This window comes from Listeria sp. SHR_NRA_18 (assembly GCF_003856515.1).
GTDB classification, from domain to species: domain Bacteria; phylum Bacillota; class Bacilli; order Lactobacillales; family Listeriaceae; genus Listeria_A; species Listeria_A newyorkensis.
In genome coordinates, this window is record NZ_QPKR01000005.1 from 115344 (window position 1) to 284250 (window position 168907).

Sequence of the window (168907 nt, forward strand, 5' to 3'; positions counted from 1 at the left end):
CGCGACCGGGAAAGACTGGATGACTGGACGCGAAATGGACGGGACCGAGCGCGCGACACGTGGGGCGTTTGCGTTGTTGGACATTATTCCAGGCGTGAAAGGAATCCGCGCGTTTAGCACGGCGACAAAAGCTGGAGGTCTGGCGTTGGACGCTGCACAGGCTGGCAGTAAGTTGACGTTGAAACAGACCGCACAGCAAGGATTGTCACATTTGGATGCGATGGGGAAACAAGCATTGCGTGAGAGCGCAGAGCGGATTCGGAATGTGCCAAGAGTTATAAGTGATGTGGCGAGTACAGTGAAGAATACGGCGCAGGAAGGCTTGACCACCGTTAAAAATGCTGGGAATACAATTAAAAATTTCTGGCAACCACGGGTGGTAGCAGAAGGATTTGTATTCACAGATGATGTAATTGAAGCAGTGCAACCTATTGTTTCTAAAATTGGTAAAGAGACAGAAGACACCGTTTCTTACTACAGAGTGCAGGGCGGAGGAGAAGGAACAAAAACAAGTCAGTACAGAATACAATTGAATGATGATGGAACAATTCGGATACCAAATCATGATGCGGACCTTAATCTTAGCGCATACGATAAAGAACATGCTATCTATTTTAGAGATACTAAACGCCCAGGGGGAGAAATAATAGAGTTCAAGGTTCCAAAGGAATTAGATGATTTAGCTCAAGAAACTAAAATTGATCAATTTAAGTATTCTGAAAACCCTAGAAATCAAGGTGGTATGGCACCAAAACTTGTTGACCCAACAACCCCAGGGGTAAGTTATGAGTTTCCAGCACCTTGGGTTGAATGGATTGAAGAAAATGCTCACTCTGCAAGAATAATAGAATAGGAAGGGAGAGATGACATGTTGAATCCTAAATACGCTGAGAACATCATTGTAGGTGTTATGCATAAAAATGTGTTCAAATGGTATATAACAGACAGAGATACATGGATACTAGATATCGATAAGTATAGTGACGCATATTTAAAAAATGGGCATGATTTTGATATGAACTTTGCCTTAGGTTTTAGAAATAATATACATGTGGTTGATGAGACAACTATTGAAGAGTATGCGTTTACTTATGAAAAAAATCAAGTAGATTCTGATGAACTACAAAATCTTTTAGTGAATAAGAAGTATGAAGACACAGTTTTAGCGCTACAGGCATCGCTATATATAGATTTTGATAAAAAGGTATTTATATCTTCTTATCCTGAGTCATTACCATTCGAGAATTATGCACCTAATGATTGGAAGAGTACCTATGGAGATTTTACTGAATATATTCCCGATCGAGAAAGATATTGGATTTTAAATGGTAAAAATTTAATTTCAGAACAGTACAAATTAGAAGTCGATAAATTCAAGGAGGGCAAATAAATTGAGTAATGATATGCTTACCATTTTAAATGAGAATTACAAAAAGCAAGGAACAGAGGAAGAAATTGAAGGATTAACCGTATTACTTGATGGAACAATAAAACAAGTTTTTGATAAGATTCGGGTTGAAAAAAATTATAAAGATAATAATGAAGTGTTGCGAGATATTATCTTTGCAGGTGTGAATTCCATAATTGAGACTAAGAAATAGTGGCTGACTTTTTATTAATATAGTGATTGAGAAGAGCTTGGGATTGTTTTTTGTGAGCTCTTCTCCTGTTGTAAATATTAATGAGAACGAGTCGAGATTCTTTATTATAGGCTCAAATATTTTGCGAAATTAGTATAGAAAGGGAGATGATTTTATGTCAAATGCTACACATATAACCCATCCAATTATATTATCTTATTTAGAGGGATTTTCTCATAAATATGAAATTAGCGCTACAGAATCTAGAGATCAACATTCTTTATTTGAAAAATATATTAATGATTTAGTTTTAAATATTTACGGAAATGATCCAAATGCATTATACGAAGATATGGATACTGGAAGTTCATTTGGAATTGATGGAGTAGCCATTTTCGTTGCTGATAAACTTGTAACAAGTATTGAAGATGTGGATGAGATAATTGAAGATCTTAAAAAATTTGAAGTTAGTTTCTTTTTTACACAGTCAAAAACTACTCAAAAATTTAATCGGCAAGAAGTTAATGATTTTTTCTCAGGAGTTCGTAGATTTTTTAATTTTGAAAAATGTGAAATTAATGAATTAGAAGGGTTTTGGGAAGTTGCAAAATATATATATACAAAAGTTTCTAAATTTAAAAAATCACCAGAACTGAATCTTGTTTTTGCAAGTCTGGCTCCAAAAGATATTGATCTAAATGATATACATATGGAAGCTACCGTGGAGCAAAATCTTCTTGATTTAAATGATTTGAATTTATTTAGCAAAATATCTAGTCCTCAATTTTGGGGTGTAAAACAAATAATGGATTTGCAAAATAAGGCTAATTCCGATTTAGAAATTTCAATTAATATGACAAAATCTCCTGTGGCTTATCCAAAAGATCCAACTAAAAAGATTAAGAATGGTTATTTTGGTCTAATAAAATTAGCTGATTTTGTTAATATTTTGACAGATGAAGTTTCTGGGAAACGTATTTTACGAAAAGGTATTTTTGATGATAATATTAGGTATTATTTAGGGGCGAAAGAGAAGGTTGAAGTAAATCATACGATGAAAGAACAATTAATGGGAGATTCAAAGCATTTATTTGGAGTTTTGAATAATGGAATTACAATAATTAGCGATGAAGTTAACTTGAATTCGGAAGAACTGACTTTAGTAAATTATCAAATTGTAAATGGGTGTCAAACCAGCAACGTTATTTTTGAGGTTCTCGATAAAATTAATATTGATGAAGATATCTATATTCCTGCTAGGTTTATTGCCACTAATGATGAAGAAACTAAAAACGCCATAATAAGAGCAACAAATAGTCAGACTGCTTTAAAGCCAGAGCAGCTAGCTGCTTTATCGCCTATTCAAAAAGCATTGGAAGAATATTATACTATAAAAAGAAAGGCAAAAGAATTTGATTTATATTATGAACGTAGAACAGAGCAATATAGAGATGAGAGCATACAAAAAACTAAGATTATTACAATTCCTTCTCAAATTAAGGCAACATCAGCTCTATTTTTAGATTTGCCACATGAGGTATCCGGACAATATGGGAAAGTGGAGAAAAAGACAAGAGGTATGCTTTTTGATGAAGAAAGTGATCTTTCATTCTTAAATGTATATTATGTTAGTGGTTTAGCTTGGTATAAAGTAGAGCGATTTGTTCAAAATAATAAGAAAAAATATATCAGGGCAAGATGGCATATTATCATGGTACTAAAATATATTTTATGCAAAGATAATCAAATTGACTTAAGGATAAATAAAAATGCGAATACTAATAGTCAAGTTATTGAAAAAGCACTTTTGGATGAGGAAGAATCTAGTAAATATATAATGGATGCAATCTCATTAATTAACGATGCTCTAACCCAAAATGGGGAAAAAATTGAAGAAGTATTGCAAGACAGAAAGCTTTTTGAAAGGAAGGATACAACTTCAATCTTAGTAAACTATTTAAACAAAAATCTAAATGAGCCAAAGAAGATGCCTGAGAATGTGTAGTGAGATCATTTATTAAAATGTTAGAGTACTAAAGCCGAGTTCCCGGACCCTAAATCCGCGAACTCGGCTTTTTCCCATTTCTCCAAAACCTCTGCTATAATCACAATACCCCACTAAAAACCCAATCCATTCACCAATCCCAACACACACTTTGTACTCAATTCACCTAGCTATCTTTATGTAACCGCTTTAAAATGAAAAGTAAGGAGGAGGCAATCATGTTTGATCAACGTGCATTTCGGCTTTTTGAGCAGATTATTCGGTATGAGAAAATGACGAGCGGGGCGCTTGTTCGGAAAATGGGGCTGTCGGAGCGGCAGTTTCAATATGATTTTGAAAAGATGAATCAGGCTTTGCGGCATGTTGGAAAATCGGAAATTGAGGTGCGAAATCAAGTTTTTATTATTGATCCTAAGCTGAAAAAGGCTTATTTGCAAGGATCGGAGTTATTTATACGCCAGGAGGAGCTTTTTCTCGGGGAGCAGGATCGGGTGTATTTGCTTTATTTGTATACGTTTATTCGGCAGGAGGAAATCTCGAATTTTCATTATCAGCGGGTGTTGCATGTGAGTCGGAATACGGCGCTGAGTGATGTGAAGAAGGTGCGGGGATTTTGTGCGGAGGCGGATGTGCGACTGGTTTATTCGCGGCTCTCTGGATACCATCTGGTGGGTTCGGAGCGGGATAAGCGGGTGCTGGCGGGGCGGTGTGTGAATGCGTTGTTGGTGTTGCCGCTCGGTGAGGTCGCGTTGAAATTCGTGCTGGAAAGCTGGGGACTGCGCGCGCGGTTAGACGAGACGGAGCGGATTCTGCTTGACTGGCAAAAGGTGAACCGGGTGGAGTTCGTGCAGGATCGGCAGCGGGAATGGCTTTACTTGGCGGCGTTTCTGCGGTGTCGCGGGAAGCATGCGGGGCTTGTGTTTTCGGATGTGGAACGGGAGTTGATCGGGCAGCAGGCGGTGTTTCGGGTGACGGAATCGCTTGTGGCGGCGTTGTTCGGGATGCAGGACGAGATGGAGCAGCTTTATGTGACGGTGCAGGTGATTGGGGCGCAGCGGACGGCGGAGATTGGGGAGCATGTGGTGTTGCTAGATTTGGCGGACCGGATTATTGCGGCTTTTGAGAAGTTGACATTGCTGACGCTGGATAATAAGCGCGAGTTGCGGCGGAGTCTTTACGATCATCTGGTGCCGGCGTATTTCCGAATCGTGTTTTCGTTGCCATTGGTCGCGCCGATGACGGAGCAAATTCAGACGGCGCACCCAGAATTGTTCGCGTTTGTGAGACAGGCTTTGTTGCCGCTTGCAAAACTGACCGGGAAAACCGTAAGCGCGGCGGAAATTGGTTATTTTACGATTCATTTTGGTGGGTATTTTGAGCAGAAGCGTGAGGTGCGACGGGATTTCGAGGCGTTGTTGGTTTGCCCGAATGGGATTAGTACGTCGCTGATGCTGAAATCGCAGTTGCGGCAGTTGTTTCCGGAGTTGCGGTTCCGGATGGCAGATGGGGCGAATATTCCGGAGTCGGGATACGATATGATTTTTTCGACGGTGTATGTGCCGACGCGAAAACCGGTGTACTTAGTTCAGCCGCTGCTCACGTCGCTTGAAAAGAACTACTTGATTCAGGCGGTTGCGGCGGATTTCCCAACGATTGATCATCGCCATATTTCGGTGGATGCGTTACTTGAAATCATTGAACGGCACGCGGTGATTGAGGATGAACAGAAATTATATGATGCCATATTTAATAAGATTTACGGAAAAGTGTCGATAGAGAGGGGATATGCGCCAATGCTATCTGAATTATTAACGAAGGATATGATTCAGTTTACGGATGAGAAACTGGATTGGAAAGAGGCGATTCGGCTTGCGGCAACACCGCTTGTGACGGCGAATCGTGTAAAAACGGATTATGTGGATGCGATGATTGAAACGGTCGAGGAAATGGGGACGTACATCCATATTGGAAAAGGGATTGCGATTCCGCATGCGCGTCCGGAAAAGGGTGTGAATCAGATTGGGATGTCGTTTTTACGGACGCGGACGCCGGTGCATTTAGTGGATGCGTCGGGACCTGCGATTGATATTTTTATTTGTTTGGCGGCTGTGGATAATGAGGCGCATTTGAAGGCTTTGTCGCAATTGACGAAGTTTTTGACGAATGATGTGGCTTTGGAAAAGTTGAAGCAGGCGGAAACGGTGGATGAGATTACGAATTTATTAGTAGAAGGAGAGGAACAGGAATGAGAATTTTAGCGGTTTGTGGATCTGGTCTTGGTACGAGTTTTATGGTGGAGATGAATATTAATCAGGTGTTGAAGGAGCTGGGCGTGACGGACGTGGAGGTGTCGCATTCGGATTTGAGTTCGGCGACTCCGGATAGTGCGGACGTATTTTTCCTAGCGAAGGACATTGCGGAGGGCGGTGAATCGCTCGGTGAGGTGATCGTGCTGGACAGTATTATCGACATGGATGAGCTGCGCGAGAAGGTAACGGCGGTCGTGAGGGAAAAGGGCTTGATTTAAAAAACGGGGAGGGGTAAGAGATATGAATGACTTTCTAAAAGTGTTAGTGGATATTTTGAGTCAACCGGCGATTCTGGTGGCGCTAATCGCGTTAATCGGCCTGATCGCGCAACGGAAAAAATTATCGGACACGCTAAAAGGGACGACGAAAACGTTTGTTGGCTTCCTCGTGATTTCGGCGGGGGCTGGGATTTTATCGGCATCACTCGCGCCATTTGGAGAGATGTTTAAGGCGGCTTTTCATGTGACGGGAGTCGTGCCGAACAATGAGGCAATTGTTGCGATTGCTTTGACGGAATATGGGACGAATACGGCGTTAATCATGTTTTTCGGGATGATGGTCAATATTTTGATTGCGCGGTTCACGAAGTTTAAATATATCTTTTTGACGGGGCATCATACGCTTTATATGGCGTGTATGTTGGCGGTAATCATGACGGTGGCTGGCTTCACGTCGGTTCCGCTGATCATGGCGGGGGCTGTAGCGCTCGGGATTATCATGTCGCTATCTCCGGCGATTGTGCAACCGTTTATGCGCATTTTGACGGGGAACGATAATGTGGCGCTGGGCCATTTTAGCGCGGTTGGTTACGCGGTGAGTGGACTGGTCGGCAAGGCGGTTGCTGGGAAAAATCCGAAATCGACGGAGAAAATTAATTTTCCGAAGGGGTTAGGTTTCTTGCGGGATAGCACGGTGAGTATTGCGCTGACGATGATGGTGATTTATGTGGTTGTAGCGCTGTTTGCTGGACCTAGTTATGTGGAGGCGAACTTGAGCGACGGCACGAATTATCTTGTGTTTGCGATGATTCAGGCGGGGACTTTTGCGGCTGGTGTGTTTATTATTTTATCTGGCGTACGGTTGGTGTTGGCGGAGATTGTGCCAGCGTTTAAAGGGATTTCGGAGCGTTTAGTGCCGAATGCAAAACCTGCGCTGGATGTGCCGATTATTTATCCGTATGCGCCGAATGCTGTATTGATTGGGTTCTTCTCGAGTTTTATCGGCGGTATTGTGAGTATGGTGATCATGACGTTTACGGGTGGCGTGATTATTCTGCCTGGCGTTGTGCCGCATTTCTTCACGGGGGCTGCGGCTGGTGTGTTTGGGAATGCGACGGGCGGTGTGCGTGGCGCGGTTCTCGGGGCATTTGTGAACGGGATTTTGATCAGTTTCTTGCCTGTTTTCTTGATGCCGGTGCTTGGAAATCTCGGTTTTGCGAATTCGACGTTCTCGGATACTGATTTTGGTGTGAGTGGGATTTTCTTCGGTGTGCTCGCGAATCATGGCGGAACGATTGCGATTGTGGTGAGCTTGATTGTGATTCTGGCCGTGATGTTCGGGCTTAGCGTGAAGCGGAAGAAAAATAAGGCGATAGAGGAGGAAGCTTGATGTTGGCTGAAAATTTGGATGTGGCTGCGAAGCAAATACGGCTGCATACGTTGAAGGAGTTGCGGGCGCTTGGATTCGGACACTTTGGCGGGAGTTTATCGATTGTGGAGGCGCTGGCGGTGATTTACGGGAAGCATTTGGCGGTGGATCCGCAGAAACCGGAGGACGCGAATCGTGATTATTTCGTTTTGTCGAAGGGACACGGTGGACCGGCGCTTTACGCGACGCTGTTTTTGAAGGGATTTTTCGCAGAGGATGAGTTGTATACGTTGAATCAGAATGGCACGCGTTTGCCGTCGCATCCGGATCGGAATTTGACGCCGGGCGTGGAGATGACCACGGGATCGCTTGGACAGGGGATTTCGGTGGCTGGCGGGATTGCGTTCGGGAATATGTTGGCTGGACGCGAGAATTATACGTACGCGATTGTCGGGGATGGCGAGCTGAATGAGGGCCAGTGCTGGGAGGCGTTTCAGTTTATCGGGCATCACCGGCTGGACCGCATGATCGTGTTGATTGACGATAATAAGAAGCAGCTGGATGGCTTGACGGCGGACATTATTGATCCGCTTGATTTGGAGGCGAAGATGGCGGCGTTTGGATTCCGGACGGTGACGGTGGATGGTGCTTCGACGCAGGCCATTGATGAGGCGATTCAGACGGCAAAAAGGAGTTCTGGAAAGCCGTACGCGATTGTGCTGGATACGGTGAAGGGGCAGGGCGTGACGCATATCGAGGAGAAGGCGGACAACCATCATTTGCGTCCTGATGACGGGGATAAGCAGGCGATTGACGACGCAATTTTGGCATTAGAAAATGATTTGGAAGGGGTGGCACAATGACGCTTACACTTGAAAAAGACCAACTGGAGATGCGCCAAGTTTACGCGGATACGGTTCGAAAATTGGCGGCGACGGATCCGGATGTGATTGCGCTAGAGGCTGATTTGAGTAGCGCGATGTCGACGGGGAAACTCAAAGCGGAGCTGCCAGGCCAGTATGTGAATGTGGGCATTATGGAGGCGAACATGATGGGCGTCGCGGCGGGACTTAGTGTGCTCGGACGCAAGCCGTTCATCCATTCTTTCGGCCAATTCGTGACGCGCCGTGCTTTTGACCAAGTTTTCGTATCGCTAGGCTACGCGCAGTTATCCGCGGTAATCGTTGGCTCTGACGCGGGCGTTTCCGCAGAACATAACGGCGGCACGCACATGACTTTTGAAGATATTGGTTTGATGCGCGAAGTCCCGAATGCCAACGTTTCCGAAGCAAGTGACGCCGTCCAATTCAGCTGGCTCCTCGAGAATGCCTATAAAAAAGGCGGCCTGCACTACATTCGAACGATTCGTAAAAATGCGACGCAGCTCTATGATGAAAACACCACGTTTGAAAAAGCTCAAATTTTGCGAGAAGGTTCGGACATCACGATTTGCGCTACTGGAATCATGGTCGCAGAGAGCTTGAAAGCTGCAGAAATTCTAAAAGCATCAGGCATCTCGGCAGAAGTCATCGACATGTTTTCCATCAAACCACTAGACGGCGAGACGCTCCGCCAATCCGTACAAAAAACTGGTCGCGTCATCACCGCAGAAAACCATAATGTCAATGGCGGCCTCGGAAGCGCCGTCGCAGAATTCCTTGGAGAAAACTGCCCCGTTCCACTGTACCGCGTAGGTGTGCGCGAACAATTCGGACAAGTCGGCTTGATGCCATATCTCCAAGAATTTTACGGACTCACCGCAGAAAATATCGCTACACAAGCAGAAAAAATGATATAACGTCGAAGCTGGGCAAATTTACCGCGCCCAGCTTTTTAAATGTGTGGTAAAATAAATGGGAGGTGAATCACACATGGCAATGAAAGATCAAATCGAAACAGAAGTAGATCAATACTTAGCGGACAACGGCATGTCGACCAACTACCACAGACTAATGTACGCCGGCCCGTCGATGCGTACTAGGCACAGTCTCGTACTCGTGTTCACGGAAGTAGGATTAATCACATTCTCCTTCTCCATCGTCAGCAAATCCGAAACACAAATGTTCTTCCTACCAAAAGACAAAATTCGAGCCATCCGTCTCGATAAAAAACGTTTTGTACATAAATTATCGATGGAAGCCGAAAACGAAGAAGGCCAAATCGAACGCGCCCAGTATTTCGTCAGCAAGCGCGTCTTCGGAAGACCATGGCACAGTGAAACACTACAATACCTCTTCGACAAAAAGATATTCAGCGAGGCGACAAACACTCATTGTTGAGATTGTTCGAAGTGAAGCGAGTTACAAGTTCAATATGCAGGGGAACAAAGTGAACCTGTAATCCTTTACGTTAAAAGCTCCGTTCCAGTGCTCTTCTACACTGCGTTTCGCATAACTTCTCACATGGTCGGGGATAAGACTCCCTTCCTGTTTTCAGTCAACGTACCCCAGTACGTTCCGCGCTGGTACTCTCTTTTGCCTAGAAACTAAGTATTGTCACCACGCTGAATACTTTTTAGTAAAAAGATATTTTCAACACTTTCCTAAGGTTTTAATCGTTCAAAATCGTTTTTTCTGGTACACTAGTAGAAAGGGTATTTTTTATGGAGGGAATTACTATGGAACTAAATTGGTCACTTTATGATTTGCAGAAAAGAGAAATGGTAAGCACTTTTCCGTCAGTAGAGGATATTTCGATGAGCGAACAAATCGTCAAACAGCTAAGCGAAAACAGAGATGCACGCTGGGAAATGGAACTATTTCCATTCGGTCTGGAAATCACCGAGGATTACATTCATTTCAACATTGTCCTCGCTAATTTCCTAGATGTACAGGTGCAAAAAGTCGTGTTCTCCTTCAACATCACAGTAGGTGGCAGAACCATTGGCACGCCTTATTTCGACGCTGGAAAAGACGACATTGGCATGATTGAACCAGAAATTGGGATAATCCAACGCTTTACCTTCGAAAATCCAGGCTTCCGAATCGGAACGACAGACGACTACGTATTTAATGCAACCTACCGCTACGTGTACAAAGAAGAAGAATTCTGGCGTCTATCCGAGCTCGAATACATCGTGGACGGCAAAAAAATGAACCTGCTTTGAGGAGTTGAAGAATGAAAAAACAAGTAAGTGGATTTATCATGTTATTTTTAGGAGCAACATTACTTCCAAATTTCAGTAGTTTTTTATACAGTTGGGCATTAAACGGCTCCGACTTCGAACCGAATTGGATACTGTGGGCAACGCTTAGCCTGACCATCCTATTATTCCTTTTTGGCATACTAACACTACTCGAAAAAACAATATTACTCGCCAATTTGCTAGTTTTGCTAGGTTACAGCGTTTTTCAAAGCTGGATGTTGTGGCAAAATCAACTCGAACCATGGATCAAAAATGGAGAATTAGGCTTGATAGATTACTCCCGCCTCATCACGCTTCTAGTCGCACTCATCGGGATTACCTATCTCTTTATCAAGACACCAGAAAAACCGGCAATCCCACCTACCGATTGGCAGAAAAAGTGGCGCTGGGCAGGCGTGTTTTTCGCCATACTTGGCTTAGGCGTCTCTATCACATTAGCCGTCATCGTCCTATCCGGCGAAGAATTTTTCTTCACAACACCATTCGACGCTTATTTAGGAATCGGCATTGCGTTTTTTTTCCTACTCGCCATCATATTCGGATTTAGGAAACCAAATGCCTTCATCACGGCGCCACTACTCGGACTCTCGTTTAACTTTTTCACAGAATATCTCTGGCTAGAACAGTTACTCCGCAAAATCGGGTCTCAAATTGGCTCTCAAATCGGCCAAGACGAAAATACGGTTGTTGCGCTGAAATTAATCATCGGCACGCTCGGCATCTTCGCCAGCCTATTTCTAATTATCGCAACACAAAAAAGAAATTCGAAGCCTAATACCAGGTTCCGAATTTCTTTTTTTCTTACCATTTTTTCCGTAAAAGCAACGCAATCGCAGCGATAATCAAGATACCGCCAATCACAATCGTCCAAACCGAAAAGCTATCACCAGTGCTTGGCAGCTCGTTCATATTGACCGCATTCACCGTTTGAATCGGGCCAAACTTCCAAAAAACCGCCCATGCGACGAAAAGTATTGTAAACCCCGCAAGTATTTTCTGAAAAAATTTCATGTAGTTAACCTCCCATTTTCTTGGTCAAAATTTCTATATGGAGTCATTGCTAAAGCCTGACCGTTCCTAGCAAATGACGCTTCCTATCCATTATCAAATAAAAGCGTGTTTTTGTCAATGACTATACCAATTTCATAATTGGTACATTATATAAGGCTTGACGAACTATACAACTATGAGGTATGATAATTTTGTTTCCTAGAAAAAATGAAAAGGAGGATCGCTCACAACTGAATAGAAGCGCCAGAACTAGAGGTTACGTCTCTAGTTGACGAGGAAGGGATTAATCGAAAATTCGGCGGGAGTCCCTCGGTTGTACATGCAATCGTGATGCCTTTGCTACAAACCATCAAGGCGACTTGGTGAACAGAGTGGAAAGGAACATGTTTTATCCCCATGGAAACGCGAAAGGAATACAGACAGCGGAATAGTCTGCCCTTTTTCAAATTAATAGAGGGCTTGCATACAGGATAAGTCTGCCCTCAAATGGAGGATTTTATTATGTGCGGAATTGTAGGATTTATTGGAAAGAAGAATGCGAAAGAAGTTTTATTAGAAGGACTAGAGAAATTAGAATATCGTGGCTATGACTCAGCAGGGATTGCACTCCAATCACCGACTGGCGTACTAGTAGCGAAAGAAAAAGGGCGCATTGCGGATTTACGTTCAGAAGTACCAGCCGACGCTTTTGGTGAAATGGGAATTGGGCATACACGTTGGGCGACACACGGGAAGCCAAGTCATGCCAATGCACATCCACATCAAAGCAAGTCAGGGCGTTACACGATCGTTCATAACGGCGTCATCGAAAACTATTCCTTATTAACAGATCAATATTTAGCCGATGCTAGTTTTGCAAGTGATACCGATACAGAAGTCATCGTTTTGCTCATCGAAATGTTTGCAAACCAAGGCATGACAACAAAAGAAGCATTCACGAAGACGCTTAGCTTGCTTCACGGATCATACGCTATTTGTTTGATCGATAATCAAGACAAAGAAACGCTCTACGCAGCGAAAAATAAAAGTCCGCTTCTTATCGGAAAAGGCAAAGATTTCAATGTCATTGCAAGTGACGCGATGGCAGTTATTCGCGAAACCGATCAATTCGTCGAAATCATGGATGAAGAAATCGTCCTTGTGAAACGTGACGGCGTGACAATCGAGACATTGGTTGGCGAAGAAATCGAGCGAGAAGCCTACACAGCTGAACTCGACGCATCCGATATCGAAAAAGGAACCTATCCACATTACATGCTAAAGGAAACAGACGAGCAACCAGCCGTTATTCGTAAAATTATCCAAGCTTACCAAAACGAAGCAGGCGATGTAACCGTAGATCCGAAAATTGTCAAAGAACTACTAGACACCGATCGCATCCACATCGTTGCATGCGGAACAAGCTATCACGCAGGACTTGTCGGCAAAAATCTAATCGAAAAATTAGCAGAAGTACCAGTCGAAGTTCACGTTTCTAGCGAATTCGGTTACAACATGCCACTTCTAACGGAAAAGCCATTGTTCATTTTTATTACGCAAAGTGGTGAAACAGCAGACAGCCGCCAAGTATTGGTGAAAGTCAAAGAACTAGGCTACCGCTCGCTCACAATCACGAATGTGCCAGGCTCAACATTGGATCGCGAAGCAGACAACACCATGTACCTGCACGCAGGCCCAGAAATCGCCGTAGCATCCACAAAAGCCTACACAGCACAAATTGCAGCTTTATCTATTTTAGCGACTGTTGTAGGCCGTGAGAAGGGTCTAAGCAAGGCTAAAGATTTCGATCTAATCGTAGAACTAGGCATTGTTGCAAACGCGATGGAAACCCTAGTCGACAGCAAGGAAACCATCGAGCATATCGCTGGAGAATATTTAGCAACAACACGCAATGCCTTTTTCCTTGGCCGCCATATCGATTATTTCGTAGCCATGGAAGCCGCGCTGAAACTAAAAGAAATCTCGTATATTCAAGCAGAAGGTTTTGCAAGTGGTGAATTGAAGCACGGAACAATCGCCTTGATTGAAGACGGCACGCCGGTTCTTGCCCTAATCACCCAAGAAAGCATCAACTGGAATATCCGTGGTAACGTCAAAGAAGTACTTGCACGTGGCGCCAACGCTTGTATCCTGTCGATGGAAGGCGTGAACCAACCAGGCGACCAATTTGTCATTCCAAAAGTTCACGAACTCCTAACACCACTAGCAAGCGTCGTACCGTGTCAACTACTGGCCTACTACGCAGCGCTTCACCGTGGTTGCGATGTAGACAAACCACGTAACCTAGCAAAAAGCGTTACAGTAGAATAAATAAGAAGGATGTAGACTGCGTATCCGATACGTTATCTACATCCTTCTTTTATTGCTTACTATCTTCCTTTTTGGGAGGGAGAACCTGTTTAAAATAAAACTGTTTTGGCGTTTTCTCATACGTAGGTTTCGTCTTATCTTTCATAAACTGATCCATCTTTTTATCAATCGCTACCCAACCCCGCCAAGATAAATGAATCGTATCTTCCAAGAAATAAGGCGTATCACTGTAACTCGACATATCATAATAGTGGAAACCTTGTTCTGTTATCTGTTTTCCAGATTTATCATAGTACTTCTGCAACTTCTCACGAGAAGCGCCAATATAATCATACCAAGGCCCGTTCACAGGAGGATTGATGAAAAGCACATCCGCACCGACCTCTTTAAAAGCATCCATAACAAGCTGTAAATCACTATATTCAGGTGACTCATCGTAACTTAAATTCGTCCGACTATCCTTCAACTGATTAATTGTTGGCTCTAATTTCTTCTTATAATAGGAGTCCTTAATAAAAAATGGATTCGCGCCAACTTTGGATTCACCAGTCTTTGTTGCTAATTCGTCTAATGTCGTATAATCCAACGCATCAGGAAGGAGTTTCAAGTTTTTCTGAACTTTCTCCTCACGCGAACCTTGAATGAATTTCGAATCTAAATCATCTTTTCGTTGTAAAATCTTCACCTGAGCCACCGCTGCTGTTTTTGTAAACATATCGACCTCGGTTTTAGGGCCAGGGGATGCGATACTTTCAAGCAATGCCGCCAAAGTGGTATCATTCTTCACAACTTTGTAACTCAGCAATCTACGAGCCGCATATCTTCTTTCAGCAGTAGGTGGCTCATCTGCCATCGCAAATTTATAAGCTTGAAGAGGCGAGAAATTCCCACCGAAGTGCCCATCGTCAACACCAGCTGGTTGGAACCATTGTGGCGATAAAACAAATACAACTTTCTTACCTTTTAACTCATTGCCCATCGCTTTAATATCTAAGTAATGCGAAAGGGATTGCGTGCCGGGACGACCAATAAGGAACGGCGTATAGCCACGATTGTATTTCTCCGCAAAGACGTTGGGATGGAATTGATCCACACGTGATAACTCCGAAGAACCAAAGATAGGGACATAGTTTTTATCTGTCGCAAGCATTTTTTGTTGAATGGCAACACCTTGCACGACAGTTGGATTCATAGAAGTAGCGCTTTTTTTGACAGTGCTAGTAGAAACACCGCCAAAGATGGAGCTTGGGCCGAACAGGATGAATAAGAACACAGCCCCTGCAATAAGCAAAGGCCCAAATGTCATCCAAAGTTTCTTTTTCATTTTAATTCCTCAAGTTTAGCGATGATTTGATCCGGAGTCGACCACTCATCACGATCGAATTCTGAAACCGGAACTGTAATTCCTAAGCGCGATTCTACTTCTATTAATAACTGAACGGTTGCCATTGAATCGAGAAGTCCTTCGTCAAACAAATGCACTGATGTGTTTTCCACAACTTCCTCTGATTCAGTAATCTCTTCTAAAATTTCTAATACGTCTTCACGAAATGCCATAATATTTTACCACCTTATCATTTTATTTAAAAACTAATTTTGTCAAAAATACCTGAGAAAATCAGGAAGCCAAAGCAGACGAATTGGAATGTAATAACAATACCAATCACGTTGGTGACTTTATTTTTTGGGTAGAATTTCTTTTTCTTATTCCAGCGTTCAAAGAGGTCAAATCCGACGATCAACGCCGCCTGATAAAGCCCGTAAACGATGTAATACCAATGGAGTCCGTGCCACATACCCATGATTAAAAAATTCACGAAATAGGCGATGTAAGCCACGGTAAACTTACTCTTGAAAAACTTCTTCTTTGTCATCCAGAAAACAAGACGCATAAAGACGAAATCTCGGAACCAGAATGATAGCGTCATGTGCCAGCGATTCCAGAATTCTTTAATATTGCGACTTGCGAACGGTTTGTTAAAGTTCATCGGCGTCTGCACACCCATCAAGTAACTAACTCCAACCGCAAAAGCACTATAGCCTGCAAAATCAAAGAACAAATACATACTGTAAGCATACATGTAGCCGACCAAACTCCATCCAAATTGAACGTGATGGTGGAGGTTATACTCAAGACCAGTTATCGCATTCGTTTGAATCACATAAGCGATAATAAATTTATATAGAAAACCTAAGAAAATAAGGAAAATACCACGATTAAGTAAATTTGCATATTTGTCAGGATCTATAGGTGAATCAGCTTCTTTTTTAAAGCGACGGAAGCGGTCAATTGGGCCAGATGATAGCGTTGGGAAGAACAGTAGGAAATTAATGAAATCCCACGAGTTCAGCTCCTTAATTAGACCATCACGTGTCTCCATAATCATTTGCGCGGCTTTAAAAGTTAAGTACGATATCCCAAGAAAACCAATCATCGTTGTGTTCGCTGCGAGTAACGGCTGAAGTTTTACAATGAAGAGCGGCAAGATAGAGAGAATGAGCGCGAGTACGAAAATGCCGCCATGGTTGTTTTTCTGCCGATAATTAAAGTAAAGTCTTACGAGTGCTAATTGCCAAAATACGAATATAATCAAGGCAATCGCTTGAATCGTGTTGCTAGCAAACATCATGTAAATGAAGACCAGTGTCACAAAAGCATTGTAAACAGGCATTCTTTTACCGAGTAAGCCAGCAATCACAATCGGTGCTAAAAAGGCGAACAATACTGCAAAATAGAGTATTGATCCGTATGGCGTTGTCATGTGTTCACCTCACTGGAAAGCTGCTTGCGGTCAATTTTGCCATTCATCGTTAGTGGGAGTTCCTCTTTGTACACCCATTTGCGTGGAATCATATAACTAGGCATTGATTCTGCGAGTTCTTTTTTGATAGCGGCACTTAGCTTATATTCCTTCTCAAAATCATGAGCAGAAGGAACGACGAAGGCAACTAAACTATCTACTTTACCCTCACGCATTTTTGGAACGACAATACAAGAGCGAATATAGCTTACTTCTTTCAAATTATTCTCAATATCTTCAAGCTCGATACGGTAACCATGAAGCTTAATCTGGAAATCAAGCCGACCTTGGAAAAAGAGCATGCCATCAATAATCGTGCCGCAATCTCCGGTTTTGTAAGCCTGAAACGGTTCATCCGTATAAAAAACAGCATCCGTTTTCTCTGGCTCATTGAGATAACCTTTTGAAACACTAGGACCAATCAAGACGATTTCCCCTTTTTCCCCATTTGGAACAGGTAAACCATCTTCATCTAAAATAGCGAGCCTTGTATCTGGCTTAATTCGTCCAAGTGGCAGGCTAGGATATGTGTTCACATTGTTCGCATCGATGACCACATTAGTTACAGCAACGGTCGCCTCAGTCGGTCCATACGTGTTGTAAACAGTAGCTTTAGGGAATCGATTAATGAGCATTTGAGCTGTTTCTTTGGTCAAAACTTCCCCACAAAACAGGAAGTGCGTAATCGACGGGTTATTTTCTCCGTTAAAATTCGGATCCATCAAGCAAATATCTACAAAAGAAGGCGTAGAAACCCAAACATTTACTTCTAGATTTGGAATTGCCTCGTACAAGCTTTTTAAATTAGCGCTAACGGTCTTATCTAGCGGCACAAGCGTTCCACCGGCAAGTAGGCAAGGATAAAGGTCCATGACAGACAAATCAAACGAGTAGGGCGCTTGATTGAGAAAACGAGCACCTTCTTGAATTTGAAAATCTTGGAGTATCCAGTTTGTAAAACTCACGAGATTATTATGACTGATTTGCACACCTTTTGGAACGCCCGTACTTCCGGATGTGAAAATGATGTAATAATTATCTTCTGCTTTCACAAAATTAGAATCATCAGGTGTTTGTCCGGCATTATGCGCGATGATTTCTTGCAATTGTTCCGAAGTAATGGTGTTCACTCCAGCAGTCGTTGCTTCAACAGGTAATTCATCGGTGCAAAGAATGAAGCTAGGTTGTGCGACTTCCGTTATTTGCTTGATACGGTCAGCAGGCATCGACGCATCGATTGGAACATAGGCGCGACCAGCTTTAGAGCAAGCAAGGAAAGACACAATTTGCGTAGCATCCATATGTCCATAAACCAAGATAGGTGCCAAATCGTCCGCTAGTTCTTGCAATAAAAAGACTGCTAATGCGTCTGATTGTTCCTTCAGTTCACGGTATGTCAGGGAGTTGCCATTGTAATCGTAACAAGATTTGTTTGGTGTCTTCATTGCCCATTCATCAATACGTTCATTAATAGAAGTGGTGAAAAAAGATACACTCATTCGTAATCGCCTCTTTTCTTTTAAAATTCATTATAAATAAATGTGGTGTCGTTCGGGTTTTTGAAGCCATAGAACCAAAGCAAGCCGAGTAAAACAACCAGATAAAATAACGTCTTCCAGATAAAAATAGCTGTTGGATGGAACATCGCTGTTTTCCATTTCTTCATGTCTTATATCACCTCGTACATTTCTTTAATATTACAATTGTTAAAATAGGGTGTCATGTATTTATATAATGTAACGTATTTCCCGCGAAATGTCCAATTACATTTTTGTAAGGTTGTGTAAGGGTTGCTGCAGGAGTGCCTAAATTAGCTTTTTCGGAACAAAAAATAGATGAAAAAACTCTTTTAAAAGTATAGAAAACTACACTGAACTTCTAATTGGATTCAATAATAGCGATTTAAAGCGATTTAGATAGCTTGTGAGGTGGAAATTATGAACTTTTTGTGAATTTTTTCAAGAACTGCTATTTTCCCAAATAAAGGAGGATATCGAGTGAAAATTGGCATTTAATTACTGTATTATGTCGCCTTGTAATATTATTATTTATGAAAATATAGGATACGGCTATGCGAATCATTGGAAATTCTATATAATGAAAGAAGTATGAATTTTTTCGAGGGGGGTTAGTGCTAGTGAATAGCAAGCAAATTGCGGGAGAAAAGGCATGTGAGTACATTCAAGATGGCATGGTTGTAGGATTAGGAACGGGATCAACTGCGTACTATATGATTCAAAAATTAGGTGACCGAGTAGCAGAAGGTTTAAATGTGACAGGTGTTGTCACTTCCAAAGCAACCGAAAAGCTAGCCTTGGAGCGAAATATTCCGTTAATGGACTTGAATGATGTGACGGAAATCGATTTGACCATCGATGGAGCCGATGAAGTGGATGCAGCATTTCGAGGCGTAAAAGGCGGCGGTGGGGCTCTTTTATTTGAAAAACTAGTAGCTCATGCATCGAAAAAAAGTATCTGGGTTGTTGGCGAAGATAAAGTCGTTGAGACACTAGGCGCTTTTCCGTTACCTGTTGAAGTAGTTCCGTTTGGATACAAGCAAGTGGAGCGGCAACTGGAGGAGAAAGGTTATAATCCGATATTGCGTCATCACGAAGATGGCAGTATTTATTTGACGGATAGCCAAAACTATATTTTAGACTTACAAATGAAAGCAATAACGAATCCAGAAGCGCTGAATGACTGGTTAAATAATCTGCCAGGTGTTGTAGAAAACGGCCTGTTTCTGAACTATGCGTCATCTATTGTGATAGGTTTTTCCGATGGCAGCGTAGAAGTTCGCGATAAATAAAATAAAGTCGCCACGTCCGAATCAGACATGGCGACTTTATTATTCTAATTAATAGATAGGTAAAACTAGTAGTAACAATAAATTAAAAGTCCAATGCGAAACAATTAAAAGCGATAAACTTGGGCGTTTGATGTAAATAAATCCCCAGTATACTGATGCTAAAGCTGCTGCTAGGGCGATAATGAAATTACCACTGAACAACATTAAAGCACCGTTCAAAGTAGACATTATAAAAACGGCAACCCACGGGATCAAGTCGTGCTCTAGTCGTTTTAATACAAAGCCACGCCAGAAAATTTCTTCCCCAGGAACGATTGCGACAACGAGTAGTATCCAAATGAGCAATGACTCCGGTTCATATTTTCCATATCCTTTTGCGACAAGTGTATCGAAATTACCTGGAATAAATTTCAGTAGGAGTGCCCCGATATAAAATAAAATATAAAGGATAATACCGCTAAACATGCCTGGAATTATATTTTTTAGGATTGAAAACTGTTTTTTTAATTCATCATTTAATACGACCCAACTAATAAGAAAAAGCATGGATGCTCCATATAAGTACCAGAATACAGAAGCGTATTCGAACGTGACATACATTAATCCAGCTGCTAATAAGATGCCTAAATAAAGGCGATAATCAATCTTGCTGCTTTTCAATTTTTTACACCTCTTTACTCCATTACCATCTATGAATACTTTAATAGAAAAGAAGATATTTAGCAACAAGTAACTCTTTTAAATGGATGTTTTTTTGTAATTGATTGTAGTTTTGCTGAAATCATTTATAATTGAGGAATAGGAGTTGATTGCTTTCATGATAGAAAAAAGATTTCGATTTTTCGTTTGGCTCTATATGGCTCTCTTTTTCGTTGCAGTAATACTAATCGTTTTGAATGTATTGCCACTTCGATTAACGGAGATTCATGCCTTATTTTTTATTGTATCTGGTGTTTTTGCAGTTATATTTTTAATTTTACAGTATGGTAAGGGGCTTGGTTCAGCGATTACGATATTAATTTTCGCGGTTAGTACGAGCATTGAATGGATGCAAACGAGTCTCACAAATGCAGGGCAGGCGAGTGATGTTACAACGGATTTCGGGCTTGTTATCAACGGCATACCTGTTGCGTTTGGATTTATTTGGCTGGTTCTGATTGTTGGGACGCACGTTATTTCCCGGGAAATAACACTGAAAATTAGAATAGACTGGATTCGTGGAGGCATATACGCGGTCATTGCAGCAACGATGGTAATGGTTTTTGAGATGCTAATAGAACCTGTGGCCATGCAAGTGAAGCAATCTGCGCTAGATAGTCCAACATTAACAATTATTCAAATGACAGATGCCGCGAACTGGTGGATGCTGGGACTTATCCTACACTTGATGATTTATTTCATGCTTAGCTTAACGGATCAGTGGGGGAAACTGCATTTTCCAACGCTAAAATCAGAACTTGTCCTCGTGTATTGGATTGTTCTTTCGTTCTTCCTCGTATTAGGCTATTTTATGGATTTGAAGAGTATCTTACTAGTGACGTTAATCGGAAATATTATTTTTACGGTTTGTTATTATCTCAGCCTAGAAAGCGATACGAAGAAAAAAACTGTTGCATGAGTTGATTGCAGCAGTTTTTTTGATTACGTAATTTCTTTATTGAATTGGCGAACAACAATATTGGCGCTCTCTAGGATGAATGGAAGGCTGTTTGCAGGATGTGACGCACCGCCTACGATTTTCATGTTTTTGATGGCTGGTATTTTATTTGGCCGAAATGGACCTAGCTGTGATAATTGGTGTGTCAGGTTGAAAATGGCGCCCTTAAAAATATGATAATCCTTCTCCCAATCATGTGGCGTGATGATTTTCTCTGTGAGGATATGGGATTCTAAATCAACGAAATCCAGTTTTTTCTCAATGGTTTTTAAAATAAGTTGGCGCAGTGCGGAACGTTCTTGCTCCCAGTTAATCTTGCTGTCATTGTTGGGCACCGGAACGAGAATGCGCAGTGTAGACATGTTTCTAGGTGCAACGGTTTTATCGACCGCGGCAGGATAAGTGAGGTGGATAGACAAGTCTTCTGGAATGATTTGTTGACGCATGATTTCGTCCATATGAATCCGGAAATCGCTTGGGAATAGAACGGTGTGCACATTCAATGGGAGTGTTGTGTCTAAACCTAGATACATAGCAAAACCAGAACAAGAGTATTTCTTTTTGTCCAATTTTTTTAAACTAACAGGTGCTTTTGTTTGGGAGAAAAGATGACTCATTGTGTAGGCGTAGTCTGCATTTAGAAAGAAGTAGTCGCCTTCAACCGTTTCCCCATTCTCGAGTGTGATAGAGGTGATCTTTTTTGCTGCTGTATTTATTTGTTGGACGCGTTGATTGAGATGAATGGTACCGCCGTTCTCCTGCACGATTTCACTCATCGCGTGAGTCAGACGATTGATACCACCGACAATATGAAAAATGCCAAAATAATGTTCGGCAAATGGGATGACAGAAAAAGCACCAGGCGTTTCCCAGGGCGACATACCTAAAAATTTTGTTTCAAATGAAAAGGCTAGGCGTAGTCGCTTATCTTCAAAATATTTAGCAAGTTCATCAATTAAATGATTACCGAGTGTGAGGCTTGGTAGCGCACGCAATGTTCGTAATCGAAAGACGGACCACAGAGATGAGAACGGTTCTTGCCACAATGGGAGCAAATAAATCATTTTTTTTGCATTGTCGTGCATAAACCGGTCATAATGCTCCTCCTCACCTGGGAAGAGACTTGCAATCTCGCGTTTCGTTCTATCTTGATCCGCAGAAGGGCTGAAAATAATGTCTTCTATATAGAGGCTATAAAGTGGATCTAGGGAAACGAGTTTGATGTAGTCTTGGATATTTCGGTTGCAGTCCGCGAATAAAGCGGTTAACACGTTGGGCATATTTAAAGCAGTAGGCCCTAAATCAAAGGAGAAGCCATCTTGCTTTAAAAGTGCTGTTCGCCCACCAATTTCGGCAGCTTTTTCATAGATATGTACGTCGTGGCCTTGTTCTGTTAGTAGCATGGCGGAGGCTAATCCACCTGGACCTGCGCCGATGATAATAATTTTTTTTGACATCGTTGTTCACTCCAATTAGCAGTTTTGGCACAAAAAAACACGAAGGTATACAATGAACCATCTCAAAAATGGACTTATAGACCTTTGTGCAAAGGATTGTGGAAATACGTAAGCCAGTTTTATCTGAGCATAGTACGCCTTATTATTTTTATAGTCAGTATTTTATTTTTCTTCGCCTATTGAGTGGATAATCTTGTACTTTTTGTGATTCACCACTGTTTTTTCTTCAATAGCTAGATTTTTGAAATTTTCCATTAGTGTTAAGTCTACAATGACAGAGTTTTCATTTATTTTCTCAACGACACCTGTCAGGCCATTTTTGAACTCGATAATGTCTCCTACTTGTGCTTTTGCCATGTTTATCACTCCCGATTCATAGAAACGTTAATAAAAGCAATTCACTAAATATAAAACTTTGTCTCCATTTTGCCTGAAAGATGGTGGGAATGCAAATGAAAGACCTTGTAAGCGTTGTGAAAATGTCTGAAATTGGTCACGTTTACCACTAAATGATAACGTTTTTAAAGAAAATACGGAATTTCATCATAAATTTGCACCAAATAGTTGTGTCGGGTGCGAAAACATGGTAATCTTTTTAATTGAGGGATAGTCTTTTTTTGCTGAATTTTTTTTTAGTGAGAAGAGTCACAATAAAATTTCTTATATGAAGGAGAATGTAAATTATGGAACAAGCAAGCTTTGTAGTAATCGATGAAACAGGAATCCACGCACGCCCAGCAACTCTTTTAGTTCAAGCGGCAAGCAAATACAGCTCGGATGTACAAATTGAGTACACTGGCAAAAAAGTTAACCTGAAATCAATCATGGGCGTTATGTCTTTAGGTATTGGTAAAGGCGCTGACATCACAATTTACGCTGAAGGTAGCGATGAGAAAGACGCAATCGTTGGCCTAACGGAAGTTCTTAAAAAAGAAGGCTTGGCTGAGTAATGGTTAAGGAATTAAAAGGTATCGCAGCATCCGATGGTATCGCTATCGCGAAAGCTTATTTATTAGTGGAACCAGACTTGTCTTTTGACAAAACGGAAGTTGCTGATACAGAAGCCGAAGTTAAACGTTTTCAGGATGCAGTTGCAGTTTCTGGATCGGAGCTTGGCAAAATTCGTGACATCGCGAAGGAAAGCTTAGGCGAAGATAAAGCTCAAATTTTTGATGCGCATCTTTTGGTTTTAAATGATCCAGAACTCATTACACCAATTTCTGAAAATATTACAAACAATAAAGTAAATGCAGAGTCTGCTTTACAAGAAACGACGGACATGTTTATCGGCATGTTTGAATCGATGGATAACGAGTACATGCGTGAGCGTGCGGCGGATATTCGTGATGTTCGTAAGCGTGTGTTATCGCACCTTTTGAACGTGACAATTCCGAATCCAGCATTAATCGATGAAGAAGTTGTTGTTGTTGCGAAAGATTTGACACCTTCTGATACGGCGCAATTGAACCGTAATTTCGTTAAAGGTTTTGTAACAGATATCGGCGGACGTACTTCTCACTCGGCGATCATGGCGCGTTCACTAGAAATTCCTGCTGTTGTAGGTACTGGTGAAATCACGCATGATACGAAAGAAGGACAAATGATTATCGTGGACGGCTTGGAAGGCAATGTGATCATTGACCCAACTGCTGACCAAATCGCTCATTATGAAAAAGTGAAAACCGATTTTGCGGCGCAACAAGCAGAATGGAATAAGCTTAAAAACGAAGCAACCGTTTCTAAAGATGGTCATCATGTGGAACTTGGCGCCAACATTGGTACGCCAGAAGATTTGACAGGTGTTATCGCGAATGGTGGGGAAGCAGTCGGACTTTACCGTACAGAATTCTTGTACATGGGTCGCGAAAACTTCCCAACCGAAGAAGAGCAATATGAAGCTTACAAAGCCGTACTTTCTGGTATGGACGGAAAAGCGGTTGTTGTTCGTACACTCGATATTGGTGGCGATAAAACGTTACCGTACCTTGATTTGCCGCATGAAATGAATCCATTCCTTGGTTTCCGTGCGATTCGTTTATGTTTTGCGAACAAAGATTTATTCCGTACGCAATTACGTGCTTTACTGCGCGCAAGTGTTCACGGCAATCTAAAAATCATGTTCCCGATGATTGCTACAGTTAATGAATTCCGCCAAGCCAAAGGACTTTTGGAAGACGCGAAGAAAGAACTTTTAGCAGAAGGTGTGGCAGTTTCTGACACAATCGAACTTGGTATTATGATTGAAATTCCAGCAGCGGCGATTCTTGCGGATCAGTTTGCGAAGGAAGTTGATTTCTTTAGTATCGGAACAAACGATTTAATCCAATATACAATGGCAGCAGACCGCATGAACGAACAGGTTTCCTACTTGTATCAACCGTACAACCCTTCTATTTTACGCCTTGTGAAGATGGTTATCGACGCAGCGCATAAAGAAGGCAAATGGGCTGGTATGTGTGGCGAAATGGCTGGCGATCAAACGGCTGTACCATTACTACTTGGTATGGGCTTAGATGAGTTCTCTATGAGCGCGTCAAGCATCCTTAAATCACGTTCTCTTATCAAACGCTTAGATCGTACAGAAATGGCGAAATTAGCGGACGAAGCGTTACAACAAGCGACAGAAGAAGATGTTGTGGCGTTAGTTAATAAATATACAGCCGAATAAGTCAGTCAGCGGACCGACAAACGATTGTTGGTGTTGTTCGAAATGAAATGAGTTACAACACCAATATGCAGGCGAACAGAGTGAGGCTGCCATCCTTAAGTGGCTCTGTTCCGGTGTTCATGTACAAATCGTACATTCCGCTCCGGTACTCGCCTTTGCCTAGCAGCTAATCATTTGTCGGCCCGCTGACAGTTTGGCGAAGCAGAGATGTTTTGCGTATAGACACGAATGCCCGGGGATGATTCCTCGGGTTTTTCTGTGTATGTGGATGTATGTGAAATGGTGAAATCTGTCGACCGTTAGTAGTGCAAAAACTACGGGGCGTCGACAGTTTTGGTGTAGAGACTGGTAGCAGAGGGTTTAACGAGGTTTTGAGGTGGGGAGATGTAAGGTTAGATTGGTGGAAAACGCAGATTTGTTTTTATTTAAGTGATGTGAAATATAAATAGGTGTTCCCATATTTCCTTGGATGCCACAGCTTTGTTTTTATCTAGGTATTGTAAACTGCCCTTTGCATTTACTTCCGCATATACATCAACGCTTTTTAACCCCGTCACCTAAACACAACCGCTCCCATTTGCAATTTCTTCAAACCAGATGTAAACTTTGTCTATATGAAAAGTGAACGACTAAAGGAGGAATTTCAGATGAAGAAAATTGGGTTTGTTGGTGTTGGGGTCATGGGCGCGAGCATGATTCGGAATTTGATGAAGGCGGGTTTTGAGGTACATATTTATACGAGGACGAAATCGAAGGCGGAGGACGTTATTCAAGCGGGGGCGACTTGGTATGATACACCGCAAGCGTTGGCACCGAACGTGGATGTGCTGATTACGATGGTCGGTTACCCTACAGATGTCGAGCAGCTTTATTTGGCAGAGGACGGCTTTTTGACGACGCTTCGTTCGGGTGCTTTTGCGATTGATATGACGACTTCTTCGCCGAATCTTGCTAAGCAAATGGCGGATGAGGGCAAGGCGGCTGGGATTGCGGTGCTTGATGCGCCTGTTTCTGGTGGTGATATTGGTGCAAAAAATGGAACGCTTACTATCATGGTTGGTGGGGACGAACAGGATTTTGCGGCAGTTGAGCCGGTTTTGAAAGCGATGGGGCAGAGTGTTATTTTACAAGGGGGGGCAGGGGCTGGTCAGCACACAAAAATGGTGAATCAAATCGCGATTGCGTCGAATATGATTGGGGTCACCGAGGCGATTGTTTACGCGAAAAAAGCGGGGCTGGATCCTGAAAAAGTTTTGGCGTCGATATCGGGTGGTGCGGCTGGAAGTTGGTCGTTGTCGAACTTGATTCCGCGCGTGTTAAAAGACGATTATTCGCCGGGATTCTTCATCAAACATTTCATCAAAGATATGCGGATCGCGCTAGATGAGGCGAAACAAATGGGGCTGGAGCTACCGGGACTTGCGATGGCGGAACAGATGTATCAGCAGTTAGCGGAGTCTGGATTGGCTGATAATGGGACACAAACCTTGATTAAATACTACGAAAAGTAAAGCAAAAAGCTCTGTGCGTAACGCGAAATCTGGCGTCATGTACAGAGCTTTTATTATGCGTATTTTTCCATGAAGGAATGCATCCGGTCCATCGCTTCGGCTAACTGGCTGAACGATGCGGCAAAGGAAAGTCGGAAATAGCGGTCGCCTTTTTCTGAGAAAGCAGAGCCAGGAACGACTGCAACTTTGGCAACTTCGGCAAGTTCGATGGCCCAGTCAAATGAATTTTGTGGAACCGAATCGGGTAGTTTTGCAAAGAAGTAGAAAGCGCCATCGGGTTCGACTATGGAAAAGCCCATTTTTGCCAGGCGGTCTTGGACGAAACCGGCGCGCGTGTTGTATTCTGTACGCATTTGCACGGCATCATCTTTGCCATGAAGCAGCGCCTCTTCTGCAGCCTTCTGAGAGATCGAGGACGCGCAGGTGACAGAATATTGATGCACCTTAATCATTTGGCTTGTAATCGCTTCAGGAGCCATTAAAAAGCCTATACGCCAGCCAATCATCGCGTGGGATTTGGAAAGCCCGTTAATGACAATCGTCTGGTCGCGAATCATCGTTGCAATCGAGGTATGCGTTCCAAAGAAAGTTAGCTCGCTATAAATCTCATCTGCAATGACAAAAACACCAGTTTCGCGAACAACCGCTGCAATTTGCTCCAATTCCTCAAGCGTCAATGTCACGCCAGTAGGGTTCGACGGATATGGCAAAATGAGCGCCTTCGTTTTTGGCGTAATCGATGCGCGTAGTTGCTCCGCAGTCAGTTTGAAAGCCGTCTCGGTCGTATCGATTTTGATAGCTTTAGCCTCCATCAAATGAATCAGCGGCTCATATCCTGGATAAATCGGATCGGGCAACAAGACCTCGTCACCAGCCTCCAAAATCGTTTGTAGCGCCACATTAATCGCTTCCGTCGCGCCCACCGTCACAATAATCTCGTTCGTACTATAGGACAAATCATATTTATCGTGGAAATAAGCAGAAGCCGCTTGCAAAAGTTCTGGAGTACCAGCGTTTGGCGTATAGTTCGTGAAATCATTGTTAATCGCTTCGATAGCCGCCTGCTTCACGTGCTCAGGCGTTGGAAAATCAGGCTCGCCAAGCGTCAACTTAATCATATCGGGAATCCCGGCAACGCGGGTATTAAACTTCCGAATTCCGCTAATTTCAATTTCTTGCACAGACTGTCTTAACTGTTTTGACATGACCAGACTCCCTTTCTAAAAACATCAAAATTATTTGTTTGGGTATAGCGTAACCCTGGCTTCACGCAAATGGAGCACAAGCGTTTGTCGCCAATTTATCACGAATAGGATCAAGTCCCAAGTTAGCGGAAATAAGGGGAGGCATTCTCATAAAACGCGGATTTCTTGAGAGGATCAGGCTTTACGCCAGTATAGTTCTCGAGCGTTGTTTTCGCATGTGATAGCGACATTCTGACTTGATTCGTTGTTTTAATTGGTTGCATAGTCCCAAGGTGTGGCAGGTCTTTCATATCTTGTTTTTGCGGTGGAAGATGAAACAGAAAACCGTGGCAATCAATAAGAAGATTAGAGTGTTGGTAGGACTTTTTCGGGTTGTTTGAAAATTGTAGACCTAGCTTTTTGGCGTGGCCTTCTTGTATTAGTTTCTCAATCGCGGCTTTCTTCAGTTGATAAAGATAGCGTGGATCGATTGCGGCCTTGCTGTGGCGATTCACAATAAAGATCGCTTCGGCAATTTTTTTGCTCGCATAATTCATTGTATCCCTCCTTTCCAGTTATAACTAATTATAACGGAAAACGCGTGGAGAAAAAAGGGAAACTAGAGAAAAAAATCAAAAAAATCGTAAATGTGTCGGCAATTTCGCTCATTTCGTTAAATAATGCAACATTTCTTGAATTATCGGATAACTTTTTTTCAAGAATGCTTGTGTTCTATGAAAAATTCGAGTATACTATCAATAATGATAATCATTTTCAATTAGAAAATGTTAACGTTTTGGAAGGGGCTTGATGGAAATTGAATAAAACAGGCAAAGTAGAATCCTTTTATTTCCCGACAAAAGACGGGATGTTGAAATTGCATGTATATGGTTTTAATCCAGTTGGTTCCTGGGGTGAAGTGTACACGACCCTGAATGAGCAAACGGTATGCGTGAAAGGTTTTCACCGGCAAAAGACAATTATGCGTTCAGTGAAAATGATGCTGGATACAAATATAAATAAGAAACAAGGTTGATTCAGCGTGGCGGTAAACGCTGAGGTTTTTAAGTATATAATTTTGAGTGAAGACGTGAAACGAGGTTTGTGACCTTGATTTTTGCGTTTTTTTTGTTGTTTGGAGAAAAAATAGGTTTCAAGGAATCGGATTGGAGGAAAGCAGTAATAAAGAGTCGAGAATTATTTGTTTATTATAAATTTTACAGAACGCTTGCTAAATAGGTGTAAGGTGCGATAAAATCTGTTAGTACGGTTTTAAACAAATGATAATCGAGTGGTTGAATAGAGAGGAGAATGTACAATGTCTCAGTTATTGGGAATTATTCAACGTTTACAAGCAATGCAAGAGGATGACACGGCGGATACACAATCGCGTAGATTCGAAAAAGACGGAGAGCCGTTGTGTGAAGTACGCTATTTCCACGCTTCAAATTCCTATGAAATTGAAATTTACGGAGATAAAAACAAGTATCAATTCGATGATATTGATATGACGACGCTAGAAATCTTCGAAATCCTGCAGTAAGCGACTAATACGAAACAAGACTAGTCTCCAGTGAAAAAGAATAGTAACGGAAAGATTACCAAAGACGACAAACTCTGTTGCTTTTGGTAATCTTTTTGTTGACGAAAAGCTGAAACAGCCCGTTAAATCCGAAAAAAACTGGAAGGGCCGCAGTAAAAATCCTCTTTTGATTTTTATGGAGGGCATGAAGTTTTCGAGGATTTGGCTGTTGAAGCTAGCCCACGAAACAAGAATAAGTAACAAAAACGGAGCGTTCCCACATACGAGATGGGCCAAACATGAAAAACTCAAAATAAAAAACTAGGAAACCAAACCCTCCACGTATGACTTCACACTATTAACATGAATAAGAACCCCTCTCTCAATCCCTACACAAGCCAAGAAAATCCCAAGAGCCCAACCACGATAACAAATCCTCAAAACAATGACAAATCAAAGAACAGAATCCCCCAACGTAACACAAGCACCTCCCACCCAAAATCGCCCATTCTCAACCCCTTCCCTTTTGAAACAGCTTTCTTTATGGTAAAATAGACGTGAGCAGGTTTGAACCATTCTATTTTGGGATAAATACACAAGGGATTTAGAATAGCCAGGGTTATAACTAAATTTTGGAAGTTAACTTTCAAACACGCCAATAAAGAACAGAGATGAGGGAGATTTTGATGATCTCTAGTAGACTAGGAAATTTTTTGAATGACAAATTAGAAAATTATATTATATCCGCCGAAAAAGTAGCGCACGTCCAAATGGGAAATAATTTAGAGCATGCCTTACTCGTTTTGACGAAATGTGGGTATTCTGTTATTCCCGTTCTAGATTTTGAATTTAAGTTACACGGGTTGATTAGTTCCGCTATGATAACCGATTCGATTCTTGGCTTGGAACGCATTGAATATGAGCGCTTAGAGGAGCTAAAAGTAGAAGATGTGATGCAGACGAAGATTCCAGTTTTGACGAATTCGCATGATATCGAAAAAATCGTGAAGTTACTCGTCGACAATCCGTTTATTTGTGTGGTTGATGAAGCGGGCATTTTTGAAGGAATTATTACGAGGCATGTCATTCTAAAGCAAGTGCAGCGCTATATCCATGAGTAGATAGGAGAGAGTCGATTGATTGTCACAGAGTATGAATTATTGGTTTGCTTAGCGGCAGAACTTAATATGCGAAAAAGTGCCGAGAAGCTATTTCTGTCGCAACCAGCGCTCTCCCAACGACTTCAAACGATTGAAAGCAGATGGGATACGAAGATTTTCCTGCGCACGCAAAAAGGCTTACTGCTGACCCCAGAAGGTGAGGCAATAGTCCAGCATGCAGAGCGTGTTATCGAGCGGGAACGGCAGATTCAGGAACGTTTAGAGGCGCAAGACGGAATTGTTCGCGGGACGCTAAAAATCGCCTGTGCTAGCATTGTGGCGCAAATGTGGCTACCTCGTGTTTTGAAGCAATTTATCAAAGCGTACCCGGATGTGCATATCTCGGTCGTCACCGGCTGGAGTAGTGAGATTCATCAGGCGCTCGTCGACGGATCGGCGCATGTCGGAATCGTTCGCGGAAACGTAGCTTGGAAAAGTATCCAAAAACCACTTTTTCAAGATAAGCTTTTTCTGGTGGATAAAGAAATTATGCGGCTAGATGATGTGTTGGATTCTGAGCGGCCGTTTGTCCAGTTCCAAAGCGACTCGAATTATTATCAGGTCATCCAAGACTATTGGCAGCGCAATTTTGGCAAGATGCCGCGTCAAGCCATGGTGATGGATCAAATCGAGACGTGTCGCCAAATGGCTTTTAACGGTATCGGTTTTGCGATTTTGCCAGAGGTGACATTGATCGGCGCAAGCGAGGACATTAACAAAATTCCTCTCATCGATAAGTCAGGTGAAATTTTAAGTCGAGATACGTCGCTGATTGGCTATGAACAGTCACTCGCGCTGCCACAAGTGAAGGCGTTTCTTGAAATTGTAGATAAATATCTTGAAACTCACTACTAGCTGTGGCACTATTAGATGGAGGCACATATTTGAAAGGGGTTTTTCATTCATGAAACAAATGGACGCGCATCAGATTATTTCATTCATTCAAAATAGCAAGAAGGCAACACCGGTCAAGGTTTATGTCAAAGGCGACCTTGCGAATATCGCATTCCCAGAAGACGTGAAGACGTTTATCACGGGAGAAGCAGGAACGATTTTCGGCGAATGGGCGGTTATCAGTGAACTTCTTGAAGCTAATAAAGATAAATTAGTAGACTATGTCGTGGAAAACGATCGTCGTAATTCGGCTATTCCATTGCTCGATATGAAAAATATTAACGCGCGTATTGAGCCTGGAGCTGTGATTCGTGACCAAGTGGAAATCGGTGATAATGCGGTTATCATGATGGGTGCGAGCATCAATATTGGCGCTGTTATCGGCGACGGTACGATGATCGATATGAACGTGGTACTCGGCGGTCGTGCAACGGTTGGTAAGAACTGTCACGTTGGCGCTGGGTCTGTCCTAGCAGGCGTTGTAGAGCCACCATCCGCGCAACCAGTCATTATAGAAGACGATGTCGTTATCGGCGCAAATGTCGTTGTACTAGAAGGTGTACGCGTTGGAAAAGGCGCTGTTGTAGCAGCAGGCGCGATTGTAACGAAAGATGTGGCACCGTACACAGTTGTCGCGGGCATCCCTGCAAAAGAAATCAAAAAAATCGATGCGAAAACACAATCAAAAACAGAAATTATGCAAGAACTTCGCGAACTATAAGAAATGATTCGGCGTTTATTCTTGGCGAAAGTGCGAACTTTTGTTAGGAGTAGGCGCTTTTTTAGGAGGAGAAGAAGGATGACCGAATTAAATCCATTCGTAAAATTGCGCCGAGAACTGCATACCATTCCAGAAGTCGGCTATGAGGAGTTCAAAACGCAGCAATTTCTACTAGATTACATAGCAACGTTGCCACAAGAAAACCTAGCAATCAAAACGTGGCGTACAGGGATTTTAGTCCGCGTCGCAGGGACAGCCCCAACAAAAACAATCGGTTACCGGACGGACATTGATGCACTTCCAATCACTGAAGAAACTGGACTGCCGTTCACGAGCCTTCACGAAGGAAAAATGCACGCATGTGGTCATGATTGCCATATGAGCATTGCGCTCGGTTTGTTGACTCACTTTGCGAGCAAACCGTTACGCGACAATCTTCTTTTCGTATTTCAGCCAGCTGAAGAAGGACCAGGTGGCGCCAAACCAATCATGGAGAGCGCAGAATTCAAGGCTTGGTGGCCGGACACAATGTTTGGCCTTCATATCGCACCAGAATACAAAGCAGGACAAATCGCGGTGAAACCAGGTTTACTTTTTGCGAATACGTCGGAGTTGTTTATTTCATTCAAAGGAAAAGGTGGGCACGCGGCGTATCCTCATTTAGCGAACGATATGGTCGTGGCGGCAAGTGCTTTTGTAGGTCAGATGCAAACGATTATTAGCCGTAACATCGATCCTTTAGATGCCGCAGTTATCACGATTGGCCAAATCCGTGGTGGCGAGGTGCAGAATGTTATCGCGGAAGAATCCTATTTGGATGGCACGATTCGCACGCTCTCCAAGGAAACGATGGACATTGTGTGGACGCGCCTCAAGCAACTCGCAAAAGGCTGGGAAGAGGCCTACCAATGCGAGGTCAACTTTATTCCAGGTTCCGATTATGTCGAAGTAGACAACGACGAGATTGAAACCAATAAATTCATTGACTACTTGCAAAAAGCACATCCAGAAAGCTATATCGCGTGTAAAGAAGCAATGACAGGCGAGGATTTCGGCTATTTCCTAGAAGAAATTCCAGGCTTCATGTTCTGGCTCGGTGTGGACTCTGAATACAGCCTCCATCACTCCAAATTAAATCCAGACGAGGCCGCGATTCCGTTTGCTATCGAAGTTTTGACTGGGTATTTAGAGAGTATGTGAACCAAAAAGAAACCCCGAGCCTAAAAACTCGAGGTTTCTTCTTTATTTTCCAGGTTCCAAAGGCGCAAGATAAGAAAGTGGTAATTCAATCTGATTGCGAACTAATTCCTCTCGAATATCCTTCAGTAAGTTACGCTGCACTTCAAATTGCTCGCCGTTCACCGCTTTTCCCATGACACGGATGACAGTACTTGTCGCGCTCACTTCCTGAACGCCAAGAACAGTTGGACCGTCGACAATGTTCTTATTCATCGCTTTTTCCTGCTCACAGACCCGTTTAATGATATTCATTGCCAGTTCTGCATTGGCTGTCGGCGCGATTCGAATATCCACTAAGATACGCATATTTCCACGAGAATGGTTACTCACAATCATAATTTGCCGATTCGGGATAAAATGAAGTGTTCCATCAAAATCACGAACCTGCGTCGTCCGCAGACCCAACGTCTCCACATTTCCATTCACTTGTTCCAGTGTAATACTATCACCAACATCCAGTTGACGCTCCAATAGGATGAAGAAACCAGTAACAACATCACTCACAAGCCCTTGTGCGCCGAATGCAATCGCCAAACTAGCGACACCAGCGCCGGCCACAATCGCAGTTACATTGATGAAATTCTGTAAGATTAATATCGCAAAAGTGAAAAACATAATATACCCAAAAACGTTCATAATTAAGCCTTCTAACGTCTTGGCACGGCTCTCTGAAACCATTTGTTGTGAACGATATTTCCGAAAGAAGCTCCGAATTAATTTACGCCCAATCCAGCCAACAATGAAATACAATAGGAGTAATACAATGACGCTAATTATTTTAGAAACGGAATCGAGCCAAACTTTATCCCAATCAATACTCTCAAACCACCGAGTTATAAATCCCAACCATGTCACTTCCTTCGTTAAATAAAGACCTGATACCATTCTAACAAATGAATGAGAGATGTGTCTAGGCAAAAAAATTGCGTAGATGGAATCTCTACGCAATCTTTTGTCTTTATTATTTAACAGTTACTGCTACACGTTGAATTACTTTATATTGCGCATCGACATAGACAATTTCTGCTACGTCCGTTTTGCTCTTGATGAATCCGAAGATACCTTTTAGTTTGAAGGTGTTATCTGCTGGGTTTAAATCTGCTTGTTTTTTAACCTCACCGTTCACCCATAGGCGAACGTAAGCTGTGTGTTGGCCGTAAGAGCCGCCTAGTGTATTTTGACCGATGAAGTAATTATCTACAGAGAATGTGTTTTCATATGTGTCTGACCCAGGAAGGCTGACTGTTTTACGGTTTAGTACATTGTATTGATCATCTACACCGACAATTTCGACAAGATCTAATGGACTTGTAATGAATTTATCTACATTGGCAATTTCAAACGTACCGGCTGCTGTTGTAGTTGCTTGTGTTACGGATTTACCATTGATAGATAGACGTACTTTTTTGATGTCTTTTCCAAAAGTACCCGTGATTTTCGTATCACCAGTGTTGAATTTAGCGACAGTTAAAGCGTTATCGAATGTTGATGTCCCCGTAACAGTAACGGTTTTGCGGTTTACTTCGACATAGTTGCTATCGACAGCAACGACTTCCACTGTGTCACCAACGAGTTTGATGAAGTTAGCGGCAGTTGGGAATTCATAGGTGCCATCTGCGTTGATAACGCCTTGGACTACCGGCTTGCCATTGATCCATAGACGGACTCTCGATACGTTTTTGCCGACTGTACCAGTAAGTTTTGTATCGCCCATTTTGTAGGAATTCGCTGTTAGGGAGTAGTCGATACCTTGTTTGACCGTTGTTGAAGCCGTAGCTTTTTTCCCATTGCTTGCTTTAGTGACAGTAGCAGTGATGGTTGCGTTAACTGCTTGTTTGGCAATGGTTACTTCAAACGTACCATCTGCTTTGACAGTGCCAGTACCGATAGTTGTCGTGCCGTTTTTGATGGTCACAGGAGCGTTGGGTTCACCACTTCCTGTTACTTTGACAGAATCTGTCGTTAAAGCGCTGATAGTAGTTGGTGCGATAACGTTGAAAGCTGTTGTTGCTTTGTCAAGTTCAGCTTGAAGTTCAGCTTTTTTAGCTGTGTCTGTTACAGCATCGATTTTAGCTTGCGCTGCGTCGATATCTGCTTGAGAAAGATCAGCTTTAGCAACACCGTCGATGAAAAGGCTATCTACAGCAGTTTGAGCCGCTGATTCCGCTGCTTTTTCATTAATAGCAGCTTGTGCTTTGTCAAGTTCCGCTTGTAGTTCCGCTTTTTTAGAAGCATCTGTTACAGCATCGATTTTAGCTTGAGCTGCATCGATATCTGCTTGTGTAAGATCAGGCTTTACTTTACCATCGATGAAAAGGTTATCTACAGCTGTTGTGGCTGCTGATTCAGCTCCACTTCCAGCCGCTTGTTCAGTAAATTCAGTTTGTGCTTTATCGATTTCCAGTTGGAGTTCCGCTTTTTTAGTAGTATCTGACATGGTATCGATTTTAATTTGAGCTGCATCAAGATCAGCTTGAGTAAGATCAGGTTTAATACCTTTAGATATATCATTATCTACAAATAAATTGTTAACGCTTGATTCTGCAACTTCTTGTGATGTCCATAGCGTTTTAGTTTGACTAGTATAATACACATCTTGAACATCTCTATAGTAATGCACTTTATAAAAATATTTTACTTCGACAGCTGTATCCATTTTAGATACACTAACAAGGTTTGAATTAGCGTAGAAAGTTCCATTATCACTAACATCACCAATCCACTGAGATCTAGTAGATCCATCGGGTTGAAGAGAAAGGAGATATACAGCTGTCTGGAATAAAGTTCCGAAATGTTTTTCATCAGCAAGAGACAATAAAGTATCTTTAGTTGGGAATATTCCACTTATTTGAGAGCCTGAAACCAATGGATTTAAAGAAAAAATTTCTGCAAGCTCGGTACTAGTTTGTTGTGTAGTTCCTTGTTGTTCTGCTGCATGCGTTCCTGTCGGTAAAGTTGTAATCACTGTGCTTGCCAATACGTTTGTTGCTAAAATCACTGCTGCTACTTTTTTGATATTCTTATTCATTTTTTATAATTCCTCCAAAAGTTTATTTGCATCGATTTGATGCGATTATTATTTAATACTAAATCTGATTTTTCTTTCTTTTCAATCTTGTAAGTGATGAGTGTATTTGGCTCATAACTTACTTTAAAAGAATAACATGACTTGGTGTTGAAAAAAATACAGTACTTCTTGTTTTCTAGTTTTAAATGTGAAAACTTTGTTACGCTTTTATTTCTAATTCCTCCTATACTTATGTTGCAACGCATTGGTAGGTTGTGATCTTGATTATGATTTTTGCGTCAGAACAAGATTCTTATGAGTAAGGTGTTCTTAGTGTTGTTTGTGTTACCCGTTTACCTTACTCATTAAGAATACCATGTATAGAACTGGAAAAAAACACAGTACTTCCTGTTTTTTGCTTCATTTTATGAACAATTTGTTACGTTTGTTTTCTAAAAACTAAAGAGATAATGTTATTTTTGAAACTTCTTTATACTGTGCGTCTACACCGATAACTTCGACGACATCATCTGGACTTGTAATGAAGTAGTTCGTGCTTGTGAATGTATAGCCACCATTCTTAGTAGTAGCTTGTTGCTTCAGGTTCCCATTAACCCATAAACGAACTTTAGCTACGTTCTTTCCAAACGTGCCTGTGAGTGTGTTATCTCCTATATTAAATGGGATGGCAGTTAGTCCATTGTCGAGTGGTGCTAAGTCGCTTACTACAACATCTATTCGATTAAGCTCTTGGTACTGCGCATTAACCCCAACAATTTCGACTCTATCGGTGGCATTTTTAATAAAACTTGCAATATTTGTGAATGTGTAGTCACCGTCTGATGTTGTCGTAGCTTGTGTAACAGCTTTTCCATTGACCCATAAGCGAACTTTAGCAACGCTTTTTCCAAAAGTACCATTCAATGTGTTTGTACCAATTGTGTATGCATCAGCAGTGAGCGAGGTCGTTGCAATTGGGGATCCTTTTATAGAGAGGCGAATACGCTTTTTCTCGTTATACGACGCATCGACCCCAACAATTTCAACCTTATCAGTAGCTTTTACAATAAAATTAGCGGCGGCAGGGAAAGTGAAGACGCCAGCAGAGTTGGTTGTAGCTTGTGTGACGGCTTTATCATTAATCCAGAGGCGAACTTTTGCGATGTTGCTACTAAAAGTGCCAGACAGTTCGGTGTCACCAAAAGCATAATCGTTTGCAGTCAATGAGTAAGAATCAACGGGGGCAAGAACTGTTTTGATAGTAGACGGGCTGATTAAATCTGCTTGTTTATAGAAGATTTCCACCCGCATACCTGGTACTAAGGTGATAGCTTTACCGTAATAATCAAAAGGAATGCTGAAACTTCTATCTTCTTCAGTATAGTGTAAATATTTTTTGTAGGAGCCATCAAGATTGTATATGTTCATTATTAAGCCGTAATTAGCTGGGACTTTACCAGAAATGGCGGTATCATTTGGATGTAGCTCGTCCAGAATGGGAGCGGTAAATTTATTTTTGGGATCTAGCTCTGAATTAGGCAGTACGTCTTTGTAGTCGTCTAATAAAGTGGATTTAGCCGGTTCATCTAAAAGATTGATAGCTAATAGTAAATCATCTTTGCCTTCTACATAGGGACTAGTTAGCATGGAGTCATTATCTCGAATAACCTTAGCTCCTTTTTCAATAATAGTAGTTAAGTTTGCTTTCATATTTGTCGTGCTACCGATTTGTTGTAAGCCTAATTTTGTAACAAGGAATGTTTGTGTGTTGGCGGATGAATTAGCTATTGTCATGTTGTCGATTGATAAAAGATTAGGATTAGCATGGAAAATTCGAACTTTGTATCCTTCTTTGATAGTCGTATTACTCGTGCTAAGTGAAAGTTTTTCATTTGCAAGTGTTTCTCTAGAATAGGTTACTGTTCCTGCAGTATTAAGCACTTCAATTTTTGAATAAAGAGAGCTACCAAGACCAGGATTAACATTTGCATAATTGTTTTCGATAGCAAGTGTTTCTTTGTTCAGGTCTACTTGTGCGGTTGTATATTCACTGCTACTGACACCCTTAAAATGAATTGTTAAGCCAAGTAGGTTCTTCTAGTACATATGCTTCTTTTGTACGTACTTCATCAGCGTACACTGGATATGAGAAACCTCCAATGATGATTAGTGTAAGCATTGTAAAAAATAAGCTAGCTGTTTTTCTTTTCATTTTTCCGTCTCCTTCTTGAGATGTTCATAACCTCATAATCAGTAAGTGTGCAATTTGTAAAAAGCAGTGCATGAACTCTTATCGTACCTGTTATTTGGAGGAAAAAAATACAGTATTTCCGTTATTTAGAGATTTTAAATGAACATTTCGTCACATTTATACTAATTTAGTTGATGGGAGCGAGAGGATAAAATTTGTTGTGACGTGCGGAATACAATAACTTTATATTGTTATTTTAAGCATATATGAAAGATGTAAGTGAAACAATTTTAGTCGGAATTTGATTTTTTCTGTGCCTTTTCATCTGAATTTAATGTACAATGGAAGTGGAATAATTTTTTAGGAGGAATAGATTATGTTTAAAAAAATGTTTAAAAAAGATAAAGCTGAAGCGGTTGTGGCGCACGCAACGGGACAATTTGTGAAATTGGAAGATGTTCCAGATCCAGTTTTTAGTCAAAAAATGATGGGTGAGGGAATGGCGATTAAACCAACGAGTGGCACTGTTGTAGCGCCGGTCGCGGGTGAAATTATTCAAATCGCTGACACGAAGCATGCGTTTGGAATCAGATCTGAACTTGGTCAAGAGATATTGGTTCATATTGGTTTGGAGACGGTTGCGCTTAAAGGTGAAGGATTTAACGTACTTGTTTCTTTAGGGGATAAAGTGACAGTAGGACAACCAATTGTGGAGGCGGATCTCGATTTCATCGAGAAAAATGCGAGTAGCACAGTTATTCCAATGGTTGTAACGAACAGCATGGAGAATAAATATGATTTTGATTGGAAAGCTGTGACAGATGTTGTTGCTGGCGATACAGTTGTATTTGAATCAAAAACTAAATAATGATGGACGGGCATTGTTCTTCGAGGCAATGCTTTTCGTTTCTTTTCGAGGCGTTTTAAGATAGAATAATACATAGTTAGAGTTGGATGAGGAGTTGGAATTATGGTACTTGAAGTTATTGTTGAGAATATACGGGAAGCATCGGAAGCGGAGCATTTTGGTGTGGATCGGTTAGAGGTTGTTTCAGCTATTAGTGAGGGTGGCTTGACGCCGAGTTATGGGGTTATTAAGCAGATTACGCAAGATATTAAGGTGCCTGCGATGGTGATGATTCGTCCGCATAGCCATTCGTTTCATTATGATGCGTATGATATCGCGATTATGCAGGAGGATATTTTGATGGCGCAGGAACTTGGTGCGAGCGGGATTGTTTTTGGTGCGTTGACGAAGGCTGGCGAGATTGATCGCGATTTGTTGGAGAATGTGATTGATTGGAAGGGCGACATGGATTTGACGTTCCACCGGGCGATTGAGAGTGCGCAAGATATCGATAAAGCGTACGCGGTGCTTCGGGAATATGGCAATAATATTACGCAAGTTTTGACGTCGGGTGGCGGGGATAAGGCGACGGATACGATCGGTCGCTTGAAAAAATGGGTCGCGGATAGCCAGACGGATATGACTTCTTTTGAAATTTTGGTGGGAAGTGGTGTGACGCCGGATAATATCGGTTTGTTGCATGAAACGCTTCATAACACGCAATATCATGTTGGTGGTGGCGCGCGTATTGATGGTGATTTTAGCAAAGGGCTTGATGTGGCGAAGATTAGGGCGCTGCAGGAAGCGATTAAATAGGATGGAAAAGTCGAGCTGAGGATGGTTCGGCTTTTTTAATGGAATAGGCTGTACCGACTTCTTGATTTAGGCTATAATAGGGACAGAATAACTAATGAGGTGGAAAAGTTGATAAATATGATTGGAACGGCGCAAGTGATGACCGTTATTGCAAAAGAGGAAGAATATTTTATGTTAGAAAAGCGTGGCGTGGAAGTGAAGTTACCGCTTACGAATGCGTCTAACTTGGACTTGGTGGTCGGGGATACGGAAACCGTGTTTATTTATCGTGATTATGATCATGAGGTTGTGGCGACGACGATTATCCCGAAAGCGCAAGTTGGGAAATTTGCTTGGGGAACGGTGACGGATGTGCGCAAGGATTTAGGCGTATTTGTGGATATCGGCATTCCGAAAGATGTTGTTGTTTCAATGGATGACATGCCGGCGCTGAACCATTTGTGGCCGAAAAAGAACGATCGCTTAATGATTATGTTGCGCGTGGACGAGAAGGAACGGGTTTGGGGCGTGCTTGGTGAAGAGCATGATTTTAAAGCAATCTCGACAAAAGCGACGCAAGATATGTTTAATCAAAACGTGACGGGAACGGTTTACCGGTTGTTGAAAGTCGGGACGTTTGTGATTACGGAGGACGGGCATATTGGCTTTATTCATGAGACGGAGCGGACATCTGAACCGCGTCTTGGGCAGAAATTGGATGCGCGCGTGATTGCTGTGAAACCGGATGGGACGCTGAATTTATCGTTGCGTGGACGGGTGCATGAAGTGTTGGGCGATGATGCCGAAATGATTTTGACGTATTTGCGAAGTGTTGGCGGTAAAATGGCGTTTTCCGATAAATCTGATCCGGATGCGATTCGTGCTAAATTTGGCGTGAGTAAGGCGCAGTTTAAACGAGCGTTGGGCAGTTTAATGAAGGAATGCCGGATTAAGCAAGAGGACGGGTTCACGTATTTAATAGAAGAAGATAGCGAAAAATAAGACTTAAGATGGAGAGATAGTTCGAGCCATAGCGGCTGTTGTGACTGTATTCCGCACTTTATAATGGGAGCAGAAGTTAAAATTCTAGTTACCCGTTATTTGAGTCTGACTCAAAATTTGACAGCAAAGGGGGTGTATTCAGATGAAAAAATTAGAAGGTTCGTTTATTTTCTTATTCTTGGTTTTAGTCGCGGTGGGTATCGCATTTGAGATGCTTTTCAGATGGGAATTACTCGTGTTATTTGCGATTGGTATTTGTTTTTTATTCACGTCGCGTAAAGAAGGTATTCCGAAAAAGAAAGCTCGGTCAAGACTTTTTATTGCCGCGGTATTTATTTTGATTTCGGTTCTTTTAACGGCGACTTTCAAAATTGGTTTGGTGATCGCAGGGATTTTTGCTGTGTATTATTATGTGAGCCGTAAGCGTGCGCCGCAGTTATTAATGGTGAAGACGAAGGAGACAGCGGAGAATTTGAATCCGCGCAATACGTTTATTCGCAATCAGTGGTTTGGTAATCAGCGGGTGCTAGATGTGGTATATGAATGGGATAATATCAACATTCAAACGGGTATTGGTGATACGATTATCGATCTTGGTAATACGGTTTTGCCGACGGGTGAGAGTGTTGTTTTGATTCGGAGTTTTTCGGGCAAGATTCGATTGTTAGTGCCGTTTGATTTGGGAATTTGTCTGGAGCACTCGGCGATTTTCGGGCATTTGCAGTATGATAAGGAAAGTACGGTCGTGCAAAATGATACGATTAAGCTTTATTCGGATAATTATGAAACGGCGCCGCGTAAGGTGAAAATCATAACGTCTGTCGTGCTTGGTGATTTAGAGGTGATTAGACTATGACGTTTACACGTGCCTCGATGGCGACGACGACAGGTTTGTTACTGCTTGCGACACTTGGAACAACGGTGATTTATCAATCGGGTGGCGATATTTCATGGTATGACCTTTTGATTGGCAAAAAGATCTTTTACTTGCCGTTTATCGTTTTTATCGTGTTGATGGCGATTTCGATTGGACTGATTGTCGGAGCGGTGATTGGTTATATTATTAAGCGGAAGTTCGAGGCGATTGATTTTTCATTGCGGCTTTTAGAGCAGGGGGAATTGGAGAAGAAGCCGGCGGACGATGAGGAAATTTACACGGAGATTCAGCAGGTGTATAATCAGATTGAGCGGTTGCGTGAAAAAATGAAGGCGCAGACGATGATGACGCAGGAAATCGCGAATGAGCGCGCGGAGACGACTGGCCAGACGAAAGAGGCTATTTTAGCGGAGGAGCGGCACAGGATTGCGCGGGAATTGCATGATTCGGTGAGCCAGCAACTTTTTGCGGCGATGATGCTGTTGTCGGCGCTCAATGAACAAAGCGCAAAGAATGCGACGCCGATGATGCAGAAACAGCTGAAAATGGTCGAGTCGATTGTTAATGAATCGCAGTCGGAAATGCGCGCGTTATTGTTACATTTACGCCCGATTCAGTTGGAAGGCAAGTCGCTGAAAATGGGGATTGAGTTGTTGCTGAAAGAGCTGACGACGAAGTTACCGATTCAGGTGGAATGGCAAATTGAGGATATTTCGTTCCAGAAGGGTATCGAGGATCATTTATTCCGAATTGTGCAAGAGTTGCTTTCTAATACGTTACGTCACTCGAAGGCGAATTTGCTGGAAGTTCGGATGATCGTGATTGATAATTTGGTCGTTTTAAAAGTGGTCGATGATGGTGTCGGCTTTGATATGAATAAACCGCAGACGGGTTCGTATGGTTTGCAGAATATGCGTGAACGGGTGGCTGAATTTGGCGGCTCGATTAAAATCATTAGTTTTCCTAAAAAGGGAACGAGTGTGGAGATTAAGATTCCACTGGTGAAGAAAAAGGATGTGGACGGTGAATGATAAAAGTTTTACTAGTAGACGATCACGAAATGGTGCGAATCGGTGTGTCCGCGTATCTTTCGGTGCAGGATGATATGGAAGTCGTTGGGGAAGCGGAGAATGGTCGCGAAGGCGTGGAGCTTGCGATGGAGCTACGCCCGGATATTATTTTGATGGACTTAGTGATGGATGAAATGGACGGGATCGAGGCGACGCAGGAAATTATGCGTCAGTGGAAAACGGCGAAGATTATCATTGTGACGAGTTTTATTGATGATGAGAAGGTGTATCCAGCGCTTGAAGCGGGCGCGTCGAGCTATATGCTGAAAACGTCGACGGCGGGCGAGATTGCAGATGCTATTCGTGCTACATATGGCGGGGATTCTGTATTAGAACCAGAAGTAACCGGGAAAATGATGCAGCGTTTGACGGCGAAACCTGAGAAGAATTTGCATGATGATTTGACGAATCGGGAAAATGAGATTCTATTGTTGATCGCAGAAGGTAAGTCGAATCAGGAAATTGCGGATGAACTTTTTATAACGCTAAAAACAGTGAAGACGCATGTGAGTAATATTTTATCGAAGCTGGACGTGCAGGACCGGACGCAAGCGGCGATTTATGCGTTTAAACACGACCTTGTTGACAAAGAGTAAGGGGGCGGATTTTTGCGATGAAAGAAGGATTTGCAGTTATTGGATTGGGACGTTTTGGCGGTAGTATTTGTAAGTCGCTGGTCGAGCAAGGGATGGAAGTGCTGGCTATTGACTCAAGCGAGGAACGTGTCAACGAATTTATGTCGATCGCGACGCATGCCGTGATTTGTAATTCGACGGACGAGAATGCGTTGCGCCAACTTGGGATCAGGAATTTTGAGCACGTGATAGTATCGATTGGTGAGGATATTCAGTCGAGTATTTTGACGACGCTGATTTTGAAAGAGATGGGCGTGAAATACGTGACGGCCAAGGCGACGAATGACAAACACGCGAAATTGCTCGATAAAATTGGCGCAGATCGGGTGGTGCATCCGGAGCGTGATATGGGTCGCCGGATCGCGCATTATATCGTGTCTAAAAACATGCTGGATTATTTGGAGCTTTCGGATGAGTACAGCCTAGTCGAGATTTCCGTTTCGAGTCGCCGATTCCTAGGCAAAAGCTTGCACGAACTCGATTTCCGGAATACGTTTGGCGTGAATATCGTTGGGATTAAGCGGGATAAACAGATGATTATTACGCCGGAAGCAACGGATGTATTGCAGTCTAGCGATGTTCTCATTGTGATTGGTAGCGATGATGATATTGAGCGTTTGCAGGAACAAATTCAATAAAAGTCGAAAAGGTGAGCATGAAACTGGATGCGAAGCCTTTTTTATTTTGCTTTTTAATAGGACTAGTTGGCGGGGAACTAGGGTATATGAAAAAGAAGTATCCGAATGACGCATTATGTGATAAACTTTCTAGGTGATACTAAAATCAGAAAAAGAAGGGAACAACGCAGAATGAAAAAACTTATTTTAGCCAAGTTAGGAATGAAGGGACTCATACATATGTTACAAGTCTTTATTTTTGCGGTGGTTTGTGTCGGTGTCCATACGCTGATCGTGCCGCAATTAATAGGACTGCTTCCGATCGCCTTATTAATGGGGATTATTTCGATTCAGCCAACGAGTGGTTTCACAAAGAAAGCGATGTCGAAAATCGGCGTGATGTTTGTGTTGGCCTGCGTGATTGTCGGCATTGCATCAAGCTTTTTTGATAACAGTGTGTACGTTTATTTTGTGGTGATGGTGATTGCACTGCTTGCGATTAACTTTATTATGCCGCAGAAATATATGGTCATCACGATGGCGATTGGGACAGCTTTGTTTTTCCTAGACACGTCTGATATGACGATACCGTATTGGGCAGTGCTGCTGATTGCGATTGTGGACGTCGGTTTCTTTTTTATCATCGTGCGGTTGATTGTGCGTTTTGTGCATATTCCAGTGGAGAAATCGATTCAGATGATGATGAAGCAGACGATGATGCTGTTACAAAAGGAACTAAATACTATATTAGTGAAAAAAGAAGCGGGAAAACCGAAGCCATTGTATGGCATTTTTGTGCAGTCGCAAATGTTGATTCGCGAATATTCAGCGGGGAAACAGAGTGATCCAGTGCATGTTGAGATTTATCAAAAAACATTGGCGTCTTATTTGCAGGCTTACTTTAGCTTATTAACGATTTCGGAATTGGGTGCGTACCGAGTGGATGAAACGGCGAAGGGGAACTTGCAAGCGGTTGGAATCGAGGACGTGGCTTTTGTCGCGGATGGGGATTCGATTTTGACTTTCCACATTCAAGAGTTTACAAAAGGAATCCAAGCTATACGCGCAAGTATCCAGACGCTTAGTGGAGGTGGAATCGCATGAAAAAAGCAACTTTAAGAGAACGTTTGGCGCTCGATCCGCGCGTTGCAAAGGTACTTATCAGTATGGCGATTTGTGTTTTGCTATATCCATTTTTCGGTAAGTATATTGTTTATCCGACGTATGTATTTAATGCGATTTACATCACCGCGCAGTTGACGAAAGGCGCGACGTATAAATCGAGTATCGAGCGTATTATTGGGACGGTTGCTGGTGGTTTGACGGGCGTTGTGTTCTATTTTATCGTTCCAGACCACCACTTTCTGATGATACCCATTGCAGCGACGGTTGCGGTGTTATGGGGATATCTTTTTGTCGGTAAATTTACGCCGGTTATGGCGGTTATCACGGTCATGGTTTTAGTCGGAAAAGGAGAAGGCGAGCCGGTGCTCTACATTAATAACCGGATGATTGATACGCTGATTGGCCTCACGATTGGTTTCCTCGTCTACGCGCTTTACCCGAAAAAGAAAACGGAGATGAATCGCGTATTTTATGACCATGCCAAGGCTTGCTTGACACAAATCGAGAAAATCCGTGCGAAATATCAAAAGCAAGAGGCGCTACATGAGGAGTTGGTTGCGGCTTGGAAAGCGTTGCAGGCGTTGAAGCAAGAGCGGATGACGATTGTGAATGACAGCAGTTTTGTGCCTAAAGTGGAGGATTCAGAACCGATGTTGTCGCTTATTCATGATTTGGAGCAGATGTTGCATAATTTGGAGATTCTGTATCATCATCCGATTTCTGAGAACAGGGAACCTGGTTTGCAGGAAGTCATTTCTTTCCATGAAGAGACGTTAAATCGGCTTTACGGAAAAACGAAGCAAGAGATACAGCTGATATAAAATAAAGAAGTATAGTATAAGACTTGCATCCCACAAAAATAAGCAAGACATCACGTCCCCCTTTTAGGTAAGACGTGAATCTTGCTTTACACAAATCGAGCGCTTGTCGCCGATTTATAATGGATATGCCTATAAACCTAGATGTTCTCGGAAGGCTTTGGTTGCTGCTGCTTTGGATTTGGCTTCTGGTTCGTAGTAATACAGATTGAAACCGTAAGCTTCACTGTAAATCGAGACGCCTTCTCCTTCCATTTTGAGTGTGTCGACATCGTTTCGGACGCTAGAATATTTCGTTGCAATTTCTATGATGTCGTCCATCGCGAGGTTGGTCGTGAAATTGTCGCCGACTGCTTTTAGAAGTTTGTTGAAATGTGTGATAGAAGCGGTGCCTGCGAGTTCGTTACTGATTCCCATGATAACATCGCGTTGACGGTCTTGACGGCCAAAATCTCCGCGGGGGTCTTCATGGCGAATGCGTACGTATTGCAGGGCTTCTTTTCCGTTTAGGTCAATCTTGCCTTTGACAAAGCGTTTGTTGACTTCGGTTAGATTAATATCATTCGTGACGCGAACACCGCCTACAGCTGATACGAGGTCGCTGAAGCCTTTCATATTGATCGTAACGTAATAATCGATCGGAACGTTCATCAGCTTCTCCACGGCGCCTACAGTACCTTCTGCGCCACCTTTAGAATAGCTACCATTTATTTTGCCAATATTGCCGTCATCGTAGGTTACTTTCGTATCACGTGGGATACTGAGCATCTTCACGGAATTCTTTTCTTTGTTAATGGTTGCGAGAATCATGGAATCGGAGCGACCATTTGTTTCGCCAGCACGGGCATCAGTCCCAATCATCAGAATGGAAAATGCGTGGCCATCGGTGAGTGTACTAGTGGAAGCTTTATCTTTAGACAATGGTACGTGAATGCTGTTCAATGTTTGCTGGATACCGTTATAATAGTGAATGGCGAAGGCTCCTAATGTGAAGGCAATGCCGAGTAGGATAACAAAGGAGATTTGGAGTCGATGCATCAGTCTGGATGGCTGTTTCTCAAAGGGTTGAAAGCGAATTGTATCCATATTTAGTCCTATCTTTCTGTGTGTGTTGACACGTCTAATTTATTTAAGTAGTCTCTGTAAGTGGTATAAGTATTGCATTATTGTTAAAATTAACACTAACATAATGGTATCACTCCAAGGGCTATAAATCAAATTAGAATTTAATGATAAATTGGGAGGAATTTTGCCATGAAAGAGGAAGAAAAGGTTTCAAAAATGTCGCAAGGGTTGATTGTTTCGTGCCAGGCGCTCGAGGATGAGCCGTTACATAGTCCGTATATTATGACGAAAATGGCGCTTGCTGCGAAGGTTGGCGGGGCGGTCGGGATTCGGGCGAATTCGGCGGTGGACATTGAGGCGATCAAAGCGGAAGTGGATTTGCCTGTTATCGGGATTTATAAGAAGAATTATGGCGCGTGTCCTGTGTTTATCACGCCGACAATGCAAGAAGTGGACGAGATTGTGGCGACGGGAGCAGAGATTGTCGCGATGGACGGGACGAGTCGGGTTCGGCCTGATGGAACGGTAATCGCGGAGTTGTTTCCCGAAATTAGACGCAAGTATCCGGATCAGTTATTTATGGCGGATGTCGCGACGCTTGCTGAGGCGATCGCAGCGGAAAAATTAGGATTCGATTTTGTGGCGCCGACTTTATTTGGCTATACGGAAGAGACGAAGGGGAAAAAAATTGCAGACGATGACTTTGCGCTTTTGCGTGACATTGTGCGTGAGGTTCGCGTGGCGCGGATTATTGCGGAAGGGAACGTGCTGACACCGGACATTGCGAAACGTGTTCAGGATATTGGCGTATTTGCGATTGTAGTTGGTGGAGCGATTACTAGACCGCAGTTGATTACGGCGCGATTTGTAGATGTTTTGAAAGGGAATTCGTGATGAAGCGCGAATTTCTTTTTCTTTAGTTTGTCTAGTTGACTCGTTGTGTTTCTATGATATATTTCCATTATGAAAGCGTTTAACTAACTGGAAGGTGTGAGGGTATGTTTTGGACGAAGGAAAAGGTGCAGAATCGGAATGCGGAGGTTGATTCGTATCGGTATGTGAAATCGGAGCTTATCTCGGATTTTGGTATATTGGAAGATGTGGATGGTGCGATTGGGAGTTACCCGGTTGGGCTGGATTTCAAGGAGACGATTGCGCTGGGATCGGATTGGCGTGGGCGGGATCGTTACGTTTGGTTGCGGGCGAATGTTGTGTTGCCGGAGAAACGGGAGGGTTGTCGGATTCTCGGATTTTTTGATTTTGGGAAGACGGGCGATGGGAATAATGCTGGTTTTGAATCGTTGTTGTTTGTCGATGGCGAGCCGTATCAGGGTGTGGATCAGAATCATAAGGAAGTGTTTTTTGATGATGCGCTTGCGGGGACGCGGGTGGAGTTGACGTTTAGGCTTTGGTCTGGGCTTGAGGGTGGCGGTCAGGTTAGGACGCAGGAGCATCGACTGAATGCGGCGTTTATTGGGTATTTGGATGTTGCGGTGGATGATCTTTATTATACGGCTTTGGCGGCATTGCAAACGCTTGATTATTTGGCGGAGAACAGCACGGAGCGTTATGGTTTGATGCAGGCGCTGGATCATAGTTTTCGGGTGATTGATTGGGCGAATCCCGGAGGCGCGGAGCATTTGGCGTCGTTGTATGAGGCGGGACGGGTGCTGAATGCGAAAATTGATGCGATGCCGAAAAATTTTGATGTGACGGTGACGTGTGTGGGGCATACGCATATTGATGTGGCGTGGTTATGGCGTTTGAAGCATACGCGCGAGAAGTCGGCGCGCTCCTTTTCGACGGTGATGCGTTTGATGGAGCAGTACCCGAATTATGAGTTTTTGCAGTCGCAGCCGCAGTTGTATGCGTATATTAAGGAGGATTATCCGGATATTTATGCGAAGATTAAGGCGCGGGTTGCGGACGGGCGTTGGGAAGCGGACGGCGGAATGTGGCTGGAAGCGGATTGTAATATTCCGTCTGGTGAGTCGTTGGTGCGCCAAATTTTGCAGGGGACGCGGTTCTTTAAGGAGGAGTTTGGCAAGGAGAGCAAGTTTTTATGGTTGCCGGATGTGTTTGGGTATAGTTGGGCGTTGCCGCAGATTTTGAAGAAGTCAGGGATTGAGACGTTTATGACGACGAAAATCAGCTGGAATCAGTTTAATAAGATGCCGCATGATACGTTTTGGTGGCGCGGGATTGATGGTTCGGAGATTTTGACGCATTTTATTACGACGCCGGATAATGCGCATGATAATTATTACACGTACAATGGGAACATTACGGCGCGTGCGGTGAAGGGTGTTTGGGATAGTTATAATGACAAGAATCTGAATCAGGAGTTGCTCGTTTCGTACGGGTATGGCGATGGTGGCGGTGGTCCGACGCGCGAGATGTTGGAAATGATTGAGCGGTTTGACAGGATGCCAGGTATGCCAAAAGTGGAGACGGGACTGGCGGGACCTTATTTTGAGCGGTTGCATGAGCGGGTGGAAAATACGGACGAGTACGTGCATACGTGGAATGGCGAGCTTTATTTTGAATATCATCGCGGGACGTATACTTCGCAGGCGCATAACAAGAAAATGAACCGGAAATTGGAGTTGTTGCTTCGGGATGCGGAATGGTTCCAAGTGTTGCAGGCGGTGCGGACGGGAGATTTTGCGGCGTATCCGAGTGATCTTTTGCAGGAGAGTTGGCGCATTGTGTTGCGGAATCAGTTCCATGATATTATTCCGGGTTCGTCGATTCATGAGGTGTATGAGGATTGTGTCGTGGAGTATGATGAGGCGGAGAATTTGGCGTTGATGGCGTATGACGAGATGAGCGCGATGGACGAGGATGCGCCGAATAAGATGACGTTGCTGAATAGTTCGATTTGGGAGCGACCGCGTTTGGCGGAGATCGCGATTGCGACGGATGAGCCGGTGATTTGGAAGGATGCGGATGGGAAACGGTTGGATGCGCAGCGGAATTTAGCGGGGAGTTGGCTGGTTGCTGTGGCTGGCTTGCCTTCGATGGGGACGGCGACGCTGACGTATGAGGTGGATACGAAACCGTCTGACGGGAAGCCATTGGCGCAAGTTCATGATCGCGGTTTGGAGACGAATCGTTACCGCGTCACTTGGAATGAAGCCGGGCAATTCACGGCGATTTTTGATAAGGCGAATGAACGAGATGTCCTTGCAAAAGGTGAGCGCGGTAATGTGTTGCAAGTTTTTGAGGATAAACCGCTGAATTTTGATGCGTGGGATATTGATATTTATTATCAGGAAAAAATGCGTGAGGTGACGCAACTGGAAAGTGTGACGGTGACTCAGAATGGCGAACTGCAAACGACGCTACGGATGGAGTGGTTGTACGGGCGTTCGAGACTTGCGCAAAATATTCATTTTTATCGTGACAGTGCGCGGATTGATTTTGAAACGGAGCTGGATTGGCATGAAAAGCAGCAACTTTTAAAAGTGGCGTTCCCTGTGGATGTGATGGCGACGGAAGCGACGTATGATATTCAATACGGGAATGTGAAGCGTCCGACGCATTGGAATACGAGCTGGGATTATGCACGTTTTGAGACTGTGGGGCATCAATGGGCGGATTTAAGTGAGACGGGATATGGTGTCAGTATTTTGAATAATTGTAAATATGGACACGATATTAAAGATCATGTGATGCGCTTGACGTTGTTGAAATCGGCGACGTATCCAGATGTGACGCAAGATCAAGGCGAGCATGTATTTACGTATTCCCTACTACCTCATGCAGGCGATTTTGTGGAAGGTGACGTGGTACAAGAGGCTTGGGCGCTTAACAATCCGCTTCGTGCTGCGCTTGGTTCGCATGATAATCGTTCGTTACTCCAGTCAAATAATGAGCAAATTCAAATTGATGCTCTGAAAAAAGCGGAGGATGACGATGCGATTATAGTTCGGTTGCATGAATATACAGGCGGACGGGGTAAGGTGATAATGACGAGCGATTTCCAAATAAAATCATGGCAGGAATGTGATTTGATGGAACGTCCAATTGGTGAGGAGGAGACAGGAGAATGGACCTTTTCAGTCACGCCATATGAGGTGAAAACGTTCAAAATTAAGTTGAAATAAGAGCATGATACCTTAACGAGGACGGTAAATAATATTACTGTTTCGTTAAGGTATCTTAATTGTATTGAAATGGGGTGTGGCTTTTGTTACAATGATGGAGTACGACTAAAACGCTTACAAGTGTGGTAGAATCGCTAATTTACATACATAACTTTTTACCGCACATATAAAAAGGGAGGAATTTAAAACGTGAATAAAATGTACAAAAAGGGATTAAAGATTGTGTTAGCAGCAAGTTTGACGGTTGGAATTGGGGCGACAGCGCTCGGTGGAAATGCCAACTCGGCGGAGGCAGCGGTGGACCCGAACCTTGTGCCTGTGCAAATACTAGGAGTCAATGATTTCCACGGCGCATTGGACACGCCTTCTAGCTCACCACTCGGAAAAATTGGCGGTGCCGATTACTTGGCAACAAATCTGAATAATTCAGAAGCGGCATTTTTAGCGGCGAATGGTTTAGCGGACAACGCGGCAAGTAATTCGATACGCGTGCAAGCGGGAGATATGGTCGGCGCGAGCCCAGCCGTTTCAGGATTATTGCAAGATGAACCGACGATCAAAGTATTGAATCGGATGAAATTCGAAATTGGAACGCTTGGAAATCATGAATTTGACGAAGGCTTAGCGGAATATAAACGAATTTTAGATGGTGGAGATACGACGGACTTTAATGAAATCACGCAAAATTACGATCATGAGGCATCCGATATGTCGATTGTCGTTGCGAACGTGGTGAACAAGTCTGATGGTGCGATTCCTTATGGTTTCAAACCTTACGAGATTAAAAATATGGGCGGCGTGGATGTCGGCTTTATCGGCGTTGTGACGACAGAAATCCCATCTCTCGTACTCGCCAATCATATTCAAAATTTCAACTTCCTAGACGAAGCGGAAACTATCGCGAAATACTCGGCGGAACTCCAAGCAAAAGGCGTGAAGGCAATCGTTGTTTTATCACACGTTCCAGCGCTCACTCCTGGAAATCCGACGAACGGGGAAGGCGCAGTTTCTGGCGCGGCGGTTGACATGATTAATAAAGTGAATCAAATTGCGCCAAACAATAGCGTGGACCTTGTTTTAGCGGGTCATAATCACCAATATACGAACGGGAAAGTTGGTAGTACGCGTTTGGTGCAAAGTTACAATAACGGAAAAGCGTATTCCAATGTGACGGGTGTCCTCAATAAAACGACGAAAGATTTTGAGACAACGCCGAATGCAGAAATTAAATATAATTTGCAAGATGTGACGCCAGATGCGGCAGTTCGCAGTGTCATTGATGAAGCGTATGCATTGGTGAATCCTGTCATCAGTAAGCCAATAGGGCAAATGGATAGCGCTGTTTTGACGCGTGATACGAATGCGGACAACGAATCACCACTTGGAAATCTAATCACAGATGGCCAGCGCGAAATGGCGAAACAAGCAGGAATTGCTGTCGATTTTGCGATGACAAACAATGGAGGAATTCGTGCCGACCTTGTTGGAACTGCAGCGAACGGTTCCTACGCAGTGACATGGGGCGCAGCGCAAGCCGTTCAACCTTTTGGGAATATCTTGCAAGTGGTCGAGCTTTCTGGCGCGGACATTATCGAAGCATTGAATCAGCAATACGACGAATCTGAAAAGTACTTTTTACAAGTTTCTGGTTTAAAATACACGTACACAAAAAATGATGCGGGCGAAAAGCGTGTCGTTGATGTGATGAAGGAAGATGGCACGAAACTAGATCCAGCAGCGACTTACCGCGTTGTTATTAACGATTTCCTATTTGGTGGCGGCGATTCTTTCTCCGCGTTTACGAAAGGGAAGCAAGTCGATGTCATCGATCCAGACACAGACACATTCATCAACTATATTCAGTCGCAAAGCAAATTGGTGACGCCAGAACTTGGTCGTAAGGTATTCAAAACAGAAGCCGAAATAGCGAAGGAAAAAGAAGATGCGGCGATTCAAGCCATCACGGATAGCACGACTTTTGTATCGTATAAAGAAAAAGATGCTGTGTTTAAAGGTAAAACTATTCCAGGTGCAACTGTGACGCTAGATACGTTGGCAGTGAAGGCGAAAGTAGCGCCAGTTGTCGCGGACGCAGACGGCAATTTTGAAATCGATATGAGCGGTGAAAACTTGAAAGAAGGAGAAACATTCGGTGTCACGATAACGGATGCAGACGGTTACAGCAAGGTATTTACGGTAGCAGTTATGGCTGCTGATCCGATTGATAATGGTGGCGGCGAAGAGATTCCTGGGGATAATAATGGCGGTGGTACAGAAACACCGGATACCCCGGATACAGATAATGGAAATGGCGGCACCGTGACGCCAGAACCAGTGAATCCTCCTGTAAATGGTGATGCGGATTCAGTGGTGACACCTGTGGAAAATACAAACTTGCCACAAACGGGTGATGAAGATCAAACAGGCGTTGTGCTAGGCGGATTAGTGCTAGTTGGCGTTGGTCTATACTATATAAGACGCAAAGCTTAATCACGCAAAAAGGCTCCGATCAGTCATTTCTGATAGGAGCCTTTTTCTATACTACACTTCCATAATGATCGGTAAAATCATCGGACGGCGTTTTGTTTTTTCATATAAGAATGGTTGTAACGTGTCGGTAACCTCGTTTTTAATCTCAGACCACTGCGTTGTTTTGCTATCCATCACTTTGTTGAGATGGCGGCGTAACAAGCCTTGCGCTTCATTAATCAGGTTGCCAGATTCGCGCATGTAGATGAAACCGCGTGAAATGATATCTGGACCAGCCATGACTTTATTTTTCGACGCGCTGATCGATACAACGACAATCACTAAGCCTTCTTCGGAAAGGACACGGCGATCGCGCAATACGATATTACCGATGTCGCCAATTCCGCTACCGTCGATATACACGTTTGCTGCTTGGATTTTACCTGCAACATGCGCGGAATCAGCGGTTAGGGCTAACACATCTCCGTTTTCCATGATGAAGCTGTTTTCATGAGGTACGCCGCAATAGAACGCAGATTGAGCGTGCATCTTTTGCATGCGGAACTCACCATGAATCGGCATGAAATATTTTGGCTTCATAAGACGAAGCATTAGTTTTTGTTCTTGCTGGCCACCGTGACCAGATGTGTGGATATTGTTGACTTTACCATGAACTACTTCTGCACCAGCTTGGAAAAGTAGGTTGATCGTGCGGTTAACACTGATCGTATTTCCTGGAATTGGTGAAGAGGAGAAGACCACTGTATCACCGGGCTGAATTTGGATTTGACGATGGGTACCATTCGCGATACGCGAAAGTGCGGCCATCGGTTCTCCTTGACTACCGGTACAAAGAATGGTGACTTCGTTCGCGGGTAGTTTGTTCAATTGACCCCATTCGATAAACGTATCTTTTGGCGCTTGAATGTAGCCGAGCTCAATACCAATCGTGATGGCAGAGTCCATACTACGACCGAACACCGCAATTTTACGACCAGTTGCGACGGATGATTCTACGACTTGTTGCAAGCGATAAATGTTGGATGCGAACGTCGCGAAAATAATCCGACCATCGACATCACGGAAAATATTTTTGATACTTTCCCCAACGATGCGCTCACTCATTGTAAAATTAGGAACTTCCGCGTTCGTGGAATCTGAAAGGAGACATAGCACGCCTTCTTTGCCGATTTCCGCCATTTTTGTTAAGTTCGCAGGTTCGCCAACAGGTGTGAAATCGAATTTGAAATCGCCTGTGTGCACGATGTTTCCTGATGGGGTTTTGACAACGATGCCGTAAGAGTCTGGAATACTATGCGTCGTTGCGAAGAACGAAATACTTGTTTTGCGGAATTTGAAAACATCTTCTTCTTCAAACTCGTAAATTTTCGTTTGGCGCAGTAGACCGTGTTCTTCCAGTTTGTTGCGGATAAGTGCTGCCGCGAGTTTCCCAGCGTAGACGGGGATATTTAGTTCGCGAAGCAAGTAAGGAACGCCACCGATATGATCTTCGTGACCATGCGTGATAAACAAGCCTTTAATTTTTTCTTTGTTTTTGATGAGGTATGTGTAATCAGGAATAACGTAATCAATGCCGAGTAGTTCGTCCTCTGGGAACTTGATACCAGCATCGATGAGGATTATTTCGTCCTGAAATTGCACGCCGTAAGTGTTTTTTCCGATTTCGCCTAGACCACCGAGTGCGAAAACAGCTGTTTCATTATTTTTTACAAATTTCATAGCGGATTACTGCCCCCACAGTTGGAAATCTTCATTTTGTTTTTCATATTGTAGGTGCGCCTCGCTCAATTGTTCTACTAGCTCGATATGGAAGGGTTGGTCTTTTAGAATAACGCGCACTTCTGGCACGCTACCTGCTTCCACATAGATGGATTGTGTCTTTTCTCTGACAGGTGTTTCGGTTTTTGTTGCTTGATAGTAAACTTTAAAAATCATTTTTTTCTCTCCTTTATGTTTCGTTATTATTCATTGTAAAAATAGCATTGCTCCTCATTTGCAATCTATTTACATACGGTTTCATGGATAAAGAGGGATGACCCAGTTAAAAAGGCAAAAAGAAACAATGGTAGCCGTGCGTCTAAAGGTTGGCTACGATTTTAGAATATAGCATGACATTCTGCGTTTTTTTCGCCTACTCCAATTGAATACCATTATTCTACGCATTTTAAACAAAATGGGCAGATAATGATTTCAATTCGCGGTAGGTTCAACGAGTCACTTCTTTGTAAAAACAAGATCCGAACTTTTATCCTTGAGTTCTAATATACCATAAAAAACGATAAATGCTACTACAATATACTTAAATAGCTCGAAAAAGTCATAGAAAGCTAGAAAATCGTGTTTTAGATATAGTTTCTGCCCGCTAGCGCACTTTTTTTGGTATACTTAGTGGTGAGTAGTAATGGGTGCATTTTTTCCCGCAAATTTGGTCTGAGGAGATTTGAGCGATGAAGAAAATTGTGTTTTTTGATGTAGATGGTACGTTGGTAAATGACAACAAGGAGATTCCAGATTCAGCGAGAAAAGCAGTGAAAGACTTGCAGGATAAGGGTGTTTATGTGGCGATTGCTTCTGGACGGGCGCCTTTTTTACTGAAAGATATATGTGAGGAATTGAATATTAATTCATACGTGAGTTTCAATGGACAATATGTTGTGTTTGAGGGGGAGATGGTGTTTGATAATCCGCTACCGCAGGCGTCAATGGAGCGTTTGATTGAGATTACGGAGAATTTGGATCATCCGCTTGTGTTCATGAATGAGGAGACGTTGCGGACGAATATTCCGGATCATCATAAGGTGCACGAGGGAATGAACTCGCTTAAAGAAGGGTATCCGGAGCTTGATGCCGAGTTTTACAAAGGTCGGACGTTGTATCAATGCTTATTGTTTGCGGACGAGAGTCATGATGCTTTTTATAAGGAGAATTTTCCTGAATATGGCTTCTTACGCTGGCATGACGTATCGATGGACGTGGCACCGGCGAATGGGTCAAAAGCAGTGGGAATTCGCGAAATGTTGAAGCGCTTGGATTTCAAAATTGAAGATGCTTACGCGTTTGGCGACGGTTTGAATGATATCGAAATGTTGCAAGAAGTCGGCACGGGAGTCGCGATGGAAAATGGTCGTGATGAAGTGAAGGCGATTGCGGATTTCGTGACGGATTCCGTGGATAATGACGGGGTTTTGAAAGGATTGCAAAGACTGGGATTACTATAAGTAAGGCGGCGAATCGGATCGTGGATTCGCCGTTTTTGTAGTGCTAGGAGATCTAGTGCTTTAAACAAATCGAGCGAAAGCGTTTGTATTCTGAAGTTTTGGTGAAAGCCGGAAGCGGAGTGTACGACTGTACATGAGAACCGGAAGTTCGCCAAAACTTCGGAATGCGAACGCTTGTCGCCGATTTATTTGGATTATAGGCTACATCAGTAAAGGATGGTGGCTTTCTGATTGAAGGGAGTGATGCTTATGTATGTAGGCTATCAAATCTGGAGAAAGGAAATGCCTGATGTCAGTTGCGGAATCGATTATGATGGCGCTTGGGTTTGGAATGTTTATTTTATCCTTTCTCAAGCTAGTTATCGTAATTGTGCAAGCGATGAAGGACGACAAATAAAAAAACCCATCTACTACACTCTGACCAGAGATTAGGTGGGTTCTTGAACATCTAACGAAAGTCACCGTCTTTTAAGCGGCTTACGTCATTCTATACTAGGGAGTCGTGTACCACCACGGCTCTCTTTTTATTTGCCCTAATTATAACATAACTCTGCATCATTACTCAAGCAATGAATGTACATTCTTGTTTTTTCTTCCAGATATCCATTGCGAAAATAGAGAGGTAGCGGTAAAATAGATACTGAATCTTTGCTTTAAAGGAACAAAGATTATACAAAACATAAAAAGGAGACGTTACAAAATGAGTGATAAAATGGGTAGCAAGAAATTTCAGCCTTACATACCTGCTTCCAAGTCATTGCCAGAATTGACAGTAACTTCTATTGTTCTTGGTATTATTCTCGCTATTTTATTTGGTGCGGCAAATGCTTACTTGGGGCTCAAAGTAGGTTTGACTGTATCGGCGTCAATTCCAGCGGCAGTTATTTCGATGGGAATTTTGCGTGGTATTTTTAGGCGGGATTCAATTTTAGAAAATAATATTGTACAAACGATGACGACAGCTGGGGAAGCGCTCGGAGCGGGTGCAGTATTTACGATTCCGGCGCTCTTTATGCTTGGCGTGGATATCAACCAAATTATGTTGGTGTTCATCGTATTAACGGGGGGATTCCTAGGCGTATTCATGATGGTGCCGCTTAGAAGAATGCTGATTGTTAATGAACACGAAACGTTGCCATATCCAGAAGGAACGGCCTGTGCGGAAGTTCTGAAAACGGGTGAAAAAGGTGGCGGGGCGCAAGCGAAACTCGTCGTATTTGGTTTCGGGGTTGGGGCTCTTGTGAAAGTTCTTACAGATGGATTCAAGGTGTTCCGAAGCGACGTGCAGACGGGGATTTATAATTTCCAAAATGCGTTTATTGGGACGCAAATTTATCCGGCGCTGCTCGGCGTTGGGTTCATTATTGGGCCAAAGATTGCAGGTCAGATGGTGGCGGGTGGTTTGATGGCGTCGCTTGTATTGATCCCATCGATCGCGTTTTTCGGTGCGGGTAGTTCGGATGTGATTTTCCCAGCGTCAGAAGCTTTGAAAACGTTAGATGCGAGCATGATTTGGGATAACTACATTCGCTATATTGGCGCGGGTGCGGTTGCTGCGGGTGGTTTGATTACACTTGCAAAAACGATGCCGGCGATTGTGCAGACGCTTCGCAGTACGATGGTTGGTCTGAATAAAAATAAAGGTCAGAAAATGCTTGAAATTGAGCGTACGGATAAAGATATTCCGATGAAATGGGTTTTGATTGGGATTACGGTTTTGATTGTTATCATTGCGTTTGATCCATTTACGAATGTTGGGATTATCGGCGCTTTGGCGATTGCGATTTTCGGATTCTTATTCGTTACCGTGGCATCCCGGATTGTTGGGATTGTTGGTAGTTCTTCTTCGCCAGTTTCGGGGATGACGATTGCGACACTTCTGATTGTGGCGATTGCTTATAAATCGTTCGGTTACAGCGGTACAGAAGGTATTGTTTTAACATTGACGGTTGCAGCGATTGTTTGTACGGCGCTTGCGGTTGCGGGCGATATTTCACAAGATTTGAAAACCGGGTATCTCGTTGGTGGGACGCCTTGGAAGCAACAGGTCGCGATGATGATTGGTGTTATTGCCAGTGGTCTTGTGATGGGTTACATTTTGACGTTGCTTGATAACGCGTACGGTATGGGTTCTGAAGCATTGCCAGCTCCAAAAGCGGCGTTGATGAAAATCCTGGCAGAAGGTATTTTGAATGGTAATTTGCCGTGGACGTTAATCTTTATCGGGGTTTCGATTGCGGTCGTGATCGAATTCCTAGGCATGAACTCGCTTGTTTTCGCAGTAGGCCTATACTTGCCGCTAAACATCAGTGCGACGGTTATGTTCGGTGGATTTGTGCGTTTGATCGTGAACCAAGTAATCAAGTTGAAAAAGGACAAGGAAAAAGCGGAACGAATTGAGCGTGGAACGTTGTTTGCGTCCGGTTTAATTGCTGGAGAATCCCTTCTAGGCGTGATTATCGCGTTTGCGATTTCGATTAACCCGAATATTATCCCGACAGAGTACTTGCTTTCGAATCAATGGTTACCGTTTTTGGTATTCTTGATTGTGTGTACATTGCTGTATTTCTCAACAGTACCACGTAAGCAAAAAGCGTAGCGACAAAGACTCGTCTGCGTCGTTAAAGGCTCCGTTCCAGTGCTCGTGCGCGCGCTGGTACTCGCCTTTGCCTAGCATCTAATCATTTGTCGCTTTGAAATGGTTGGACATAAGGAGGGATTGATTCTATGCGAAAAAAAGAACGGCGAAATATGTTGGAAGAAATTCCAGTTTTGAAGGATGATCTGTTTTTGGAAGTGGCGGAGCAGGAGAAGTACTTGATTGTGCCGCGTTCGGCTTGGTTGGAGCGCGTGGCGACGAAGCTTTTGAAACAGCCTACGGAACGGCGTATTAAGCTCGATGAACATGGTTATTTTATCCTTTCGCAAATGGACGGGGAGACATCGATTCCAGAGATGGAGGAACGGTTTTCACGGACGTTTGGGAACGAAGATGGCATGAGTTTGTCGAGGTTGGTTCGTTTCTTGCAGATTATGGATTCGTATAGTTGGTTGAAGTGGAAAAGAGGATAGGGATAGTGGCGGAGATCAGATTTTTGGTCTTCGCTGTTTTTTTATGATAAGGTGGATTGGGATAGTTTTACATAGGGAAATGGCAGAAAAGAGTGAATTTAGATGATAAAGAAATGGATTGGTAGTTTGAGTATATTGGCGCTGGCTGGTTGTTCGGGGGCTGGTGATTATGAAATTGCTGTGAATGATAAGTATCAAATTGTGGCGATTAACACGATGGAGCATGATTTTGTGCGGAAATATCCTGATGGGGCAATGGATAATGTGTTCACGGTTGCTGTGGATGATACGGAAGAAACAATTGGGAATATCGTGGCATTGGATTGGGACGAGGCGTATTTGATTGCTAAGTCGGAGGACACGGAGGAAGTCGGCGCGCGTCATTTGAAGCATCGGAATCCGCAGTATTGGATTTTTGATTTGGAGTGGGAGAAGCCTTATGGTCCGCTTGATTTGGAGGCGTTTTTGAAACTGAAAGCGCAAAAGGGGATAGATTTGGAGTTGGTTCCTTATGATAAGCGAATCAAAGGCGAGGAGCTTGTGTATGTCTAGGCAAGTTCGGCTTAATATTTTGGGATGTATAGTTGCGGGGATTATTGGTTGCTTGATTTTTATTCCGGATTACGGTTTTTCGGATATGTATCGCATTCTTATTTTTATCGCTGTTTTTATGGTCTATTTTTATTGTAATAAGTATATCCGTGAACGAAGAAAAGATAAATAGTATGTGAGAAAACCCACCGAATCAATCGTGAATCGGTGGGTTTTCGCGGTCTTTTTTGAGGAATTTCAGTTCGGCGATAATCATGATACTGATGATGATAAGCAGGTACCAGCTGGTGATTTTGCCGAAGCCGACGAGTCGCCAGGTGACTTCTTGGTCAGGGTAGTACCAGGCGCCGAAGAAGCTGGCGATGTTTTCTGCGACCCAGATGAAGAATGCGATGAGCAGGAAGGACAGGGATAGTGGCATCCTCAGGCGTTTGTCGCCGACTGTGAAGGATACGACGGTGCGCAGGAACAGAATTAGGACGGCGATAATGAGTATGTAGCGCAAGTCCCAGATGTAATGATGGGTGAAAAAGTTGAGGTAAATCGCGGCGCAAAGGATGATGACGTAGCTGCTTTTGGGCCAATTTTTGACGGTGAGATCGAAGCGTTTCCAGGCTTGGCAAATGTAGCTGGCGACGCTTGAGTACATGAAGCCGCTGTAGAGTGGGACGCCGAAAATTTTTGTGTAAGCGTCTTCTGGATAGGCCCAGGACCCCATCTGGATTTTGTAGATTTCAAGGACGAGACCGATGACGTGAAAAAGCATGATGACTTTGAGTTCGTCCCACGTTTCGAGGCCGAATTTGATCAGAAGTAGTTGGGCGATGATGCAGATGATAAGTAGTAAATCGTACCTTGGAATGAAGGGAATATCGATGTATTTGGAAAAGGCGAGCGAGAGAAAAATGATGGCTGGGAAGATGCAACAGAGTATTTGTGTCCAGGTGAATTGCCAGAGCAGGGATAGGAAACGCATGTGGTACCTCCAGAAGAATGATTATTTGTAGTTTCTATTTTGGAATGGGATGTCGCTTGGAAAAAGGTGTTTTTGTGTGCCGATGGTTTGTAATAATTGCCGAATGCGAAGGTTATCTGCGCGTAACATGGCCTCGATTTCGTTTTTGCAAGGAGGGATGCAGGCTGTTAGGTAGTGTTGCGCGGTCTCGGTTGCGGCATAGGCATTTCCCTGATGGATGAGCTCGGCGAAAATGGCGGTCGTTATGTGTGGTGTGTCGGTTGGTGAGAGTAGGTAGTGATCGTAATTGCTGGCGTTCATGACTGCGTGAATGCCGCCGAGTGGTCCTTTGTCGACGAACGGTTCTTGGTCGGTTAGGACGGTTGTTGTATCGTCGTGGAATAGCGCTTGGATGCTTGGGAATAGGCGCTGATTCGTGACGATGAAGACGTGATCGACGAGTGAGCGCGTTTTGTCGGCGGTTTGTTCTACCCATGTTGGCGCGTTGGGTGTTTCTTTGTACAGCGCTTTATCTTCGCCGAAACGTCGGGAATTTCCACCTGCAAGTATGATGCCTGCGATTGATTTAGTTTTTGACAAGGCGACCATCCTTTATTTTTAAAATTTCGCCTGTGAGGGAGGCGGCTTCTTGGTGGTAATGGGTGACAAAGATGACAGGAATGTCGAAATCGCGCGCCATTTGGCCAACGAGTTCGATACAGATGTTGCGCGTATCTTCGTCAAGACCATTAAATGGTTCGTCTAAAAGTAGTAGGTTCGGATTGATAATCATCGCACGAGCCATGGCTACGCGTTGTTTTTCACCGCCGGATAATTTCTGAACGGAGGAAAAAAGGAGATGGGAAATCTGTAAGTAATCGCTTATTTTGCGGACTTGTTGCTCGATTTCGGCGCGATTTTTTTTGTTGACGGTTAGGCCGAATGCGATGTTTTGAAAGACGTTCATATTTGGAAAGAGGGCTAGATTTTGGAAGAGGTAGCCGACTTTGCGAGCAGCGGTTGGAACGGTGATATCACTATATGTATCGTCCCAAGCGGTGTTGCCAAATTCGATGATGCCTTCGTCGATTTTTTTGAGGCCGCTGATGCATTGAAATAGGGTAGATTTGCCGGAGCCGCTAGCGCCCATAATGGCGGTGATTGGCGCGACGAAATCGTAGTTGATATCAAGGTCGTGAAAGGGTAGTTTCTTTTTGAATTTTAAGCGTAGTGCCATGGGTTACATTCCTCTCGTTAAGTTGGTTTGGCGGACGGTCAGGATGTGGATGATCATTAGCGCGAAAATGCCGATGATGACGTTGATGAGTCCAAGATAAATGGCGGTGCGCATGTCGCCTTGTTGAACCATGAAGTAAATACTGGAGGCAATGGTGTTGGTTTTTCCTTCGATGTAACCAGCGACCATCAGGCTTGCTCCGAATTCACCCATCGCCCGGCAAAAACTAAGTAAAATCCCTGCTAAAATTGGTTGCCAGCAGTTTGGTAGGATAATTTTTAAAAAGATAGTTCTGGCGTTGGCTGACAGGGTTTGTGCGGCCCAGACGAGGTCGTGATCGATGGAGAGAAACGCGCTTTTTAGGCCTTGGTACATAATTGGTAAAATGATGATCGTTGTTGCGATAACGGCACCGGCGAGCGTGAAGATGAAGCTATAGTTGAAGTTATTCCATAAAAAGGCGCCGAGAAGATCGTTTTTTCCGAACAGATTGAGTAGAATCAGGCCTACAACGGTTGGCGGTAAAACGAGTGGTAGCAGGATGATGATCTCAATGATGAGTTGAAATCGTGATTTGCGGTTCGCGAAGTAGTAGCTGAGTGGGAGCATGGTGAGGAACGCGAGAAGTGTGGATGCAAACGCGATGATAAGTGAGTGTAGGACTGGTGTTAGCATAATTGTTGAACCTCCGATCAAGCGCGCCGACAAGGGCTCATTTCCGTCGTTAAAAACTCTGTTCCGATGCTCGAGTGCAAATCGCACATTCCGCTTCGGTACTCGCTTTTGCCTAGGAACTAAACCCTTGTCGGCGCGCTTGAAGTTTGGTGGGACAGAATGAAAACCTGGATAATGGTCTGCGGATTGATTTTTTATGTATTCCTTCTCTATTATGTTATGCGAATCATGCATTGTCAAAGAATATTAGTCGCGAAAATATAGGGATTCTCCCGATGCGCGGAAATGGGAGAAGTTGTACTATCGGATTAGATAGGAATTTTACTGTTTTTCTTTGTGAATATAATAACAAAAATGAGGTGGTACATAGTGAGGAAAAAAGGTTTGCGGTTCTTTAAACGGACGGAGAAATTTAATGGTAACTGGACGGTGATGGAGGAGAAAAGCCGGGCTTGGGAGAAGATGTATCGGGATCGTTGGAGTCATGATAAAGTGGTTCGCACGACGCATGGTGTCAATTGTACGGGTTCGTGTAGTTGGCAGGTTTTCGTGAAGAACGGGATTATTACGTGGGAAAATCAGGCGACGGATTACCCGAGTTGTGGGCCGGACATGCCGGAATTTGAACCCCGTGGCTGTCCGCGTGGCGCGAGTTTTTCGTGGTATGAGTATAGTCCGTTACGTGTGAAATATCCGTATGTGCGCGGGAAATTGTGGCGTTTATGGCAAAATGCGTTGAAGCAGTACGGGGACCCGATTAAGGCTTGGGCGAGTATTGTGGAAGATCCTGAGAAGGCGGATAGTTACAAGAGTGCGCGTGGTAAGGGTGGACAGATTCGTGTGACTTGGCAGGAAGCGTATTATATGGTTGCGGCGATGCTTATTTATACGATTAAGAAATATGGACCGGATCGCTTGGCTGGGTTTACGCCGATTCCTGCGATGTCGATGATTAGTTATGCGGCTGGGTCGCGGTTTTTGACGCTGCTCGGTGGTGAAATGTTGAGTTTTTATGATTGGTATGCGGATTTACCGCCTGCTTCTCCGCAAATTTGGGGTGAGCAGACGGACGTGCCGGAATCGAGTGACTGGTATAATGCGGGTTACATTATGATGTGGGGCTCGAATGTGCCGCTGACTCGGACGCCGGATGCGCATTTTATGACGGAAGTTCGTTATAAGGGGACGAAGGTTGTTGCGGTTGCGCCGGATTATGCGGAGAACGTGAAGTTTGCGGATAATTGGTTGGCGCCGAATCCTGGGACGGATGCTGCTCTTGCGCAAGCGATGACGCATGTTATTTTGAAGGAGTTTTATGTGGAACGCGCGGAATCGCAGTTTATTGATTATGCGAAACAGTTTACGGATTTGCCGTTTTTGCTGTTGCTTGATCAGACGGATAAGGGCTTGACGCCGGGTCGTTTCTTGCGTGAGGACGATTTGCATGCGGGGCTTGAGAAGGCGGCTAATGCGGATTGGAAAACGTGTTTGATTGATGAGACGACGGGCGAGATTGTGGTTCCGAATGGGACGATGGGTCAGCGCTGGGAAGAGGGCGTGAAGTGGAACTTGTCGCTTGCACGTGAGGATGGTTCTGTGATTGCGCCTGCGATGACGGTTGGCTTGGATCGGATCGATACGGTTGCGTTTCCTTATTTTGATAATACGGGGAATGGGATTTTTGAACGGGAATTGCCGGTTCGGGAAATTACGCTGGCGGATGGTTCGAAGCGCTTAGTTGCGACGGTTTATGATGTGATGTTGAGTCAGTATGGTGTGGCGCGGCATGATGGGGACACGATGGCGGCGCGTGGATTGGATGATGCGGAAAGCTTGTATACGCCGGCTTGGCAGGAACCGATTACGGGTGTGAAGGCGGATATTGTGACGCAGATTGCGCGTGAGTTTGCGCAGAATGCGATTGATACGGGTGGTCGTTCGATGATCATCATGGGCGCGGGAATTAATCACTGGTTTAATAGTGACACGATTTACCGCTCGATCTTGAACTTGGTTATTTTGACGGCATCGCAAGGCGTGAATGGCGGAGGCTGGGCGCATTATGTTGGTCAGGAGAAATGTCGTCCGATTGAGGGCTGGCAAACAGTGGCTTTTGCGAAGGATTGGCAGGGCGCGGTGAGACAGCAGAACGCGACGAGTTTCTGGTATTTTGCGACGGATCAGTGGCGTTATGAGGAGATGGACACGGATGCTTTGAAGTCTCCACTGGCGCAAAAAACGAGCTATAAACACCCGGCGGATTACAATGTGTTGGCGGCGAGACTTGGTTGGTTGCCTTCGTATCCGCAGTTTAACAAGAATAGTTTGCTGTTCGCGGCTGAAAATAAGGACAAATCGGATGCGGAAATCGTGTCGGGTATTGTCGAGGATTTGAAATCGGAGAAATTGCAGTTTGCGGTGGAAGATCCGGATAATCCTGTGAACTTCCCGCGTGGTCTTTTTGTATGGCGCTCGAACCTTGTTTCTTCTAGTGGAAAAGGGCAGGAGTACTTTATGAAGCATTTGTTTGGAACGACGAATAATTTGTTGTCGACGCCAAATGATGAGTTCAAGCCGGAGGAAATGGTGTGGCGTGATGAGGAAACGGAAGGAAAACTGGACTTGATGGTGACGCTTGATTTCCGGATGACGGCGACGCCAATTTATTCGGATGTGGTGCTTCCTGCTGCGACGTGGTATGAGAAGACGGATATTTCGAGTACGGATATGCATCCTTTTGTGCATCCATTTAACCCGGCGATTAGCCCGCTTTGGGAGTCGAAATCGGATTGGAATATTTTCAAGGATTTGAGTCAGACGTTTTCTGAGATGGCGAAGGATCACTTGCATGAGGTGCAGCGGGATGTGATTATGTTGCCGCTGAACCATGATTCGCAGATGGAGATTTCGCAGCCTTATGGTGAGATTAAGGATTGGAAAAAAGGCGAGGTTGAGGCGATTCCAGGTAAGACGATGCCGCATTTCCAATTTGTAGAGCGTGATTATACGCAGATTTACGATAAATTTATTACGCTTGGTCCAAATGTGGGAACGGGCAAGGTTGGCGCGCATGGGACGCAGTTCTCGGTCGCGGAGGAATATGAGGAAATGAAAGGCATCAACGGGGTTTATGAGGATGACTCGATTAAGAACGGGATGCCAATTATGGAGTCGGAACGGCAGGCGGCGAATGCGATTCTGCATATTTCTAGTGCGACGAACGGGAAGGTTGCGGTTCGGGCTTGGGAAGTGGCGGAGGACGCGACGGGAATGGAGCTTAGTCATTTAGCGAAGCCACGCGAGGCGGAGCGGATTACATTCCAAAGCATTACGGCGCAACCGCGTGAAGTGATTCCGACGCCAGTATTTACGGGTTCGAATACGGATGGCAAGCGTTATTCGCCATTTACGACGAACATTGAGCATTTGGTGCCATTCCGGACGCTGACTGGGAGACAACATTTTTATATTGATCACGAGATGTTTTTACAATATGGGGAAGCGTTGCCGGTGTATAAGCCGACATTGCCACCGCAAGTTTTTGCACCACGTGATAAGGAGATTGTGGAGACGCCGGATACGATTGTGTTGCGCTATTTGACGCCGCACGGTAAGTGGAATATTCACAGTATGTACCAAGATAATCAGCATATGTTGACGCTTTTCCGTGGTGGCCCGAACGTGTGGATCAACCATGAAGACGCAGAAGCTGGCAAAATTAAAGACAATGACTGGCTCGAAGTTTATAACCGAAATGGTGTGGTAACGGCGCGTGCGGTTGTTAGTCACAGAATGCCTAAAGGAACGATGTACATGTATCACGCGCAAGACCGTCATATCAACGTTCCAGGCACTTCGATTACAGGAACGCGAGGCGGTAGTCACAATGCGCCGACGAAAATCCACGTGAAACCAACACAAATGGTTGGTGGATATGCACAACTTAGCTACGGTTTTAACTATTATGGACCAATTGGAAATCAGCGGGATCTCTATGTTGCTGTCCGGAAACTGAACGAGGTGAATTGGCTTGAAGATTAAAGCACAAGTAGGAATGGTAATGAATCTAGATAAATGCATCGGCTGCCATACGTGTAGTGTGACGTGTAAAAATACGTGGACAAACCGCCCTGGTGCCGAGTATATCTGGTTTAATAATGTCGAAACGAAGCCCGGTATCGGTTATCCGAAACAATGGGAAGACCAAGAACGCTACAAAGGCGGCTGGAAACTGAAAAAAGGGAAATTGGAGCTTGCGGCTGGTTCGAAGTGGAATAAAGTTATGCTTGGGAAAATTTTCTACAATCCAGATATGCCGGAATTAAAGGATTATTATGAGCCGTGGACGTACAATTACGATACACTTTTCACGCCGAAAGAGAAGAAAAACCAACCGGTGGCGCGTCCAAAATCCGTGATTACAGGCAAGAACATGGAAATCGAATGGGGCCCAAACTGGGAGGATGATTTGGCGGGAGCACCAACCACGATGCCGCTTGATCCGAACATGAAAAACATCGAAACGGAGATAAAAACCAATTTTGAGACAGCGTTTATGATGTATTTGCCGCGTTTGTGCGAGCATTGTTTGAATCCTTCTTGCGTGGCGTCGTGTCCGAGTGGCGCGATGTATAAACGCGATGAAGACGGAATTGTTTTGGTTGACCAGGAAGCGTGTCGTGGCTGGCGCTATTGCATGACTGGTTGTCCGTATAAAAAAGTATATTTCAACTGGAAAACGAATAAGGCGGAGAAATGCACGTTCTGTTTCCCGCGTATCGAGGCTGGTTTGCCAACGGTTTGTTCGGAGACGTGTACAGGTCGGATTCGCTATCTTGGCGTCATGCTGTACGATGCGGATGGCGTGAAAGAAGCGGCTTCTGTAGAGGACGAGAAGGAGTTGTATCAAAAACAGCTTGACTTGTTCCTTGATCCGAATGATCCAGCGGTGATTGAGCAGGCGCGCAAAGACGGTATTAAAGAAGATTGGATTAAGGCAGCGCAGAATTCTCCTGTTTACAAAATGGCGAAGGAATACAAGATTGCGTTCCCGCTGCATCCAGAATACCGCACGATGCCAATGGTTTGGTACGTGCCGCCACTTTCGCCAATCATGAACTATTTTGAAGGGAAAGATTCGATTAATAATCCGGATATGATTTTCCCGGCGATTGATGAAATGCGGATTCCTGTTGATTATTTGGCGAGTTTGCTGACGGCGGGAAATACGGATGTGATTAAGACGTCGCTACAAAAAATGGCGATGATGAGGATGTATATGCGTGCAGTGAGCTCTGGTAAGGAGTTTGATGCGGAGAAATTGGCGCGAATCGGGATGACGGAGCAAGAAGTGAAGAAGATGTATCGCCTGCTTGCGATTGCGAAATATGAGGATCGTTTTGTGATTCCGGCGAGTCATAAAGAGGATTACATCGATACGTATAAAGCGCAAGGTTCATCTGGTTTTTCGGAGGACGTTTGTGGTGGTTGTAGTTTGGCGGATCAGATTAATAAGCCGGATGTTACGAATACGCCGATGCCGATGGGAAATAGTACGCAGCAGCCTTCAAAATCCACGCAGGATATGTATGAAGAAAGTTTTTATGGGGGGATTTGGCGTGATTAATTATGCCTTGCTAGACGAGAAACGCGCTGTTTTTGGCGCTATTTCGGCAGTGTTGTCGTATCCTGAAAAACGCTTTATTAATGATCGGTTTCTACTTTTAGAAACGTTTGAAAATCCTAAAACGCTGGCATTGATAACAGCGTTTTGGGAGGAAATTTCTGCGCTGACTTTGGGTGAGATTACAGAAACATATGTGGACACGTTTGATTTTAATAAAAAGACGACGTTGTACATGACGTTTTATAAGTTTGAGGATGCGCGGGAACGCGGGCAGATGTTGGCGAAGTTGAAGGTGCTGTATGAGATGTTCGGTTTGTTGCCGGATGATGCGGAGTTGACGGATTATCTGCCACTGATGCTTGAGTTTATTGATGCGGGTGATTGGTATCTGGATGAGCGTTCTGGTGATAGTATTGAGCTTTTGATTGGCGTGATTGAAGACGGTTCGTATCATTTGCTTCAGGCGCTTGAAGAGGCGGGAAATCCATATCGGTTTGTGATTGAGGCAATGCGGAATGAATTGCGCGTTTGCGTGAAACAAGGAGAGGAGAAGCAGCATGTGGAATAATTTTTTATGGGTTGTTTTGCCCTATCTTGTTTTGGCGAGTTTCGTGTTCGGTCATATTTTCCGTTACCGCTACGACCATTTTACGGTGACCTCGAAGTCTTCGGAAATGATTGAGAAAAAGCAATTGATGGTTGGGAGTATTTTATTCCATATCGGGATTATTTTCGTTGTCGGTGGGCATTTTATCGGCTTAGTTATTCCGAAAAGTTGGACGACATCGATTGGTATTAGCGAGCATATGTATCATATCGTCGCGGTCGGAATTGGAAGTATTTTTGGGATTATGGCGTTTGCAGGGATGTTTTTGTTGACTTTCCGGCGGTTGTCGAATGATCGCGTGCGAATGACGAGTTCGATTATGGATATCATCGTGAATGTGACGCTATTGTTCACGCTATTTCTTGGAATGGCGAGTACGTTGTTTGCGAACCCGGCGAATCCTGGCTTTGATTACCGCGAATCGATTGCGGTTTGGTTTAGGCAGTTGTTCATTTTCCAGCCAGATGCGAGTCTGATGGCGAACGTGCCGGTATTTTTCCAACTGCATATTATTAGCGCGTTTCTGATTTTTGCGCTATTTCCGTACACGCGATTGGTGCATGCATGGAGCGTACCGCTGTCGTATTTGAAGAGGAGTTATATTATTTATCGTCGCTAGGAATTTTATGAGATTGGGACATAACTAAAAGCTGAGAAATAACTGCTTTACCATATTTAAAGGGTAGGACGAAAAGTTGGCTTAACACAAATCGAGCGAAAGCGTTTGTATTCCATCCGTTTGGTGGAACTATGGACCGCCTGTTCGCGATGCTGTAACTCATTGTATTCGAACAGCTAGGAAAGATTACATGCTCGCTTTGCTCTCATGCATATTGGGGCTGTAACTCATTACATTTCGAACAGCTCCAACAATGCGAACGCTTGCCGCCGATTTACACCGGTTATGCACCAAACTCTATACGAGGGGAGAAATAAACATGCAACATACATCAAAAAAAGACGCGTATATCGCGCTCACCATTGCTACAGTTGCGATGGCGATTTCATTTATGGTCTGGGCTTCTTTATCGCCCGTTTCTAATCAGATTGCCGCGGAATTTGGCCTGTCTGCTTCACAAAAAAGTTTACTTATTGCAACGCCTGTACTTCTGGGTTCTATTATGCGAATTCCAATGGGGATTTTAAGTGATCGGTATGGTGGTAAGAAAATATATATTATCACGATGCTATTCACGCTCATTCCGTTGGCGTTGATTCCGTTTGCGAGCACTTATTTATACTTAATGCTCTGCGCGTTTTTCATCGGTATGGCTGGAACGACTTTTGCTATCGCGATTTCTTACGTTTCTACCTTTTTTCCGGCTGAAAAACAAGGCTTGATTTTGGGGATTGCTGGAATGGGGAACATTGGGAATGCACTTTCTGGACTGATTATCCCGCGTATTAATGCGAACTGGGGATTTGATTGGATTTATTATTCTTTGATGATTGCGATTGTGATTATTGTCGCTATCTTTGCGATTTTTGCGAAAGAAATGAAGTTGTCGACGGAAAAGAAAACGTTGAAGCAGTCGCTGTCGGTTGTGAAGGATAAGAACACGTGGTATTTATCTTTGTTCTATTTCCTGACGTTTGGCTCGTTTGTAGCGCTGAGTAACTATTTACCGGCATTTATGGGCGATCAGTTCTCGATTGGGGCGGTGAACGCTGGGTTATTCTCTGCTGGATTTGCAGCGACCGCGACATTTATGCGTCCTGTTGGTGGGATTTTAGCGGATAAACTAAATCCGACGAAACTGTTGACGACTGGTTTTGCGATGATTGCTGTGGCCGCGTTCTTGATTGCTTTTTCACTGACGCAATATGGCGTCTTTACAACACTTATTTTCATCACCGCGCTTATTGTAGGTCTTGGAAACGGGATTATTTTCAAAATGGTGCCGATGGTTTCCAAAGGGAATACGGGTGCTGTGACCGGGTTTGTTGGGGCTGCCGGTGGACTTGGTGGATTTTTCCCGCCGCTTCTGTTAGGTATTATTAAACAAAATACAGGTTCTTATACGCTTGGATTTATTTTGCTCGGCGTGTTTGCACTCGTTTGTCTTGTGACGGTTTGGGCTGTTTATTTACGCAAACCGACTATAACAACCTGATTTGAAATGGAAGGCAGTGGAACTATTTCGCTGTCTTTTTTTTAGGAAATTCCGTACAATAGGAGTAGACTGAAATAGGGGGCAAGCAAGGTGAAAATGTGGATAAAAAGTGGGTTGCTTTTCGTTGGGGTATTATTGGTTTTGACAGGATGTGGCGAGCAGGAACCGCAATCGATACATATTTCTGTGGCGGCGAGTTTGAAAGATGTGATGGATGACGTGAAACCTTTGTATGAGGGTGAGCACGACAATGTGACATTGGAATTCGACTTCGCTGGTTCAGGGCAAATCCGCGAGCGTGTGGAAAATCGGGCGCCGGTTGATGGTGTTGTGCTCGCAAGCGCTGCGGATGCGGATAAGTTGATGAAGAAAAAGTTGATTGATGATAAAGCGGAAATTGCTTCGAATACGCTGGTGGCTGTGATGCCGAGCAAGAGTGTTCCGAATGGGGATATTACAACGGAACTAGCGAAGGCGCGCGTGATTGCGATCGGGGATCCTGCTTCGGTGCCGGCGGGGAAATATGCGGAGGAATTTTTGACGAAAAAGCAGTTGATGGGTATTGTGAAAGCTCGTTTGGTGAAGGCGAGTGATGTGCGTCAAGTGTTGGCGTACGTGGAATCTGGAAATGCGGATATCGGTTTTGTTTATCAAACGGACGCGATGATTTCGAAAAAAGTGCAGACGGCGTATAAAATTAGCAATGATTTGCATAGCCCAATCGGGTATTATGCGGCGACGATTCAGGATTCAGAAGCTGCGGATGAGACGTCCAAATTTATGGATTACATGAAGGGGACGCAAGCTCAGAAAATTTTGAAGAAATATGGATTTGGTGAGGCGAACTAACGATAAGTGAGCGCTTACACTGTTATTTTCATAGGGATTGATGTATAGTGGAATTAGCTGAAATTTGCGAGAAAAGGAAGTGTCGGGCATGTTGGATAAACGAGTAGCGATTCGAGTGGAGGAAGCGCAGAAAAGGTTGCTGGATAACAAGGTCATGCTTGGCGCAGAAGAGATCGGAATCGCAGACGCGAACGGTCGAATCCTGGCGCAGGAAGTAAAAGCAACGATGGCGATGCCGCATTTTAGGCGTTCAGGCTACGACGGTTTCGCAATCAGAGCCGAGGACGACGCCAACTATCCACGAACGTTTCAAGTGGTGGCGGACGTGCCATGCGGTTCTGCGTACAATCACGATTTGCAGGCAAACGAAACCGTGCGCATCATGACCGGCGCCAAAGTTCCTGAAAACGCTGGCAAAATTATCATGTTGGAGCAGTCCCGCGAAACAGATGACGTAGCGACCATCACACTCATCAATACGCATAAAAATACCAACATCACCGAGCGCGGCGAAGAATTCGAGGAGGGCGCAACATTACTCCAAGCCCATCACCACCTGAATCCCGGCTCCATCAGCCTACTCGCAGCATTCGGCGTCCCGAACGTGACGGTATTCCGCCGTCCCCGTGTCGCGATTTTATCCACCGGTTCCGAGTTAGTCCAACCCGGCGAGCCACTCCCAGACGGCAAAATTTTCAACAGCAACCATCTGATGTTGGCGGCGCTAGCAAAAGACGCAGGCGCGGAAGTCATTGCCGTGGAGCAAATTGAAGACGACCTAGCGTTGACCAAAAACCGGCTCACCGACCTTGCCAAACAAGCCGACCTAATTTTGACGACAGGCGGTGTTTCCGTCGGGGACTTCGATTTCATGGCCATCATCGCAAAAGAAGATGCCGAACTGCTCTACAATAAAATCCAAATGCGGCCAGGCAGCGTCACGACAGCGATGCGCTACGAAAACACGCTAGTCGCGGCTCTATCCGGCAATCCCGGCGCCTGCTTCACCGCGTTCCACCTACTCATCGCGCCAGTCCTTGCCAAAATGAGCGGCGACATCGAAACCCAGTTCACTTTTCAACCGGCAAAAATGGGCGCGGATTACTCGAAAAACAACGCGTACGATCGCTTTTTACGCGGTCAATTATTATACGAGGCAGGCGAACTAACCGCCGTTCCCGTTGGCAGTGACATGTCGAGCGCGCTAGGCAATTTACACCTAACCGAATGCCTCATCAAAATACCGAGCGGCAAAACCGGCAAAAATAAAGGAGAGGAGATCGAGATATGGCGCTTATCTTCCAAATAACTGGATTCAAAAAAAGCGGCAAAACAACGCTCACCAATTGTTTCGTGCAACAACTAAAAGCGCAAGACTACACGGTAGCCGTCATCAAACACGACGCGCACGCCTTCGCAATCGACCATCCAGACACAGATTCCTACTCATTTCGCGAAAGCGGCGCAGATATCGTCGCTTTATCTTCCTCCTCCCAACACGCCATCATGGTCGACCAAGGCATCACGCTAAAAGACATGATTGCGAGCCTGCCGCCAACCGATGTGATTTTAATCGAAGGCTACAAGGAAGCATCGTTTCCAAAAATCGTGATGGTGCGAGACGCGGAAGATGTGGCGACACTAGAAACGTTACAAGCCATTTACAAGATGGCAACGTTGCGCGACGGGCTCCCAGCCAACATTTTGAAAGTAAGTACGCAAGATGCTCAAGAAGCACTATGTCAGACGATAATCGAGGAATTTTTACAATGATAGATGTTAGATTACAACAGGAGCCGATTGACGTTGGCACCACATACCAGAAGTTAGCCAATGCCAAATTTGGCGCTGTGAATATGTTTGTTGGCACGATTCGCGAATGGACTGGCGAAATCCAAACGCAGACGATTCGTTACACGGCGTACAAAGAAATGGCGATCAAGGAACTGTCAAAACTCGCGCATGAAGTAGAGACGAAATATGACGCGGACGTGATTGTGATTCACCGCCTGGGCGAGTTAGCATTGACCGATATTGCTGTATTTATCGGAGTTGCGACGCCTCATCGTGCCGCCTCTTACGAAGGTTCGCGTTTTATCATTGAAGAGCTAAAAAAACGTGTGCCAATTTGGAAAGAAGAAGTCGATACGGATCGTGTTCGTTGGGGAGGTGAGCGAGATGACGCCCATTAAACTATTCGCTTTTCTCGTCCAGAAAGCCGGGTTTCAAGAAATAAATCTCGACCTTTCTGATTGCAAGACTGTCGCAGATGTGAGACAGTTAGTGAGTAAGGAAATTCCAGCGATTGAAGCCGACGTGGCCAAGTGCATGATTGCGGTCAACATGGAGTTTCAAACAGACGATTGCCTTTTGACAGACGTTTCAGAAATCGCGATAATCCCTCCAGTAAGCGGAGGATGAGATGAAGGAGCCGATAAAATGACTGATGAACTATCCCATTTTAATGACGAACAACGGGCCCACATGGTGGATGTAACGAAAAAAAGTGAGACGCAAAGACGTGCCATCGCCAAAACAACGCTACATATGGAAGAGGCGACCTTAACACGTATTAAAGACGGGCTCATCGATAAAGGCGATGTGCTAGCCGTTGCGCAAGTAGCAGGCATTATGGCTACAAAAAAAACAAGTGAGCTAATCCCGATGTGTCACCCAATCATGACGACAAAAGTCAATATCATGTTCACTGATGATGGCAAGGATCACTTAACGATTATCGCCGAAGTAGTCACGATTGGAAAAACCGGTGTCGAGATGGAAGCTCTGACCGCCGTATCTGTGACCGCGCTGACCGTTTACGATATGTGTAAAGCAATAGATAAAAAAATTGTCATTGAAAATACCCATCTAGTTGAAAAAACAGGTGGCAAAAGCGGAAAATTCCGTTTCGATAAATAACGATAGGAGGCAGGTATCATGCAACTATTAACCGATCGCTTTGGACGCGTCCATGATTATATACGTATTTCCGTCACCGACCGCTGTAATTTGCGCTGTGTTTATTGTATGCCCGATGAAGGTATGACATTCCTACCTCACGAACAAGTCCTATCTAAAGATGAGATTGTAGACTTTATGAAAATCATCGTCGGTTACGGCATCAAAAAAGTCCGGATTACAGGTGGCGAACCACTTTTGCGAACCGACATTGTAGACATTATCGCAGGCATTAGTGCCATTCCAGAAATCGAGGATATTGCGGTAACAACCAACGCGATGTACCTTGTCAAAAAAGCCGAAGCCCTGAAAGCAGCTGGTTTAACGCGTGTCAACATCAGCTTAGATTCCCTGCATGAAGACCGTTTCAAAACCATCACCCGTGGCGGTAAGCTACAAAAAGTGCTGGACGGTATCGCGAAGGCAGAAGAAGTTGGATTTTTCCCGATTAAACTGAATGTTGTCTTGATCAAAGGTCAGAACGACGATGAAATTCTGGATTTTCTGCAATTTACGAAAGACAAAGATATCAACATCCGCTTCATCGAATATATGCCAATCGGTCACGCTGGCGATGGCTGGAAAAAACAATATTTATCGCTACAAACGATTTTCGATGCCTGTGATGAGGCGGGACTTTCCTACAAACCAGTGGACTCGATTCGTGGCAACGGCCCATCCGAGAACTACCGCTTAGAAGGCGCAAAAGGAACATTTGGCTTGATTCACCCCGTCAGTTCCCATTTTTGCGCGAGCTGTAATCGATTGCGTCTGACCGCGGACGGCTACATTAAAGCGTGTCTGTACTGGGACGAGGAAATGAATATTCGCCCGTTCATTGACGATCCAGAGAAACTGATGGCACTCGTACAAAAATCCATCGATAATAAACCAGAAAGTCACGAGATGGCGATTGCTTTACAAGACGAAATGCAATCACACAAACCGACAACAAGACGCATGAGCCAAATCGGCGGATGATATAGACAGAGTATAAGCTAAGTAAATCGGCGGCAAGCGTTCGCATTGTTGGGGCTGTTCGAAATGAAATGAGTTACAGCCCCAATATGCATGAGAGCAAAGCGAGCATGTAATCCTCCCCGGCTGTTCGAAATGAGTTATGCCTATGAGCATTGAGAGTAGGCCGTTCTTCCGAGTATTTAGAACAAGGATGTGGTATGTCTTTGCGGTTCTGCTGCACAAGAGCGGTTTCGCTTAACTTCTTACATGGTCGGGGAAAGGACTCCCTCCCTGTTTTCAGTCATCACATACACTAGTATGCTCCGCTTTGTTGTGGTTCTTTGAAGCAAAGCGAATTAGAACCTCAATATGCAAAGGAATGAAATGCGTTTGCCGTCCTCGTTCCGCCAAACGGATGGAATACAAACGCTTTCGCTCGATTTGTGTGAAGCGGGATTTTACGTCTTACCCAATTAGAAACTAAAAAAGTCTGTGTCTTGTTTTCGAGGCGCGGGCTTTTAAGTCATAAAAGGAGTCGTGGAAAATGTCTAAAAAACTAAACATTGGTCTAATTATCGGGAGTAATCGGCCAACACGCGTTTGCCGTACTGTTGCAGAATGGGCGATGAAAGAGATGGAACATGAGGCGTTAAATCTGAGCCTTATCGACCTTGCCGAAATCAATTTGCCATTTTTAGATGAGCCAGAAATTCCGGCGCATCACAATTACGAAAAAGAACACACCAAGGCTTGGAGTGAACTGATCAGCGGATATGACGGCTTCGTTCTCATTTTTCCGCAATACAACTGGGGATATCCTGCCGTTTTAAAAAATGCGTTAGACTTTCTATATGATGAATGGCGTGGGAAACCTGTAAGCATCATGTGTTACGGCGGGCATGGCGGCTTCCAAGCAACGCTCAGCATGAAGCTCGTTACGCAAGGGTTACATATGTACAATATGGCGACCAACCCACCGCTCGATATTTCCGACGAGATGTTCGACGCATCAGGCCAATTTAAAAACATCGAAAAAGACTTCGCGCGCTATAAAACTTCCTTGCAAGCCGTATCTAACGAGTTCGCGGATCTTTTAACCAAATAGACAGGAGTTGCCAATTTTGAATTATATCGCAGTATTTTGTGGCGCAAACATGGGGAACAGCCCAATATATCAAGAAGCGACCGTAGAACTTGGAAAATGGATTGCAGAAAAACACGATGGCCTCGTTTACGGTGGCGGAAAAGTAGGCCTGATGGGAGTGCTCGCCGATCAAGTTTTAGCAAATGGTGCGGAGGTGATAGGCGTTATTCCAGAGGCATTGAAAAATAGAGAAATTGCGCATGAGGGTCTGACGGAACTGCATGTAGTCGCGAATATGCACGAACGAAAAGCGCAAATGATTGCATCGGCAAACGTATATATCGCGATGCCCGGCGGACCAGGAACGCTAGAAGAAATAACGGAGGTCATCTCGTGGGGAAGGATTGGCGAGCATGCAAATCCATGCATATTATACAACGTGAACGGGTATTACGATTTACTAGGGAGATTTTACGATCAAATGGTGGAAGAGGGCTTTTTGACGCAAATCGATCGAGATAAAATTTTAATATCAGAATCGCTGGATGAGATCGACCAGTTTATAGCTTCTTACACGCCGCCAACAATTCGGACCTATTAAATAACGCAAAAAATCCTAGCGATTCGCACACCGCTAGGATTTCTTCTATTTTCGACGCTCGGCTAAAAAATGTGGCAACTCCGGAATAATAAGCTGGTTAATTGCAAGTCCGCAAGCGTTGGACGAACCGGGAATCACGAAAAGCAACACATTATCTAGCGTGAATCCAGCAAAAGCCCGAGACAACATCGCTCGTGTGCCAATCTCCTGATAACTCAACATCCGAAACAGCTCGCCGAATCCTGGAATCTCTTGCGCCACTTGATCCCACAGAGCCTCAAATGTTACATCACGCACAGCAATTCCCGTACCACCGTTCGAAATCACACAGTCCGATTGCGGCTTCAATTTGGCAAGTCCCTCATTGATCAAGAAATCATCATCCTTCACGACAATCCGCTGCGTCACAATGTGTCCCGCGGCTTCAAGCGCCTCCGCAATCAATTGCCCACTCTTATCCGTGTCCAAATTCCGCGTATCGCTAATCGTCAAAATCCCAACTTGAGCCTGAATAAATTCCTTCTGTTCCATTTTTCTCGCCTCCTCAAATTTCATTAAAAAAGTGCTGATATTGCTTCTTCGCCACCATTAAATCATCGGTTCCGTGCACCAAGACACGCCCATTTTGAAAAACCGTAAAATCATAATCCCGAAACGTAAAAGTCAGGACGAAACGATTGGCACTACAAGAAATATCCTGATTCCCAAGCACCGTCTTAAATGCGTTAAAATCAATCGCCGTCCCAATCTGAAACTGCACCGTATCACGCCCACAAAGCAGCACAGGCTGTTTCGAAAAAGCCACCTCGCTCTTCTCTCTACGAACACAAACCGCACAATCCGGATTCCGCGAAACGCCAAATTTTTGAAAAGTCATCTCCCAATTATCCAGCTGATAATAGTTCGCGCTTCGCTCCCCAAGCAACAGCTTCGTCAAAAGCGACACCTGAAGCCCCGCCAGCATCGGAATCAGCGCCCCGTGAACCCCGATAATATCACAACTCGTCTCATTAAAAAGCGGCATTTTCTCCATCAAGCAATGCAAACAAGCCGTCTCACCAGGAATAATCGGCATCAGATTCGCAAAAGTCCCCGCGCACGACGCAAAAATCCAAGGCACCCGCTGCTCCAAACACCATTCATTCAAAAAACGCCGCGTCGCAAAATTATCCGTACAATCCAAAACCGCATCGATATCTCCCACAAAAGGCAACAACGATGAACCGTTCGCATCATCCACCAAAAAATCAATCATAATATCCCGATTAATCGCGCGCAAAGCTTTCGCAGCGGCCCACGCCTTCGCCTCTTTTTGCGTCGCATCCTGCTCCGTAAACAACGTTTGCCGTTGCAAATTTGATAACTCCACGAAATCACGATCCACCAAAATAAGCCGGCCAATTCCCATCCGAGCCGCAATCTCTGCTGCATATGTACCAATCGCGCCAACGCCGACGATAAGCACCGTGCTCGCCTGCAACGACTCCTGCCCTGACCTTCCAATTTGAGCCACCCGCATTTGCCGATCATAACGCTCCATCCGAAACACCTTCTTCCTGCTCTTCTATTTTACCAGAAAAACGCGTAGGAAGCTTTAAAAAATCCCCAACGTCAAGATAACATTTTTCCATGTAGTCCAACCGTTAGGAATTGCGATAACAAAAAAACAATCCGAGCAAATAAGAGCTCAGATTGTTTCTACGTTCTATTCATAAACAGTCACATCAGGCGGTAAATAAGACGGATTCTCCTTATTGATATGATCATAAAACATAATCCCGTTCAAATGGTCAATCTCATGTTGCACGACAATCGCCGGGTATCCCTTCAAACGCAATTTCAGCGGCTTCCCGTTAATATCAAAAGCTTCCACCGTCACACGCGCATGACGCACAACGAAACCAGGAACCTCACGATCAACCGAAAGACAACCTTCCCCGCCACCAAGGCACGCATTTTCGACAGAATGACTACGAATTTTCGGGTTGTACAAAATATAACTGTATAAACGATCATTATCATCATGCACATGAATCGCAATCAAACGCTTGGAAACAGCAATTTGGGGCGCAGCGATACCGACACCACCACGCAACTCATGTTCCTCAGCGATTTCAGGATCTTGACTATTAATGAGGAACTCTAACATCTTTTGACCAGTTTTCTTATCTTCATCCGATAGTGGGAAAGTGACCGGCTCTGCGACAGCGCGCAAAACAGGATCTCCTTCACGGACAATATCATCCATTGTAAGCATTATTTTCTCCCCTGTTCTAATAAACTTATCTCCATTTTACCAAAAAAAGCACGTGTTGGAAATGAATTTTACTTCCAGCTCCTATCCAAAAGGGTAAATGCTTGGGATGAAATAACTTTTATGTTAAAATATAGACACTAAAAAGACGAACGTTAAAAAGTCAAGTCAACCAATTGTTCGCTATGCCGAGCTGTTATACAAATATAATTGTTTGTGAATTCACAAACAAAAGAAAGCCGTTTCAAATAAAATTCGAAAGATGACGCCTAAGCCATCTTTGCTTTATTATATAACAGTTTCGTTTGAGAAACACAATTCCTAATACAGTTTTTGAAAGCGAATGATGGGACGTAAAACCTTGGTAACACAATAAAAACAAAGTGAGCTTAAGTTATTGACGAATGCAGATGGATGGTGTAAATTAAAGAGGAAGATTGGTGTATTAATATTAAGGCGTTTAAAAAATATAACAGCAAAGACGAAATCCAAACGATTGCCGCGAAGCAAGGTGAATTTGTGAATGTGAAGGTATTTCGTATCTTTTTTCACAAACTCATCCCAAAACCATGTTTTCAGTCCTACCAGATTGGGAATAGGCAGAAGGTGGACAGGCGTCACTGCGAACTATTTTTGAAACTAGCCGACTAATACACGAATCCAGTTAGGAAAATTGAGAAGCGAACCATGCATTGTATTGCTTGCCTGACAAGCGGAACTTTTGCTACATTATACGTAGTGGAAAGAATAACTAATGTTTGCGCATTCAATTCTTAAAAATATTTCAAACCAGAAGGGAAGAGATTACACGATGGCTTCTAAAACAAAGAAGACTGTAGTAGATGTACAAGCACAGTTTCAAGCTGTTGCCGATCAATTTGAATTGGTCCAAATTTTAAATGAAAAAGGAGAGGTTGTTAATCCTGACTTGATGCCCGACTTAACAGACGAGCAATTAGTAGAATTAATGACACGCATGGTTTGGACACGTGTTCTTGACCAACGCTCCATTTCCTTGAATCGCCAAGGTCGCTTAGGTTTCTACGCACCGACAGCTGGACAAGAAGCTTCACAACTTGCAAGTCACTACGCGTTAACAAAAGCGGATTACGTGCTTCCTGGTTACCGTGATGTACCACAAATGATTTGGCACGGCCTTCCACTTACGAAAGCATTCCTATTCTCACGTGGACATTTTGTCGGAAACCAATTCGCAGACGACTTAAACGTTCTATCTCCACAAATCATCATCGGTGCACAAATCGTTCAAGCTGCCGGCGTTGCTTTAGGACTTAAGAAACGTAAAAAAGATGCAGTTGTCATCACATATACAGGTGACGGCGGATCTTCACAAGGTGATTTCTACGAAGGTATGAACTTCGCGGGTGCCTACAAAGCTCCAGCAATCTTCGTTGTACAAAATAACATGTTCGCAATCTCCACACCACGCGAAAAACAATCGGCTGCCGTAACACTAGCTCAAAAAGCAGTTGCAGCTGGTATTCCAGGCGTTCAAGTAGACGGCATGGATCCACTAGCAGTATACGCTGTTACAAAATTTGCGCGTGATCGTGCAGTTGCAGGCGACGGCCCAACGCTAATCGAAACAATGACTTACCGTTACGGTCCACATACACTTTCAGGTGATGATCCAACACGTTACCGTACAAAAGAGCTTGACGGCGAATGGGAATTGAAAGATCCAATCGTGCGTTTCCGTACTTTCCTAGAAGCGAAAGGACTTTGGAACGAAGCAAAAGAAAACGAAATCATCGAACAAGCAAAAGAAGAAATCAAAACATCGATTAAAGAAGCTGACGCAACACCGAAACAAAAAGTATCAGATCTTCTTAAAAATATGTACGAAACACCAACTGCTCCAATCAAAGAGCAACTGGCAATTTTTGAAGCGAAGGAGTCGAAATAATCATGGCGCAAAAAACAATGATTCAAGCGATTACAGATGCGCTTGCAGTAGAACTAAGAAATGACGAGAACGTCCTCGTTTTTGGTGAAGATGTAGGTAATAATGGTGGGGTTTTCCGTGCTACTGAAGGACTTCAAGAAGAGTTTGGCGAAGATCGTGTATTCGATACGCCACTTGCAGAATCAGGTATCGGTGGTCTTGCTATCGGTCTTGCACTAGAAGGCTTCCGTCCGGTTCCTGAAATTCAATTCTTCGGTTTCGTTTTTGAAGTAATGGATTCTGTTGCTGGTCAAATGGCACGTATGCGTTACCGTACCGGTGGCACACGTACTGCTCCAATCACGATTCGCGCGCCATTCGGTGGTGGGGTTCATACGCCTGAACTTCACGCGGATAACTTGGAAGGCCTAATGGCACAATCACCAGGTCTAAAAGTGGTTATCCCGTCAACACCATACGATGCAAAAGGTCTTTTGATCTCAGCAATCCGCGATAACGACCCTGTTATTTTCTTAGAGCACATGAAATTATACCGCTCATTCCGTCAAGAAGTACCAGAAGGCGAGTACACAATCGAAATCGGTAAAGCTGCCGTTCGTCGTGAAGGTACAGACGTTTCTGTTATCACATACGGCGCAATGGTTCAAGAATCTGTGAAAGCAGCAGAAGAACTAGAAAAAGAAGGCGTATCTGTTGAAGTTATCGACCTTCGTACAATCAGCCCGTTGGATGTAGACACAATCATCGCTTCCGTTAAGAAAACAAACCGCGTAGTAGTCGTTCAAGAAGCGCAAAAACAAGCAGGAATCGCTGCTAACGTTATCGCTGAAATCAACGACCGCGCCATTCTTTCACTAGAAGCACCAGTGATGCGTGTTACAGCACCAGACAGCGTATTCCCATTCGCCCAAGCAGAAACAGTTTGGTTACCAAACCATAACGATATCGTTGAGCGCGTGAAGGAAGTACTTGCTTTTTAAATTAGAAAAGCTGAAAGAGCCCGTTAGCTCCGAAAAAAACTGGAGCGGTCGCAAGAAAAACCTGTACTTGGTTTTTGTGGAGGGCGTGAAGTTTTCGAGGATCTGGCTAAAAGGAAGGCAGTTTCATTTCATTCAGCTGCATATTGAAGTTCTAAAAAAGCAAACTACGCTTTTTTAGAACCACAACAAAGCTGGATCCAAAGATACCAAACATGAAAAGCGCAGTGCATGGATTACATGTTCACTTCGTTCTCATGCATATTGAGGCTCTAAGGAAATACAGTACATTTCCTAAGAGCCTCAACAAAAACAGGAGGCTTTTAAAAAATGGCATATTCATTTAAATTACCGGACATTGGTGAAGGTATACATGAAGGAGAAATCGTCAAATGGTTCGTAAAACCAGGCGACAAGATCGAAGAAGACGCGTCCCTTTTTGAAGTACAAAATGACAAATCTGTTGAAGAAATTACTTCTCCCGTAACTGGAACTGTCAAAGAAATCCTTGTCGGTGAAGGTGTAGTAGCAACAGTTGGACAAGTTTTAATCACGTTTGATGGCGTAGAAGGTCACGAAAATGACGCAGAAGAAGCTCCGGCAGAACCTGCATCTACACCCGCAGCAACTCCGGCACCAGCAGGCGGAAAAGGCATTTACGAATTCAAATTACCTGACATTGGTGAAGGAATTCATGAAGGCGAAATCGTGAAATGGTTCGTGAAACCAGGCGATCAAATCGAAGAAGATGCGACTATCTTTGAAGTTCAGAACGATAAATCTGTCGAAGAAATTACATCTCCTGTCGCAGGAACTGTAAAAGACATTTTAGTTGGTGAAGGCGTAGTAGCAACAGTTGGTCAAGTGTTAATCACATTCGAAGGCGACTTTGAAGGCGAAACAACAGCAGATCACTCTTCTACTCCAGAATCTCCAGCCGACACTGCGAAACTTGCAAACAATAACGCAGCACAAGCTCCAGTATCAGGTGGAAACGGTACACCATCATCGCAAAAAGATCCAAACGGTCTAGTTATCGCGATGCCATCTGTACGTAAATATGCACGTGAAAAAGGCGTAGACATCCGTCAAGTTGCAGGATCAGGCAAAAACAACCGCGTTCTTAGCGTAGACGTTGATGCATTCCTAAATGGTGACACAGCAGCAGTAGCAACAAGTGAAGCAGCACCAGCAGCGGCATCACAAGAAACTACAGCGGCGAAACCAGCAGCAAAAGCAGCACCAGTTGTTAGCGGTGGAACATACCCAGAATCACGCGAGAAATTAACACCAACTCGTAAAGCTATCGCGAAAGCAATGGTTAACTCGAAACACACTGCGCCACACGTAACGTTGATGGACGAAATCGAAGTTTCTGCTTTGATGGTTCACCGTAAACGTTTCAAAGACGTAGCAGCTGAAAAAGGAATCAAACTTACTTTCCTACCATACATGGTAAAAGCGCTAGTAAACACATTGCATGAGTTCCCAGTGCTCAACACGACACTTGACGACGCAACAGACGAACTAGTTTACAAACATTATTTCAATATCGGTATTGCAGCAGATACAGATCACGGTCTTTACGTACCAGTTATCAAAGACGCTGACAAAAAATCGATTTTTGCAATCTCAAACGAAATTAACGAATTAGCTACAAAAGCACGCGACGGTAAATTGACTGGTGAAGAAATGCGTCACGGTTCTTCTACTATCTCTAATATCGGATCAGCTGGCGGACAATGGTTCACACCAGTTATCAACTACCCTGAAGTTGCCATTTTAGGTGTAGGTCGTATCGCAGAAAAAGCAATCGTTAAAGATGGTGAAATCGTAGCAGCACCAGTACTTGCTCTATCGCTAAGCTTCGACCACCGCGTAATCGACGGCGCAACAGCTCAAAAAGCTATGAACAATATCAAGCGGTTATTAAATGACCCAGAACTTTTACTAATGGAGGCGTAAAAAAATGGTAGTAGGCGATTTTCCAGAAGAAAGAGACACCATCGTCATTGGTGCAGGACCCGGCGGATACGTTGCGGCAATTCGCGCAGCACAATTAGGACAAAAAGTAACAATTATCGAGAAAGAACATTACGGCGGCGTTTGCTTAAACGTTGGTTGTATCCCTTCCAAAGCCTTGATCACAGTTGGTCACCGATTTGCTGAAGCGAAACATTCCGATAACATGGGTATCACAACGGATGGTGTGAACCTAGACTTTACAAAAGCGCAAGAATGGAAAGGTTCTGTCGTTAGCAAATTAACAACAGGCGTAAAAGGCTTGCTTAAAAAGAATAAAGTGGAAATGTTAGAAGGAGAAGCGTTCTTCGTTGATGAGCACTCCCTACGTGTTATCCACCCTGAATCAGCGCAAACTTACACATTCAACAACGTGATTATCGCAACTGGTTCTCGTCCAATCGAGATCCCAGGATTCAAATTCGGCAAACGTGTCCTTAGCTCAACAGGCGCGCTAGCTCTTACAGAAGTACCGAAAAAACTTGTCGTAATCGGCGGTGGTTACATCGGTACGGAACTTGGTGGCGCATTCGCTAACCTTGGAACAGAGCTAACAATCCTAGAAGGCGGACCAGAAATTTTGCCAACGTACGAAAAAGATATGATTTCCCTTGTAAAACGCAACCTTAAAGGTAAAGGCGTGGAAATCGTAACAAAAGCTTTGGCGAAATCTGCCGAAGAAACAGAAACTGGCGTAAAAGTAACATACGAAGCTGACGGTGAAACAAAAACCGTGGAAGCAGATTATGTATTAGTAACAGTAGGTCGTCGTCCAAATACAGACGATATCGGCTTAGAACAACTAGGCGTTAAACTAAGCGAACGCGGTTTGATCGAAGTAGACAAACAAGGTCGCACAAATATTTCTAACGTCTATGCTATCGGCGACATCGTTCCAGGTGTTCCACTTGCCCACAAAGCAAGCTACGAAGCAAAAGTTGCCGCTGAAGCAATCGCTGGCGAAGCATCTGAAAATGACTACACAGCCTTACCAGCAGTTGTTTTCAGTGATCCAGAACTAGCGACAGTTGGTTTGACAGAAAAAGAAGCAAAAGAAAAAGGCTTCGACGTAAAAGCTGCTAAATTCCCATTCGGCGGTAACGGTCGTGCCCTATCTCTTGACGCTCCAGAAGGTTTTGTACGTCTCGTAACACGCAAAGAAGACGGACTTATCCTTGGCGCTCAAGTTGCTGGAATGAACGCATCCGATATCATTTCTGAAATCGGACTTGCAATCGAAACAGGCGTAACAGCAGAAGACATCGCGCTTACTATTCACGCTCACCCATCATTAGGCGAGTTGACAATGGAAGCAGCAGAGTTGGCGTTAGGCCGCCCAATACACATGTAAAATAGTTATATATTCCTGATAAATCGGCGACAAGCGTTCGCACTCAGGAGATTCAGCGGACTTCCGGTTCTCACGTACAGTCGTACGCTCCGCTTCCGGCTTCCACTGAATCTCCTGACTACAAACGCTTTCGCTCGATTTGTTGTAAGCTGAATGTACGTCTTACCCAATGGAAGGGTTTGGCGTTCTTTTGCTTAATAGGTTATTTATTGTGAATTTGGTATCAAAGTAGTATGATAAAGATATAAAATTAAAGAATCCAGGTGTAAAAATGAAAAAGCAGGTTGAAAAAATTATTTTCGGTATTGTTTATGGTTTCTCAGCGATTTTCTTTCTCGGTTTTGTGGTTAATATTGTGCACGGCTTTATTCTTCACATGCATGAAACTGATAGCTGGCGAGCGGTTCTGCGGATTTTAGCAAGTCCAGTCACCGATCCTGCCATCTTTGCCATTCACTTAACAAACCCAATCTGGTCGACGTTTCTAGCGATTATCATTAGCTATTTGATGCCAGCCTTTTTCTGTGTTGCGACGCATTTCCTGAAAAAAGATTATCTCGAAACGCACGAAAACAGCCGCTTTCTTCACTAAAAGTTGTTTTTGTGTGATTTTACATAGCAAAAGGAGTAGAATAGGACAAGAATAGACACACAAAATACGAGAAGAATTAGGTGAAAAAATGGGGACATGGAAACGCGCGTTGTTTTGGTTAGCGTATGTGATATCAGGGATTTGTTTTGTACTGACGATTATTGCTTTTGGAATCGGATTTTTCCATCATATGCACGATACAGGTGGCATGAAATCCGTGATACAAATCTTAGAAACACCGATTACCGGTTTTATCAAACTGACGAGCGGAACAATCCAGAAATCAGTGCTGGAAGTCATCTTGTTATGCATTGTGAGCTATGTGTTACCAACGTTTTTCTGTATCGCCACACACTATATACGGAAAAATCGGCGCATCGCTTTAGAAAACGAAGAGGAATAGTTAGGAGCATTGATTCTGCGCGTGATAGAATCGATGCTTTTTTTAAATCACAATATTTTAATCGCTACGGCTTTCATGATAAAATGAGGAGGATACATGGAAAGAGGGAGTGTGATGCGGGTTTGGCGATAGATCAGAAAAAAATTGCGATTATCGGGAACAATAAGATAAGCACCAGCTATGCTTTTGCATTGATGAACCAGCAACTAAATGTGGAGGTTTGTCTGATTGGGGATAAGAAGGCGCAGGTCTTGAAAGATATTGGATACAGCGCTTATTTCAGACCTAAAACGGCGCTCGCTTCGGGTGGTATGGCGGAATGCCGGAACGTGGCGGTGATTGTTTTTACGCAGGACCCATTTGTGGATACAGAGAATATGCAACAAGCTTCGGCGGTCGTTCGCCGATTTGTGAATCAGTGGATGGAGACGGGATTTCATGGGATTTGTGTGATCGCGACGCCGCAGAGTGAAGTGGTCGCGCTTTGGATTATGAAGTTCTCAGGCCTTGCCGCTGAAAAAATTATTGCGCTTGGAACGATGCTCGATACGGCTTTTCTGCAATGGGAATTGGGACGCCATTTTCAGGTCAACGCGAAAAATGTCCATGCGTATATGATTGGAAGCACCCTCGCAAACGGTGTCCCGGCCTGGAGTCGCGCCTATATTGGTGGCCGTCCGATTTTGAGTTATATGATGGACGATCCAGAACGCTATTCTTTCGAGAAGTTGCAGCCCATCGTGACGCAGATGCAGGAACTGCCTAGCGAGCCATTAGCAGAGAATCGGTTATTTGACTACAGCATCGCGCTCGCATTGGTAGAGCTGACGCGCATTATTCTGGAAGATGAACGAATGATTTTGACTGTGGGAGTCTATGTGCAAGATAAATTCGGGATGGCATCTGGTTTTATCAGTATCCCAGCAGTCATCGGAGCCTCCGGTGTGAAAACGACCGTTCCATTAACACTTTCGGATTCCGAGCAAAAACAGCTGGCAACCGTTGTCAAAGCACTAGAAGAAGCTGTACAAGCAGGGTTGCCAAATGAAGGAGGGACGAAACGTGGAGTATAGTTACCCGCTAAATTTAGATTGGTCCAAAGAAGAAATGGCCACCGTTATTAACTTTTATCAAGCCGTTGAGAAAGCCTATGAAGTTGGCATCGACGCGTCGGAAATAAAAGCAAAATATAGTGATTTTAAGCAAGTCGTACGCTCAATTGGCGAAGAAAAAAGCCTAGGCAAAGAGTTCGAAAAGGCGAGCGGATATTCCGCCTATCGCGTCATGCAACTTGTAAAAAATGCGACGACAAGCAAAATCAAAATGCAACCATAAGGAGGAATTATTAAGATGGATATTAGTGAAATTATTGCAAGTAATGTAGGAACAGAAGCAGGGATTCATATTGGGAAAAGTGACGCGCCGGTGAAAGTGATTTCGTTTGTAAATGTGCGTTGTCCGTTCTGCCGCGAATGGCATGAAAAATCGCGTGATGTAATCAGTCGCTATTTGGAATCAGGTCGCATTGAACTGATTGTGAAGCCGTTTGATAAGGAGAAGGAATCGTTGCAACGCGGGAATATTATCCACCACTATCTAGATTACGCAGCGCCGGAGCAAACACTAGAAGTTTTAGACGAAGTATACGCGAGACAAGATCTTTGGGGCTCCTTAACGCACGAAGAAGTTGCGAATTTTGCAGAAGACGAGCTAGGCCTTTCTAAGCAAGATAACGAAGAACAAGCGGAGAAAATCATAGCAGAAGCAAATGTTGCGAACATCCGCCTGGTACCAACCGTGATTATCGGAGAACATATTTTTGACGAACATATTTCACCAGAAGAGTTGGAAAAACTGATTTTAGAAGAAGCAGGGAAAGAATAAAAATAAGCGGCGACTTTAGGATTTGGAGTCGTCGCTTATTTTTATTCGGTAAAACTTGTTGCGATGTGCACACCGTCTAGCGGATCATTGAAATCACTGACCATATAATCTGTTTTTCCGTCTTGCCAGCTGATGATATTGCCTTTTGCTTTGTTTGGAGCGACTTCAAGTTGCATGCCACCAACTTGATGTGGAGCGGGGAGCGTTTCTTTTTCAAGCACGGCGACGACTTTTTTAGCGAGGTCAATCGAATCTTGCGGATCTGCGCTCGTGGTGTTGCGAACGCTCATGCTCCAACGACCTTCTGCCCAATTGAGAAAAGTAGAGCCGGCACCAGCGTCAGAATACCCAGTAATGCCAGAACCGAGATCCACGCCGTTTATGCCTGTATTGACATCATTCATGTGACCCGTGGCATTGGCTGCCGCTTCTTCTGTCGCATACATTTTCCCAGAAACCGTGGCAATCTGCGTTGCTTTCGACGTGTCTTTCAAGTCAGAACTATTCACCGAAATAGGAGCCTTCGTTTCGTAAAAAATGACTTGATAGGCATCCGATGAATCGCTTGTTTTCGCACTGAGGTAGTGCTTGTCGGAGGAGAGTGGAATTGCTTTTGGAAGCCTCACCACGACGTCGGAGTTAAGTTTCGATTGTACCGTTGCCAAAACATCTTTTTGCGTGAGTGTTGGCGTTTTTGTACTACCGCTCATGTCATTTTTGCGCATATCATCGGTGGTTTTGCCGTAGTTATTGTTGCTACTACCGTAGGAATTAGAGCCACCCGAACTATCTGAGGAGTAAGAACCGCCACAACTTGCAAGAACCAGCGCACTAAAAACGACTGGAATAACCATAAATTTAGCATTCATTACTTTCACCTCTTTGCTAAGGGTTTTCCCGATTTTGACATAAGAAAACCACCTTCCGTAGCAGAAAGTGGTTTAGATTTAGAAAAATTTCCGTTTCCAAAAGACGAATCCGAGTATCCCTGCGATGCCAAACGAAATACAGATGACTAAAATCCATGCCAATGGCGCTTGAGAAAGCGGTAAATCGACGTTCATCCCATAAAAACTAAACACCATCGTCGGAATCGTTAAAATGATTGTAAACGAGGTCAGAAATTTCATCACGATATTCATGTTATTGGAAATAATCGACGCATAGGCATCCATCATCCCACTCAAAATATTCGAGTGAACTTCAGCCATCTCAATCCCTTGCCGGTTTTCAATGATAACGTCTTCCAGTAAATCTTGGTCTTCCTCGTACATCTTCACGATATGTTGGCGCATCATTTTGTCGAGCACCAGTTTGTTCGATTTGAGGGCGGTCAGGAAGTAAACCAAACTTTTCTCAATCCCCATTAAATCGTAAAGTTGCTTGTTTTTCATCGACTCATGCAGTTCTTTCTCGATATCATCTGTTTGGCGACTCATTCGCTTCAAGTGACGGAGAAATTGCGTCGAAATCATATACAATATTTGTAAGGCAAAGCGCGTTTTCATGTGCGTAAAAAAGCCCTTTATCCGATTTTTAATGAAGGACTGAATAATCGACGAGTCAATCGTGCAAATCGTGATAAAATAATCCTTCGTCATAATCATCCCAAGCGGAATCGTTTCAAAAGACGCGTAATGAATATCGTCCTCATCCACAATCGGAAAGTCACAAATAATCAGGACGGCTTCGGTATCGTCATCCCGCTCAATCCGCGCACTTTCATCTTTATCCAGTGGATCTTCGAGAAACTCAAGCGGAATCCCGTACTGATCGGCAATCTGATTGATTTCTTCCGATGACGGCGCCACGATGTTAATCCAACAATTGCGTTCTGGTTTCTCTAATTCTTCTAATTTACCAGCTTCATTCGATTTGAAAATTTGATGCATAGGCGTATTCCTCCTTTTCTAAGGATTCAGCCACATGGAGTGCTGTTGCAAGCCATGACTCGAATCCTTGTATGACCTCGGGTTTGGATCTGGTTCGCTCGGCGCGATACTCGTTTTCATGGTGCTCAACTCCTTTTCCTCAAATAATCACAACTTCATCATTATACAGAGATTTAGCCGTTTTGTACATCCTATCTTCTAAATTTCTTGCATGTCAAAACTCATATCGTAAAGCGGTAGCAACAAGTCCACCGTTTTTTCGAGTTCTTTTGTAAACGCCGCATCATTTTTCAAGGCCTCATCGCCAGGTTTGAAAATACGGCCAACCATAAATTCGCCCTTCTTCACATCGCGGAACCGTTCCAGAACCTTGGTCAAATCCGTATTTTGGATAAGGCTTGTTGGTTTTTCCGTATGATCTGGTGAAATCGAAAAGTTCGCGGGCAAGTTTTTCAGCTGATCCAGATTTTCTAGGAAATTATGCACGACGATTTGGCGGTTCTCCGTTTCATAGATAAAAGCAAGCCAAATAAAGACGTATTCATCCCAAATCCCAACTTGGAAATGCGGATGTTTTTTGTAGCCACGTTTATTGTTCGCGACTGCAAGCCATGTACTGTCAGGCGGATTCACCGAACGGCGGGCGTGACGCGCAATATGCAGAAACATCTCGGTTCCCGTTTTGGCACTCAAATAAGTAGCAAGACCTTCGCCGATTTCGCGAAATTTAGGCTGAATCTGCGTTTGAATAGCTTCCATCCGGTCCTCGAGTCCCGGCGTTTGCATGGTTTTAAAATCATTTTTTGTAAAAGTCATTAAGATTCCTCGCTTTCGTAAAAATAGGCGCTTCTTTCATTATAACGTAAAAACGAGTCGTAGAGGCTGTATTTAGCTTGAAATTATGATAAGCTAGGAAAAATAAGAAACAAAACGAAGGAGTGGTGCGAAGATGGTACTGGAGAAAATTGATCAACTAGCGCGGGAATGGTTGGAGGAAGCGGGAAATCGGATTTTTATGGCGCTTGAACAGTCCAATATTGAAGTCGAAGCGAAATCGGATCGCAATGATTTGGTGACGAATGTCGATAAAGCAACGGAACATTATTTTGCGGAGAAAATTGCGGCTCATTTCCCGGAACATCGCTTGCTTGGCGAAGAAGGGTACGGCGAAGAAATCACCAGTTTAGAGGGCGTTGTTTGGGTGCTTGACCCGATTGATGGCACGGTGAATTTCGTCGAACAGAAACGGAATTTTGCGATTTCGCTCGGCATTTACCAAGAAGGCGTCGGCGAACTGGCGTATATTTACGATATCGTCGGCGGTGAATTTTACTTCGCCAAGCGCGGAGAAGGTGCCTTCGTGAATGATGTGGCGATTCCAAAACTTGCGAAAAGCAACAAACTGGAAGACTCGCTCGTGATTATCAATACGGCGTCAGTTCGCAAATTTCCACACATGCTTCCAGTCATTCAAGCCGCTCGTGGACTGCGTTTATACGGTGCAGCGACGCTTGAGTACATGGCGGTTGCAACAGGTCGCGCAGACGCTTACGTGAGTGCGAACTTATCACCTTGGGATATCGGTGCTGGAAAAATCATTGCTGAAGAAGTTGGCGCCGTCGTGACACGTGTGGACGGTTCTGAAATGGTAATCACTGAAAAAGGCGATTCATTCGTTGCGAGCCCTGGTGTTCATGCCGAAATTTTGCGTGACTACAGTCGTTAAAAAAAGAGAACGCGTCACGCTCCCAGTTAAATTTCATTTTATGGAATAAAAATCGTGCTAAACCAGAGTAAATGTGCTATAATTGGAAAGTTGATTAAAACTAAACGATCCAGAAACGGGGAAAATAAGCCAATTTTCCTCTTTCTTTTGGCTCTGGTAGCTAAGTCGTATTACCATATATGAAGAGCGCTTGACTTTAGTTAGGCCATTTTTGAGTAGCTGAGCGAGCACTATGACGCCAGCTGTGAGAAGGTAATTTAATATTAGGAGGAAACATTTTGAAATTAAGAGAAGATATTCGTAACGTAGCCATTATTGCCCACGTTGACCATGGTAAAACTACATTGGTGGACCAACTTTTGCGTCAATCAGGAACTTTCAACGATCATGAGCAAGTAGCTGAGCGTGCGATGGATAGCAATGCCATTGAAAAAGAACGTGGTATTACCATTTTAGCAAAAAATACTGCCATCAATCATAACGGTGTGCATATCAATATTTTAGATACTCCTGGACATGCCGATTTCGGTGGGGAAGTAGAACGTATTATGAAAATGGTTGACGGTGTTGTCTTAGTCGTTGATGCGTATGAAGGTACTATGCCACAAACGCGTTTCGTATTGAAAAAAGCACTAGAGCAACATTTAACGCCACTTGTTGTTGTAAACAAAATTGACCGCCCATCTGCGCGTCCAGCAGAAGTTGTAGATGAAGTTTTAGAATTATTCATCGAACTTGGTGCGGACGAAGATCAATTGGAATTCCCAGTTGTATACGCTGCGGCAGTTAACGGAACAAGCTCATTAAGCGATAACGTAGAAGACCAAGAAGAAACAATGGATCCGATTTTTGATCTAATCATCAACAACGTACCAGCGCCTGTAGATAACAGCGACGAGCCTTTGCAATTCCAAGTATCACTACTGGATTACAATGACTACGTTGGTCGTATCGGTATCGGCCGTATTTTCCGCGGCACAATGGAAGTTGGTCAATCGGTTGCCTTGATGAAATTAGACGGTTCCGTGAAGAAATTCCGTGTAACGAAAATGTTCGGTTTCTTAGGACTTAAACGCGTAGAAATTACACAAGCAAAAGCCGGCGATCTTGTTGCCGTTTCCGGAATGGAAGATATCTTCGTTGGGGAAACCGTAACACCAGATGATCACCAAGAAGCTTTGCCGATTCTACGTATTGACGAGCCTACTTTGCAAATGACTTTCGTAACGAACAACAGTCCGTTTGCTGGTCGTGAAGGTAAGCACGTAACAAGCCGTAAAATTGAAGAACGTTTACTTTCTGAGTTACAAACAGATGTAAGTTTACGTATTGATCCAACTTCTTCACCTGACGCTTGGGTTGTATCTGGCCGTGGTGAGTTGCATCTATCGATATTAATCGAAAACATGCGTCGTCAAGGTTACGAATTACAAGTATCTAAACCAGAAGTTATCATCCGTGAAATCGATGGCGTGAAATGTGAGCCAATGGAACGCGTACAAATTGATACGCCGGAAGAATATGTTGGTAGCATCATGGAATCTATCGGTTTACGTAAAGGTGAAATGGCTGATATGGTCAATGACGGTTCAGGACAAGTTCGCTTGATTTTCCTAGTACCATCACGTGGACTTATCGGTTATACTACGGAATTCCTATCGATGACTCGTGGTTACGGTATCCTAAACCACACATTCGATTCTTACCAACCAATGCAAAAAGGTCGTGTCGGTGGACGTAGCCGTGGTGTTCTTGTATCGATGGAAACTGGTAAATCAACTACTTACGGAACAATGCAAGTAGAAGATCGCGGTACCATCTTTGTTGAACCAGGTACGGACATTTACGAAGGCATGATCGTCGGTGAGAATAACCGTGAAGGCGATATCGCTGTCAACATCGTAAAAGCGAAACAAATGACAAATATTCGTTCTGCAAATAAAGACCAAACCAACGTTATCAAAAAACCTCGTACATTAACGCTTGAAGAATCATTAGAATTCCTAAATGATGACGAGTATTGTGAAGTAACGCCAGAAAGCATTCGTTTGCGTAAGAAAATCTTGAACAAAAACGAACGCGAAAAGGCTGCAAAACGTACGAAAGTATCTGAATAACTTTTAGAAAGCTGTCCTTAATCGGGCGGCTTTTTTTAGTTGCTGAAAATTTCACATACTTAATTATTTTTGTAACATGATTGTAATATCTCTATTTTTTTGGTATAGTTAACGTATGGAAAGACGTGAAAGAGGAGGGGATTTGCATGAAGAAATTACTGATGGTAGGCACAATGAGTGTGATGGTTTTAGGTTTGGCCGCTTGTGGTTCGGGACCAGACTCGAAAAGCTCGGAATCGGAGGATCAGACGCCAAAAACAGAGGAAAAACAAGTAACAAAAGAGACCGATACGGCAAAGCAAGATGTGAATTCTAATGAGGATACCAAAGAGAAAACAGAGGCAAAACAAGATAAAGAAGAAGTAACAACGAAGGAAGACACACCAGCAACGGATGATACGACACAGGCGAAAGAGGAAGAAGCGACAACCCCTGATCAAAAAGTAGAAACACCGAAAACGGAAACTGCGAAGAAACCAGCCGCAGCAACGACAACAGCCTTTTCTTTGAGTGCAGACGGTTTCAAACAGTCCGCAGTAGCACCAAAAACAGGCGGAACGGTAGCGCTAGTTTACCTAAATACAACGCCTCAGACAGCTGATTTTGGTCCGCTGAAAGTAACCGTGAAGCAATACAAGTTGGAAAGTGTAACAGGGGCCAATAAAAAAATGGATCCATATAGCCCGGAATCCTATTTAGCTAATCAAGACGGCTTTGTGGTGACGGCAGACGTGATTGTAGAGAATACGACGGCGAGCAACATCAACTATTTAGCCGAGCGGATTCAAATCAACGGCGGCGGAATTTCCAAAGGTGCGAGCCTAGAAAACTTCGTGCCAACAGCCTATCAATTATCTGGCAGCCCGTCAGCGCATAACATATTCCCAGTGAAAACAAAGCGTGAAGGCGCGATTACCTACATGCTCAATAAGCAGAATTACTACACGCTTGTGCATTTAACCAAGCTAATCGTACCGAATCCGAATGACTTTGCAGAAAAACCGCTAACAACTAAGACAACGAAAGCCATCGATTTGGACTTCCGGATTACAGAATAAATTTTTTACAAGGATAGAAACGAAAAACCCGCTATTTTAACGCTTAGCGGGTTTTTCAATAAAACTTTTCGTCTTCGGTTTATGAAATTCGAACTTACCAGTATTAATCCGAGCAACCGTTTTCTCGGCGATACGACCTTCGCATTCTGGGCAAAGATACATTCGAATCGGTTTATTGCGCAGTTGCTTCGTTTTAAATTTCTTATCATCTAGTTCATCAATTGTCTCACATAAAATACATTGTGCCTTCATTGCGTTCACCTCGTGATTTTATTATAGCATGAAAAAAATGAAAGATAAACATTGGTATATCTACGGGAGGGTTTAAAGATGGTGATAGTGGAAAAAGCGGGACACAAAGAAATGGTAGTGACATTATTGGCGTCACTGGTGGCTTTTTTGTCGCTGATTTTCGTACGACGAGCAGTTTTTTGGTTTGATAGCTTTGAGGTGGCGTTTAGCGTTGCGCTGGTGCTAGTTCTGGCATATGTGGGGGTTGCGATAATCTCGTTTCTTCGCTCATTCAAGCGGCGGTTCCAATTTTTTGATCGGGTTATCATTTATTCCTCCATCCCGCTGAGCCTATGCTTCGTTGTCTTTTTGTTTCTATTAACGTCGAAATGGCTATCTTAAAAAATGTTAGGATATCAGGTTACACAGCGAAAAAAATATGCTATACTAAAGAGGATAAAATTCGCAAAATTATAGTTTCGATGGAAATAGATTAATGAAGCGCATGTACATGTGTTTTTGAATGGGGGGTTCTGTGATGACAAAGAAACAAATAGATCACAGAGAAGAGGCAATTACTCTTCTTAAAGAAGATGCGAAAAGAATTTTGCAGTTGATTAAGGTGCAGATGGATAACCTAACTTTACCTCAATGTCCAGCTTACGAAGAAGTTTTGGATACTCAAATGTACGGCTTATCGCGCGAGATAAACTTCGCGGTGCGGTTGGGCTTGATTGATAGAGCGGAAGGGAAGAGCTTGCTGAGTACGCTTGAGAAAGAGCTTTCCGTGTTACACGAATTATCGACGAGTAAGTGAATATAGATATAGAACACCCCTCTTGACGTGAAATTGTGATGCGTCGGGAGGGGTGTTGTTTGGTTTGTTGTTGTGGCTCTTATGAATCATCCCTTGCTGAATTAGAGCCTCAATATGCATGAGAGCGGAGCGAGCATGTAATCCATCGGTGGCTCTTACGCGGTGAACCGAGAACAAATAGTAGGCAGAAAAGAGTCGCGAAACCAAGAGCCTCAATATGCATGAGAGCGAAGCGAGCATGTAATCCATTTGTTGGTCTGGCGCGGTGAATCTGGATTACATGCTAAACCGAATAAGAGGCGAGTGAGCGGGATTGGTCTTGGTTTTATATGAAATCAGATTCAGCGTGGACTTTGTTCGGCGTCATGTTTGGCGCCTCCGGAATCCGGCTTCAACGGCCAGTCTCTCGAAAATTTCGTGGCCTCCGTAAAAGTCAAAAGAGGACTTTTTCTGCGCCCCCTAACAATTTTTTTCGAGCCTAACGGGCCGTTTCAGCACTTTGTTGAATAATAAAACTTAAACTCCATATCCTTCTGATGGTTTCCAAATCCCTTACCGAATATCGTTGTCCCGCCTATGTTCTTCGCGTCTTTTTCAACGGCTATCCGGAATGTCAGGAGTTCTTCGGTTATGTCTAAATCGTCCAGTGTTAGCTCGGATAATATGTCTCCGTCAAAATGGGTGCCGTGTTTGGAAATGCGGATCGTTTTGAAGAGGCCGTATTGGCTGTTAGAGTCCTCCCACCAGCTTGGCGTGTATTTACCGCGGATGTCGGAAAAATTGCCTGGGCAGGTCCATATTCCAAGGGCGTGGCCGTTTAAGTAGAACGAGATGTCAGAGGGCCAGACGTTGTTGGAGTAAGGAAACTCGGAGGCGATTTCGAAACTGATTTCCAGCAGCTCTATTTGTTCGTCTTTTTGCAGCGGATTCGGGACTTTGTATTCTAGGTAGCCTTGGGTGAACCAGATGATTTGCGCTTCCATACGTCTTGCATCCATGAAGTATTTCGGTTCGTCGACGTGGCCGATGAAGTCTTTGTTGGAAGCCAGTCCGCACGTTGGTGTGACGTTGTAATCGGTGTAATGACCCACTGGTAATTCTAGGGAACGCATCTTAAAATTAGGATAAATAGTAGTCGGGAATGTGATCTCGATTCGATCTACTACGAGCTTGGAAATTTTCTGGATTCCAGATTTTCCAGGTATTTTTTCTGTGCGGATTAGCTTGGCGTTTTCTAGTTGATTGATGTGCCGCGTGATGATGGCGCTACTCATATGTAAAGCGTGCGCGAGTTCCTTAATATTCATCGAACTTTGTGAAAGTAGGTTCAAAATTTGAATTCTAGTGTCGCTGGCAAGGGCTTCGTAAACGTGAATTGAATCTTTGGAAATATCTAATTGCATGGAAAAATAGCCTCCTTTAGTTAATGGTTAGATAGATGAAATAGGATTAAAATTGAATGAAAAACCATTTAGTGAACTCTTTAGTTTATCATAACATAAAATTGCTATCAAAAGAACTAAAAGTGTTGACAATAAAATTTTAGTGAATTATAGTAAAATTATAAAAGAAGTTTAGTTATTAATTTACTTGATGGTTAACTAAAGGTCTTCTTTTTTGAAATTTTTATGTAGGCGTTTACATTATGGTGGAGATAGTGTGAATGGAAGGTTGGATTTAGAAGTGAGAGAGAGGTAAGCAGTTTTCACAAGCGAGTTGTTAGATGGGAGGCTGATCTGGGTTTCACGTTAGCAACCACTTGGGAATTACATGCTCGCTTTGCTTTCATGCATAAGGAGGCTCTAAGAAAACAAAGTACGTTTTCGAAGACTCTCAACAATAGGGGAGGAATTTTAAAATGAAAAAAATGTTAGGTCTTGTTTGTATGTTGTTGCTGGTTGCTGGATTGGCTGCGTGTGGTGGTTCTAGTGATGCGAAGGACACTGCCAAGAGTAAGGAAATCATTTTCTGGAATCCATTTACTGGTCCGGATGGCGCGAATATGCAAAAAATGGTGGACGCTTACAATAAAACGAATCCGGAGTTCAAAGTTAAAAACATGTCACTAAAAGAAGGCGATATGTACACGAAAATCCCGACGGTCGTAAACTCTGGCAAGAATATTCCTGATTTGACAATCGTTCATGCTGAGCGGATTAAGCAATATGTAGACAACGATATGCTGCTGAGCTATGACGATTATTTGGCTGATTTCCCAGATATTAAAGCGGAGAACTATGTGCCGGAAGCTTGGAATATCGGCGAATTGGATAATAAACGGTATAGTGTCCCACTTGATATTCACTCCTTTATTATGTACTACAACAAGGATTTAGTGAAAAAATATGCTCCGACTGCGCTCGATGATAATGTCGTGACTTTTGATGAGATCAAAGCAGCGGGTGAATTGGCTAAAAAGGATAAAATCGATGCGGTGTCGGTGAGTTGGGTCAAACCAGTTTTCTTATCGCTTTACGCGCAAAACGGTGGGAAGTTGACAGAGAATGGCGTGGATCCAACGCTTGATAACCAGCAGGCGAAAGATACGTTTAATCTGTGGAAAGACATGTATAAAGATGGCATTACGACAAAGGATGGCGAGGATTATTTCCAAAAATTCATCGCTGGAAAAGTGATTTTCGCGCCAGAAGGTATTTGGATGCAAAACAACGCGAAAGATGCCAAATTTGATTGGGGAATCACGAATGCACCACAGTTAAGCGAGGATAAAAATAAAATGGTGAACTGGTCTAGCTCGCATCAATTCACGATGTTTAATAGCGAAGGGCGTTCAAAAGAAAAAACGGAAGGCGTGCTAAAATTCATCGATTGGGTGCAAGACAACTCGCTAGAATGGGCGAAGTCAGGCCAAAATCCAGCGTCTCTGAAGATTGTGGAAGACCCAGCGTATAAAGAAATGCCGCAATCATTCTTGTTGCTCAATCCGGCCGAGCAGAAATCGCTGAAGATTTTTGATTATAAGTATAATGGTTACGTTTCCGAGCAATTGGATGCGAACGGGAATGACATTATCTTCGGGAAAACACCGGTGAATAAAGGCTTGGCGGACATGCAAAAAGCGGTGGAAGATAAGATCGCTAAAGATAAATCCAATAAATAAATCGAAAAAGGGGCTTGGAGGTTTTCGGGTCTTCAAGCCTTAAGATGAAAGATTGGGAGTGATGGAAATGGAAGCAAACGCTAAAACAATAACGTATAAAACGAGGAAATGGCAGTTCACGCCGTGGCTATTCGCAGGCCCGCATTTAATTATTTTCTTGATATTCTTTCTCGTTCCTGTCGTGTATGGAATTTATATTTCATTTACGGACTGGGATTTGATCGGGACGCCAGATTTTGTCGGTTTTGATAATTACCGCGAAATATTGTTTCAGAAAGATTCAACTTTTTATGAGCAGTTACATAATGGGTTGCGAAATACATTCATTTTCGTCGTGTTGACCGTGCCATTTTGTATTATTGTACCGTTGCTATTGGCCAGTGCATTGAACGCGAAACCGAGGCTGAATAAGTTATTTCAATCACTGTTTTATTTGCCATCGTTGTTCGCGATTTCGGCGGTTATCATTATTTGGGGCTTGATGTTCAATGTGAGTTTTGGCCCGATTAATCAGTTTTTGGGCACGACGGTGAACTGGGTCGGAACGCAGCCGTATGCTTGGTTGACGCTTGTGATCGTAACGGTTTGGTGGTGTATCGGTGGGAATATGATTATTTATCAAGCAGCGCTAAACGGGATTTCGAAGGATTTTTATGAGGCGGCGGAAATCGATGGTGCCACCTCTGTGCAAAAATTCTTCCGGATTACGTTGCCGAGTATTCGCGCCCAGCTGTTGTACACGGTTGTCATGACCACGATCGCGCAATTTAACGTGTATGGCCAACCGCTGATGCTGACAAAAGGTGGCCCGTCCGGTTCGACGTCGGTGCTGTTGATGTATATTCAGCAAAACGCGTTTGGCACGGGACAATCGATTGCGGGGATTGCGTCCGCGATGGCGGTTATTCTCGGCCTGTGCATCATGGCTGTTTCCGCGATTCAATTTTTCTTTTTACGGAATAAAAACTAGCGACGAGGGGGATGGATTTCTGATGAAAAAAGATACGCGTTTTATACCAAAATTAATTGCTTTTATATTCCTGCTCGTGATGGCTGTCATCTGGGTTGTGCCGCTCGCGTGGGGAATTGTGACGTCGTTTAAATCGGAGGCGGAAGTCGCGTCGGTTGGCTTTAAGTTCCTTCCGGTGCAATGGGTGACGACGAATTATACCGAATTGCTGTTTGATAACGCTGCGACGCCACTTTTGCGGTGGTTTATGAACTCGATGATTATTGCGCTCTCACAGACAGTGCTGGTGCTTATCGTGGTATCGCTGGCGGCATTTGCTTACAGTCGCTTGAAATTCCGCGGACGCAATGCGATGTTTGTTTTCCTGATGGCGACGATGATGTTTCCGAGTGTTGTAAATTTGATTCCACTGTATAAAATTATCGATACATTCGGCTGGGTGAATAATTATTTAGCGGCAATCGTGCCTGGCGCTGCGGCTGTATTTAATATTTTCTTGGTGCGGCAGTTCATGGTGAATATCCCGATTGAATTTGACGAGGCGGCGCGCATGGACGGTGCCGGTGATTTCAAAATTTTCTACAAGGTTATTTTGCCACTTTTGCGACCGGTGTTGATGGTTGTGGCGTTGTTCACTTTCACGGCTGCTTGGAACGATTTCCTGTGGCCTTCGATCGTGTTTAATGATATCGAAATGATGCCGATTACGCCGGGACTTCAACTGCTGCAAGGGATGTACCAAGCTCAACCAGCGCATTTGATGGCAGGAGCACTCGTCGCGATTGTGCCAACTTTCATCCTTTACTTATTCGCGCAAAAATATTTCCTACAGTCCATGGCACTATCATCTGGCGTAAAAGGATAGGAGGGCTTTCGAGTGAGCAGACGATTAGAACGGGTTTTTATTTATATCGCGGCGGCTTGGCAGTTGTTGGACGGGTTGTTGACGGTTTTTGTGTATGGGCTGTTTATCAAACGGCAAGGATTGGATGTGGCGGGGCTTTCTGTGGCGCAAATGCGGGCGATGAAGGCGTTGTTTGGCAGTATTTTTAATTTTGTAGTGATTTTCGGGGTGTTGTTGATTTTACTCGGATTGCTGAATATTTATTTAGCGCGGAAGCATTGGAAAAATGGCGCGATTGGCTGGAAATTGCCGGTTTGGTTTTTAGTCTGCGGTGTATTTTCGTATTTTATTATGGATATGCCGAATATTTTCTTGTTTATGAGTGCAGGGATTATTGGCTTGGCGAAAAATAAAGGCATGCGAGCGCAGCAAAATAGTTTGATTGGGGAGGAAATGGGATGACAAAATTACATCCGAGGCCGCAGTTTGTGCGGAAGGATTGGGAGTTGCTTGACGGGAAATGGGCGTTTGCGTTTGATGATGCCGACGTTGGCTTGGCGCAGGATTGGTGTGCGCGTGTGCCATCGGAGCGTGTGATTGAAGTGCCGTTCACGTATGAAACGAAGGCGAGCGGGATTCACGATGAGTCGCATCACGCGGTCGTTTGGTATGAGCGGGAAGTCGAGATTACGACGGTGGAGAAGGACGTTTTGCTACATTTCGAAGGTTCGGATTATGCGACGACGGTTTGGGTGAATGGGAAAGTGGTTGGCGCGCATCAAGGGTGCTATACGGCGTTCGTTTTTAATATCACGGATTATGTGACGGCGGGGAAAAATCGGGTGACGGTTCGCGTGCAGGACAGCGTGGATACGGCGCAACCGCGTGGGAAACAGCGCTGGATCAAGGATAATTTCGGATGTTGGTACGTCCAGACGACGGGGATTTGGAAATCGGTGTGGCTGGAATACGTATCGCCGGTGCATATTGATTATGTGAAAATGACGCCAGATTTCGATGCTCGGAAAATCGATTTGGAAGTGGAAGCAAACGCTTGGCATGAAGGCGTGACGGCGCGCGCGACCATCCGATTTGACGGCGAACTCATTGAGGAAGTCAGCGCTATTTTAAAAGACGGCGTGGCGAATCTAAGTGCCTCTGTTTTGGCAAAAGGTGACCCGTGGAGCATGAAAGCTTGGAATACCGAGACGCCGAATCTATACGACATCACATTCACTTTAATGGAAGGAAATACCGTCGTCGATCGCGTAGAATCCTATTTTGGAATGCGAAAAATCGCGATTGAAGGCGAGAAAATTTTGCTAAATAACGAGGAATTATATCAGCGACTGATTCTTGATCAAGGCTACTGGCAAGACAGCGACCTGACACCACCATCTGTCGCGGCGCTCGAGCTTGATATCGACAAAATAATTGAGATGGGTTACAACGGCGTCCGCAAACATCAGAAAGTCGAGGATAATCGTTTCCTGTACTTGTGCGATAAGAAAGGCTTGCTCGTCTGGTCCGAAGTTGGCTCAACCTATAGTTTCAGCGATAAAGCGGTCGCTAATTTTACGGCGGAGTGGCTCGAAATTGTGAAGCAAAACTACAATCATCCGTCGATTATCACGTGGGTGCCGTTCAACGAGTCGTGGGGAATCGAGGATATTCATGGGAACAAGAAGCAGCAACAATTCACAGAAGGCATTTATTATCTGACTAAAAGTTTCGATGCGATGCGCCCAGTTGTGACGAATGATGGCTGGGATCACACGATTTCGGACATTATCACGCTACACGATTATGAGGAAAACGGTGAAACTTTCACGGAGCGTTATGCGGAACAGGAAAAGTTGTTAGCCAATGCGTTCCAACACAACGGTTTCCGCCATCCTTTTGCTAGCGGGTACGAAAATATCGGAAAACCGGTCATTATTTCCGAGTTTGGCGGCATTGCTTTCCAATCCGAATCGGGCTGGGGTTATGGCAATCAGGTGCAAGACGAGAAGGCATTTTTAGCCCGTTTTGAAAGCATCACGAGCGCGATTCAAGGTTTGGATTATATTTCCGGTTTTTGTTATACACAAGTCAGCGATGTGCAGCAGGAAATCAATGGCCTGCTGACGATTGACCGCCAAGATAAGGTGGATTTAACTGCGATTCGAGAGATTAACCAAAGACGTAAGAAATAATGCGTTTCCCATACAATTTTTAATAGGGCGTACTTATCATTTCTTTTCGAGCTGATTTCCTATATAATGGAGAGATACTACAGTAGGGACCTTGAATGAGGCTCGAAATGATTGGACGATGTGTATGTTTAAAAAAATGTTAAAATCCTATGACTATCCTCTTTTGGCGGTATACCTCATTGTGTGTATCTTTGGATTGATCATGGTCTATAGTTCGAGTATGTTTGTCGCGATTAATAAAGGCTGGGACCCGGCGACGTTCTATAACAGTCAATTGAAAAATTGGATTATATCGCTGGTTTTGCTGGTTTTCTTCGCGGTTTTCCCATATAAAATTCTTCAAAATAATAAAATGCTGATGCTGATCATGTTCGGATCGGTTGCGATGTTGCTACTCGTTTTGGTGTTTGGTGACTCGGCGAACAATGCGCAAAGTTGGCTAGCAATGGGGCCAATTCGGATTCAGCCTTCTGAGTTTATTAAAGTGTCGATGATTATTTACATGGCGGCGGTTTACTCGAAAAAGCAGCGGTACATTGATGATTTTAACCGTGGTGTTTTGCCGCCTGTCCTGTTTCTAGTCGTGATTTGTTTCTTGATATTGCTTCAACCAGACATCGGGACAGCGGCGATTATTTTTCTAACAGGTTGCGGAATTATTATGGCATCGGGTATGCGACTGAAAACAATCTTGAAATTAGTCGGACTAGGATTGCTGATTTTAGCGGTCTTATGCATCGTTGTTTTCTTATTGCCAGAGGACATCCGTTCGAAGCTGATTACGACGAAGCGAATTGGACGGATTACCAGTTTTCAAAATCCATTTACCGATCATGGCGCGAGCGGGTATCAGCTGGTCAACTCGTTTTACGCGATCGGTTCTGGTGGTTTCTTCGGACAAGGGCTTGGTGAAAGCGTGCAGAAATTGGGCTATTTGCCGGAACCGCATACCGATTTCATTATCGCGATTATCGCGGAAGAACTTGGCTTTTTCGGTATTTTGATTACGGTCGGTGGGATTTTCTTCATCGTCTTGCGCTCGATTACAAACGGGATGCGTCTGAACGATTCGTTCGGTTCCTTGCTCTGTTACGGGACGGCGACGCTCATTGGGATTCAGGCGTTTATTAATTTAGGCGGCGCGACGGGGATGATTCCGCTTACCGGGGTGACGCTACCGTTCACGAGTTTCGGCGGCTCGTCGCTCATGTCGATGTCAATTTTGGTGGGAATTGTGCTGAACGTGTCGATGATGAATAAATTTCAAAAGAATTACGGCTCGGAAAAGGATTTGGCGAAACCTAGGAAACCGGTACAGCCACGAACACAGAGGTAAGGATAGGAGAAACGGGCTGAGGGTTTGCGGCTCGTTTTTTTCTGCTATCGAGTATCAGATATACGACATTTCCGATGATTTGTAGTATATCTGATACCTTGTGTCGAATCTTTGGACTCATCACGGTTAAACATTGATATCACTCACTTCACGCCCCGAACTCGAACATTTTTTGCGAAAATCAGCTAAAACAATTTACATCTGGGGTACTTTAATACTATAATTGTCTGATATACCGTTTTTCTCCATGACGGTAATAATGTTAGCAGCTATGTAGATAGAAAAATTAGGTAGTGTAGGTTAGGAGGAAAAAAAATGAACAACATTAAAAAGGTATTAGTTGCCAATCGTGGCGAGATCGCGATTCGCGTACTTCGGGCGTGTACGGAACTAAACATTAAGACAGTGGCGATTTATTCGCAAGAGGATACGGCGGCGTTTCACCGTTATAAGGCGGATGAGGCTTACCTCGTAGGGGAAGGGAAAAAACCGATCGATGCGTATCTGGATATCGATAATATTATCGAGATTGCCAAGATAGCCAATGTTGACGCGATTCACCCTGGTTATGGCTTTTTGTCGGAAAATATCGACTTTGCCAAGCGTTGTGAAAAAGAAGGCATCATTTTTGTAGGACCTAAATCGAAACACCTAGACATGTTCGGTGATAAAATTAAAGCAAAAGAACAAGCTTTACTTGCCGACATCCCAGTTATCCCAGGTAGTAATGGACCTGTGGCAAACGCGGAAGAAGTAGCTGCATTCGGAGAAAAACACGGTTATCCGTTGATGGTAAAAGCTTCTCTTGGCGGCGGCGGACGTGGTATGCGTGTCGTTCAAGGACCGGCGGACGTGAAGGACGCATTTGAACGTGCGGGATCAGAAGCAAAAGCGGCTTTTGGGAATGATGAAGTGTATGTTGAGAAATGCGTTGTGAATCCGAAGCATATTGAAGTGCAGATTTTAGGGGATTCTCACGGCAATATCGTCCATTTATTTGAACGTGATTGCTCGGTGCAACGTCGTCACCAAAAAGTAGTGGAAGTCGCACCATGTAATGCGATTACATCCGATTTGCGCCAGCGTATTTGTGATGCTGCCGTGAAATTAATGAAGAACGTCGATTATTTAAACGCTGGAACGGTCGAATTTTTAGTTGCTGGCGAAGAGTTTTATTTCATTGAAGTCAATCCGCGTGTTCAGGTGGAGCACACGATTACCGAGATGATTACAGGGATTGATATCGTTCAGTCGCAACTGTTTATCGCAGATGGTTGTTCGATGCATGACCAGATCGTGGGTATTCCGCAACAAGAAGAGATTCGTATCAACGGTTCGGCGATTCAATGTCGGATTACGACGGAAGATCCTTTGAATAACTTTATGCCAGATACTGGTCGTATTAATACATACCGCTCAACTGGTGGTTTTGGAGTGCGTCTTGATGCTGGGAATGGTTTCCAAGGTACGATCGTGACGCCGTTTTACGATTCTTTACTTGTAAAATTATGTACGTGGGGCATGACGTTTGAACAAGCGTGTCGCAAAATGATTCGTAACTTGATTGAGTTCCGGATTCGTGGCGTGAAAACGAATATTCCGTTCTTGTTAAACGTGGTACAACATCCTGATTTCATTAGCGGAAACTACAATACATCGTTCATCGATTCGACGCCTGAATTGTTCGATTTCCCGAAAGTGCGTGACCGCGGTACGAAGACGCTTCGCTACATCAGTAATGTGACGGTGAACGGCTTCCCAGGCATTAAACATCGCGAAAAACTGGTCTATGATGATCTGCGCATTCCGAAGATTCCTTTCGACGCAAAAATCGAGCCAGGAACGAAACAAATTTTGGATGCAAAAGGTCCTGCGGGAATCGTGGAATGGGTCAAATCGCAAAATGAGGTCTTGTTGACCGATACGACATTACGTGATGCGCATCAATCATTACTAGCGACACGCGTTCGTTCGAAAGACATTTTCCAAATTGCTGATCCGATGGCGCATTTATTGCCGAACATGTTCTCGTTTGAAATGTGGGGCGGGGCAACGTTTGATACGGCTTACCGATTCTTGAATGAGGATCCATGGGTGCGTCTGGAAACATTGCGTAAACAAATTCCAAACGTGATGTTCCAAATGTTATTACGTGGCGCGAACGCTGTTGGCTACAAAAATTATCCGGATAACGTGATTCGTGAATTCGTGAAGCAGTCCGCGCAAAGTGGCGTCGATGTGTTCCGTATTTTTGATAGCTTGAACTGGTTGAAAGGCATGGAAGTGTCGATTGAGGCGGTTCGTGATGCTGGTAAAGTCGTGGAAGCAGCGATTTGTTATACGGGCGATATTGAAGATGCCACGCGTACAAAATATAACGTGGATTACTATAAAGATATGGCGAAAGAGCTTGTGGCGCAAGGTACGGATATCTTAGCGATTAAAGATATGGCTGGACTTTTGAAACCACAAGCGGCGTATCGTCTTGTGAGCGAACTGAAAGACACGATTGATGTGCCGATTCACTTACACACGCATGACACGAGTGGTAACGGGATTTATACGTATGCGGCGGCGGTTAGTGCGGGCGTGGACATTGTCGACGTATCATCAAGCGCGATGAGTGGCGCGACGTCTCAACCGAGCATGACTGGGCTTTACTACGGTCTTGAAAACGGAAAACGTCAAACGATTCTCAATGCGCATAATTCGCAAATCATCAACCATTACTGGGAAGATGTTCGTAAATACTACAAAGACTTTGATAACGCGCTGAACTCACCGCAAACCGAGGTCTATATCCACGAGATGCCGGGTGGTCAGTATACGAACTTGCAACAACAAGCCAAAGCAGTGGGCTTAGGCGATCGTTGGGATGAAGTGAAAGACACGTACGCGGTCGTAAATGAAATGTTCGGCGACATCGTGAAAGTAACACCATCCTCGAAAGTAGTCGGCGATATGGCGCTGTTCATGGTACAAAACGACCTTACAGAACAAGATGTATACGATAAAGGCGAAACGCTAGATTTCCCAGATTCGATTATCGAGTTCTTTATGGGCGAGATTGGCCAACCGTACGGCGGATTCCCAGAGAAGCTGCAAAAACTTGTTTTGAAGGGCCGCACACCTTTGACAGAACGTCCAGGTGCTTTGATGGAGCCAGTTGATTTTGAGGCAGTTCGCGCAGAGCTTGCTGGGAAAATGACGACGGGTGAGCCGACGGACCACGATGTGATGTCTTATATTCTATATCCGAAAGTGTTCCTAGATTACTTGACGATGATTGAGAAATATGGTGATGTGACGGTGCTTGATACGCCGACTTTCTTTAAAGGTATGCGTTTAGGCGAGACGGTGGAAGTGGAGCTTGAAAAAGGTAAAACGCTGATTATCAAGTTAAACTCAATCGGAGAACCAATCGCAGACGGCACACGCGTGATTTACTTCGAGCTAAACGGTCAACCGCGTGAAATCTCCGTACAAGACTTTAACGTCCAATCAACCGTTGTGACACGTCGCAAGATTGATACGACGAATCCAGAACATGTCGGAGCAACCATGACAGGTTCCGTGATTAAGATTGTCGCTGAGAAAGGCCAAGAAGTGAAGAAAGGCGATCCACTTCTAATCACCGAAGCGATGAAAATGGAAACAACAATCCAAGCCCCATTCGACGGCAAAGTCAACGCGATTTTCGTCACAGACGGCGATGTAATTGAATCAGCTGACCTATTAATGGAAGTAGGCCGTGTCTAACACATAGAACGCAGAGGGAAAAGTCGGGATATCCAAACGCCCGACTTTTTCCATTTTTGAAAGGGAGAATTCAGATGCCATTAAAAAAAATAATTACGGCTTTAAGTCTAGCCATCGTCCTCGTTTTAGCAGGCTGCGGAGCACAAACGACATCTGAGAAAACGGCACAAAAACCGGAATACATAGCAACAGACGCGACGGGCGCCAAAATGGAGCTCAGCGCGAAACCGAAAAAAATCGTGTCCTTGATTCCCAGCAATACCGAAATTTTATACCGTCTCGGGCTCGGTGAAAACGTGGTAGGTGTGACATCGAGCGACGATTATCCAGCTGCGGTCAAAAAAGTTCCCGTCGTTGCAACAACAGAAATCAACGTTGAGAAAATCATCGGTATGAAACCCGACCTCGTTCTTGGTCACGCCTCTATCATGAGCTACAATAAAGACGCCTACGATCAAATCAAACAAGCCAATATCCCGCTGTTCGTCGTAGAAGATGCGCAGAACTTCGACGCAGCCTACAAAACATTCACCCAAATTGGCGACCTCACCGGCACGACGAAAGAAGCCGAAAAACTAGTATCATCCATGCAAGAAACCGATAAAACGATACGCAAAGAAGCCAAGCAACAAGTCAAAACGAAAGCGAAAGTATGGCTAGAAATCAGTCCAGACCTCTACACAGCCGGCCAAGACACGTTCATCAACGAAATGCTCACCAACATCCAAGCAACGAACATCGTCTCCGAAAAAGGCTACCCGCAATACAGCGAAGAGCAAGTCATCCAAGCCGCGCCCGACGTCATCATCACGATTTACCCCAATGCCAAACAAGAAATCGCCAAGCGCTCCGCATGGAAAAACATCCCGGCTGTAAAAAATAATCGCATCTACGAAATCGATCCATCCATTGTAAGTCGCCCAGGACCACGCCTCATAGAAGGACAAGAAGCCTTATTCGAAGCCATCTATCCAAAATAAATCCGCGTAAAATACAGATCTTACTTTACAAATGCCCACTTTTGAGGTAATTTAACATAAGGTGGGTTTTTACTATTTTTCAAATAGCTCACCGCCAATACGTAGAAACAGACCTACATTTACGGAAGAATCGACTAAAAAGCAGCCCAGAAAAACAAACCAGAAACGCGTAAACGACATCATTATGTACCTTTTTCTAAGAACAAGGGGTGGAGCCTATACGACATGGAGCAAGCGATTTTCGGTTACTAAACTAGCTAACCGCATTATTATTCCGGAAAGAAGTGTTTTTGTGAAACAAGTAGTAGAAGTCCTAAAAGAACAATTTAAGTACGCGCCAATGATTTTTCGAATTGCGCGTTATGAAGATAAAGCGACGTATCAAAGCCATTACCTAGGCCTTGCGTGGCAAATTTTAAACCCATTAATTCAAGTTGCGATTTACTACTTTGTATTCGGATTCGCGATGCGTGGTAGATCAGGCGTGGAAGGCGCGAGCTACATCGAGTGGATGCTAGCTGGCATCATCCCCTGGTTCTTCATCAGCGCGGTTATATTACAAGGGGCAAATAGCATTTTCAATAAGATTCATCTCGTTTCTAAGATGAAATTCCCGATGAGCGTCATGCCAAACATTACAATCGTATCGAATTTGACGAGTTACGTCACGATGATGATCATCTTTTTTGCGCTACTTTTCATAAAAGGCGCACCAGTTTCGATGTATTGGGCCCAGTTTTTCTACTATTTTGTGGCGATGATTGCGTTCCTTTTCAGTGTGACGTTACTAAATGCCACGATCAGCGTGCTTGTACGTGACTACTATGTCATGCTGCAATCCGTTCTGCGCGTCCTCTTTTACGTGTCAGGCGTCGTCTGGAACTTGAATACGATGCTACCAGGCTGGGTTGTAGACCTTTTGAAACTAAACCCAATCGTCTACATTATCGAAGGATTCCGAGACAGTTTTGTCGGGCATAAAGGCTTTTGGCAAGAACCGTCCTACACGGTCTACTTTTGGCTGATCACGCTCGTTTGCCTCTATGTCGGATCCGTATTACACATGAAATTCCGCGAACGCTTCGTGGATTATTTATAGGGGGTAAGGACAAATGGGAAAAAATATCAAAGTAGCATTCAAACATGTGTCCAAAGAATACGACCTCTATCAAAATAAATCCGATAAAATCAAAGGCCTATTCTTGCCTAAAAGTAAACAAATGCAATCCTTCTGGGCACTGCGCGACGTCAATTTCAACATTTATGACGGCGAAACAGTGGGACTAATCGGTATCAACGGCTCCGGAAAATCAACCATTTCCAACATCATGTCCGGCGTTATCCCGCCAACCCAAGGCGAAGTAGTCATTAACGGTGAAACATCGCTCATCGCCATCGCAGTCGGTTTAAAAGGCCCGCTGACCGGTTACGAGAACGTCCGCTTAAAACTACTCATGCACGGCTTGAAAACATCCGAAATTGATGCCCTCATGCCAAGCATCATTGATTTCGCCGATATTGGCGACTTCATGAATCAACCAATCAAAAACTACTCTAGCGGTATGCGCTCCCGACTAGGTTTTGCGATTTCGGTTCACACCGATCCAGATATCCTCGTTATCGATGAAGCACTATCCGTAGGTGACCAGACGTTTTACAAGAAATGCGTCGATAAAATCACCGAATTTAAAGAAGCCGGCCGCACCATCGTGTTCGTCAGCCATTCCTTGGGCCAAATGAAGAGCCTGTGTGACCGGATTATCTGGATGCACTACGGCCAAATCCGCGAAATGGGACAAGCCCAAGAAGTAGCCGACAAATACGACGAGTTCGTACGCTGGTTCAACGGCCAATCCAAGTCCTACAAAAAAGAATACCAAGACGACTTCAAACGCAAACAGAAACGTCCACAGAAAGTCATCTACCCGAATCCAAGCGCGAATAAATACCGACTTACTTGGTTCGACAAAATCGCGCTGACGGTGCTCATTGCGCTGGCGATATTCTTTGGATACTGCGTTGGAACCGGGCAATCGGTGCTTGGCATGTTCAAGGCGAGCGATGACGGGAAACCAGTAGTGACCGAGACGGTGAATGTGGTAAGTAAGACCAAACAGCTTTATTAGTTCATGAAGAAATAGTATAATGAAAGCAGACAGTTAAATATTAGGCTGTCTGCTTTTTTGAGAGAGCGTATTTGAAGGGGAGAAATCAATGAAAAAAATAGCAGTACTTGGCAGTTGTGCCACACGAGATAACTTTAATTCCATTTTCAATGCTGATTATAAGAAGAAATTCGAATGTGTTCTCATGCAAAATCAGAGTTCTATCATTTCCATGGCATCTAAAAAAAGAGAGAACCCAGTAGTGCCAGAGGACGATTTTTCAGAATATGATGAGTGGTGCGTTAGATCCGATTTCACAAAAGAATTTTTCGACCATTTAGCGAAACTTCAACCAGATACGATTATAGTGGATTTGTTTGGAGATGCTCATTTTGGTGTGTTAGAAGTAGAGCCAGGTGAATACGTGTCGAATAATCGCTGGAAACTGTGGCGAACGGCATATTATAAAGATGTATTAAAAGGTAAAGCCGAGGAGCTATCCATTGATAAAGACCGCGAGCAATATATGGAACTTTGGAAAAAATCATGGGATATCGTTCTTGATAAGTTAAAAAAAGCATCACCTAAGAGCAAGATCATTCTTCATAAAATCCAGAATGTGAAGGAATATTATAATTTTGATGATAACAAATTTGATATTGCGACTTCTGGTAAGGTGAAGAATGTTAATGTGGATTATTATAATGAAATGTTGAATGAGATGTATGATTACATCAGGAAAAATGACAGATCGATTAAAATCATTGATCTGTTCAAAAAAAATAAAGAATTTTTAAGTTTTGATGAACATCCCTGGGGGCTTTTTTATGTGCACTACACAATGGACTACTATCCCTTGTTTATGAATAAGTTAATCGAGATCGAGAAAAATAACAGATGGTATCAATTCTTCCAGAAAAAAAAGAAGCAAGCCGATTGATATTTACAATAAAAGTGGTGGAGATAAATAAAAAAGGAATCTTTGTAATGCCATGTATTCTCTAAAGTTAGGTTATTAAATCTAACTTTAGGGCGTATGAGAAGGCGTAAATAAAAAGTTCCGTTTATCTTGCATGCTATAGACTTTTTCTTCTATTTGATTGTATAGAACTGTTAAATAAATGTATATTCATACATATTATGATTGCGCTTTCTTTTTGGCTGTGTTAAAGTTAATTAGAACACAATACTAAAAAGGGAGAGGCGCTTAATGAAAAAAATATCAAAAATATTTGTGTTACTACTTGTATTTGTAATTTCTTTTGCAAATATAAACTGGAGTACTGAAAATGCAAATGCAGCACCTGCTAAAACGTATGAAAATCTTTACAATGAAGCGAAGAAGCACCTAGGAAAATCCTATACATGGGGAGGTAATGGACCAAATACATTTGATTGTTCTGGTTATACCAAATATGTTTTCCAGAATGGAATTGGGGTTTCTATACCAAGGACTTCAGGAGGACAATACAGTGCGTCTACTAAAATCTCAAGATCACAAGCTAAACAGGGAGATTTAGTGTTTTTTGATTACGGAAGTGGAATTGCTCATGTCGGAATATACATAGGCAATAATCAGATGATAAACGCTCAGGACAATGGAGTAATGATTGATAATTTAAATAATTCCTTCTGGAGCAGATATATAGTTGGCTTTGGTCGAATGACTAATTTAGAAGAACCTTCTAAGGGAAAGGAAACATTATACGCCAAAAATGATTTGTATATATTGAAGTCAGGAAATTGGAATAGCGGTACAGCCTTCACACTTGCTAAAGGATCTGCAGCTGTAATTGATTTTGATCGTACACAAAACGGATTTGTGCATGTGAAATCAGGAACTCAAGAGGGCTGGTATTCAGGAGCGATGGATCCTTATTGGTCAGAAACCAAAATTGTAAATGATAAAAAAGGGAAAAAGTGGCTGTATGCAAAGAATGATTTATATATATTGAAATCAGGAAGCTGGAGTAGCGGCTCGTCGTTTACTCTGAAAAAATATTATGCAGCATTAGTTGATTTTGATCGCACACAAAATGGATTTGTACATGTACAAGTGGGAGATCAAGAAGGCTGGTATTCCGGAGCTATAGACCCTTATTGGTATGAAGAAAAGCCAAACACTGAAAGTAAAGGGAAAATGACTTTATATGCAAAAAATGATTTGTATATTTTAAAATATGGGGATTGGAATAGCCAGTCTGCATTTACTTTAAAAGCAAATACACCAGCAGTAGTTGATTTTGACCGTACACAAAATGGATTTGTACATGTTAAATCTGGAACTCAAGAGGGCTGGTATTCAGGAGCAATGGATTCCTATTGGTCAGAAACAAAACTTGCAAATGAGGAGAAAGGGAAAAAATGGCTATATGCAAAAAATGATTTATTCATTTTAAAGTCCGGAAATTGGACTAGTGATTCATCATTTACTTTGAAGAAATATTATGCAGCATTAGTTGACTTTGATCGCACACAAAATGGATTTGTGCATGTACAGGTCGGAGATCAAGAGGGTTGGTACTCAGGTGCAATAGATCCTTATTGGTATGAAGAAAAGCCCAATGTAAGAACTCTATATGCAAAAAATGATTTGTATATCTTGAAATCTGGTGACTGGAATAGTCAAGTTGCATTTACTCTAAAAGCGAATACGCCGGCAGTAGTTGATTTTGAACGTACGCAAAATGGATTTGTTTATGTGAAATCTGGAAATCAAGAAGGTTGGTACTCGGGAGCCATAGATCCTTATTGGCTAACAGAAAATCCTAATGTCAATTTGAAAGGCAAGAAAACTTTGTATGCAAAGAGTGATTTGTATATTTTGAAATCTGGGAACTGGGACAGTGGATTGTCATTTACATTAAAAGCTTACTATGCTGCTATAGTTGACTTTGACCGTACGCAAAACGGATTTGTACACGTGCAGGCAGGAAATCAAGAAGGTTGGTATTCCGGAGCAATAGACCCTTACTGGTATACCGTCAGTCCTAACGCTGCGTATATATGTATGAAGGATGTAATATTCAGAGATGCACCTCAATGGGGGACAGGCCAAGCTGGAAGCCGTAAACAAGGTGAGCAAGTCAATGTTGTGGGTAAAGAAAATGGGTGGTTAAAGGTATCATTGTCAGGAGATATAGGCTATCTACCCGATGATGGGCAACACTTACAGAAAAAATAGGTGAAAATTAAGAATATCAAAAAGATATTTTATTTGAAACTAGAAGTTAACTGTGTTTTGTAGTTGCGGCAAGAAAACTTTTCGGGCTCGTTCAGGGTGGTAGAGTAGCTACCCTGAGCAAGTTCTTTTTTGACTTTCTGTAGATATGACAATATAAAAATGCGTCCCATTCAGTGGAACGCATTCTACTTAATTATTATTTTCGACATTAACTAGAAGAATTCTAAGAGTGAATTATTGCGATATTTGGAAGTAACTTAGTTTCATCCAGCCAACTTGACCATCATAATTAATTTTATAAAAGTCATTAGATGAAGATGTAACATTTACGACGACGGTCGCGTTGTTAGGGACTACTTTCACAACAGGGCTGTCCCAACTGGCATCCTTGCGCAAGTTAACAGTGCTACTAGCAGTATAATCTACTAGAACCGCTTTGTTTGAAAAATAATCTTTTTTCATCCATGCAGTACTATTTCCATAAGTTATTTTATAAAACCCGTTTACAGGTGTCGTATTATTTAAACTCACTTGTCCGCCTTCTGGAATTGAGAAACTAGTAGGGCTGTCCCAGCTTGGAGATTCTCTCGTATAGATTTCATTTTTTGCATAAAGTAGTTCGATTGTTGGTTGATCCGCAAAATAATCTTTTTTCATCCATCCAGTGGTGTTATTATAAGTGATTTGATAGAAGCCATTAGTAAGCGTTGAGTTATTTAAAGTTATTCTTTCACCAGCCGGAATCGTTATGGAGATGGGGCTGTCCCACATAGCATTTTTTCTAAGGTTTACAATATCTTTGGCATAGTAGGTTTCTAAAACAGGTGCACTTGAAAAGTATTCTTTTTTCATCCATCCAGTTTGATTATTGAATGTAATTTTGTAGAAGCCATTTGTCAAAGTCGTATTATTTAAGGAAACTTTTTCCCCAGTAGGTATTGTGACAGCAATTTCACTATCCCAAGTTGCAGATTTTCTTAAATTTATAGTGCTTTTTGCATAATTATCTTCTAAGACGCTGGTACTCGAAAAGTAATCCAATTTCATCCAACCAGTTTTCCCCTGATATGTTACTTTGTAAAATTGCTCTGAAGTTTTAGAATTAAGATCAATTGAAACAGAAGCTCCTTCAGGAATAGTAGTCACAATACTACTGTTCCAATTAGGCGTGGAGCGTAGGCTTATTGTAGATTTTGCATAATATACTTTATATACAGGAACAGTTAATTCATTGTATTTTTGCTGTATAAGCTCGAAAAATTGATTGAAATTATACCCCCATTTGTTAAAATAACCTACGGGATCGGTATGATTTGTTCCACCTAGAAATCTTGATACAGCATCATGAGACCAGACGGTTCCAATACCAGTATTATGTGCATTAACAGGGGTTATGCCATATTGTTTTAAAATATAGGCTGCATAGTAAGCATCATTATTTACAGATTTATAAAAATTTTCCTGTGTTTTTTCGCGTACGAGCTCAAATTGTACGAAATAAGGGTTTGCCTTGGCGCCAGCTCCCCAAACAGCATTTTCGGTTGGGTGTATTTGAATTATACGGTCTTTGTCAACAAAGGTATGGACAAATGCGTTCTCCCAGTTTTGAGTCATATAATTGATTTCACCAGTAATCGTGGAATTATCATTTGCAGTTTCGTGTATAACAACACCGCGTGGCTTTCCGTAACCATCTGCATAATTAAAGCGTGTAAAATTTTTAATCTGTTGTTCAATTACTGGATTACCATAATTCTTATCAATAATATACTGGTTGATATTTGAGATACTTCTTGCGCTCGTGTAAAAATCATGTTGTTCTTGGGTGGGCATAGTCTGTGCCTCAATCTTATCCACAGAATTTTGGTCAGACGGTGTATAAATCGATTCATCAATCCCTGTACGATTTAATATCTCGTTGGCGTCAATGATGTTATTTTCTTGAGTTTGATACGTCTGTTCTCCTGTTTGTGCATTTACAGCGATTGGAGTTAAAGAACAAAGTAAAAGGTTTGCTGTGATTAGCGTAACTATTTTTTTATTATTCAAACAAAAATCTCCTTCTTAAAAAAGTATATCTACTTAATAATTTTAACTCAAATAGATAGTGATGTATATGCTGATTTTTAACTATATCAGTGGATGTTGTAATATGATGTACCTATATAGAGTTTTGAGGAAGCGTATACACGTAATATGGGGAAATGTCTTTGCAACATAAACGATAGAAAAATATTATAAAAGACAGAGAGTATATGCATACCAATCAGAGAGAGACATGCTGAGAACATTGCCCCCTTGTCTTTTTTTCAATTCTATGAAATAATTTTAGTGTCGCTTTCTCTAAAAATCATTTGAAAACGACAAGCCAGTTTATTAAAAGTTAAAGGAGATGAAAATGAGAAAATCTTTAAAATTTGTCATTTTGGGAATACTGTGTGCTCTCTCTCTAAGTGTCGTGTTTTCTGTTGATTCTACACCAAAAGCTGCGACGGTGAGCACGTATTACTATGCCTTGAACGATATCAATTTACGTTCTAAGAGAGATTTTTCGGGATCCACTGTTATTACGGTTCCAAAGAATGATAAAATGACAGTTGTAGATGGTTCACAGGACGCAAATGGGTGGGTTCAGATTTCATATAAGACAAAAACAGGATACATGAAGATAAATTATATGACAATGCTTAATCCAAAGCTGAGCTATAGTGAGCTGTATGCTCCTAGCGCAATTAATTTGCGAGCGAGTCGAAGTTTTTCCGCCACGACAGTATTAACAATTCCTAAAAATAAGCCACTCTACGTAGAAGATAACACCCAAGATGCACAGGGCTGGGTTCGAATTATTTATGCTGGGAAAACGGGCTACATGAAAAAAACGTATCTTACAGAAACTGATCCAACTAAAACATATGGTGAGTATTATGCACCAAGTGTTATAAACCTTAGATCAGGGAGGACTTTTGATTCTGATATCACATACTCTATACCTAAGGGCAAAAAGCTATTAGTAGAGGATAAATCAGCTGATGTAAATGGTTGGGCAAGAGTATTGTATCAAGGCAAGACTGGATTTATGAAAACAAACTATTTTTCATTGACAGATCCAAGTAAAAGTTATGGTATTTATTATGCTCCGAGTATGATAAACCTCAGAGGTGGAAGAAGTTTTGATACAGCAGTTATAGCTAGTATCCCACAAAATGCTAGCTTTAACGTGGAAGATAACTCTTTAGATGCAAATGGTTGGGTGAAAATCATCATAGCTGGTGGCAAAGTCGGCTACATGAAAGAAGCTTACCTTTCTACCTTTGATCCAACACAAAACTACTCAGAGTTCTATGCTACGAGCAGTATAAATTTGCGAGGCGATAGAGATTATGGCTCACAAACATTAATTCAAATCCCTGCTAAGGCAAAACTATATGTGGAGAATGGATCAAGAGATTTAGATGGATGGGTAAAAATCGCGTATAAAGGTCGAATTGGTTATATGAAAGATGCTTACATCACAGCTAAAAATCCAAGCGCCACATATGCTGTTAAATATGCAGCAAGCGATATAAATCTCCGCCAATCTAGAACGTATACTTCACCGACTGTTGTAACAATTCCAACAGGTGCTAAAGTAGAGGTGGAGAATGGTAGTGTAGATGCGAATAACTGGGTGAAGATAATTTATTCAGGAACCGTTGGATATATGAATCAAACGTATCTTTCGAATACGGCATATCAACCTATCAGACAAAATTATAGAACAACATCGTATACTTCAACCTATAGCAATGCCTTATCTAAATTAATGGCGGGCAATCCGCAAACAGATAAGAAACCAGCTAATGCTTATATTAATGAAGATGTTATCAAGCTTACTGGAACCAATACGGGTATTGCTCTGAATGCAAATGGTCAAGTTAGGAATTCTGCAAGTAGTACAGGATTTGTACTTGGTAAGCTCAAGAATGCAGAATCAATTACAATTTTAAATACAGTTGTAGATGCTGGCGGAAAAAAATGGTACAAGTTTAATTTTAATCGTCAGTGGTTTAATGCAACTCAATCAGATGCGACATATTATTTAAACCCAAATAGTTTTTCGAAAAATACAGCTCCATATTTACAATTTTTGGTTTTATCTAAGCCGACTAATGTAGATATTAATGAAGTTAACCAAAAAATTCTTGCTGGCAAGGGAATCCTTGCTGATAAAGGTGCCAGCTTTAATCAAGCTGCAGTGTTATCTAATATTAATGAGATATATTTGATTTCACATGCTTTGTTAGAATCTGGTAATGGTAGTTCACAATTGGCGAATGGTGTAACAGTAAGTACAGTAGATGGATTACCAGTAACACCAAAAAAGGTGTATAACATGTATGGTATCGGAGCAATAGATAGTAATCCTTTAGTTGGTGGTTCAGAGTATGCCTATAAACAAGGCTGGGATACTCCTGAGAAAGCAATTATAGGTGGAGCAGCTTTTGTTGCACAAAATTATGTTTCTAAAGGTCAAGACACGCTTTATAAGATGAGATTTAACCCAGCTAATCCAGGTGTTCATTTATATGCTACGGATATTGGGTGGGCTTTGAAACAAACATCAGGAATGCAGAGACTATATGATCAGCTGTCTAGTTACACACAAGATTTTGATATACCAAAATATAAATAAAATAGTAGAAAAACAGGACATTTGTATCGGTAAATGTCCTGTTTTTCTACCTTTAGGAAATGTTAGGAGAATCAAATAAAAATGCGATGTTCACCTAGAAATATTTACAAATGATTGCAGTAGCTTGTTTTTTTTGTTATATTTAGAGACAGTGGAGTTTTTGAAAAGGAAGTGGATAGATTAACATGTTAAACCGCAAGAGGATGTTAAGTGCAGTAGTGCTACTAATAAGCAGTATCCTGTTATTAAATTATTATTTGGCCAGTTTTAAAGTACCGATTGTTTGGCTGATTTTTGTTATTTTGTTAGGTATTCTCTTTATAAGAAATGTGAAAAATATCCAAATTACATGGTCACGTTTAGTTGTTTCTGGAGTTATAAGTTGTTTTTGGATGGTATCATCGTATAACGGAGGTCCATATGGTGGGAACCTGTTCTTGGATATCATTATAGTTGTAGGGACTTTCTATTCAATTTCGGCATTTACCTTTTTATTAATACAAGAGCTAAATACTGGCTACAGAGTGTCAAAGAAAACTACAAAAATTTCATGGTTCGCAATTTATACAGTAGTGCCACTCCTAATTTGGACATTATGTTTATTAGCCTATTATCCTGCAAAGATGACATTTGATTCGTATTTTCAGTGGGCAATGGCACATGGGGTTAGGCACTATAATGAGTGGCACCCAATGCTACATACGCTTTGGATTGAAGCGACGACGAAAATATACAACTCGCCATCAAGTTATATTTTTTCCCAAATTTTAGTTAGTTCGCTCATAGTTGGATATGCAATTTATACATTAGTTAAATTGGGGATGCCAAGATGGTTAGGAGTTCTTATTTCAGTCGGCTATGCTATATACCCTGTAGCGATGATTTATTCAGCAACAATGTGGAAAGACATACCATTTGCTGCTTTCATATTATTATTCATTACTTTATTATTACAAATCTTGAAATCAGATGGAGCTTGGTTAAGAAACTGGTGGCATATATTGATACTTATCATAGTGTCATTTATAACTATCAATTTGCGTAACAATGGTATTATTATTGTTATTGCTTCGTTATTGTTACTGATTGTTTTCATGAAAAATTATCGTATAAAGCTTAGTATAGTATTTATTATGGTGATAGGCCTAAATTTTGTATTCAGTCTGTTTTTATCAAATGTGTTGCAGGCACAGAAAAGTCCTTTGAATCAAGCCTTGGCAATTCCTTCGCAGCAAATTGCAGCTACCTTTAAAAATAACGGTCAGTTTACGCCAGAGCTAAAAGAATATTTTACATCCATTTTACCAGAAGAAAATTGGAAGAAGGACTACAATCCATACAGTGTGGATCCGATTAAACATGACGCGGCATATAATAGCACAGTTATTGATGATGATTTTGGTTTATATATCAAAAACTGGTTTAAGTTATTGACGCATAATTTCGGAATATATGTAAATGCATATTTAGACCAAGTAGCAGTTATTTGGCAGTTTTATTCACCAGAAGGGTATAAAGTATACTTTGATACGCCTGTTGCAATACAAGATATGCCTTATGATATTCGAGTTTTTGCAAGATCCTTTGGAAAAAACTTAACAGAAGCAGAGATAAATAAAAAAGGTTATGAAGTCTACAAAGAAGAATATTCAAGGGCTACTGGAAAGCAAACTGTGAGTTTCACTGAATATGAAAAACGTATTGAGAAATCGTCTAAATCATTGATTTCGATTAGTAAAGCATCAAAGATAAAAGAATTTACGGATTGGATATACGTAAAAACAACAACTGACTGGCAAAATTATTTACTGAAAGGTGCGATGCCGTTAGTACTCATTTTAATTGCTTTCGTATCAACTTTTTATCAGCGGAATAAGAAAATGCTTTTACTATTTGTACCCGCGATTCTTGTTGTCATGACAATCGCTATTGCAATGCCAGCAACAGATTTCAGATATTGTTACAGTTTTGTATTTGCTACGCCAATACTGCTTTTTGCTACCAAACTAAATGGAATAGATAATAAAGATTAGAGGGAGACATACATGCAAAATATTAATGAGAAGGTAGCGGTACTATTACCTTGCTATAATGAAGAGCAAACCATCGGAAAAGTAATTGATGATTTTAAGAAAGAATTGCCGGAAGCAACAATTTATGTGTATGATAATAATTCAAAAGATAAGACAACTGAAATTGCACTTGCGCATGGAGCTATTGTTAAGAAAGAGATGCGCCAAGGTAAAGGAAATGTTGTAAGATCAATGTTTGCTGATATTGAGGCGGACTATTACTTGATGGTTGATGGGGATGATACGTATCCAGCTGAATATTGTCATACAATTCTCGAAATACTTAGGCAAAAGGAAGCAAATATGGTGATTGGTGACCGTCTAAGTAATGGGACATACACTGAAGAAAATAAAAGAAATTTCCATGATTTTGGTAATGCTTTGGTTAGGAATACAATCAATCGAATTTTTAAAAGTAATCTTAAAGATATAATGACAGGTTATCGAGGATTTGATCGTTATTTTGTTAAGACAATGCCAGTTCTAAGTCCAGGTTTTGAGATTGAGACAGAAATGAGTATTCATGCACTGGAAAATCGTTTTTTGATTAAAGAAATCGAGATAGACTATCGTGACCGACCAGAGGGAAGTGAATCTAAACTTAACACATTAAGTGATGGCTCGAAAGTTATTATGACCATCATCAAGTTGTTCAAAAACAGCCGTCCATTTTTATTTTTCAACCTTTTGGCCACACTATTTGCAGTGATAGGTATTCTTGTTGGTATTCCTGTCATTATTGAGTTTGCTAAAATAGGGCTTGTTCTAAAATTGCCTAGTGCTATTTTAGCGACAGGATTAATTTTACTAGGGATGATGTTCTTCATTTGTGGACTAATTCTGGATACAATTGCTCATCGAAATAGGCAAATGTATTTCCTTGAACTGGTTAAATATAAAGAGCGAAATATTGAATAATAAAGGACTTGATTGGAATGCAGAATAAATTGATTTATGGGATTATACTTATGGTGTTTTCAGCTAGTTGTACGGCCATAGGACAAGCTTTTTGGAAAATGGCAGTGTCAGGTATTTATTCATGGCAGCTCTATGTGGGCTTCTTTCTGTACGGTATGGGTGCTATTTTGATGATTATTGCATTCCGATTTGGTGACCTCTCTGTACTTCATCCCTTGCTGAGTGTAGGCTATGTCTTTGCCATATTAATTGGTGTTCTATTTCTTAACGAGAAGCTTACTGCAATGCAGATTTTTGGAAATATTTTGGTGATATCAGGTGCAATCATGATGGGGTTTAGCGGCTATTTTGATAGAGAGAGGAATAGGACATCATGAGTTTTATAACTATTATTGGTATGACATTATTAGGGGCCTTAGGGGGACTTTATCTAAAAAAGATTAGCCTAGTTGGGGAGAGGAAAAAAAAGTTTGCTTATTTTGTAATAGGCGGTTGCTTTTATAGCTTAGGTGCGATTTTGAACATTATTGCCTTACGTTTATTACCGTATACTATTGTTTTTCCACTCAGTTCTATTACGTATATTTGGACATTTTTATTTTCATTTCTATTCTTATCAGAAAAAATTAATCGATTTAAAATAATCGGCTTACTGTTAATTATTGTAGGTGCGTTTTGTATTACTGGATAAAAGCAACTTAAATGAATTACTAGCTGTATGACGTCTATATTTGATTAACGCAAGATGATTAAGCTAGATATTTAGAATAAAATAAGCAGGCATTTTGTATAAACCATTTCAGATCGTGGTTATACAAAATGCCTGCTTTTTTAGTTTTAGATAAACCCTAATTTAGTTCGATTGGTATTATTTCGCTTTAGTTTTTTTATCATTTTGATGAATTTGTTGATATAAATCATCGATTAAACCAGCAACATCATCTTTAATTTCGGGGTGTTTTAAAGCAAACTGCATAGTTGTTTGAATAAAACCAAATTTATCTCCAACATCATAACGTTTACCTTCAAAATCATAAGCAAAAACGCGTTGAATTTCGTTAAGGCGATTAATTGCATCAGTTAGTTGGATTTCCCCACCAGCTCCAGGTTCTTGAGTTTCCAAAAAATCAAAAATTTGTGGTGTCAGTAGGTAACGGCCCAGTATCGCCAAGTCAGAAGGAGCATTGGAAGGGTCTGGTTTTTCAACGAATCCTTTTACGTTATATAGATCTTTACTATACTCATTTAGTGGATCAATTATACCGTAGCGATACGTCTCTTCATGGGGAACTTTTTGAACACCTATAACAGAACTATGGGTTTTTTGATATTGATTTATCAATTGTTTAGCGCATGGGGTTTTTGCTTCTACGATATCATCACCAAGCATGACAATAAATGGTTCATTGCCGACAAACCCTTTAGCTTGAAGAATAGCATCACCAAGACCTTTTGGTTTAGACTGACGTATAAAGTGCAGATTGATGTTTGTTGTTTCCTCAATCAAATGTAGCAATTCTAATTTATTTTTTTCTCGTAGATTATTTTCAAGTTCAGGTACTGAGTCAAAATGATCTTCAATGGCTCTCTTCCCTTTACCAGTAACAATCAGAATATCCTCTATTCCAGATGCAACAGCTTCTTCGACAATGTATTGAATTGTTGGTTTATCTACTATAGGTAAAATTTCTTTTGGCATTGCTTTTGTTGCGGGTAAAAATCTTGTACCTAACCCTGCAGCAGGTATAACAGCTTTTCTTACTTTCATAATGGCATTCTCCTTCTAAAATATATTCTCGGATATGTGACCATTATACGTTATAGACGATAGGCTTTACAAGTTTTTATGTAAGCAAGTGTACAAGAAGGAAAGGATGTGTACTACCCTGTAAGTAACGATTACAGAAATTTGACATGATTCCCTTTTTTTAAGCGATTGTTTCTTGACATTTAGCTATAATTGTAATAGATTGAGAATGATAAATAAAAGTGTTGAGGGAGAAATAGAATGCTCTATGAAATTGTAAAATCTGCTACAATAACAGATCCAAAGGTATCTGTGGTTATTCCTGTGTATAATGTTATAAGTTATATTGATGAGACAATTGAATCATTGCTAAATCAGACTCTGAGGGGTATTGAGATAGTTTTGGTTGATGACGGATCTTCAGATGGAAGTTTTGAAAAAATAATGGAGTACGCTTCTAAGTATGAAAATATTTGTGTTGTGAAAGAACCTAATGCAGGGCCCGGAACGGCTCGTAATAATGGACTTGTGGTTGCCCGTGGTAAATACATAAGTTTTGTCGACTCTGATGATGTTTTACCAGAGAAAGCATTGGAAATCATGTATCATGCTGCTGAAAGTGAACAAGTTGGTCTGGTAACAGGTATTTCTGTAAGTTTCAACAGTAACCGTTCGTGGTTTATTGGCGGACATTTCAAAAAAGGCGTCTTCAAAAAAGGTCACAAAACGCTTGTGAAGAACCCAGAGATGCTGTACACGCTTGGGCCATGTAATAAAATGTATCGCGCGGATGTGGTGAAAGATTTACGTTTCCCTACATCTATTAAAGTTGCGGAGGATCACCCGTTTGTATTGGAAGCTTATTTGAAATCCGGCGACATGTACACGGTGGACGAGATTATTTACAATTACCGTGCGCGTGAGGACGAGGGCGACGTGTCATTATCGCAAATCGTGAAATCAGATCCATACGTGAGTTTTAAAGATATTATCGAAAGTACGAAACTCTCAGATCCATTGTTCAAGAAATATGTGACGAACCCGATTGCGCTTGGGAAAATTCGCACGGATTACTATGACCGGATTGTGTCGGCGGATATTTGGCCGGCATATAAAGGCATCATGATGGAAGGAAATGCTGGGACGCAGGTCAAGATGTTCGATTCCTTTTATGAATTAGTCGATTCGATGGATTTGAACCTTTACAATAGCCTCGGTGTGTTGCAACGCCTGCTTACGTTTGAGACGATTAATCGCTATACGTTTATTAAGGAAAAAGCGCGTCCAAATTATCTGCGTGTGTTGAAGTTGGCTTACAGCAAGCTTGATCCAGGTTCGATGAATAAATTGCTTTCCTCGGCGTATCCGCAAGAAGTTCGCGCGGGGCAAAAAGCAGCGAATCGTAATTCGGTTCAACCAATCTATAACCGCCTAGCTGTTCGAAAAGCTGGAACGGTCATTTCCGCAGGCTACAAAAAAGTAGTTGTCGGCTCTTGGAAAAAGGTGCAAGATATAGCGCGTAATTTCTACGCACGTCGCATCGCTTTCCCAGTTTATAAACTCGGTCAAAAACAAGATAAAATTGTCTTTTTGACGAATAAGCATGATGTATTGGCGGATTCGTTCAAGGCCGTTTACGATGAAGTATTGAAGCAGAAGCCGGATTATGAAGTGGTTGGTTATTTGAAACAGCCGAAACGTTCGCTTCGTGAGCTTTTGTCGCTGTATAAAGATGTGGCAACGGCGAAATATGTCTTTTTAGATGATTATTACCGTCAAATGTATGGCTTGACGACAAGTGCTGGTACGGAAGTTATTCAACTTTGGCATGCGGCTGGTGCGTTTAAGAAATTCGGATTCAGTTCGATTGGTTATGCGGACAGTAATACGGAGAGTTTTGAGCGTGGGGCGCATAAGAATTATACGAAAGTCGTTGTGTCTTCTAGTGAAATCGTGCCGTTTTATGCCGATGCCTTCGATGTGCCTGAAAACGACGTCGTGCCTTTAGGTGTACCAAGAACGGACCGCTTTTTCAATGAGGATTATAAAGCCTTTATCAAAGCTTCGTTCTTAGGAAAATACCCACATTTGAAAGGTAAGAAAATTATCACGTACGCGCCGACTTTCCGCGGTGGGCCTGGTGAGCGCCAAAACTTTGTGATGAACTTGAACATTCGTCGTTTAGCGGAGGAACTTGGTGATGAATACGCGCTTATTTTGAAAATGCATCCATCGGTGACGCGAGGTGTGGGTGTGCCGTTTGATTTGCAGGAATTTGCATTTAACATGAGCCGTGAAGATATTAATGATGTCCTGATTAACACGGATATTTTGATTACCGATTATTCGTCGGTAGTATTCGATTTCTCAATTATGGAGAAACCGGTGCTGTTTTACGCCTATGATTTGGAGAACTATCTTGGCGAACGTAATTTTTACTACGATTATGAAGCGTTTGTTCCAGGTCCGATTGTCCGTACAAATGACGAGATTATCAGCGCTATTGAGACAAATGAATTTGATTTAGATAAAGTACGTGCCTTTAAAGAACGCTTTTTCGACGATTTGGATGGCAAGGCGGCAGAGCGGATCGTACGCGAACTCATCAAGTAAGCTCAGCCAGCGGGACGACAAATAATCATTTCCGTCGTTAAAAGCCCCGTTCCAATGCTCACGTACCTCAGTACGCTCCGCCTTGGTACTCGCTTTTGCCTAGGAACTAATCATTTGTCGTCCCGCTGAGAGTTTGGTGGTACGGGAGGTTTCTATAGGGAATCTATGTTACAATAAAGCTGTAAACATAAAAAAACAGTTAAAGGAGATTAGAGAATGATATACGCTCAAATTTTAGCTGGAGGAAAAGGTACGCGGATGGGAAATGTCAGCATGCCAAAACAATTTCTATCCTTGAATGGTAAGCCAATTATCGTACACACAGTTGAGAAATTTATTTTAAATAACCGCTTTGATAAGATTATTATTTCGTCTCCAAAAGAATGGATCAATCACGCGGAAGATAATATTAAGAAATACATTTCGGATGATCGCGTTGTTGTGATTGAAGGCGGCACGGATCGTAACGAAACAATTATGAATGGGATTCGTTATATTGAGTCGAATTTTGGCTTAACGGATGATGACGTTATTATTACCCATGACGCTGTTCGCCCGTTTTTGACGCACCGAATTATTGAAGAAAATATTGATGCGGCGCTGGAAACTGGCGCGGTGGATACGGTCATTGAAGCGATTGACACGATTGTGGAGTCGTCGAATCATGATTTTATTACGGATATTCCAGTTCGTGACCACATGTACCAAGGCCAAACGCCACAAAGTTTTAATATTAAGAAGCTATATAGCCATTATCAAGACTTGTCCGCAGATGAGAAACAAATTTTGACGGACGCTTGTAAGATTTGCTTGCTCGCAGGAGACCGTGTGAAGCTCGTGAAGGGCGAAATCTTCAATATTAAGATTACAACACCGTATGACCTAAAAGTGGCAAATGCGATCATTCAGGAGCGTATCGCCAATGATTAATCAAGTATACCGACTAGTATCGGAGCGACAATTCGAAGTTGCCAATGTGGATGAGTCTTTGAATGAAGAAGTAGTCGTTGTTCGTCCGACGTATTTATCGATTTGTGCGGCAGACCAACGCTATTATACCGGTTCTCGCGGAAAAGAAATGCTCTCGAAGAAGTTACCGATGGCGCTTATTCACGAAGGAATCGGCGAAATCGTGTATGACGCAACGAAAGAATTTAAACCAGGTACAAAAGTAGTGATGATTCCAAATACACCAATGGAGACCGATCCTGTCATCGATGAGAACTATTTGCGAACAAGCAAGTTCCGTTCGAGTGGCTATGATGGCTTGATGCAAGACTACGTGTTCATGCGTCGCGATCGTGTTGTTGTATTACCAGATGACGTCAATCCAAAAGTGGCCGCGTTCTCCGAGTTGATTTCGGTTGCTGTGCACGCGATTCTACGTTTTGATCAAAAAGCGAATGAAAACCGCGAATCGTTCGGCGTTTGGGGCGACGGAAATTTAGGATTTATCACCGCATTAATCTTGAAAAATTGGTATCCTGAAAGTAAAGTGTACATTTTTGGGAAAACACCGTATAAATTAGATTTCTTCTCGTTCGTTGACGGAGCGTTTTCGATTGATAATATTCCAGTTGATTTGGTAATCGATCAAGCCTTTGAATGTGCGGGCGGACGTGGAAGCCAATACGCTGTGAGCCAGATTATCGATTTGATCAAACCAGAAGGCACGATTTCGCTATTGGGCGTTTCTGAGTATCCGATTGAGTTCAACTCACGCATGGTGCTTGAAAAAGGCTTGACGGTTTATGGAAGCAGTCGCAGCGGCCGCGTTGATTTCGAGAAGACAGTAGAATTCTTGACAGAAAATAAACGAGCTGTAGAGTATTTGCAAAACTTAGTTGGTGAAGTACACCAAGTGAAGTGTATACAAGACGTGATTGAAGCATTCGAAGCCGATTTACGCAGTCCGTGGGGTAAGAGCGTGATGGAATGGGGAATCTAAAGTGCTGAAACAGCCCGTTTAGCCTCGACAGAAATTGTTAGGGGGCGCAGTAAAAGTCCTCTTTTGACTTTTGCGGAGGCCACGAAATTTCCGAGAGGCTGGCTGTTGAAGCCGGATTCGGAGACGCCGGAGCATGATGCAGGGCAAGGAAGGCAGTCTCACTTCATTCCACTGCATATTGCTAAACAACGCGGTCTTAACAGAGTCAGATTCGTAGGCAGTTGGGTGTGAAGCAGGGGAAGGAACGAATGCTCGCTGCGCTCACACTCATATTGCGGTTCTAATTCAGCAGAAAACGCTTCATAAGAATCGCAACAACATCAACAGTCTTTTCCAGGGTTATATCTCTTCTCCAAAGGATATAACCCTATTCTAAATGGGGTGATTAAATGAAATTTGCGATAATAATACCGTTCTACAACGCCGAGAATCGCTTGGAAACATCGGTGGAAAGTATCATTAAACAATCATACGGGTTTACCGAAAATATTCAAATCCTCCTTGTCAACGATGGTAGTACTGACAAAAGTGGGAACATTGCAGATGCATTAGTCAGAAAACATCCGAAAAATATCTATCAAATTCATATCAAAAATGGTGGGCCGGCTCGTGCGCGTAATATTGGCTTGATGCATGTCAGAAACGATATTGATTTCGTTGGCTTTTTAGATGCGGATGATGTATATTCGTTACATATGATACGTGAAATGGCTCATTTTGCGGAAACGCATCCGCAGGTCAATATGATGGTCCCACCGTTTTATTATTTAGATGATTGGGGAACTCGCAAAAAAATCGGTGCGCATAAGTTGAACACGCGATTTGAGCAGGGGAGCCGCGTCGTTAATATTTTAGAGGACTATAAGGCGATCCATTTTTATATCGGTGGAACTTTTTTGCGTTTCGATAGGCTGAAGCAATTGGCGTTTGATGAATCGCTTCATTTTGGCGAGGATCAGCTGCTGATTACGAAATTGTTGCTGGATGATGAGGCTTATGGCGTGGTTGCGAATGTTGGTTATTTTTACTATCGAGATATGAAAGAGAAGGGGTCGCTCGTGAATAAGTCGTGGCAGGATAAGTCGCGTTATCAGCCGTTTTTGGAGGCTGTTTATCAGACGTATTTGCGTGATTCGAAGGCGAAGTTTGGGGCGGTCATTCCGTATGTGCAATATTTGATTAGTTATCACGCGAAATTGTATTTTTATAAAGAGCATGTGTATTTTCGTGAGGTGCTGACGGACGAGGAGCAGACGGCTTTTGTGACTGTTTTTCAGCGAATTTTTAGTGAGATTGAGGAGCGTTATGTGTGGGAACTTGATACGGCGCAACCGGTGAAGGAAATGATGTTGTCGCTCCGCAAAAATGGCTGGCCAGTTCGATTTGAAACGGCGCCGCTTGTGGATATTCCGGCCGTTACACTACACAAAAAATGGCGTCCGAATGGGCATGCGGAACTTTTTTCTGATATCGAGGAATCGCGTGTTACTTTGCCAGAAAAGAGTTTCTTCGCCGCAAAAACATTATTTTCAACTAAAAAAGCAGTGGTCGTGAAACGGTCGGAGGACCAATTGATTTGGGACGTTGTTGTGCGACCTGCAGGAACGATTCGAACGGCTAAAATTCGCTTGAGGCCTTGGGAATTGCGCGGCAAGTGGTTTTATCAAAACGAGAATCGGAAAGTGGAGCTGGAGCATTTCCGTTTAACGGCTGAGTTGAGGCAGAGAGTAAAACGGCGACTAAAGCTAAAACGAGCGCTGAATCAATAGAGATAAGAGGGTCAACAGATGGCAAAATTAATCCAAACGGTGTATTATTTTTTATTTCGATTAGCGGGATTGCTACCGCGAAAACAGAATTTGGTCATGTTTGAGAGTTTTTCGGGTAAACAATATAGCTGTAATCCGCGAGCGATTTATGAGTATATGAAGGAGCATGAAACGGAGTATACGTTGTTATGGAGTGTGAATCCGCGTTATACGAAGCTTTTTGAGGAGTATGGTGTTCCTTATGTGGCGCGCTTTTCGGTGAAGTGGTTGTTTACGATGGGGCGGGCGAAGTACTGGATTTCGAATAGTCGTTTGCCGCTGGAATTGCCGAAGCCGAAGAAAACGGTATATGTGCAAACGTGGCACGGGACACCGCTTAAGAAGCTTGGTGTGGATATCGACGAGGTGCATATGCCTGGTCAGACGACGGCACAATATAAGGATGATTTCGTGCGGGAAGCTGCAAAATGGGATTATCTGATTTCGCCGAATGCGTATTCGAGCAAGATTTTTCGTAGTGCGTTTGGGTACGATGGGGCGATGATCGAGTCGGGATATCCGCGAAATGATTTGCTTTTTAGTCCGAACAAGGAAGCGCTCATTGCTGGGATTCGTCAAAAACTCGAGATTCCAGCTGGGAAAAAAGTGGTTTTGTACGCACCGACGTGGCGAGATAATGATTTTCATAAGGTTGGCGAATATAAATTTGATTTGAAATTCGATGTTGCAAAAATGAAGGCGCGATTCGGCGAGGATGTCGTGTTGCTTGTCCGGATGCATTATTTGGTGGCGGAGCAGTTTGACTTTGCGCAGTATGGTGATTTCATTCGGGACGCGTCGTCTTATGATGATATTCGCGATTTGTATTTGGTGAGTGATATGCTGATTACGGATTATTCTTCTGTCTTTTTTGATTATGCGAATTTGGATCGGCCGATGATTTTCTTCACGTATGATTTGGCGGAATATCGTGATACGCTACGAGGTTTTTATTTTGATTTTGAGAAAAATGCACCAGGTCCGTTAGTGGAGACAAGCGAGCAGCTGATGGATGAAATAGCAACAATATTGGAGCAACCAGCCAAGAGTAATAGCCAATTCTTCCAGCAATTTTGTGAATGGGAGGACGGGCACGCAGCGGAAAAAACTGTGAAAATCGTCTTTAAAAAGTAGGTGTCAGAAATGAAAAATGTAGCAATAAAACTTTATATGATGATGATTCGAGTGTTAGGTTTTGTGTTTGGGCGTTTCCCAGTGCAGCAAAAAGTGGTGATGTTGATTAGTTTTCCGGAGAATCCAGGAGCGATATTGCGTGAGATGGAGAAATCGCATTTTATGCCGGAAACGATTGTTTTTTATGATCCGCGTTTAAATGTGGATGGGATGGCGCGTAATTTTATGCGTTCATTGCCGAAAACGAACGGGAATCTGATTCGCTTGATGTTTCATTTGAGCACGGCAAAAGTGGTCGTGACGGATAACTATTTTCCAGAATTAGCGGCTGTGAAGTGGCGGGATTCCATGGAATGTGTACAAATTTGGCATGCGAACGGTGCGTTGAAGAAGTTTGGCTGGGAAGATAAAGCGGCGCAAAAACGCTCGGACTCGGATAAAAAACGTTTTCAAGCGGTGTATAAGACTTTTTCGAAGGTGGTTATCGGATCGTATGAGATGGGCGAGCTTTTCAAGCGTTCGTTTTTAGTGGATGATTCGCGACTGCTCAAGATGGGCGTGCCGCGGACGGATTATTATTTTGACGAGGCGACTTTAGCGCAGAATAAGCGTGCTGGGCTTGCGAAATATGCGATTCAAGATAAGAAAGTGCTTTTATACGCGCCGACTTTTCGTGATGAGGAACTGGCCGAGGCGAAGTTGCATTTGGACGTTGCTGCGATGAAGATTGCGTTTGGGAAGGAATACAAACTGTTGTTGAAATTGCACCCGTCGATGTTGGCTGATTTGCCGAAGAAGGACGACGATTTTTGTGTTTATGTGGAGAAAGAAACGGAGCTTGAGGCGCTGTTACCAATGGTGGACGTGCTGATTACGGATTATTCTTCTATTCCTTTTGAATTTGCCTTTTTCGAGAAGCCGATGATTTTCTTTGCGTATGATTTGGAGGCGTATGATGCGAGTCGAGGCTTGGCAGATGGCTATTTGGAGCAGATTCCAGGGCCGCTTTGCAAGACGACTGCGGAGGTTGTGACCGCGATACAAAATCCTGCGATGGACACAGAAGCGGTACGCGAGTTCAGTGCGCGTTGGAATAAATATTCGGACGGGGAATCGAGCAAGCGTTTTGTGGCATTTTTACAAGAGGAAATGGAGCGAGAATAGGCTGGCGAAAACGGCTTATTCTTGGTATACTAGTGACTAGGAAAGTAGGTGTTTTCATGAAAAAAGTGATTACATACGGCACATTTGACTTGCTGCATTGGGGTCATATCAAGCTACTTGAGCGTGCGAAGTCGCTAGGTGATTATTTGGTTGTCGCGATTTCGACGGATGAATTTAATCGGATTAAGCATAAAGAAGCTTATCATAGTTTTGAGCATCGCAAGCTGATTTTAGAGGCGATTCGGTATGTTGATGAGGTCATTCCCGAGAGTGACTGGGAGCAGAAGATTCAAGACGTGAAGGATCACGATATCGATATTTTTGTGATGGGTGATGATTGGAAAGGCGAATTTGATTTTCTGAAAGATTATTGCGAAGTGGTCTATTTGCCGAGAACCAATGGCATTTCGACGTCGAAAATTAAAGATGACTTAGGATGAAATAAGAGCTGCGAGAAATGGTGTCGTCAAAAACCGTTTTTCGCAGCTTTTTGTATAGAATCTTAAAACTTCCTTAAATCAGCGCAAAATCCCTTGTTAAAAAAGCCGTTTCACTATATGCTTGCTGTAGAGTAAGACGAAATGAGGAAAACAGTATGTCCATTAAATTACGATTTATGCTATCTTATATCGCGGTAATCATCTTGACGGGAGCCTTTTTGATTTCGGCTTTTTTTCTGGGTGTATGCACGCTAACAGGGGCTTCACCAGGACAATTATATAAATCAGCAACCCTTCAACGTCCGCTTTCAACGGATGAAGAAAATGCTTTTTTAGAGCTGAAAATGATGGCAAAAAGTACGCCGGATCAGTTATTAGAATATCAGAATTTTAAGCTGTTGGAGAAAAGTGATGTGCAAATCGTAGTGCGAAAAAATGATACGATTGTGTATTCTTCCTCGGATTTATCTAAGAAATCGCTGCTCGTGCATCAGCCGGATTATGAGCTAAATAACTTAAATATGCGCGGAACGATTGATAATCAAGGCGATTTGTTCCGTTATATCAAGTTTGACTATCTTTATTCAGATGGTTCGAAGGGAAGCGTGATGGTGCTTCAGCCGGAGAATTCCTATATGGAAGTGTTGCAAAAATGGGGCGCTTTGATAGTTGGTGCGATTTTGTTATTCGGCGTTTTGGTGATTGGATTGCTTAGCTATTTTGTTGCTAGAAGCGTGATTCGGCCGATTGTTCATCTCAAGGAAGGCGCGGAGAAGATTGAGGCGGGAAATCTCGATTTTGAAATGGAAGAGCCGAAAGGGAAAAATGAAATTTCGACACTGATTGCAACGTTTGAAAAAATGCGAATCAGGCTTAAAAAATCGCTAGAGGTCCAAGAACAATATGAAAACAACCGGAAAGAGCTATTATCGAATATTTCGCACGATCTAAAAACGCCAATTACGTCGATTGTAGGTTATATTGAAGGGATTCAAGATGGTGTCGCGAACACGCCGGAGAAACAGGCGAAGTATTTGGAAATCGCGCATGCGAAGGCGAAGGACATGAATGCTTTGATTGATGAATTGTTCTTATTTTCGAAGCTTGATTTGCATAAAGAACCGTTTTATTTTAGAAATGTGGATTTGAATGCATTGTTGGCACAAGTCGCCGAAGAGTCGGAATTGAGTTTTGCAAAAGCGAATTTTGAGTTGGTGATTCCTGAGGAAAAACTTGTAACGGTGGCTGATCGCGATAAATTGAAACGGGTTTTGGAGAATTTGATTCAAAATAGTATCAAGTATATGGATAAAGCGCAGGCAAATATCAGGATTCAGCTTGAAAAACGCGAAACGGATGCGATAATCACGATTCATGATAACGGTAAAGGTATTTCGGATAATGGGATGAAGGCGATTTTTGACCGATTTTACCGGGAAGAGGTGTCGCGGAATTCGACGACTGGTGGAAGTGGACTGGGCTTGTCGATTGCGAAACAGATTGTGGAAGAGCATGGCGGCGAGATTTGGGCGATAAGCAGTCTGGGTATCGGGACGAGCGTGTCTATTAAACTGAGCTTGAAAAAGAAAGAAGAGGATGAAGCGTGAAACGGATTTTATTGGTGGAAGATGAGTTGGAAATTGCGGAGTTAGAGCGTGATTATTTGGAGATTAGCGACATGGAAGTGACGATTGAGAGCAATGGTTTGAAGGGGCTGGAACGGGCGCTGGGAGAGGATTTCGACTTGATTATACTGGACATTATGTTGCCAGATATGAGTGGATTTGATATTTGTCGTGAAATTCGAGCGAAGAAGGAAGTGCCTATTTTACTCGTTTCAGCGCGGAAGGAAGATATTGACAAGGTTCGTGGGCTCGGGCTTGGCGCGGATGATTATATTACGAAACCGTTTAGTCCGAGCGAATTAGTAGCGCGTGTGAAGGCGCATTTGGCACGATATGAGCGCTTGGCAAAAAGTAATATTGGGACACAAAATGAGATTTTGCAAGTGCATGACTTGACGCTCGATTTGGATGGTCGGAAAGTTTTTGTGGCGGATCAGGAAATTATTTTTACAACGAAGGAATTTGATTTGCTCGTTTTTTTGGCGAAGCGGCCGAATCGGGTTTGGAATAAAGAGCAACTTTTTGAGCAAATATGGGGAATGCAAGCGGCGGGAGATGTGTCGACTGTTGTTGTGCATATTCGGAAAATCCGCGAGAAATTGGAGACGCATGGCGCGCATTCTGAGTCGATTGAAACGATTTGGGGCGCGGGATATCGATTTAACTTATAGGGAATGGGACGCTGGTGGGCTTGGATGTGACTACCAGCGTTTTTGTTGTTGAATTACCGATCAAAACGCTGCATGAAGAAGAAAAGTTAAATCAAGCTCCTTTAGTTCGCTTTTTTGCGTAATTTAAGCTATGATGTTTTATAAGAAAACATAGACAGGAGTATGGAGTATGACTTTATTTCCAGATGATAGTAAAACGTTACACACTGATTTGTATCAAATTAATATGATGAAGGCGTATTGGGATGATAATATGCATGAACGACGCGCTGTTTTTGAGGTTTTTTTCCGCGATATGCCGTTTGACACGGGTTTCTGCGTTTTTGCAGGGCTTGAGCGCATTATCGACTATATGGAGAATTTGCGATTTACCGACACAGATATTGCTTATTTACGCGAAGAAACGGCTTTTGAAGAGGAATTTATTGATTATCTGAAAAATTTACGGTTCACTGGGACGATTCGCTCGGTTGTGGAAGGCGAATTTGTGTTTAAAACGGAACCGATCATTCAAGTCGAGGCGAACCTTGCAGAGGCGCAATTAATCGAGACGGCACTACTTAACATTGTGAATTTCCAAACGTTAATCGCGACGAAAGCAGCGCGGATTAAAAATGTCGTGGAAGGCGAACCGCTTGCTGAATTTGGTACGAGACGCGCACAAGAAATGGATGCAGCACTTTGGGGCGCACGTGCGGCGTACATCGGTGGCTGTGATTCGACAAGTAACATTCGCGCGGGCAAAACTTTCGGGATTCCAATCTCGGGAACGATGGCGCATGCGATGGTTCAGGCTTATCGCGATGAATACGATGCTTTCAAACGCTACGCCCAGACGCATAAAGATTCGATTTTCCTTGTAGATACGTATGATACGCTGAAATCGGGCATTCCAAACGCGATTAAAGTGGCGCAAGAAATGGGCGATGACATCAATTTTATCGGCATTCGTTTGGACAGCGGAGACATGGCCTTCCTATCGAAAAAAGCGCGCCAAATGTTGGATGAAGCGGGATTCCCTGATGCGAAAATTTTTGCGTCGAGTGATTTAGATGAAACAACGATCCTCCACCTGAAAGCGCAAAAAGCGAAAATCGACGCGTGGGGCGTGGGCACGAAACTGATTACGGCATACGACCAACCAGCGCTCGGTGCGGTCTATAAATTGGTCGCAATCGCCGATGAGAACGATGTTTTACAAGACTCTATCAAACTTTCCAGCAATACCGAAAAAGTCACGACACCCGCGAAGAAAAAAGTCTATCGCATCATCACAAACGAAGATGGACCAAAAGCAGAAGGCGACTACATTTGCTTGGAAAACGAGTCATTGGAAGGCGTCGACACATTAACGATGTTCCATCCAATCCACACATACATCACAAAAGAAGTCACAAATTTCACCGCAAAAGAATTATTGGTTCCAATTTACGAAAAAGGGGAATTAGTATATCAAAGGCCAACTTTAGAACAAACGCGCCAATACAAAGAAGAAAATTTAGCCTTGCTGTGGGATGAATATCAACGGACAGTTCGACCGGAACAATACCCCGTAGATTTAAGCGTGAAATGTTGGAAAAATAAAATGCAAAATATCGAAAACGTCCGCAAAACCGTACAGAAACATTCACCGGTCAACTTTGATATTCCATTTTAAGCAAGTGAAGGGGGCAAAAGAATGAGTTTACAAAAACAGATTATTGCAGAAATGCATGTGTTACCAAAAATTGATGAAACCGCGGAAATTCGCCAAAGTGTGGAGTTTTTAAAGGCATATTTGACGAAGTATCCATTTATCAAATCGCTCGTACTTGGCATTTCTGGAGGTCAGGATTCCACACTTGCTGGGAAATTGTCACAAATGGCGATCAGCGAATTGCGCGAAGCCACGGGAGACGAGTCCTACCAATTTATCGCGGTACGCTTGCCATACGGGACGCAGTTTGACGAGGCGGATTGTCAGGACGCGCTTGACTTTATCGAGCCAGATCGCGTCGTGACCATCAATATTAAAGCGGCTGTAGATGCGAGCGCGGCGACATTGCGAGACGCGGATATCGAACTTTCTGATTTTGCGAAAGGCAACGAAAAAGCACGAGAACGGATGAAGGCGCAGTACAGCATTGCGGCGATGAATCATGGCGCCGTCGTTGGTACGGATCACTCCGCTGAGGCTGTGACAGGCTTTTACACGAAATACGGCGATGGCGGAACCGATATCAATCCACTGTTTCGCTTGAACAAACGCCAAGGCAAGGCGCTTCTCAAAACGCTCGGTTGCCCAGAACATCTCTATCTGAAAAAACCGACCGCGGATCTTGAAGAAAATAAACCAGCCTTACCCGATGAAGTCGCGCTCGGTGTCACATACGACAACATCGACGACTATCTAGAAGGCAAAAAAATCCCGACAGAAATTGCGATTCAAATCGAAAATTGGTATTTAAAAACACAACATAAGCGCCACATGGCAATCACAATCTTTGATGACTTTTGGAAAAACTAGTTTTGAGGAGGAGATGACAATGAAAATCGCATTTGGCTTAATTACAAAGTTCAAAGCGCATCCAGGAAACAGGAAAGCGCTCGTCAATATTTTGCTGGAGGCAGCGACTGGGCTTGATAAATACAACGCGTGCATCCAATATGTCGTTAGCGTGAACGAAGACGACCCCGATACGGTGATTGTGACAGAGGTTTGGACCGATTCCGGACATCACAAAGCATCGCTCGATAATGAAGAAGTAAAAGCCGTGATTGAACGCGCAAAACCACTTATCGAATCCATCGAAAAAAGCGTAAGCATGGACGTCGTCGGCGGAAAAGGACTATAGAGTCGTTTCTATAATCAAAATAAATCGGCGACAAGCGCTCGCATTCAGGATATTCGGCAGACTTCCGGTTCTCACGTACAGTCGTACGCTCCGCTTCCGGCTTCCACCGAATATCCTGAATACAAACGCTTTCGCTCGATTTTGCGAATAGCCTAATCTTCGTCTTACCTCGTAATGGGTTAGGCGTTTCTTTATGTTAGGGTTTTACTAAATGATCTTGAAAGGAGTTTACAAATGAAAAAACTACTCATCGTTTGTGCGGGTGGTGCGACGTCAAGTTTGATGGCACAAAATGTTGTCAAAGAAGCCGAGAAACAGGGCATGACCGCTGCACTTTTATTTCCCGAAGATCTCAAATACAATCGCTTCGAATCCCACCAAGATAAAGATCTCGTCGTTGTGATGGGGCCAATTGGCATGGTGACAACCTCGCGTCTTCAAGGCTACGCAAAAGTGGATGCCGTTCTCGTGTCGCCGCAAGTCAAATATCTTTTTAAAAACGCCGAAGCTATCTTGAATGAGCTTGAAATCCCGTGCGCGAATATGGACTCCCTGGCATTTGGAAGGATGCGAGGAGACATTATTTTAAAGCAAGCGCTGACATTGATAAATCCCGATTTTTACGGTTGCAAGAATGCAGGCCAGACGTTACAATAAAGAGAAGAACTTGAAACACGCGCAACTTACATAAATAAATTTTAAAGGGGTTTTGTGAAGGAATATGAAAGATTTTACAGAGCAAGAGAAAATTATCGTTCTTGATTTTGGCAGTCAGTATAACCAATTGATTACGCGTCGTATACGTGAATTTGGCGTGTACAGCGAGTTGCACCCACACACAATTACGGTGGAAGAAATGAAAGCACTGAATCCAACTGGAATTATTTTCTCCGGAGGCCCGAACAGTGTCTACGATGAAGGCGCGTTCCGTTGCGACGAAGACCTATTCGAGATGGGCGTTCCAATCCTCGGCATTTGTTACGGCATGCAGCTGATGACGAACCACTTCGCTGGAAAAGTAGAGCCCGCAAAAGACCGCGAGTACGGCAAAGCAACCATCAACGTTGAGAAACCGTCCCGCCTTTTCGCAGCACTACCGACCGAGCAAGTTGTTTGGATGAGTCACGGTGACCTAGTCGTTGCAGAACCAGCAGGCTTTGAAGTCACTGCTACGAGCGCTTCATGCCCGATTGCTGCAATCACAAACGAAGACCGCAAAATGTACGGCGTGCAATTCCATCCAGAAGTACAACACTCCGTTCACGGCAACGAATTATTAAAAAACTTCGCGTTAAACATCTGCGGCTGTAAAGGCGACTGGACGATGGAGAACTTCATTGACGTGGAAGTTGCTAAAATCCGCGAACAAGTCGGCGATAAAAAAGTCCTGCTAGCCCTTTCTGGCGGCGTGGATTCCTCTGTAGTCGGCGTCCTGATTCACAAAGCAATTGGCGATCAGCTAACATGTATTTTTGTCGATCACGGTTTGCTACGTAAAGGCGAAGCAGAACAAGTGATGGAGACGCTATACGGCGATTTCCACATGAATATTATCAAAGTCGACGCCAAAGAACGCTTCATGACAAAACTTGCCGGCATTTCCGACCCTGAGCAAAAACGTAAAACAATCGGTAACGAGTTCATCTACGTTTTCGACGACGAAGCTACAAAGTTGGACGGCGTTGAATTTCTAGCACAAGGAACACTGTACACCGATATTATCGAAAGTGGAACAGCAACGGCGCAGACAATCAAGTCTCACCATAACGTTGGTGGTTTGCCAGAAGACATGCAGTTCCAATTGATTGAGCCCCTAAACACACTATTCAAAGACGAAGTTCGCGCACTGGGACTAGAACTAGGCATGCCCGACGCAATCGTTTGGCGCCAACCATTCCCAGGACCAGGACTAGGCATCCGCGTACTAGGTGAGATTACCGAAGAGAAACTAGAAATCGTCCGCGATTCTGACTACATTTTACGCGAAGAAATTAAGAATGCCGGCTTGGACCGCGAAATTTGGCAATACTTTACGGCACTACCAAACATCCGCAGCGTAGGCGTGATGGGCGACGGCCGTACGTACGACCACACAGTTGTTATCCGCGCGGTAACTTCGATTGATGGCATGACAGCAGACTGGGCACGGATTCCATGGGAAGTGTTGGAGTTGATCTCAACGCGAATCGTGAATGAAGTAGCGCATGTGAATCGTGTTGTTTATGATATTACGAGTAAGCCGCCCGCGACCGTGGAGTGGGAATAATAATCAAAGCCCTAAAACCTCAGTAATGACAAGGTTTTAGGGCTTTTTCTATGCAGAATGATAACAGTTTGATAACAGTTTTTATTATCTTTGTATTTTTACGGATAATATTTTATCAAATTCAAGTGATGTCATTCAATAAAATAATTTTCTATATGAAAGGCTTTGTCGAAATCGGCGAGCCTTTTTTGCGTTCTTATTTTGATTTATCGAGTTTCGATTTGGTACGTTCAGCTTCCACTTTTGGATAATTGAATCTCCAATGATTATACTCTTCTAATGATATTTCCTCGTTCTTAAATTTTTCAGATTCTTGTTGCCAAGAGAGAAAAGAATCAAGAAGGGAATGAAAAGAACTTGAGTTTTTATCAAGTTGTAAGGCAATACCATCTTCACCATCGATAATTTTTAGTCCATAGGTATCCTCAATTGAAAATAAGGTATGCATCAGACCAATATAACTATCGATATTGGGAGTAGTAATCGCATTTGGACTTACATCAAGAATGTTTGATAAATCATTGATCATGTCTTCTTTAGGTGTTCTTGTTCCACTTTCATACTGTGCAATACGAATATCTGCCGTTTTTTTGTCAAAACCTAGAGCAAATCCTAATTCTTTTTGCGTCATACCTTTAAGCTTTCGAAACTTTCTTATATTATCACCAATTGCCATATTAGCCCTCCTAAACATATTTGTTAAATTGATTATAAAACAATTACAAATCAAAATCAATAAAAACTAAACAAAAAAGTTTAATTTATACTTTACTTAAACAAATATGTTTAGTTAAAGCGAGGGGAAGGAGGAATTAAATGAGTAAACCAATATTCATCAAAGCAGATGAAGTAGCAAAAGAATTAGGCGTATCTTATTCTTTTGCGTGCAAATTAATTAGAAAGTTAAACAAGGAACTAACTGAAAAAGGTTTTATCACGATTGCTGGTCGAGTGAGTAGAAAATATTATGAAGAAAAATTATATGGACAATTACAAGAAGAAGGAGGTAATTAATAATGGCAGCATTCAAAGATAAAAACGGAACATGGTTTACATCGTTTAGGTACATTAATTGGCAGGGGGAGAAGAAACAAAAAGTAAAACGCGGATTTACTACAAGAAAAGAGTCACTGGAATGGGAACGCGAATTCTTGCAAAAGAAAACAGCAGACTTAACTATGACTTTCTCAGCATTTTGGGATATTTACAAAAAAGATATGAAAAACAGAATTAGAGAGAGTACTTGGGAGACTAAATTAAATATTGTTGAGAAAAAGATATTACCATATTTCAAGAACAGAAAGATAAGCGAGATAGCACCAAAGGATATTATCCAATGGCAAAATAAGATGATTTCTTATAGGAATAAGAATGGAAAGCCTTATTCACCAGTTTATCTAAAAACACTTCATAATCAATTTAGTGCCATTTTTAATCACGCCGTGCGATTTTATGAACTAAAGTCTAACCCTGCACGTAAAGCTGGAAATATGGGAAAAGAAAAAGGCGTAGAAATGCTATTCTGGACAAAAGAAGAATACCAAAAATTTTCAGATTCAATGATGGATAAATCAATGTCATTTTATGCATTTGAAATCCTATATTGGTGTGGAATTAGGTTAGGAGAGTTACTTGCTCTTACAGAATCAGATTTTGATTTTAATAAAGGTAGGCTATCTATTTCAAAATCCTGTCAGCGGCTTAAAGGGGTAGATGTAATAACGGAGCCAAAAACTCCAAAAAGTAATCGTATCATTCAAATGCCTGAATTTTTAGGGGAGGAAATTCAAGATTACATTCAATCAATTTATAAATGTGAGCCAGATGAGCGGTTATTTCCAATAACAAAGAATTACTTGCATCATGAAATGACACGAGGTTCGAAAGAGCAAAATGTAAAACGCATTCGTATTCATGATTTAAGGCATTCGCATGTATCGCTCTTAATAGATAGTGGATTTTCAGCAGTGGCAATTGCAGATCGATTAGGTCATGAAAGCATTGATGTTACCTACCGTTATGCACATTTATTCCCGAGCAAACAAATGGAAATTGCAAACGTATTAGATAATTTAAAAGGAGAGGCTTAAAATGTCAGTCAAAACATTAGATAGACAAGGACGTTGGAGAAATAAAATAGTTGCATTTAGAATGTCTCCAGAAGAAAATGAGCATTTGAATAAGTTAGTAAAGCTGTCAGGTCTAACTAAACAAGAGTATTTGATTCATAGGATTTTAAAAGAAGAAATAACAGTAAATTATAGTCCAAGAGTATTTAAAGCGTTCAGAAATCAAATAAATGAGTTTAACGAACTATTGAAGAACGCACAATCAATTGATAAAGAAACCGCAGAGCTAATAGCCTACACAATTGACTTGCTTCAAAAATTTCGAGAAGAAGAGTGAATTTCATTCTTCTTTTTATTATCACTTAAATTTGCAAAGTAACAGAGAAGCAAGCACTGGATATGGTACCCCATATCCAAATTTCACCCGTTTCGCATTCGCGACTCGCGTTTGAAATTACTTGTTGGGGAAATCCCCAAACCCCTTATTTTTAAAATAAAATTGGAAAGGAAGAAAATAAAAGAATGGCAAATAGAAATCGAAATATAGATTTAAAGTTTAGAGTTAATGAGGAAGAAAAAGCATTTATTGAAATGAAAATGAAAGAAGCAGGGATAACAAATCGTGAAGCTTACCTAAGAAAGATGGCAATTGACGGTGCGATTATTGTTTCAAATTATGATGAAACTAAAAAGCTTACTATGGAGCTAAATAAAATTGGCACTAATATTAACCAGATTGCACGGGTAGCAAACACAGATAATAAAATTTCAAAAGAAAATATCCAAAAAATAGAGGAGATGATGCAAAAAGTATGGCGATTACAAAGATATGGTCTATCAAAAAAACGCTTGATAAAGCAATAAATTATATTCTTGATCCAATCAAATCGAAATATGTTTATAGTTACGCCTGCGCGCCCGAAACTGCCGATTTAGAGTTTGAATTAACATTAGACCAAAATAGTCGTTCAGGAGGTAGCAATAAAGCTTATCATATTATTCAATCTTTTAAGCCTGAGGAAATAAGTCCAGAACAAACACATGAAATCGGCAAACAATTACTGGAGCAACACCTGCAAGGAAAATATGAATATATACTAACGACACATATAGATAAAGAACATATTCATAATCATGTGATATTTTGCGCATCTAGCTTTGTAGATCATAAAAAATATAATGATTGCACCAAAACATATTATCAACTGAGAGAGGCGAGCGATATATTGTGTGTAGAACATGGACTTTCTGTGATTCCGCTAAACCAAAATAAAGGCAAAAGTCACTATGAATGGCAAATGGATCAGCAAGGAAACAGCTGGAAAACACAACTGAGAACTGTCATTGATATGTGTATACAAAGTAGTAGAACATTCGAAGATTTTACAAGCCAAATGCAAGAACAAGGATATGAGATTAAATATGGAAAACATATTGCTTTTCGTGCTGAAAAACAAAAACGATTCACACGAGCGATGCAACTGGGTGAAAACTATTCAGAAGGAAATATCAAATTACGTATCGTAAAAAAAGATAAGCTGCCAATCAAAAAAGCTAAGAAAATAAATCTGAAAAACGAGCCACTTAGTATTATGGTTGCTTTGGAAAATAACAAGAAAGTTATTGAGAGTAAAGGCTATGAACATTGGGCAAAGTTGCATAACCTTAAACAAAATGCCAAGACGGTAAATTTATTGAATGGGCTTGGTATTACTTCTCTTGAAGAATGGGAGCAGAAAAAAATAAGTAATCAAGAAATGATGAATGCTAACATTTCAGATATTAAGGCGATTGAAACAAAACTAGCTAATACACAATTTATTTTGAAGCAACTTGATATTTATGAAAATACAAAAGGAATATATAATTCTAGAGAAAAGCAAATGCTGAACTCCGATAAACAAGAGTCAGCTATCAGATTATATACAACTGCTGTAAAGGCGCTTAAACAAGCTAATGTAAAGCCAAGTAAGCAGATAAAACATGAGTTACATCGACAAGCACAATCTTTGCAAAATCGACGAGAAGAATTATACGAAAAACATAAGGCGTGCAAGAAAGTTCAAAAACAAGATCGAACTATCGAACAAAATTTGATGCAAATATTTAAGTTAAATCATACAAAGAATGCAGATATAGAACACTAAAGTAACTGAGCTAACGCCTTCCACTTCGTTTCAGTTGTTCCCATAACAAAACCGAAATAGTTGTGCCAACTGTTTCGATTTTGTTATGTTTCGATTTAAACAGGTGATAAAATTCAAAAGAGACTTAAACAAGGGATAAAAACCTGTATACGGTTACTTTAAGAATTACCAATATTTTGTTATGATAGTATTATAGAAATGAGGAGGTATTTTTATGGAATTTCATAAGCAGCTAGAAGTCGAGCGAAAAAAACGAGGAATAACTTTAACCAAACTTGCAAAACAAATAACTGAGTATACGGGGAATTCGATGACAAGCGATCGAGTACGAAATTGGGAACTTGGTATCTCAGAAATTGATGTTACTTCTTTAAGGTATCTGTGCATGTTATATAGTATTAAGGCAGATGATTTCTTAAATAGTAACGTGGATCCAGATTTTGATTTGAATCAACAGTATTATCAATTTGGAAAGCAAATAAATGATTATTGTCAAGTTGATAATATTTTTGAGTTTTTGAAAATATATGATATTGCTGATGAAAGAGATTGGATTTTTGTTCCTAAATATGATATTATTGCTCGCACATATGAAGATTATTTGAAAAAAGATACTATAGATGATTTAGAATTATCTCGTTGCAAAGCTGCATTAACTAATTTACGATTTTGGATGATTGAAATGGATTCATGTAATGATGAATCAGCAGAAAGTATTATGGATATATTACATGTAGATAATTCTGGAAAGTTGAGTATAACAGACACACGAGATCCAATAAGTATAAACCAAGTGATGTATGAGATAGAGGAATTACGTACAGATCTTATTTCAGTATTGCAGAGTTCTATTTTTGATGAGAAGGAGGTAAACCCATGGCGTTACATTTAAAGTTGAAAGAAGAGCGTAAAAGAAATAATTGGACACAAGATGTTTTAGCAGAAAAAGTGGGTGTTTCTAGAGAAATGATTGGTCGCTGGGAGCGTCAGGAGGCAATACCAACCGTAAGTAGCTGTATTCGTATATGTAAAGTGCTAAATATCACAGTTGATTTTTTGATTAGAGATGATATCGACTCAAAAAATAATCAAGTGAAATATACCACGCTTGGCAAGAGTATTTTAGATTTAGTTGACGAAAGATACCCTATAGATTTCTTTCGAAAATATTCTATTGTATCAAAGGAAGAAGTTTTTTCTATACCTCGCAAACAAGGCTTAGATTTTTTAAATAAAGTTGGAGATGAGATTGAAAAAGCTGAGACCGAAGAGTACGATAAAAACCTGAGAAACTATATGAGACAATTTATTTTCAGCTGGTATAAGTTTAATAAAGCGAGATTTTTACTTGCTAAGGAACAAAAAGCAATTGGTTTAGAAATAAATGCTGTTTTATTTTCACAAGAGGAAATAAAGCGGGAGTTAGAAGGTCTATATTCCGAACAGCCTATCATGATGTTGAGAGATTTGATGGTTAAACGTTTGGAAAATTATATATGTGATGAATACAATATACAACGGGATAATTTATCAAAAGATTATGAGTTTGATAATGAATGGAGTAAAAACACATATAAGTTGATGGATTAAGTGCAAGGGATTAAATGTAATAATTTGGTGATATTCATGATATAATTATGATAACGTTTACTTGAATGGGTGATTAGATAAAAATTATTAAATATATTATAGAGGTGAGGAACAGTTATGTATTTATCAAATTTAAAAATAAAAAACTTTAGAAATTACAAATCAGGAAATTTCAATTTTAAAAAGGGAACAAATACTATTATTGGTGAAAACGATGCAGGTAAGTCTAATGCTTTAACAGCCTTAAGAATTTTATTAGATGATAGTTATTATTATGGTAGTAAAAACCTAAAAGAAAGTGATTTTTCGTATTACTTGGGAGAAAATTGGCGTGGTGAATGGATAATAATCTCCGCAACATTTGGCGGTATAACAGAAGAAGATATGGATAATGAGATATGTTCAACTTTATCAATAGCTGAGATAGAAAAAATTGATGAGACAGAGAATATCGGTGAAGTAAGTAGACTATTGACAAAAGATATTGATGGCATAGGTAGTTTAACATTATTTATTAGACCCAATAAGAGTATCAGAAAAAAATTACATGATAATAAAGGTACAGCAGAGTTCGAAAAAATTCGGGGAAATATAAGGCTAGTCGATTATGAATTTTATTATACATCAAAATCTGATTTCGATTTTTTATCAGACGACCATTATTATAGCCTAGTTGGAAATTTAAATGAATCGCTAGCTATGGATCCTTCTGATGATGACAGTGCTATATTAGGTACAAAAATTGATATGATTGATATTTATCAACATATTTCAGTTGTCTATATTGATGCACTACGAGATGTTTTAAGAGAGATGAAAACATCAAAAAACCCCATCCGTAGAATTATAGAAGCTATTGAGTCAAGTATTGAAGTGAATCGTATAGAAGATGTTAAAGGAAAAATTAAAGCCTTAAATGATGAAATTATTAGTATACCTCAGATTAATGATATTGGAAACATTTTGAATTCTGAACTGAAAGATATTCTTGGTAGCGTTTATTCGCCTGATTTAAGCTTGTCTTCAAATATGTCAGATGAAATAAGTTCACTTTCAAAATTTCTTTCAATGAGATCAAAAGATGACGATGAATTAGAATTATTAGGGCTAGGTCATCTAAATATGATTTATCTAGCATTAAAAATTGTAGAGTTCGAGAGCTGTAGATCTCGTGAATTGTTAAATATTATGTTGATCGAAGAACCAGAAGCTCATATTCATAGACATATACAAAAAACTTTATTTGAGGGGCTAAGTGTTAAAGAAGGCTATACTCAACTTATTATGACAACGCATTCTGTTCATCTTGCAGAGTCGTCTGAAATATCTAGAATGAACATAATAAAATCATATGACAAAGAATCTATTGTGATGAGTCCATCAAGTGGACTAGATTTATTTGCTAGTGAAAAGTTGGAGAAGAATATGAATCTTGAAAAGAATATAGAACGGTATTTAGATGTGAAAAGAAATGGGTTACTTTTCTCAAAAGGGGTAGTCCTAGTAGAGGGGGATGCCGAAGAAATCTTAATACCTAATCTTGTGAAAAAAGCTTTTGGAATTTCTCTTGATGAAATTGGAATTGGATTGATAAATATTGGGGGTACAGCATTTGAATACATAGCTAGTTTGTTTGATGCGGAGCGAGTTATGAGATATTGTGCTATTATTACTGATTTAGATCAGAAGGCCATTCCAGAAGAGAGTCCCTTGTACAAAAAAAGGGCTGAGGAAATAGGAGCAAAGCGAAAAAGAAAATTAAATAGATTGTTCGAGGAAAACAATTGGGTGGATATGTTTTATGCTGATACAACTTTTGAACTTGAATTTTTGGAGGATAATGAAAAATATATTATTCCAATCATAGAAGGGAATTTTTCAAAAACGACTACTGTTCAGGAATATCTTAATGCATTAGACGGAGATGATATAAAAAATCGCAATTTAGCAATGCTAAAATTAGCTAATAAGCTTGGAAAAGGCTGGTTTGCGATTGAAATCAGTAATACTATTGATGAATCAGTGAGCATTCCCAATTATATTCTAGATGCTTTAGCTTTTGCATCACAAGAATCGATGTCTATAGCAATTTATATAAAACTAATAAAACATGAGGCACTATACATCGGTAAAGAGGATGAGTTTATTAAAGATATAGAAGTTGCACAAAATAATGAAGATGCATTGAAAAATATAGTTAAAAAATATCTAGAAAAATATGATTATGAGGCGTCTTATTTTATAAATGCTTGTGAAGACTACTTAACTTTATTAGATGAAGGAGTGTCATGTGATGGATGATGCTACAGAATTCCTGCACGATCTAAATGAAGAACAAAAAAAAATTGTCGAAAGTTTAGATAACCTATATATTACAGCCTGCCCAGGAAGTGGAAAAACAAGAGTACTAACACGAAAAATCGCCTATCAAAGTGTAGTAAATAAAAATTCTACTAAAAAAATAGTTGCTATTACTTATACTAATCGTGCAGCGGAGGAGATCAAAGATAGGCTAGACTTTCTAGGAATTGATTCTCCAAGTGTTTGGGTAGGAACAATTCATCAGTTTTGTTTGGAATTTATTATTTATCCATTTGGAATGAATCTTTCGAGATTATCAAAGGGTTTTAATATTGTAGATGGATATACTCAAAGTGAATATGTGGAAGAAATTTTATCAAAGCTTAATATTGAAATAAAAGGTCACGAAAAAAACAATATCAATTTATCGTTAACCACAGAAGGGGGTATATTAGAAAAACGGTTCCCAAAAGTAACTTCAATGTATCATCAAAAATTATTGGATAATAAAGAAATTGATTTTGACTTAATATTATTGATGGCGCATCAAATTTTAAAAGAGTCAAAAATAACTTGTAAAAATATTGCACGAGTACTAAGAACAATTTATGTGGATGAGTTTCAAGATACAAGAGATATACAATATAATATTATTGGTCTATTAACATTTGCTAACAAATCTATTCAAGCTCTTTTTGTTGGAGATGTAGATCAGGCTATTTATGGAGCGCTTAATGGGGTTGTAAAGACAGTTGATGAACTTGCTGAACTAACAGGTCTTCCCTTTAAGGTTGAAAAATTATCTGGTTGTTATCGTTCCACACAAAGAATGGTTGATTTTTATTCTGAATTCCAACAAAACTCTTATAAGATAAGTAGTCGTGGAGAAAACAGAAAATATATCGGTAAAATTTCTCATATAACGGATGTTCATAAAGATGATGTATCAAAAAAAATTGCTGATATTATTTTATATCATTTGAATCAAGGTGTTCCAGAGAATGAAATATGTATTGTCGCACCGCAGCATTATATACTTTTTTCTATAGGTGATAAATTAAAGGAATTATTACCAGACTCTAAATTTGATGCTTTAACAGTATCCCCAATTAAGGTGAATGATCATAGTATGTTTTTTAAATTATCTAGGTTGTATTTCACGGACTCTGGAAATAAAAATAGACTACGAAAAAGAATTAGTTCAGAGATTTTAAAAATATTAATAAACGAATTTAATGTCAATTTGCCAGAGGACTTTATCTCAACTGATTTATTGAAAGAAATTAATGCTAGTAAAAGACTATGTCAAACTAATAATGGTCTAGAATATTTTAAAGAAACAACTGTATCCTTATTTTGCAAACTTAACATAACTTCACCACTTTATCCAGAAATTTTTGCAGCATTTGAGAGCTTTATTAAAGAAACAAAAGAGCGAATGGAAAGAAATAAACTAGCATCAGATATAGAAAACTTCAGAAAAGTATATTATTCTAGAAGCGGAATTACTTTAACAACTGCACATAAAGTTAAGGGAGAAGAATATAATACAATGATAGCTATTAATATTTTAGATGGTAAAATTCCACATTGGAATGAAATTTTTGGTTCTCCTGACAAAGGGTTAGGTTCAGCAACAAAGTTATTATATGTAATTTGTTCCAGAGCGAAGGAGAATTTATATCTGATTTCAGAAAGGGGATATAAAACGAATAAGGGTATCGAGTATGAACCAACATTTTTAATGAAGAAATATCAATTTTCATATGACATATTATCTCATTCGTCAAAAGTTATTGAGTAGTTAGTCGTAAAGAATATGAGACAAAACTAAAAAGAAAGAAAATAGAAAAGCAGGAAGCCTTGTATTAAACCATTTAAGGAAATGGCAAATACAAGATTCCTGCTTATTTTTTATTTCTAACCCGTTTGTACCAGTCTTTATACATTTCTAATATATCATATCAAACTAATAAATTTTTAAAATAACATTTATTAGTTTGATATTTTTATAATAAAGGAGATAATTTATTTCAAAATCAAATCCTCAAAGAAATCATTAAACTCAGCATTGAAAATGATTTTCAGTGCAATAAGTTCACTTACGCGTATATTCATGCGATTAGTTTCTAATTTTGCATATGTACTTTTCGAGATATTTAATCCCATGATATTCATCTTTGCTACTACTTGATCTTGTGTCATTTTGGAATCATTTCTTAGTCGTTGAATGTTCTTACCAATATCCATATCTGGTCTTATCTTTTGCATCGTAATTTCACCACCTTACATATAATTTCGTCATAGCGAATTATTATATTGATTTTACTATCTATTTCCATTATAATGTTTCGTAATAGGGAAATATTTCGCTATGAAGAATTTTTTGGAGGTGGTGAGCAAATCTTGAGTGATTTTATAGAAAATACTGCACAGAATTATGTTAAAGAACAATATCATCAAAAATCAGAAGAGCAGCTAAGTGAACTAGTTGAAACGTTTACACATGGGTTTAAGTTAGGGATGCAAATAGCTTTTGATGCAATAGTGACTAAAAAGGAGGGGAAAGAGAATGAAATTTAAATTTAAGACAGACCGATTCTCATTGTTAGTAAAACCAGATTTATCGGTGCACCTTCAAAATATACATGGAGTTACTGACAAGGTAGAGTTAGTTGTACAGACTAAAGCTTGTAGTTATTCGATTGATATTCAGGATACGGAACGTTTGCAGAGGTTATTGCCAATTTTACAATTAGAAATACAAGCTATCTTAGTAACTTATCATTTACAATTAGTAACCAATAACTTTCATTTGCAAGGGAGTACCTGCTATTTTGATTTTACTACCAGAGAGGTGAGTATGTGATGGAGAGTCAAACAATAGAACAAGATTTTGACCAGTTTTGTCTGGCGCGTATAGAAGGCATTTGTGAGGGAGATAGTAATCACGAAGCGTTCCAAGAAAAAAGCCAATGTTATTATCAATTGCGCGATCAGTTAGAAGAATTATGGAACCCAGAAATAATTGCTTATCTTGATGCTCTGGAAAAATATCAAGTTGAAGCCTTTCTTTATATTTACAGAATAGCTTTTAAAGAGGGGATGAAATTCTTAAAAGACAAATAAAAAAACATCCAGCAAAAGTGAATGATTTCTTGTTAAAGATATTAGGATAAACTAGTTAAGCACTTGGAAAATTTGAATTAAAGTGATAACATTTTGATAACAGAAATTTGATTAAAGCTAAATAATATAGAAAATATGAATTTAAAGTGCATAAAACAGCACGAAAATTAAACTAATATGTTTAGTTTTAAAATCGATTTACTGAGTGGGAGTAAATTCCAAAGAGTTTGAAATCCTTTTATAGGGTTTCGGCTCTTTTTTTGTACTTAGAAATGTTATAATAGAACTAAATACAGCCCAAAAAGGAGCCAACCCAAAATGCCAATAAAACTAATCGCAGTCGATATGGACGGCACATTCTTGAATAACAACCAAGACTACAACCGCGAACGTTTCCGCCAACAATACACTGAATTAAAAAAGTGTGGTATCCGTTTTGTTGTCGCAAGCGGAAATCAGTATTATCAATTAAAATCATTCTTTCCAGATTTTGCGGACGAAATTTCTTTCGTGGCTGAAAATGGTGCGTATATCGTTCATTCCAATGAGGAAGTTTTTTGTGGTGAAATGAGTGAGAATACGGTGCGCAAGGTCCTTGATATTCTTCGCGATTTCCAGCCCAGTAGCCTTGTTGTTTGTGGCCGGAATAGTGCGTACGTTGGCGAGGCGGACTTCAATCAAAGCTTGAAATACTACCATAAATTAAAGCGCGTGGACGATCTCTATACCATCAACGATACAATTTTCAAATTCGCGCTCACGTTTAACGAATCGGACGTGCCAGAAGTGTTGGATAAATTGCATGAAAGCGTTGGCGATTTTATTACACCAGTCACGAGTGGAAATGTGTATATTGATTTGATTATTCCCGGTTTACATAAGGCGCACGGCGTGAAGCGGATTCAGGAGCTATGTCATATTGAAGATCATGAAACAGTCGCTTTTGGAGATAGTGGTAATGATATCGAGATGCTGCATCATGTGGCATACGGTTTTGCGATGGGAAATGCGACGGAGCCGGTCAAAAGTGCTGCGAATTATATGACCGACTCGAACAATGAAGAGGGCGTACTTAATACGATCGACGCTATTCTGAATAAAGAGTACCCATTTAACTGAAAAAGACCGAACGCTGAGCTTTTTGGGCCTAGTGTTCGGTCTTTTTCACCGTCTCAACAATCTGCGTAATACATAGGAAAGCACGAACCAAACAACGACACTAATCGCAATCGTAGTGATCCAGCCAAACGGATTGTGTTCCAGCGGCAAAGGCATGTTCATCCCGAAAAATCCGGTAATAATCGTAGGAATCGTTAGCAAAATCGACAACACCGTCAAAATCTTAATCGTATCATTCAGATTATTATTCAAAATATTATTATACGTCCCCGACAACTGCTGCAAAATTTGCGATGATAATTGCGTCATCTCAACCAACTGCTTCGCCTCAATCACCGCATCTTCAAATTGCTCTTTTTCACTCGCATCGAGCGTCCGATAAATAATATGCGTCTTAATCTGCTCTAACAAAACCAGATTTTGCTTGGATGCGGAGACAAAATAAACAATGCCAGTCTCCAAATCAGATAGAGAAAGTAAGTTTTGCTTCGTCGTTTTTTCCTTCAGTTTATCATTGATCGTTTTTCTATCGGCATCCATTTGCTCGACGAACGGAAAATACGAATCGGTAATCATAAATAAAGAACTAAATAAGAACTCAAAAATCGTTTTTCCATCGTTGTTGTCCAAATATCGCTTCATTTTATCCGCCACATATTGATTTTTTGCATTCGTCACCGTAATAAATTGCGAGCCTTTAATCAAAAACGTCATCGGAATCGTCTCATAATGATCGTCAATTTTTTCATTGTTCGGCACGTTGAAAAACAGCACAAACGTATTCGTAGCTAAATCATACTCCAAATGGGCGCGCTCGTTTCTATCCAGCGAATAAGCCACAACTTCATCATCAATTTCATATTCCTCGTAGAACTTCTTTAATTCTGTAGGATTCTCAATGTTGATATTAATCCAATCATATTCTCCATTTTTAAAAGGTATTTTAGTAATCACTGCCTCATCTCCCTTTTTTCTGACTGAGCCTCTAATTATTATAGCAGTAATTTTGAATAAAGGAAGTCCCGAACGGAGTCAGTTTAGAACCATTGAATCAGCAAAACGCCGCCAACCATCGAAAGCACGCCGAGTACGCGGTAACGATTAATCGGATGCCGGATAATGCCGAACCAGCCGAAATGGTCAATCGTCAGCGCAATAATCATCTGCCCGCAAAGCGCCAAAACAACGGTCAGCGCCGAGCCGAGTAGCGGTAGCAGTAAAATATTCGATGTAACGAAAATAACGCCGAGTGCGCCACCAGTGAAAATCCACCACGGAATTCGACCAACGCCGCGCAGTTGAAATGTCAGTCTGCGTTCGACAATTAGTGATATGAGTAGGAGTAGCGTCATCCCGACCAGAAATGAAATCATCGAAGCAATAATCGGCGAATCCACCGCAATCCGCAATCGGCTATTAATGGACGTCTGAATCGGCGACATCATGCCCGCCACGAGCCCCATGCACATAAACGCGATCATCGATTTAGATCGTTTTGTTGTCATAAAAAAGCCTCCCTTAGTATCGCTGCATCAGAATAACGCCGAAAAACATCATTGCGATTCCAATGACTCTTGGCAAATTAAGCTCATGAACCGGCACACTGAACCAACCAAAATGGTCAATCAAAAGCGCCATCACCATTTGCCCACACAGCGTAATCACGACAGTTAAAGCCGATCCAAGTCGCGGCATTAATAAAATATTTGACGTTAAAAAGAACACACCAAGCGCGCCACCGCCGAACCAAATCCACCAAGGATTAACCGCCAGTATATGTAAATCAAACGTCCAACCGTGCTCAAAAACGAGTGCCAGTGCGATCAAAATAATACTTCCAATCAAAAAAGACACCCAAGAGGCGATAAAAGGCGATTTTGTATAGCCGCGTAGTCGTGAATTGACCGCTGTTTGAACAGGAATAGTCATCCCTGCCATCAGCCCAGCCAACATCAGTAATAGTGTCATCAAACAATCCCCCTTTTTCATTAGTAGTATCATTATAGAACAAACGTGCGGATCTGTCGTTTATATTGCTTTCACCGCTAAAAATTCTTTCAACTTCTCCCAATCCGCAATGAGTTGTGGTTCTATTTTACGATTGTAGAAAATAGCGGCAGGATGGAATATCGGAAAAACATCGTATGCTTGCTGAGAGGGGACATAATTAGAATCGGCGCCAAGCTGTTTGATCTTCCCATGCCAAATAGTGCCATGCGACTCAGAAATCGTCATGTTATTATCGATGAGGCGCTTCAAGGAACAGCCACCCAAAGCGATGATTAATTTCGGCTGGACTTGCGCAATTTCATAATCAAGAAGCGGGGCGTGTAACAGGATTTCTTTTTGTTTTGGCATTCGATTCGGACGTTTCTCGATTTTCTGCCCAGTTTTATCGATGATTGTTTTCCTGCCAAATGGGCGACTTCGAACGATGCTTGTAATATAAACTTGATCGCGTGTTAAACCAGCGATAGCAAGCGTTTTATCGAGTTCCTTGCCAGAACGCCCAGTAAATGGGACTCCAGTTCTAATCTCGACTTCACCAGGAGCCTCACCAATCAACATAATATCAGGTGAAAAATCGCCATTACCAAATACGAAACCCTCCAAGTCAAATTCTCTATTTTTAAGGATAATTGGATCGATTAAATCGCGCGGATAGGTCATATTATCACTCCCAAACTTGAACTTTCTTCTATTAAATTATAACATGGAAGAGAGACAGGAGGAGAAGGGATGCATTTTTTGAAATTATTTTTTAATGCCTTGGTCATTATTGGGCTTATTTTATTGGTCGCCAGATTAGTGACGGTCGCATTGCAGTTCGCGGGAATCGAGTTTACCACTTTCTTCGTCGATTACTCGATACCATCGCTAGGAATTCTTCTAGTTGGTGCGCTCGGAAGCTGGTTTATCGACAAACGTCAGAAATAGGAAAGTGGTCTGCTCAAGTTGCTAGCAGACCACTTTTTTCGTTTAATACCCGATGGCTTTCACTGTCATTTGAACTTTGCCTTTAACGGTATAAACATTCGTTGCAAAGAAGGCACTAGATGGCGTTGTACCAATTAATTCTTGTGCTCCTTTAGCATTTTTTTGATAAATTTCATAATAGCGAACGTTGCCAAGCGCTTTATCCCAAGTGATACGAGCGTTTGTTTTGCGTTCTGGTGTTACTTTCTCAGCTACTTTGACGTTCTTCACCGCGCCGACGTAGCCAATATCTGTTTTGCCTTGAAGCGCAATTTCACCGATTCGAATTTTTGCATTAGATTGTGTTGCGGTCGTTGTTGTTTCAAGCGAAATTTCTTTAATCGTTTTGCCGTAGTAAGGACTGAGCGTCGTTGCCCAGTTGACCCAGCCGGTGCCCGAAGCCTTCAACGCGACTTTACGAGGATTTTTCTCACCTGCAAATTGCAACACGAGTTTATGTGCATTTCCAGTACCTTTCACCTTCATCGAAAAAGTTGTGTCGCGCTTTACTTTGACATCCGTTGCGAACAATTTCGTCGTTGTCGTCCCATTTTTCACCGTATTTCCAGATAAAAGTAGGGAAGAAGCGCCAGTGTAAGCGTCATCCGAAGCAATGCTAGCCGCTAATTTATTGCCACCTTTATTATCCAAAATAAAGCGATAGGTCGGCATCACATCTTGCATCCCACGCTGATTCCATTCGCCAGTTTGCAACCGAACGCCATTCTTATTGAAAAAGGTTCCTTTCCCAGTATTAAAATTGGTTTTGAGCGGGAGTGCTGAAATACCGGATTTCTCTGGGAAATATTTTGCGATACCTTGCCAATCCTTTGCGCCAGTCACATTTTCAGGATAACGCGGATCGACTTTATTGCCATTCCAAAACTTATTTTCTTTTGCTACAAAATCAGCCTCACTCGTCGAATTGTAGTAAACCCAGCCAGGAATATAGAGGCCGAGCGAAACAATCGGCGCTTGCCCAGCTGGAGGGAAAATCGCGCCCCAATTGACATTACTAGTATAGCCATTGGATTGAACATCGACGCCAGCATATAATTTATGCGGATTCACACCGAGCGCGGCCGCATTTTTATTAGAGGCAGCAAGACGGTCCGGATTCCAGCGAAAGTCAATAAACATCCCATTCGAAACCGCTTTTTTATTCTGCGTTAAGAAAGGACTATTCTTCTCGTTCAAAGCACCTTGCCAATCAATTTCGCCAGTCGTCGTCATCGAGTCGTACCAAATGATTTGCTGATTCGCGCCTTTTTTAGCTTGCATATACTTCAGTACATTTTGCATAGCAACGGAATCAGCCGTTGTAAAACCAGTCGTTTCCTGATTGATAAACCAGCCATCGAAACCGTAATAATTCGCGACCTCCAGCAATTTATCAGCCACAGGATACCGCCCATTCGCATCCTTCGTAATAAACTGCTTCACCCATTCGGTCTTTCCACCATACACATTCGGCGGGAAAAAGACAGTCCCGACTACAGGCACGCCGTTTTTATGCGCCATATCAATCGTGTCGGCGCTCGGCGGAATAATAATCCCTTCACCAGAAGAACCAGCCCAAGCAACGAGCACATCAATATATTGCCATTGCGTCGGATTGTACACCTGAATACTCTTAAAACCTTGCGAAGGCGTTCCCGCTGTATGCTGATTGATAATATCAAGCGACATCAGTTCCCCTTTGCTCGTTTGCGTAGCGTTAGATTTAGCTGATGTCACTCGTTTTTTCAAAGGAATCGTGCCTTTATTAAACGGTGCATCTGGATCTGTTTTTGGACTCCATTTTAGCAGTTCATTTGGGAACCAGTAAGAGGCAAACGGCTGTCCCGTCTTCGCTTGCGTCTCCTTATCCTCCGAGGTCATCGCATACGCGCCTAAAGATGGAGCTAGTAATGAGGCCAAAAGTGACAAACTAAGTAAAGCAGTTAACATTTTCAGTTTTTTCATACGTCTCTCCCTTTCTAATAATAATAATGCGCTTACATTTCTGCTAACAAAAACAAGATGCTGTCTCAAGCCTACTACAAAAATTTCCAATAAAAAATAGCTGATTTAAAGATTAATAGACTAATCTTAGTTATGCGCTTGACTCTCCACCTATGTCATCGTTTAAAATAAAGGTATCAAAACTTAACAAGGAGGTACAACATGTTCCAAATCGGCGAATTTTCTAAACTAGCAAACGTAAGTATCCGATCTTTGCGCCACTATGATAAAATTGGCTTACTCATCCCTGAAAAAATTAACGCAGAAACCAATTATCGTTATTATTCAGCGAAGCAACTACAAACCATCAATAAAATCCAGAAACTAAAAGAAATCGGGCTCAGCCTCTCCGTCATCAACGAAATTCTAACATCCGGATCCGACGCCAAAACCATCCAATCCCACTTTGCGATTCGTGAACTGGAATTACAAGAAGAGTTGGAGACAATCAAGCAACAAAGCCTGCTTCTAGAAAGTTCGCTAGCCGTTCTAAAAGAAGACAGCGCCAAATGGAACTATCATATTATCAAAAAAGAGATTCCAGAACGCTTTGTTGCCAGTATTCGAGACACGATTCCGGCTTTTGCGAGTGAAGGTTTGCTTTGGGAACGACTGTACGCAGAAATTATTCCGCAGCAAGTCCACTTTGCGAAAGAGCCCTACAGCATGGCCATTTTTCATGATGAAGCTTATCGTGAGGCAGATGTCGATGTTGAGGTTCAAGTTGCCATTAAAACCGCAGACTACGAGTCAAGAAACGGTATATTTTTCAAAGAAGCCTCCGCAGTAACTGTCGCTTCTGTTATAATAAATGGGAGCTACGAACAAATTACAGCCGTGACTGAAACCGTCGCGATTTGGCTAGAAAATCATAATTATCAATTAAGCGGCCCGATGTTCAATATTTATCACGTCTCCATCGCGACCGAACCCAATCAAGAAAACTGGGTAACCGAAGCATGTTTCCCAATAAAGGAGGAAAACCATGAAATATGAATGGCGAAAACAAGACAAAAAAATCTACTTACCAAAAGCAAATCCAGAAATAATCGACCTCGGACCAATGAAATACATCACAATACGCGGAAAAGGCAATCCGAATAATCCACTGTTTTCAGAATTAGTCACGGCATTATACGCCACGTCCTACGCGATAAAAATGATGCCGAAAAAAGGGGTAACCCCTGAAGGATACTATGATTACACGGTATTCCCACTAGAAGGATTCTGGAGTTTAGAACCCGGAAGTCTAGCCTTTGATAAAGACAAACTAACATACAAAATCATGCTACGCCAACCAGACTTTATCACACCAGAACTGTTCAAAATGGCCAAAGAAAAAGCCGCTAAAAAAGTTTCCGAAGAATACCTGAATCAATTAAAGCTAGAAGAAATAACAGAAGGACTAAATTTGCAAATGCTACACGTGGGAAGCTTTGACGACGAACCAGCATCGTTTGCAAAAATGGAAGCATACTGCGAAGAGAATAATATAGAAAGAACAAGCAAAAACCACAAAGAAATTTATTTATCCGATTTCAAAAAAGTAGCACCAGACAAACTCAAGACAACACTGCGATTCGAAATAAAATATAAATAATAAAATTTGAAAATCTCGATCTACTGTGAAACTAGGTTGAGATTTTTTTTGCCCAGATATAAACATTTATATAGAAGAAAGTCGATTTTTTTACATAATAATTGTTTTCTACCCATTTTTCATACTATAATGGATGGAAGGGAAACGGGAGTATTTTGTGTTAGCAAGGATTGTAAGAAATGAGGTCAAGATTGTTATGAGAACACAAGCACTGTCGAAGGAATACAACATCGTTAACGACAAAAAAAGAATGCAAACCATTAAAATAATGGCCACAGCTATAACCGTGATTATGCTAATTGTCGGCGTCGTACTGGCTCTACGCGAATCCGTACCAGTCAACTTCACTGTAACAGGCATTATTCTATTTTGCATCGCGCTATACATTGTTTTCACTATTCATGAACTCATCCACGGACTACTTTTTTGGGTACTTGGTAACGGTAAACTAAAAATAAGCTTGAAAAAAGGTATGCTTTATTTTAACTGCCCCAATCAATTATTCACAAAATGGCAATTCAACATTATCAGCATCGGACCATGTGTTTTATTAACCCTGATTCTCGTTATTTTAGCATTGGAATTTCCAGGCGATTTAGTAGCCATTTACTTACTGATTGTGGCGCATTCGGCCTTATGTATGGCAGATATGTACACTGTGAAAATCGTATCTTCGGCCCCAAAAAAAGCGAAAATAAGAGATACAGAAGATGGTATAATCATGGAATCAAAAAATAATTTCTAAGCCTTAGGATGGTTGCAAAATATACTGCTTTTCGGATACAATAAGACAATAGGGTAAAAAGGGCATCAAGGTACAGAAAGTAGGTTTTACAAAAATGAGACGTCGGAAGAAAACACCACTTCTTATTGGAATTTTACTTGCAGTCGTTTTACTCGGCGGTTTGGCTTTTTTCGTAGCAGATAAATTGTTTTTTACAGAAGACGAGCCAGTAGAAGTAACGCGTGTCGATCCAAAACAAGAATTCATTGAACTACTAGCTGGACATGCACAACAAATACAAGAAAAAGACGGCATTTTGACTAGTATTACCTTGGCCCAAGCCATTTTAGAGTCTGACTGGGGGAACAGTGGACTAGCAACAGATGGACGGAATTTGTTCGGCATCAAAGGTCGTTATCAAAACGATTCCGTAACAATGCCAACACAAGAATACGAAAACGATACGTGGGTCACTGTTGATGCCGCATTTCGAAAATATCCAACATGGTTTGAATCACTCGACGACCACGCCAGTCTATTTTTGAAAGGAACTTCTTGGGATAAAGACAAATATCGCGAAGTTGTACAGGCAAAAGACCACCGTACAGCGGCCAATGCGCTACAAAAATCGGGCTATGCAACAGATCCAGGTTACGCTGCTAAACTAATTGACCTAATCGAGCAAAGAAATTTACAAGCCTACGATAAAATTTACGACACGATTATTTTCAGAAAAAACATCCAAAAAGTAGGTTCGCCAGTGCTTACAAAAGATACTACTATTTGGTCTAGTCCACCCAGAACAAAAGGGTCTAAAAAGACAAATGATTTGGCGAAATATGGAACGGAAAAAGTAGAAATCGTCCAAGAAATGAGGACTGAAAATGGCAGTTGGTACCAAATAAAAACCGGTTCAAAAATGTTGGGCTGGGTAAAAAAAGATGTGATTCGCATTAAAACGCTATAAATTTATGGCGTTTTTTTGATGTGTTCAAAAATAAAACATATCTGGAAACTGGCTGTGAATAGCGGTCTAGACACATTATGTAATATTATAAACAGAAATGACACATTCCTGTAACCTAAATGCAACACTATTTTTGCTAGAATGAACCCTGTTGATTTGAAAAGATACATGAAAACAAAAATACTATAAAAAAATCAGAAAGAAGTGTAGAATAAACCGAATGAAAAAATCAGTCAAACGCAGCGTAGCTATTTTAGGAACCATTGGGATGATGATGGGCACAATTGGTATTCCAGTTAGCACATATGCGGCAGAACGAGAAAATAATTCAACGATAAGCTACACCAATTCCCAGCAGAATTTTCTAGATAAAATAGTGCCAGATGCACAGAAACTACAACGCGAGCATGGCGTTTTAACAAGTGTAACGATTGCCCAGGCTATTTTAGAATCAGGATGGGGGAAAAGCGGCTTAACACAACAAGCTAATAACCTATTCGGAATTAAAGGTAGTTACGAAGGTCAATCCATCACGATGAACACGAAAGAATTTTTCGATAATAAATGGACGACGATAGATGCTCCATTCCGCGCGTATCCAAGCTATTATGAGTCACTAGAAGACCACGCTTTACTATTTGTTAATGGACCTTCATGGAATCCGAATAAATATGCAGGCTTAGTTGGCGAAGAGGACTACAAGAAAACAGCCCAAATCATTGAAGATGGCGGCTACGCAACAGATCCTAACTATGCGGAACAACTTATCGAAACCGTAGAAACATACAACCTTGCGAAATACGACCAAGTATACGATACAATAACCGCTAAAACAGGCATTTACGCATACGGACAGGTGAAGCCAAACACGTCAGCAACGGCGTGGAGCGTTCCCGAAACAATGAAAAATGCAACAAAAAAAGCCAATTTAACGAGCTATAATGGTAAGAATTTACGGCTCGTTAACCGAGCTAACCTAAGCGATGGATCCACTTGGTATGAAGCGACTTTAAACGGTCAAAAAATCGGTTGGATCAAGGCGAATCATTTAAATCTGACTTACACAACGTCGATGGAACAAGAAGTAAATCTAATCAGAGGCGTTGAAAATGAAGCGGGTAAAATTTATGCTTTCCCGGTCATAGACAATAGCACTATTAGAGGCACGCTTGCTAGTCTGGAAGAAGTACATGTAGACAGCCAAGCAGTAGTGAATAATAAAATTTGGTACCGTGTCAATGATGGCGGTAAACGACTTGGTTGGGTTGAATCTCCAACATTAAAATAAATAAGTTAGAAAAACGCGTATCCAGTAATATCCGGATACGCGTTTTTTCTTGAAATTTAAAGGGTTTTATAGAAGTTTGTCGAATAAGAATACTATAACCTCTAAATACGAATCTCTAGCTCCACAGGACAATGGTCTGATCCCATCACGTCTGCATGTATTGAAGCTTCCTCAATATTCTCAGCGATGCGATTAGATACAACAAAGTAATCGATGCGCCATCCTGTGTTTCGGGCGCGCGCATTCATACGATACGACCACCATGAATAGGCTCCTTCAAGTTCAGGATACAAGTACCGGAAAGAATCTGTAAACCCACTTGCAAGTAGGTTAGTAAATTTACCACGTTCCTCATCTGAAAACCCTGCATTCTTGCGATTCGTTTTAGGGTTTTTCAAATCGATTTCTTGATGAGCTACATTCAAATCACCGCACACAATGACTGGCTTGGCTTGATCCAACTTTTTTAGGTGTGCCAAGAAGGCATCTTCCCAGTCCATTCGATAATCGAGACGCTTCAATTCATTTTGCGAATTGGGCGTATAGACTGTAATCATATAGAATTCGGGAAACTCAAGCGTAATCACCCGTCCTTCTTGGTCATGAACTTCAATATCTAAACCATACTGCACAGAAAGCGGCTCAGACTTAGAGAAAATAGCGGTACCAGAATACCCTTTTTTGACGGCGTAGTTCCAGTAATCATAGTAGCCTGACAAATCTAAGTCAATTTGACCCTGTTGAAGCTTGGTTTCTTGCAGACAAAAAATATCAGCATCTACCTCTCTAAAATAATCCATGAAGCCCTTCTTTTCTGCAGCCCTGAGACCATTGACGTTCCAAGAAATTAATTTCAATTCCATCACTCCTTCGATATCTACCATTATACCTCACAATAATTATTAGGTATAATGGTAAGCGGGAGGTAGAACATGAAGTATATTATATTCTTGAGAGCAATTAACGTAGGAGGTAACCGCAAGATAAAGATGGCAGAATTGAAAGAAGCGTTCCAAAGCGAAGGCTATCAGAATATTACGACCTATATTCAGAGCGGAAATGTTATAGCAGAGCGAGAAGAGACAGACCACGAGACCATCCAGAGCAAAGTAGAAGCATTAATCAAGAAACATTTTGGTTTTGATGTCCCAGCTGTAGCATTTAATGTGCCCGAATACGAAGAGGTATTAAAGCGAAATCCTTTCAACGCAGATAAGTTGATGGTTCATTTTCTAGATAGGATACCTGAACAAGCTATGATCCATAAATTAGAGCAATTAAGCCAAGCTAATCAAGATAAGAGCTTACTTGTGGGGAGATTTTTATACATTTCTTTAACCGCAGGCGTATCGGATAGCGTATATTCAAACAAGTTCGTCGAAAAAGTATTGCAAGTAAAAGCGACTGCAAGAAACTGGAACACAGTTTTGAAGATGGCAGAGAAAGTAAATAAGAATTAGGGAGGAAAAAGCAATGAAAAACGAAATAATAGAACGGTTCACAAAATATGTAAAAGTAGACACGCAATCAAGCGAGGCAAGTTCATCGGTGCCAACAACACAAGGACAACTAGAATTAGGGAACATATTGGTGAAAGAATTAAAGGAAATTGGAATGGAAGAAGTAACGATAGATCAGAACGGCTATGTAATGGCTACCCTCCCAAGCAATACCACCAAAGATATGGCAACCGTAGGTTTTCTAGCACATATTGATACAGCAACAGATTTAACTGGTAAAAATGTATCTCCACAAATCCATGAAAATTTTGACGGGAAAGCTATCGTGCTAAATAAAGAGCTAGGAATTGTTCTTTCACCAGAAGCGTTTCCAGAATTGCCTACATACAAAGGTCAGACGCTAATCACAACAGATGGGACAACACTTCTGGGTGCGGATGACAAGGCTGGCATGACTGAGATAATGGTTGCGATGAACTATTTATTGAAACACCCAGAGATTAAACACGGACGAATCCGTGTAGCTTTCACACCAGATGAGGAAATCGGACGTGGCCCACATAACTTTGATGTAAAAGCATTCGATGCTGAATTCGCGTATACTATGGACGGGGGGCCGCTTGGAGAATTAGAGTATGAGAGTTTTAATGCTGCCGCTGCTCGAATCATATTTAAAGGTAATAGTGTGCACCCAGGGACAGCTAAAGATAAGATGATCAACGCAAATAAAATGGCAATGGAGTTTCATAATTACTTACCACAAGAAGAAGTACCAGAAAAAACAGATGGTTACGAGGGCTTCTACCACTTAATCTCGTTAAATGGTGATGTGGAGCTTGCCAAGTCCTACTATATTATCCGGGATTTTGATCATGATGCATTCATTATGAGAAAAGCTAAAGTTTCTGAAATAGTAAAAGAGCTGCAAGCGAAATATGGTGAAGATAATATTGTATTAGAAATGAACGATCAATATTATAATATGAAAGAAAAAATTGAACCAGTCAAAGAAATTGTTGATATAGCCTACAGAGCTATGAAGAATTTAGATATTGAACCAGATATTCGTCCGATTAGAGGCGGAACAGATGGGTCACAATTATCTTTTAAAGGTTTGCCAACACCGAATATCTTTACAGGTGGGGAGAACTATCATGGCAAATTTGAATATGTATCTGTGGAAAGCATGCTTAAGGCAACACAGGTCATCATTGAGATAGCACGTCTGTTCGAGCAGGAGGCTTAATAGTAATATTGCTTATGAGAATAAATCTATTTGGAGACATTCTCATAAGCAATATTTTTCTATCTAGGGAAAACAGATATTTGACCATTATCTAAAGTAACGACATCTACTCCATGACAATAGAAGGGAGATAGCGTTTCTCTAGTGAGCATAGTTTGGGTAGGGCCTGCATCATATTTTTTCCCATCTCTAAGTAATAGTGTGTGACTAAAACATGGTAATATCTCTTCTGTATGGTGTGTTACATAAAGCATAGTGGGAGCGGTGGGAAGTTTGGCAATCATTCCAATCCGGTCTAGCAAACGCTTCTTTGCGAAAATATCAAGGCCAGTACAGGGCTCATCAAGAATCAATAGTGCAGGTTTGGCCATAAGAGCTCTAGCGATAAGCACAATCTGTCGTTCTCCTTGTGATAAAACAGCATACCGCTTACCAATTAATTCTTCGCCCCCACATTCTATCAAAATTGCACGAGCAGATTCTTGTTCTTCAATAGTAGTTTCTTGATACAAGCCGATACTAGCAAATTTCCCGCTAACAACGATAGACTCAGCTAGGTCATATTCCCGTAGTTGCTGTTGCAAAGAAGAACTAACCCAACCAATAGACTTCCGCAATTCTGGGAGTGACGTCTTCCCAAATTGGCGACCTAAAACGTTAAGTGATCCAGAAGTAGGCCAAAGATAGCCATTCAATAATTTCAGCAAAGTAGTTTTTCCAGAACCATTTAGTCCAAGCACCGCCCAATTTTCTTTATTCTTAACAGACCAATCAATAGAATCTAATAAAATTTTCCCATCACGTTTTAAAAATACTTTATTGAATTCGAACATATAGAAATTCCTCCTAAGTAAGATATAGAGTCTTTGAATCTATTTTACATAAAAACAAGAAAATTAGATAATATAAAGTGAGGTATAGATGGAAATGGACAATCAAATTTTAGAACAAGCTAAAGCATATGTACAAAAGAAGTTCGCAAATGAAAAGACAGGGCATGACTGGTATCATATTGACCGAGTTTATAAAATGGCAGTCCATCTCCAAAGTAAAGAAGGTGGCAATCTATTACTTATTAAGATGGCTGCTTTATTTCATGATTTTACGGATACAAAATTGAATAGTGATCCTGTACAGGCAGAACAAGTCATGGAAGGCTGGTTTAGAAGTCACGGTCTAACTGAAGATGAAATTCAAGATATCTCATCAATTATTGAGAATGTATCTTTTAGTCATGGCGGAAGCGGACAGACTAAATTAAGCTTAGAAAGCAAAATCGTGCAGGATGCAGACAGGTTAGATGCAATTGGGGCGATAGGAATAGCAAGGTGTTTTACCTATGGCGGAGCTAAAGGGAGATATATATATAATCTTGAAAACATGGAAGGAAGCAGCATACAGCATTTTTACGATAAGCTTTTATTGATTAAGGATAAAATCCAGACAGATACAGCTAGACCGATAGCAAACAAAAGACATGAGGCACTGGTGGGCTTCTTGGATAGCATTGAAAATGAATGCAATATACAATTTTAATGAATTAAAACAAAACAGTTGCTTTTTATGAACATATATTATATACTTAAAAAGTTCTCGAGTTGAGAGCGCGAAAATATTAATAAAATAAGTTGTTGACACGCTAATATGCTATATGATAAGATATAAAAGTTGTGTTGAACAAAGTACTGACCTTTGAAAACTGAACAGAAACAAAGATAAAACCAATAGAGACAGTGATGTTTCTAGGTAAGAATCGCAGGGCGGAAATAGAAAGCTATTTCCAAAAGTAATACTAGTAAAGTAATTTGCTAGCGAAGTCAATTTGACGCAAGGATTTTATTCACGGTGTTGAATAAGTATTCAGATTCATCTTTATTTTAAAGAGAGTTTGATCCTGGCTCAGG

163 protein-coding genes and 1 pseudogene (1 of these 164 running past the window's edge) are annotated in these 168907 nt (G+C 42.1%); 123 read left to right on the forward strand and 41 right to left on the reverse strand.

Annotated features, from left to right (window positions below):
- The 12 genes from DUK53_RS09140 to DUK53_RS09195 form a co-directional block, all read left to right on the forward strand.
- Positions 1–853, forward strand: partial view of a hypothetical protein gene (locus DUK53_RS09140; RefSeq protein ID WP_052164785.1) — the 3' portion only. The gene continues 740 nt to the left of window position 1, outside the view; the window shows 853 of its 1593 coding nt (coding positions 741–1593); its start codon lies beyond the left edge, outside the window; it ends in the stop codon at positions 851–853.
- Between the two features lie 15 nt (positions 854–868).
- Positions 869–1390, forward strand: a complete 522-nt coding sequence (locus DUK53_RS09145) for a hypothetical protein (protein ID WP_036088859.1) — start codon at positions 869–871, stop codon at positions 1388–1390.
- A 1-nt stretch (position 1391) separates the two neighbouring features.
- Positions 1392–1601: a hypothetical protein gene (locus tag DUK53_RS09150; protein ID WP_308738477.1), complete on the forward strand. Its 210-nt coding sequence runs from the start codon at positions 1392–1394 to the stop codon at positions 1599–1601.
- A 154-nt stretch (positions 1602–1755) separates the two neighbouring features.
- On the forward strand, positions 1756–3585 hold the full coding sequence (locus DUK53_RS09155) for an AIPR family protein (protein WP_036088860.1): 1830 nt from the start codon (positions 1756–1758) through the stop codon (positions 3583–3585).
- Positions 3586–3803: 218 nt separating this feature from the next.
- Positions 3804–5834, forward strand: coding sequence for a BglG family transcription antiterminator (locus DUK53_RS09160; protein WP_036129880.1), 2031 nt, complete (start codon positions 3804–3806; stop codon positions 5832–5834).
- On the forward strand, positions 5831–6112 hold the full coding sequence (locus DUK53_RS09165; RefSeq protein ID WP_036129882.1) for a PTS sugar transporter subunit IIB: 282 nt from the start codon (positions 5831–5833) through the stop codon (positions 6110–6112). The genes DUK53_RS09160 and DUK53_RS09165 overlap by 4 nt, the downstream gene beginning before the upstream one ends.
- A gap of 22 nt (positions 6113–6134) precedes the next feature.
- Entirely contained in the window at positions 6135–7502 is a 1368-nt protein-coding gene (locus DUK53_RS09170; protein WP_036088863.1) for a PTS ascorbate transporter subunit IIC, read from the forward strand.
- Entirely contained in the window at positions 7502–8344 is an 843-nt protein-coding gene (locus DUK53_RS09175) for a transketolase (protein WP_036088864.1), read from the forward strand. Before DUK53_RS09170 ends, DUK53_RS09175 begins: the two co-directional genes overlap by 1 nt.
- Positions 8341–9279, forward strand: coding sequence for a transketolase family protein (locus DUK53_RS09180; protein ID WP_036129885.1), 939 nt, complete (start codon positions 8341–8343; stop codon positions 9277–9279). The genes DUK53_RS09175 and DUK53_RS09180 overlap by 4 nt, the downstream gene beginning before the upstream one ends.
- A 73-nt stretch (positions 9280–9352) precedes the next feature.
- Entirely contained in the window at positions 9353–9760 is a 408-nt protein-coding gene (locus tag DUK53_RS09185) for a hypothetical protein (RefSeq protein WP_036088866.1), read from the forward strand.
- 338 nt (positions 9761–10098) lie between these two features.
- Positions 10099–10587 carry a hypothetical protein gene (locus tag DUK53_RS09190; protein WP_036129886.1) on the forward strand — a complete coding sequence of 163 codons (489 nt, stop codon included), beginning with the start codon at positions 10099–10101 and terminating at the stop codon, positions 10585–10587.
- Between the two features lie 11 nt (positions 10588–10598).
- Positions 10599–11468 (forward strand): hypothetical protein, encoded by an 870-nt coding sequence (locus DUK53_RS09195; protein WP_036129889.1) that lies wholly within the window; start codon positions 10599–10601, stop codon positions 11466–11468.
- On the opposite strand, the gene DUK53_RS09200 is transcribed toward DUK53_RS09195, so the two are convergent.
- Positions 11428–11637, reverse strand: a complete 210-nt coding sequence (locus DUK53_RS09200; RefSeq protein WP_036088869.1) for an LPXTG cell wall anchor domain-containing protein — start codon at positions 11635–11637, stop codon at positions 11428–11430. The genes DUK53_RS09195 and DUK53_RS09200 overlap by 41 nt on opposite strands.
- 501 nt (positions 11638–12138) lie before the next feature.
- Between DUK53_RS09200 and glmS the strand changes: the two genes are divergently transcribed.
- Positions 12139–13947, forward strand: coding sequence for a glutamine--fructose-6-phosphate transaminase (isomerizing) (gene glmS, locus DUK53_RS09205; RefSeq protein ID WP_036129892.1), 1809 nt, complete (start codon positions 12139–12141; stop codon positions 13945–13947).
- Positions 13948–13996: 49 nt separating this feature from the next.
- On the opposite strand, the gene dltD is transcribed toward glmS, so the two are convergent.
- Genes dltD through DUK53_RS09230 form a run of 5 tightly spaced genes read right to left on the reverse strand, consistent with a single transcriptional unit; the run spans position 13997 to position 18414 of the window.
- Positions 13997–15271, reverse strand: a complete 1275-nt coding sequence (gene dltD, locus DUK53_RS09210) for a D-alanyl-lipoteichoic acid biosynthesis protein DltD (RefSeq protein WP_036129893.1) — start codon at positions 15269–15271, stop codon at positions 13997–13999.
- Positions 15268–15504 (reverse strand): D-alanine--poly(phosphoribitol) ligase subunit DltC, encoded by a 237-nt coding sequence (gene dltC, locus DUK53_RS09215; RefSeq protein ID WP_036088874.1) that lies wholly within the window; start codon positions 15502–15504, stop codon positions 15268–15270. The genes dltD and dltC overlap by 4 nt, the downstream gene beginning before the upstream one ends.
- Positions 15505–15530: 26 nt before the next feature.
- Complete coding sequence (dltB, locus tag DUK53_RS09220; RefSeq protein WP_036088877.1) at positions 15531–16709, reverse strand: D-alanyl-lipoteichoic acid biosynthesis protein DltB; 1179 nt, start codon at positions 16707–16709, stop codon at positions 15531–15533.
- Positions 16706–18247, reverse strand: a complete 1542-nt coding sequence (gene dltA / locus DUK53_RS09225) for a D-alanine--poly(phosphoribitol) ligase subunit DltA (protein ID WP_036129895.1) — start codon at positions 18245–18247, stop codon at positions 16706–16708. The genes dltB and dltA overlap by 4 nt, the downstream gene beginning before the upstream one ends.
- Positions 18248–18267: 20 nt before the next feature.
- A complete protein-coding gene (locus DUK53_RS09230; RefSeq protein ID WP_036077528.1) occupies positions 18268–18414 on the reverse strand; it encodes a teichoic acid D-Ala incorporation-associated protein DltX in 147 nt (48 codons plus the stop codon).
- A 471-nt stretch (positions 18415–18885) separates the two neighbouring features.
- Between DUK53_RS09230 and rpiA the strand changes: the two genes are divergently transcribed.
- Positions 18886–19557, forward strand: coding sequence for a ribose-5-phosphate isomerase RpiA (gene rpiA / locus DUK53_RS09235; RefSeq protein WP_036088881.1), 672 nt, complete (start codon positions 18886–18888; stop codon positions 19555–19557).
- 48 nt (positions 19558–19605) lie between these two features.
- Here the strand turns inward: rpiA and DUK53_RS09240 are convergent, their stop codons facing one another.
- Complete coding sequence (locus DUK53_RS09240) at positions 19606–20217, reverse strand: CPBP family intramembrane glutamic endopeptidase (RefSeq protein WP_036129897.1); 612 nt, start codon at positions 20215–20217, stop codon at positions 19606–19608.
- 157 nt (positions 20218–20374) lie between these two features.
- On the opposite strand from DUK53_RS09240, the gene DUK53_RS09245 reads away from it, so the two are divergent.
- Positions 20375–21175, forward strand: a complete 801-nt coding sequence (locus DUK53_RS09245; protein WP_036088885.1) for a hypothetical protein — start codon at positions 20375–20377, stop codon at positions 21173–21175.
- 23 nt (positions 21176–21198) lie between these two features.
- On the opposite strand, the gene DUK53_RS09250 is transcribed toward DUK53_RS09245, so the two are convergent.
- Entirely contained in the window at positions 21199–22671 is a 1473-nt protein-coding gene (locus DUK53_RS09250; RefSeq protein WP_036088887.1) for a phytoene desaturase family protein, read from the reverse strand.
- Between the two features lie 162 nt (positions 22672–22833).
- On the reverse strand, positions 22834–23028 hold the full coding sequence (locus tag DUK53_RS09255) for a YkvS family protein (RefSeq protein WP_036129899.1): 195 nt from the start codon (positions 23026–23028) through the stop codon (positions 22834–22836).
- A 326-nt stretch (positions 23029–23354) separates the two neighbouring features.
- On the opposite strand from DUK53_RS09255, the gene DUK53_RS09260 reads away from it, so the two are divergent.
- The 3 genes from DUK53_RS09260 to DUK53_RS09270 all read left to right on the forward strand — a co-directional run bounded on the left by DUK53_RS09260 (position 23355) and on the right by DUK53_RS09270 (position 26850).
- On the forward strand, positions 23355–23621 hold the full coding sequence (locus DUK53_RS09260) for a phosphocarrier protein HPr (RefSeq protein ID WP_036058844.1): 267 nt from the start codon (positions 23355–23357) through the stop codon (positions 23619–23621).
- Complete coding sequence (gene ptsP, locus DUK53_RS09265) at positions 23621–25339, forward strand: phosphoenolpyruvate--protein phosphotransferase (RefSeq protein WP_036129902.1); 1719 nt, start codon at positions 23621–23623, stop codon at positions 25337–25339. Before DUK53_RS09260 ends, ptsP begins: the two co-directional genes overlap by 1 nt.
- Positions 25340–25953: 614 nt before the next feature.
- Entirely contained in the window at positions 25954–26850 is an 897-nt protein-coding gene (locus DUK53_RS09270) for an NAD(P)-dependent oxidoreductase (protein ID WP_077917781.1), read from the forward strand.
- A gap of 53 nt (positions 26851–26903) precedes the next feature.
- Here DUK53_RS09270 and DUK53_RS09275 read toward each other — a convergent pair whose 3' ends face one another.
- Both DUK53_RS09275 and DUK53_RS09280 read right to left on the reverse strand, forming a co-directional pair.
- Positions 26904–28055, reverse strand: a complete 1152-nt coding sequence (locus DUK53_RS09275) for an aminotransferase class I/II-fold pyridoxal phosphate-dependent enzyme (protein ID WP_036088894.1) — start codon at positions 28053–28055, stop codon at positions 26904–26906.
- Between the two features lie 122 nt (positions 28056–28177).
- Positions 28178–28591, reverse strand: coding sequence for a YkyB family protein (locus tag DUK53_RS09280; protein ID WP_036088895.1), 414 nt, complete (start codon positions 28589–28591; stop codon positions 28178–28180).
- Positions 28592–28851: 260 nt separating this feature from the next.
- Between DUK53_RS09280 and DUK53_RS09285 the strand changes: the two genes are divergently transcribed.
- From DUK53_RS09285 to DUK53_RS09310, 6 genes are all read left to right on the forward strand, one after another.
- Positions 28852–29070: a hypothetical protein gene (locus DUK53_RS09285; RefSeq protein WP_036077515.1), complete on the forward strand. Its 219-nt coding sequence runs from the start codon at positions 28852–28854 to the stop codon at positions 29068–29070.
- 282 nt (positions 29071–29352) lie between these two features.
- On the forward strand, positions 29353–29577 hold the full coding sequence (locus DUK53_RS09290) for a YkuJ family protein (protein WP_036077512.1): 225 nt from the start codon (positions 29353–29355) through the stop codon (positions 29575–29577).
- Between the two features lie 665 nt (positions 29578–30242).
- Positions 30243–30677 carry a cyclic-di-AMP-binding protein CbpB gene (cbpB, locus tag DUK53_RS09295; RefSeq protein ID WP_036088900.1) on the forward strand — a complete coding sequence of 145 codons (435 nt, stop codon included), beginning with the start codon at positions 30243–30245 and terminating at the stop codon, positions 30675–30677.
- Between the two features lie 15 nt (positions 30678–30692).
- Positions 30693–31571, forward strand: coding sequence for a transcriptional regulator CcpC (locus DUK53_RS09300; RefSeq protein WP_036088903.1), 879 nt, complete (start codon positions 30693–30695; stop codon positions 31569–31571).
- Positions 31572–31620: 49 nt separating this feature from the next.
- Entirely contained in the window at positions 31621–32331 is a 711-nt protein-coding gene (gene dapD / locus DUK53_RS09305; protein ID WP_036088905.1) for a 2,3,4,5-tetrahydropyridine-2,6-dicarboxylate N-acetyltransferase, read from the forward strand.
- A 78-nt stretch (positions 32332–32409) separates the two neighbouring features.
- The gene (locus DUK53_RS09310) at positions 32410–33531 is read left to right on the forward strand and encodes an N-acetyldiaminopimelate deacetylase (protein ID WP_036129904.1); all 1122 of its coding nucleotides are present in this window, start codon (positions 32410–32412) and stop codon (positions 33529–33531) included.
- 42 nt (positions 33532–33573) lie between these two features.
- Here the strand turns inward: DUK53_RS09310 and DUK53_RS09315 are convergent, their stop codons facing one another.
- From DUK53_RS09315 to DUK53_RS17495, 4 genes are all read right to left on the reverse strand, one after another.
- On the reverse strand, positions 33574–34455 hold the full coding sequence (locus DUK53_RS09315; RefSeq protein WP_052164786.1) for a mechanosensitive ion channel family protein: 882 nt from the start codon (positions 34453–34455) through the stop codon (positions 33574–33576).
- A gap of 76 nt (positions 34456–34531) precedes the next feature.
- Entirely contained in the window at positions 34532–36226 is a 1695-nt protein-coding gene (locus DUK53_RS09320; protein ID WP_124892708.1) for an immunoglobulin-like domain-containing protein, read from the reverse strand.
- Positions 36227–37036: 810 nt separating this feature from the next.
- Positions 37037–38653, reverse strand: a complete 1617-nt coding sequence (locus DUK53_RS09325) for an immunoglobulin-like domain-containing protein (RefSeq protein ID WP_081964479.1) — start codon at positions 38651–38653, stop codon at positions 37037–37039.
- Positions 38643–38789, reverse strand: a complete 147-nt coding sequence (locus tag DUK53_RS17495; protein ID WP_156110614.1) for a hypothetical protein — start codon at positions 38787–38789, stop codon at positions 38643–38645. The genes DUK53_RS09325 and DUK53_RS17495 overlap by 11 nt, the downstream gene beginning before the upstream one ends.
- 355 nt (positions 38790–39144) lie before the next feature.
- Here DUK53_RS17495 and DUK53_RS09330 point away from each other — a divergent pair, with 355 nt between their 5' ends.
- From DUK53_RS09330 to DUK53_RS09370, 9 genes are all read left to right on the forward strand, one after another.
- Positions 39145–39636, forward strand: coding sequence for a PTS sugar transporter subunit IIA (locus DUK53_RS09330; protein WP_036133439.1), 492 nt, complete (start codon positions 39145–39147; stop codon positions 39634–39636).
- A gap of 102 nt (positions 39637–39738) precedes the next feature.
- The gene (locus DUK53_RS09335; protein WP_036133441.1) at positions 39739–40431 is read left to right on the forward strand and encodes a copper homeostasis protein CutC; all 693 of its coding nucleotides are present in this window, start codon (positions 39739–39741) and stop codon (positions 40429–40431) included.
- Between the two features lie 108 nt (positions 40432–40539).
- Positions 40540–41412: a CvfB family protein gene (locus DUK53_RS09340; protein WP_036133442.1), complete on the forward strand. Its 873-nt coding sequence runs from the start codon at positions 40540–40542 to the stop codon at positions 41410–41412.
- 142 nt (positions 41413–41554) lie between these two features.
- Positions 41555–42268 carry a cell wall-active antibiotics response protein LiaF gene (gene liaF / locus DUK53_RS09345; protein WP_036090507.1) on the forward strand — a complete coding sequence of 238 codons (714 nt, stop codon included), beginning with the start codon at positions 41555–41557 and terminating at the stop codon, positions 42266–42268.
- Complete coding sequence (locus DUK53_RS09350; protein WP_036090510.1) at positions 42265–43320, forward strand: sensor histidine kinase; 1056 nt, start codon at positions 42265–42267, stop codon at positions 43318–43320. Before liaF ends, DUK53_RS09350 begins: the two co-directional genes overlap by 4 nt.
- Positions 43317–43955, forward strand: a complete 639-nt coding sequence (locus DUK53_RS09355; RefSeq protein ID WP_036090513.1) for a response regulator — start codon at positions 43317–43319, stop codon at positions 43953–43955. Before DUK53_RS09350 ends, DUK53_RS09355 begins: the two co-directional genes overlap by 4 nt.
- 17 nt (positions 43956–43972) lie before the next feature.
- Complete coding sequence (locus DUK53_RS09360) at positions 43973–44632, forward strand: potassium channel family protein (protein ID WP_036090516.1); 660 nt, start codon at positions 43973–43975, stop codon at positions 44630–44632.
- Between the two features lie 171 nt (positions 44633–44803).
- Positions 44804–45715 (forward strand): membrane protein, encoded by a 912-nt coding sequence (locus tag DUK53_RS09365; RefSeq protein WP_036090518.1) that lies wholly within the window; start codon positions 44804–44806, stop codon positions 45713–45715.
- Complete coding sequence (locus DUK53_RS09370; protein WP_036090519.1) at positions 45712–46557, forward strand: FUSC family protein; 846 nt, start codon at positions 45712–45714, stop codon at positions 46555–46557. Before DUK53_RS09365 ends, DUK53_RS09370 begins: the two co-directional genes overlap by 4 nt.
- 129 nt (positions 46558–46686) lie before the next feature.
- Here the strand turns inward: DUK53_RS09370 and DUK53_RS09375 are convergent, their stop codons facing one another.
- Positions 46687–47640, reverse strand: a complete 954-nt coding sequence (locus tag DUK53_RS09375) for an LCP family glycopolymer transferase (RefSeq protein WP_036090521.1) — start codon at positions 47638–47640, stop codon at positions 46687–46689.
- A 168-nt stretch (positions 47641–47808) separates the two neighbouring features.
- Between DUK53_RS09375 and DUK53_RS09380 the strand changes: the two genes are divergently transcribed.
- The 3 genes from DUK53_RS09380 to DUK53_RS09390 all read left to right on the forward strand — a co-directional run bounded on the left by DUK53_RS09380 (position 47809) and on the right by DUK53_RS09390 (position 54218).
- A complete protein-coding gene (locus DUK53_RS09380) occupies positions 47809–48513 on the forward strand; it encodes an N-acetylmannosamine-6-phosphate 2-epimerase (RefSeq protein WP_036133443.1) in 705 nt (234 codons plus the stop codon).
- Between the two features lie 104 nt (positions 48514–48617).
- Positions 48618–51728 (forward strand): alpha-mannosidase, encoded by a 3111-nt coding sequence (locus tag DUK53_RS09385; RefSeq protein ID WP_036133445.1) that lies wholly within the window; start codon positions 48618–48620, stop codon positions 51726–51728.
- A gap of 189 nt (positions 51729–51917) precedes the next feature.
- On the forward strand, positions 51918–54218 hold the full coding sequence (locus DUK53_RS09390; RefSeq protein WP_036133447.1) for a bifunctional metallophosphatase/5'-nucleotidase: 2301 nt from the start codon (positions 51918–51920) through the stop codon (positions 54216–54218).
- 51 nt (positions 54219–54269) lie between these two features.
- Here the strand turns inward: DUK53_RS09390 and rnjA are convergent, their stop codons facing one another.
- A complete protein-coding gene (gene rnjA, locus DUK53_RS09395) occupies positions 54270–55937 on the reverse strand; it encodes a ribonuclease J1 (RefSeq protein ID WP_036090530.1) in 1668 nt (555 codons plus the stop codon).
- A 6-nt stretch (positions 55938–55943) separates the two neighbouring features.
- The gene (locus DUK53_RS09400; RefSeq protein ID WP_036090531.1) at positions 55944–56153 is read right to left on the reverse strand and encodes a DNA-dependent RNA polymerase subunit epsilon; all 210 of its coding nucleotides are present in this window, start codon (positions 56151–56153) and stop codon (positions 55944–55946) included.
- A gap of 512 nt (positions 56154–56665) precedes the next feature.
- Here DUK53_RS09400 and DUK53_RS09405 point away from each other — a divergent pair.
- The 6 genes from DUK53_RS09405 (at position 56666) to DUK53_RS09430 (ending at position 61232) form a co-directional block, all read left to right on the forward strand.
- Complete coding sequence (locus DUK53_RS09405; protein WP_036090534.1) at positions 56666–57436, forward strand: Cof-type HAD-IIB family hydrolase; 771 nt, start codon at positions 56666–56668, stop codon at positions 57434–57436.
- A gap of 289 nt (positions 57437–57725) precedes the next feature.
- A complete protein-coding gene (locus tag DUK53_RS09410) occupies positions 57726–57833 on the forward strand; it encodes a putative holin-like toxin (RefSeq protein WP_081964480.1) in 108 nt (35 codons plus the stop codon).
- Between the two features lie 303 nt (positions 57834–58136).
- Positions 58137–60035: an OPT family oligopeptide transporter gene (locus DUK53_RS09415; RefSeq protein ID WP_036090536.1), complete on the forward strand. Its 1899-nt coding sequence runs from the start codon at positions 58137–58139 to the stop codon at positions 60033–60035.
- A gap of 128 nt (positions 60036–60163) precedes the next feature.
- On the forward strand, positions 60164–60508 hold the full coding sequence (locus DUK53_RS09420) for a PqqD family protein (protein WP_036090539.1): 345 nt from the start codon (positions 60164–60166) through the stop codon (positions 60506–60508).
- 102 nt (positions 60509–60610) lie between these two features.
- Positions 60611–61060, forward strand: a complete 450-nt coding sequence (locus DUK53_RS09425) for a hypothetical protein (RefSeq protein ID WP_036133449.1) — start codon at positions 60611–60613, stop codon at positions 61058–61060.
- A complete protein-coding gene (locus tag DUK53_RS09430) occupies positions 61053–61232 on the forward strand; it encodes a hypothetical protein (RefSeq protein WP_036133451.1) in 180 nt (59 codons plus the stop codon). The genes DUK53_RS09425 and DUK53_RS09430 overlap by 8 nt, the downstream gene beginning before the upstream one ends.
- 21 nt (positions 61233–61253) lie before the next feature.
- On the opposite strand, the gene DUK53_RS09435 is transcribed toward DUK53_RS09430, so the two are convergent.
- The 4 genes from DUK53_RS09435 to DUK53_RS09450 are packed head-to-tail and all read right to left on the reverse strand — an operon-like array spanning position 61254 to position 63927.
- A complete protein-coding gene (locus DUK53_RS09435; protein WP_081964481.1) occupies positions 61254–62036 on the reverse strand; it encodes a DUF817 domain-containing protein in 783 nt (260 codons plus the stop codon).
- Positions 62037–62057: 21 nt separating this feature from the next.
- The gene (locus tag DUK53_RS09440; RefSeq protein WP_036133460.1) at positions 62058–62615 is read right to left on the reverse strand and encodes a molybdenum cofactor guanylyltransferase; all 558 of its coding nucleotides are present in this window, start codon (positions 62613–62615) and stop codon (positions 62058–62060) included.
- Complete coding sequence (locus DUK53_RS09445) at positions 62602–63252, reverse strand: ATP-binding cassette domain-containing protein (protein ID WP_036133463.1); 651 nt, start codon at positions 63250–63252, stop codon at positions 62602–62604. Before DUK53_RS09445 ends, DUK53_RS09440 begins: the two co-directional genes overlap by 14 nt.
- Before the next feature lie 3 nt (positions 63253–63255).
- Entirely contained in the window at positions 63256–63927 is a 672-nt protein-coding gene (locus DUK53_RS09450) for a molybdate ABC transporter permease subunit (protein ID WP_036133603.1), read from the reverse strand.
- A gap of 366 nt (positions 63928–64293) precedes the next feature.
- Here DUK53_RS09450 and DUK53_RS09455 point away from each other — a divergent pair, with 366 nt between their 5' ends.
- From DUK53_RS09455 to DUK53_RS09520, 14 genes are all read left to right on the forward strand, one after another.
- On the forward strand, positions 64294–67968 hold the full coding sequence (locus DUK53_RS09455) for a nitrate reductase subunit alpha (RefSeq protein ID WP_036090662.1): 3675 nt from the start codon (positions 64294–64296) through the stop codon (positions 67966–67968).
- Positions 67958–69553: a nitrate reductase subunit beta gene (gene narH, locus DUK53_RS09460; RefSeq protein WP_036133466.1), complete on the forward strand. Its 1596-nt coding sequence runs from the start codon at positions 67958–67960 to the stop codon at positions 69551–69553. The genes DUK53_RS09455 and narH overlap by 11 nt, the downstream gene beginning before the upstream one ends.
- Entirely contained in the window at positions 69516–70121 is a 606-nt protein-coding gene (gene narJ / locus DUK53_RS09465; RefSeq protein ID WP_236637292.1) for a nitrate reductase molybdenum cofactor assembly chaperone, read from the forward strand. The genes narH and narJ overlap by 38 nt, the downstream gene beginning before the upstream one ends.
- Positions 70111–70779 (forward strand): respiratory nitrate reductase subunit gamma, encoded by a 669-nt coding sequence (narI, locus tag DUK53_RS09470; protein WP_036090560.1) that lies wholly within the window; start codon positions 70111–70113, stop codon positions 70777–70779. The genes narJ and narI overlap by 11 nt, the downstream gene beginning before the upstream one ends.
- Before the next feature lie 319 nt (positions 70780–71098).
- On the forward strand, positions 71099–72274 hold the full coding sequence (locus DUK53_RS09475; protein WP_036090563.1) for a nitrate/nitrite transporter: 1176 nt from the start codon (positions 71099–71101) through the stop codon (positions 72272–72274).
- A 96-nt stretch (positions 72275–72370) separates the two neighbouring features.
- A complete protein-coding gene (gene modA / locus DUK53_RS09480) occupies positions 72371–73123 on the forward strand; it encodes a molybdate ABC transporter substrate-binding protein (RefSeq protein ID WP_036133606.1) in 753 nt (250 codons plus the stop codon).
- Between the two features lie 88 nt (positions 73124–73211).
- Positions 73212–74432: a molybdopterin molybdotransferase MoeA gene (locus DUK53_RS09485; protein ID WP_036133470.1), complete on the forward strand. Its 1221-nt coding sequence runs from the start codon at positions 73212–73214 to the stop codon at positions 74430–74432.
- Positions 74411–74896 carry a molybdopterin-guanine dinucleotide biosynthesis protein B gene (mobB, locus tag DUK53_RS09490; RefSeq protein WP_036133473.1) on the forward strand — a complete coding sequence of 162 codons (486 nt, stop codon included), beginning with the start codon at positions 74411–74413 and terminating at the stop codon, positions 74894–74896. The genes DUK53_RS09485 and mobB overlap by 22 nt, the downstream gene beginning before the upstream one ends.
- Entirely contained in the window at positions 74893–75315 is a 423-nt protein-coding gene (locus DUK53_RS09495; RefSeq protein ID WP_036090570.1) for a molybdenum cofactor biosynthesis protein MoaE, read from the forward strand. Before mobB ends, DUK53_RS09495 begins: the two co-directional genes overlap by 4 nt.
- The gene (gene moaD, locus DUK53_RS09500; protein WP_036133476.1) at positions 75302–75544 is read left to right on the forward strand and encodes a molybdopterin converting factor subunit 1; all 243 of its coding nucleotides are present in this window, start codon (positions 75302–75304) and stop codon (positions 75542–75544) included. The genes DUK53_RS09495 and moaD overlap by 14 nt, the downstream gene beginning before the upstream one ends.
- 18 nt (positions 75545–75562) lie before the next feature.
- On the forward strand, positions 75563–76042 hold the full coding sequence (gene moaC, locus DUK53_RS09505) for a cyclic pyranopterin monophosphate synthase MoaC (RefSeq protein ID WP_036090574.1): 480 nt from the start codon (positions 75563–75565) through the stop codon (positions 76040–76042).
- Positions 76043–76060: 18 nt separating this feature from the next.
- Complete coding sequence (gene moaA / locus DUK53_RS09510) at positions 76061–77062, forward strand: GTP 3',8-cyclase MoaA (RefSeq protein WP_036090576.1); 1002 nt, start codon at positions 76061–76063, stop codon at positions 77060–77062.
- A gap of 523 nt (positions 77063–77585) precedes the next feature.
- Entirely contained in the window at positions 77586–78146 is a 561-nt protein-coding gene (locus DUK53_RS09515; protein WP_036133481.1) for an NADPH-dependent FMN reductase, read from the forward strand.
- A 16-nt stretch (positions 78147–78162) separates the two neighbouring features.
- Positions 78163–78726, forward strand: coding sequence for an LOG family protein (locus DUK53_RS09520; RefSeq protein WP_186008530.1), 564 nt, complete (start codon positions 78163–78165; stop codon positions 78724–78726).
- A gap of 45 nt (positions 78727–78771) precedes the next feature.
- Here DUK53_RS09520 and DUK53_RS09525 read toward each other — a convergent pair whose 3' ends face one another.
- From DUK53_RS09525 to def, 3 genes are all read right to left on the reverse strand, one after another.
- A complete protein-coding gene (locus DUK53_RS09525) occupies positions 78772–79257 on the reverse strand; it encodes a MogA/MoaB family molybdenum cofactor biosynthesis protein (protein WP_036133485.1) in 486 nt (161 codons plus the stop codon).
- A 13-nt stretch (positions 79258–79270) separates the two neighbouring features.
- A complete protein-coding gene (locus tag DUK53_RS09530; RefSeq protein ID WP_036090583.1) occupies positions 79271–80266 on the reverse strand; it encodes a ThiF family adenylyltransferase in 996 nt (331 codons plus the stop codon).
- 165 nt (positions 80267–80431) lie between these two features.
- Positions 80432–80983 (reverse strand): peptide deformylase, encoded by a 552-nt coding sequence (gene def, locus DUK53_RS09535; protein WP_036090586.1) that lies wholly within the window; start codon positions 80981–80983, stop codon positions 80432–80434.
- An 808-nt stretch (positions 80984–81791) separates the two neighbouring features.
- On the opposite strand from def, the gene pdhA reads away from it, so the two are divergent.
- The 9 genes from pdhA to DUK53_RS09580 all read left to right on the forward strand — a co-directional run bounded on the left by pdhA (position 81792) and on the right by DUK53_RS09580 (position 90136).
- Positions 81792–82907, forward strand: coding sequence for a pyruvate dehydrogenase (acetyl-transferring) E1 component subunit alpha (gene pdhA / locus DUK53_RS09540; protein ID WP_036090589.1), 1116 nt, complete (start codon positions 81792–81794; stop codon positions 82905–82907).
- 2 nt (positions 82908–82909) lie between these two features.
- Positions 82910–83887: an alpha-ketoacid dehydrogenase subunit beta gene (locus DUK53_RS09545; RefSeq protein ID WP_036090592.1), complete on the forward strand. Its 978-nt coding sequence runs from the start codon at positions 82910–82912 to the stop codon at positions 83885–83887.
- Between the two features lie 327 nt (positions 83888–84214).
- The gene (locus DUK53_RS09550) at positions 84215–85849 is read left to right on the forward strand and encodes a dihydrolipoyllysine-residue acetyltransferase (protein WP_036133491.1); all 1635 of its coding nucleotides are present in this window, start codon (positions 84215–84217) and stop codon (positions 85847–85849) included.
- A 4-nt stretch (positions 85850–85853) separates the two neighbouring features.
- Positions 85854–87257: a dihydrolipoyl dehydrogenase gene (gene lpdA, locus DUK53_RS09555; RefSeq protein WP_036133494.1), complete on the forward strand. Its 1404-nt coding sequence runs from the start codon at positions 85854–85856 to the stop codon at positions 87255–87257.
- Between the two features lie 271 nt (positions 87258–87528).
- On the forward strand, positions 87529–87849 hold the full coding sequence (locus DUK53_RS09560) for a hypothetical protein (protein WP_052165077.1): 321 nt from the start codon (positions 87529–87531) through the stop codon (positions 87847–87849).
- An 88-nt stretch (positions 87850–87937) separates the two neighbouring features.
- A complete protein-coding gene (locus tag DUK53_RS09565) occupies positions 87938–88252 on the forward strand; it encodes a hypothetical protein (protein WP_036090598.1) in 315 nt (104 codons plus the stop codon).
- 122 nt (positions 88253–88374) lie between these two features.
- Positions 88375–89325: a Rossmann-fold NAD(P)-binding domain-containing protein gene (locus DUK53_RS09570; RefSeq protein ID WP_052165078.1), complete on the forward strand. Its 951-nt coding sequence runs from the start codon at positions 88375–88377 to the stop codon at positions 89323–89325.
- Complete coding sequence (locus DUK53_RS09575; protein ID WP_036090601.1) at positions 89315–89587, forward strand: UPF0223 family protein; 273 nt, start codon at positions 89315–89317, stop codon at positions 89585–89587. The genes DUK53_RS09570 and DUK53_RS09575 overlap by 11 nt, the downstream gene beginning before the upstream one ends.
- Positions 89588–89602: 15 nt before the next feature.
- Positions 89603–90136 carry a DsbA family protein gene (locus DUK53_RS09580; RefSeq protein WP_036090604.1) on the forward strand — a complete coding sequence of 178 codons (534 nt, stop codon included), beginning with the start codon at positions 89603–89605 and terminating at the stop codon, positions 90134–90136.
- A gap of 41 nt (positions 90137–90177) precedes the next feature.
- Here DUK53_RS09580 and DUK53_RS09585 read toward each other — a convergent pair whose 3' ends face one another.
- The 3 genes from DUK53_RS09585 to DUK53_RS09595 all read right to left on the reverse strand — a co-directional run bounded on the left by DUK53_RS09585 (position 90178) and on the right by DUK53_RS09595 (position 92844).
- Positions 90178–91005: a hypothetical protein gene (locus tag DUK53_RS09585; protein ID WP_052165079.1), complete on the reverse strand. Its 828-nt coding sequence runs from the start codon at positions 91003–91005 to the stop codon at positions 90178–90180.
- Between the two features lie 78 nt (positions 91006–91083).
- The gene (locus DUK53_RS09590) at positions 91084–92028 is read right to left on the reverse strand and encodes a magnesium transporter CorA family protein (protein WP_036070040.1); all 945 of its coding nucleotides are present in this window, start codon (positions 92026–92028) and stop codon (positions 91084–91086) included.
- A 198-nt stretch (positions 92029–92226) separates the two neighbouring features.
- Entirely contained in the window at positions 92227–92844 is a 618-nt protein-coding gene (locus tag DUK53_RS09595) for a YktB family protein (protein ID WP_036090606.1), read from the reverse strand.
- 133 nt (positions 92845–92977) lie between these two features.
- On the opposite strand from DUK53_RS09595, the gene DUK53_RS09600 reads away from it, so the two are divergent.
- The 3 genes from DUK53_RS09600 (at position 92978) to DUK53_RS09610 (ending at position 96929) form a co-directional block, all read left to right on the forward strand.
- Positions 92978–93754 carry an inositol monophosphatase family protein gene (locus tag DUK53_RS09600; protein ID WP_036133495.1) on the forward strand — a complete coding sequence of 259 codons (777 nt, stop codon included), beginning with the start codon at positions 92978–92980 and terminating at the stop codon, positions 93752–93754.
- A 278-nt stretch (positions 93755–94032) separates the two neighbouring features.
- Positions 94033–95871 (forward strand): translational GTPase TypA, encoded by a 1839-nt coding sequence (typA, locus tag DUK53_RS09605; RefSeq protein WP_036090610.1) that lies wholly within the window; start codon positions 94033–94035, stop codon positions 95869–95871.
- A gap of 146 nt (positions 95872–96017) precedes the next feature.
- On the forward strand, positions 96018–96929 hold the full coding sequence (locus tag DUK53_RS09610; protein WP_036090612.1) for a DUF5068 domain-containing protein: 912 nt from the start codon (positions 96018–96020) through the stop codon (positions 96927–96929).
- Between the two features lie 36 nt (positions 96930–96965).
- Here DUK53_RS09610 and DUK53_RS09615 read toward each other — a convergent pair whose 3' ends face one another.
- The gene (locus tag DUK53_RS09615; RefSeq protein WP_036090614.1) at positions 96966–97181 is read right to left on the reverse strand and encodes a YlaI family protein; all 216 of its coding nucleotides are present in this window, start codon (positions 97179–97181) and stop codon (positions 96966–96968) included.
- A gap of 78 nt (positions 97182–97259) precedes the next feature.
- Between DUK53_RS09615 and DUK53_RS09620 the strand changes: the two genes are divergently transcribed.
- Both DUK53_RS09620 and DUK53_RS09625 read left to right on the forward strand, forming a co-directional pair.
- On the forward strand, positions 97260–97562 hold the full coding sequence (locus tag DUK53_RS09620) for a hypothetical protein (RefSeq protein WP_036133499.1): 303 nt from the start codon (positions 97260–97262) through the stop codon (positions 97560–97562).
- Between the two features lie 136 nt (positions 97563–97698).
- Positions 97699–97977, forward strand: a complete 279-nt coding sequence (locus DUK53_RS09625; protein ID WP_077917827.1) for an Fpa/YlaN family protein — start codon at positions 97699–97701, stop codon at positions 97975–97977.
- A gap of 491 nt (positions 97978–98468) precedes the next feature.
- Here DUK53_RS09625 and DUK53_RS09630 read toward each other — a convergent pair whose 3' ends face one another.
- Positions 98469–99380 (reverse strand): ArsR/SmtB family transcription factor, encoded by a 912-nt coding sequence (locus tag DUK53_RS09630; RefSeq protein ID WP_036133502.1) that lies wholly within the window; start codon positions 99378–99380, stop codon positions 98469–98471.
- Positions 99381–99835: 455 nt separating this feature from the next.
- On the opposite strand from DUK53_RS09630, the gene DUK53_RS09635 reads away from it, so the two are divergent.
- From DUK53_RS09635 to DUK53_RS17805, 12 genes and pseudogenes are all read left to right on the forward strand, one after another.
- Positions 99836–101098 carry an extracellular solute-binding protein gene (locus DUK53_RS09635; RefSeq protein ID WP_036133504.1) on the forward strand — a complete coding sequence of 421 codons (1263 nt, stop codon included), beginning with the start codon at positions 99836–99838 and terminating at the stop codon, positions 101096–101098.
- A 67-nt stretch (positions 101099–101165) separates the two neighbouring features.
- Positions 101166–102068: a carbohydrate ABC transporter permease gene (locus tag DUK53_RS09640; RefSeq protein ID WP_036133507.1), complete on the forward strand. Its 903-nt coding sequence runs from the start codon at positions 101166–101168 to the stop codon at positions 102066–102068.
- 22 nt (positions 102069–102090) lie between these two features.
- Positions 102091–102933 carry a carbohydrate ABC transporter permease gene (locus tag DUK53_RS09645; protein WP_036077417.1) on the forward strand — a complete coding sequence of 281 codons (843 nt, stop codon included), beginning with the start codon at positions 102091–102093 and terminating at the stop codon, positions 102931–102933.
- Positions 102934–102945: 12 nt separating this feature from the next.
- Entirely contained in the window at positions 102946–103374 is a 429-nt protein-coding gene (locus tag DUK53_RS09650; protein ID WP_036090633.1) for a hypothetical protein, read from the forward strand.
- Complete coding sequence (locus tag DUK53_RS09655) at positions 103371–105107, forward strand: glycoside hydrolase family 2 protein (RefSeq protein WP_036133510.1); 1737 nt, start codon at positions 103371–103373, stop codon at positions 105105–105107. Before DUK53_RS09650 ends, DUK53_RS09655 begins: the two co-directional genes overlap by 4 nt.
- A gap of 124 nt (positions 105108–105231) precedes the next feature.
- A complete protein-coding gene (gene ftsW, locus DUK53_RS09660; protein ID WP_103034904.1) occupies positions 105232–106443 on the forward strand; it encodes a putative lipid II flippase FtsW in 1212 nt (403 codons plus the stop codon).
- A gap of 315 nt (positions 106444–106758) precedes the next feature.
- On the forward strand, positions 106759–110202 hold the full coding sequence (pyc, locus tag DUK53_RS09665) for a pyruvate carboxylase (RefSeq protein WP_036133512.1): 3444 nt from the start codon (positions 106759–106761) through the stop codon (positions 110200–110202).
- A 74-nt stretch (positions 110203–110276) separates the two neighbouring features.
- Positions 110277–111182, forward strand: coding sequence for an ABC transporter substrate-binding protein (locus DUK53_RS09670; protein ID WP_036133515.1), 906 nt, complete (start codon positions 110277–110279; stop codon positions 111180–111182).
- Positions 111183–111474: 292 nt separating this feature from the next.
- On the forward strand, positions 111475–112281 hold the full coding sequence (locus DUK53_RS09675) for an ABC transporter permease (RefSeq protein ID WP_036133518.1): 807 nt from the start codon (positions 111475–111477) through the stop codon (positions 112279–112281).
- A 13-nt stretch (positions 112282–112294) separates the two neighbouring features.
- Complete coding sequence (locus DUK53_RS09680; RefSeq protein WP_036133522.1) at positions 112295–113308, forward strand: ABC transporter ATP-binding protein; 1014 nt, start codon at positions 112295–112297, stop codon at positions 113306–113308.
- A gap of 88 nt (positions 113309–113396) precedes the next feature.
- Positions 113397–114227, forward strand: coding sequence for a DUF6270 domain-containing protein (locus tag DUK53_RS09685; RefSeq protein WP_052165080.1), 831 nt, complete (start codon positions 113397–113399; stop codon positions 114225–114227).
- Positions 114228–114551: 324 nt separating this feature from the next.
- Positions 114552–114953 (forward strand): annotated as a pseudogene (locus DUK53_RS17805) (NlpC/P60 family protein); the annotation flags it as partial.
- Positions 114954–116705: 1752 nt separating this feature from the next.
- Here DUK53_RS17805 and DUK53_RS09695 read toward each other — a convergent pair.
- The gene (locus DUK53_RS09695; RefSeq protein ID WP_052165081.1) at positions 116706–118520 is read right to left on the reverse strand and encodes an N-acetylmuramoyl-L-alanine amidase; all 1815 of its coding nucleotides are present in this window, start codon (positions 118518–118520) and stop codon (positions 116706–116708) included.
- A gap of 349 nt (positions 118521–118869) precedes the next feature.
- On the opposite strand from DUK53_RS09695, the gene DUK53_RS09700 reads away from it, so the two are divergent.
- From DUK53_RS09700 to DUK53_RS09720, 5 genes are all read left to right on the forward strand, one after another.
- Entirely contained in the window at positions 118870–121143 is a 2274-nt protein-coding gene (locus DUK53_RS09700; RefSeq protein WP_124892710.1) for an SH3 domain-containing protein, read from the forward strand.
- A 203-nt stretch (positions 121144–121346) separates the two neighbouring features.
- Positions 121347–123176, forward strand: a complete 1830-nt coding sequence (locus tag DUK53_RS09705) for a DUF6020 family protein (RefSeq protein WP_236637293.1) — start codon at positions 121347–121349, stop codon at positions 123174–123176.
- A gap of 12 nt (positions 123177–123188) precedes the next feature.
- The gene (locus tag DUK53_RS09710) at positions 123189–124133 is read left to right on the forward strand and encodes a glycosyltransferase family 2 protein (RefSeq protein WP_036133531.1); all 945 of its coding nucleotides are present in this window, start codon (positions 123189–123191) and stop codon (positions 124131–124133) included.
- A gap of 17 nt (positions 124134–124150) precedes the next feature.
- Entirely contained in the window at positions 124151–124510 is a 360-nt protein-coding gene (locus DUK53_RS09715) for an EamA family transporter (RefSeq protein ID WP_052165082.1), read from the forward strand.
- Positions 124507–124824, forward strand: coding sequence for an EamA family transporter (locus tag DUK53_RS09720; RefSeq protein WP_036133534.1), 318 nt, complete (start codon positions 124507–124509; stop codon positions 124822–124824). Before DUK53_RS09715 ends, DUK53_RS09720 begins: the two co-directional genes overlap by 4 nt.
- Before the next feature lie 177 nt (positions 124825–125001).
- Here DUK53_RS09720 and galU read toward each other — a convergent pair whose 3' ends face one another.
- Positions 125002–125901 (reverse strand): UTP--glucose-1-phosphate uridylyltransferase GalU, encoded by a 900-nt coding sequence (gene galU / locus DUK53_RS09725; protein WP_036133536.1) that lies wholly within the window; start codon positions 125899–125901, stop codon positions 125002–125004.
- Positions 125902–126141: 240 nt separating this feature from the next.
- On the opposite strand from galU, the gene DUK53_RS09730 reads away from it, so the two are divergent.
- The 14 genes from DUK53_RS09730 (at position 126142) to guaA (ending at position 142383) form a co-directional block, all read left to right on the forward strand.
- Positions 126142–128493 (forward strand): bifunctional glycosyltransferase/CDP-glycerol:glycerophosphate glycerophosphotransferase, encoded by a 2352-nt coding sequence (locus DUK53_RS09730; RefSeq protein ID WP_036133538.1) that lies wholly within the window; start codon positions 126142–126144, stop codon positions 128491–128493.
- Positions 128494–128709: 216 nt separating this feature from the next.
- Positions 128710–129423: an IspD/TarI family cytidylyltransferase gene (locus DUK53_RS09735; RefSeq protein ID WP_036092674.1), complete on the forward strand. Its 714-nt coding sequence runs from the start codon at positions 128710–128712 to the stop codon at positions 129421–129423.
- The gene (locus DUK53_RS09740) at positions 129416–130441 is read left to right on the forward strand and encodes a ribitol-5-phosphate dehydrogenase (protein ID WP_036092668.1); all 1026 of its coding nucleotides are present in this window, start codon (positions 129416–129418) and stop codon (positions 130439–130441) included. The genes DUK53_RS09735 and DUK53_RS09740 overlap by 8 nt, the downstream gene beginning before the upstream one ends.
- Positions 130442–130830: 389 nt before the next feature.
- On the forward strand, positions 130831–132210 hold the full coding sequence (locus DUK53_RS09745) for a glycosyltransferase family A protein (RefSeq protein WP_036092657.1): 1380 nt from the start codon (positions 130831–130833) through the stop codon (positions 132208–132210).
- An 18-nt stretch (positions 132211–132228) separates the two neighbouring features.
- Positions 132229–133383 (forward strand): CDP-glycerol glycerophosphotransferase family protein, encoded by a 1155-nt coding sequence (locus DUK53_RS09750; RefSeq protein ID WP_036133541.1) that lies wholly within the window; start codon positions 132229–132231, stop codon positions 133381–133383.
- Positions 133384–133392: 9 nt separating this feature from the next.
- A complete protein-coding gene (locus DUK53_RS09755) occupies positions 133393–134547 on the forward strand; it encodes a CDP-glycerol glycerophosphotransferase family protein (protein WP_036092653.1) in 1155 nt (384 codons plus the stop codon).
- Positions 134548–134603: 56 nt separating this feature from the next.
- Positions 134604–134987: a glycerol-3-phosphate cytidylyltransferase gene (tagD, locus tag DUK53_RS09760; protein ID WP_036092650.1), complete on the forward strand. Its 384-nt coding sequence runs from the start codon at positions 134604–134606 to the stop codon at positions 134985–134987.
- A gap of 155 nt (positions 134988–135142) precedes the next feature.
- Positions 135143–136594 carry a sensor histidine kinase gene (locus tag DUK53_RS09765; protein ID WP_036092646.1) on the forward strand — a complete coding sequence of 484 codons (1452 nt, stop codon included), beginning with the start codon at positions 135143–135145 and terminating at the stop codon, positions 136592–136594.
- Positions 136591–137283, forward strand: a complete 693-nt coding sequence (locus DUK53_RS09770; RefSeq protein WP_036092644.1) for a response regulator transcription factor — start codon at positions 136591–136593, stop codon at positions 137281–137283. The genes DUK53_RS09765 and DUK53_RS09770 overlap by 4 nt, the downstream gene beginning before the upstream one ends.
- 169 nt (positions 137284–137452) lie before the next feature.
- Complete coding sequence (locus tag DUK53_RS09775; RefSeq protein ID WP_036092641.1) at positions 137453–138940, forward strand: nicotinate phosphoribosyltransferase; 1488 nt, start codon at positions 137453–137455, stop codon at positions 138938–138940.
- A 21-nt stretch (positions 138941–138961) separates the two neighbouring features.
- Positions 138962–139789 (forward strand): ammonia-dependent NAD(+) synthetase, encoded by an 828-nt coding sequence (gene nadE / locus DUK53_RS09780; protein WP_036092638.1) that lies wholly within the window; start codon positions 138962–138964, stop codon positions 139787–139789.
- Between the two features lie 19 nt (positions 139790–139808).
- Positions 139809–140117: a putative quinol monooxygenase gene (locus tag DUK53_RS09785; RefSeq protein WP_036092636.1), complete on the forward strand. Its 309-nt coding sequence runs from the start codon at positions 139809–139811 to the stop codon at positions 140115–140117.
- A 234-nt stretch (positions 140118–140351) separates the two neighbouring features.
- The gene (locus DUK53_RS09790; RefSeq protein ID WP_052165083.1) at positions 140352–140774 is read left to right on the forward strand and encodes a PTS sugar transporter subunit IIB; all 423 of its coding nucleotides are present in this window, start codon (positions 140352–140354) and stop codon (positions 140772–140774) included.
- Between the two features lie 64 nt (positions 140775–140838).
- Entirely contained in the window at positions 140839–142383 is a 1545-nt protein-coding gene (gene guaA / locus DUK53_RS09795) for a glutamine-hydrolyzing GMP synthase (RefSeq protein ID WP_036092633.1), read from the forward strand.
- A 196-nt stretch (positions 142384–142579) separates the two neighbouring features.
- On the opposite strand, the gene DUK53_RS09800 is transcribed toward guaA, so the two are convergent.
- Positions 142580–143059, reverse strand: coding sequence for a helix-turn-helix domain-containing protein (locus DUK53_RS09800; RefSeq protein ID WP_036133543.1), 480 nt, complete (start codon positions 143057–143059; stop codon positions 142580–142582).
- Positions 143060–143199: 140 nt separating this feature from the next.
- Between DUK53_RS09800 and DUK53_RS09805 the strand changes: the two genes are divergently transcribed.
- From DUK53_RS09805 to DUK53_RS09845, 9 genes are all read left to right on the forward strand, one after another.
- The gene (locus tag DUK53_RS09805; protein ID WP_036133546.1) at positions 143200–143397 is read left to right on the forward strand and encodes a hypothetical protein; all 198 of its coding nucleotides are present in this window, start codon (positions 143200–143202) and stop codon (positions 143395–143397) included.
- 2 nt (positions 143398–143399) lie between these two features.
- A complete protein-coding gene (locus DUK53_RS09810; RefSeq protein WP_036133549.1) occupies positions 143400–144473 on the forward strand; it encodes a site-specific integrase in 1074 nt (357 codons plus the stop codon).
- A 1-nt stretch (position 144474) separates the two neighbouring features.
- Positions 144475–144789, forward strand: coding sequence for a plasmid mobilization protein (locus DUK53_RS09815; RefSeq protein ID WP_036133552.1), 315 nt, complete (start codon positions 144475–144477; stop codon positions 144787–144789).
- Between the two features lie 185 nt (positions 144790–144974).
- Positions 144975–145316, forward strand: a complete 342-nt coding sequence (locus tag DUK53_RS09820) for a plasmid mobilization protein (RefSeq protein WP_036133555.1) — start codon at positions 144975–144977, stop codon at positions 145314–145316.
- Positions 145265–146599 (forward strand): relaxase/mobilization nuclease domain-containing protein, encoded by a 1335-nt coding sequence (locus DUK53_RS09825; RefSeq protein WP_036133557.1) that lies wholly within the window; start codon positions 145265–145267, stop codon positions 146597–146599. The genes DUK53_RS09820 and DUK53_RS09825 overlap by 52 nt, the downstream gene beginning before the upstream one ends.
- Positions 146600–146813: 214 nt before the next feature.
- On the forward strand, positions 146814–147491 hold the full coding sequence (locus tag DUK53_RS09830) for a helix-turn-helix domain-containing protein (protein ID WP_036133560.1): 678 nt from the start codon (positions 146814–146816) through the stop codon (positions 147489–147491).
- Positions 147476–148189 carry a helix-turn-helix domain-containing protein gene (locus tag DUK53_RS09835; RefSeq protein ID WP_036133563.1) on the forward strand — a complete coding sequence of 238 codons (714 nt, stop codon included), beginning with the start codon at positions 147476–147478 and terminating at the stop codon, positions 148187–148189. Before DUK53_RS09830 ends, DUK53_RS09835 begins: the two co-directional genes overlap by 16 nt.
- A 117-nt stretch (positions 148190–148306) precedes the next feature.
- Positions 148307–150490 (forward strand): ATP-dependent nuclease, encoded by a 2184-nt coding sequence (locus DUK53_RS09840; RefSeq protein WP_036133566.1) that lies wholly within the window; start codon positions 148307–148309, stop codon positions 150488–150490.
- Positions 150483–152294: a UvrD-helicase domain-containing protein gene (locus DUK53_RS09845; RefSeq protein WP_036133569.1), complete on the forward strand. Its 1812-nt coding sequence runs from the start codon at positions 150483–150485 to the stop codon at positions 152292–152294. Before DUK53_RS09840 ends, DUK53_RS09845 begins: the two co-directional genes overlap by 8 nt.
- Before the next feature lie 224 nt (positions 152295–152518).
- Here DUK53_RS09845 and DUK53_RS09850 read toward each other — a convergent pair whose 3' ends face one another.
- Positions 152519–152761 carry a helix-turn-helix domain-containing protein gene (locus DUK53_RS09850; RefSeq protein ID WP_036133573.1) on the reverse strand — a complete coding sequence of 81 codons (243 nt, stop codon included), beginning with the start codon at positions 152759–152761 and terminating at the stop codon, positions 152519–152521.
- 135 nt (positions 152762–152896) lie between these two features.
- Between DUK53_RS09850 and DUK53_RS17725 the strand changes: the two genes are divergently transcribed.
- The 4 genes from DUK53_RS17725 to DUK53_RS09865 all read left to right on the forward strand — a co-directional run bounded on the left by DUK53_RS17725 (position 152897) and on the right by DUK53_RS09865 (position 154738).
- Positions 152897–153073 (forward strand): hypothetical protein, encoded by a 177-nt coding sequence (locus DUK53_RS17725; protein WP_201740724.1) that lies wholly within the window; start codon positions 152897–152899, stop codon positions 153071–153073.
- Positions 153063–153359, forward strand: a complete 297-nt coding sequence (locus tag DUK53_RS09855) for a hypothetical protein (RefSeq protein WP_036133575.1) — start codon at positions 153063–153065, stop codon at positions 153357–153359. Before DUK53_RS17725 ends, DUK53_RS09855 begins: the two co-directional genes overlap by 11 nt.
- Positions 153359–153619: a hypothetical protein gene (locus DUK53_RS09860; protein WP_036133578.1), complete on the forward strand. Its 261-nt coding sequence runs from the start codon at positions 153359–153361 to the stop codon at positions 153617–153619. The genes DUK53_RS09855 and DUK53_RS09860 overlap by 1 nt, the downstream gene beginning before the upstream one ends.
- A gap of 318 nt (positions 153620–153937) precedes the next feature.
- Positions 153938–154738 carry a Cof-type HAD-IIB family hydrolase gene (locus tag DUK53_RS09865; RefSeq protein WP_036133582.1) on the forward strand — a complete coding sequence of 267 codons (801 nt, stop codon included), beginning with the start codon at positions 153938–153940 and terminating at the stop codon, positions 154736–154738.
- Between the two features lie 45 nt (positions 154739–154783).
- On the opposite strand, the gene DUK53_RS09870 is transcribed toward DUK53_RS09865, so the two are convergent.
- The 4 genes from DUK53_RS09870 to DUK53_RS09885 all read right to left on the reverse strand — a co-directional run bounded on the left by DUK53_RS09870 (position 154784) and on the right by DUK53_RS09885 (position 157408).
- The gene (locus tag DUK53_RS09870) at positions 154784–155692 is read right to left on the reverse strand and encodes a magnesium transporter CorA family protein (protein ID WP_052165084.1); all 909 of its coding nucleotides are present in this window, start codon (positions 155690–155692) and stop codon (positions 154784–154786) included.
- 83 nt (positions 155693–155775) lie between these two features.
- A complete protein-coding gene (locus tag DUK53_RS09875) occupies positions 155776–156243 on the reverse strand; it encodes a DMT family transporter (RefSeq protein WP_036092597.1) in 468 nt (155 codons plus the stop codon).
- 13 nt (positions 156244–156256) lie between these two features.
- Positions 156257–156727, reverse strand: a complete 471-nt coding sequence (locus DUK53_RS09880) for a DMT family transporter (protein ID WP_483306206.1) — start codon at positions 156725–156727, stop codon at positions 156257–156259.
- A gap of 39 nt (positions 156728–156766) precedes the next feature.
- Positions 156767–157408, reverse strand: coding sequence for a uracil-DNA glycosylase (locus DUK53_RS09885; RefSeq protein ID WP_036133588.1), 642 nt, complete (start codon positions 157406–157408; stop codon positions 156767–156769).
- Positions 157409–157477: 69 nt separating this feature from the next.
- Between DUK53_RS09885 and DUK53_RS09890 the strand changes: the two genes are divergently transcribed.
- A complete protein-coding gene (locus DUK53_RS09890) occupies positions 157478–157675 on the forward strand; it encodes a hypothetical protein (protein WP_036081825.1) in 198 nt (65 codons plus the stop codon).
- Positions 157676–157717: 42 nt separating this feature from the next.
- On the opposite strand, the gene DUK53_RS09895 is transcribed toward DUK53_RS09890, so the two are convergent.
- Positions 157718–159679: an endo-beta-N-acetylglucosaminidase gene (locus DUK53_RS09895; RefSeq protein ID WP_052165085.1), complete on the reverse strand. Its 1962-nt coding sequence runs from the start codon at positions 159677–159679 to the stop codon at positions 157718–157720.
- Between the two features lie 201 nt (positions 159680–159880).
- Between DUK53_RS09895 and DUK53_RS09900 the strand changes: the two genes are divergently transcribed.
- The 5 genes from DUK53_RS09900 to DUK53_RS09920 all read left to right on the forward strand — a co-directional run bounded on the left by DUK53_RS09900 (position 159881) and on the right by DUK53_RS09920 (position 164297).
- The gene (locus DUK53_RS09900) at positions 159881–160714 is read left to right on the forward strand and encodes a MerR family transcriptional regulator (RefSeq protein WP_036133591.1); all 834 of its coding nucleotides are present in this window, start codon (positions 159881–159883) and stop codon (positions 160712–160714) included.
- Positions 160704–161318 carry a GyrI-like domain-containing protein gene (locus tag DUK53_RS09905; RefSeq protein ID WP_036092589.1) on the forward strand — a complete coding sequence of 205 codons (615 nt, stop codon included), beginning with the start codon at positions 160704–160706 and terminating at the stop codon, positions 161316–161318. Before DUK53_RS09900 ends, DUK53_RS09905 begins: the two co-directional genes overlap by 11 nt.
- 196 nt (positions 161319–161514) lie before the next feature.
- The gene (locus DUK53_RS09910; RefSeq protein WP_161564235.1) at positions 161515–162063 is read left to right on the forward strand and encodes a DUF3267 domain-containing protein; all 549 of its coding nucleotides are present in this window, start codon (positions 161515–161517) and stop codon (positions 162061–162063) included.
- Between the two features lie 94 nt (positions 162064–162157).
- Entirely contained in the window at positions 162158–163009 is an 852-nt protein-coding gene (locus DUK53_RS09915) for a glucosaminidase domain-containing protein (protein ID WP_036133597.1), read from the forward strand.
- A 220-nt stretch (positions 163010–163229) separates the two neighbouring features.
- Positions 163230–164297, forward strand: coding sequence for a glucosaminidase domain-containing protein (locus tag DUK53_RS09920; RefSeq protein ID WP_052165086.1), 1068 nt, complete (start codon positions 163230–163232; stop codon positions 164295–164297).
- Between the two features lie 101 nt (positions 164298–164398).
- On the opposite strand, the gene DUK53_RS09925 is transcribed toward DUK53_RS09920, so the two are convergent.
- Positions 164399–165154 (reverse strand): exodeoxyribonuclease III, encoded by a 756-nt coding sequence (locus tag DUK53_RS09925; RefSeq protein ID WP_036092686.1) that lies wholly within the window; start codon positions 165152–165154, stop codon positions 164399–164401.
- 75 nt (positions 165155–165229) lie between these two features.
- Between DUK53_RS09925 and DUK53_RS09930 the strand changes: the two genes are divergently transcribed.
- Entirely contained in the window at positions 165230–165757 is a 528-nt protein-coding gene (locus DUK53_RS09930) for a DUF1697 domain-containing protein (RefSeq protein ID WP_036092582.1), read from the forward strand.
- Positions 165758–165770: 13 nt separating this feature from the next.
- A complete protein-coding gene (gene pepT, locus DUK53_RS09935; RefSeq protein ID WP_036092579.1) occupies positions 165771–167003 on the forward strand; it encodes a peptidase T in 1233 nt (410 codons plus the stop codon).
- A gap of 59 nt (positions 167004–167062) precedes the next feature.
- On the opposite strand, the gene DUK53_RS09940 is transcribed toward pepT, so the two are convergent.
- The gene (locus DUK53_RS09940; protein ID WP_036092577.1) at positions 167063–167836 is read right to left on the reverse strand and encodes an ABC transporter ATP-binding protein; all 774 of its coding nucleotides are present in this window, start codon (positions 167834–167836) and stop codon (positions 167063–167065) included.
- A gap of 88 nt (positions 167837–167924) precedes the next feature.
- On the opposite strand from DUK53_RS09940, the gene DUK53_RS09945 reads away from it, so the two are divergent.
- A complete protein-coding gene (locus DUK53_RS09945; RefSeq protein ID WP_036092574.1) occupies positions 167925–168539 on the forward strand; it encodes an HD domain-containing protein in 615 nt (204 codons plus the stop codon).
- Positions 168540–168907 lie beyond the last annotated feature (368 nt).

Excerpts from the sequence above, each read along its gene's own strand:
- DUK53_RS09405 (WP_036090534.1), top strand. The coding sequence starts at position 56,666 with ATGAAGAAAATTGTGTTTTTTGATGTAGATGGTACGTTGGTAAATGAC.
- DUK53_RS09580 (WP_036090604.1), top strand. The coding sequence starts at position 89,603 with ATGGATATTAGTGAAATTATTGCAAGTAATGTAGGAACAGAAGCAGGG.
- DUK53_RS09565 (WP_036090598.1), top strand. The coding sequence starts at position 87,938 with ATGGGGACATGGAAACGCGCGTTGTTTTGGTTAGCGTATGTGATATCA.
- DUK53_RS09865 (WP_036133582.1), top strand. The coding sequence starts at position 153,938 with ATGCCAATAAAACTAATCGCAGTCGATATGGACGGCACATTCTTGAAT.
- DUK53_RS09400 (WP_036090531.1), bottom strand. The coding sequence starts at position 56,153 with ATGATTTTTAAAGTTTACTATCAAGCAACAAAAACCGAAACACCTGTC.
- DUK53_RS09290 (WP_036077512.1), top strand. The coding sequence starts at position 29,353 with ATGTCTCAGTTATTGGGAATTATTCAACGTTTACAAGCAATGCAAGAG.
- DUK53_RS09180 (WP_036129885.1), top strand. The coding sequence starts at position 8,341 with ATGACGCTTACACTTGAAAAAGACCAACTGGAGATGCGCCAAGTTTAC.
- DUK53_RS09895 (WP_052165085.1), bottom strand. The coding sequence starts at position 159,679 with ATGAAAAAACTGAAAATGTTAACTGCTTTACTTAGTTTGTCACTTTTG.
- DUK53_RS09810 (WP_036133549.1), top strand. The coding sequence starts at position 143,400 with ATGGCAGCATTCAAAGATAAAAACGGAACATGGTTTACATCGTTTAGG.
- DUK53_RS09485 (WP_036133470.1), top strand. The coding sequence starts at position 73,212 with ATGTTGGATAAACGAGTAGCGATTCGAGTGGAGGAAGCGCAGAAAAGG.
- DUK53_RS09250 (WP_036088887.1), bottom strand. The coding sequence starts at position 22,671 with ATGTCAAAAAAAATTATTATCATCGGCGCAGGTCCAGGTGGATTAGCC.
- DUK53_RS09320 (WP_124892708.1), bottom strand. The coding sequence starts at position 36,226 with ATGGATACAGCTGTCGAAGTAAAATATTTTTATAAAGTGCATTACTAT.
- DUK53_RS09515 (WP_036133481.1), top strand. The coding sequence starts at position 77,586 with ATGTCTAAAAAACTAAACATTGGTCTAATTATCGGGAGTAATCGGCCA.
- DUK53_RS09745 (WP_036092657.1), top strand. The coding sequence starts at position 130,831 with ATGAAATTTGCGATAATAATACCGTTCTACAACGCCGAGAATCGCTTG.
- DUK53_RS09700 (WP_124892710.1), top strand. The coding sequence starts at position 118,870 with ATGAGAAAATCTTTAAAATTTGTCATTTTGGGAATACTGTGTGCTCTC.
- DUK53_RS09790 (WP_052165083.1), top strand. The coding sequence starts at position 140,352 with ATGAAAAAACTACTCATCGTTTGTGCGGGTGGTGCGACGTCAAGTTTG.
- DUK53_RS09445 (WP_036133463.1), bottom strand. The coding sequence starts at position 63,252 with ATGGCACTACGCTTAAAATTCAAAAAGAAACTACCCTTTCACGACCTT.
- DUK53_RS09800 (WP_036133543.1), bottom strand. The coding sequence starts at position 143,059 with ATGGCAATTGGTGATAATATAAGAAAGTTTCGAAAGCTTAAAGGTATG.
- DUK53_RS09425 (WP_036133449.1), top strand. The coding sequence starts at position 60,611 with ATGATAAAGAAATGGATTGGTAGTTTGAGTATATTGGCGCTGGCTGGT.
- pdhA (WP_036090589.1), top strand. The coding sequence starts at position 81,792 with ATGGCTTCTAAAACAAAGAAGACTGTAGTAGATGTACAAGCACAGTTT.
- lpdA (WP_036133494.1), top strand. The coding sequence starts at position 85,854 with ATGGTAGTAGGCGATTTTCCAGAAGAAAGAGACACCATCGTCATTGGT.
- DUK53_RS09750 (WP_036133541.1), top strand. The coding sequence starts at position 132,229 with ATGGCAAAATTAATCCAAACGGTGTATTATTTTTTATTTCGATTAGCG.
- DUK53_RS09245 (WP_036088885.1), top strand. The coding sequence starts at position 20,375 with ATGATAGAAAAAAGATTTCGATTTTTCGTTTGGCTCTATATGGCTCTC.
- DUK53_RS09335 (WP_036133441.1), top strand. The coding sequence starts at position 39,739 with ATGGTACTTGAAGTTATTGTTGAGAATATACGGGAAGCATCGGAAGCG.
- DUK53_RS09200 (WP_036088869.1), bottom strand. The coding sequence starts at position 11,637 with ATGAAATTTTTTCAGAAAATACTTGCGGGGTTTACAATACTTTTCGTC.
- DUK53_RS09785 (WP_036092636.1), top strand. The coding sequence starts at position 139,809 with ATGAAAATCGCATTTGGCTTAATTACAAAGTTCAAAGCGCATCCAGGA.
- DUK53_RS09475 (WP_036090563.1), top strand. The coding sequence starts at position 71,099 with ATGCAACATACATCAAAAAAAGACGCGTATATCGCGCTCACCATTGCT.
- DUK53_RS09845 (WP_036133569.1), top strand. The coding sequence starts at position 150,483 with ATGGATGATGCTACAGAATTCCTGCACGATCTAAATGAAGAACAAAAA.
- def (WP_036090586.1), bottom strand. The coding sequence starts at position 80,983 with ATGCTTACAATGGATGATATTGTCCGTGAAGGAGATCCTGTTTTGCGC.
- guaA (WP_036092633.1), top strand. The coding sequence starts at position 140,839 with ATGAAAGATTTTACAGAGCAAGAGAAAATTATCGTTCTTGATTTTGGC.
- DUK53_RS09360 (WP_036090516.1), top strand. The coding sequence starts at position 43,973 with ATGAAAGAAGGATTTGCAGTTATTGGATTGGGACGTTTTGGCGGTAGT.
- DUK53_RS09640 (WP_036133507.1), top strand. The coding sequence starts at position 101,166 with ATGGAAGCAAACGCTAAAACAATAACGTATAAAACGAGGAAATGGCAG.
- DUK53_RS09905 (WP_036092589.1), top strand. The coding sequence starts at position 160,704 with ATGAAATATGAATGGCGAAAACAAGACAAAAAAATCTACTTACCAAAA.
- dltC (WP_036088874.1), bottom strand. The coding sequence starts at position 15,504 with ATGGCATTTCGTGAAGACGTATTAGAAATTTTAGAAGAGATTACTGAA.
- moaD (WP_036133476.1), top strand. The coding sequence starts at position 75,302 with ATGACGCCCATTAAACTATTCGCTTTTCTCGTCCAGAAAGCCGGGTTT.
- DUK53_RS09805 (WP_036133546.1), top strand. The coding sequence starts at position 143,200 with ATGAGTAAACCAATATTCATCAAAGCAGATGAAGTAGCAAAAGAATTA.
- DUK53_RS09415 (WP_036090536.1), top strand. The coding sequence starts at position 58,137 with ATGAGTGATAAAATGGGTAGCAAGAAATTTCAGCCTTACATACCTGCT.
- DUK53_RS09315 (WP_052164786.1), bottom strand. The coding sequence starts at position 34,455 with ATGGTATCAGGTCTTTATTTAACGAAGGAAGTGACATGGTTGGGATTT.
- DUK53_RS09275 (WP_036088894.1), bottom strand. The coding sequence starts at position 28,055 with ATGTCAAAACAGTTAAGACAGTCTGTGCAAGAAATTGAAATTAGCGGA.
- DUK53_RS09885 (WP_036133588.1), bottom strand. The coding sequence starts at position 157,408 with ATGACCTATCCGCGCGATTTAATCGATCCAATTATCCTTAAAAATAGA.
- mobB (WP_036133473.1), top strand. The coding sequence starts at position 74,411 with ATGGCGCTTATCTTCCAAATAACTGGATTCAAAAAAAGCGGCAAAACA.
- DUK53_RS09610 (WP_036090612.1), top strand. The coding sequence starts at position 96,018 with ATGAAGAAATTACTGATGGTAGGCACAATGAGTGTGATGGTTTTAGGT.
- modA (WP_036133606.1), top strand. The coding sequence starts at position 72,371 with ATGTGGATAAAAAGTGGGTTGCTTTTCGTTGGGGTATTATTGGTTTTG.
- DUK53_RS09775 (WP_036092641.1), top strand. The coding sequence starts at position 137,453 with ATGACTTTATTTCCAGATGATAGTAAAACGTTACACACTGATTTGTAT.
- DUK53_RS09170 (WP_036088863.1), top strand. The coding sequence starts at position 6,135 with ATGAATGACTTTCTAAAAGTGTTAGTGGATATTTTGAGTCAACCGGCG.
- DUK53_RS09615 (WP_036090614.1), bottom strand. The coding sequence starts at position 97,181 with ATGAAGGCACAATGTATTTTATGTGAGACAATTGATGAACTAGATGAT.
- DUK53_RS09755 (WP_036092653.1), top strand. The coding sequence starts at position 133,393 with ATGAAAAATGTAGCAATAAAACTTTATATGATGATGATTCGAGTGTTA.
- DUK53_RS09630 (WP_036133502.1), bottom strand. The coding sequence starts at position 99,380 with ATGCAATTAGATATTTCCAAAGATTCAATTCACGTTTACGAAGCCCTT.
- DUK53_RS09350 (WP_036090510.1), top strand. The coding sequence starts at position 42,265 with ATGACGTTTACACGTGCCTCGATGGCGACGACGACAGGTTTGTTACTG.
- DUK53_RS09900 (WP_036133591.1), top strand. The coding sequence starts at position 159,881 with ATGTTCCAAATCGGCGAATTTTCTAAACTAGCAAACGTAAGTATCCGA.
- DUK53_RS09860 (WP_036133578.1), top strand. The coding sequence starts at position 153,359 with ATGGAGAGTCAAACAATAGAACAAGATTTTGACCAGTTTTGTCTGGCG.
- DUK53_RS09820 (WP_036133555.1), top strand. The coding sequence starts at position 144,975 with ATGGCAAATAGAAATCGAAATATAGATTTAAAGTTTAGAGTTAATGAG.
- DUK53_RS09435 (WP_081964481.1), bottom strand. The coding sequence starts at position 62,036 with ATGCGTTTCCTATCCCTGCTCTGGCAATTCACCTGGACACAAATACTC.
- DUK53_RS09940 (WP_036092577.1), bottom strand. The coding sequence starts at position 167,836 with ATGTTCGAATTCAATAAAGTATTTTTAAAACGTGATGGGAAAATTTTA.
- DUK53_RS09740 (WP_036092668.1), top strand. The coding sequence starts at position 129,416 with ATGATTAATCAAGTATACCGACTAGTATCGGAGCGACAATTCGAAGTT.
- tagD (WP_036092650.1), top strand. The coding sequence starts at position 134,604 with ATGAAAAAAGTGATTACATACGGCACATTTGACTTGCTGCATTGGGGT.
- DUK53_RS09825 (WP_036133557.1), top strand. The coding sequence starts at position 145,265 with ATGGCGATTACAAAGATATGGTCTATCAAAAAAACGCTTGATAAAGCA.
- DUK53_RS09450 (WP_036133603.1), bottom strand. The coding sequence starts at position 63,927 with ATGCTAACACCAGTCCTACACTCACTTATCATCGCGTTTGCATCCACA.
- DUK53_RS09545 (WP_036090592.1), top strand. The coding sequence starts at position 82,910 with ATGGCGCAAAAAACAATGATTCAAGCGATTACAGATGCGCTTGCAGTA.
- DUK53_RS09430 (WP_036133451.1), top strand. The coding sequence starts at position 61,053 with ATGTCTAGGCAAGTTCGGCTTAATATTTTGGGATGTATAGTTGCGGGG.
- DUK53_RS09385 (WP_036133445.1), top strand. The coding sequence starts at position 48,618 with ATGTTTTGGACGAAGGAAAAGGTGCAGAATCGGAATGCGGAGGTTGAT.
- DUK53_RS09875 (WP_036092597.1), bottom strand. The coding sequence starts at position 156,243 with ATGACAACAAAACGATCTAAATCGATGATCGCGTTTATGTGCATGGGG.
- DUK53_RS09850 (WP_036133573.1), bottom strand. The coding sequence starts at position 152,761 with ATGCAAAAGATAAGACCAGATATGGATATTGGTAAGAACATTCAACGA.
- DUK53_RS09930 (WP_036092582.1), top strand. The coding sequence starts at position 165,230 with ATGAAGTATATTATATTCTTGAGAGCAATTAACGTAGGAGGTAACCGC.
- dltA (WP_036129895.1), bottom strand. The coding sequence starts at position 18,247 with ATGAGTGTATCTTTTTTCACCACTTCTATTAATGAACGTATTGATGAA.
- DUK53_RS09840 (WP_036133566.1), top strand. The coding sequence starts at position 148,307 with ATGTATTTATCAAATTTAAAAATAAAAAACTTTAGAAATTACAAATCA.
- liaF (WP_036090507.1), top strand. The coding sequence starts at position 41,555 with ATGAAAAAATTAGAAGGTTCGTTTATTTTCTTATTCTTGGTTTTAGTC.
- DUK53_RS09410 (WP_081964480.1), top strand. The coding sequence starts at position 57,726 with ATGTCAGTTGCGGAATCGATTATGATGGCGCTTGGGTTTGGAATGTTT.
- DUK53_RS09160 (WP_036129880.1), top strand. The coding sequence starts at position 3,804 with ATGTTTGATCAACGTGCATTTCGGCTTTTTGAGCAGATTATTCGGTAT.
- narI (WP_036090560.1), top strand. The coding sequence starts at position 70,111 with ATGTGGAATAATTTTTTATGGGTTGTTTTGCCCTATCTTGTTTTGGCG.
- dltD (WP_036129893.1), bottom strand. The coding sequence starts at position 15,271 with ATGAAAAAGAAACTTTGGATGACATTTGGGCCTTTGCTTATTGCAGGG.
- DUK53_RS09645 (WP_036077417.1), top strand. The coding sequence starts at position 102,091 with ATGAAAAAAGATACGCGTTTTATACCAAAATTAATTGCTTTTATATTC.
- DUK53_RS09910 (WP_161564235.1), top strand. The coding sequence starts at position 161,515 with ATGAGAACACAAGCACTGTCGAAGGAATACAACATCGTTAACGACAAA.
- DUK53_RS09880 (WP_483306206.1), bottom strand. The coding sequence starts at position 156,727 with ATGAAAAAGGGGGATTGTTTGATGACACTATTACTGATGTTGGCTGGG.
- dapD (WP_036088905.1), top strand. The coding sequence starts at position 31,621 with ATGAAACAAATGGACGCGCATCAGATTATTTCATTCATTCAAAATAGC.
- nadE (WP_036092638.1), top strand. The coding sequence starts at position 138,962 with ATGAGTTTACAAAAACAGATTATTGCAGAAATGCATGTGTTACCAAAA.
- DUK53_RS09595 (WP_036090606.1), bottom strand. The coding sequence starts at position 92,844 with ATGACTTTTACAAAAAATGATTTTAAAACCATGCAAACGCCGGGACTC.
- DUK53_RS09715 (WP_052165082.1), top strand. The coding sequence starts at position 124,151 with ATGCAGAATAAATTGATTTATGGGATTATACTTATGGTGTTTTCAGCT.
- DUK53_RS09625 (WP_077917827.1), top strand. The coding sequence starts at position 97,699 with ATGACAAAGAAACAAATAGATCACAGAGAAGAGGCAATTACTCTTCTT.
- DUK53_RS09585 (WP_052165079.1), bottom strand. The coding sequence starts at position 91,005 with ATGAATGCTAAATTTATGGTTATTCCAGTCGTTTTTAGTGCGCTGGTT.
- DUK53_RS09670 (WP_036133515.1), top strand. The coding sequence starts at position 110,277 with ATGCCATTAAAAAAAATAATTACGGCTTTAAGTCTAGCCATCGTCCTC.
- DUK53_RS09635 (WP_036133504.1), top strand. The coding sequence starts at position 99,836 with ATGAAAAAAATGTTAGGTCTTGTTTGTATGTTGTTGCTGGTTGCTGGA.
- moaA (WP_036090576.1), top strand. The coding sequence starts at position 76,061 with ATGCAACTATTAACCGATCGCTTTGGACGCGTCCATGATTATATACGT.
- DUK53_RS09600 (WP_036133495.1), top strand. The coding sequence starts at position 92,978 with ATGGTACTGGAGAAAATTGATCAACTAGCGCGGGAATGGTTGGAGGAA.
- DUK53_RS09620 (WP_036133499.1), top strand. The coding sequence starts at position 97,260 with ATGGTGATAGTGGAAAAAGCGGGACACAAAGAAATGGTAGTGACATTA.
- DUK53_RS09710 (WP_036133531.1), top strand. The coding sequence starts at position 123,189 with ATGCAAAATATTAATGAGAAGGTAGCGGTACTATTACCTTGCTATAAT.
- DUK53_RS09310 (WP_036129904.1), top strand. The coding sequence starts at position 32,410 with ATGACCGAATTAAATCCATTCGTAAAATTGCGCCGAGAACTGCATACC.
- pepT (WP_036092579.1), top strand. The coding sequence starts at position 165,771 with ATGAAAAACGAAATAATAGAACGGTTCACAAAATATGTAAAAGTAGAC.
- DUK53_RS09280 (WP_036088895.1), bottom strand. The coding sequence starts at position 28,591 with ATGAATTATGCGAGCAAAAAAATTGCCGAAGCGATCTTTATTGTGAAT.
- DUK53_RS09705 (WP_236637293.1), top strand. The coding sequence starts at position 121,347 with ATGTTAAGTGCAGTAGTGCTACTAATAAGCAGTATCCTGTTATTAAAT.
- DUK53_RS09655 (WP_036133510.1), top strand. The coding sequence starts at position 103,371 with ATGACAAAATTACATCCGAGGCCGCAGTTTGTGCGGAAGGATTGGGAG.
- DUK53_RS09190 (WP_036129886.1), top strand. The coding sequence starts at position 10,099 with ATGGAACTAAATTGGTCACTTTATGATTTGCAGAAAAGAGAAATGGTA.
- DUK53_RS09355 (WP_036090513.1), top strand. The coding sequence starts at position 43,317 with ATGATAAAAGTTTTACTAGTAGACGATCACGAAATGGTGCGAATCGGT.
- DUK53_RS09920 (WP_052165086.1), top strand. The coding sequence starts at position 163,230 with ATGAAAAAATCAGTCAAACGCAGCGTAGCTATTTTAGGAACCATTGGG.
- cbpB (WP_036088900.1), top strand. The coding sequence starts at position 30,243 with ATGATCTCTAGTAGACTAGGAAATTTTTTGAATGACAAATTAGAAAAT.
- DUK53_RS09185 (WP_036088866.1), top strand. The coding sequence starts at position 9,353 with ATGGCAATGAAAGATCAAATCGAAACAGAAGTAGATCAATACTTAGCG.
- DUK53_RS09175 (WP_036088864.1), top strand. The coding sequence starts at position 7,502 with ATGTTGGCTGAAAATTTGGATGTGGCTGCGAAGCAAATACGGCTGCAT.
- DUK53_RS09590 (WP_036070040.1), bottom strand. The coding sequence starts at position 92,028 with ATGCATCAAATTTTCAAATCGAATGAAGCTGGTAAATTAGAAGAATTA.
- DUK53_RS09420 (WP_036090539.1), top strand. The coding sequence starts at position 60,164 with ATGCGAAAAAAAGAACGGCGAAATATGTTGGAAGAAATTCCAGTTTTG.
- DUK53_RS09165 (WP_036129882.1), top strand. The coding sequence starts at position 5,831 with ATGAGAATTTTAGCGGTTTGTGGATCTGGTCTTGGTACGAGTTTTATG.
- DUK53_RS09765 (WP_036092646.1), top strand. The coding sequence starts at position 135,143 with ATGTCCATTAAATTACGATTTATGCTATCTTATATCGCGGTAATCATC.
- DUK53_RS09380 (WP_036133443.1), top strand. The coding sequence starts at position 47,809 with ATGAAAGAGGAAGAAAAGGTTTCAAAAATGTCGCAAGGGTTGATTGTT.
- DUK53_RS09945 (WP_036092574.1), top strand. The coding sequence starts at position 167,925 with ATGGAAATGGACAATCAAATTTTAGAACAAGCTAAAGCATATGTACAA.
- DUK53_RS09835 (WP_036133563.1), top strand. The coding sequence starts at position 147,476 with ATGGCGTTACATTTAAAGTTGAAAGAAGAGCGTAAAAGAAATAATTGG.
- DUK53_RS09495 (WP_036090570.1), top strand. The coding sequence starts at position 74,893 with ATGATAGATGTTAGATTACAACAGGAGCCGATTGACGTTGGCACCACA.
- DUK53_RS09525 (WP_036133485.1), bottom strand. The coding sequence starts at position 79,257 with ATGGAACAGAAGGAATTTATTCAGGCTCAAGTTGGGATTTTGACGATT.
- DUK53_RS09550 (WP_036133491.1), top strand. The coding sequence starts at position 84,215 with ATGGCATATTCATTTAAATTACCGGACATTGGTGAAGGTATACATGAA.
- DUK53_RS09370 (WP_036090519.1), top strand. The coding sequence starts at position 45,712 with ATGAAAAAAGCAACTTTAAGAGAACGTTTGGCGCTCGATCCGCGCGTT.
- DUK53_RS09720 (WP_036133534.1), top strand. The coding sequence starts at position 124,507 with ATGAGTTTTATAACTATTATTGGTATGACATTATTAGGGGCCTTAGGG.
- DUK53_RS09145 (WP_036088859.1), top strand. The coding sequence starts at position 869 with ATGTTGAATCCTAAATACGCTGAGAACATCATTGTAGGTGTTATGCAT.
- DUK53_RS09255 (WP_036129899.1), bottom strand. The coding sequence starts at position 23,028 with ATGGCAAAAGCACAAGTAGGAGACATTATCGAGTTCAAAAATGGCCTG.
- DUK53_RS09735 (WP_036092674.1), top strand. The coding sequence starts at position 128,710 with ATGATATACGCTCAAATTTTAGCTGGAGGAAAAGGTACGCGGATGGGA.
- ftsW (WP_103034904.1), top strand. The coding sequence starts at position 105,232 with ATGTTTAAAAAAATGTTAAAATCCTATGACTATCCTCTTTTGGCGGTA.
- DUK53_RS09680 (WP_036133522.1), top strand. The coding sequence starts at position 112,295 with ATGGGAAAAAATATCAAAGTAGCATTCAAACATGTGTCCAAAGAATAC.
- dltB (WP_036088877.1), bottom strand. The coding sequence starts at position 16,709 with ATGACAACGCCATACGGATCAATACTCTATTTTGCAGTATTGTTCGCC.
- DUK53_RS09855 (WP_036133575.1), top strand. The coding sequence starts at position 153,063 with ATGAAATTTAAATTTAAGACAGACCGATTCTCATTGTTAGTAAAACCA.
- DUK53_RS09155 (WP_036088860.1), top strand. The coding sequence starts at position 1,756 with ATGTCAAATGCTACACATATAACCCATCCAATTATATTATCTTATTTA.
- DUK53_RS17495 (WP_156110614.1), bottom strand. The coding sequence starts at position 38,789 with ATGAAAAGAAAAACAGCTAGCTTATTTTTTACAATGCTTACACTAATC.
- narJ (WP_236637292.1), top strand. The coding sequence starts at position 69,516 with ATGAAGAAAGTTTTTATGGGGGGATTTGGCGTGATTAATTATGCCTTG.
- DUK53_RS09260 (WP_036058844.1), top strand. The coding sequence starts at position 23,355 with ATGGAACAAGCAAGCTTTGTAGTAATCGATGAAACAGGAATCCACGCA.
- pyc (WP_036133512.1), top strand. The coding sequence starts at position 106,759 with ATGAACAACATTAAAAAGGTATTAGTTGCCAATCGTGGCGAGATCGCG.
- DUK53_RS09730 (WP_036133538.1), top strand. The coding sequence starts at position 126,142 with ATGCTCTATGAAATTGTAAAATCTGCTACAATAACAGATCCAAAGGTA.
- DUK53_RS09365 (WP_036090518.1), top strand. The coding sequence starts at position 44,804 with ATGAAAAAACTTATTTTAGCCAAGTTAGGAATGAAGGGACTCATACAT.
- DUK53_RS09915 (WP_036133597.1), top strand. The coding sequence starts at position 162,158 with ATGAGACGTCGGAAGAAAACACCACTTCTTATTGGAATTTTACTTGCA.
- ptsP (WP_036129902.1), top strand. The coding sequence starts at position 23,621 with ATGGTTAAGGAATTAAAAGGTATCGCAGCATCCGATGGTATCGCTATC.
- glmS (WP_036129892.1), top strand. The coding sequence starts at position 12,139 with ATGTGCGGAATTGTAGGATTTATTGGAAAGAAGAATGCGAAAGAAGTT.
- DUK53_RS09270 (WP_077917781.1), top strand. The coding sequence starts at position 25,954 with ATGAAAAGTGAACGACTAAAGGAGGAATTTCAGATGAAGAAAATTGGG.
- DUK53_RS09560 (WP_052165077.1), top strand. The coding sequence starts at position 87,529 with ATGAAAAAGCAGGTTGAAAAAATTATTTTCGGTATTGTTTATGGTTTC.
- DUK53_RS09890 (WP_036081825.1), top strand. The coding sequence starts at position 157,478 with ATGCATTTTTTGAAATTATTTTTTAATGCCTTGGTCATTATTGGGCTT.
- DUK53_RS09375 (WP_036090521.1), bottom strand. The coding sequence starts at position 47,640 with ATGGATACAATTCGCTTTCAACCCTTTGAGAAACAGCCATCCAGACTG.
- DUK53_RS09685 (WP_052165080.1), top strand. The coding sequence starts at position 113,397 with ATGAAAAAAATAGCAGTACTTGGCAGTTGTGCCACACGAGATAACTTT.
- moaC (WP_036090574.1), top strand. The coding sequence starts at position 75,563 with ATGACTGATGAACTATCCCATTTTAATGACGAACAACGGGCCCACATG.
- rnjA (WP_036090530.1), bottom strand. The coding sequence starts at position 55,937 with ATGAAATTTGTAAAAAATAATGAAACAGCTGTTTTCGCACTCGGTGGT.
- DUK53_RS09815 (WP_036133552.1), top strand. The coding sequence starts at position 144,475 with ATGTCAGTCAAAACATTAGATAGACAAGGACGTTGGAGAAATAAAATA.
- galU (WP_036133536.1), bottom strand. The coding sequence starts at position 125,901 with ATGAAAGTAAGAAAAGCTGTTATACCTGCTGCAGGGTTAGGTACAAGA.
- DUK53_RS09330 (WP_036133439.1), top strand. The coding sequence starts at position 39,145 with ATGTTTAAAAAAATGTTTAAAAAAGATAAAGCTGAAGCGGTTGTGGCG.
- DUK53_RS09195 (WP_036129889.1), top strand. The coding sequence starts at position 10,599 with ATGAAAAAACAAGTAAGTGGATTTATCATGTTATTTTTAGGAGCAACA.
- DUK53_RS09530 (WP_036090583.1), bottom strand. The coding sequence starts at position 80,266 with ATGGAGCGTTATGATCGGCAAATGCGGGTGGCTCAAATTGGAAGGTCA.
- DUK53_RS09230 (WP_036077528.1), bottom strand. The coding sequence starts at position 18,414 with ATGAAGAAATGGAAAACAGCGATGTTCCATCCAACAGCTATTTTTATC.
- DUK53_RS09830 (WP_036133560.1), top strand. The coding sequence starts at position 146,814 with ATGGAATTTCATAAGCAGCTAGAAGTCGAGCGAAAAAAACGAGGAATA.